This window comes from Marinomonas polaris DSM 16579, from assembly GCF_900129155.1.
GTDB classification, from domain to species: domain Bacteria; phylum Pseudomonadota; class Gammaproteobacteria; order Pseudomonadales; family Marinomonadaceae; genus Marinomonas; species Marinomonas polaris.
The window spans coordinates 1-230686 of record NZ_FQVF01000008.1 but is presented as its reverse complement, the minus strand read 5'-3'; the positions used below and the strand labels follow the sequence as shown (position 1 = coordinate 230686).

Genomic DNA, 230686 nt, shown 5'->3' with positions numbered 1-230686 from the left:
CAGCCGAAGGTCGCTTATTACTCTGCCTAGGCAATGAACATTCAAAAGATTTAAAAACTGTGCTTCGCAATAACTCATATTGTTCCACTGAATTAGGCTCAAAAAACCATAATTCAACAGAACTAGAAAACGCGATTATTGAAGCACTAGCACTCAAACCTGAAAAACATCACTTTAATCTTGATGAAGCCCCTCAAATTCTACGCTTCATGAGCGCGACAGGAGGCTAAAAAAGGAATTCCCATGGCTAAAACACCAACACCTTTTCGTCCACTAAATATCAACGTCCTAACCGTTTCCGATACTCGATCTATTGCTGAAGACACATCAGGTGATGCACTCATTGAATTGCTGAGCAAAGCGGGTCACACGCTCAATGAAAGAAAATTAGTGAAAGACGACGTTTACCAAATGCGTGCCGTCGTATCCAACTGGATTGCTGACAAAGAAACCCACGTCGTTTTAATTACTGGCGGAACCGGCTTTTATTCACGCGACAGCACACCAGAAGCTATGACGCCCTTATTTGATAAAACCATTGAAGGCTTTGGTGAACTATTTAGACAAATCTCTTATACAGAAATTGGTACATCGACTATTCAATCACGCGCCATTGCTGGATTGGCCAACCAAACACTGGTGTTCTGTTTACCTGGTTCCACCGGCGCTTGTAAAACCGCATGGAATGGCATTTTAGAAGAACAGCTTAACGCTTCTCACAGGCCATGTAATTTTGTCAGCATGCTGATTGGCCCGAATGCAACAAACCAGCACGAGGCATAACTTACATGTCTACTTTATTTGCCTTTGAAGACGCTCTAGAAGAAATTAAGCACAATGCTAACGTTCGTGTAGAACAACAAACACTTACTCTTACAAACGCGGTAGGACGAATCCTTGCTATAGACGTTGTCGCAGGAATATCCGTTCCCACCCATGACAACAGTGCAATGGATGGCTACGCCCTAGCCTGCGCAGATTGGTACGCTGGAAAACATTTTAATGTGAGCCAACGAATTGCGGCCGGCCGACATCCAGAGCCTTTGATCCCTGGAACCTGTGCTCGTATTTTCACCGGCGCAAATATCCCAGCTGGTGCAGATACCGTGGTCATGCAGGAAAATGCTCAACCTGTGGGTGATAAGGTCGTTTTCGATGAACAACCAAGTCTCGCGGACAATGTTCGTCCTCAAGGACAAGACATGCAGTTAGGCCAAACAGTCATCAAAGCAGGCGTAAAAATCACGCCAATACATATTGGCCTTTTGTCTAGCCTTGGTATCTCGGAGGTTAACGTCTACAAGCAATTGAATGTTGGCATACTCACAACAGGTGATGAACTTATTCCAACGGGTACAAGTCTAAAAGCAGGGCAAATCTATAATTCAAACGGCCCAATGTTGAGCGCTCTTGTTACTCAAGCTGGCCATAATGTGAGCCTTTGCATTCACGCAGCAGATACCTTAGAAGACACGAAAGCCGCACTAAAAACCTTGATGCAATCCTGCGATGTTATTCTGTCGTCAGGAGGTGTTTCTGTCGGCGAAGAAGACCATGTGAAAGGAGCATTAGAAAAATTAGGGAAAGTGCATTTATGGAAGATAGCCATAAAGCCAGGTAAACCCCTTGTTCATGCAACACTTCAGGGCATCCCTTTTCTTGGCTTGCCAGGAAATCCAAGCTCAACCTTGGTAACCTATCATTGGTTCGCACGTCTTTTGCTGTCTATTTGTTCCGGTCAAATTGCCGAGTTGCCCCAATCTTATCTTGTAGACGCAGGCTTCAACCGTAACAAAACAATCCAACGAGATGAGTTTTTAAGGGTGTCGGTTGGAAAGGATGGTCTAGCCTATGCGCATCCACAACAAAGCTCTGGCGCATTGTTAGCTGCTTCTGAAAGCCAAGGCTATTTGCATGTCAAAGCAAACACTCAAGTAGAATATGGCCACTCTTATCCTTTTTATCCTTTCTCTGCCTTCTAACTTTCCTCTTTCTTCATAACTCACCTAGACTAAGAGAGTAGCGTTCTGAAAAATCGGAATGCTGTTCTCTTAATTTGAAAAAAACTAAAACCATTAGCACTAACAAAAGGCGAAGAAAATGAGAGACGTAGAATGGGAAACATCCCTATATGAACATCAGCACGCGATGATCAAGCGACTCGATGCTTTTAGGAAAGGTGCGAAAGCCATCGAATATTCGAAAGACGAAACAATGGTGATCGAACATTCCTTTCAACTACTTGTCGCCTCCATGCTGGACCTTGCTCGCTATGTTTTAAAACATCACTACAAAACCGAGATATCCTCACGCAAAGAAGTGTTAAACGCGCTTATTGTGAATAAAGATGTCACTTATGAACAAGCAGAACAAATTAGGTCGCTAATCATTTTAAGAGACAAAATTCTCCACAACTACCTTGACGAAAATTTTGCAGACTTGGAAGAAGCCATGACTCTTAGGCGCTACAGCTTAGTGGAAGTATTAACAAAAGAATGGATAACTCGCTTATCAAGCCCTTCTTGATAAGCATAAAACATTTAGATTAAACCGAGGCGTCGAGAAAAGCCTGTCGTAATAACCCACGAAACCAGACATGAGCAGCGTCATGTTGGAAACGTTCATGCCAAATCATCGAATAATCAAATTCGCGTGAAGCAAAAGGCAGCTCGTGTACGACTATTTCAGATACGGTTGCCGCCATATCTTCAGCAAAGAGTTTTGGAACCGTCAGTAATAAATCACTGTCCATCACCACTCTTGCTGCTGGTACGAAATTAGGCAAATGCACCGCAACATGACGCTTATGACCCATTTTTTCCAGCTCTCGATCAACCGCGAAATACTCTCGACGGCCTAACACAACTTGTACATGGCTTGCCTGTAAATAACTTTCTAAGGTTAATTTGTCTTGAATACCTGGATGATCTTTACGGGCCAAGCACACCATACAGTCACTCTTCAAACGCATAGCCCGGATACCTGTAGGCGGCTCTTTAGACAATACAGCAACCGCCACATCAATATTCGTTTGATCTAATTCGGCCACCATATCCTCATTCCAAGATTTTACATCCAAGATAGCATCCGGCGCTTTTTGTCGAAATTGATCAAGAATTTTAGGCAAAACCGTTAATGTACCGAAGTCTGTAGTCGATAAAATAAACCGTCGCTTACTACTTTGAGGGGTAAATTCACGAGGCTGAATAAGACTTTCAAGCCCCTTTAACGTATCCGCTAAAAGTAACGCTAAGTCTTGAGTTTTAGCAGTGGCTGATAAACCATGGGAGGTGCGAATAAACAGAGGATCATCGAACACATCGCGTAATCGCGATAATGAGCGACTAACAGCAGGCTGAGAAACATTAAGTCGCGTTGCTGCTTTCGTGACATTAAGTTCTTCAATCAAAACTTGAAAAACATACAGTAAATTCAAATCTATATCAGACAAACGTATTTCTGACAAAACAACACCCCAACCAAGCTTGTTATCATTATAATTAGGAATCATAACAAGCTTTTAGAAGTGACAATAGCAGTCTCTATCACAAGCACAAAAAATTACGTTAATATCTAAACAAACATAAATTTCAACGCTTGATAATAAACTACTAAGCAGACAACTCGCGAATTTGTGCAGATGTCATACCCAGCAAATACAAAATACCATCTAAACCAAGGTTATTCATCGGACATGGTGCCTGCTCTCTGACTAAAGGCTTGGCATGCAAAGCTACACCTAAAGCAGCATGATTTAGCATCAATAAATCATTCGCACCATCGCCACAAGCAATAGTCTGTTGCCAATCAACATTTTGTGTCGTAACAATATTCGTCAACAAAAGCTTCTTACGCTCACCATCAACAATATCGCCTAAATGCTTGCCAGTTAATTCATTATTTTTAATTTCTAACACATTGGCATGCACTTCAGTCATACCATATTCAGCTTGGACTCGGTCGGCAAAATAGGTAAAGCCGCCAGATAAAATCGCCGTATGCCAGCCATAATGATGCAACACCTTCATCAAGGTTGAAATGCCATCCATATGCTGAATTCTGTTATAAACCCCATCCATAACCTCGCTACTCAAACCTTTTAGCAGAGCTAATCGCTGCACGAAACTTTCAACAAAATCGATTTCACCGCGCATGGCACTCGCAGTCACGGCGGAGATTTGCTCACCGATTCCAGCTTCGACTGCCAATTCATCCATTACTTCAGCTTTGATAAGCGTAGAATCCATGTCAAATACAGCAACGCCCGGTGTTTTAATATCTAACATTGACGACTGATAAATATGATCGATACCAGTATCATTAGATAAACGTAAAAGCTCAGTACGAATAGATACGCGATCAAGTAGGCTATCATCAACCATAACTTGCGCCACAGAAATAGCATCTTGAGCATCTGACAACAGACGAATTGCTCCTTGTAAACCACGTGCCTCTAACCAAGCGTTAAATTTATCAAGATATTCAGGGTTCAAAGAACCAATAAGAGTAATACTGGCAGACATAAACGCTCCTAATTCAATAAGACGCCTACTATAGCAAATCGTTTTCTTTTCGCTAAGCACCTGTTCTACTTTAAAGAATTCAGAAAACGGCCGTTATGATGTGTATACTTTACTCATCGTTCTACGAGTTACCCCAAAGGAAGTTAATGGACACCCAACCAAAAACCAAGGCTATCGCTGCTTTCATACGTAAAAAACTCAGTGCGTCAGCCATTACCGTTGCCACCTTTATCTCGCTTATGATTCTCACTGTGTGCATTTTTTGGTACACAATGACCCATGCGCTAGGCAACTATTTATCTCAACAAACTGAAGTATTAGGCAGTAGCTTAGCAACTCAGGCTGCATTCAATGCCACGCAGTCCATCTTAAACAACGATTTATTAAGCTTAAATGTGTTACTCAATCGTCTAGTGGTTGATGACAATATTTTGAGTGCTCGAGTATTTAACAAAAAAGACGAACTACTGGCAGAAGCGGACAGTGGTAATTCTGGGATGCAATCTGAGCAAGATTTTCGGCCAAGTGATACTCGAAGAGTATATAGTTCAAGCATAAAATTCAGAGACGAGATCGTTGGTCATGTACTAATTACGCTAGACAAAACACCTGCTCAGGCTACATTACAACACCTAAACAATCTGTTAATTGGCGTAGCTATATTTACTTGTACCATTGCGTTATTGCTGATCATCTTAATCACAAAATGGCTTTTTGCGCCGATCAACGATGCCTCTTCTGCTCTCATTAATTATAGTAAAGGACGAAAACCAACCGAATTACCAAAACCCATATATAAAGAAGCAAAGGCGCTATTCCAAGCGATTGAAAAAATCCAATCCATAGAACGCCCTAAAGAAGAAATAGAAAAGCCAATCGAGGCAGAAGAAGAAAGTGCCTCACAAGTTGCAAAGCCTCAATTTGAAATAAACTTTGATGCCATCTTTGAAGAATCCAGACAGCGTAGCTGTGTTCTCTATTTTGACATTCTTAATTTAGATGAGTGGCACAAAGATATGACACCGCTCAAAGTAGCTAATTTATTAACGCCAATCTATCGAGCGATATTTCAAGCAAGCGAAGTCTACTTAGGTCAAGTTCATCAATACGAAAATGACTCAGCGATCGTACTTTTCAGCGCACACAATTGTGAAGATAATTTATATATTAATGCAGTTAGTACAGCACAGCTATTCTTAGGATTGGTTGATAAATTACTGGAAAATGAACTCTATACCGACATCCCTAAACTAAACTTTCATTTAGGATTACATCAAGGTAATACCCAAGTTACCAACATGGTAAAAGAGAATCGCTTTGAGCCAGATCGAATCGAAACACTTTTGACGAGCATTCATCAGTTAAGTGAGTCTGAAAGTATTAACAAACTGGTAATCAGTGATGATATTTTTACCTTATCGCACATACAAAATCGCGTATTCACTGGCCTTCCAGAAGTGATTGATGATAATGGCAAAGAAATATTAGCTTATGAAGTAAAAGGCATGTCAGATAAATACAAACAACAAATCCATAAGCATATTCTTGAGATCGCTAGCCCAGAAGAGCAAGAAGACAATGCTTTATAAGCTTACCAAAACCTGAACATAAAAAACCCGCTTTCATGCGGGTCTTTTTTGTTCAAATTATGTGTTAATCATCAAACCGAATCACATCATCTAATGACAAACCTTCTTTATCCATAATTAAACGCAGTTTTCGTAATGCCTCGACTTGAATCTGACGAACACGCTCACGCGTTAAACCAATTTCAGCGCCAACATGCTCTAATGTGCTGGCTTCATGTCCTCGCAGACCAAAACGACGTGTAATGACCTCACACTGCTTTTCGCTCAACTCATCAAGCCAAAGTTCGATACTATTTAAAACATCTCCATCTTGACGATCCGCTTCTGGCCCCTGATGAAGAGTATCTGCTAAAATTTCAACCAAACTCTTATCATTATTATCCCCTCCGAATGTTGCATCAATTGAGCTAACCTTTTCATTCAGGCCAAGCATCTTTTGTACATCTTCTACAGGACAATCTAGCATTTCTGCAATTTCTTCAGCACTAGGCTCATGATCTAACTTTTGTGTCAGTTCACGAGCTGCGCGCAAATATACGTTAAGCTCTTTTACTACATGAATCGGCAAGCGAATGGTTCTTGTCTGATTCATGATCGCACGTTCGATGGTTTGCCGTATCCACCAAGTAGCATAAGTTGAAAACCGAAATCCACGCTCTGGGTCAAATTTCTCCACCGCTCTAATCAAGCCAAGATTGCCTTCTTCGATTAAATCCAACAGAGATAAACCTCGATTAAGGTAACGTCGAGATATCTTAACAACCAAACGTAAATTACTTTCTATCATGCGCTTACGCGCTTTTTGATCACCCTTTAGAGAAAGGCGAGAAAAATATACTTCTTCCTCGGCAGTAAGCAGTGGAGAAAAACCGATCTCACTTAAATACAACTGAGTAACATCAAGGTTACGACTAGAATCAGCGTCGGCATAACGAGCACTTACAGCCGACTCAAACTCTTCATCAACCAATTCCTCGTCAACAAGCACATCTCCAATGAGCTCATCATCCAGTGTATCAAGGTCAAAATCTCCAATATTCGAAACCTTAGCTGCTTCTTTATCCATATTTGCAAACTTCATGTCCCCTCCTTAAAACGCTAATTTCGCTTAATTCATTTTGGGCAAAACATCTAACGGGTCAATAGGCTGACCATCTCGACGAACCTCAAAGTGAAGTAGTGGCCTATCATCTCCCTTGCCACCGATAACAGCAAGAGAATCACCTGCTCGAACATTTTGCTTTTCTTTTACCAATATTCTTTCGTTGTAAGCATAAGCACTAAGATATACATCGTTGTGCTTCACGATAACAAGATTGCCATAACCAATAAGACCGCTGCCTGCATAAACAACCGTTCCATCAGCAGCCGCTTTTACCAATGCTCCTTGCTCAGCCTTTATATCTATACCTTTACTACTAACGCCAGCGTTTGAAAACCCCCTAGTGACCTGTCCATCAACAGGCCAAGACCAACTACCCGATATTTTTTCGTCTTTCGTATCATTTTTAGACAATTTTTCAGACACTTTGACAGAAACAATCGGATCAGATTTAGAGGGTATATTTTTCGTATTTGATACAATTAAAGGGATAGAAGATGTCGAATTATTAGCGACTGAAGGAGGCGTATTTTGGACGCCAATTAGACGGATTTTTTGCTTAGGATAAATGGTATAAGGGGAATCAATATGATTCGATTTAGCAAGTTCGCGATAGTCTAACCCATAGCGGAAAGCAATAGAGAACAAGGTTTCACCGCTCTGGACACGGTGAACACCAGAGGAAGGAATAGAAGATACACTGGCATTATTTGAGGCGTAAGTTCGATTGTTTTTTGCCGAATAATGCAACAGTTCATAAGAGCATCCCGACAATAAAAAGCACAACAAAACAAGCCGACTTATTAACCAAGCTAGCGATGAACAATCATGACTTTTAAGGACGCAACGGAAGATAATTCTTTACCCCAATATCCGATTTAAATTAATTATTACTATTTGTCGATTTTCGTAAAAATATGTAAGAAATAAGAATCACACTCAAAAAACCTATAAAAACAAACACAACTGGAAGTAAAAAATCAGTCGGCCAATAATAATTGAGGAGCTCCCAAGGCAACACAAGATGCTCTTCTAACGGCAGTTTTTTATCACCTATAACACTCCAAGTATCCGTCACCTTCCAAGGCCATACTTTAACTAGAGCTCCCAGCATAACACCTGTAAGAAATGACAAAGTCATGGACCTTACATGATTGAGCAAATAATGAAGAACTTTAGAAAAGGTTAACAATCCAATCAAAGCACCCGCTGCAAAAACCAAAATAACAGCAAGATCCATACTTTTAACTGCCGAAAGAATAAATCCGTACATTCCAAGCATCAGCAGTAAAAAACTCCCTGAAATACCTGGCAAAATCATCGCACAAATTGCAATCATGCCCGAGCAAAAAACCATGGTGTAAGACGTATTTAACTGAGTTGGAACAAGCAAGGACAAGCTAGCACCAACAGCTACACCAACCATAAGCCCACCAAAATGCCGCCAAGAAAATCCAGATATCTGACTAATTAAGAAATAAGCTGACGCTAAGATCAGCCCAAAAAAGAAACTCCACAAATAGCTCGGATAAACAACTAAAAGATGTGTAATCAAGCCTGCAAGCATAAAAATACTGGTGACAACACCCGCACCCAATGATAATAAAAAAGCACCATCAAAATGCTTCCATAAGCCTTTTAAATCACCTTTAAACAACATAATCAAACTGGCTTTATTCACACCGCTTAATGCATTAATAAGTCGATCATAAACACCTAAAATAAAAGCAATCGTCCCACCAGAAACACCAGGGACAACATCTGCGGCGCCCATTAGCACACCACTCAAATACACTCTAAGCCATTTAGGCATGTTCCATTCCTTCTAATAAGGGCACAAAATACGCAGGTTCTGTCCCTAGACATTTCCAACGATCACCTTCTTTACGCCAACAGCCTATCTGTGGGCTAGGATGATCAATCGGCATAATCAAAATACCTTGCTGTTTCAGACAATCCGTCAAGGCTAACGGAATTTTACTTGCCATTGCGGTAATAATAACGGCATCCATCTCAACTTTATTAGGCCATCCAGTTTGCCCATCACCAAATAAGTACTCAACATTCCTGACTCCCATCAACGACAAACGCCTCTTCGCTTGTAAATAAAGCGGTTCGTGACGCTCGACGGTATGAACTTTATTAAAAAAATGCGACAAAATTCGAGTCTGATAACCCGATCCGGTACCAATTTCCAACACGCGACCAAGCCGAGAATGCGCCAAAAGCCATTCGGTCATCCTGGCTACGGTAAGCGGCTGACTAATGGTTTGATTACGACCGATAGGAAGTGGTGTTGCTGAATAAGCCAAATGCGAAAACGCAGGCTCTACAAACTCATGACGAGGAATAGAGCCCATCAGGGCCAATAGTTCTTCATGGGTAATCCCATGTTTTCTAAGCTGATCAACCATCTTAGAAGCTTTGGGCTCCGTATGTGAAACTAACCAGTTGAGATCGTGCAGGCTCATAGCGTTATTGTGTCTGTCCATTTTGTAAGAGGAGATTTTGCTTCATAACAAGTCATATCCGTATGAATTGGCGTAATAGAAACATAGCCCTTATTCACAGCACAAAAGTCTGTTCCCTCCGACACATCATGAGGCTCAGACAAAGCACCAATCCAAAAGCTTGGAATGCCTTTAGGGTGTTGAGCTGAAATAGGCGCTTGTGCCTTATGGCGATAACCAAGACGTGTCACCTGTATCCCTTTGAGCTCGCTATATGGGACATCAGGGACATTGATATTCAATAAGATACCAGCAGGCAACTCAAGAGTATGTGAATCCTTCAAAAGCTGCATTATAACTTTTGCTGCAGTATCAAAATGCTGATTCCCAACTAAGGACACTGCTAACGCGGGGCGCCCTAAATGACGAGCTTCCATAGCAGCAGCAACCGTGCCGGAATAAATAACATCGTCACCCAAATTGGCTCCGTGATTAATTCCAGAGACAACCAAGTCCACATCGCCATCAATTACTCCTGACAATGCCAGATTGACACAATCTGTCGGCGTACCGTCAACACGATATTGCCCCTCTACAACCTTAACCGGCTGTATAGGGCGAGACAAGGTCAAAGAGTTACTAGCGCCACTACGATTACGATCTGGCGCCACCACTAAAATGGCGTACTCTCGCTGTAAATATTTAGCTAGCGTCTGTATACCAAGCGCATCAAGACCATCATCATTAGCGATCAATATTCTCATGGTATTTCTCTGCAGACTTATCCGTATAATCTATCATTTCACGCAACAGACTGGTCGCAAAACACCCTTTTGGTAAGGAAAATTCAACGATCAATTGCGCATTTCCTTCTTTCTCTCTTAGCAATTCCCACGCCATATTCATCGGCACAAGGCGCGCCAACCGGCTATCTCTAGAAAGATCAAAGGCAATCAAAGCATCAACCAAGTCCATACTTTCCGCCAAAGAGTCTTTCATTACTCGCTCGCGCTGATGGCCGGTGCCAGCCTCCCAACCCTCACTAATCATAGGTAAAACGGGGCTTATACTGCCTCGCATCACGCTTAAGTGCATCAAAGCACCTACTTCTTTTACACGGAACTGCTCATCTTTATGCTGAAACTGAGCGATATCACCATCACATAAACGCATCCACATACCATTTTCAACTTGATCGCTTAATGCTTCATTGAAACACCAAGAACGAATAGCCGATAACCAAAAGGATTCTGTCTTTGATAATTTGCGGCGACTTTGCCGCCCTTTTAGAACAAAGTCCTTGCCGTAGTGCAAATTATTACCGTTTATCCCAAAACGTTGAGGACCATAATAATTGGGTACACCACCTTGTTTTATCAGATTCAAACGCCCTTCTAGCTCGTCTAGATCACCATTAACGTCACGAAGTCGGATAACAAAGCGATTCGCTAAATGCGCGCCAGTGCGAAGCTTTTTCGAATGGCGTAACTGCGCAATCACTCGAACACTTTCCGGCTCTCTAAACGCTTCCTGAATAGTTGATAAATCAGGTTCTTGATTCAATACATGTAAACAGAACCACTGACGCGTACAAGCATGACGATCTTTCACACCACTGTAAGTCACTTTATTCGGAGCAATGCCGACAATTTGAGCCAAGCGTTTAGCAAGGAAATCAGTATTCACCCCTTCCTTTTCAATGAACACAAAGCAAAATTCACCTTTGCCATCAGGCTCAAAACCTAACTGCTCTTCGACGTAAAAGTCTTGTACATGGGTTTTCAAATCCCCAGTAACAATTGGCTTAGACCAAGCATATCGCCATTCGGTATTCATACATTACCTTGATTAAAAAGAGACTGATTAAAAAGAGCTTAATTAAAATTAGCTTGTGTAAAAATAAGCGCAACAGCTTCTACAGCGATACCCTCTTTTCGACCGGTAAAGCCAAGCTTTTCCGTCGTCGTTGCTTTCACATTCACGACACTGATATCTACTGCCAAATCTTCGGCTATATTTGCTCGCATAGCATCAATATAAGGACGCATTTTGGGTGCTTCAGCAATAATGGTGATATCAATATTACCCACATTAAAACCAAGGGCCTGTATTTCCTGATAAGCACGCTTTAATAAAATTCGACTATCTGCACCAGCAAAAGCAGCATCCGTATCAGGAAAATGCTTTCCTATATCGCCCAAAGCGGCGGCACCTAACAAGGCATCGGTCAAAGCGTGCAATGCGACATCACCATCAGAATGGGCAATCAAGCCCTGAGAGTAAGGGATAGAAACGCCACCAATAACAATATGATCGCCTTCACCAAATTTATGAACATCAAAACCATGGCCAATACGAAAAGGCATCATGATAGTTACTCCTGTGCTATGAATTGCACTTACTGTTTGAATCTAAAATATAAGAAAAAAGCGCCTCAGCAATCAGCAGGTCTTCGGGTAAGGTTATTTTAATATTGCTACTTTCCCCGATAACAAGATCTGGATGCCAACCTGAAAACTCCATCGCAGAGCATTCATCTGTCACCACAACACCATACGCTTGTGCTTGCTGCAATGCGTCTAATAACGCTTGGGCAGGAAATTTCTGTGGCGTCTGCGCCAACCAGATAGTACCTCTGTCAAGCGTAGCATCAACCAATGGCTGACCTAAAACTTGAAGCTTCACAGTATCTTTCGCTGGCATTGCCAACAACGCACCTTGATCAGAGGTATGGTGAATAATTCGATTCAGTGCAGCTTGGCTTAACAGAGGACGCGCGGCATCATGAACCAAAACATCTTGCTGCATTACATCTACTGTATCCAATAAATAACGCAGGCCTTTCTGTACGGTATCACAGCGTTCTTTGCCACCAACAAACATATGAACTAAATCGTGTTGCTGCCATTTCGAGTCAGACCAATAGGCATCATTCTCCCCCACACCAACGAGCACACCAGCAATAAGCGGATGCGAAATGAAAATATCTATAGTGCGATCTAGAATGGTCTGTCCGGCAAGAGGTAAATATTGTTTTGGGCAATTCGCTTGCATACGCTGGCCAACACCTGCGGCAGGAATAATAACCCACAAAGGCTTTATCATTTTTTATTCACCATGCGATAAAACACTTCACCATCTTTTATATACTGAAGTTCGCTACGAACATGCTCCTCTACAGCCTCTTCTCCAAGGCGGAGATCATGCACTTGCGCTCTAAGGGCTTGATTACGGTGCTTCAGTCGTAAGTTAATACGCTCTTGATAGGCGATCTGCTTTGCTAGTTCTTCTTGTCGCTTAACGCCCTGCTCACCAAAATACAAATGATAAGATTGATAGCCCACGGCACAGACAAAGAAGAAAATTAACAAACGTGCCATATAACACCCTCAACATCTAAAAAAACATATCCCTCATTATCAAAGGAATCGAAGCAAAAAAAAATAAAAAAAGGGAGAACCAAGTTCTCCCTTTATTAAATCAGGCGATATTAAGCCTGACCTTTGATCTCAGAACGACCTTTATAAGGTGCTTTGCCACCTAATTGCTCTTCAATACGTAGTAATTGGTTGTACTTAGCAACACGGTCAGAACGGCATAGAGAACCCGTTTTAATTTGACCAGCCGCTGTACCAACTGCAAGATCTGCAATAGTCGCGTCTTCTGTTTCACCAGAACGGTGAGAGATAACAACTGTAAAACCAGCGTCTTTTGCCATTTTAATAGCGGCCAACGTCTCAGTTAACGAACCGATTTGGTTAAACTTGATTAAGATTGAGTTTGCAATACCGTTATCGATACCACGCTTCAAAATCTTGGTGTTAGTAACGAACAGATCATCACCCACTAATTGGATTTTATCACCCATTAGTTTGGTTTGATGTGCGAAACCATCCCAGTCAGACTCGTCAAGACCATCTTCGATAGAAACAATTGGATATTGCTTAGTAAGGTCTTGCAGGAAGAAGTTAAACTCTTCTGACGTGTATTTTTTGCCTTCACCTTTAAGGTTGTAGATATTTGCTTCTTTGTCGTAAAACTCAGAGGCAGCACAATCCATCGCCAAAGTTATGTCTTTACCTAGCTCGTAGCCTGCTGCTGCAACCGCTTCTTTGATAACAGCCAATGCTTCAGCATTAGATGACAAATCAGGCGCAAAACCACCCTCATCACCAACCGCAGTGCTTAAGCCGCGATCGCTCAATACTTTTTTGAGTGCATGGAAGATTTCAGCACCGTAACGCAAAGCTTCACGGAAGTTTGGCGCACCAACTGGTTGAATCATGAACTCTTGAATATCAACGTTGTTGTCAGCGTGCTCACCACCATTGATGATGTTCATCATAGGTACTGGCATTGAGTAAACGCCTGGTGTGCCATTGATGTCTGCAATGTGAGCGTATAATGGAACTTTCTTAGAAATCGCTGCCGCTTTCGCCGCTGCCAAAGAAACCGCCAAAATAGCGTTAGCACCAAAAGTAGATTTGTTTTCTGTACCATCAAGATCAATCATAATGTGATCAAGTTCAGCTTGAGCAAGGGCATCTTTGCCGATCAAAGCGTCACGGATTGGACCGTTAACCGCTGCAACCGCTTTTAATACGCCTTTGCCTAGGTAACGACTTTTGTCGCCATCACGCAATTCTAAAGCTTCACGAGAACCGGTAGAGGCACCAGACGGTGCGCACGCTGAACCTACGGAGCCGTCTGCCAAAAAAACATCAGCTTCAACGGTAGGATTACCACGAGAATCTAAAACTTCTCTGGCTTTAATATCAACGATTTGACTCATAACAAACCTCTTAAAATAAATGAAAAATCACAAACTGCCAGTTTGATCTACTTATTTTTCTTTTCCTGCATATTTCAATGCCGCATGTACAAAGGCACTGAACAGGCCGTGTCCATATCTAGGTGTTGAAGTAAATTCTGGATGGAACTGACAAGCAACAAACCAAGGATGATCAGCAATTTCGATCATCTCTACTAAGGAATTGTCTTCTGAACGACCTGAAATCGTCAAACCTGCTGCTTCCAACGCATCAACATAAAAGTTGTTTACTTCATAACGATGGCGATGACGCTCTTTAATGACTGCTTTACCGTAAGCGTCAAAGGCTTTTGTGCCTTCAGTAAGATTACAGTTCTGCGCGCCAAGACGCATAGTGCCACCTAGATCGGATTCCTCTGACCGGATTTCTTTGGAACCCTCTGCATTAGTCCATTCTGTAATCAGACCAACAACTGGGTTCTCTGCTTTTAAATTAAACTCGGTGCTGTGTGCACCGGCTAAATTTGCCACATTACGAGCAAATTCGATTACCGCTACTTGCATACCCAAACAAATACCTAAGTAAGGTACTTTATTTTCACGAGCATACTGAGCCGTCAATATCTTACCTTCAACACCGCGCTCACCGAAACCACCAGGAACGAGAATTGCGTCCATTCCTTTTAGTACTTCCGTACCTTTTTCTTCAATACTTTCAGAGTCGATGTAGTGCAATTTCACTTTTGTACGAGCATGAATACCAGCGTGATCCATTGCTTCAATCAACGACTTATACGCATCCAACAACTCCATGTATTTACCAACCATGGCGATATTGATTTGCTTCTCAGGGTTCAATTTAGCCTGAGTTACTTTGTTCCAGATATCTAGATTTGGCATATCGCAATCTAGATTGAAATATTCAACGATCAGGCTATCTAACCCTTGGTCATTCAACATCTGTGGAATACGATAAATAGTATCGGCATCAGGAAGAGAGATAACCGCACGTTCTTCAACGCTAGTAAACAAAGCAATTTTCTTACGCTCTGGCGCTTCAATAGACACTTCAGAACGACAGATAAGAATGTCAGGTTGAATACCGATAGAGCGAAGCTCCTTTACGGAATGCTGAGTAGGCTTGGTTTTGGTTTCGCCAGCAGTACGAATATAAGGAACCAAAGTCAAATGCATGAATAATGCGCGACGTGGGCCCAATTCTACTTTTAATTGGCGAATAGCTTCTAAGAAAGGTTGTGATTCAATATCACCAACGGTACCGCCGATTTCAACCAAAGCAACATCTGCGCCTTCAGCACCAGAGATAACGCGGCGTTTGATTTCATCTGTAATATGTGGAATTACTTGAACGGTTCCACCAAGGTATTCACCACGACGCTCTTTTTTAAGAACATGTTGATAAACACGACCACTGGTAAAGTTATTGCGTTTGCCCATTTTAGTGGAGATGAAACGCTCGTAGTGACCAAGATCTAGATCAGTTTCAGCGCCGTCTTCTGTGACATATACTTCGCCGTGCTGGAAAGGACTCATGGTGCCTGGATCCACGTTGATGTATGGATCTAGCTTTAGCATGGTGACTTTTAGACCACGAGATTCAAGGATTGCGGCCAAAGATGCTGCTGCCAAACCTTTACCAAGAGATGAAACTACACCACCTGTAACGAAAATATATCGTGTCGCCATGAGTGTTTAACCCGCCTTAAAATATAAAAAAATGAGATTTGAAAGCACATAACAATATACCTTCAGGACGGGGGAAAATAATAACATCGGAAGGCATTTCACTCAATGTAAAACACAGTTGTTTTACATTGAGTGAAAGATCTATACCAAGAGAGCTTTGAACAAAGCTAAGAAAGAAGAGGCCAGTTAAAGCAGAACTATAAGTCTAACTCTAAGACTGGGGTTTTAGAGCGAGAACAGCAAGGCATAATCAACTTGCCTTGAGCATGTTCTTTATCCGTTAAAAAGACATCTCTGTGATCAGGAACGCCATCTATAACACCTGTTTGACAGGTACCACATACGCCAGATTCGCAAGACACAGCAAGAAAAATACCGTTTTCATCTAAAGCCTCAAAAATACTTTGATCGACTCCAACATCAAAGATCTCGCCAGTACTGTGGATTTTGACTTTAAATGCGGTATTTTCACTTACATTTTCATCGAGTATCGGCGCTGCAAAGAACTCTCGGTGCAAACGGTCTTCAGGCCAACCTAACATTTTTGCTTGCAATAACACGTAATCAATAAAGCTTGCAGGGCCACAAATATACAATTCAGAATCGTTCGCGTGACGAGACAAAACACTCACCACGTCCATTTGACTAGATCCTGCCACTTCACTGTAGTGAAACTGCATTTTATCAGCAAAAGAAGCACTTTCTAATGCCGATGAAAACGCCGCCGTCTCAGGAGACCTCGCACAATAATGAAATTCAAAAGACAATCCCATTTTTTGTAACTGTTGCGCCATTGGCAATATCGGTGTTACACCAATACCACCAGCAATCAAGACACTATGGCGCGTTGTATCCATCAAAGGAAAGTGATTCTTAGGCGTGCTAATCAACAGAGTATCACCAATCTTCAAGCGATGTACCTCTGCCGAACCACCTCTTGATTGCGGATCTTTTAATACAGCAATTTCATAATACTGCGCTTCCGGCTGTATACGACACAATGAATATTGGCGAATCAAACCACTGGGCAAATGAAGATCAATATGCGCCCCAGCGTCAAAACTAGGCAAATCTGAGCCATCCTCAGAACCCAATACCAGCCGAACCACACCTTGTGCTTCGGTAACAACGTTTCTTACCACTACCGGAATCATCTGGCTCTCCTAACCTGTTGTTTTTTTTTAAAACTAGGGCTTAACTTATATAATGCCCTAGCTGGCATCGATTAAGTTAAAATGACGCAGTTTGAAGCGGTGCATTCGCCTGAGATGGTGACGCCTTAGGTTGCTCTTTGGCTGCCAGCTCTTTACTGATAAGTCGATCAATCACTCGTCTTGACTGAACGCCACCAGCATCAATATCAAGCTTCAATAAATCATAGTCTGGAAAAGCCAATAAGTTTTGCTGTTGACGCTCAAGCACGTCCAAATCTTCAGCAAAAATTTTGCCCTGCCCTTCACGAATAGTATCGGTTAATGCCTGATCTTCTGGTTTGAAATTACGTGCCATACCCCAGAAATACCAAATAGAAGTTTCAGTTTCAGGTGTAATGAAATCAACTACAGTGCTGCTGGCTTTTTTATCCGCAGGCGCATCAAACCCACCATTTCCAGCATGAGCAACGCCAACATCAATCATCACATGAGAAGGCGGACTGAAACGACAAATCTGCCAACGATCCACTAAAACGTCGTCAGCCAAACCATTACCTCGTAGCGCCGATTGCCAAAATGGTGGCGCCATAATGTTTTCCATAAAACGGCTGGTAATGACCTTATCGCCATCCACCGTAGTTGAGACAGGAGACTCATCGATTTCTTTCTGACCAATACTGCCAGCATGCACATAAGTCTCATGGGTCAAATCCATCAGGTTATCGACCATCAAACGATAATCGCAGTTGATATGATACAAGCCACCGCCATAAGCCCACTCATGGTTTACCGCCCATTCTAAATGAGGAATCAAAGCTTTATCTGCTTGAGATTGATCGCCCGGCCACACCCAAATAAAACCATAGCGCTCTTCAACCGCATAGGACTTCATGCAAGGAAAGCCTTTTACACGCTGCAATGGCATTTCTTTAGTTTTGCCATCAGCACCCATTTTTAAACCATGGTAACCACAAACCAAAAGACCTTCTTCGACATAGCCTAAAGACAAAGCAGCTCCGCGGTGTGGACAAAAATCCAATACCGCAGCAATTTCGTTATCGTGGGAACGGTAAAAAGCGATGCTTTCACCGCAAATTTTACGACCAAGAGGTTTGCTGCCCGCAACCTCTTCAGACATAGCTGCGACATACCACGTATTTTTAGGGAAAGTTTGCTGACTCATTGAAATTCTCCTGCTTTTATTTTTATTCATTGGATCCAATATAGACAAAATAAATCAAAAAACAATATAGCTATGCATTAATTGGATCCATTTAATACATAATGAATAATAGTCTCTACCCTAAGCAATTGATAAATAAAAGCTTCCCCATTGGATCCAATTATTCCTTTTTCACCCATATTTACGTTATGATTATTTTTTACGAAAAACGCTGAGGCAAGAGCAATGAGTACTTTCCAATGAGTAAACCTGGACAACAAGTAATCAGTCGATTGCGACAAATGATTTTGTCTGGCGAACTAGAGTCAGGACAACGCCTTGCTGAAATTCCAACCGCAGAACAACTTAGCGTGTCACGCACGCCAGTACGCATTGCCTTTCGAACCCTAGAACAAGAAGGCTTACTGACCAAATTATCAGGACGTGGCTACATTGTTCGCCAAGTGACGCAAGCAGAGATTAGCGGTTCTATTGAGGTACGAGGCGTGTTGGAGGGTTTGGCAGCAAGACAAGCGGCTGAAAATACACTATCAAAAGCGCAGAGCAACGAATTGTTACAACTATTAAAACAAGGCGATGAATTGTTTACGAAAGGCACTATCAATGAACAAGATCTTGCCACATACCACGACATGAACCAGCGTTTTCATCAAATCATTATAGAAGCCAGTTTAAACCCAGCCATAGCTGAAGCCTTAAGTCGTAACGAGCATCTGCCTTTTGCATCGGTTAGTGCTCTGGCATTTGATCGTCATAATCTTGCCCAAGAATATCGCCGTTTTAACTTTGCTCACATGCAACATCACGCGGTATTTGATGCTATCAGCCACGGACAAGGAAGCCGCGCTGAAGCCATCATGCGTGAGCATGCCAATGCCACACACAGCTACGCAAAAATATTCTCCCAAATGGAGGAAAATGGCGAGAAAATGCACGTTCTTAATAATCTAGGCACTATAACCTAAGAAAGATCCGTATTACCAAGCGGCACTTCTAAGGCGTTACTAATACCAATAGGTTGCCCAACCATTTCGTCATAAGCACTTTGATGACAAAGCACCATAGCGCCAACATTCTTGCCTTTGAACAAGGCTTGCAGATCTAGCTTATTATGACTAGTAAGAAAACGCCCTTGTTCCGTTTGTATATATTCTTCTTTGTCTCCGATCACCACCGACAGCTGATACAAGTTTGACTCCAAAGAATGAAGCTTTACCTTGTCGACATGAGAAATCTTTTTAAGCTCTTTTAATAGCATGACAATGTACCTTTGCTGTTTTTATTTAGATACGCATTTAGCCATTACTCAGTTCACATAAAATTGCGAATCGCCGTGATAAGTTCATGCTAAAGTACTGCAATGAATAATAAGAACAGGAAAAAACATGACACTCCCTGATATTAACAGCAGCTATAAAAATTCAGCAGATGTGCAAACTGCATTTGATAAAATCCAAGCTTATATGGACAAGCCAGGTCGCACTTTAATCGGTTTAACCGGTGGACCAGGCTCGGGTAAAAGCACCCTAGCTGACTATTTGCTCGATCATTTTACAAAGCAACAAAACTCGCAAGTTGTTTGCCTTTCAATGGATGGTTTTCACCTGTCTAAAGCCCAACTCCAAGCTCTACCTAACTCGGAAGAAGCCTTCGCTAGACGAGGTGCACCTTGGACATTTGATAGCACGGCCTTTGTAGAGCAAGTTAAGAAGATTCAACAAGGTTACCAACAAGACGATATTTTATGGCCAAGCTTTGACCACGCTTTGGGTGACCCTATTGAAGATGATTTATCGATAAAGAAAGAAACCAAGGTCATACTCGTTGAAGGCTTGTATTTGCTGCATCAGCAAGATGGTTGGCAAGAATCTAAAGCCTTGTTTGATGAGCATTGGTTTTTAGACATTCCTGTCGAAGTAGCAATAAAGCGACTAGCAAAGCGACACATGAAAGCTTGGGGCTTCAGTCATCAACAAGCTATGGATAGAATCAATCAAAGCGACGGACTAAACGCAGAATTAGTCTCAACGTACAAAGGTCAGGCTGATTGGTTGTTAAGAGTCTAAAGCTTATCTAGACTCTTAATTTTTATATTTTTTTGAGACTTTATGTCGCTACGCTCTTTGGGCTGCAATAGCTTCAGCGCTTCTTTCAAATGTCAGGTTGATCCGTAAGAACATACCTTGAATGGCTTCAACCTGATTAGAATCCCCTACAAGACTAATCAACTCATCATATAAAGACTTACAGGCTTTTTCAAAGCCATCATCACACCGACCTTTACTTGCCAATAAAAAAGCATTTGCTAAGGCGGTCTGCCAATTTTCCAATGAGTACAACGGCTGTTTTCCAGCCAAGCTTTCACAGATCGAGCGCAATCGAATAGAAACATGCCCAAGATTTAAAGCGGTCAATGCTAAATCAGTAATTGCACGCGATTTAGAGCCTTGATCATAATTTGTTAAACGTAACAACCGATCCGCCATACGGCGGTTATACCAAGCAGTTGGGCTGGTATGTTGATCAATTTCCAATAAATCTTGGTAAGTTGTTTTAAAGATACGATGAACCAATAACTGAACACTTGGCCCAGTAATCAGATGAAATACCCAAAATAAAATACACACGCCTGCAAAAATTGCCATGGCAGAGCTCATTGTGTAATCGATAGAAAAAGCCCGACTCATGTCCCTACTTGGACTAACTAGAATGGAAAAAGGAATACAGAAGCCCAAGCCATAAGGCAGAGTTTGCCGATCCGCAAGAAGCAATAAACCGATAAAATATGGAGCAGCTAGTACAAGCAATAAAATCTCTAATTGCCCGGAACTTTGTGACAATAAATTAAGCGCGAAAAAAACCGCCACAACTACCGCTGCGACAACACCAATCAATAGCCTTTTTAGAACAACTTTTAGAACCATCAAAGGCAATCGGGCCAGCATGATTGAAAAAATCACCGGCAAAATCATGATCATTAATGCTGCTGTAGAACCAGTACTTACCCAGATACAAGCACCAATCAAGAATACTACAGTGGTTCGTACCCCAATAATCAATCCAGCTAATGGATCTCGATAACTCAACATACTGGGTGCATTCAACAAGGTGCTATCACGCTCCTCTAATGCTCGATACGCTCGCAGTAAGACAGTCAACTCTGACGTGATTTCCGCACCAACATTTAGCATGTGAGATTCAAAAGGTGAATCCGAGTTATTTTTAGCGCGATAATCGGCAAGATCACGACGTAATGTTTTAACCTGATCCAAGCAATAGTCAAAATCACTAGACTCAGCAATACGATCAAATGCCTCACGTAATTGATCAAGCAACTGATTTAAGGTAGGCGTTATTAATTCCGCATGACGGCGCTGCAAACGACCAAAAATCTGCACCAAAGCCAATAGAGACAGTACTTTCTGAGCCAATTGATTGGCTGCTCTTGTTCGCCCTGGCCCCTTTGGCCCTTCATAACTGGCGGCACTAGAATCTTCGCTCACCATACCTAGTGTCGCCATAATGCCATCAATTTGCTTATGACGGTTTTCATGAGTTCCCGTCCGATCTAACTCGGTAACAAGATACTGCAACGTTTGATTAATCACCGATCTGGCCTGCATTTGCAGACTGTCTTTGACTTTAACTGGCCAGAACATATGACTGACAACACCCGCACAAATGGACCCGATAACAATTTCGCTTACACGAGCTTGAGCAATATTAAACACAGCCTGACTATCTGCAGTTGACGGGTTCACCATCACCATCAAAACAATGATTTCTGACGTTACCGCAGCCATGGCAAATGCATAAACGAAATTAGCTTGTCGCACCAGAGCGGATAAGGCGGAATTCAAACCCAGCCATAACGCCAAGACACCCAAAGCCAAATAGGGATATGGCATCAATTGAGTTAATAATAAAATACCAAATAGGCCACCTATAATAGTGCCGACAATTTGGCAAATGGCTTTCTCAACGACTAAGCCACTTTCAGGACGCATTTGCAAAAAAACAGCGGAAACTAACGCCCAATATGGCCGATCGAGATTCAAAGAGAGAGCAATCGTTAACGCCATCGCCATTGCAATAACGCCTTTGAGCGCAAAAATAACCGCCTGCTTTTCAGGTAAAAACAGATTACGAAGCACGATTCCCAAGGCTATCTCCTTACCGCTTAGTAAGATGAATAGTGGCCGTCATACCAGCGCTCAATTGTGTTTCTTCTGCTAACGGATCTAACTTGATATCTACCGGAATGCGTTGCGATAAGCGCACCCAGTTAAAGGTTTGCTGAACCTGCGGCAAAAGCTGACCATTACTCTGAGTATTGGTATTCGCTATGGCTTTACCAATACTTACAACATGACCCGTTAATGGCTTACCACCGCTCAATAACGTTATTTTTGCTTGTTGATTTAAATGAACCAAGGGTATTTTGGTTTCCTCAAAATAGCCAGTTACATAAAAGGAATCTGACTGAACAATGGCAAAAACCGAGGCTCCTTGGCCAACATAATTTCCCTGACGTAAATTCAAGTTAATAATATGACCTGACACAGGTGCATGCACTTGAGTTCGGTCTAAATTAAGCTGAGCTGTCGCTTGCTGGGCTACAGCCAAATCATAATTTGCTTTGGCGATTTCGGTACTGATACGAGAAGACTCTAAATCTTCAGCGCTAATGGCTTTTTGACTAAGCAATGCAGTACGTCGTTCGTACTTATGTTTCGCCAACTGCCAAGAATACAAAGCATTTTCTGTGTTGGCTTTACTTTGATTAAATGCTGCTTGATAACGCTTTTGATCAACACTGAACAGTAAATCACCTTCTTTAACGGCCTGATCATTGGTGATATTCAGATTCGTTACCCAACCAGACACATCAGGTGCAACCGTCACTATGTCTGCACGAATACGGCCATCACGAGTCCAAGGGGAATGCATATAATCATTCCACACCCAGCGTCCAGCAAAAATAGCAGCCACAACAACCAACACAGTCAAAAGAATACGTAGATATTTCGCCATTGATTTATCTTCCACCTAATAAATAAACAGTTAGTGCCAAGTAACAAACAAATAATGACACTTCAAACCAAGCCACTCGCCAAATACGATCGTGCCAGTCCAAGCGATGAAGAGCAAAACGAGTTAACGCTGCTAATAAGAAAGCAATCGGAAAATAAATGACCAAGGGACTAAACTCTAAGCCACCAAAAACAACCACATGAAGCATTATGAATATCCTGTCGTTAAGACGTTAGACAGTGTTACGAATCACTCAAAAACAGATAGCGTATTAAGAATAGAATTTTATCGCGATAACACCAACTAATTGTGCAGCTAACAGCTAAATAAAAACACAATAATAACAATTAGCTACATTTTGCTCTTAGCAGTGGTAGCGCTGAACTTGGTTGCCACTTAATTTCGAGATAAGAATAATCTGGATGTAACCAAAGATCACCAATAGCAACCAATGCATCATCTAAGTACAAGTAAGGAAGATGTTCACGCCACCAGTTTGGTATCGCTTCATCGTTAAGCCATTTTTTTAACTTACGAGTTTTGCCATTTGGCATCATTAAACTCTCACCCTGAGGACGAGCCTTCAACACACAAGCATCACTGCCACTTACACAAATTTCGTCAAATGGGCGCAACAAAGCCTCACCAGAAAACAAAGCAGCTAGCTTAACGGCTTCATCAGATGGCAGGAGGTAAACCGCATTTTGATGGCGCATTATCCGTCCATGGGAAAATTCAAATTCAGGTTGTTTATCTTCCGCACTGGAAAACATCGCCTCAATACTTAGCAACTGGGCTTGAGGTAATGAAACCCCTTTATCTTGCAAAAAATGTCGCCACCAAAAAAGCCGTTCCTCAATCGATTTATCAGCAATATTAGATAAAACCAAACCGCCAAGTTCGTTGCACCAAGCAACTAACTGCCGCTGAGCAAACAGAGAAAGCATGGCATAATCCGTCGCAATTCGTTGCGCACTGGAGACGATATTTCGCTCCATTTTTGGAAAGCGTTCTTTCAGAACTGGCACGACACTTTGACGAAGAAAATTACGCGTAAAATGCTCGTCGGCATTGGACTCATCATGAATCCAAACAAGTTGGTGTTGCTGAGCGTAATATTCAATATCGTTTTTTGAAGCAGCTAGCAGAGGACGGATCAAACGGGTACTACCATAGCCAAGCGGCCTTTCGTATGGAATACCAGATAAACCCTTTCCGCCCGTTCCTCGCAATAAACGAAACAACACAGTTTCAACCTGATCACCAGCGTGATGAGCCAACAGAATCACATCCCGATCACTCATTACCTTTTGAAAGGCTTGATAACGAGCATTACGAGCCGCATCTTCTAGAGAAGCCTGAGCATCTAACTGAACTCGTTGTGCAATAAAAGGCACATCAAGGCTGTCACAAACAACCTCACAATGCTTTAGCCAATCATCGGCATTAATACTCAAACCATGATGGACATGAAGCGCTACAAGCTTTTGTTTTTGCTCCACTGATATTTGATTCACCAAAGCATGCAGCAAGACATGGGAATCTACGCCGCCACTAAAGCCAATCCAGACTCTATCTACCTCAGAAAATAAGGAATCTATCCACTCAGCATTAAATCTAAGAGGCGACAAAGAAATTAGTGATTTAGGAGTTGAGCGTTTCATCATAAAGTTTGGGAGCAAAGTGCCTTAAACGTAAGAAACAAAAAAGCCCCCAATATAGGAGGCTTTTTAAGAAAACAAAAACTTATAGACCGTAAGACATTAAACGGTTGTAACGACGAGCCAATAGCTCTTCTGTTGTCAAGGCTTCCATACGATCCAATGCTGCAAGAACATTTTTCTTTAAACTCTGTGCAATTTCTTCATGGGCAATATGCGCACCACCAAGAGGCTCTTGAATAATGTTATCAACAAAACCCAACTCTTGTAGACGCTGAGCCGTAATGCCCATTGCTTTCGCCGCATCAGAAGCACGGTCTGCACTCTTCCAAAGAATAGATGCACAACCTTCCGGTGAAATAACAGAGTATGTGCCGTATTGCAGCATCATTAGCTCATCACAAACGCCTATTGCCAAAGCACCACCAGAACCACCTTCACCGATTACTGTAGAAATAATCGGAGTTTTAAGGCGAGACATAACTGCCAAGTTAAAAGCAATTGCTTCACTCTGGCCACGCTCTTCCGCGCCAATACCAGGATAGGCTCCAGGTGTGTCAATTAATGTCACGATAGGCATATTGAAACGCTCTGCTGTTTCCATCAAACGCAGGGCCTTACGATAACCTTCTGGACGAGGCATACCGAAATTACGAAGTACTTTTTCTTTTACTTCACGACCTTTTTGATGACCAATAAGCATTACTGGACGGCCGTCTAAACGGGCAATACCACCAACAATGGCGCGGTCATCGGCATAATGACGATCACCATGCATTTCTTCAAAATCAGTAAAAGCGTGTTTAATATAATCAAGAGTATATGGGCGCTTTGGGTGACGCGCTAACTGAGAAACTTCCCATGCCCCTAAATTACTAAATAAACTCTTAGTTAACGCTATTTTTTTATCTTCAAGACGACTAATTTCATCGCCTATGTTGAGTTCATTATCGTTACCGACTAAACGTAACTCTTCAATTTTCTGTTCGAGCTCAGCAATCGGCTGCTCAAATGGGAGATAATCTAAATTCATGGTTTAATTACACTACTGTTTGGTTGCCATCAAATACAAGGACAAAAGGCGGCTAGCCGTTTGCTCTATAGCTCTATTAAGCGCATTTCTACGCTGCACTCCATTGCAAAAACTATTTAAATGAGTCTAAGTATACACTAACTGAACATTTTGTTTACCGTATTGTTTCTGAAGTTGGTGAATTAATTCGTCATCCGGACGAACCTTCCAACCCGATCCTAAACGGATATCACCACATGCTTGCGGCGTATCAAAACCTATCACCACATCGCAGCCATCACCTCGATATGATTCCATATAGTTTGCCAATGTCTGTATTTCTGTTGGTGTTACTGTCTCTGACGTCCACGTAATTCGCAATGCTTCTACATAACGAACTCGAGCCTGAGCAATATCAAGAATATTTCTTGCTATAACTTTTTGTCCGCCACGAAATTCGTCAACGGTAATTTCACCCTCCACAACTACAACCTCATCTTTGACAATAACGTCTTTGAAGGTATCGTAGTTATCAGGAAATACCGTCACTTCTATTCGAGCGGAACGGTCATCTAGTGTTACAAAGGCGATGTTACCACCTTTTTTACTCTTGGTAATACGTAAGTCAACAATCAAACCCGCCATGACCTGCGTATCACCACGTTTTGGTTGTAAATCCACAATTTTTGAACGAACAAAGCGACGAATCTCTTTTTCATATTCATCTATTGGGTGACCTGTCACATACAAGCCAAGCGTATCTTTTTCGCCATCAAGACGCTGACGTGGTGGCCATTCATGTTGAATCCCAATTTCCCTATAAGCATCCTCGGTATTTTCTTCTACCGCGATACCAAATAAATCCATCATGCCAGCATCTTGGTTTTTAGCATCTTGAACGGCTCGTTTCAGTGCCTCATCAATACAAGCAAATAACGTAGCTCGATTCGGGCCTATAGTATCAAACGCCCCAGAGCGAACCAAAGCCTCCATTACTCGCTTATTAACTTTACGACCAACTCGTTGGCAGAAATCAAAAATATGCTCGAAAGGACCTTCTTTGCGAGCTTCTACAATGGCCTCAATCGGACCTTCACCCACGCCTTTAATCGCTCCCAGCCCATAGACGATGGCACCTTTTGGATTAACAGTAAATTTGAAAACTGACTCATTGACGTTAGGTAACTCTAACGCTAGCTTCATTGAACGACACTCTTCAATGAAGATAACGATCTTATCCGTATTCTGCATATCAGCAGACAATACAGCTGCCATGAAAGGTGCTGGATAATGATTTTTTAGCCAAGCTGTTTGATAGGAAACCAGTGCATACGCCGCCGAGTGAGATTTGTTAAAACCATAACCAGCGAATTTCTCCATCAAATCAAAGATGTTACCTGACAAGTCCCTATCGACATTATTTTTAAGTGCGCCTTCCATGAAGATCAAACGCTGCTCAGCCATGACCTCGGCTTTTTTCTTACCCATCGCACGACGAAGTAAGTCAGCACCACCCAGAGAGAACTTAGCCAATACCTGAGCTATCTGCATTACTTGCTCTTGATACAAGATAATGCCGTAAGTCGGTTCCAATACAGGAATCAGATCTTGATGTTGATAATCTGGATGAGGGAAAGCCAGCTCAGCACGACCGTGCTTACGGTTGATAAAGTCGTCCACCATGCCCGAACCCAATGGCCCCGGACGATATAAAGCCACCAAAGCGATAATATCCTCAAAGCGCGAAGGCAAAAGCTTTTTAATCAACTCTTTCATACCGCGAGATTCCAGCTGGAATACCGCGGTAGTTTCCGCTCTTTTTAGGAGGTCATACGTGGACCTGTCTTCCAGATCGATCAAAGAGATATCGAGCGGTGGCTTACCCTCTAACGCATTAATAGTATCAATGTTTTTAACGGCCCAATCGACAACCGTCAGCGTTTTCAAGCCTAAGAAGTCGAATTTTACTAAGCCAGCTTCTTCAACGTCATTTTTATCGTATTGGGTAACCAGACCAGAACCGTCTTCTTCACAATAAAGCGGGGCAAAATCAATTAGCTTAGTCGGTGCGATTACTACACCACCAGCGTGCTTACCAAAGTTACGTACCACGCCCTCTAAAGATATCGCCATTTCCATGACTTCAGCTGCGTCTTCATCGCCCGCTAAAAATTCCGGTAATGCTGGCTCTTCTTCCAAGGCTTTTTTAAGCGTCATACCGATTTCAAAAGGTATCAACTTAGATAACTTGTCACCTAGGCTATAAGGCTTACCTTGCACCCTAGCCACATCTCGAACCACGGCTTTTGCTGCCATTGCACCGAAAGTGATGATCTGAGATACAGCATCACGTCCATAGGTACGCGACACATAATCGATTACTCGGTCACGGTTATCCATACAGAAATCGATATCAAAGTCAGGCATGGATACCCGCTCTGGGTTCAAGAATCGCTCAAATAACAAATCGTATTCGAGTGGATCAAGGTCGGTAATTTTAAGAGCATAAGCCACCAAAGAACCGGCACCAGAACCACGACCTGGACCAACAGGAATGTCGTTATCTTTTGCCCACTGAATAAAGTCCATTACGATCAAGAAGTAACCAGGGAACCCCATCTGGTTAATAATAGTTAATTCAAAATCCAAACGATCCCAATATTCCTGACGGCGCTTTTCGATACGTTCGCCATATTTTTTGGTGAGAAAGTTAAAACGCTCTATCAAACCATCATATGATAGCTTGCTAAAGAACTCCTCCATCGTCATGCCTTCAGGCACTGGATAGTCAGGCAAAAAGTACTCACCCAACAGAACATCAACACTACAACGCTTAGCAATCTCTACGGTATTTTCTAAAGCTTCAGGTATATCTTGAAAAAGCTCCGCCATTTCTTCAGGCGTTTTAAAATATTGCTCTTCGGAATAACGACGCTTGCGACGCGGGTCATCTAAAGTCACACCATCATGAATACAAACTCGCGCCTCGTGGGCTTCAAAGTTCTCACGCTTTAGAAAACGTACATCATTGGTTGCCACAACAGGACAATCTAGCTCGCCAGCCAAAGGTACTACGGCATGAATATAGCTTTCTTCTCCGGGTCGGCTGGTTCGTTGCAACTCGACATAAAAGCGATTGGGGAATACTGACATCCAATGAGCTAAACGGTTTTTAGCCTGCTCGTGTCGACCTTTTTGCAGTAGGTAACCAATATCACCAAAACCTGCGCCAGATAAAGCAATGACATCCTCACTATGCGTTTCTATCCACTCTCGTTGAACGATTGGACGACCTTCTACCTGGCCTAGCTGGTACCCCTTCGAAATGATGGCAATTATGTTTTTATAGCCCTTATTCGACGTAGCCAATAAGGTAAAGCGGTAACGAGAATCCACATCATCGTCTTCGGCAACGACAACATCCGCACCACAAATAGGCTTAATGCCTTTTTCCATAGCCCCTTTGTAAAAGCGTACAAAGCCACATAGGTTATTTTCGTCCGTAATAGCGACGGCAGGCATAGACATAAACTCGGTAGTGCCGAGCAAGCCTTTGATTTTTACCAAGCCATCCACCAAAGAAAATTCGGTATGGACTCGTAGATGTATAAATGACGTGGACAAAATATTATCCCTCTAAAATCTTCTTAACTGGACCAAAACTGCGTCTATGAATCGGCGTGATACCATGCAAACGAATCGCTTCTAGATGCTGGGCAGTAGGATAACCTTTATGTTTTTCAAAACCGTATTCTGGGTAAATCTGTGACACTTGAACAATATCTCTATCACGTGTGACTTTAGCCAAAATAGAGGCGGCAGAAATAGCCGATTGCCGAGCATCGCCTTTAACCACAGCTTCTGCAGAACAAGGTAAATTAGGCGGAATACGGTTACCGTCAACTAATACATGTTCTGGAACTATGGAAAGTAAAGCAACCGCACGAGACATAGCCAACATACTGGCATGAAGAATATTTATCTCGTCAATTTCCTCTATCGTTGCGCTGGCAATGCCATAAGCCAAGGCTTTTTCTTGTATTTCAACAAATAAAGCTTCGCGTTTTTTTTCACTTAGTTTTTTGGAATCAGCTAAGCCAGCAATGGGTCGTGACGGATCTAAAATCACTGCTGCAGCCACAACTTCTCCCGCTAACGGCCCTCTTCCAGCCTCATCAGTCCCGGCCAATAAATTTCCAAAATATACCTGACTAACAAAAGGTTCCATTATTTATCTTTTCCTTCAAGCATACTAACAATAGCTTGAGCCGCCTGCGCACCAGCATTTTTGCGCAACATGGTATGCAAATCTAGATACTTGGCTTGAATGGCTTTATCGGTAATAAAAGACCGCCAAGTTTGTAACAATCGTGTCGCCAAATTATCTGGCGTCGCATCATCCTGAAGAAGCTCAGGCACTAACGCTTCATTAGCCAACAAATTAGGCAAAGAAACATAAGGAACTTTAACCATTCTAGACATAATAGCGAAAGTAAGCTTATTGACCCGGTAGGACACAACCATTGGTCGTTTCACTAGCATAGCTTCCAATGCTGCCGTACCAGATGCAAGTAGAATAGCATCTGATGCTGCCATCACAGTGCGTGATTGCCCATCAATCAAAATAGCTTCGGCATTGGCTTCATGCAATATTGCTTCTATTTGAGTTCGACGCTCTTTATTCGATGCAGGAATCAAAAAAGTAGCAGAAGGTTCTTTTTGCTTAATCAATTTAATGGTATCGATAAAAAGCGGCGCTAAACGAGACACTTCACCTTCACGAGACCCAGGTAAAATACCAAAAACAGGACCATTAATAGGCCCTAGATTAAGCTTCTCTCTGGCAATAGTGACATCACTTTCAAAAGGTATATCATCAGCTAACGTATGCCCAACACAAACTACCGGAATGTCGTGCTCATGATAAATAGGTAATTCAAACGGAAAAAGTGCCAACATAAGGTCGATGGATTTTTTGATATTAAAAATCCGTTTTTGACGCCATGCCCAAACTGACGGACTAACATAATGAACTGTCGGTATACCTGCTTGTTTTAATTTTCTCGCAAGCGGCATATTAAAATCAGGTGAATCTATACCAATAAAAGCAGTAGGGGGATTGTTTAAACAAGACTGGTATAGGCGCTTACGAATACCCAAAAGCTCTCTGAGCCGCCCTAAGACTTCAACCAAGCCCATGACAGACAATCGATCCATCGGCACAACACTCTTGAAACCTTGCGCTTCCATTAGTGGACCACCAATACCTTCAAAAATTGCTTCGGGTTGTAACATCTTTAGGTGAGCGATCAAATTTGCGCCCAGAATATCACCCGAAGCTTCACCAGCTACCAACACATACCGTGTCGCAGACGTTACTTGCATTTATACAACCTCTAATAATAAAAAACCCCGAAATAGTCCGGGGTTTTCTTTTAAAACATGGTGCCTATCGGACAATTCCACGTTTTGAATGCCGAATTGACAAAATGTACTCTGCCACTTCAGGAATATGAAACATATCCCCGTGCTCAAGCTCTAGTAACGCAGATTCTAGGGTTAAACCTTTTAGGTACACCGTCTTATATGCAGTACGCAATGCTCTAATGACTTCTGCAGATACACCTCGACGGCGCATACCTTCAAAGTTCATACCATGCGCTTTAGCAGGACTACCAGAAACCATGACATACCGAGGCACATCTTTAGAAACCATTGACCCCATACCACACATGCTAAAAGAGTTAACCTGACAAAACTGATGAATACCTGTATACCCACCAAGGATGACATGATCACCAACCACCACATGCCCAGCAAGAGCGGCAAAGTTCGCTAATATATTGTGATCTCCCACAATGCAATCATGACCAACATGCGTACTTGCCATAAACAAGTTATGGCTACCTACCGTTGTAATACCATTATCTTGGATGGTACCACGATGAATCGTCGCATTTTCACGAATAACATTACTGTCACCAATCACAAGCTGTGTTGGTTCACCCTTATACTTTTTGTCTTGGTTCGCTTCTCCAACAGAAGCAAACTGATAAATCTCATTATTACACCCAATTGTCGTATGACCATTAATAACAACATGAGATTTAATAATACTACCAGCACCAATTTTTACATTCGGTCCGATCACACAAAAAGGACCAATCTCCACACTGGAGTCAATCTCTGCTTTCGAATCGATCAAAGTAGTTGGATGTATCGCCACTATATTTTCCTGTCTGCACACATAATAGTTGCAGAGCAAGCTAACTGACCGTCAACTGTAGCTCTACATTCGAACTTCCAAATGCCTCGTTTTTCGGCAATAATTTTTGCTTCCAATTGCAAACGATCGCCAGGTACAACTGGTCGCTTAAAGCGCGCATTATCAACACCGACAAAATAATAGATAGAACCATCTTCAGGTTTCTTACCCATTGTCTTGAAACCCAATACACCGGCAGCCTGTGCCATAGCCTCAATAATCAAAACACCAGGCATTACTGGATGATTAGGAAAGTGGCCATTAAAAAAAGGCTCGTTAATCGTCACATTCTTATAGGCAATAATGGAATCGTTCAGATTTATCTCAACAATACGATCTACTAGTAAAAACGGATACCTATGAGGTAAATACTGACGAATTTCATTTACGTCCATCATTAAACATCAACCTTTGTCTGAAAGCTTTTTAATTTGTTGTCCCAGTGATGAGATCTGTTTTGCCATTTCATCAATTCTTCTAATTCGAGCTGCTGTTCTACGCCATTTACCTGTGGGCTCCATCCCCATCCCTGAAGAGTATGACCCAGCTTCATCAATGGATTTGGTAATCATAGTCATTCCTGTAATATGGGTGTGATCAACTATCGAAAGATGACCTGCAATTCCAGCCCCACCTGATATAGTACAGGAAGCACCTATTTTCACACTCCCAGCAATCCCAACGCATCCTGCGATGGCTGTATTATCGCCAATTACGACGTTGTGAGCAATTTGAACTTGGTTATCTATTTTAACACCATTACCTATTTGCGTATTCTCTATAGCCCCGCGATCAATTGTTGAATTCGCACCTATTTCAACATTATTACCAATAATTACAGAGCCTAATTGATCAATTTTCTCCCAAAAACCGTCATTCGGTGCAAAACCAAACCCATCCGCGCCAATCACAGTACCGCTATGAATAATACACGCCTCACCAACCTCTACATCATGATAAAGAGTGACATTAGAATATAGACGAGAACTTTTACCTATCTTAACACCTCGGCTAAGCACACACCCTGCGCCAATAACACAACCCTCAGCAATCAAGACATCATCATCAATAACGGCATTAGGCCCCACCACGACATTTTCTGCTATCGTTGCTTTAGGTGACACTACAGCACTTTGGTGAATGCCTGACCAGCAATGTGTTGCAGGTACAAAAAGATGTGATATCTGAGCAAATGCTAAATAAGGATTTGAAACAACAATGGCATTATCTACCAATTGAGCCAACTCATCCGTCTTTACAAGAACTGCACCAGCAGATGTCGATCCAAGTAGACTTTGATACTTAGAATTAGCCAGAAAGCTCAACTCTTTCTGGGTCGCTTTTTCAAGCGATCCTAATTTCTCTATAACTAGATCAGCATCACCTTTTACAACACCTTGAACCTTGGCTGCTAATTGCCCTAGCGTATAACTCATAGATTAATTATCCTTATTAATACGTTTTACTAGTTCATCTGTAATATCTGCATCTGCGTTCGCATATAGACTTAACTGTCTATTAAGTACCAATTCCAATTTACGCTCTTCAATCAAAGACTTCAGGGCAGCCTCACCTTTAGGAGTCAAAGATTGTATTAATTGTTGCTCTAACGCTTTAGCCTGCTGCTGCATATTGGCAGCCATTGCTCGCACTTGATTCTGATGCTCAGCTAACTGTTGACGGCGCTTGTTAAATTCATCTTCGGATAGCGTCAATTCATCGCGCTTCAGATCTTTTGCTGATGCTTCAAGTTTTTCCTGCTCTTTTTTCAAACGAGCGTCCATTTCAGCCACTTTTTGCTTTGGTTCCTTAGCAGCCTCTTGACCTATATTACTTTGTAAAAGTGCCGATCTAAAATCAACAACAGCGACTTCAGTTGCTTGTACGCTATTAATAAAGCATAGAGTGAAAATTACAATTATGAGTTTTTTCATTTTCAAATCCTATTAAATAATACTTTCTAAATTAAAAAGTGGTTCCCAATTGAAATTGGAAAAAATCTGTTTTATCGCCACTTCTTGAATTCAGAGGACGTGCAAAGTTAAATGACAACGGTGCAATTGGAGTAATCCATGTCCAACTTAAACCAACACTGTAACGTAGCTCAGCGGGGTCAATACCTTCGTTACACTCGGAATTACCTGCAAGACAAGTGTCAGTAAAGACGTTACCACCATCCAAAAATAAAGCCGTCCTGACGGACTTATGGTCTTCTACCATAGGTAGTGGAAAAATAAGCTCCGCCGTACCCGTCATCAGAATATTACCACCTAATGCCGAACTACTATTCGTTGAGCCAGCATCATAAGAGTTTTTAGGCCCCAAGGATGAAGAACCATAACCTCGGACTGAATAAGAGCCACCCGCAAAATAGTTTTCAAAAAAAGGCAAATTTTCAGTGTCACCATATCCCATACCATAGCCCAAACGACCTTTTAGTCGAAACAGCCATAAATCAGAGCCATTCAAATTCCAGTATCGTTGAGAGTTCAAGCCAAGTTTGACGTATTGCTGATCGCCAACAGGTAAAGCCACCTCTAATGTTGCTTTTGTAGAATAACCATCAGTTGGCAGTACACCACCAACTAAATCGCTATCACTCCACGTTAAGCTTGCAATGACGTCATCATAATTATCACCCTGACTATTTACGTAGTCTTTTGTTTCATTAGATGGGTCATAACCTAATTTCACAGTACTTTCTTTTATTGTCATACCGAATGATAAGCGCTGAGTATCCGAAATTGGATAACCATAACTAACACCTGCACCAATTTCATCTAAATCGTAATCTTCCACATCATCATCGGCATGATCACTGGTTTTATAGAAAATCTGGAAGCCTCGACTAACACCATCTACAGTAAAATACGGATTATCATAACTAATGGAATAATCTTGTGTTTGGTTTGTTCGTGACGCATTAAAAGATAATTTATTACCTGTGCCTAAAAAGTTACGCTTAGATATCCCGAAGCCTAGTACAGTGCCATCTTCTTGCGAGTAACCGATACTCGCTTGGATACTACCTGAAGCCTGCTCCTGAACCACAACATCAAGATCAACCTGATCTGAAGTTCCCGCTACAGGTCGAGTGCGTAAATCAACATTGCCAAAAAAACCAAGTCGTTCAATACGACGTTTAGAAGATTGAATTTTAGAGTGAGTTGCCAAAGCCCCTTCAAATTGAGTCATCTCACGGCGCAATACTTCATCTTGTGTTTCGCTATTACCGCTAAAAGTAATTCGGCGAACATAGACCTTAGGACCAGGCGCAATTTGATAACTAAGGTTAACTGTATGGTCATCTAGCTTCTCAGGAATCACGTTCACGTTAGTGAACAAATAACCGTCATCACCTAGCTCAGTCGAAATACCTTCGATGATTTTTGTCACTTCGCTACGAGAGAAAACATCTCCTTTTTTCTGAGAGATTTGCTTCCACACCCTATCTTCTGCAATAGGCAAACTACCACTTAAAGTAACGTTATTGATATTATAAGGTTTGCCCTCTTCGACATTTATTACAATATAAACATCACGTTTATCAGCTGACAAACTCACCTGACTAGAGACAACATTAAAATCCAAATAGCCATTATCTAAATAGAAGCTTTTGAGCGTATTGATATCACCTTCTATTTTACCTTTCGCATATTCGTCGGCAGAGCTAAAAGGATTCCAAGAGCCAGTCTCTTTGGATTCAAAATCTTTTGTCAACGTCTCTTCATCAAAGTCTTTGTTACCAACGATATTGATGTGAACGATTTTGGCTGTATCACCTTCGTCGATTTTAATGACAATCCCAGTACGATTACGAGGCATGTCCTTTACTGCAATATCCACCTTGGCACTATAGCGACCCAAAGCATAATACTGACGTTGAAGCTCTTGGACTATTTGGTTTAGCGTCTCTGGTTTGTATATTTCACCAATCTCTAACCCAGATAATTTTAAGCCTCGCTCTAAATCTTCTGTTTTAATTAGTTCATTACCTTCAATAGTCAGATTACCAATCGAAGGACGCTCCGCAACCTCAAAGACCAAAATATTATTTTCTTCATAAACATCAATGTCACTAAAGTAACCCGTGTTAAAAAGAGAATTAATAGCTTGATAGACTTTATCAGAATTATAAGACTCGTTCTTATCAAAGCCTATCACATCAAATGCCCTAGATGATGGCATTTGCACTAACCCATCAATCCGGACATCCTCTACGGTTTTTGCAAAACTTTGCACGCTTATTAAAGCCAAAAATACTGCTGAAACGACTTTCACATATACCTCTCTACAAGCGGGCAATATCATTAAAAATGGCGACAGCCATTAGAGCAAATAAAAGAGAAGCACCAACTCGATACGCCATACTCTGAATTTTCTCAGAAACTGGCTTTCGACGAATAGCTTCAATGCCAAAAAATAACAAATGCCCACCATCCAACATTGGAATAGGCAACAAATTAAGCACACCCAAACTAACACTGAGGTAAGCCATAAATTTCAAAAAAGATTGCAAACCGGAATCTGCAGACGCACTCGCTACTTTTGCAATCGTTATCGGCCCAGATAGATTATCGACCGAAATCAATCCTTGTAACATTTTCCCGATAGAAGAAGCGGTCAAAGATACCATCTTAGATGTTTGTGCAACACCATAAGAGAGCGCCTCAAGCGGACCATAGTAACGCTCCCTAATAAGACCCTCATCCCATTTTGGCGGAACTACTGCCAACCCAGCATACCCTATCGTTTTGCCATTTTGCTCAGTAGATTTAGGCAATAATAATAATTCCAAAAAATCTTGTGAGCGCTGAACCTCAACCGACAGCATCTTATTGGGATTCGCCTGAACCAGCCCAACAACTTGTTGCCAGTTAGATATAGGTTGATTATTTATTTCTAAAATCTTATCACCAGACTGAAAACCCGCTGCAGACGCAGCACCATCATCAACAACTTGAGCAATAATAGGAAGCACCTCAGGCTGCCATGGAGACAAACCAAAGGCTCGAATCAAATTACTTGGTTCATCACCAACTAACCACCGATTAAGCTGCACAGTATCTTCCTGCAAGGAACTTAATCCATCAGGTTGATAGCGAACGATAATGGTTCCTGTTTTACCAATCAAGCCCGCTAGCACTAAATTTACATCTTCCCATGAGGTTACAGATTCGCCAGCAAGGGAAATAAGCTCATCTCCGGCTTGAATCTGAGTTTGAGCAATCGGGGTATTTTGATCAACTTTACCGACTTTTGGCGCAATAGATTGCACACCTAATAAAGCGACAACTGCATAAATAACGATGGCCAAAATAAAATTAGCAACAGGTCCAGCCGCCACAATAGCGATTCTCTGCCAAACATTTTTTGCATTAAAAGCTTGGTTTCTCAATTCTGCAGAAACATTTCCCTCACGCTCATCAAGCATTCGAACGTAGCCACCAAGAGGAATCATAGCCAATGTAAACTCTGTTCCTGTTTTGCCGACATAACGATAAATCGGCTTTCCAAAACCAACTGAAAAGCGCAGCACTTTGACACCACAACGGCGAGCGACAAAAAAATGCCCAAACTCATGAAAGGTGATTAATAGACCTAAAGCTACAACAATAGAAAGAATATTTAACATCATGAAAAGCTACCGCGAGAAATCATATCGAGAGCCAAATGACGAGAGTATCGATCTGCCTCAAAAACATCATCAAGATCATTCACAACAACAATATCTGCAGCCATCAATACCTTTTCGTTTACACGAGCAATGTCAAGAAAACCAATCTGGCGATTCAAAAAAGCCGCGACCGCAATTTCATTTGCTGCATTCAAGGTTGCCATCGCTGTACCGCCCATAAACCAAGCGTCAGCAGCTAATTTCAAATTTGGAAAACGAATTAAATCAGGTGATTCGAAGTTCAAACGAGCAATATCAATCAAATTCAAAGGAGGGACATTTGTCTCAACTCGGCTGGGCCAGCTCATACCATAAGCTATTGGAATTTTCATATCTGGATTACTCATCTGCGCAATAACAGACCCATCAAGGTACGATACCATAGAATGAACAATGCTTTCTGGATGCACAACAACATCTACTTGGTTCGGCGTAATATCAAACAACCAACAAGCCTCAATCAACTCTAAGCCCTTGTTCATCAAAGAAGCAGAATCAATGGATATCTTTTGCCCCATAGACCAGTTTGGATGCTTACACGCCTGCTCAGGAGTCACTGAAGCCATTTGATCTAGGGGCCAAGTTCTAAAAGGCCCACCGGAAGCTGTCAAAATCACCTTAGATACATCTTGCTTATGCGCGCCACGAACTGTTTGAGGCAAGCTCTGATAAATAGCATTATGCTCACTATCTATTGGAAGAAGCATGACATCATGACGAGCTACTTCGTCCATAAAAAGCTTACCAGCAGTAACCAAGGACTCTTTATTTGCTAACAATGTTCGCTTACCAGCACGTATACCGGCCAAAGTAGGCTTAAGTCCAGCAAATCCCATAATGGCAGCCATAACCTGGTCAACTGAAGAGTCAGAAGCAATACTATCTAAAGCCTCTTCACCCCACTCAAAGGAAATAGCTAAACCATGACACTGCTGAGCCAATTCATCGCGCGCCTTTTGCGACCCCATCACTACACGCTGAGGCTTAAAACGACGACATATATCGGCCATTTTATCCACACTTTCATTCGCCGATGCATTAATCAAAGCAAATTTATCAGGGTGCTGAGCAATAATATCTAGCGTGCTTTGACCAATAGAACCAGTCGCACCTAACAAGCAAATACCTTGCATCAAAGCCATCCAGCTAAACTTAGCAATAAAACATAAATAGGAGCAGCAGCTGTCAAACTATCAACACGATCCATAACACCACCATGACCAGGAATAAGATGGCTAGAGTCCTTCAATTCTTCATGGCGCTTAAATAAACTTTCCGTCAAATCACCTAATACAGACACAGACGATGTTATTAACGCGATAACAGCTAACACACACCAATTAAAAAGAGTGAAATCACTTAAGAAAGCAAAAATAATCACACCCACTTGAGTTAACAGCAAACCACCAATAACGCCTTCCCATGACTTACCAGGACTAACAAAACGTGCAAGTTTTCTTTTACCAAAGGCTCGACCAGCAAAATAAGCACCTGAATCAGCGCCCCAGATCAACCCCATAAGAAGCAACACCCATACAACAAAATTGTCTGACTGTTTTAATACCACCAAGGCCGACAAAGTCGTAACCAACACAAAAACGCCAAACAACAAACGACTAAAAACGTGCTTCCAAATTAGTTGTGTTGGGTAACGCATTACCCAATACAAAGCTAAGCCCCATAACAGAGGACTCAAATAAAGTGATGTTTTCTGCAAATTATAATTCAATACAACAAAGCAAACTGCACCGATAAAAGCAGCGTATAAAATACGGCCAACTTGATTGCTTACACCAGATAAACGCGCCCACTCCCAGCCTGCTAAACAAACAACAGCAGCCATGGCAAAAATAAAGTTAGAAGCTTCTAATACAAACACGGCACAAACAAACAATACAGCCATAACAATGGCACTGAGAACTCGAGGAAGTAACATAGTTATCGACCACCGTAACGACGTTGACGCTTTTGATAAGTTTGAACAGCCTCATCAAAATGCTGTTGATCAAAGTCCGGCCATAACACCGGAAGAAAGACAAACTCAGAATAGGCTGTTTGCCAAAGCAAAAAGTTACTAATACGCTCTTCTCCTGAGGTTCGAATCAAAAGATCAGGTGGAGGCAAATCAGCTAATTGCATATGCTCTCCTAATATCACCTCATCAATATCCTCTGTAGAAAGCTCACCTAATGCAACGCGCTTAGCTACAGCTTTTGCAGCTTGAGCAATATCCCAACGACCGCCATAATTCGCAGCAATAACTAAGGTCATCTGATCATTATCTTTCGTTGCGTCTTCAACATTCTTAATTTGCTTTTGCAAACCACCGCTGAAACCTGAAAGATCTCCTACCACCCTAAGTCTGATCTTATGCTCATTTAATCGTTTAAGTTCTTTTTTCAAAGACCGCATAAACAACGTCATAAGCCCATCAACTTCTAGCTTCGGACGCTTCCAATTTTCACTAGAGAAAGCAAACAGCGTCAACACCTCAACACCGGACTTAGCTGCAGCTTCAACCACACGACGCACAGCAGCCGCACCAGCTGTATGGCCAGCAATACTCGGAAGGTGTTTTTTCTTTGCCCAGCGATTATTACCATCCATTATGATAGCAATATGAGCTGGACTGACGGCTGAATCAAAATCAGCGCCATCCAATTCAGACATAGCAGTACCCTAGTCAATAAAAAAAGCGAGCCAAGGCTCGCCTTCCTCATTAAATTTCCATCAAGTCTTTTTCTTTTGCAGCAAGACGCTCTTCTATCTGAGCGACATACTTGTCCGTTACTTTTTGAACTTGATCCTGTCCACGACGATCGTCATCTTCAGAAATTTCTTTTTCTTTCACTAGGTCTTTAAGACTACCGTTTGCATCACGACGAATATTACGGATAGCAATACGGCCATTTTCAGCTTCATTCTTTGCTTGCTTAAAGTAGTTCTTACGAGTCTCCTCTGTCAAAGCAGGCATAGGAATTCGGATCAAATTACCGTTTGTAGCAGGGTTCAAGCCAAGATCAGATTTCATAATGGCTTTTTCAATTTCAGGAACCAAGTTATTTTCCCAAGGAGAAACCCCCAAAGTACGCGCATCTTCAACCGTAATGTTAGCCACTTGACTTAACGGTGTTTCAGATCCGTAATAGTTCACTTTAACTGAATCTAGAATACTAGGGTGTGCACGACCTGTACGGATTTTTTTAAACGCAGACTCAACAGAAGCAACTGCTTTGCCCATGCGGTCTTCTGCGTCTTTAAGAATTTCGTTAATCATAACTTCCTCACTTAATCAGTGTACCTTCACTGCCACCAACCATGATATTTACCAAGGCTCCTGGCTTATTCATATTAAATACACGTATTGGCATACCGTGATCACGGGTCAAGCATATTGCTGTTAAGTCCATGACACCTAATTGTTTTTCAAGAACTTCATCGTAGCCCAATGTATCATATTTCACTGCCGCAGGATCTTTCATTGGATCTGCAGAGTAAACACCGTCTACTTTAGTTGCTTTCAATACGACATCTGCATCAATCTCAATACCGCGCAAACAAGCAGCAGAGTCAGTCGTAAAGAAAGGATTACCTGTACCTGCAGAGAAAATGAGCACATCACCTTCTTTCATTAAGCGCATGGCACGACGTCTATCATAAGGCTCTACAATACCTGTCATAGTGATAGCCGACATCACACGAGTAGCAATATTTGCACGCTCTAAAGCGTCTCGCATTGCCAACGCATTCATTACCGTTGCTAGCATCCCCATATGGTCACCAGTAACACGATCCATCCCAGCCTGACTTAATGCCTGGCCACGAAACAAGTTACCACCACCAATAACGATACCAACTTCAACACCAATACCACGTAACTGCCCGATTTCTAGAGCAATACGATTCAACACTTTAGGATCGATACCAAAGGACTCATCACCCATCAAGGCTTCGCCGCTCAGCTTAAGCAAAATTCTTTTGTATTTTGGACTCTTTTCTTTTGGCATATCAACCTCCAGCAATGATTTCATTTCTTGAATAACTGAGGTCAATATAACCGACACTCATCGCATTCATCTCTCATAAAAAGGGGCAGTCAAGCTGCCCCTTTTTTTTGCAAGACATTACAACTAAAGATTAACCTCTAAGTTGTGCTGCTACTTCTGCTGCGAAGTCCACTTCAGCAACTTCAATACCTTCACCCACTTCAAGGCGAATGAAAGAAGTTACAGTTGCACCAGCATCTTTAACTAACTGACCAACTTTAATTTCTGGATTCTTAACAAAAGGCTGCTCAGTCAAGCTGTTTTCAGCCAAGAACTTCTTCATACGACCAACAATCATTTTATCAACGATTTCTGCTGGTTTACCAGCCATGTCTGGCTGTGCACGAATAATTTCTTCTTCTTTTGCAAGAACTTCAGCAGGCATATCTTCACCGCGAACAACGCGAGGAGATACAGCGGCAACGTGCATAGAAACATCTTTAGCAAGCTCAGCAGAACCGCCTTCCAATTGAGTCAATACAGCGATCTGACCGTTACCGTGAAGGTAACCACCTACTAAGCCGCCTTCAATGATAACAGCGCGACGAGGAGAGATGTTTTCACCAATTTTCTGAACTAATGCTTCGCGTGCTTGGCCAATTTCGCCAGCAAGCAATACTTCGATGTCAGTTTCTTTCGTTGTGAAAACAACGTCAGCTACTTTGTTTGCGAAAGCAATAAAACCTTCATCACGAGAAGCGAAGTCAGTTTCAGAGTTAACCTCAACTAAAATAGCGTAAGAAGAATCGTCTGCTACACGCATAACCATCGTACCTTCCGCTGCAGTACGGCCCGCTTTTTTAGCTGCCTTCATGCCACTTGATTTACGTAGTTCTTCGATAGCCACTTCGATGTCAGCGTTAGCAGCGACAAGTGCTTTTTTACACTCCATCATGCCTAGGCCAGTACGTTCACGTAGCTCTTTTACCAATGCTGCAGATACTGCGGCCATGTTAAATCCTCTTTATACCAATTCAAATTTAAAAAAGGAGGTAAGACACCTCCCTTTAGAAACCAGAACAAACTAGAAAGTTTGCTTACGCTTCAGTAGCTTCGCTTACTTCAACGAATTCATCAGCAGTACCAGCAGTCGCATTACGACCCTCTAGAACAGCATCAGCAAAAGCACCAACGTACAATTGAACTGCGCGAATCGCATCATCGTTAGCTGGAATAATGTAATCAACGCCATCTGGATTACTGTTAGTATCAACGATACCGATAACAGGAATACCTAATTTGTTTGCTTCTTTAATTGCAATACGTTCATGATCAACGTCAACTACGAACAATACATCAGGAAGGCCACCCATATCCTTGATACCACCCATAGAAAGCTCTAATTTTTCAAGCTCACGAGTACGCATCAAAGCTTCTTTTTTAGTCAGCTTATCGAATGTACCATCGGACATTTGAACTTCAAGCTCACGAAGACGCTTGATAGATGCACGAATTGTTTTGTAGTTAGTCAACATGCCACCTAACCAACGGTGGTTAACATATGGCATACCAGAGCGAGCAGCTTGCTCTTTAATCGTTTTAGATGCAGCACGCTTAGTACCAACAAACAAAACCTTGTTCTTGTTTTCAGCCATTTTTTTAACAAGCTCAAGAGCGTTATTAAGAGCTGGAACAGTATGTTCAAGGTTAATGATATGAATCTTGTTACGAGCACCGAAAATGAAAGGCTTCATTTTTGGGTTCCAGTAACGAGTTTGGTGACCGAAGTGTGAACCAACCAATAATAGGTCGCGCATAGAAACTGTAGGCATTTTACTATCCTTTAAATTTGGGTTATTTATGCTTACCAGCTAAAAGCGTCAGTCAAATAAGGTTTAAGGCAACCTAAGACACCCAAGACACTTTCTTTAATAGCGGCAAGATCGTTGATTTAAGTAAATTCACTTATTTTAGGCACAAGCCCAACAAGCCGGCGTTTTATACCACATTTAACCCAAAACCAAAAGACTTGAACGGATTTTTTACACGCAACCCGAGGCACGTTTTTTTCAGCTAGAGAGGCGATTCTGTTGCTTAAGTCATGTAGAATATCCCGCAACATACTATCAACATAGATACAAACCATTTTAAGACATATGAATTATGAGCAACGAAATCCTACAAAAAGTTGAAGAGCTGACCAAAAACGGCCGCAGTGACGTCCCAAGTTGGACACCTAAAGCTCCTGCTACTCGCTTTACTGACATCAGCGATATTGAAGGCATGCGGGTTGCGGGTAAACTCGCAGCCGATGTTCTAGTAATGCTAGAAGAATTTGTTATCCCTGGCGTGACAACGGAGCAACTAGACATCATTGCTCATAACTATATAGTTGATGTACAAGGCGCAATTCCAGCTCCACTAAACTATCATGGCTTTCCTAAATCATGCTGCACTTCTGTGAATGATGTCATTTGCCACGGCATCCCGAATGACAAAGCCCTGAAAAAAGGCGACACAGTCAATATTGACATCACCATCATCAAAGATGGCTATTACGGTGATACCAGCAAAATGTTTTTTGCAGGTCCAGCCTTACCTCATGCAGAACGCTTAGCAAGCGTCACTCAAGAATGCCTTTATCTTGCCATTGATATGGTAAAACCAGGCATACGTCTTGGCGATATCGGCGCCGCTATTTCAGCGCATGCGCACAAACATCACTACACAGTAGTAGAAGAGTACTGCGGCCACGGCGTAGGAACGACCTTCCATGGCGAACCGCAAGTCGCTCATTATGGCAAAGCAGGAACTGGCGTTATGCTAGAAGAAGGCATGACACTGACCATTGAACCAATGATCAATGCAGGCAAAAAACAGGTTAAGCACACAGGTCCAGATAATTGGATTGCCAAAACCAAAGACGGCCGTCTATCAGCTCAATACGAGCACACTCTTCTCGTCACTGCAGATGGGGTCGAAGTACTTACTCGTCGACCAGAAGAAACTCGTTTCTCATAAGAGAAGCGAGCTTTAAATAAAATTTTTTAGCAACCTTAGATTTATAACAAACACACTGTAACAATTATTCATTCTTTGAGGCTCTTGTATGGACTTCCCTGCTTTTCCAGACGCTCCGCCACTACTAACACAGGAAGAGAAACATGAGCTATCACTACCGAAGTGCTCTATTTCACGCTACAAAGCCATCATTGAAGAAAAGACAACCATATTCAACGACCTTTTCCACTCTTTATATCCAATAGAAAAGCTTGTAAAGGGTCTCTCCTCTTTTTATGACGAAGTAATGCAAGCAGCCTGGACATCAAAAGCACTGAATAGTGAACCGCATGTAAGCCTTGTTGCGGTTGGCGGATATGGTCGTGGAGAATTACACCCAAAATCTGATATTGACCTACTGATTCTAATGGAGAATGACATCTCCGCGCCCAAAGATAAAATCGAAGCTTTTATCACTTTCCTTTGGGACATTAATTTAGATGTCGGTCACAGCGTCCGCACCATTGACGAATGCTCCGAGATGGCAGCCAAAGACATTACCATCATCACTAACTTGATTGAGTCACGCACCCTTATAGGGCCAATTGATTTACTAGCCACACTCAAACTGCACGTTGATATATCCCAAATGTGGGATGGGCATTCTTTCTACCAAGCCAAGCTAGCCGAACAAAAGCAACGTCACGCAAAATACCAGAATACTGCTTACAACTTAGAGCCAAACCTAAAAGAGTGCCCTGGTGGCCTTAGAGACATGCAAGTGATTGACTGGGTTGCCAAGCGTCACCTACATACACATCGACTTAGCGCCTTAATAGATAAACACTTTCTATCTGAAGATGAATACATCCAACTTAAAGGCGCGGTTAGCCATCTATGGAGAATTCGCTGGGCTTTACACATGGTCGCAGGACGCAAGGAAGATCGACTTCTTTTCGACCACCAGCGCACACTGACTAAGCTTTTCGGGTTTGACGATGACGATTTAAAACGCAACGTTGAACGTTTTATGCAGGGCTATTACCAAAGTGTCGCCGCCATCCAACAGCTCAACGACTTACTTCTTCAACACTTCGAAGAGTCTTTTTTAGCCAAAGACGCCATCAACACAGTAGAAGTCATCAACGACCATTTTCAAATTGCCAATGGCCAACTTGAAGCCCGCTCCAAGACATTATTTCACGATAATCCATCTAGCATGCTGGAGATATATGTCTTACTTGGTGCCCATGAAAACATCAAAGGCATACGCGCCAATACAATGCGACAGCTGCGCGATAGTTTAGACCTGATTGATGACGCCTTTAGAAATGACAAAATAAACACCGACCTTTTTCTCGACATCATAGCCAGCCGATATCGACTGACAAGTATATTACGCTCAATGAAACACCTAGGCTTACTTGGTCGCTATCTTCCCGAATTCGGAGCGATTATTGGGCAAATGCAGCACGACTTATTTCATATTTATACAGTTGATGCTCACACACTACAGTTGGTAGAGAACTTACGTCGCCTCTGGCTACCTGAGTTCAAACAAAAATTCCCCATTTCAGGACAAGCAATCCGCCACGTAGCAAAAGTTGAGTTACTTTATATTGCTGGCTTATATCATGACATAGCCAAAGGTCGAGGTGGCGACCATTCTGAACTAGGTTGCGTAGACGCACAGGCTTTTTGCGAACGCCATGGACTTTCAAAACAAGACACCGACCTTGTCGTTTGGTTAGTGCGTAATCATCTATTCATGTCGGTTACTGCACAACGCAAAGACATTTCCGATCCAGAAGTCATTTGGGAATTTGCCAGCTACGTCAAGGATCAAGAACACCTAGATTATTTGTTTATTCTTACTGTTGCCGACATCAACGCAACCAACCCAACCATGTGGAACAGTTGGCGAGCATCCTTAATGCGTCAGCTTTATTTAGAAACCAAACGCGCACTTCGCCGCGGATTGGATTTCCCTATTGATGCAGACATGATAAGTGACGAACACAAACAACGCGCCTTGGAAATTATCATCGAGCGCAATGTAGATATAATGGAAGCGGAAGCAATTTGGGAAACCATTGAAGAAGAGTACTTTATTCGCTCAAATGGTGACGAAATAGCTTGGAACACCGAGGCTATTTTACGCCACCGCCCTAGCGATAAGCCGCTAATCGCCATAACACCATTGGGTGGCCGCAACTTTTCAGGCGCGAGTAAAATATTCATCTACACATTAATAAGCAAGCATCTGTTCGCCGTAACCGCAGCGACATTTGAACAACTCGGCCTCACAATTCTAGACGCTAAAATAAGTCACACCACAGACAACTACAGCCTAGATAGCTTTGTTGTCATGGACAGCAACGACAGTGATACGAATCTACATCTAGACAAAGAACGCATCACCCTTATTCGCAAAACATTGATGGAGCAACTAGAAACCCCATCACTTTACGAAAGCGTTGTTCAACGTCATACACCGAGGATTTTGAAGATATTCAACTCTCCATCAACCGCTCACTTTGTCAGCCAACCAGAAGAAGTCTGGTCGGCACTTGAAATAACAGCTCCTGATAGACCAGGCTTACTGGCTTTAATAGGACAGTTTTTCATGAACAATAACATCATGCTTCATAAAGCAAAAATCGCCACTCTCGGCGAGCGCGTAGAAGATACCTTCTATATCACAGAAGAAAACGGCGACCTTATTACTGACCCAGAAAGCATGAACAATATTTGCACCCTTTTAAAAGAGAAAATAGACCGTTTTTCTCAAACGATGGACTAAAGACTAATGAACCCCCTTATACACTCTTTGCACCCATACCCTTTCCAAAAGCTTGCAGAGCTTATAGAAGGGTTGACACCAAACCCAGAAAAGCCACTGATCAAATTAACGATTGGGGAACCACAACACGATGCACCAGCCATCGTGCTTGAGACGCTAGCCAAAAGCCTAGGCGGCGTCAGCAAGTACCCAAGCACCAAAGGCGAATTACCGCTTAGAGACGCCATTAGTAAATGGGCTAAGCGTCGCTTTCATTTAGAAAAACTCGATCCTGATACGGAAATTTTACCAGTTACTGGAACCCGAGAAGCACTGTTTGCTATTACCCAAACATTGGTTGGCGAAAAGCAAAACTCTCTAGTTGTCAGCCCAAATCCTTTTTACCAAATTTATGAAGGTGCAGGCATTCTTGCTGGCGCAGAGCTGCATTTCCTACCTTGCGGAGCAGAAACAAACTACAAAGTAGATTATCAACTAGTCGACGATGCCACGTGGCAACGTTGCGAAGTATTGTTTGTTTGCTCCCCTAACAACCCTAGCGGCAGCATTACCACGCTAGAGGAATACGCCTACCTGATAGAGAAAGCCAAAACCTTCAATTTCACCATAGTGGCAGACGAATGCTATTCCGAAATTTACTTCGGCTCTCAAGCACCACTAGGTTTATTAGAAGCCTGTGAAATTTTGGGACACAAGGATTATAAACATTGCCTTATTTTCCAATCCCTATCGAAACGCTCTAATTTACCAGGCCTTCGATCTGGCTTCGTTGCTGGTGACGCGTCTATCCTTAAACCATTTTTGCTATATCGCACCTATCAGGGTTGCGCGATGCCAATTCATCACCAAGATGCCTCAGTTGCTGCTTGGAATGATGAAGAACACGTTATAAAGAATCGCGAGATTTATACCCGTAAATTCGATTCGGTTTTAGAGATTTTGTCGCCAGTTATGCCAATATCCAAGCCTGAAGCCGGTTTTTATCTTTGGCCGAAGCTCAGCATGACAGATGAAGAATTTTGCACCTCGCTGTATCAAGAAGAATCGGTTTTAGTCTTACCAGGTAGTTATTTAGGACGAGAAGTAGAAGGTACAAATCCCGGCAGCCATCATGTCCGTATGGCACTGGTTGCAGAAGAATCAGAATGCGTTGAGGCAGCCAAAAGAATTAGAGACTTCCTCAGTCGCAGATAACCCATTAGTAACCCCCTTTAGACAGATAACTCAGTTGGAGAAACACATGAGTAATACAACTTTCGCGTTCGGTCTTGGTATCGGCTCACAAAACAAAGAAGGCAATTGGTTAGAAGTATTCTACTCAGCACCAAGTCTAAACGTAGAAAAAAATACGCTAGATGCACTTCTAGAAAGCACCAATTACGAAGGTGGTAACAACACACTGGTATTAGATGAAAGCGATTTAAATCGCTTACACATGAGCCTTTTAAAAGCTGGCAACATCGAACAAGCAGAATTGGCTTCTCGTCTAAAAGCTTCGACAAAGCCTGTTATTCTTTGTGTTTTAGCAACTGATGAAGCGCCAAGTAATCCTGCTGAAGTCTACTTAAAACTTCAATTGATTTCTCATCGCTTAGTTAAACCGCACAATACAGTATTGGATGGCATGTTTGGCCTATTGATCAATACAGCATGGACAAGCGAAGGCCCTATCGATGTTCGTGAACTAGCTGACCGCCAATTAAGCGCTCGCATGGAAGGACGCACTATCGAAGTATTCAGCGTCGATAAATTCCCTAAAATGCTAAACTTTATCGTCCCTACAGGCATCCGTGTTGGCGATGCTGCGCGCGTTCGTTTAGGTGCACACCTTGCTGAAGGCACTACCGTTATGCATGAAGGCTTTGTAAACTTCAATGCTGGAACGCTAGGCAACAGCATGGTTGAAGGCCGTATTTCTGCAGGTGTTGTTGTAGGTAACGGTTCTGACCTTGGTGGCGGCTGTTCTACTATGGGGACACTATCTGGCGGCGGCAATATTGTTATCGCTGTTGGCGAGAAATGCTTGATAGGCGCGAATGCCGGTATTGGTATTGGCCTTGGCGATCGTTGTATCGTTGAGTCTGGTCTTTATATTACAGCCGGCTCTAAAGTTGCTGTTCTTGATGAAAACAACCAAGTTGTTTCTACTGTAAAAGCTCGCGAACTTTCTGGTCAATCTGATCTATTGTTCCGCCGCAACTCAGCAACTGGTGCAATCGAATGCAAAACCAACAAAACCGCTATTGAATTAAACGAAGCGCTTCACGCTCATAATTAATAGCAGTAAAAAAACAACCAAAAAGCGCCATTTTGATTACTTTCTAAATGGCGCAATTCGAGGTCAAGAATGATTAAAATATTTGGCATCAAAAACTGTGACACCATGAAAAAAGCTTTTCGCTGGCTCGATGACAACAATCTAGAATACAGTTTTCATGATTATAAAAAAGAAGGCCTAGATGAAGCCACAGCAAAAGCTTGGGTAGACGAACTAGGATGGGAAAACATCATCAATAAGCGTGGCACCACTTGGCGCAAACTGGATGAAGAAACAAAAGGCACTATGGACAATAACAACGCCGTCCATATCATGATGACTCAGCCTTCCATCATTAAGCGCCCTTTACTAGTGGTTAAAGAATCCATTTATTTAGGCTTCGATGCAGAAAATTACGCGCAAAAACTACTTTAGCGCAAAACAGGCGTGTAAATACGTGGTCTTTCTCTATTGGACTTAGGTGCCGACATAGGTGTCACTGTTGGCGTATAACCCGAAGACGAAACATCCGAACGGATCACTGGGACAAAATACGACTCCTGAATAACCGGCTGCTGAAAAAGACTACAGCCAGATGAAATCAAACCCAAAAAAACAACGACACCTAATTTCATAACTCCACCTTTATTTGAATCTCCTGTTATAGTAACAGAATCTTCCATAAGGTAGCGAAAACCAATACAAAGGTAAAGAATGTCTGACTTGTCCCCCACACTAAAACTTGCCCTAGATCTTATTTCTCGCCCGTCTGTCACTCCTGAAGACGCAGGCTGTCAGGATCTAATGATAGAGCGATTGAAAAACATTGGTTTTGAAATCGAATACATGCCCTTCGGTGAAGTAAAAAACTTCTACGCAAAGCGCGGAACATCTGGACCAAATCTTTGCTTTGCGGGGCATACAGATGTGGTGCCAACAGGGCCTGAAGAGGAATGGAAAATACCTCCATTTTCCCCAGCAATTGTCGATGGAATACTATTCGGCCGCGGCGCTGCCGATATGAAAGGTAGCCTTGCCGCTATGGTGACTGCTGCTGAAGATTTTGTAGCCAAGCATCCAGATCATGATGGGCAAATTTCTTTTTTGATCACCAGCGACGAGGAAGGCCCTTTTGTAGACGGCACAACTCGTGTTGTGGATGCTCTTATGGAACGAAATGAGAAAATAGACTGGTGTATTGTTGGCGAACCCTCAAGCACCAAAACGCTTGGCGATATTATCAAGAATGGTCGCCGTGGGTCATTCAGTGGCGACTTAACGGTTTACGGTAAGCAAGGCCATGTCGCCTACCCACACTTAGCTGAAAATCCAATACACCTCGCAGCTCCAGCACTTGCTGAAATGGCGAGTGCACATTGGGATGATGGTAACGACTTTTTTCCACCAACCAGCTTCCAGGTATCAAATATTCATTCTGGGACAGGTGCAACTAACGTTGTCCCCGGCAAACTAAACGCTCAGTTCAACTTTCGCTTTTCCTCCGAATTAGACTTTGATGCTATTAAAGTTCGCGTACTTGAAATCTTAGACAGACACAAATTACGCTACGACATTGATTGGACATACAATGGCCTGCCTTTTTTAACTCGCCCAGGCGAATTAGTTGATGCGATTGTTGACGCCGTACAAACAACAGTTAATATCACCCCTGAATTATCCACCTCAGGCGGCACCTCAGACGGTCGATTTATTGCCAAAATGGGTACGCAAGTCGTGGAGCTTGGCCCCATTAATGCCACTATCCATCAAATCAATGAATGCGTTGACGCCGAGAGCTTAAACCAGCTTTCAGAGATTTACGCTCGAATACTTGAGAACCTTTTTACTAAAAAATAGCCTTACAGAGAGCATAGACCAGCATCCAAATGAGAAACGCAATACATAAATTAGCAATGAAATTGGGTAACAACCCTAGAGTTGCACTTATCAAGATGATCCAAGGCGGATTAATTTTCGTCTTTGGCGTTCTGATGCTTATGGTAGCTGATCGTGTTGTCGTTGAGTCTCTTGCTCAAGAGATTATTGCGATATTTGGACTGATACTTGCGGGTTGCGGCGTACTATGGACACTCATTGGCTATTTATCAATGAGCGTTCTCAGAATTTACCACATGATTAAAAAGAAGGATTAGAGCGATGCAAGCCGACATTGAAATATATGTATTGTCCTGCCCGACAGAGAAGATCATTTCCTGGCTAGAAAATACGTTCACTCTAGTCAGAAAAAGTAGCCCATCACCACTCTGCTCAAAAGTCATCATTGCATCTAATGATAACGAAATTGAGGTAACTATTTTAGAGCAAGCAGCAGGCAAGCGCTTTACCTCTATATGGTTCGACTCAGACAAAACCCCTTGGGACGACGACATTGCTTGTGCCAGACAAGCATTCGAATATCTAAACTGTGAAGTACGTTGCAACTTTCAGGGATGGGAAGAGGAAAGCAACCAAGATCCAGACCAATGGTGGCGTATAAATAGCCACGAAGAAGGCCCATTTATTTGGAATTAACTCAACAAATAAAAGCAGCCCCAAAAAGCAAAAATGCGACATAGCAACAATTATAGAGACTTTATACATGCAAATTACACTTCTTAAAGGCAAACTCCATATGGCAAGCGTAACCCAAGCAGAGCTTTGGTATGACGGCTCTTGCGCCATAGATAAGGACCTTGTAGAGCTCGCTGGTTTTAGAGAATTTGAGCAAATCGACATCTATAACGTCGATAACGGCGAGCGCTTTCACACTTACGTAATATTGGCCGAATCTGGCTCTGGTACTATTTCAATGAATGGTGCTGCAGCAAGAAAAGTTCAGGTTGGTGATCGTGTAATCATTGCCGCTTATGGACAAATGAACGAAGCTGAGGCTGATGAGTTCAAACCCAAATTAGTCTATTTAAACAAAGATAATAGTGTTGAACGTACTACTAACACAATTCCTGTACAAAAAGATTAACCCAAACAGTTTTATTTAAGAGCAAGATTACTTTATTGAAGTCAAAAGCTCTTTAATTTAAAGACAAAAAAGGCCGCTTCCAATCAACTTAGAAACGGCCTTTTTTTATGATTATAAATTACGCCAAGACAGCCAACGCCGCTTCGTAATTAGGCTCATCAGCCGTTTCAGCAACTTGCTCTGTATAAATTACAGAACCTTTTTCATCCAATACCACAACAGCACGAGACAAAAGACCGGCAAGAGGGCCAGTTGCAAAAGTAAGACCGTAATCGCCACCAAATGTTGAACGAAAAGTAGATCCTGTATCAACATTGTCGATGCCTTCAGCCCCACAAAAACGCGCTGCAGCAAAAGGTAAGTCAGCAGACACGCAAAGCACATTAACGCCTTTCAAAGAAGCCGCAGATTCGTTGAACTTACGAACTGATGTTGCACAAGTCGGCGTATCAACTGATGGGAAGATATTCAACACCAATTTAGCCCCCTGATAATCCGCCAATGTAGCGACAGACAAATCCGTTTTAACAAGCTCAAACGCTGGCGCTACAGAGCCTACAACCGGAAGAGAACCAACCGTTTCAAAAGGATTACCTTTTAATGTTACCGTTGCCATAAATACCTCTTAAATCGAATAAAAAAATTAACCGCGGATTATAGATACATTTTCAGCTTGTTTGCCTTTCTCACCTTCAGTGACATAAAAGCGAACCAACTGCCCTTCAACCAAGAAGCGGCGACCACGACCACGGATTGCACGGTAATGAACAAACACATCATCACCATTTTCCATGGTTAAAAAACCAAAACCTTTTGAAGAATTGAACCACTTAACCGTTCCTTGCTCGCGGTCATCATCCTCATCTTCTTCAGACTCAGAATCAAAACCGGCAGAACTGGCCTGGCTGACCATAGCACCGACATAAACAGACACTAGAACAAAGCCAAAATATACTAGGAAATTTGTACCCATCTCTTCTTTCAACACCCCAGCCAAAAGCAGAGGCACGATCAAAGCAATAACAAGGCTGACTATAAATGTGCGCAACGAAAACAAACCGGAACCAACAGAAGACCCTTTATTACGCGAAACATTATCCTGATGATCATTCATAAAAGTATATCTCTTATTAAATTAAATATTATTGTGAAGCAAAGCTATTTATAAAAAAATAAACTCTGTGTTAGTACAAACGTGAATATATGAATATTTTTACTAAACTCTTTCCGAAATCACCATGTGAAGCTAAAGAAGATAGTAGTAAAATACCCAACTTCTTTATGAGAGCAATTTTCACGCCACTCTTACATTCTAAATGACCAATACTTGCGTCATGTTTTTGTATAGAATTGCTCATTAAATACGAATTTAGCCTAGTAAGGTTAACACACAGAAGGTATCTATGAACACCTCACAAATCAATCAACGTATCGACGAATTAGAATTCAAACTACAATTTCAAGAAGACACGATTGATAGTTTAAATCAGGCACTTATCAGTCAGCAAAAAGACATGCTATTGATGAGAGAAAAACTGGTTCTATTAGGAAATCAGCTAGAGTCTTATCGTCAACAACAGCCTATTCATGATGGCGACCGACCACCTCACTATTAATAACTAACATACTAAGTAGAAGGCGAGTCGAGTGACTTTAAAACGTAAATATCAAATCGACCCGACTTCCCTTCCAATTGATAGGTTGGCTCGGCGCTATTTAAAAATGGAGCGCCTTTAGGGCGTTTCACAACCACTCTATATTGAGCTAATCGCATAGCGTAAGGCAATAAACTATCTGCATCTAAATCCTTACCAACCAAATCTCTAAAAAAAGCCATCTCTTTCTTGGCTGCAGCTGATGACTTATCTGTGTGTGGATACATAGGGTCCAAATACACCACATCGAACATTTCACTAGTATCTATAGCAGTTATATCAGCATCTAACAAAGGCATCTTGGCAACGATCTCGGCCACTTCATGATGAAAAGAGGCTCTATACAAACCGTCTTCCAACATAGCCCTCACAAAGCCCACACGCTCACACAGAGAAACTGAGCAACCAAGACAAGCTAACACGAAAGCATCACGCCCCAAGCCCGCTGTCGCATCAAGAACAGATAAATTTGCGCGCTTATTCAACCCAACCGCTTTAGCAATATCTTGCCCTTTTCCACCACCAAATCGTCGTCTATGGTCTACAGTCCCAGAAGTAAAATCTACATAAACTGGTTTGGGCGCCCCTTTTCCAGTTTTAGCAACTGCGATGCCATCTAATGTTTTCAATAAAAGATAATCATATTTAGAAACAAACTTGAGAGGCTCATGCAACAGCACAAAATCAAGATTCAACGACTTAGCCAATAAGCGAGATTCCGATTCCAAAAACTTATCTGTTGTCGCAACCGCAATAGAATTAAGCAAAAATCTCTCTCCAAAAAAACATCATCAAACAATAATCAAAACACGAGTCACTACATAGTAATAACGCTAAATAAAGCGATTTTTTTATTCGGTTGCAAATAGAAAAAGCCTCTAAATATTAGAAGCTTTTCATCTTAACTAAAAAATTCGCTGCTACTTCAAAGAACAAAGCACTTAATCTAACTAAATATCCTTAAGAATCTAAAGATAAACAATTAATAGAAGGGCTATACCCAAGACTAATCTGTAGACAAAGAACGGAAAAAAACCAATCTTATTAAGCCACTTCAAAAACAGATAGATACAAAGATAGGCGCTGATTGCAGACAGAATAACACCCATAAAGATACTCGCCCAATCGACCGCAATATCTGACGATACAAGTTCAATCGACTTTAAGCCACCAGCAGCCAGTATAAGAGGGATAGACAAAAGAAATGAAAACCGAGCAGCACACTCGCGACTAAAGCCAAGAAAACGAGCCGCCGTCATCGTAATTCCAGAACGAGAAGTTCCAGGAATTAAAGCCAGCGCTTGAGCAAAGCCAATATAGAGCACACTTTTCAAACCAAAATCTTCTTCAGTTTTTTGAGATGCACCATATTTATCTGAAAACCAAAGCAACACACCAAACCCAATGGTGGTGTAAGCAATTACTTCCAAAGAACGTAAATGAGTGCTTATTAAGTCATCAAATAACAAACCTGCAACACAAGCTGGCAAAGTAGCAAGACAGATCCACCAAGCTAAGCGACTATTAGATGTCGAGCGTTTATCTCTAATGGATACACACCAAGCCACCACGATTTGTGCGATGTCTTTTCTAAAATAGCCAACAATGGCTATTAAAGTTCCTACGTGCACAGCAACATCAAATGCCAATCCTTGATCAGGCCAATGCAGTAATTGCGCAGGAAGTATTAAATGAGCAGAACTTGAAATAGGCAGAAACTCTGTTAACCCTTGAATAACTGCCAAAAAAACAATGTGGTACCACAACATATAACTAACGCTTCCCTATACGCGGAGCCTGTTTTTCCCAGCTAATTTCATCCCTTAAATAAGTTGGAATAGCATCATAAGCAGACACCATTTCACCTTTTTTAAATAACAATAGAGCCAATTCAGCAATGCAAGCGGCACGAGGAGCTAAGTCAGTTAAAATATGAGTAGGATGACTAGGAAGTAGCGGTGTTAAAACATCTTCATAGCACCAGCCAGACCCGACTCCATCAAAGCTAGTTGAAAACGCAGACAAAGCCGCAGGCTTAACAACACACTCATCAATTAATGAATCTATTTCATAACACCCTTCTATCTTATTGACACTATAACCACCCATGTAAATTTCGCCCATACGAGCATCAAGAGCGGCCAGCCAATTATTTTTACCAGTCTTTTGAAAACCTTCCAATGACAAGGCTGCAAGCGTCGAAACGGGTATAACAGGTAAATCTGCACCAAAGGCAAGACCTTGTACAACCCCTGCACTGATTCTTAGCCCCGTAAAAGACCCAGGCCCTCGCCCAAAGGCGATCGCATCTAGATCGGATAAAGCTAAACCAGCCTGACTGAGAATCTGGTCTACCATAGGCAAAATCAGATCGTTATGAAGGCGTGGAGCCATGCGGAAGTCTTCCAACACAACCCCATCAATATTCAACGCCACTGAGCAAGCTGGCGTTGATGTATCTAATGCTAAAATAACCGTCATTGAATAATTAAGCCTTTAACGATGCTAATAGGCTTTGTTTAATTTCATTCAAATCACCGATACCATTAACTTTCACAAACTTAGGCGCTGTTGCGCTGTCTGCTTTTAGCCAATCTTGGTAGTAACCAATTAATGGCGCGGTTTGATCGTGATAAACACCTAAGCGTAAACGAACAGTTTCTTCTGTATCGTCTGCACGCTGCACAAGGTCCTCCCCCGTTACATCGTCTTTGCCTTCTACTTTAGGTGGATTATACACTAGGTGATAAGTACGACCTGAAGCTTCATGGACACGACGCCCACTCATGCGTTTTACAATTTCTTCATCAGCCACATCGATTTCTACAACGTAGTCAATTTCAACACCAGCATCTTTCAAAGCATCGGCCTGAGGGATAGTACGCGGAAAGCCATCAAACAAAGCACCGTTTGCACAATCATCTTGAGTCAAACGCTCTTTTACTAAACCAATGATAATATCATCAGAAACAAGCTGACCAGCGTCCATTACAGCTTTGGCTTTTAAACCCATTTCGCTTCCGGCTTTTACGGCTGCACGCAACATATCTCCTGTAGAGATCTGCGGAATACCAAACTCCTCCGTAATAAACTGAGCTTGAGTACCTTTACCAGCGCCTGGCGCACCTAATAATATTACTCGCATAAAAAGTCTCCAAAAGACAGCGTTAACTGAATAGCAAGGATGACTGGCACAATGCATCATCAACGCGCAATTAAGCACGGCAGCAAGGTGAACAGACAAACCAATTGCATACTAAAAAATTGAATGGTCGCCAAGCATACCCAAGCAGCCATCCAATATGCAAATTTACGTGCCTTTTTTTATCATTTTCTTACTCATACTGAGCATTTATCAACCACATTTGCAATTAGCCCGTATTTTGCATACCACTAGCAATACCTGCCATGGTAATCATTAAGGCTTTATTCACTTCTGCATTTTCTTCATCTTTTCGACTGCGATACAAAAGCTCTGCCTGCAAATAGTGCAAAGGATCTATATACGGGTTACGCACATCAATAGACTGACGGATGGTTTTATTATCTTCAATGAGTCGCTCTTGCTTCTTAAGCATTTTCACCAGCTCACTCACTTGCTTAAGCTTGCCACGCAACAAACGCCCTAAGCCTTGCAATTCTTCACCCACTAGACGCTTTTCATAATATTCAGCAATCTCAGGTTCTGCTTTTGCCAATACCATATCAAGCATGTCCAAATAAGCACCAAAGAACGGCCATTTTTTGTGCATCTCGCGTAGTTTTTCCAAATTACCAGATTCGACACCCTGCAGCAGGGCACTCTCTGCGCCCAACCATGCGGGCAACATAAGGCGAATTTGCATCCAAGCAAAGATCCAAGGAATGGCACGCAAACTCTCTACACCGCCATCAGAACGACGACGTGCAGGGCGAGAGCCTAAAGGCAACTTGGCTAATTCTTGTTCTGGCGTTGTTGCTCTAAAGTAAGGCACAAAGTCTTCATGACCACGAATAATAGAACGATATTGATTCATCCCCACTTCAGCCATTTCATCCATAATCGCACGCCATTCCTCTTTAGGAGGCTCTGCAGGAATCAAAGACGCCTCCATCACAGCGGAACAGTAAAGCTCCAAAGAACGCACTGCGATATCAGGAATACCGAACTTAAATCGAATCATTTCACCTTGCTCAGTCACTCGAATAGCGCCATTAACAGAACCTGGCGGTTGCGACAAAATTGCTACATGAGCTGGGCCGCCGCCACGACCCACGGTGCCGCCGCGACCATGAAACAAAGTCAGATGGATACCATGCTTTTTACAAAGACGAGTCAGCGCTTCTTGTGCTCGATATTGCCCCCACGTTGCGGCAATTTGTCCAGCATCTTTGGCAGAATCCGAATAGCCTATCATCACTTCTTGGCGGCCGTTGATATAAGACTTGTACCAAGGAATTGAAAATAGCTGTTCGATAATAGGCTCAGCGTTATCCAAATCCGCAAGGGTTTCGAACAAAGGAACAATACGCATAGGAAAACTGACGCCAGACTCTTTTAGCATTAATGCAACTGCCAAAACATCCGATGGCGCACTGGCCATTGAAATAACATAAGAGCCAAACGAATTCTGCTGACCTTGGGAAATCATCGCGAATGTATCGAGCACTTCTTTCACTTCAGCTGTTGGCGTCCACTCCATAGGTAAAAGCGGACGTTTAGAATTCAACTCGGTCAACAAAAAAGCTTGTCGGGACGCTTCATCCCATTCGGCGTAATCACCAAGCCCATAAAAGCGCGTAATAGCAGATAAGGCATCGATATGACGAGAAGCATCTTGGCGAACATCCAAACGAACTAAGGTCGAGCCAAAGGTTGCCGCACAACGAATAAGATCAAGCAGTGACCCATTAGCAATCACCTTCATACCGCAATCTAACAAAGACTGATAGCACAAAATAAGATCATCGGTGAGCTCTTGAATATCAAGAAAAATATCCTCACCGGAAGTTGGTTTACCATCCAAGCATGCTTTCGCCCAGTTTTTGGTCGCCAACATCTTGTTTTCTAGATGTCGTAAGACTTCCCGATAAGGCTGAGTGCTATCGCCTACACGTGCGCGTAGGGCAGCATTACACTGCGTCATAGAAAACTCTGAACGCAGCACATTTAAATCTTTTATATAAAGATCCGCCGCCATCCAGCGAGCTAATAAAGTAACTTCCTTGGTTACTTTATGAGTCACATTCGGATTGCCGTCTCGGTCACCCCCCATCCAAGTTGCAAAGCGAATAGGCGCCAAATCGAGTGGCAAACGGTCTTCTTTTGAAAATTCACTAAATTGCTCATCTAATTGGCGAAAAAAACGTGGAACAGCTTGCCATAAGGATTGCTCAATAACAGCAAAACCCCATTTTGCCTCATCCACAGGCGTAGGACGATCTTCACGAATTTCATCAGTATGCCAAGCCTGAGTGATAATTTCTTTCAGGCGACGGATATGTTTGGTTTCTTCTAATGGCAGGATATTATCTTTATCGAGAGCTTCTAACTCACTGGAAATATTATCGTATTTCCGAATCAGTGAACGACGCACCACTTCCGTAGGATGAGCAGTAAGAACAAGCTCAATCGATTGAGATTGCAATGATGAAATCATTTGCTCTGCAGTAAAGTTCTGCTTAGAAAGACGGGTTAACAAATCGCCAACAGGATTGTGATACACACCTAAACTTTCATTAGTACGGCGGCGATGCACCCGATGATATTGTTCAGCAATATTAGACAAGTTCAAAAATTGATTAAACGCTCTAGCAACTGGCACGATTTCTTTATCATCCAGTGCTTCTAAGGCTTGAATAAGAGCGGCAGAATCACCAGATTGACGTCCATCTTTCGATAGCAATCGGATATTTTCCACTTTTTCTAGGAAACCTTCTCCCAAATGATTGCTCATGCTTTCGCCAAGACAGTCTCCTAGCAACCTAACATTTTCGCGTAATGACGCCTGACTATCACTCACTTCACCCTCCTAATGTTGCCAATAACGCCTTTACAAGCGCCCTATTATCTATCCAACAGATTATTCACTCAACAGATACGCCAGCCTACAAACCTTCGCGTTTGGCCTGATCCCAATAACTATCTAATTCTTTTAAAGAACAATCTGTTAGTTTTTTATTTTGTGCCGACACAAGTGCTTCAATTCTACCAAAGCGCCGACGAAATTTTATATTCGTTTTATTTAATGCCACATCAGGCGAGACCTCAAGATGACGAGCCAAGTTACTGACCGCAAACAGAACATCTCCCACTTCCTCTTCAACATGAAGGTGATTTTGCTCTCTCATCGCCTCTTCAAGTTCATCTAACTCTTCTCTAATTTTGTCAAAAACCGGTGCGACATCTGGCCAATCAAAACCAACTTTAGCGACTTTTTGTTGAATTTTTACTGCTTGCATTAACGCTGGCATAGAGACCGGCACTTCAGCTAACAGACTTTTATCTGTTGGGCCTTTTTCTTGCGCCTTAATCTGTTGCCATTGTTGCGCTATTTGCTGTTCGGTTAGCGTCGTTGGTTCACCAAAACGCGTAATATCGCCATCAGGAAAAACATGAGGATGGCGGCGCAGCATTTTTTCAACAATCCCAGCTGCGATATCATCAAATGTAAAGCGCTGTTCTTCTTCCGCCATTTGTGCATAAAAAATAACTTGGAAAAGTAAATCTCCTAGCTCTTCTTTTAAATGCTCAAAATTTTCACGCTCAATAGCATCTAACACTTCATACGTTTCTTCTAACGTATAAGGTGCAATACTTTTATAAGTCTGTTTTTTATCCCAAGCACAACCAAACTCTTTGTCCCTGAGGCAACTCATCAAATACTGTAGCTGTTTAACCTCGTTACTCAAAAGTCTCTCTCTCTGAAAACATTCAACACGTTAGGTAGCTGATTAATACGATGCAGTAACTTACTCAGCACGCTCAATTCACCCACTTCAATAGTAAAGCGAATGCTTGCCGTGTGGTTTTCTTTGGCAGACAAGGTATTCATCGACAATAGATTTACTTTTTCATTTGCCAGTAAACTAGTGATGTCATTGAGCAAGCCAGTACGATCATAAGCTTCCACCTGTATATTTACAGGGTACTGGTTATCAAGCTCTTCACCCCAGCTAACATCAATAATACGTTCAGGCTCTTCTAAACCTAATTGAACAATATTAATACAATCCTGCCTGTGCACAGACACACCACGACCTTGGGTAATAAAACCAACGATGTCATCCCCAGGAATAGGCGTACAACATTTGGCCATCTGTGTTAATAATTTGCCTACACCTAAGATATGAATATCGTTATCTGAAGACTTATGACGGCTCTTTTTCAAACGAATTGGACGCGGTGTCGCAGTCTCACCATTCAGATTGTAAAAGTCATCAATAACACGCAACACTTTAGATAACTGAATGTCTCCCGCGCCAAGTGCTACGTATACCTCATCAGCATAAGAGAAGTTAAAGCGAGAAGAAATGGCTTGTAAATCGATACGATTATCTTCAAGACCCAGACGTTTCAATTGTTTATCGAGTAAATGCTTGCCGGCATCCAGATTTTTCTCTCGATCTTCTTTTCTAAACCAATTTTGAATCTTGGCTCTGGCGCGATTAGTTTGCACATAACCTAATGTCGGATGCAGCCAATCACGGCTAGGGCCACCCTCTTTAGTGGTGAGAATTTCAACTTTGTCGCCAGTTTTTAAGTGAGTGACTAAGGAAATAATTTTACCATTTACCTTGGCACCACGGCAGCGATGACCAATTTCAGTGTGAACTCGATACGCAAAATCAACCGCAGTCGCATTAATAGGCAAATCGACCACATGACCGTCAGGGGTAAAGACATAAATACGGTCTTGCTCGATGTCGCTGCGAACTTGTTCAGACAAAGATTCCAAATCACCTTGCACTTCATGGAAGTCTAAAATGGTTCTTAACCACTGCAGTTTTTCTTCGTAGCTGCTGCTATTGGAACTTAAATCCGTACCTTTGTATTTCCAGTGAGCACAAACCCCAAGTTCTGCGTCTTCATGCATTTTGTGGGTACGAATCTGGATTTCAAGCGCACGGCCTTGAGGACCAATAACCGCAGTATGCAATGACTGATAACCATTCGATTTGGGGTTACTGATGTAGTCATCAAATTCCTGAGGAATTGGGCGCCATAAATTATGCACCACACCTAGAACACCATAACATTCCATCGGTTCGTCGACTAAAATACGCACAGCACGAACATCGTATACTTCATCAAAGCCAATGTTTTTGCGCTTCATTTTACGCCAAATACTATAGATGTGCTTTGCTCGCCCCATTAGATCAGCATGAATATTAATGCCTTTTAAACGGTCATCTAGCAGCTCAATAACATCATCAATGTACTGCTGGCGATCAAGACGTTTTTCGTCTAACCAAGTGGCGATACGTTTGTAATCAGTGGGATAAAGATAACGGAAAGAGAGATCTTCTAACTCCCATTTGATATGACCAATACCCAAACGATGGGCCAAAGGCGCATAAACACTTTGCACTTCAAGCGCAACAGCAACACGACGCTCTTCGTTTTGATGCTTGGCTTCTTTAATCGCGCAGGCACGCTCAGCGAGTTTAATCAGCACAACTCGTACATCATCAATGATGGAAACCAGCATTTTGCGTAGTGATTCTAGTTGATTTTCACTACTGCCTAACACTTCAGCCGCGGAGTCAGCAGTCAAATTTTTCGAGACTTCACCCATTTTCATCACCCCTTCGACAATCGAAGAGACTTTACGACCAAACATTTCGGTAACACGGGAAATAGGTAATTGATCTTCTCGTACAACACGATATAAGGCGGCGGCTACCAATGAATCTTGGTCTGCTCGAAATCCAGAAAGAATTTCAACCATTTCTAGCCCAGCACGGAAAGTACTCGCTTGTGCCCCCCAATAAGAGGGTCGAGCACATTGTAATTCAGCTTGACGAGCCAACTCACAGGCCATACGCAAAGGAACTCGAGTACTGTCATCAATGAGGTGTGCAAAGTGCCCCATCCAAGCATCAATATCGACACTACCATCCTCTAACACAGGGTGATCTTTTCTTACCGTTACCATTTATCCGCCCTTAAATTTACTTCTTTTTTTGCAATAACATCATCGTTTCTACATGAGAGGTTTGCGGAAACATATCCATCAAACTAACACGTAAAACACGATATCCCTTTGCAACTAAATACTCGGCATCCCTAGCTAAAGTAGAAGCATTGCAAGAAACATACAATATTTGCGTCGGTCCAATTTTTATTATGCTGTCTAAAAACTCAAACGCCCCAGCACGAGGTGGATCCAACAATACTTTGGTAATGGTCTGCTTAAAAAGTTCATTATTCACAGGCTTAGTCAAATCCGCCGCCACAAACGACAGGTTATCCAAACCATTAACTCGCGCATTTTCTCGCGCGGCTTCAACCATAGTTTCTTGTACTTCAACACCAATGACTGATTGTGCATGCTGCGCCAACGGTAAAGAAAAATTCCCCACACCACAAAACAAATCCAATACAACATCTTGCTTACTTGGACTTAACCAGCTCATTGCTTGCGCAACCATCTTTTGATTCATAGTAGCGTTTACTTGAATAAAGTCTTGCGGGTGATATTTCAACCTTAAGTCAACAAGATCATAATAGCGCATTTTTTCAGGCGCCACTTCCGCCTTGCCCGCTTTTGGTGCTTGCCAATATAAAGCGACCTGCTCTTTTTCGGCCCAGTCTTCCCATGCATTTTTAAGTTCATCGGATATTGAAGACGTTAGTCGAAACAACACCGAAACACCTTTAGTGTCTTCAAGCAATTCCACATGACCTAGCACACCCGCCAAATCATTTTCTAACAGCGCGAGCTTGAGTGAAAGGAAGATACTTTGCAAATTAGGAGCAAGCACAACACATTGATCAATCGAGATGATTTCTTTAGATGCTTTACCACGAAAACCCAATGCCATACGACCTTTTTTGAGCTCAATCGCAATACGAGCACGCCGACGATAACCCATAGGTTTATCTGATAGCTGTTCAAGTTCTTGAGTTGTAATCAGATTACGCAGTTGTCCTTGCAACCAATCGGCTTTTGCATTTAGCTGTTGCTCATCAGCTAAATGCTGAAAACTACAACCGCCGCAGACATTAAACTGCTGGCAAGAGGGCTCAACTCGATAAACGCTAGGCTCAATGATATTTACTAAAACAGCTTCATCAAAGTTGCGCCCTGCTTTATTAACTTGCGCCTCGACTGTTTCACCTGGCAAAGCACCTTCAATAAAAGTTACTTTACCTTGAAAACGAGCAACGCCTTTTGCTTCATGCGTCAAACCGTCCACTTCGAAGGTCTGTATTGGACCAATCGACTGCGGCTTAGAGGTTGCTGTTCGACGTGGGGATGTTCTTCTTCTCAAAAGTGGCTCTCTTATTCCCGACTCTCTTTTTGGGATAAATAGGATAAATGCGCGGTTATTCTATCGCATCTGAATACAGAACAGTACGTGAAAGCGAGCCTTAAATAATTGAAAGGTACTGATACCCTGATGAGATGTCACAGACAAAAGTCACTTAGCTATCAAAAACACCTGTCGACAAATATCTATCACCACGATCACAAATAATTGCCACGATCACCGCATTATTGAGCTGTTTAGATAACTCCAATGCAATGGCAACAGAACCACCAGAAGAAACACCACAAAAAATACCTTCTTCTTTTGCTAAACGACGCATCGTCACTTCCGCAGCCTGTTGAGACACATCCATGACAGTATCCACTCGACTTTCATCAAAAATAGACGGTAAATACTCTTTTGGCCAACGACGAATACCAGGAATACTGGAACCGTCTTGTGGTTGCAGTCCAACAATCTGAATGTCTTTATTCTGCTCTTTCAGGTAATGAGAAACACCCATGATAGTACCCGTGGTTCCCATGGAGCTTACAAAGTGCGTCACTGTGCCTTGTGTTTGCTGCCAAATCTCTGGCCCAGTTGTTAGATAGTGGGCGTTGGGGTTGTCTTGGTTCGCAAACTGATTCAAGACAATACCAACACCTTGATCTTGCATTTCTTGAGCAAGATCTCGCGCTCTTTCCATACCCTCTTCTTTTGTCACCAGATGCAATATTGCCCCATAAGCTGTCATCGCAGACTTACGTTCTTGGCTCATATTGTCAGGCATGATCAAGTGCATTTTATAGCCTTTAATAGCTGCCACCATGGCTAACGCGATACCAGTATTACCACTGGTTGCTTCGATTAAACTATCGCCCGGTTTTATATCACCGCGAAGTTCTGCCTGAAGTATCATATTTAAAGCAGGACGATCTTTTACTGAACCTGCAGGATTTTGTCCTTCAAGCTTTAATAAAACCGTGTTGCTTGGATTTGGGTTGATGCGCTGCAAGCGAACCAAAGGTGTTTGCCCGATTAAGGACTCGATACTAGGGTATTGGATCATAAAAAACTTCATTGACATTGATGACTTAGGGAATGAAACTTAACACTTTAAGCCTATTTAAGAACACTTACGCTAAACAGTACAATAAGAAAGCGTTATAAACTTAGTTTCAATATCGCATTCTAGAGTAAAAGATATGCTCATAACACGCATTTTCACCCTACTTTTGTTATTACTAATGATCAGTAGCTGTGACAAGTCCAACGAAAATCTCACTGGACTGAACAATCTAGAACTCAGAAAAAAGTGGCGTGAGTGTGCTTACATTCGCTCTCCATCTAGCAGCGAACAACATATATGCGGCAACTATGAAAGAGAATGTAATGACCGTAAAGACCAAGGCAATCTATCCTGCTATTAACCAACAGACTAGATTCTTAGTATGAAGAAATCACCTTTCTCAAACCTACCAACTCTAAGACTAAGCAGTAAACTTTTTTGGGCATTATTTGCACCTGTTTTCGTAGTCTCATTGCTAGCTGGCACTTTTCTCTTATCTACTCGCTTTAGTGATCTAAATCGTAATTTATACGAGCACACCTCACATATCACTGAACAAGTCGCTACAACCAGCGAATATGCCATTGTTTTTTCCGACCAAAACATGATGTATCGGATATTACAAAATGCACTAAACAATCAAGATATAAGTAGTGTTCAACTTTTTAATAGCGAACAAAAACTCATAGCAGAACTTGGTAAAGCGCCAGAATCAAGCGACACCAATTTTCCAGAAAATAGCTATATAAAACAATATGATAAATACATAGAATCGATTAGCGCCATTCATTACACCAACAACTCTCTTAATGGCACTTTTAACACTCAAGCAGACTTATTCAACACTGTAGACCAGCGCAGTTTAATCGGCTGGGTAAAAATTGAAGCTAACAAATCAGCAATTCAAATAGAAAAATACCAATACGCCTGCCTGATTATTTTTATTCTGCTTATCTTTAATATACTGGTTATTTTAGGTGCATTTCATCTATCAAGAACATTAACTCTGCCAATAAATAGGCTCTCTTCTGCGCTAAACAAATTGGTTAAAGGTCAATTTTCTAGTGCCAAGTTAATGAAATTACCACCAGAGTACGCAGCACTCCAAAAAGACCTGCTTGATTTAACAGAAAGATTAGAACATCACAATGAAGAACTGATTGCAGGCATTGAGCAGTCAACGGAAGATATTCGCCGTAGCATGGATAGCATGGAAGAAAAAAGTGCGCAGCTACATATAGCAAATCGCGAAGCAATGGAATCAAACCGTTTAAAATCACAATTTCTTGCCAATATTAGCCATGAAGTTCGTACTCCATTAAACGCGATTCTCGGTTATACAAAAACACTGCAGAAAGACATTACAGATACTCAGCAACGACTTTATGTGGACACCATTGAACAATCGACCAATAGCCTACTTACCATCATTGGCGATATATTGGATTTTTCAAAGATTGAGGCTGGTAAGCTCAATCTTGAAAGCAACCACTTCAATCTGAAAACATTATTAGATGATGTATATCAAATCCTCAGCATCAATTTGCTAACGAAAGAAAAACAGATCGATTTAGTACCAGAATTCAACCAGGATGTGCCAGAATGGTTTGTTGGAGACAGCACACGAGTACGCCAAATTTTAACAAATTTGATTGGCAATGCGATTAAGTTTACCCACCAAGGGTCAGTTCGCACAAGGGTATCCATCGCTTCACAAAGCCCACAAGAAATCACTTTATCTTTTCAGATTATAGATACAGGCATAGGTATTGCCGAACATAAAATCAACCGCCTTTTTAAGCCTTTTTCACAAGTAGACACCAGCACCACCAGACAATTTGGTGGAACTGGACTTGGGTTAGTTATTACCAAAAAGCTGGTTGAGCAAATGAATGGCAAAATTGAAGTTAGCAGCGATCCAAGCATAGGCTCAACATTCCGATTCACTATCAATCTAAAAACGTCGCCAAAATTAAGCAATGATAAAAGCGCCCTAAATCGTCATGCAGTGCTACTAGAACCTAGCGCGACTTATAAAAGCTATCTGACCAACTACTTACAAAGCATTGGTGTTAGCTGTACAGCCTGTTCGGACTTAGAACAAATGGTAGCTCTACTAAATAAGCAACATGACACCATTGACGCTATTCTACTAAGTGTTATGCCTGATGAGCAAAGTGTTGCCGAAGCTCGCGAGCTTATTACCTATTCTACGCAACAATTTTCTATTCCATGTATTTTAATGATTCAGCCTCCCGGCCAAATTGCTCATTATCCTGATTTAAAAGAACTATGTAGTGACATTCTACTTAAACCTATTAGCCATGATCGTCTCTACAACGCATTGCAATACCTTAATAACAGAAACACCTCAACTACACTTCAACACCCCCAACAGCATCAAATAAATGTACTACAGGAAAAAATTAGCGGTCTCAAAATTCTTGCAGTCGATGATTCACCAATAAACTTACAATTACTAAAACACTGGCTAGTCCCTATCGGCATCGAAGTATCTTTAGCCTATAGCGGCCGACAAGCCATCGATATGGCAATGAGCGAAAGCTTTGATCAAATATTTATGGACATACAAATGCCTGAAATGGACGGCATGGAAACCACAAGACAACTCCGACAAATAGAAAACTATAAAAACACACCCATTATTGCACTAACCGCTCACGCCTTAGGGTCTGAACAACAACAAATACTCGCAAGCGGTATGAATGCGTATCTAACTAAGCCTATTAATGAAGAACTTCTTCTTAGTACCATCGAAACTTGGCGCTTAAATACAAAAAGTTTTCAAGATCAAGTAGATGACAAGCTAATTGGTATTTTCGATTTAGAAAAAGCACTTGAAATTGTCGATGGCAAAACCAACATTGCAAAAGAGATGTTTGATATGCTGGCAGACTCATTAGATGCTGAGAAAAAACTCATCCAACATCACTTAGAAAACCAAGACACAGAAAAACTCATTGAAGTAGTACACAGAATACATGGCGCCTCTAAATATACTGGCACCATCAACATTGCACGCCATGCTGGATTTTTAGAAACACACCTAAAAGAGTTAGGCTTGGAAGACGCTGACGGCGTAGCGGAAGACTTTATTGAAGCAATAGAAGAGCTGCTAAGCCATAGACAGCTTATTCCTTGGCCTCAGCCCTTAGATTCAACTATTTAGACTTAACTATTTAGATTCAAGAACGACAAAAGCCTGAGCATAAGCTTTTTCATCGGTTAAACTTAGATGCCACGATACAGGGAAGTCATAACGAGCAATGATACTTTCATCAACGGTAAGAACCGGCTGACCAGAAGGCAGGTTACTAACGCTAAAATGCTGAAAACTAACACCTAAACCAATACCTGTTCCCAACGCTTTAACTGCAGCTTCTTTTGCAGCAAAACGCTTCGCAACGTAGGCATTTGCTTTATCTAGATTATTAATTTGTAGCCAACGTTCTTTCTCTGCAGCAGTCAATATCCTATCAATAAATCGCTCACCCAAACGCTCAATTGACTGAGCAATACGAGCAATTTCAACTAAGTCAGTTCCAACTCCGATAATCAAACACTCACCTCTTTATAGAACCAATCTTCACAAAGCACGAAAAATAGGCACTCCTAAATGCCGTTCCCCTTGAAAAGGCTGCTTTGGTAGCAAACGCCTAGAAACAATAGGTTTGCCATTCAACAAACTATCCAACCAATTACGATGTAACTCTTTTGCAAGACTTAAAACTTGCTTATCCATCCACTTGCCAGCATAGTAATCGAGCGCAACTTGCCCTTCGACAAACAACATCGGCATTTGCTTAGGTATCTCACCATAATAGGGTCGTAGACCAAACTTATAATGAAATTGATACAGCTGACGCGCCTCAAGCACCTCACCTCGACCAGTTGATATCATATTAATACCAACACCTAACTCCGAAAACAAACCAACCTCAAAACGTCTTAATAAAGGTGCTATCGGAGCCCCTGCATGCAAGCTTTCAATCAGCCATTTATAGAGTTCAAAAACATCAGGCAGTGGAAGATTAATCGGTAACAGCTTCTCAAGTAACTCATGCACATACAGCGCCGCATATAAAGGTAAGCCTTCCAAAGAAGACGCCGACTTTACCGACTCCAAGCTTTTCACCGTTTTTAAGTCGCTGCGGCCAGAAAACTCCATTTCATAACATAAAAAAGGCCCAGGTATGACCCGAGCCTCTTTTTTTGGTAATCGCCATACCCCCCTAATCAAACCCTGCTCAAGTGTTAACATATCAAGCAGGATTTTACTATCCTGAAAAGGGCGAGTATGAATCACATACGCAGAAACGCGCATCGGAATTATTCTTCCTGATAACCTAAACTGGCTAACGCTCGCTCATCATCGGACCAACCAGAACGTATTTTGATCCAGAGATTCAACATCACTTTATGCTGAAATAAATTCTCCATATCAATACGAGCTTCTTTACCGATAAGCTTAATTTTATCGCCACGTTCGCCGATAATTATGCGCTTTTGACCATTTCGCTCAACCAAAATTAACGCACTAATATGAATAGCAGATTCTTCGTAAACAAATTCCTCAATCTGCACAGCCACTTCATAAGGCACTTCTTGGCCAAGCTGACGAGTGATTTTTTCACGTACTATTTCAGCTGCCAAAAATCGTGAGCTACGGTTGGTAATCTGATCTTCAGGGTAAAATTGTACCCCTTCTGGAATATAGCTTTCTACCAAGCGCTCCAAACGATCTAAGTTGTTATTACGCAACGCTGAAATAGGCACTATCTGTGCAAAATTCATACGATCAGATAAGTTAGCCAAACGTGGTAATAGATCTTCTTTCTGATCCAATTGATCCACTTTATTCACTACCAAGATAACAGGGCAGCGCGCATGTTTGACCTTTTGAAGAACTGATTCATCTTCCTCAGTCCAACGATCAGCATCAATAACAAACAACACCACATCAACATCTTTCAATGCCGCTGCTGCAGTTTTATTCATAATACGGTTAATGGCTTTGGTTTCACCTAAATGCAGTCCAGGTGTATCAACATAAATAGCCTGAACGTGACCTTCGGTTTTCACACCAAGAATCTGATCACGTGTTGTCTGTGGCTTACGTGAAGTAATAGATAATTTTTGACCCAAGATGTGATTAAGCAAAGTTGACTTACCCACATTTGGGCGCCCAACAATGGCAATATAACCACAGTGCGTAACTTCAACTTCAGACATCTTTCTTTTCCAGTTTTTTCAATGCTTTTGCAGCTGCATTTTGCTCTGCAATTCGACGGCTATTACCCTTACCTTCAATAAACTCTTCACAGAGTTCAATGTGACAATGAACATAGAAAGTCTGATCATGGGGATCACCTACAATATTAACCACATCATATTGAGGCAACGCATGCTTACGAGCTTGCAAAAATTCTTGTAGACGAGTTTTAGCATCTTTAGTAACAATCTTTAGCGACGTAGCATCCAAACGTTCTTTGTACCACGCTAGTATATGCTGGCGACAAACATCCATGCCGGCATCTAAATACATGGCACCTATAATCCCTTCTACGGTATCTGCCAAAATAGAGTCACGTCGAAAACCACCACTCTTCAATTCCCCAGCACCTAGTTTAAGGTAGTCACCTAATTCAAACTCTCTGGCCAATTCAGCTAAAGTATCGCCTTTTACTAACGAGGCTCTCAAACGGCTTAGTTCGCCTTCTTTGGCTTTTGGAAAACGGTGAAAAAGATCTTCCGCTATCACGTAATTAAGAATCGAGTCACCCAAAAATTCAAGGCGCTCATTATTTTTTCCACCAAAACTACGGTGCGTTAGCGCCAGTTCAAGCAGTCCAAGGTCAGCAAAAAAGTAACCAATTCGCCGACTCAGCTTCTGATACAATGAACTCAAAATGTCTCCAAAAATACTTATTCAATCAAACCGTTATTTTTAAAGCTTGGGATACTAAAAAAATTGTCCCAATGCAGCCAAACATAAAAGGCACGACCTTTCATGTTTTCATCTGGGACAAAACCCCAAAATCGGCTATCAGCGCTATTATCTCTATTATCACCCATCACAAAGTAATGCCCTGCTGGTACAGTCCATTCACCTTCATGGGGAGTAAATCGGTAACTATTATAAATATCGTGTTGTACACCACCTAAGTTTTCACTAAACAAGTCTACAGGCTCTTGGTCTGGGTTCAATGACACGGGCAACTTAGCTAAAAACTCTTTACTAACTTGCTGACCATTGATCGTCAAAACCTTATTGTGATAGCTCACTTGATCACCAGGCAGACCAACTAGACGCTTAATGTAGTTTAGACTAGGATCACGAGGATATTTAAAAACAACCACATCCCCACGTTTTGGCTCTGTAGTAGGAATAATAGTTGTATTTAGAACTGGCAAACGAAGACCATAATCAAATTTATTCACCAGAATAAAGTCGCCTATTTTTAACGTTGGCAGCATAGAACCGGATGGAATCTGAAAAGGTTCAACAACAAAAGAACGCAAGCCAAATATAACCGCAATAATAATGAAGTATGACTTCACCTCTACAACGAATTTAGGTGTTTCGGCTAATCTCTGCTGAGCATCTTTACTCAAAGCACTTCGTGTTTCTATCGCCATATTTGCCAAAACGACTTTACGCTTTGGTAAATATACAATGCGGTCGTAAACCCAGAAGACACCTGTCACCAAAAACGCAATGGCCAGTATCAATTCGAAATCAAAACCCATAGTTCATTTCTCCACCAAGGTGTGCATTGGCACACCAGTTGATTATCTGGCTAGCTATCTAGTTGCAAAACCGCAAGGAAAGCAGATTGTGGCACTTCAACGTTACCAACCTGTTTCATACGTTTTTTACCGTCTTTCTGTTTCTGTAACAATTTCTTCTTACGACTCACGTCACCACCGTAACACTTGGCAATAACGTTTTTACGCAGTGCTTTAACCGTGGTACGTGAAATCACTTTCGCGCCAACTGCACCCTGAATCGCCACATCAAACATCTGACGAGGAATCAAGTCTTTCATTTTTTCGCATAGGGCACGGCCTTTAAACTGCACATTATCTTTGTGCATAATAAGCGCCAATGCGTCTACGCGCTCACCGTTGATCAGAATGTCCAAACGACATAGAGGAGCAGCACTAAAGTGAGAAAAGCTGTAATCCAAAGACGCAAAACCACGGCTACACGATTTCAATTTATCGAAGAAATCCATTACCACTTCGTTCATTGGTAATTCGTAACGTAATTGCACTTGTCGACCAACGTATAACATGTCCTTTTGAACGCCACGCTTTTCAATACACAAAGTAATAACGTTACCTAAATATTCCTGTGGCACCAATATATTGGCTTCCACAATAGGCTCACGCATTTCTTTAATGGTACCTGGATCGGGCATTTTTGACGGACTGTCTACATTGATCACGTCACCATTATTCAGTTCAATTTCATACACTACGGTTGGAGCTGTAGAGATCAAATCAAGGTCATATTCACGCTCTAAACGTTCTTGGATGATCTCCATATGCAGCATACCCAAGAAGCCACAACGGAAACCAAAGCCCAAAGCATCGGAGCTCTCTGGTTCAAAAAACAATGACGCGTCATTCAATGTCAGCTTATTCAAAGCGACACGAAAGTCTTCATAATCATCAGAGCTAACAGGGAACAAACCAGCATAAACTTGTGGTTTTACTTTCTTGAAACCCGCTAACTGAGGCACATTAGGCGTCGAAGCATGAGTAATGGTGTCCCCCACTGGTGCACCATGAATGTCTTTAATGCCCGCAACAACGAAGCCCACTTCCCCCGCTCTCAACACGCCAGTTTCTTTACGTTTTGGTGTAAAAATACCTGCCATATCAACAGGGTGAGACTGCTTAGTAGATTTAATATAAATCTTGTCTTTCTTGCGTAAAGTACCCTGTTTGATACGAACAAGAGAAACCACACCTAAGTAATTATCAAACCAAGAGTCGATAATAAGTGCTTGAAGCGGCGCATCGACATCGCCTTCTGGTGGTGGAATGGTCGCAACTAAACGTTCCAGAACATCATCAACACCCATGCCTGTTTTTGCAGAACAAGTCACGGCATTCATCGCATCGATACCAATAATCTCTTCAATCTCAGCACTAACACGTTCTGGTTCAGCCTGAGGTAAGTCGATTTTGTTCAATACTGGCATAACTTCGAGGCCTTGCTCGATTGCGGTATAACAGTTAGCAACAGATTGAGCTTCAACACCTTGCGCAGCATCAACCACTAGCAATGCACCTTCACAGGCAGCAAGTGAGCGAGAAACTTCGTAAGAGAAATCCACGTGTCCAGGCGTATCGATAAAGTTCAATTGATAAACTTGGCCATCTTTCGCATGGTAGTCAAGCGTTACACTTTGCGCCTTGATGGTAATGCCTCGTTCACGCTCGATGTCCATAGAATCGAGAACCTGAGCTGACATTTCACGTTCGCTCAGACCTTCACAAGTCTGAATAAAGCGATCGGCTAAGGTAGATTTACCGTGGTCAATATGGGCAATTATAGAAAAATTGCGTATGTGCTTAAGATTATTGGAAGACACTATTTACTCACACTTTAAAAGCGATATTTGAATGATTACCTGTTGATAAATGAGTCACATATGCACATTTTTTAGTCTAAATAGCGCATTAGTCAGCTAACATCATCATGCCAGCCCAATGAAAAAACTTATCAACAAGTATTCAGGATAGAAATTGGCGAGCATTCTACCGAAAATCGAGCGCGGACTCCATTTATTTCAGAGATCAAACAAGATAGAGCCTCAGTAATTCACGTGAAATTTGTCTTTAAGGTAAGACAATCCCTCGCTCTTTTAAAATGCGCTCAACGGTATCGACTGTTGCCTGTGTATGCGCATCTATTTCAAGATTCACTTTATCGCCAACCGTCAAACTACTAAACGTCGTTAATCTTAGGGTTTCAGGAATCAAAGAAACCTCTAGCCAATCATTGCCAATATCACTGATCGTCAAACTTGCGCCATTTAAACCGACATAGCCTTTATTGAATAAGTAACGTCTAGCGTCTACTTCATTTTGGCGATCGGTCGTAAAACGAATATGAACGCTTTCTTCAATTTTTTCGATGCGTGATACGGTGACAGACGTCATGATGTGCCCGGACATAACATGACCGCCAATCTCGTCACCCATTTTTGCCGCGCGCTCAAAATTAACTACATCACCAGTCTGTAATAAACCAATATTGGTTAGCGCCAAAGTAGTATCAATAACGTCAAATGTCAGTACATCATGGCCGATTTCCGCCACAGTAAGACAAACACCATTTATCGCCACACTGGCACCAAGTTGCTGGCTCAGCATTACCCCAGCAGGAAAAACTATTTCAAGACGCTTATTTCGACCGACCTGACTCTCTGCCTGAACAGTCGCTTTGCCCTGAACAATACCCGTAAACATAAAACGCCCTCATTTTCAGGTGAAAATATAAACACATTAGCCAAATAACATACGTTAAATCAAAGACTGCAGAAGAAATGAACACCCATGACCAAAGCAGCATAGTGACTGGTTTTGCGTAAGTTATCAAAGATTCACCAATAGGGTTATCCACAGGTTACGGGGATAACCGACATTCAATCCAATAACTAAAAATCTAAACCCTACTAATGCGCCCAATTTATCGTTTTTCAAGCACTAGCAGAACAATAGTTAAATAAAAAACAACCATCCACAAAATAAAATACGCTTTTATCACTTAATTTAGGTATAAAAAAACCGCTTAAAACAGCGGTTTTTCATCACATAAAACAGAACTAAATCATCAAAAAACTAGTCAGATAATGCCTCGATCATGCCTTGTGTCACCAAGGTAATACCATCTGAATTTCGATAAAAACGCGCTGCATCAGCAACCGGATCTTCCCCGATAACAGTACCTTCAGGAATACAACAATCAGAATCCACGACCACTTTATTCAAGCGGCAATGTCGACCAATATCACAACGAGGCAATATCACCGACTTATTAACATGAGAATAAGAGTTCACTCGAACATTATTAAATAAGATGGATTGCTCAACCGTTGAGCCAGACACAATACAACCCGCGGACACCACAGAATTCAGCGCGGTGCCAATTCGTTCTTCGTAATTGTAATTAAATTTAGCCGCTGGACGCTGATATTGGGCAGTACGAATCGGCCACTCTTCATCGTATAAATCCAATTCAGGAACCAAACGAGTCAAGTCCATATTAGCTTCCCAATAGGCCGTCAAAGTCCCTACATCACGCCAATAAGGCTCATCTGGATAGCTCTTATTGTCAATGACACTGTTAGCAAAATGGTGGGCTTTAATTTTACTACGACCAACAAACAAAGGGATTAAGTCTTTACCAAAGTCATGGCTCGATGCATCGTCATTCGCATCAGAACGCAAATTATCAGATAAAAATTTAGTGTTAAAAATATAAATTCCCATGCTCGCAAGCGATACATCCGGCTTACCTGGCATAGTGGGAGGATTAGAAGGTTTTTCCTCGAACGCAATAATATTGTCGTTTTCATCCACGTGCATGATGCCAAATTGATCAGCTTCTTTCAGCGGCACTTCTATGCAAGCCACGGTGACATCAGCTCCGCTTTCGATATGATCTTGTAGCATGAGACTGTAATCTTGCTTGTAAACATGGTCACCAGCAAGAATCAAAATATACTCGCTTTCTAGGCCATCAATCATGGTCAAATTTTGATAAACAGCATCTGCAGTACCGCGATACCAATCACTACCAGTCTGCTGCTGAGCAGGCCATAGCTCAATGAATTCGTTGAAATCTGAACGAAGAAAGTTCCAACCCCTTTGAACATGTTGATTTAAAGTATGAGAGCGGTATTGAGTTAGGACTGCAATACGACGCATGCCTGAGTTGATGCAGTTAGATAGCGGAAAGTCTATAATTTTGTATTTACCTGCAATAGGTACTGCAGGTTTAGAACGATTATCTGTTAATTGTTTTAATCTTGAACCACGTCCACCGGCTAGAATAATGGACAGAGTTTTCATACGCGCCGTATTTAAATCCATGTGATGCCCTTAAAATTTTTATCAACACACTCTATTCGAAGTTTCATTTAGGTATACTCTTATCACTATTCCAAATCAATAAGATGCCTAATAATGAAAATACTATTTGCTGCCTCCGAAATTTACCCCCTAATTAAAACCGGTGGCTTAGCCGATGTAGCTGGCGCCCTACCCGTTGCTTTGAGAAAAAAAGGCCACGATGTCAAACTTATCATGCCTGCTTACCAAGGCATACTCGAAAAGGTAGCGCCAATTCAAAAGAGTATCAACCTAGGAAATCCATTTGGCGTTGGAGATTTGTTACTTCTTGAAACTCATATCCCCGAAAACGATACACCAATTTGGTTACTACAATGCCAAGCACTGTATGAACGTGAAGACGGGCCTTATGTAGATAAAAGTGGCATAGACTTTGAAGATAACCATATACGATTTGCCGCGCTATCATGGGCTGCAGCTACGTTAGCACTTCATGGACACCTTATGGATTGGCAGGCAGATGTACTTCATTTAAATGATTGGCAAACGGGTTTTGCTGCTGCTTATCTTGAAAGTTGGAAAGTTGAACACATCCCAGTTGTCACGACCGTACATAATTTACGTTATAACGGTAGTTTTGATATGAATCAATTTTCCGCCATGCACTTATCACCAGAATTACTCAGTATGCACGGCATGGAATTTTATGGCCGATTCTCTGGCCTTAAAGCTGGACTAGTCTACGCGAACGCTGTGACCACAGTCAGTCCCACTTATGCCAAAGAGATTCTCACCCCAGAGTATGGAGACGGTCTAGATGGCACACTCAGAGCGATGCAAGACAGGTTAGTTGGCATTTTAAATGGTGTCGACTACGATCAATGGTCACCAGAGAAAGACGCTCTAATCCCACATAATTACGGTATAGACACTCTCAGTCAAAAACAGGCTAACAAGCTCGCTTTATTACAGGAAAATGGTCTATCAGAAGACCTCAACCAGCCAGTATTTGGTGTTGTTAGCCGACTAACAGAACAAAAGGGATTAGATCTTGTTTTGCAAGTTATGCCAACTCTGTTAGAAAAAGGCGCTCGACTTGTAGTATTAGGTTCAGGAGATAAATATTTAGAATCTCAGTATTTAGAACTTCAAAACAATTACCCAAACCAAGTGTCTGTTCGTATCGGATACTTTGAAGATTATTCTCATCGTATCCAAGCAGGTATCGATGCCCTACTAATTCCGTCACGTTTTGAACCTTGTGGCTTGACGCAACTCTATGCACTTAAATACGGAACTTTACCCGTAGTAAGGCAAACTGGTGGCTTAGCTGATACGGTATTCGAAGAAGGTGAGCGGGCGAATGGTTTTGTCTTTAAGGAAGCCTCAACAGTGGCTTTACAAGCAGCGATGGAGCGCAGTATGGAGTGTTTCTATGATACTAATCGTTGGCGAGAAAAACAAAAAAATGCGATGAGTTATGACTACAGTTGGGATGTCGTGACAGATCAATGGATTCGCCTATATGAATCATTAATTCATCAAAAATAATAAATAAAAACAAAGGGATATCTCATCATATATCCCTTTGTTTTTCATTTAAATTAACATTTACTTTAGAGTTATACCTGCTCGGCTACGGGCTTCCCATTCCTGTACACCATCAAGTACTGCCTGTTCAGTGAAGCCTTCTTGTTTCATTTCCTGCAAAGCAATAGCAATCTTGCGCTTAACACCGTTAACGTTGCAAGGTGACTTCTTAGACATAGTCAGGTACAAGCCTTCACTGCTGATATAAGGCAATACAGGAATGATGGCATCAGACAAACCCAGCATAGTTGCATAAGCATGCGCTGGATTTTTTTCATACAAGACATAATCTACTCGATCCGCAGCCAACATCCTTAACGCTTGTGACAAGCTGGCTACCGCCAATATATTAAGGTTATGTTGAGCATATTGATCAAACTCTTGTCCAAAACTGTTATTAATAACAGTCACTCCCCACTTTCCAACCAGATCTTCTTTTCGACTAAATGAAAAAGGTTTGTCCTTACGCTGCCAAACCACACTTGCAGTATGTAACATCACTGGCGTGAAATAATCCATATAATCGGCTCGCTCGTTTGTATAAAAAGCACCAGCCATAAGATCAACACGACCATTCTTCACTTCACCTTGAGCTCGTGACCAAGGCCCAACATGAATAAGTCTAATAGGGATATCAATACGACGACTTAATTCATCAATGATAAGACGATTAACGCCATGTAACTCTGTTGAAGCGGACGTTTCTCGCCACAAAAAAGGAGGGTATTCTGAGTTACCAGATGCCGTAAGAGAGGCACAAGAAGACAAGTCGTCTTGTGCGAAAGCGATATCAGTATTAAAAAAAGTCACCGCTAATAAACAGCAAACCATGTGTGTGTGCAGCCGCATACAGCGCCACTCCCTTACAAATAAAATTCAAACGATAAGCGAAGCTTTTTTCTTTTGCATATATAAGGTGGTGTTATTTCTAAGAAGCATTTTAATTCACTTCTCATCTCGACAACTTTTCCCAAATCGCCTTAATATCCTAAGTCCATAAAGGCACCAATAACCTTCAACAACAATTACTTAACTTTAAAAATGAAAGTAATCTGTTTATTTTCAACAGCCTAAAAGGCTATATAAGAACTAAACAATTATCAATCTTCTTTTCTAATTTCATATATATGAATTTAGAAAGGCCAAAAACATGAAGTACTATCTTTTGGCTCAGTACCTAAAATAAACGCTAGCGGTGTCTTGTCTTTACAGCGGTCTGCCGCGATTTCAAACGTACTATCTAAGACATTGTAACGAGCGGCACCGTTAGGCAAAGTATCAGGTAAAGACCTCGAGTTTACATTTTTGGTGAAATCCACCCACACTTTTAATGCGCCGCTACTACCAGTAATACTTAAAGGTACGTTATTATCATCACCAAGCCATACCGTAGACGAATAATCACCAGTGATTCCGACAAACCAACTGTCTTTTTGCTGGTTTGTTGTTCCTGTTTTAGCCGCAAAATTTAGATCTGGAAAAGCAGCTTGAGCCGCCTTAGCTGTACCGATTTTTGGTGTTTTTGTCATACCATCCAAGGTCACAGCAAGTAAAGCATCAGTAAAAGGCACATCATTATGCTGATCAAATCGCTTCATAAGCTGATCCTTCTGATCCATAACAGCAAGCACGACCCCCAACTCACTACTCTTTCCTTGAGAGGCAATAGGTTGATATAAACGAGATACTTCAAAGGGAGATAATTCTAGTGCTCCCAGAGCCATCGCTGGATGCATAGTAAAAGGTCGTTTTACACCCAACTGTCGCAAGGTATCACCCACTCGATCAAAACCGATTTGCTGTGCTAATGAAACAGTCGCTAGGTTATAGGATTTCGCCATAGCCTCATAAAGATGTACGACACCATGAGTTCTTCTATCGTAGTTCTCAGGCTCCCAAACCTGACCACCTATGTTAAAGCGCAGCTTTTTATCTTCAATTTCAGTCCACCATGTATAGCGTCCAGTTGCTAACGCAGATAAATAAAGCGGTGGTTTCACCAATGAACCGATAGGCCTAACCGCCCCTAACGCTCGATTAAAACCAGTATAATGCTGCCCACTAGAACCAACCACGGCACGTACTTGCCCATTCAGCCTATCCGTGACAACCATAGCGCCTTGCAGACCATTTAATTTAGGATCACGCTTTTCCAATGCTGCCACTTGACGCTGCATCGCTAAACTTGCCGCTCGCTGTGCTCGTATGTCGACCCCAGTATAAATGCGTAAGTTTTTCGTCGCTAAAGTAGTTTCATCAAAATCTCGCGACAATTGCATAGCAACCAAATCTAAATAATCGCCAAACACTGAGCGTTCTTTTTGCTTATCAGCAAGTCGGATAGGTTGCTTTATAAGGCTATTGTAATCAACATCAGATAAACGGCCTTGGTTTTTCAATATAGCCAGTACGGTATTACGGCGATCTTTTGCACGATTTGGAGATCGCTCAGGATTGTAAAGAGATGGACCTTTAACCATACCAACTAACAGAGCAAATTCATCGATATTTAGTTCATTCAACGGGCGACCAAAAAAATGCTGGCTAGCCGCAGCAAAACCATGCAAGGCACTGCTGCCCAACTGAGCTAAATACACTTCGTTCATGTAAGCCGTAATAATGGCCTCTTTCGAATAATGGTACTCAAGCAGTAAGCTCATCACCACTTCAGTCAGCTTTCGCGTGTAAGTTCGCTCAGAACTCAAATACATATTCTTCACAAGCTGCTGAGTTAAGGTAGAGCCACCTTGGCGTCGTGAGCCATGAGTTAAGTTAACTAGCGCAGCTCGCGCAATACCAGTCGGAGAAATTCCCCAATGCTGATAAAAATCCTGATCCTCTACCGCAATCAAAATATCAATCAGGGGCTTAGGAATATCATCATATGTTAAAATTTGACGGCTTTCTGTATTACCGCCATACAAGAAGCCTATACGCTGAGGCTCTATCCTTGCTTCGTCTATTTCATCACCATTCAATGCTTGAATAACTAAGCGACCATCTTGGAACGAAAAAATACGCCTTTCACTTTCATGAAATCCCAAATGATCAACATAGGAACGCAAATGTGCACTGACTTTCGTTTGACTACGAGCAGCCCAACCAACGTTTTGACTATTTCGACCAAATCGGTAACCAGTTTCTTCCAATAAACTTTCGAGGTCTTGCTTTTTCCAAGGTGCTCCACTTGATAATATAACAGGTGCACTGTAGACCTCTGAAGGCACTTGCCATTTCTGCCCTTCAAAACGGCTAACAACTTGCCCATTTAGCCACCATACCCAACCAGCAAAAGGAATACTTCCTACCAAAGCAATAATTACCCCCCATTTAAAAAGGGCACAGAACATCCTCTTCAAAAAGGAAGATTGTGATGTTTTTTTCTTTTGAGTCGGGGACTTACGTGAAGATTTTGCCGGAGTTTTTTTAGTCATAGCGGGTAAGTATAGGGAGCTTGCCGAAAGCAAGCAACGACCTAAAATCAACTAACTCAATTCTTGCATATTGACTCATCGCTCATAGCGCTTTAGAGTCTTTGCTCACGGAAAGTTTATTTAACTGACATTTTGCTGAACTTTATTCACTTAGTCAGCGGTAGAATTGAAAGAAAACACCACTAAAATGTGAGGATTTTTGTTCTCACTCTAGTTCGCATGATTATGGAAAGCGTCAATTCTACTGAAGTAAACAACATTCATTATAAAAAAGTGCGGTAATCACGTGTTTAATAAATACCTTATCCCTGATGCGCAAAACCTTCCTGAAGGCAAAGCATTAAACATAACAGTAGAAAAATATAACTTTTTAGTAACTAAGCAACAAGGTCAAATTCTTGCTTATGAAAACTTATGCCCTCATCAAAAAAAGCAACTTAATTGGTCTTCTGATCCTGCGTTAGATGAGGAAGGTGATTATTTAAAATGTCATCATCATGGCGCTCTTTTCTCTCCACTAGACGGTACATGTATTACCGGCCCATGCCAGGGAAGCCACCTCAAAAAAGCGACAGTCGGTATAGAGCAGGGCAACTGTTACTTGTTATTCGCCTAGCTAGATTCCCTACCTTATAAAGGTTAAACAAGACGCTTTTAGTCGCTAACAGCCTATATTTACAAGCTAGGCTTAGCGTCTTGTTTTCTAGCTTTTATGGCTTTATTTAAGTAATTTTCTGTTAATAAATTTCATTTATCTACTATTGAAAATCCCTATCAGCACAAAGCAACACCATTCCCTATCCGCAACCTAGACCTAGAACTAGAAAAGGACCAAAGCTCTGTCTTAGTCCAAATCAAACTCGCTGAAATTCTCTCCTAAACACCAACTAACCTTAAACAAACTTATGCAGGCTTAGCCCAAAAAGCAGCTAATTTGGGTTTAATAACAAGAGACATCAGCACGGAAATAGCCAATCCAGCAGGTAACGCTGAAACAAACGTCACAAGCCAAAAATCAATAAAATCTTTTAGCACCATAAAACCGTGTAGATTCATGGTTGTCACAACGGCCATAATAGATTCCATCAATACCGCCATAATAAGTCCAAACACAATATTTTTCTTCACAGACGACAAACTTGGAAAAACTAAATTAACAAGGCGATTAATCATAAAGGCAATGACACCGCCAATTGGCGCAATACATAAAACACATAGAGCAAAAGAGGAAAGCCAAGCCCCCATAAAGCCATCAGTAAAACCAATATTCTTCCAAGTCATTAGTAGGGTTAAAGAACCTCCTATAGCAATAACAAAACTAACGATAATAGCAATTTTTTGAACTTTCTTTGACATAGATCTGCTCGCAGTGAATGATAAGGTTAATACGGTAAATTAAATTGACAAAGTCAACTATATTGAATTAAATTGACAAAGTCAACTATATTGAATTAAATTGACAAAGTCAACTATATTGAATTAAATTGACAAAGTCAACTATATTGGAATTTTCTATGCAGCATTACGAGTCAGAACTACAAACTCTTCTCATAAATACAATCGGTGGATTAAAAGCTTCAATGAAAAACATCATGAAAGAGAAAGGATTACCACTCTCTCCTTTATATTTTATGATTCTGAAACATATCCATGAGACAGAGAACTGCACGGCAAATTATCTTGCAGATATAACCGAAAGAGACAAAGGCCAAGTCACTCGATTGGTTCAAGAAGTAGTGAACCAAGAGCTTGTTATTAAGACCCAGAATCCACATGATAAACGTAGTCAGTTTCTTCTATTAACCGAGAAAGGCTTAGGATTTTATCAACAATTAGCAAAAGCAGACAAAGCGGTTCTAAAAGAAATGAGAGCAGATGTTAGTGATGAAGAACTGAAGAAATTCTTAGAAATTGGCGCAAAAATGCTAACAAATTTGCATGCTATTAATGACAAAGTGTAGAAGAGGTTTAAACTAAACTTCTAATGCTAGGTCATCTAAAAATATACGCATTACTCTTTCTCGCCTTTTGCCCTCCAACCGCGCTGAAGGCGTATTCAAGCTATCTGCAATGTGAAACAACTTGTTATAAAAATGGTCTATAGAATAAAACGTATCATCAGGCTCTCGTATTTCGCAAAACGGGTCATTCAGGGAATATAAAGGACGATTTAGTGCTCCACTTACTTGCATACATCGAGCAATACCGATTGCACCCAATGCATCTAACCGATCAGCGTCTTGTACTATTTTAGCTTCAGGAGTTTCAGGCGAGATATTGGCACTAAAACTATGAGCGCGAATAGCATGATGTATCGCACCATAATATTCGCTTGGATAATGAATTGAGGCCAAGAAGTTAATAGCTCTATCTCCTGCCAATGTAGAGGCTAAATGACGCTCTGGATGGTTTTTAGGCAAAGAAACGCAATCATGCAGCCAAGCAGCAGGAACCACAACAGCCAAGTCTGCTCCCTCTTCAATCGCAAGTTGTCTTGCTACTTTTACCACTCGGGAAATATGGTTCAAATCATGAGCAGAATCCGCATGCCCTTGAGCTTGCAAAAATACGCTGCAACGGTGTTCAAGTTCGGATAAAAAATCTAATAACATCGTTTTTCCATGAGAGACAAAATAGCCATGTAAAAATGAAAAGCCTACCCCAGTCCTATAAAACAACACAACGAAAAAAGGCTTTGATTCAAAAAATCAAAGCCTTTGCTTTTCTTAAATACTCGTTATTAGAAAGTATAACCAACACTTGCCATGAAGGTAATAGGATCAATATCAGCGTTAAAGGTTCCTACTGTTGTATGCACATCAGTATTAATATCCATGTACCAAAGAGACGCGTTAGCAAACCAGTTTTCAGCAAAATTGACATCAACACCTACTTGAGCAGCTAGACCAAAAGAGTTATCAAGACTCACATCAGTACCAGCCAATGCGCCTTTACCTTTTTCATCAAAGAAAATAGTATAATTCAAGCCAGCGCCAATATAAGGACGGATTTTGCTATTTGCCTGACCAAAATAATATTGCGCCATTAAAGAAGGCGGTAAATGCGATACTTCAGCCACTTCGCCTAAACCTTTAGTCGATACCTTATGAGTAAAAGGCGAAGCAGCTAGCAACTCAACACCAAACTGATCTGTCAGCATGTAGGTAAGAGTAACGCCAACTTGAGTATCGCTATCAAGCTCCAATTCACCTTTATTCAATACATCATCACTGCTTTCGTTTGGCATCACTACTGCAAGGCCAGCACGAGCAAAAACATCCCCTGCATTATGAGCCAATGCAACTGATGAGCAAAGCGCAGAAACAAGAGCGATAGGAAGTAAAGCTTTCATAATAAGATTCCTTTTTTGATCAATAAAATGTCTGTGACAAAAAAGGTAACAGGATGAAAAATAAAATTATTAATCTAGATCAAGGTTTTGCGGTAACCCAAAGGACAATGTCGACAATACCCTAGGTAGGTCAACAAAATATCAACTACCTAAATCAAATCACTTTTCACTCAATCTTGCAGATAAAAAGATCCATACGATAAAAGGTCAGATTACACACACTAGTAAACCAAATAAAATAACAAAGTAAACTGTTTTACCATTCACTTATAAATCGGTAAACTTTGCAAAAATTTTCATCTGGAACAAACCAATATGCCAATACTAATTGCAGTCACCTTACTTTGGGCTTTTTCGTTTAGCTTGATTGGGGTATACCTTGCTGGTCAGGTCGACGCCTGGTTCTCTGTTTTAATGCGTGTAACACTTGCAACAGTGGTTTTCTTACCTTTCTTAAAACTACGTCAGATTGAAGCAAAAATTGCTTTTAAATTAATGGTATGTGGAGCTCTACAGCTTGGCATTATGTATGGATTTTATTATCAATCCTTCCTATATTTATCCGTTCCCGAGGTTTTACTATTTACAGTTATGACGCCTCTATATGTTACTCTAATAAATGATATGCTAGATCGCCGTCTTAATATAGGCTTTGCCATTAGTGCAATCTTAGCCATTCTTGGAGCTGTTGCCATTCGCTACCAAGGAGTAGACGAAGGGTTTATTAAAGGATTGTTAATCGTTCAAGGTGCTAACATTTGCTTTGCTTCAGGACAAGTTGGTTATAAACGTATTATTGCAAAGGAACGCCCAGATCTGCCACAACGCACGGTATTTGGATGGTTTTTCCTTGGAGCCTTGGCCGTTGTTATTCCTTGTTTCTTAGCATTAGGGAATCCAGATAAACTACCAACAACAACGCTTCAATGGTCAATTTTGACTTATCTTGGCATAGTTGCTTCTGGCTTAGGTTATTTTGCTTGGAATAAGGGCGCTACAATGGTGGATATTGGCACTCTTGCTGTTGCTAATAACCTTTTAATACCTGCTGGAATTGTCGTCAATGTGATTTTCTGGAACAGAGATGCCGATATTTTACGTCTAGCCATTGGTGGCGGGATTATATTATTGGCACTTTGGGTAAACGATAAATTCAATCAAAAGTACGCCAAAGCACAAACCGACACTTAACTAAAATACGATAGATCAAAAAAAACGCCCAAATTTTCATTGGGCGCTTTTTTAATTTATTAAAGTATATGTGCTATTCAACAAGCCAAACCTGTAAGGTTTTTTTCGCTTCTTTGTCTGCTTTATTGAACCAAAATTGAAACATTTCCAGTTGGATATTAGCGACTGTTGGCTTATACATATCATCCGCAATCCAGATACGAGCATCTTTACGAGTCGCTTCGTCGGATTGATTATACCAAAATTGCATCATTTCTAACGCAACGTCTTCTGTCATAATAACAGGAGCAGGTACTGGAGCAGAACCAGAGTTAGTATTGCTCGGTGAATTTTTGGCAGTTAGTCGCTCAATTTCTGTAACAAAATCACGGGTGTTCTGAAGTCCAGATTTAGTTTTCAAGCTTTGTTGTTTGTAGTCAACATCTTGACCATTTACGTTATCATAAATCGTAAATTGTGGGTCTTTGGCATTGGCCTCGGCCTGCTTTTGAGTCGATATATAAGGTGCTTTCAGCGTAAAATAGGTATTCTTTTCAAACTGTAAATCCAAAACAATTGGTTCAGATTGATATTTTTGTGTATCGCCACCGCTTCGCAACAACTTATTAAAACGCACAACTATCTGATGCTGACCTTCATCAATATCTACTTTAAAATCATTACCAAAATGACCTGCACTTTCAAGATCGACATACATGATCTCAAAAGACCGTGGCACTTCAAATGTGGCAGCCATAGCTGGAAAAGTAACAAAACCACACCACAAAGCACCAAACGCAATAAAACGATTTTTTACATTCATCAAATACTCCTTACAACACATAACAACATAGCGAATGAATCTAGCATATAGTTGTCTTTTATTTGCTTGGTTTACCTTGCTTTGAAGTCACTTACTAGATTTTGTCTTTTTTCATTGCTAAAAAAAGTACAGGACTGAAACCACGCAGGAAAATAACCAAATAATCATATCGTTCTAGGGTAAAATTTGCGATGGAATAATTGCTCCCCTTATCTCTTTAACAATTATTACTTCTATCTAAAACAAGGACCGTGCCGAAAGACTATGCAAGACAATATACAACATCAGCTGAGTCATAAACTTATATTACGTATAGTAGAATTGTCGATTTTTACTTTGCTTATTGACCTAACATTACGCCCCTTGCTTGTTACCCTCCCAATCTACTTTACTTGGATCGGCCTGTTAGATTTAGCAATAGTGACAAGTCTCTATATTGTCGTTCGTTTTAACATCTTTCCGGCATCAGAGATCATGTTATCTCTAGTTGTAGCCATCATCATTATTATCCCTTCATTTGCTCTTTCGGGTGGGGTCAATAGCCAAGTAGCCTATCTATTACCACTTTACCCTGTAATGGCAGCTCTAATTGGGGGCTATCGAGAATCCCTAATAATCACTATCATTTTGACGATAGGTGTCATCTTATCGACTGTTTTTAGTCAACATATTACTGACATAACAGGAGCAATTTATTCGGACCAAAAATCAATAGATAGAGGTTTTTGGTTAACGACTTCAATTATCTTTAGTGGCGTTTTTGGGCGTTTTTTCTTAAAAAGATATACTGAACTTACACAACAACTAAAAAATGAAAATATTCAAGACCCATTAACAGGTCTATTTAACAGAAGAGGCTTGAACCTCCATTTCACTAAAGAATTAGACAGCGCAGACACTACGTCTTCACCCTTAAGCCTCATACTTATTGATATTGACTACTTTAAAAAAATAAACGACATGTACGGACATGATATTGGTGATGTATGTCTGATAGAAATAGCTAACACCCTCTCACAAGCAATAAGAAAGAATGACATTATTGCTCGATTTGGAGGAGAAGAGTTCATCATTATTTTGCCAAATACACCAAAAAATGAAACAGTAGCTATCGCGGAAAAATTAAAAGTTCTCATATCTAATCAGAAATTTAGTAGCTTCAATCTATCACTTACCATTACTCAAGGTTTAACTGAGTACAATAAAAATAACGATAACGCGCTGAAAATGATAAAGCGTGCTGACAAAGCTCTCTATAAAGGCAAGGATAAAGGGCGAAATTGTGTAGAACAGTCCGAATAGACTACCCCTTATAAATGTCAGGCTGCCATTTTTGCATAAACGTTGAAGGTGAACTTAATGGTGTATAGCCAAACTGTTGATACAAGCTATGCGCATCTCGGGTTGCCAACAGGATTCTTCGTAATCCCTGTAGCGATGGGTGGTCATGGACTTCTTGCATGAGCCATTTTGACAACCCTTTACCACGATGAGCTTCATCAATAAAAACATCGGCCAAGTACGCAAAAGTTGCCTGATCCGTTATCATTCGAGCAAAACCAACTTGCTTACCTTCAGACGAAAACACACCAAAGCACAACGAATTATCTAAGGCCTTTTTAAACGTTTCTTTAGGGATGCCTTCCGCCCAATAAGTGCTTGATATATAAGTATGAATGGCATCAAAATCCATTTCTTCACGATGACTACTAACTCGATAACCTGAAACCATCTCCACCTCCAATATTGTCTTAAGTATTATTTAATCTCTCTTGCGCCACCGACTGTATTTAGAATGTACCCCCCGCGTAAAAGCCGACGAATATTCTTCAAGAATATCGACACCATACAATATAGCGACTACGATAAAAGACAGCTTTATCGCCACATAAGAGCCAATAATAGCAATGCACACACCAATTGCGGCCAGTGTCCAAATCGTCGCAGCCGAGGTAACACCAATAACCGCACCATCTTTAGACAACATAACTCCGGCCCCCAGAAAGCCAATCCCCGTAATCACCTGACCTATGATTCGCGATGGATCTGTAGTCTCAGCAGCAACAAACATCGACGATGCAATAAACACATAAGTCCCCAATACGATTAACGCTGAGGTTCTGATTCCTACGGGCTTACCTCTCAGTTGTCGCTCTAAGCCAACAATAACGCCACAAAAAATAGCAGTAGCAATCGAGCTCCAATTATAGGGAGCAACGGAAAATAACGATTCTAAATTCATATAATCTTTCTTAGGACAAACGCCATAACTAGAAGAATACAAGGAACGATAGCTCTCTTATAATGTACTGAATTTTTGACGTTAATACAGTTATTAATCAGGCATCAGATTAAAAATAAATAGAAAGGGGAAATATCAAGACTGGTACAAGAAGAGAGTATAAAGATAAAAAGCCTGTCATCAATTTTTGTAACAGGCTTAAAAAACAGCTAAATATCAAAATCTAACAAAGCTGAGCTGAGACCCTTACCATGTATATCGAGAGCCAAAGAGCGAGTAACACCACCACCTAACGCTTCATACATAACAAAATTTAATGCACCGATAGCCGGTAGTTCGTAGCGCACAACTTCACCAGAGACAATATCACCAAACCAATTTTGTACTTTCTCTGCCGTCACAGCGTCTTTAATCAGCACATAATCATTAATGTCATAAACAATAAGAGAGATGTTTGAGATATTGCCCTTATCACCTGTACGGGAATGAGCGATGTCACGTAATTTCATTGCTTAACCCTCTAAAATTGTAATCATAGCGTGAACCTGAGATCGGGGAATCAAACTAGAATCCATAGCTAGTACTTCTTTCGCAGACTTCATAACACCACCGCCACCCGCAGGTCCATTGGTGTATAAAGTTTCAACTTCATTACCGACCGATATAGCTTCTTCTAGTGTTGAGCAACGAACCGCTACACGTGCACGAATTTCATAAGGTTCATTTTGGGCTGATCTTGTTTCACCATGTAATGCATTCACGCCAACTAAATCATAGCGTGCTTCTAATGGTATAAATCCACACACCGAAAAACGCGCCTTCACGATATCTAAAGCCAACCGCCCCCGTGCAACAGCATTTGGTCCTGCATACGAAATTTCACCTTCGCCAATAAAGCCATCGTTATACCCTACAGACACCTTCAATGTATCTGTTCTAGGCAAACCACTTGCGCCTTTTACAGCAACACGATTCTCAGCTTCTTGTTGAAAAGTGACATTTGAGAAATCTGCAACAACATCAGGAGTAAAATACTGATCTGGTCGGTGGATTTCATACAACAGCTGCTCTTTGCAAGTGGCTTCACAAACCACACCACCAGAACCTTCGACTTTGGTGATAATCGCATCACCAGACTCATCGACCTCAGCAAGAGGAAAACCAAGACGAGCCAAATTCATCACATCCTTAACACCAGGATCAGCAAAATACCCGCCAGTTATTTGGCCTGCACACTCAAGCAAATGACCTATGCACGTACCTTTTCCCAATTTCCTCCAATCATCTCGGGACCAACCAAACTCATGCACCATAGGAGCAAGAAACAAAGAAGGGTCAGCAACTCGACCTGCAATCACCATATTGGCTCCGCTTTCCAATGCTTCAACTAAGCCTTCAATCCCCATATAAGCATTAGCCGATAAGATATCTTTGCCACTTTGAGATAAAGCGACATTCGCCTCGATCAGCTTTAAATCCAATCTCTGCAGTTCAGGCAACACATCGTCACCAGTGACCACCGCCACTTTAAATGACTTTAAGCCCAACTCCTTAGCAACACTCATTACCACATGTCCAGCTGCAATAGGATTAGCAGCACCCATATTAGTAATAATCCGCACCTTGTTCTTATAACAGCTTGGCAGTACGGCTCTCATTCGAGCTTCTAACAATTCGTTGTAACCTTTGCTCGAGTTCTGCTTTTTTTGCTTTTGACCTATGGCGATGGTTCGCTCAGCAAGACATTCAAATACTAAATAATCTAATTGACCTTTTTGAGCCAACTCTACCGCTGGCTCTATTCGATCACCTGCGTAACCTGCGCCAGAACCAATTCTGATTTTTTTCATGCTCTTATTTGATCCAATAAATTATTAGAAAAGCGCCAGTATAAGTGCACTACAGAAGGGAAATATCACCAAATAATAATGATAAATCCCCTTCGGCTTAAATACTTAATGCACCCGTAATCACAGCAACTAAAGTCATCACCATAGTCACTAAAAACGCTAATGGAATGGTCTTCTTTTGGTGATCAGCAAGATCAACACCCGCTAACCCAACCAATAAGAAAGTTGATGCAGTCAAAGGACTCACTGGAAAACCCGTTGTCATTTGACCGAGTAAAGCACCGCGAGCTACTTCAATACCACTTGCTCCTAAAGCTTCAGCCGCATGCGCTAAAACAGGCAACACTCCGAAGTAATATGAATCAGGGTCAAACAACAGACTTGCAGGCATAGATGTAATAGCAGTCAAAAGAGGAAAATGTGCACCTAGACTTTCTGGAACAATACCCACCAATGAAGTTGCCAATGCTTTAATCATGCCTGATCCCTTGAGGATGCCAGTAAACACGCCCGCGGCAAAAATAATTGAAATCATCAAAATAGCTGCGTGACCATGGGCCGTAATACGAGCTTGTTGTAACTTTACATTCGGGTAATTCACCAACAAGGCAATAGGTAAAGCAATAACAAATACAGCCGGTAAAGGCACACTTTTCGTAACCAGTGCCGTCAAAGCACCTACTGTAAGTAATAAATTAAACAGAAATAACTTAGGACGTTTTAGGTTAGCTTTGTCCTCATCTTCGCTATCATCAATACCAACAAACGATGAACCACTCCCCAACGTGCCGGCATTTGTCAAACGCACTTTTTCTTTTTTACCCAACCAAAAAGACACAGCAAGAACAGTTAATACCCCAGCTCCAAGCGCAGGAATAATTGGGTTAAATAGCTCAGAGATATCGATACCTAATGAGGAAGAAGCTCGTAATGTTGGGCCGCCCCAAGGCACAATATTCATCGTGCCAGCCCCTAATGCAGCAATACAGGCAAGCACTTTACGATCCATTCCCAATCGATCATAAATAGGTATCATGGCAGGAATACAAACTAAAAAAGTAGATGCACCAGAACCATCCAAATGCGCTAACATGGCAATCAGCGCAGTACCAACCGCGATTTTGATTGGATCTTGTCCGCCAAATTTAATGATCCCTTTAATCATTGGATCAAACATCCCAGCATCATTCATCACAGAAAAATACAAAATAGCGAATGTCAGCATAATTCCGGTAGGTGCCACGCTTTTCAGCCCGTCTAAAATATAACCACCTAATTCAGAACTTAAACCCGCCAATAATCCAAACACGATAGGAACCAAAACTAAGGCCACAACGACCGACATACGTTTGGTCATGATAAGCGTCAATAACACCGCTATGGTGCAGAAACCCCAGAATGCCAACATTAAGCAACTCCTTATTATTATATTTGAAGCAATGTGACTGCTTTCAAAGATGAAAGCGAACATAATCAAGCTTTATTTCTACCATTAAACAAGTAAAAAACTCCAATCGAAAAAACAAATGAGCTTAATGGATATTCAAATTAAAAAAACCAAAAACATATTTAAAAATCAAATAGGTATATATTAAATTCAAATAAAATTAAAAAATATTACACCGTCACATCGCCATAATTTGACGCTTACAACTTAGATGGTTAGTATCGTTTTGAATAAAAATGATTTAATGAGAATCAACCTAAACGCATAAAAAAGAAAAATAATGAATTTATCTATAAAACAGTTACGTGCATTTTTAGCGCTAAGTGACCATGATAGCTTTACTCAAGCGGCCAAGCGCTTTAACCTTTCACAGCCAGCTTTTAGTACCTTAATAGCCAGTCTTGAAGACGAAATTGGTTACCGTTTATTTGATAGAGATACACGTAAGGTAGAGTTAAACGCTAATGGTATTCATTTTATCGAAATCGCACGCCGCCTCATCTTAGATTACGATGAAGCCATCAATGAAATTGAAGCTCGAGCTTCAGGAAAAGATGGCACACTAACATTGAGCGTACTACCATCGCTCGCGGTAGAATGGCTACCTGAAATACTAGCCCAATACAGCACGATGCACCCACAGACCCAAATAAAATTAAATGATACTCAATGGAATCAATGCCTCAAATCCATTGTAAATAGCCAAGCAGATTTGGCGCTCACTGCCAGCCAACCCGCTACTAATATTTTTGATTCCAGCTACCTATTCTCGGATAAATTTTATTTACTATGTCACGTCAATCACCCTCTGGCGCAAAACAAAAAAGTGAAACTCAACGATCTTTACAAATATCCATTTATTGGCTTTAGTCAACGTACAAGCATCCGCCAATACACAGACAAGCTATTTGAAAGCCAAGGAAAACAAATTAAGTACTCTTTAGAAGTGCAACAACTCACGACCATGATGGGGCTTATTTCTGCTAACTATGGTATTGGCATTACCAGCGGTTTAACGTTATTTCAATTTAAGCATCAAAATATTGCTATTGTACCTTTTGAAGATGTCGATTTAGAAAGGGACATTTATTTAGTGAGCTTGAAAAACAGAGCCCAACCTAGTCATGTAAAACTGTTTTCAGATTTCATTATAAATGAGGCCAAAAAATTCAACTCAAAAATAAAAACCATACAAGAATAGTTGTTTACGAAATATCAATAAAAAAGGAATACCTTTTGGTATTCCTTTTTAAAAGAATATTTAAATGGGAAAAGTAGTTACTTACCCATTAAATCCGCTTTAATAATATAGAGTCGATTCGAATCAATAGTGTTTTTATCAAGGTGCTTTTGTTCTAGTTTGCCTTTGGTCGACCAAGTAGCAAAATCATCATCGTTCAGCACACCAAGATGATGTCCATCAATCACCCACAAACCTTCCATTTTATCGTGCGGATAAGCAACGGCTTTCACCATATCTACCACTAATGTTTTGTTAACTGGTTTAATTCCCTTTTCTGCTAACGCTTCCCAGCCATTTTTAATAGTGAACTGCTCTAACGTTAAGCCATCAATCATTAAACCATGGCTCTCATCACGAGTAATAGAAGAGGACAAAGCGACATTAGAAAGCGACGTTCCTGTGCTTAAGTCAATACGATAAACATGCTTTTGAGCATTCGGCTTAGCCTTAGACATGCCATCAGGACCACCTAACAAGAATCCACCATCTCGCTCGATAACCAAAAACTTATTAGCTGTTAAAGTGGATATTTCAGAATTAGAGTTTTCATTTTGTTCTTGGCGGTACAAATACTGTTCAGTTTTACCTGTGATTAAATTCACTGTCACAATACGAGTCAAATCCGATTTTTGTGCAGCTTTATCAGGGTTCTGCAGCGTCGATTGCATGATACCTACTAAGGTAGTTTCATCTGGTGTGATGGCTAAACCTTCCATACCTCGGTTAGCACGACGATGCTGAAATACGGCAGGCAGGTGATAAATATCACGGCTGTCATCTTTAAAGGCATTAATACGACCAATCTCAACACCATTACTGTCAAAGTGGACAATATGTGGACCATATTCATCACTCACCCAAAAAGTTCCGTCTTTCAGAGCGACTAAACCTTCACCATCTAAACCGTAATCGTCTAATTTAATTGCGTTGGTTGCTTTGTCATAAGGCTTATTATCATTCATTAAAACAGGTTGACCATTTGAATGATAAGGCGTTTCCCCTGTACCACCTAACGCCGACGTATTCGGCAAACCGGAAATCAAACTACCTTCTGGGCGTTTCAGTAAAATACTTTTTACCATCGAAACCTTGCCATCAGCAGAAACTTCAAACAAACCGATACGTGGAGTATAAGACGCCACAGGGAAGCTCTTACCTTTACCATATTCACCACTATAATCAGCATTCGGCCCACGGTCAGTTAGAGCATAAAACTGGTTAGCTTGATTAGGGTTCGCTGTCATGGCAGAACCAAAACCACCATTTCGAATTTCAAATGGCTGATTCGTTTTACTATCAATCAGATCATCACGCAATACGGAATACGGTAACTCACTACCTTGCTTTGGGAAGTTATCTACAAAACTAGACGTCGGTGCCGTTACTAAATTATTCGCGCAACCCGATAAAACACCAACAGAAACCAAACTTGCCAACCAGACCTTACTTGTCATTTTTTTACCCCTTTAGTGAAATTACACATCAGTGCATTTTATGATTCTCACTTAAAGATAAAGACTTGCCATGACGGTTTGATGAATAGGCATAAAAAAGCCCGAGCATTGGCTATCAATGACTCGGGCTGAGGTTACTATTTTTGATATAGCTTAATACGGCTTATTGACTCAATGCTCCTGTCGGACCACCACCACGATGATCTCCTCCAGTGTAGATATCATCGTCTTCGTTGACTGCATTTTTACCAGCATCCCCCTTTTTAGCAGGTTCAACTTTAGCGGCACTGGCAGATCCAGTCAGTGAACCTGTAGGACCACCACCACGATGATCACCACCGTGATAACCATTATTCGAAAATAACGAGCATGCTGTTAAATTCATCAAAACTATGGCAATGACCAACAGTTTTATCCTTTGATTTACTACTTTCACACAGATACTCCGTTAAATATCACTGACTCATGCAAAGTAACCTAGGAGCAAAAGACAAATTTGGTCCATTCTATTCAAAATCTTCAAAGCCTAAGATTTGCTATCAAACTTTGAATTTATCGCTCACCTCTTTAATCACATGAGCCTGATCTTCTAACAAAGCCATTTGTTCCGCTGTATGAGAAGAATCCTCACCAATGTTTTTAGCAAGTTCGGCAATACCAACAACGTTTTTAGCAATATCACTAGCTACCTGAGATTGTTGGTAGGCTGCGGTAGAAACCTGAACATTCATTTGTGTCAAATTTCTAATTGATTGGCTGCTAGAATGAATAATCTCATTAATTTTTGCCATTGCCTCAACAACTGCTTCTCGTCGTTTAAGGGATTCGCTCATTTCCTCTGTCGCCTTTATAGCACTAAGTTGGAGCTTATCAAGTATGTCTTTAATCTCTATCGTACTTTGTTGACTACGTTGAGCCAGCCCTCTCACTTCATCTGCTACTACAGCAAAACCTCGCCCTTGCTCACCTGCTCTGGCAGCTTCAATGGCGGCATTCAAAGCCAAAAGATTTGTCTGTTCCGAGATGCCTTGAATAACCCCAAGCACCAAATTAATTTCATCAACGTTCGCACCCAAAACCCCAATTGATTGCTCAACCGTATTCAATACCAAGCTTAATTCTTCAAGCTGATTACTTGATAGCTGAACCTGCAGCAAAACCTGCTGAATTTCTTTCTCGGTGCTTTCAGCCGACAAACGCGTAGACTCAGCATTTCCAGCAATCTCATTAGAGTTTGCTTTCATTTCTTCAATCGCACTAGCTACTAAATTAGTTTCATTGATTTGACGATCAGATACTTTAGTCAATTTTTTCCGCTGTTCATTAGACTTAACCGAAATACCAATCAATGCACTACTTGAACGTTTTAGGTGACTGATATCAACCGACATTGTTGCTAAAAAAGTATTAAAATCAGAAGAAATTTGATTCAAAATATCAATTGAACTTGAAGGCAATTTTCTAGTTAAATCGCCCTCTCCGTTAGCTAATTGCTTAACAGCAATACTTAGGGTATCTAGCGGACCTAACACTGTTCGCGAAGACAATAAAACCATCCCGGCAAGCATAGCAAAAACACCTGCTAAAATAGCGAAAGCAACAAACAAACTGTCGCGCTGAATCATGCCCATCGAGTGATTTATTTCTGAAGTAATCTTATCTGCACTATCAATATAGAACCCAGTACCAATGACGACATCCCATTTTTTAATATAAACAGCGTAACCATATTTTTTAATAGCCTCTTTTTCACCAGGCTTCGGCCAATAAAACTCACTAAAGCCATTTCCTATAGTTGCTGTGTCAATAATATCTTTGATAATAAAATTGCCATACTGGTCTTTTAAATCAATCACATTGACCAATTGAGCACCAGCACCATGCATCAACCTCATACCTTTAGTGTCATAGGCATATAAGTAACCATCCCCACCATCAAATTTATAGGTTTTTAACAGAGCCAACGCACCTTCAAGCCCTTCCGTTCCCGGTTTATTTATTTCAGGCTGAATAAGACTGATAGAAGAATCAATGACTGTTACTAATCGTTTTTTTTCAGTTTCAATCGTAGCATCTCGTACAAGACTAGAAATACCATCATTCACGCTATCTAACGTATGAATTTGAGTGACAGCACTGATAATGGCAATTAATAAAAATGGGACAAACGCTAGAAAATAGATTCTTAGTTTAAGGGAGGAGAGCATAGAGAACGATCCTTATGTGAATGGTAAAGCCACAACCTGTAGCCATTTATTGCGAGCAATTTAAAACAATATTTCGTTTTTATCTAGCGCCTAAGAAAAAAACTATAGAATTTAATAGTAAAATAAGTCACAAAAAAAATGATATGAATAAAAAGCTAAGGAAGTAGAGCTACTGACCTTTAGGATCAATTAACTAGTAAACATCATCGCGATTGTATAAATAATTCGATTTAAGCCAGTCTAAAAAATCTTTCCCATCCGTACTTTGTTAACTATGGACTCTAAGTCTTCAAACAAAAAAGGTTTACTTAAAAAAGTGTTCATTCCTGATTCAAGACATTTCCGTTTTACACTCTCCTCTACATGAGCAGTCAGAGCAATTATCGGTGTTTGATTAAAGCCTTTATCTTTCTCAATCTGTCTAATAGCAACTGTGGCTAAAAAACCATCCATTTCAGGCATATTACAATCCATAAAAATAATATCGTAACGCTGGGAGCTATTAAATTTCTCCAGCGCCATTACACCTGTTTCAGCCAAATCTACAGAACATCCCAACTTTAAGAAAAATTGCTCGCAGATCATTTGATTTACTTTATTATCTTCGGCCAACAAAATATGCAGTGGCCGTTGCACATCACTTATTTCGAATTTATCTGTAGACTCTAATAAAGGTTGATTCAACACATCTTCACTAGGAAGTATGAATGGCAGAGTTACGGTGAACACACTTCCTGTACCAACGATGCTCTCAACCGACATAGTCCCACCCATGAGGTCCACTAAACGTTTAGTAATGCTTAACCCCAACCCAGTACCTCGGATATTGGGATTAAAATGACTAACCTGATAAAACTGTTCAAAAATTTTCTGCTGGTTTTCAGGAGATATACCAATACCTGAGTCCCTAATGGCAAAAGATAAAATGATAGTGTTTTTTTCATCACTTTCCTTACAAGAAACCTCAATAGATATTTCACCTTCATCAGTAAATTTAAACGCATTCCCAACAAGGTTATAGAGGATTTGATGAAGCCGATAAGGGTCACCTCGCACTAATTCTGGAATATCATCGATAGCACAAGTTAGCTTTATTGGCTTTTTATCAAACTGAGGGGAAAGTAATAACATCACTTCATTGATGACATTGCGTGAACTAAATGGAATTTTCTCTAATTCCAACTGTTCTGCATTAATCTTGGAGTAATCTAGAATATTATTAATAATGTGCATCAATGTTCGGCCAGCATTATTGATTACTGTAACTTGCTGTTGTTGCTGTTCATTAAGGTCGCCCATAGATAGCAATTGGGCCATCCCCAATACCCCATTCATTGGTGTACGTATTTCATGTGTCATTGCCGCTAAAAAATCGGCTTTTGCTTGCCCTGCACGCTCGGCTTCAACTTTCGCCTTTTCTAGCTCTTCAGCCTGTTCTGAAAGTTTTAAATTATCATTAAGTGCCTGCCAGTAAACACGATTTTGCTGTTTTCCAGTAATAAAAATAAACAGACCATAACCAATAATTAAGCCTACTACAATCAAGTTACCAGGCTCGTTTAGCAGCAATCCAGCTGCTAAGGCAAAGGGGAAACAAATCAACACAAAATAACTGCGCATTAATTTATAAGAAGGCGCTAGTACTGTAACACCACCAATACTGATGCCTGCAGCGGCCATCATATTAATAGTCACTGCCAAGTCGACAATCGGGTTAATGTAAAAAAGCCAAGCAGAACCGCTTACCCAAACAATAGCGGATGAATTGTAGATAAAAGCATAACGAGGAAAGCACGTGGAGATATCAATATCATTAGATGAAGAGACTTTTAAAAATAACACTAAACGATAAATCTGCAACAGTAAAAAACAGCCTGAAAAAACACCAATAATGTCTATGTGTTCACGAGCTGTTGTAGAGCTAAAAGCAGCAGCCCAGAATGCTAATAAATAAAATACTCCGCCATATCTAGAGCGTCTAGCTAAATCCTTTAAGCTAATATCATTGAGTTGTTGATCACCCAACGTATAGCGTGAATTATTCAATAGCGTTCTCAGATTAAATGCCCATTAATAGTTTAAGGTGCATCAGCTTCCATTGACTGATTTATCCATAATAGTGCATTTAAGTACTATTGAAAACCAAACAAAAAAAGGCCAGCAGGGGGAAGACTGCTGACCTTATCAATACAACCGGATTGTTATTTAGCTAATCAAACCGCGAATTGATTCATGGTGTTATCTTTACCTGACGCTTTCAGTGCCTGCTCACCTGAGAAGTACTCTTTGTGATCATCACCAATATTAGAACCAGACATATCTTGGTGTTTCACGCAGGCTAAACCTTGGCGAATTTCTTTACGCTGTACTTCTCTCACGTAGCCCAACATGCCAAGTTCACCGAAGTAGTCTTTCGCTAAATTGTCCGTAGACAAGGCAGCTGTATGGTACGTCGGCAAGGTAATCAGATGGTGAAAAATCCCAGCTTGTGCCGCTGCATCTTTTTGGAAGCAACGAATACGTTCATCCGCTTCGTCTGCCAACACACTACCATCGTAATCTTGTGACATCAGTTTCTCACGTTGGTATTGGCTCACATCTTTACCTTCAGCCAACCAAGCATCAAACACTTGCTGACGGAAGTTCAACGTCCAGTTAAAAGATGGACTGTTGTTGTAAACCAATTTCGCGTTTGGCATAACGTCACGAATACGATTCACAATGGCAGCAATTTGACCGATGTGTGGTTTTTCGGTTTCGATCCACAATAGATCCGCGCCATTTTGCAAAGACGTAATACAATCCAGCACCACACGATCTTCACCTGTATTCGGCTTAAAGCGCACCAAACCATTAGCTAAACGAGTTGGCTTAATCAAACGCTCACCCAGTTTGATCGCCATATCACCAGACTTCATTTGCTCCAGTGACGTCACTTCTTCGCCATCAATAAAGGCATTGTATTGTTCCGCCAAGTCGCCAGCCGTTTGTGATACTGGGATCTTTTGCGTTAAACCCGCACCCAAAGAATCTGTACGCGCTACGATCACACCATCATCTACACCCAATTCTAAAAAGGCGTAACGTACAGCATTAATTTTCGCTAGGAAGTCTTCATGCGGCACGGTTACCTTGCCATCTTGGTGACCACATTGCTTAGCATCAGACACTTGGTTTTCAATCTGGATACAGCAAGCGCCCGCTTCGATCATTTTCTTCGCTAGCAAATAGGTCGCTTCTTCGTTACCAAAGCCAGCATCAATATCAGCAATAATTGGCACAATATGAGTTTCAAAATTATCGATTTTTTGCTGTGTCGCTTGCTCGCGAACTTGATCGCCCGCTTCTCTCGCTTCGTCCATCTCTTTGAATAAATGCTGTAACTCACGGGCATCTGCTTGTTTCAAAAAGGTGTATAGCTCTTCGATCAAAGCTGGCACCGAAGTTTTTTCATGCATAGATTGATCTGGCAATGGACCAAATTCAGAACGCATCGCCGCGACCATCCAGCCTGACAAGTATAAGTAACGGCTACGGGTCGTGCCAAAATGCTTCTTAATAGAAATCATTTTTTGTTGGCCGATAAAACCGTGCCAGCAACCTAAAGACTGAGTGTAATTTGCTGGATCTTTGTCGTAGCTCGCCATGTCTTCACGCATAATTTTAGCTGTGTATTTCGCGATATCTAACCCCGTATTGAAACGGTTTTGCAATTGCATTCTAACCACAGATTCTGGATTCATCGCCGCCCAAGTTGGGCCTTGTGAGTGAATCGTTTGGCTAGCTTGTTGCGTTTTATTCTTGTAAGTATGCATAGTATTTCTCGCTCTTTAGGTTGTTTAAGATAAATTCATTAATAAAAATCAATTCTCAGCTTTCGCTTTAACTCGGTATGCGTGTAGCAAAGGTTCGGTATAACCATTTGCCTGAATCACGCCTTTAAAAATCAAATCCTGCGCCGCTTTATAGGCGTAACTGGTTAATAAGTTTGACGACATAGGTTGGTAACCTTCTGTGGTTTTATTCTGTTCATCTACCACCAGCGCCATACGCTGCATCACGTCATCAATCTGTTCTTTATCGCAAAGCCCATGCAGTAACCAGTTAGCCAAATGCTGGCTGGAAATTCGCAAAGTGGCACGATCTTCCATCAAGCCCACATTGTTAATATCTGGCACTTTCGAACAACCGACGCCCGCCTCAACCCAACGCACTACGTAACCCAATAGCCCTTGAACGTTGTTTTCAATTTCTCGCTCAATCACTTGGTCCGACAAGGTCAAATTGCTTGGAATTGTCGGGATGGTAAGTAAATCCGTTAGGCTCGCTTGCGGACGGCGTTTAATACGTTCTTGTACTTCAAACACATTCACTTGGTGATAATGCAAAGCATGCAATGTCGCCGCCGTTGGCGAAGGCACCCAAGCCGTATTTGCGCCGGCTTTTGGATGCGCAATTTTGGCTGTCATCATCGCCGCCATTTCATCCGGCATCGCCCACATTCCCTTGCCAATTTGTGCTTTGCCCGGTAAACCACATTGCAAACCTATGTCTACGTTGCGGTTTTCGTAGGCTTGAATCCAAGGCTGAGTTTTAATCTGATCTTTTGGCAAAAACGGCCCTGCTTGCATACTGGTATGAATTTCATCACCAGTACGATCTAGAAAACCGGTATTGATGAAAAACACTCGTGATTTCGCCTGACGAATGCACTCTTTCAGGTTCAAGGTAGTACGACGTTCTTCGTCCATAATGCCAATCTTGATGGTGTTTTCTGGCAAACCAAGCATCTGTTCTACTCGACTAAATAACTCACAGCTAAACGCCACTTCTTCTGGTCCGTGCATCTTTGGCTTGACGATATAAATGCTGCCAGTGCGACTATTACGCATTCGGTTTCGAGTCATACCTTCTGAGCGTTGCAAATCCAGCGCGCCAATCAAGGTTGTCACTACCGCATCCATGATGCCTTCCGGTACAAAGTTACCTAGCTCGTCTTGCATCAAGTCACATTCCATCAAGTGACCCACGTTGCGTACCAACAATAAAGAACGACCATGTAGACGGTATTCCTGATTGTCCAAATCCGTAAAAATACGGTCAGGGTTCATGCGACGCGTTTGCGTTTGCCCATCTTTGCTAAAGCTGGCTTCTAGCGTGCCTTGCATCAGTCCTAACCAATTGCGATACACTTCAATTTTGTCTTCCGCATCAACGGCTGCCACAGAGTCTTCGCAATCAATAATGGTGCTTAATGCCGATTCAATAAGAATGTCGTTGATATTGGCTGGGTCTTTCGCACCGTTTTTACCGTTACGATCAAATTGGATCTCTACGTGCAAGCCATTGTTTTTTAGCAAAATGGCCTCTGGTTCACTGCGCTGACCGTTTACTGCCACCAGCTGACAAGGCTGCTGTAAACCGGTTTGACTGCCATCTTGGAAAAAAGCCAATAAATGGTGGTAATAAACCACGTAGCTGATCACATCTTTATGAGAACCAGACTCCAGCGGAAACACTTCGTCTAAAAAGTCTTTGGCTTTAGCAATCACCGCTTCGCCACGAGCTGGGTTGTAGCCTTTATTGTGCAAAACAGCTGTTTCTAGTCCTGCTGTTTTCGCAATGACATCTGTACCGTAAAAAGCGTCGTACAAACTGCCCCAACGTGCATTGGCGGCATTCAATGCAAAGCGAGCGTTCTTTACTGGCACAACTAATTGAGGTCCAGCCAAGTGAGCGATTTCCTCATCGACATTCGTCGTGGTGATGGTGAAATCTTCGCCTTCTGTGACCAAATAACCAATCTCACGCAAGAAGGCTTCATAAGCCTTTATGTCCATGGCTTGGCCTTTTCGAGCGAGATGCCATTGATCAATCTGTTGTTGCATCGCATCGCGAGTGGCCAATAGTTGGCGATTAATCGGTGACAAGTCAGCAACTAACTGTTCAAGGTCGCGCCAAAATGTTGTCGGTTCGATAGCGTGAAGTGGCAGCACTTCTTCATTGATGAAGTTGCAAAACCCTGGATGAATCACACTGTTATTTTTAGCTTGGGGCATATTCATCTCGCTTTCCTTCTTTCTTATATCTATCTGATTCTTAGGGTTAGCAATTCGTTTGATCTCTCTTACGATTGCTTGATTTATAGTCTATGCCCTACTAAGATAAAATTTCACAATAAGAATTACACAGTGTAAATTTTACAAAAATGAAAAATAAAAATAGCCTCAATCGCAAAGCCCATTTTTTGGGTACTAAGATCCGCAACCTGCGTAAACGCAACCGTTTGACGATGGAAGACCTGTCGGCGCGATGCATAAAAGTAGACGCAGAATCTGCCCCATCAGTGTCTTATTTATCCATGATAGAAAGGGGGAAACGCATCCCCAGTGAAGACGTATTGGAAGTCATCGCCAGCGTTTTTCAAAAAGATGTCGAATGGTTTTTAGATGATATTCCGGAAGAAGAAGCCATTACTCCAACAAAAGGGTCTGGCGGTGGCATTAATGGTATGGCGTTAGAGCCAAACTTTTTGTTCTCGAAAGAAATACTACAAATCGCCATTCCTGAGATGCTTTCCCAAACTGGCACCAGCGGTCGTCAATTTGCTCATTTGTTGATTCGCGCCCACCAAGAGCATCATCAAAATCATTTCCCAGATTTAGAGCGAGCCGCCGAAGAAGTAGGACTCAAGCGCTTACCATTAAGCCTTGATGAGATTGTCGCCATCACCAAGCAAATGGGTTTGCAGATCAAGTGGTTTAGAAAAACTCCGTTAGCGGTTTTACAAGAAATGGGCATCAGTGAAAGCCATGTGGTGACTTCTTTCTTTGATCCGCCAAGTACAATCTACATCAACCAAATCATGAAGGCCCAGCCACAACGGTTGAAATACAATCTCGCGGTGCATATTGGTCACACGGTTTTACACGACAAAGACGGCATGAAAAACGTCTTGGTCACAGGACGAAATGAGATCTCGCCCTTACAAGCGCAGAACGCGAAACTGCAATCATCGGGGATGGATGCTCAGGATATTTTGTACGCATGGCGGGACTTCGAATGTAGCTTTTTTGCGGGCGCACTGCTTTGCCCAAAAGTTCCATTTCGACAAATGCTAGATCGTAATGGCTACGAAATTAATACCGCACAACTAGCGGGTGTTTCTGAATCCGTCACCATGCGCCGTATGACGGCAGCATCGCCTTATCCGCATTGGCATTATTTTGATGCCTACGCTCCGGGCAAACTTAAAGCCGTGTATCGTGGTAATGGCATTCCACTGCCTTGGGGCAATATGAGTATGGTGGAAGATCCTTGTCAGCACTGGTCTGTGTTTCGCAAAATAAGCGAACCAAGCACGGGCACTTCTGCACAAATATCGATTCTTAATGTCGGCGACGAGCCGCGGATTTACGCTTGTGAATCGATCAAAGTACAAGATCTTGCAGGCAACAATCACGTACTTTGCTCCGGCATCGATTTGAATCCTGCCATTGATGCCCAAGGCAAAGACGCCCTCTCCATCGCGGCAGATCTACGCGAAGCCTGCGTCACCAAAGGCGGTTCCTCACAGATCCCAAGAAGCATCAAAAAAGACCTAATGAGCGTAGCGAAAATACTTAACATTAATTGGATCGAACGCGGCATAGACAACGATGCTCGGTTGATTTGCTCTCGAGGCGCAGTATGCCCAAGGAAACCGAGTTGTTATCAACAATGCGAGAGAGCATAGACTTATCAGATTAAAAAGCGATGTAGTCTAAGCCAAACTTTGTGGTGTTTTGCTAAAGCCATTAGCACTTTCACTGCTAATGGCTGGCACTTAGTATCAGGTCAAAAAAGATAATCACCCTTTCGATAGTGGAAAACCATGCATTTTTGCTGTCCATACCACGATCATTGAGCTTATAAGCAAGGCTAACAAGGCTGGCGAAAAAGCGCTGACACCAAATTGCTCGAGCAGCACTCCCCCAATCAATCCACCACCTGCAATAGCAATGTTCCAAACAGTCACCAATATGGATTGAGCAACATCCACTGTACTTCCAGCGGCCTTGGCGAGTGCAGTTTGAAATAGTGTCGCTGAGCCACCAAACGCCAACCCCCATAAGCCAATCGCAACATAAACAACGAGATCCATATCAGCAAATATACCTAAAGCCAGCACAGCTAAACCAAACAAACCAGTAAAGGCCAGAGTCATTGCTCGCAAATGACTGTCAATAAACACACCCACAATCCAGATACCAAGCAGTGACATTATGCCAAAAACCAATAATACAAAACCTGTACGCTCAGCCATATCAACTACTGCTAAAAACGGGGCGATATAGGTATACAGAATATTGTGTGCCAGCACAAAAGTTAACACCACAAACAGCACAGCACGTATGCCAGGTAATACAAAAACTTGCTGCAATGAATATCGTTTATTTTTAGCGGAACCAGAAAAATCGGGCACTTGGAAACATATCCAAACCATCAAAATCAACGCCAGTGTGCTCATTATGCCAAAACAAGTACGCCAACCCACTAACGTACCAAGGAAAGTGCCCGCCGGAACCCCTAATGACAGCGCTAAGGGTGTGCCCACCATAGCAATAGCAATGGCGCGGCCCTGCTGATGTTCAGGTACCATACGCGAAGCATAACCAGCTAACAACGCCCACAACAAACCCGCTGCCATGCCTGCTAGAAAGCGCCCCGCCATTATTAGGACAAAGCTAGTAGACAGCATTGTAATTGTATTAGCGACCACAAAACCGGCTATCGCGGTCAGTAATAAAGGTCTTCTTCTGAGCCCTTGCGTGGCGGCAGTCAGTGGAATTGCAGCCAGCAAAGAGCCGATGGCATAAACAGTCACTGTCTGCCCAACCCATGCCTCAGAAACACTCAATCCTAGTGCCATCTGCGGCAGCAAACCGGCCGGCAGCGCTTCCATTAGGATAGTTATAAAAGCCGCCATAGCTAGCGCCAGCAATGAAGTCAGCGGTAGACGATCTTGTTTAGTCTCCTTCATAGCGATGTCTCCAGCGCGCCATAGATTACATCACGCATTTCGGTCACGAAACGGCCAGACATACCTTCAAATTGCGTATTCGTAAAAGCCACCACACTGAGTCCTTGAACATGATCGACGAACCACGAATGTCCGTAGGCACCGCCCCAGCGCCAAGTTCCTAGGGATTCTGGCGAAGCGGCCAATAGTGCATCTCGCAAGACTGAAAAACCTAGACCGAAACCGAAGCCCGGCGCATTCGGCAATTCCAATCCGTTAGTCTGATCCCGCCCCATTTCAGCAATCAGCTCATCAGGTAATAGCTTGCCTCCACCTTGACGTAACGCTTCCAACAGACAGAAGAAGTCTCCAGCTGTACCCGCCATACCGGCTCCGCCAGAAGGGAATGATTGAGTATCAAAAATGCGCGCTGGACTGTACTTAATACCTACTGCGCCATCAAATGGCGAGACTGTTTCCCCTTCCGTTAACCTATGTGGACTAGGTGTATCGTTCACATAAGCGACAGCCACTCGCTGCGGATTATTTGTCACAAAACCCGTATAATTCATACCCAACGGACCGGTTACTAACTGACGAACCGCCTTATCCAGTGGCGCTCCTTGTATACGTTCGATCAATGCCCCCAAAACATCCGTTGCTAACGAGTAGCCCCATGCCGTTCCCGGTTCGTATATTAATGGCACGCTTGCGATGCGTCGCAGATTTTCCTCCAAGCTAATGCCAGACGCATCCATCCCATCTGACACACCCGCCATTGCGTATGGGCTATTTTCGTCGGCTTCGAAGAAGCGGTAACTTAAACCGGCCATATGACTAAGCAACTGTCGGGCGGTTATACGAGCTGTTCGGCCATCGGCTAATCGAGGCTGAAAATCAAGCTTCCAGATACCAATATCTTCATCTAGCTCAAGTCGGCCTTGTGCTACCAGCACCAATGCAGCGACAGAGACAATAGGCTTGCTTACAGAAGCCAGCCTGAAGACCGTATCAACAGTCATCGGCCTAACAGCCTCGCGGTCAGCAAAGCCTGAAGCCTGTTGATGGATCACCTCCCCATGTTGGCTAACCAGAACAACAGCACCAACCAATCGCTGCTCATCCAAGGCCCGTTGAACAACGCTTTGAATGTTAGAAGAAAAACCTCTAAGCCAAGCGCTTTGAGGCAAGAGATATTTGTGAGTTGTCATAGAAAATCCTCGGTTCATATATGAACGGGGATCATATAAACTCACAGATTAAAGAAAAAGTAGGCTGTAGTTACTTTGTATGCGGAGCATTGTGTCCGCAATTAAAATCATGAACCGGAGGTAACATGGATAGCTTGAATGGCTTTATCGTATTTGTGCAAGTAGCCGAGAAGCGTAGCTTCGTTGCCGCAGGTCGAGAGCTGGGCGTGTCAGCTTCTGCTGTTGGAAAGAGTGTGGTGCGACTAGAAAAAAAACTCGGTGTCCGACTATTTCACCGCAGTACCCGTAACATCACACTAACCGCCGAAGGTACTTTATTTTTGGAACGCTGCCGCCGTATTCTGGCCGAAATAGAAGCGGCAGAACTCGAACTATCTCAATCTAAAGAGACACCCCGTGGACGTTTGCGCGTGAGCCTGCCACTAGTTAGCTCACTGGTATTGCCCGTATTAGGTGACTTTATGCGTCAATATCCAGAAATTGAACTTGATCTGGACTTCACCGATCGCATGGTAGATGTCATCGAAGAAGGGTTCGACGCAGTGGTGCGCACCGGCGATCCTGTTGATTCACGTTTATCAGCCAGACGACTCGGTTCATTCCAGATGAGGCTAGTCGCTTCACCTGATTACCTCAACAACCGTGGCATTCCAAAATCGCCAATAGACCTATTGCAGCATAGCTGTTTACACTATCGATTTCCCAATAGCGGCAAATTGGAAACATGGGCACTGCAACAAGAGCCAAATGAAGCAGAGCTGCAACTTCCGACATCCATGATTTGCAATAACATAGATACTCGTGTGTGCTTTGCGCTACGGGGATTAGGTATCGCTTATCTACCTGATTTTTCTATTCGGGAACCTCTTTTAGATGGGCGACTCTGTACAGTTTTAGCCGACAAGGTAAAACACACCGGCGTCTTCCATATACTGTGGCCAGCCAGCAAGTACCCATCGCCAAAAGTACGCGCCTTAGTGGATTTTCTATCTACAAGAGTATTTCCGCCTAAGAAAATAAAAGGCTAAAGTAATTATGTTGACTTAGGGGCAATATGATTATGAGATATCCGCGATGTATAGCTTTAACAGCACCTTAATCCCGGAAAACAGACCTTATCTTTAAGCTCATATCAAGACTCGAAAACCGTGGCTAACACTTGTTGGCCACTACACTGATCTTCGTTGATAATTTTGGGCACTTAAGCGAGGCCACTATATGGAATCTTGTCTTTTGGGATGGCGAAACAGTTATTTGGCCAAAGGCTAAAATATTAGATGGCACTATGATGAGCATCGTTCAACGACAATTGGAACATATAAACATTCCACAACGTCACGAAGCAATCACACTCAAACGTCTTAGAGAACTATCAGGTGCAGCGGTAATGAATTCATGGACCCCAGGGATATCAATCAGCGCCATTGGCTCAGTTACGATAGCAGAAGCAAAGCCGTTTATCCGCTTACTTCATGAAGCCTTCGAGGCTGAGCCCGCCGACACAATTTAAAGGTACTTCACTTACCTGAGGTCATAGGATTAGTGTGCTAACCAAGTACTCTTCCCCCTATTTTTAGTTAAATTAATTCCCAAACACAAAAATAACGCGCATGCAGCAAACCCTGCAGCCAGCCAGAGATTGGCGGTCAAGCCGAGTCCATCTACGGCTTGACCTCCCGCCCATGACCCCAATGCAATACCAATATTGAAAACGCCCACATATAGCGCAGTAGCAATTTCCATAGCGTGCGGGGCGGCTTTCATAACCCAGGTCATTAAGCCGACTGACACGCCGCCGTAGGCTAAACCCCAAACTAATAACACCACACCACCACCGATGTGGGAATCACCGACGGTCAGAAACAGCACAGGCGTTAACAATAACCCCAGCGAAATAGCCATTAATGTTAGCCCCGTGCGGCGAGCCGCAACCATACCAGCGAGAAAGTTACCGATAATGCCGGCGATGCCGTAGGCAAACAACAGTGCGCCAATCCATTGCGTTTCAAATCCAGATACTGACAACAACAACAACGGACGCACAAAGGTAAAAGCCATGAAGTGACCAGCAACCAGAAACAGTGTAAGGGTAAGCCCGACTTGCAGCTTGCGGTTGCCAAGCTGTTTGCAGAACGCGTTGTATGTAGCCGAAGATACCACTGGCAACTTTGGCATGAAGGCAAGGTTAAACGCCAGCACCACCCCGCTGAATAATGCCATACTACCGAAAGCCCAACGCCACCCAGCAAAGTCACCCACCCATGCTCCGAGCGGCACCCCCATCACAGATGCGGCTGCCACCCCGCCAAAAATGATGGATGTTGCCAAACCGATGGAATGAGTAGGAACCAATCGGGCAGCCAGTCCACCAGCGATAGCCCATATGCCCCCCATGCAGAAGCCGACTAATACACGCCCAGCTAGCATCCACCACAGGCTTGGTGCCAATGCCGAAGTGATGTTGGCTATAATCAGCAATCCCAGCAACCCGCACAGAATTCGGCGCCGATCTATGTCGCCAGCAGCCATCACCACGAGTGGCGCGAACAGCGCTGCCAGCAACGCAGGCAGTGAAATCATCAGGCCAGCTGTTCCAGAGGAAATATCCAACGTATCCGCGATTGGTGTCAGTAGTCCAACAGGAAGCATTTCAGTTGTTACCACAGAAAAAGTGGCCAAACTTACAGCAGTAACAGAAAGCCATTGATGCCGCACAGATGTTTCTGCAGCAAACATTGGAGACTCATTCATAGTTTTAATCCTTAAATTAGAGAAATATATTACGCCGTCAGCAAGCGACTTCGAATACTATTGAAGAATACTAACGCAGGCGTATGTGCCCTAAGAATGCGACCAAGAGCACTAACATCCCGGCACAAAGTGCAACAAAAAAACCGGCTAACGCACTACCATCATCGATTACTTGTCCTGCCACCGCAGCACCTAGCGCCACTCCTACATTCAGCGCGGCCAACAACCAGGTCATACCTTCAGTCAATTGGTGCTCAGGCACCAGCCGTTCCACAAGTGACATGGCTACGATCATCGTTGGTGCAAAAAAAACACCTGCCACCAATACAGCGATAGCCAATGTCGATATGCTTCCAACCAGTAGCAAAGGTACGGTAGTCATAGCCGTCGCCAATCCACCCAGCAACAACATACGATGCAGTGGTACCTGCAGTTTTAAGGAACCAAACAGTAAACCAGACAAACAAGAACCGACTGCATAAGCTGACAAAATCAGACTGGCTGCTGCCGGTTTCTCCAGTTGCTCAGCGAAGGCTACGCTGACAATATCGACAGTACCGACGATGAGACCCATTGCCATCATCAACAAGGCCAGTAGCCGAATATCAGCCAACTGAATCACAGATCCGCTACACTCAGTGGAGCCATTTTGTGCTGCAACCATAGGCTCAGTTTCCCGCAGGGCAAGCAAAGCAAAAACACCTATGGGTAGCAGCATCGCAGCAACTAAGGGACCTGCTTGGGGGAATATTGCTACCGACAGTCCCACCGATAACGGAGGCCCAGCGATAAAGGTGACTTCATCGAACACAGTCTCAAGTGAGTAAGCTGTTTGTAAACGTGGCTGTCCTCGATAAATCTCCGTCCAGCGCGCCCTGACCATCGCCGACATGCTAGGCATAGTGCCAACCAGCAAGGCACCGATAAACAAGGTCCAATCAGGTGCTTGCCACCAAGTACTTGCAAGTAAAAGTAGCACGCCGCTAACACTTAGCGCCGTCGCCATAGGGAGTACTTGGCTTTGACCGTAGCGGTCTACCAAACGAGAAATCTGTGGTGATAGTAGTGCGTAAGCAAGCACAAAGGTTGCAGATACAGCTCCAGCTAATGTGTAACTACCGCGGAGTTGCGACAGCATAGTAATAATGCCAATGCCCATCATCGGTAGCGGAATTCTTGCCAGCAGACCTGCAAGGGCAAAACCCTTAGTACCAGGCGCATCGAACAATTCACTGTAAGGGTTAGCCATATCTTTCTCCAGAGTATGGCGCTTGCCATTATGGCTTAGCGCGATGATAATACATACACAGTGTATGAATAAGACTATACATTCATACGCCATGTATGTAAATAATCATTCAGTGCGTATGTAAGTAATAATACGACACACTCATAAGGAGAAAATAATGGTCCGTCGTACTCGCGCCGACATGGAAGAAACACGTGCCACACTGCTGGCAACTGCCCGAAAAGTATTCAGCGAACGTGGCTACGCTAATACGTCAATGGATGATCTCACCGCACAGGCAAGCCTGACCCGTGGCGCGCTTTATCACCACTTTGGTGATAAAAAAGGCTTACTGGTGGAAGTTGTGAAACAGATCGATGCTGAAATGGATCAACGTTTACAACTAATTACCAACACAGCTAAAGATGCCTGGGATGGCTTTCGAAGACGCTGTCATGCCTATCTGGAGATGGCACTGGAGCCAGAAATTCAACGCATAATATTGCGTGACGCAAGATCAGTGCTAGGCGGAGCCTCACCAGACTCGCAACACTATTGTGTTGAATCAATGCGATTACTGATAGACAACCTTATACAGCAAGATGTTGTAACCAAAACTAACTCGCAAGCTCTCGCGTCACTGATTTACGGCAGTCTAGCCGAAGCAGCGTTTTGGATAGCGGAAGGTGATGATGGTAATGAACGTTTGGAACAAGGTATCGCCGCACTGGATTTATTATTGCGTGGACTGCTGGTCAAACAATAGGTTTAGCAAAAGCCTAATTATTTACCACCCCCCGTGTTAGCAAGTGATAATCTGGTGATACTTTCCGAACTGCAGTATCTCGTCATTTGAGAACTTGGCTTTCTTTTATACCGCCACTCCAGACGAGCTACTGGTTTCCTATTTAGGTCGAATACTGCTTACCTAACTACAACCAATCGGTAAAAATGCTTCGCGCAAAACGGTTATGAAACTAACACCTAATAACTAACAGGCCAAAGTCCATCACCAACAATTTATGTCAGCCGTTGTGACCATAGGCGACTAATTTCAGATCCTGAAAAACATCAAAGAGGACTCAAAAACAACTATTTTTCGTCTGTCTCCAAACACTTTTCTACTGCTATTGCCCCAGCTTCAATACGTTTTAACAAGCCCGCTTTTTCTAAATAAATCATATCGTTACAAATGATGTTATCCGACACATTAAATCGCTGCTTTAGTGTCTTAGAGAATACTTTTCCATCCAGTGCTAGCAAAAGCAGTATTGTTTGTTGTCGCTGAATATTTTGCATCTTCCTGTTGCTCATCAGAATACCTCACTTGCCTACTGGCGCAATGACATGTCGCTGTAACGCCTTAATCGTTCGGTCGTTAGCAATATAATGCCAGCCAGCAACAGCAATATCATGGGGAATGAAGCAAAGGTGAATACTTTTGCTGTGGCGCCAAGTATTGGCGGTACGACCATGATGCCGATATAAGCCGTCGCCATAGATAAACCAATAATGGCTTGCGATGCCGATGAGCCAAAACGTTTCGGAGTCATTTGAATGGTGTTCGGAAAGATTGGCGCACAACCTAACCCAATGAATATCAAGCCTATTTTTGCCAACTCATCTGAAAATGGTAGAGCAAGCAAGATGCAGCCGAGCAGGATAATGACAACACCAGAGCGGATAAGGGTTTCTTCTGCCACTTTTTCTGCGATCACTCCACAGGCAAAGCGCCCAACCGTAATGCCTAAATAATACATGGCTACCCAGAATGCCGCGTCTGCTGGAAGTATGCTTCTTTGTGTCGTTAGGTAGCTTGCCGCCCACAAACCAGTGCTCATTTCTATTGAGCAATAGCTAAAAAAAACAACTAACTGCAGTGGGACGCCTTTCATTTTTAGTGCGGAAGCATTTGTCACTAACGGAGCGCTTGTCTCATCACTTCTTACAGAGTTAATGACAAACTTCTTCCACAACGGAAGTGCAGCAAATAATAAAATGACCAGTAGAAATTGCACAATCGCAATGGTTATATAGCCATCACGCCAACCTTCTTTGAGGGCCAAATAATTCGCCATTAGAAGTGGACCAGCGGTCGCACCAACACCCCAGAATGAATGCAGATAATTCATATGCTTGGCTTTATAATGTAATGCAACAAAGTTGTTCAATGCAGCATCCACAGCGCCCGCCCCAACACCTAATGGAATAGCCAAGAACACAAGCGCCCATGCCATGTTGGACATACTAAAGCCAAGTAGTGCCACCGCTGTCAGTAAGACACTTAACGCAACAACTTTTCCTATTCCAAAATAATGAATTGCTTTCGTCACAAAAAGGCTAGAGATCACAGTACCAGCACTGATAATGAGAGAAATAACACCGGCAAATTCCAGTGAGGCATTTAAGTCGTTTTTCATAACTGGCCACGATGAGCCAAGTACCGCATCAGGTAGACCCAAACTAATAAAAGCGATGTAGATAATGAAAAGCAATAGCATGACAGTGTTTACCCGTTTGATTTTTTTTAAAACAATACCGTCTACATGGGTTTATATATAGGTATATACTCTCTTAAAATATAACGATTCTATCAACATCAATTTTACCAAGGCGAGTTCAATAAGTGGTGCTATGCAAATTTATAAGATTGAAACAGAAGAAAATGGCAGAGAGCTGACTATTCACGGTAGTCATGACTTTCCTTGTGGATCTTATGACGAACGTTTTTCACATTTTGTTGGTGGCGAAGTACCGTGGCATTGGCATGATGAAATAGAAGTTGTGTTGGTTATAGAAGGCGCCACCAAAGTCGAATGTATTAATTCCAGTGATATCGTGAAAACTGGAGAAATGGTCTTTATCAATGCCAATACCTTACACAAGCTAACGAACTATGGCACTGAAGACTGTCGAATATTGAACGTGGTGTTCAGTCCAAAAATGCTTGGTGGTGTGGGCTTTGGACTAATTTATAAAAAGCATGTGCTTCCTGTTATCAATAACAAAGAGCTGCTGTTTTATAAATTCTCCGGCGCTAAAGCTTGGCACGAGCAAGTGATCAATGAGCTGGCGACAGCCTTTGAAGTATGGAAAGAGCAAGGTTCTGACCGCGAGTTTTATATGAACATTGCACTAATGAAATTCTGGCATATTTTCTGTACCAATCAGCAAGACATCACCGCGACTCACAACGCGGCAAAGACCAATGAAAAGCGAGTACAATCCTTGCTAAATTTCATCCACAGCAATTATGAAGAACGCATTTCCATTGCCGATATAAGTGAGGCTGCAAACATCAGTGAAAGTGAATGTTATCGTATATTTCGCAACGCTCTGAGTTGCTCACCAAACAGCTATTTATTGAATTATCGGCTGCGGAAATCGGTTCAACTGCTGACCGAAAGTAATAAACAAATCGCAGACATTGCCTACGAAAGTGGTTTCAACTGCTCAGCCTACTTTGCTAAAAAATTTAAACTTGCCTTTAATGTAACCCCTATGCAATTCCGGAAAAATTACAGCGTAACCTTAGATCATCCTTTAGCTAACAATTTTCCCATAACACAAACTAAATCAAGCTAATTTCGCAATAGAAGGCAAGACCCAAAAGCCTGATGATCTTGCCTAGGTTATCAATTCATGATGCTTTTAGCTGTTTTTAAGAGCCTGCCTTTAAGGTTTCAAATCTCAATCCACTTGCGCTTCTATTAGGGAAACCTTTCCAGTAAGTATTGTCTGAATTATCCGTCCCGTTTTTTTCCTTGATATACTTGCCATCATTAGAAACAGGTACTAAATCAAAGTAGCTCGACATAGCAGAATCATGTTTCAAATATTTACCTAGCCATGCCGTAATAAAGTGCGTTGAAATATTGTTCATGCGTACGTTATCCCAAACTGAATCAAGATAATGCATGGTTAAATTAAAGCCTAAATCAGCGTCCACCTTGTTGGCTTCTTCTGGTGGCGCCATCGGTGCGCCTGCATTGTGATTTGCATAGTCGAATGTCAACAATGAACGATCAACACTGGATGCAGACTTCCATAAAGAACGCACTCCGTCTTCATAGCCAACAACGTCGTCCACTGAACCCGCTATAAATAACATGGGAACTCGAATTCCCTTTGTCGTTTCTGAATCCATGAAGTGTCTTTTCATACCTGCAGGAGCAAAGGTGACAGCCGTTTTTATTCGACTATCCGCTAAGGCGAGATACTCTTTGCTTCCACTCAGATACTGGTCTAACGTGCCTTTAGGTGTCGAAAAAAGACCTTCTCGTTGATCCAAGGCATATTGTGTCAAACCACCTCCTACTGTCACTACCGTGCCATATCCGCCCATTGAATAACCAATAATTCCGGTATTATTCACATCCACCAAGTTATACAAAAAGGAGGCTTTGTCCTTTGCTAACTGGCTAATTTGATCCAAGATAAACAGTTGATCTTTGGTTCTATTTACCAAGCTTGAGCTGATCTTGGATAAAGTACTATAAGTCGAATCTGTATGATCAATAGACACCACTACGTAGCCTTTTGAAGCAATATTCTCTGCTATGGGCGCCATTAAAAACCGGTTTCCAGGATAACCGTGGGAAATAATCACCAATGGAAACGCTTTTTCAGTTTTAGCTGGTTTGGCTTCTACAATCGCCTGACCATGTAAGTCGACCTTGGTTTTACCATCTCTGATGAAAGCTTTTATTACTCTAGAACCTGTGGCGTTGGCTAATACTGGATACCAAACTTCAACCGTTAATGGACGATCATAATACGGAAAAGCATCTCCATCTTTTCTGTCATTATCCGTGTTTAAAACGTCGATCTGTTTTTTATGAATAAAATCAATTTGTCTGACACCTACTGTTTGCTCTCCATAAGCTGCAAGCTCAGGGGCATCGGCTCGAATGGTATCAATTCTATTTTCTGCTCTTACGGCAGAAAATGGGATACAAGAAGCAACCAACAACGTTAAGGTACATCGGGTCATTAGCTTATTTATCATTACAACTTTCCTTATTATCTTTATTGTTTTTGACGTTTAAAAAGCTCACCTAAAAGCGATTATTGTATCTTTAAGCAGTGCTTAGGTAATCGATTAACTAATGAAGTATAAACAGGTCAATCCATTATTCTCAAGTACTAAAACTTACTTATGACGACAAAACCTTTTCCTCGCTTGTTGCTCCCACCAAACGAAGATAAAATCTTGACTCTTAAATACCTCCTTTAGGGAAACTACATGCCACCAAGCCAGCGCCGAAAACAAAAGCACACTACCAACAGCAGGGTGTCTTTAGCTATGGTGGCGGCTCATGCCAAAGTGTCGACAGCAACCGCTTCTCGTATCATCAATGGAATTACGAACAAGGCGTCAGAGCAAACTATTCTGCAAGTCAAAAAAACGGTTGAGGAACTCGGCTACAGACCAGCAAGTATTGGCAGAGCATTAAGATGCCAGGAAAGTCGTATGGTTGGGGTATTAGCCGCTAGTTTGGCCAACCCTACGATGTCGGCAATTGCTTCATCAATAGAGTGGGCGTTAAGGGATGAAGGCTATATTATGTCCTTGTGTGATACTCATGAAGAGGCAAAGATACAAGACGAATATTTACGAGAAATGCAGTCTCAGCTTGCTCGTGCGGTTGTCATCATTGGCGCGGTGCAAAGTGAGCTTTTAACTGATTACCGTAACAGTGATACGACATTGCTCTTTATTAATCGCCCCGCACCAGACCAAGAGAATAGCTACTATGTTGGCATCAATAATTACCAAGCCGGTGTTGATGTCGCAAATTTACTTCTACAGCATGGAAAGAAAAACATTGGGATCATTCATGCATCACTTAACTTTACTGCTGCGGCGGAACGACGCAGAGGTCTGCTAGATAGGTTGTCAGAAGCAGGCATTTATCCCGATGATGTCCCTCATGCTCACATAGAAGGGCTTAATCATCTTGAGGTCGGGTATAAAAGTATGCAAACCTTTTTAGACATGCTCAAAAGGCCGGATGTCATTGTCTGTCTAAGCGATATGCTAGCCTATGGAGCATATCGTCTCACTCAGGAAGCAGGACTAGACCCAATTAAAGATATGACCTTTTTCGGCTTTGACGATAACCCGCTTAACCCTTGGATCGCTAACTGGCTAAACTCTATCGGCGTCCCAGCTAACCTATATGGACCAGCTACCGTTGCCGCCTTAAAAAACATATGGAGCCATTCCCCACCAACAGAGCCGGTCTACCTTCCACATCAATTTCGTTTGAATAAAGAGTTTTTTCTTCTACCACTGAAGAAATAAGCTGTTTCATGGCTAACATAATGCTTCTATACCCTCAGGTAAGCAGTAATTTTTGCTTTTACATTAGAGCAAGCCGTTTAACTTAACGTATTGCAGCAACATGATGGTTTTTCCATCTTTAATCTCACCAGAATCGACCATAGAGCAGGCTAGCTGAAAGTCTAATTCAAGCACTTCTATATTTTCTTGCTCATGCTCAAGGCCACCACCATCAGATACCTTCATGTTGTCTGAATACTCAGCCACAAAAAAGTACAGCATTTCCGTGACAGAACCTGGCGACATATAAGCTTCAAAGACTTTTGTTACGTGTTCAACTTTAAAGCCTGTTTCCTCTTCCGTTTCTCGTTTTATGCAATCTTCGGGATTATCTTGATCTAATAGACCTGCACAAGACTCAATCAGCATTCCATCATGATTACCATTTACGTAAGTGGGTATTCTGAATTGTCGAGTCAACACTACGGTCTTTTTTTCAATGTTATAGAGCAGAATCGTTGCGCCATTGCCTCTATCGTACGCCTCACGCTCTTGATATTGCCACTGACCATTCTGGTCTTTCAACTCAAAAGAAAATTTATTCAAGGTATACCAGTTATCAGATAACAGCGTTTTTTCTATGTTACGAATATCCGTCGTACTCATGCTTGCTTCCTTATAAAGTTTATAGCTATTAACAAAAATGATTAAAATCAAAATATAGCAGCACTGGAGCTCCCTGATCTATTCATTCTAATAAAGGGCTTTAAGAAAACGTAGAATGACATCGGTTTACACCTGTCACAAATATCATGTAACACCTAATCGACATAAAAATGCCATTTATCCTCAATCAGCCCTATCGAAAAAAGCCTACAAGTATTAAAATCAGCGCAAATTCCCCTACCCTTAGTTAAGGATCTCTCATGACTTTGTCGACCGGTCAGGCTACTAATGTCGTCGTTGTTAGTAACTCTTCCGATAATCCGTTTGCTATTGATGTCGCTTATGCAATGGGTCAACACGAAGACATCGCTGATTTGATCAGTATGAAACAGTTCATGAACTCCGAATTCTGCCCACGTTTTATTTCTGACGAAGCAGATTTCGATAACATTGGCCGCAAACTCAAGGGTAAGGCTGTCATCATAGTTAGTACTGGCAGTCATGTAAAAAGTCGCCAAGAACTAGCGATGTCTAACCTGATTATCGCTCGTGCTGCAAAAGAAAATGGTGCCGACCGCGTTATTTTGGTTGAGCCAGACTTATTCTACAGCGCACAAGATCGTGGCCCTCATCAGAGCTTAGGCGAAACCAGTTTTGAACGTGATATCCAAGACGTTAAAAAATTCGATGGTCAGCCTTTCACTGCTAAGCTTTATGCTCAGCTATTAAAGCTGTCTGGTGTGGATACTGTGATGACGATTCACAACCATTCCGATTCTGTGCAAAAGATGTTTACTGAAGTGTTTGAAGGCGACTTCCATAACTTAATCCCTTATGAGATTTACGCCCATTACTTGTTGAATTCAAACATCCTGAACTACGGCGAAGACGGCGAAGGGCTTGTTCTTTGCGCACCAGACAAAGGCGCACGCGATTTCGTTAAAGAGATGTTCAAAACTCTAGGTCTCAGCAAAGCTAAATTCATCATGCTTGATAAAGACCGTACCGCTGAACGCAAAGTAGAAATCACTCTGCATAAAGAAAGCGAACACACTTTTGACGGCTTAGACGGCGCAAGCATTGTGTTGTTCGATGACATGGTTCGTACCGGTTCTACCGTGGTAAAATCGTGCCAATTCTTACAACAAATCAATCCTGAACGTATGGTGTTTGCGGTATCGCATTTTTATGCCAGCGACGAAGGTCGTGAGCGTATGGCGCATCCAGCGATTGGCGAGATTTTAACACTAAATACCTTACCAACGATTTTGAATCGTGATGAACAAGGTCGTTTACGTAAGAAAATGGTCGTATTAAAAGTGGAAAAATGGCTTGCTCAAGAGCTTTGCAACATTCTTGATTTGCCACAAACTCACGAGCCAAACCCTTACAAAATCGATATGTCGTCTAAAAACCCACGTTTTAAACGCAAAATTTGGTTCAGTGAAGAACTGTCTGAATTGAAGGGCTAGAATTAAACACTGTTCAAGTAAGTATTCAAGAATATAAAAATGCCGCGATCACGCGGCATTTTTATTTCTTTTGCTCAATTTTATTGGTTAAGCACGAAAAGCTAATAAAAGAATGTCTTTGATTTTACGATCTATTTCTACTTGTGCCGACTCAAAATCCGCTCGTTCTACCTTGTACAAGAAAGGCTGAACACCACGTAATTTCTTGATCGCTTGTGGGTCTTCAGCCAACAACACAGCAACATAAGAGAACGCGTCGTAATAAGGAAAAGCTTGCTCACGCAATGCGTTCAAGTACGAGTCAACCGACTCTTCTCCGAACACTTGCTTGATAGCAGTAATCGCACCAAAAACAGCGACTCCTTCACACAATGCTGGCGTTTTAGCACCTTCAAAACCAACAGGATATTGACCACGTACCATTTCTTGAATTACATCAGCCAACAACATGACATCATTACTGAATACTCGAGCTGGCATCTGAATCTTATAACGATATGGTTCATCAGCATGTTCAAATACAGCACTTGGTTTAGCGATGTCATCACTGACTTCAAAACCATCAAATTTGGCTTCGACAACGGCTTCACCAAAAAGAAACTCTACCGCAGGCAACCAAGCCGCACGTAATTTCTCTAATTTATTCACTTCTGTTGAGTAAGTGTCTGCCACAACCTCATCCTTATTTATTCTGAAAGAAACAGAGCATCAGACCTGTGATCAAAACACTCTTTTAGATAGGCGAAACCTTACCATAATGGAGAAGATCAAGCAGGAAAAATTCGACGATAAATACTTAGATTCAGTGAATAACAATGGTATTTAGATCAATGAAACAGAAGAAAATAACTTACGGATCTTATCTTAGTTGGCTATCTTTACTGCCTGCACGATTATACAAAGCAGAGCGGCCTTTCTTCTCTTGCTCGGACTGGCATTTAATGCACAAACGCACTCCCTGAATGGCTTTGCGCCGAGGCTCAGGAATCACAGCATCACACTCTTCACAATGGGTCAGGCTCTCCCCTTTTGGCATGCTATTTTTTGCACGCTCCACTTCAGAGTCAACCGTTGCGTCTATTTGATCTTGCACCGCACCATCTTGCGCCCAACCACTAGCCATAAGCGAGCCCTCTTCTTTATATTTGCCTTATCGATTACTCAACAATATTCCGCCGCCCATAGTGATAAACAACCCGCCAGTTATTTTGGTGATTTTGGCTTCCATGTTTTTTAGCGAGAAACGTTTTCCTAGACGAGCAATACCAAAAGCATAGCCGATATGTACGCTGGTAACGATAGCGCAGATAGTAATAAACATAACCGAAAACTGTTGATACGCAGGCGACTCTAGGGTTAAAAACTGAGGCAAGAAGGCGGACAAAAATATCAGTGTTTTTGGATTACTTGCAGAAACCAAAAACGCTTCTCCAAACAGCGCAAATCCCGTTTTAGTCGAATTAGTTACGGCTGTATCATCTATAGCATCAAAAGTTGATTTCTTTTTGGATCTCAAGGCTTTAATACCAAGGTAAATCAAATAGCTTCCGCCTAATATTTTCATCACCAGAAACCAGACTGGCAATGTTTCTAAGAGTGCACCAACGCCCAAGGCAACCAAACAAACAATCAAAAATTGGCAGGTCAAATTACCAAAAATCGTAATAAAGGCAGATTTCCAACCAAATTGAATACTATTTTTAAGCACTAATAATACGTTCGGCCCTGGCGACAGTGTGGTCACCAAGTAAGCTAAGAAAAACAAAGTCCATAGATGGAAGGTCATAGTTTGCTCCTAAATTTGTTGTTGAATAAAGCCTGCATTTATTATCTTCTAATGTGTTCCGAGCTACGTTGCCTTTCCCGTAAATACAAGTACAAAGGTAATCCGCAGGACACTCCAACACTTAACGTTCCAACTATTGCTATAAATCGCCACTTAACTTGGTTCTTTTGGCCATCATGAACAATAAAACCCAATAGTGTGATTGCTGCAACAATAACATCTAGCCATGCAAAAATACTGATAGGATTAGCCATTGCTTCAATGTAGAACTGTGGTAGATCTAAACCATTTTGCAGCAGCCAAGGAACAAAAGCCGCATAAGGAATAAGTGTCCCAATAATTGCTAAACCTAAATAAAACATTAGCATTGCTATACCTCCGTGTATCTCTTATTAATTTTTAATCGCTGGCAATGGGTGTTTAAACACAGATTTAAAATAATATAACAAAGAGAAGTCCCTTTTATCTCAACTTTTCTTATGTAAACAGAATATTTCGTTACCTATTGGCAACATCATTCAATTTACCCTAACTGTGGGTATGTTAGAATTCTCGCTTCCAGCCGCAAGAGCGGTGGTTTAGAGAAGACTATTTTGTAAGGTCTTTCATACTCATATACTTTTTTGGAGACAACACCATGCGTTCATCGCTTAAAATGGGATTAGCCGCACTTGTTGCCGCAATACCAGCTCTTGCATCTGCTCACCCAGGACACGAACACTCAACCAGTTTCATGACAGGCTTCATGCACCCTATGGGTGGCTTGGATCATTTATTGGCTATGCTAGCCATTGGCCTTTGGGCTGCTAGCCTTGGCGGTCGTGCTTTGTGGGCTGTGCCTGCGGCTTTTGTTGGTACTATGTTGGTTGGTGGCGGTTTAGCTGTTGCTGGCGTTCAAGTTCCTTTCATCGAGCAAGGTATTGTCTTGTCGGTGATTCTAATGGGTGCTTTATTAGTTGGCGCTGCACGCTTTCCTGTTGCGGTTTGTGCCGGCACTGCAGGATTATTTGCTCTTTTCCACGGCGCAGCGCACGGCTTAGAAATGCCACTGGATGCTAACGGTGCAGAATATGCATTGGGCTTCGCTGCTGCAACGGCGCTGTTGCATGTTGCTGGTATCGGTTTTGGTATGGCGGTTGCTCGCTTCCAAGCACCTATCGTGACTCGCGTAGCAGGTAGCTTCATTGCTATTGCTGGATTGTTCCTAGCAATGGCATAGCGCCTATCAGCCACTGTTTTATTAATCCTTAAAACAGTGGCTACTCTTCCTTTACCAGTGAGTTTTTTCTATTTATTTATCCTCGTTAATTCCCATCATTTAAGCCTTACAAAAAAACTAAATACTAATAAAGAATTTATCTGTATTATTTTCGGTATATTTTTTATCAAGTGAAGGATCGTTAGTTGAAGAAAGCAGAGTTTAAGCAGCCTTCCGCCTTATTTTTTTCATTAATTGCTTTCTTCATTATTGCTTTTTGTGGCGGCTATTGGACTCAGTCAACAAACAAATCCATAGTGAATCAGCAGCAGTCTCTTTTAAGTGGCATATCTCGTACTCAGGCCTCAGTTTTAGAACGCCGTCTTTCATCATCCTTTACCTCCGCACAGATTCTAGCTTATGAAGTAGAGCAAAATAATGGCAATGGTAAATGGTTTCCAAATTATGCCAGCAAACTAATCGAGTCAATTGGTGGCATTGAAAACCTTCAACTTGCGCCAGATGGCATCATTTCTGATATATACCCGCTTGAAGGAAATGAAACCGCCATCGGGTTTGATATTATCTCGACACCCAAATTTAAAGATGAAGCGATGCTCTCGATTAAGAATCATCGAATATTCGTAATTGGTCCGGTTGCCTTAGTGCAAGGTGGTGTTGCCGTTATTAGTCGAGCACCTATTTATTTACATAAAGGTACACAAAGAGAACTTTTTTGGGGATTTGCTTCAGCTGTTATTTATTTAGATAACTTATTAGAAGCAACGCAATTGAAACAGTTAGAAAGCGAAGGATATCAATACAGCCTTTCAAGAAAGCATGCTGCGACAAAGGAAATCATCGTATTATCCTCTTCTCTTACCCCACTTTCAGATATTCAAGCCTCGACTAATCTTATCCTACCTGTTGGTACTTGGACGCTAAGAATTAGTAGGGCATTAGACGCTCAGTTAAAACAGCGCAAGATAACAGGTTATGCCATCAGTTTTACTGTGGCATTTTTACTCTCTATAGCGTTGTATGCCATTCTAATCCAACCTTTAAAACTCAGAAAGCTGGTCAAAGAAAAAACCGCAGAACTTCAAGAACTCGCCTATAAAGACCCGTTAACTGGCTTACCAAATCGACGTTTTTTACAAGATAGCTTGCCCAGAATTCTGTACAACAACCAGAGACGTAAACGTATATCTGCCTTTATTTACTTTGATCTAGATAACTTCAAACGTATTAATGACACGATAGGCCACGATGTTGGCGATCAAGTACTTGTTATTGCCGGAGACAGATTAAATAAACTAAAAGGCATCTCTGATCTTGTTGTACGCTTGGGCGGTGACGAATTTGGAATCCTACTGGGAGATATTGGCGATGACAAACAAGCCGGTGAACAAGCAAATCGAATACTAGAGAGCATTAGAACGCCCATTAAAATGGATTCACGAGAGTATATTTTAAGCACGTCATTGGGTATCGCGATGATTCCAGAGCATGGTTATGACCTTGTTACCATCATGCAAAATGCCGACATGGCACTATATCAAGCCAAGCTAAAAGGTAAAAATCAATACTCTTTTTATACTGAAAGAATGAAAATCAGTACGCACAATTTAATTAAAGCGGAAGAGGACTTAACCCGTGCGTTGCAACGAAATGAATTTGAGATGTACTATCAACCTCAGTTTGACCTTCATACCAATCATGTATTTGGTGCTGAAGCTCTAATTCGCTGGAACCACCCAGAAAAAGGTCTAATTTTCCCTAATGACTTCATCCCTCTCGCTGAAAGCACAGGGCAAATTGTTAAATTAGGTTATTGGGTTCTAGAAAGTAGCATCGCTTATCTGGCACAACGAAAACAGGAAGGCAGACCTGATATTCTATTGCATATCAATCTTGCTTCGGAGCAATTATCAGATCCTCACTTTGTTATCCTAGTTCAAGAGCTGCTTGAAAAATATCAAGTACCTACTCATTTAATTGGTTTTGAAATCACTGAAACCTCTATTCTTGAAGACATCCATCTCGCTAGATATTTGTTACAAACACTAAAAGAAATGGGTATTTGTATCGCTATTGATGATTTTGGCACCGGCTATTCATCGCTATCTCAACTTAAAAACCTTCCAGTAGATTTGCTAAAAATTGATCGCAGTTTTGTGATGGATTTAGAGAATGACCCGGATGATCGAAAAATCGTCGAAGCAATCATTGCAATGGCTCATAAACTCAATATCAAAGTATTAGCTGAAGGTGTAGAAACCAGAGAGCAATGGAAAATGTTGGCAGAATTCCAATGTAATTTTGGCCAAGGTTACTATGTAAGCAAAGCAGTAACGGCCGATGAGTTCAATCAAGGAACGCCAATTGTTCATAAAGATTAGTGTGTTTTTCACTATTTATTGAAAGTACTACTTATAAGAAGTACTTCTTTTTCCTTATCAACTAAGAACGCCTAACCTAAAATACTCGACATAAAAAAAGCCTCAAGTATTAGATACTTGAGGCTTTCAGATAATACACAAAACATCGCTACATTAGGAAGCTAGACAAATCGCACGGCCATGGTTATGTACTTCAACCAATTCTTTATGCAAGCTGCAGATGGCTTTTTCGTAGTCTTCTTCATCGACAACAAACTGCATATCTACCTGACGCATAGATTGGTGCATAGCCAATACGTTGACGTTTTGCTCTGCAATGGCTTTTACCGCCTTCGCTAGCATACCTGTGGTTTTCATATCGCTACCAATGGCAGAAACAATTGCTACTTTACGTTGTGTAATTTCAGCATCGGCAAAGCGCTCATGCAATACTCTCATGACACGCTTCAAGGTTTTCAGGTTGATCGCCAAATAGTGTGTAATGGTGTTCGCATTAATATCTTTAGCGATAATATGAGCGTGAAACTGTCTTAATACTTTAAGAATATCCACATCAAATTTATCAATATCACCGGCCATGTCTTGATCGAATAGTTCTACGGCAAATACACCACGACAACCTGCAATGATCTCTACACATGGCGCATCACTTACGTAATCACCGGTGATAAGCGTACCTGTATGTTCTGGCTCAAAAGTATTTTTCACACGCAATGAGATACCACTTTGACGCAAACCTTTTGCTGCTTTGGGATGGATAGCTTCCATACCAAGATTAGCAAGCTGATCGGCTACATCGTAGTTGGTTCGACCAATTGGCACGGCCTTGCTTTCACCAACTAAACGAGGATCGGCACTGCTTAGGTGGAATTCTTTATGAATCACAGCTTCATGAGCTTCAGTCAAAACCGCAATTCGGCTGAACGTCATTTCACTATAGCCACGATCAAAAGTAGACATCAGACCTGTTTCGCTGTGAGCATAACCTGTAGCGATCGGAAGTTCTTTGCTCAAATCAACGTCTTTAAATGCATCTAAGATACGCTCATCAAGCGACATGTGGCTTGGGCTATTCCAACCAGTCAAGTCAACGAAAACAGCATTCACGCCATCGCGTTGTAACAAGTGTGCTGTATTCCAAGCACTGTGCGCTTCACCAAGACTGGCAAGCATTTCTCGTACAGTAGCAAGATGCTCGCTAATCGAAAAATGACCGTGCTGACAAAGGCGATGTAGGTCTTCAAGACACTCTTGTGCTTCTTGCAAACGGCTATTTAAAAATGCGTCTGCTTTATGGCGCAATTCACCCGCTTCGAACAAGCTATGGTTAATTTCTAACATAGCCGTGCGAACATCTTGTAATGCTGGGAACCAGTTGTTTTGCTTACGCTCTTGAGCGAATAAAGCAAATACACCAGCATCACCCGTTTTCTTGTGCTCTAACAGCTTATCGGTCATACCAGCATAAGCAGAAACAACAAAAACACGTTGGTACATGTTGTTCACTAAAGTGGGTTTGAAAATTATATTATCTCTAACTGAACGGTAGTCACTCATGGACGTACCGCCAATTTTTTCAACTGTATGTTGTCCCATCATTTTTCCAATATGTTAAGGGGCTAAAAGCCAACTTATGCCGAAATCCAAAACTGCCGCTATATTGTCATAAGGTTGCGGAAAATTTAAGCATTAATCGCTTTTTTTAAGCGCTTTAATCGACTTCCTAGCCGCGATGTATTCAGGCCTTGGAGTCGTGTTACCAAATGGCAAATCCACACGATTTGACAAGGCGTTGTAGACAAAAAATAAATTCGAACGAGGTGATGATGTAATATTACCGTTTGAACCATGCAAAACATTGCAATCAAACAAAATAATTCTGCCTGGTTGACCGACTGCAGCTTCAATGCCATTTTTTTCAATCAATGACTGTAAGGAAGCATCATCTGGAACGCCTACCTCTTGCGTTTTAAGAGAAGAAAGATAGTTGTTTTCCGGCGTTTCTCCGACACAAGAGATATAAGTAAGATGAGAACCAGGAATCAACAACAAGGGGCCATTGTGGTAATCGTTAGGAGTAAGCGTAATAGACATACTCAATGCTCTCATACGTGGCATACCATCTTCTACATGCCATGTCTCAAAGTCTGAATGCCAGTAAAACTCCTTACCACGAAAACCCGGCTTGTAATTCAAACGCGTCTGATGAAGATAGACCGCATCACCTAAAAGATACTCTGCGATTCGAACTAATCTTGGATCTTCAGCCACGCCCTGAATAAAAGCGTCTAGTTTATGTACATCAAATACTGAGCGAATATCTCCACTACTGGATTCTGTAACGCTTTCTTCGCGTTGCTTGATCTCGCCATCATCACGTAAATACTGCATATGTTTCTGCATATTAATGACTTCTTCGTCACTAAAAATATCATCCAAAAACAAAAAACCTTTCTTTTCGTATTGATCTAAAAGCGCCTCTTCAAGAGGCGCTTTTTGTCGATAATTAGAGTAGATAATAGGATCTTGGCGCTTGATATGCATAGGTTCTGAATAGATTCTGGATGGATATTGATCTTGCTTAATCCCATCAGAACTCAGTGAATCTACACTATTTTTATCAGAAAATTTTGAACTGAAAAGCTTCTGGTTAGACACTTTCTGCTTAGCAACTTTCTGATTAGTAAAGTCATCATATAAATATTCAGATGCTAGAACCGATGACATGATCGCGACTCCTTATTATCTCCTTACCGTTAACGACATGATCTGATAAATAGCTTTCTAGGCTTACTCTAGAATTTCGTAAGCACCTTCTGAGTTGTGTACTTCTTTACCCGTAATTGGCGGATTAAAGACACAAGCCAGTTTCAATTCTTTAAAAGCTCGCAAGGTATGCGCATCATGTTTATCAAGCACATATACAACACCCGGTTTAATATGGTGTTTTTGACCTGTTTCACGGCTTTCTACTTCGCCTTCACCAGAAATGCAGTACACAGATTCAAGGTGATTTTGATAATGCATATCAAAATCTTTGCCTTCATAAATAGTGGTGATGTGGAAAGAAAAACCCATGTTGTCTTCTTTTAATAAGAGACGTGTGCTTTCCCAATTACCATCTGGTGACACAACACGGCGTTCGGTTTTTTCACATTCTGCTAAATCACGTGCAAACATTCTTTTCTCCTTATGATCCGAAGATCGCTTAAATGCCGATAAAGAGTTACCGGAAGAAACTTGAGGTTTTTGACTTACTATTTGCTTCACTCAAGCATGTGACAAAAGCCACCCTCAAAATAAGAAGGCGGCTTTTATAGAAGAGGAACTAGACAGCGATGTCGTAGTTCTCATCAAAGTAGCTTTTTGCTTCTGGCATATCATCTTCTTTGGCGCATACGTCACGAATGGCACGTTCTAGAATATCAATACCTTGTTTTAGATCTTCGTCACTAATAATAAGAGGACAAAGGAATTTCACTACTTGATCATCTGCACCAGAGGTTTCGATCATCAAACCATTTTGGAAACATTTTTTGGTAATCTTGCCAGCTAATTCACCGCTTACACAGTTGATGCCACGCATCATGCCTCGACCTTGAAGTGTGAAGTTACCTTCACCAAATTCATTGACGATGGCTTGTGTACGCTCATGAATATACTCACCTTTACGTTTAATCTCTTTTTCAAACGCATCATCTTTCCAGTAAGTTTCAATAGCTACTTTTGCAGTAACGAATGCAAGGTTATTACCACGGAAAGTACCGTTATGCTCGCCTGGTTTCCAGGTGTCTAATTCTGGACGCATAAGCACAACTGCGAATGGCAAACCATAACCGCTCAATGATTTTGACATGGTAACAATGTCAGGTTTAATACCTGCGTCTTCAAAGCTGAAGAAAGTACCAGTACGACCACAACCTGCTTGAATATCATCGACGATCAATAGAACACCGTGCTTTTTACAAACTGCCTCTAAGTTCTGTAACCAACCAAAGCTTGCAGCATTAATACCACCCTCACCTTGAACCGTTTCAACAATTACAGCTGCAGGTGTATCAACACCACTACTAGAGTCTGACAATACTTTGTCTAGGTATTCAGTTGTTTCAATGCCTTCACCCAAATAGCCATCAAACGGCACGGTAGAGACCCCAGCGCCTAGACTAGTACCCGCTGCGCCACGATGATGTGAGTTACCCGTTACCGATAACGCACCCAAGCTACAACCATGAAAACCATTGGTAAAACTAATAATATTTTCACGACCAGTTACGTTACGAGCTAGCTTAAGCGCTGCTTCAACCGCATTCGTTCCAGTAGGTCCAGTAAACTGCACCATGTACTCTAGATCACGAGGTTCAAGAATATGCTTTTTGAATACTTCAAGAAATTCGCCCTTGGCTTTGGTATGCATATCTAGACCATGTGTAATACCGTCGTCTAGTATGTATTCCACTAATTTTTCTTTAAAGATAGGGTTATTGTGGCCATAGTTCAATGTACCTGCACCGGCCAAGAAATCTAGATATTTGTTACCTTCTTGATCGAATAAATACGCGCCTTGTGCACGGTGAAAAACACGTGGAAAAGAGCGTGCGTAAGATTGTACTTCTGATTCGATTTCGTCAAAAATTTTCATATTGTTATCATCCTTTAAGTTCATAAATAGTAATTTCAGTACGAGGATAGAAAGCAAAAACTGAGAGTGAAAATATGATTTTCTGACTCATCGCATTCCTAACTCGCTGCATATAAATTCGTTGAGTTTGTGAATTCATATGGCTTTTAAATTTATTGGCTTTTTAATTTATTGGAAAAGGGGCCAATCCTAACTAGATGTTCAGTATCGTGCTTTCCTTTGAAATGATCTTGTTTGTCAAACATCACAGATTCTTCTAAAGGAGCCTCTAGCTGGTCAGCAAGACGACGAAACAAAGCCCAAGAACCTTCATTTGATGCCGTAATGCTGGTTTCTATGTAACGCACACCTGAACAGCTGGATCGTTCAAGCAATGATGAAACCATTTTTTTCGCCAAGCCTTGGCCGCGAGCTTTTTCACTAACAGCAACTTGCCAAACAAACAGGGTATCTATTTGGTTAGGAATAATATAACCAGAGACAAACCCCAACATTTCACCGCCTTCAAGGCTAGCCGCGACCGACGTTTCGCTAAAATGGCTAGCTTGCAGCAAATTACAATATACCGAATTGGTGTCTAATGGCGGACAAGATGCCACCAACTGATTTACTGCCATTCCATCTATCGCACTAGGTTTAGTAAACACAATTTTTTCTGAATTCATAATCACATCCATTAGAAAACAAAGCATTATTAACCAGTTAATTTTACAAATCAGGTAACTATAAATAACTATAATGACTGATTTATATGAAGTTAATGTTACTTAACTGATTTTTAAAATCAAATTGATTTGATGTCTAATCATTCTACCTGAAAGCAATATCAAGTCCAGACTTTTATTTAGAGAACTAACCATTACAGTCATAACATTTCCCTTAAAGCTAGACAGGCTCTAGGATGAAAAGCACACACTAAATAGCGAAAAACATCATAAAAGAACATTTTTAGTTGCATATCCGCATCGAAATTCGGAAAATCCCGCCCCTATTCGGAGTTTTGCTTATCAGCATTCATTCATGCTGGTGAAGTGGGAAGCATTGGTATGGGTAAAAAAACCAGCTCCGATCGCTGTTTATATATTTTGCTTTCAATTATTTAGAGATAACTATGACAAATAAAACATCTATCCAAGGCTCGTGGGCGAGTCGATGGATATTCATTTTAGCGGCAACAGGTTCCGCTGTAGGCTTAGGCAACATATGGAAATTCCCTTACATCACTGGAGAAAACGGTGGTGGGGCATTTGTTCTTGTTTATTTGGTTTGCATCTTGCTAGTCGGCATTCCAATCATGATGGCTGAAGTGTTTATTGGTCGTCGTGCGCGCAAAAACCCTATAGACGCTTTAAGTGACGTCGCTGAAGAATCTGGAAGCTCCAAATCTTGGGGGTTAATCGGTTTAATGGGAATGCTGTCTGGCGTTCTTATCTTTTCATTTTATTCTGTTGTTGGTGGCTGGGTACTTTATTACATTAAAGTAATGCTAACAGGTGAAATGAATGGCATTTCCTCTGATGATGCTGGTGCAGCCTTCGGCGCGCTCCTTGCTGACCCAGCAACACTTTTAGCTTGGCATACACTGTTCAGCATTATGACGGTAGTTGTGGTTGCTGCGGGTATCAATAAAGGCATTGAAACTGCGACTCGCATTATGATGCCAGCCTTGTTTGTACTGCTAATTATCCTACTTGGATATGCGATGACCACTGGCGGTTTTGCGCAAGGTTGGAATTTCATGTTCGAGTTTGACTTCAGCAAGTTAACCTGGAACGCAGCTTTGATTGCATTAGGCCATTCGTTCTTTACCCTATCTTTGGGTATGGGCACCATCATGGCTTATGGCTCTTACATGACCAAAGATGCGTCCATCGGTAAGACTGTATTGGCTATCGGTGCACTGGATACGCTGGTCGCTTTGGTTGCTGGCTTAGCTATCTTCCCAATCATCTTCTCTAACGGTATGGATCCTGCGGCTGGTCCGGGCTTGATGTTTATTTCTTTGCCAGTTGCCTTTGGTCAAATGCCTTTCGGTCAGTTGTTTGGTGTTTTATTCTTTGTCTTAGTCGGCGTAGCCGCATGGACCTCTGCGATTTCCTTGCTAGAACCTACGGTTGCCTTCTTGGTTGAGCGCTTCAAAATGAAGCGTATCACAGCGTCTATTGGCTTAGGCATCGTGGTGTGGGGATTAGGCATTGCATGTCTAGGTTCATTCAGCTTTATGTCTGATGTAACCTTCTTCGGCAAAAATACTTTCGATTTCTTAGACTACATTACAGCAAACATCATGCTGCCATTAGGCGGAATTTTCATTGCACTGTTTGCAGGCTGGATCGTTAAGAACAAGTTTGCAAAAGACGAACTAAACTTGTCTGACACTGTATTTAAACTATGGAATTTTTCGATGAAGTTCACCGCGCCAATCGCGGTTGCTGTTGTGCTGTACTTCTTGATAAATCCTATGAAATAACACTTAAATAGTTTAAGTATTATTAATCTAGCTTTAATACAGACACCGAACCCCACTAGCGTACTGTGCCGGTGGGGTTTCTTTTTATAGAGACTGAAAATCTATAGAGACTGAAAATCACATCGATCTTAACGCGTAATTTTCCCCTGCTGCTTGAATTGTCTTACTCAATTCAGACGCAACGTCAGCTTGTTGAACTTTATTCCAAACAATCTCATGAAAATAAAATGCTACGGTATTAATCGCAGGCTCTACGATTGCCACTAAACCACCTACTAACAAACTCCCCGTAATGAGATACGCAACAGAGAATGCTATTGAAAAATGCATAATTGCAAAAGTCATTGTTTTAGCCATGTTGAATCCCCTTCTTTCTTTAGTTTGATTAAAAGAAGAGTAAGTCAGACCAATCTATAAGAAAAATATATTATAGGTATAAATCTAATAGTTTTTTACTTTGAAATCTTCTCCATGAAATCAATCACACCTTCCAACGCCTCAGAGTAGACTTTAACCTTTCCAAGATCCGTTACATCAGAGTTATGAGCAGCCAACCAAAAACTCGCACCAATCACTGCAACTGGCAGCTGCCATTGCTGCATTTGATTAATCAACTCCTCCGCTTTATTGACCAATTCATTTTCACAAAAAACCAATACAGATTGGGCCTGAACACCTTCGACCAAGCTAGACCAATCGTTACTATGCTGTGTATTTGGAACGACACAACAAGACAAACCTTTGTCTAATAAAATAGCTGCAGCCATGAAGCACCAAAGGCTGCGCTGGGAAACTAATCCGGTAATCAACACCTTAGGCGCATTCTTCTGCTGCGTTTTAAAATTACTTACACGAGCGATTAAACACGACAGCACCACTGACTCACAAAACGCCAAGGCAGCACCTTTCCCCAACTGTTCGAAGCTTGGTAACAACCAATCTCGTATAGCGATTTCAGCAGGATATTGAGAAAAAATTTGCTGGTACATCTGCTCAATTTTATCTTCTTGAAAAGCCCTTGCCACTTTTACCAAGGACTCTTGCCATTCCAACCATTCGTTTGACGGAACAACACCATCGAACGTCGCGCCTTTCTCCAGCAAAGCTCGTACCTTACTGACCGCCACACCCTGTTGAATCCAGCGTAATATAGCTTCTACGCGCTGCACATCGTCTTGATCATATAATCGATGCCCCTTGTCAGTGCGCTTTGGCTTTAACAAGCCGTAACGTCGCTCCCAAGCTCTCAATGTGACGGAGTTCACCCCAGTTCTTAAGGATAACTCGCGAATGGGAAAATATTCAGAGCTGTCCAATAGCGCTAATTCATCTAAAGGCTCTTGGTTTTTTGCTTCCGCATTTTGATTTGACTGACTCATACATTTTTCCAATAAATCATCATTCATCTAAGGCAATAAACCCATTGTGACCTAAACTTCTATAACAACAAAAAACCAAACCACAAAAAAACTATACAAATATTTTTTTGTACAAGTAGTTGCTTTTCTTATACGATTTTCTATATTGTATAAGAAAAGCAACATAAACACTGGGAAAAATAAGATGAACACATTAACTACCGGTCAAATTCACACTCCAACCTTTGACATCGCCATTGTTGGCGCAGGTCTGGCTGGCAGCTTGTGTGCGCATTTGCTCTCCCAGTTAGGCCAATCCGTTTGCGTAATAGACAAAAGCCGCGGCAGTGGTGGTCGAGCTAGCAGCAAAAAACTAGAAGGCGACATCAGTTGTGATCTAGGTACACCTTATATTGTCGCCAAACACCCTGACACGCTCGACCTATTCAAACAGCTTACCAAAGAACATGTGGCAGCCCCATGGAAACAGCTTAGTAAAGCGGGCTCACAAGCCTTTGTTGGTGTACCAAAAATGAGCGCCATCACTCGTCACTGGGTTCAAAATGCCAGCTTCATTACTAGCACTCGTATTCACCATTTGGATCAGATAACACAACAAGGCGATGATCAGCCAAACTGGTTATTAAGAGATGATAAATATCAGCCTGTCGTGATTGCAAAAAAAACAATCATCGCAGCGCCAGCGCCACAAGCAGCTTCAATACTGTCTTCACACGAGAAACTAGCCGTGCTGCTACTGAGAGCAAATCAGGCTAGCACGTCTTATCAATCACAGTGGGCTATGTGGTTAGAAACAGAATCTTGCGATTTAAATGCACTGATTGAACCTAAAAACTCCCCAATCAAACGCATGATAAAAGACAACTACAAGCCAATGCGCCACAGTGAAAAAGTCGACCGTTGGGTCATCCATACGGATTCTAACTGGACGAAGCAACATCTAGATTCAGATAAAGAATGGATCACTCAAACTTTGCTGCAAGCTTTTGCCGAAATAACCGAACACAGGATTTTAAAACATAGCGAGCCGCATCGTTGGTTTTTCAGCCGATTTGCCGAAAATAAAGGTAATAATCCCTTTGCTTGGTCTCCTGAGCACAATGTAGGACTAATCGGTGACTGGTTATGCCAAGGCGATGCAGAAGGCGCATTACTCAGCGCAATGTCTCTCATTAATCATATTAAAGATTCAAAATAGAACAATGACGTTGTCCATTGGAGGACTCATCTATGCCGCATTCTCAACCATCACCAGATCAGCTAACACATAAGATTCCTGTCGGAATTAGCGCCTGTTTATTAGGTGAAAACGTACGCTACAACGGTGGACACAGTCATTCCGATTATTGTGACAAAGTACTAAGCCATTATTTTGATTATCAAAAATTCTGCCCTGAAGTTGCTGCTGGATTTGGTACGCCTCGCCCAACACTTCGCTTAGAAGGCAATCCAGACGAACCAAGAATGGTCTTCAGCAAAAATTCTGAAGAAGATGTTTCTGAGGTATTCATGGCGGCATCTAACAAATATTTGGAAAATTTATCGCATTTGGATGGCTACATCTTGATGAAAAAATCTCCAAGCTGCGGTATGGAACGTATCAAGGTTTATCAAGAAAATGGTCATCCTCACATGCAAAGAAGTGCAGGTCTTTTTACAAAAGCACTGCAACAGCGCTATCCATTATTGCCAGTGGAAGAAGATGGTCGTTTGAATGACCCAGCGTTACGAGAGAATTTTTTATTACGCGTTTTTACCCATCACGATTTTCGTCACAGTATGGGCGAAGACGCTCGGATGAAAGACCTTATTGCTTTCCATAGCCGTTATAAATATATGGTCATGGCGCATTCTCAACCGATTTATCGCAAACTAGGACGTATGCTTTCAGGTAATGATCCAAGACCTTTTAACGAATTAAAAACAGCGTACTTTGAAACCTTGATGACAACACTCTCAAAACCAGCAGAGCGTAAAAATCATTGCAATGTACTCATGCATCTTGTGGGTTATTTAAAGCACGCTGTGGATGTGTCCGTTCGAAAAGATATTTTGGATGTGGTTGAGCAGTACCGCCGTGGCGAAGTTAATCTTGCCACACCTGTCACCTTGCTCCATCACTATCTAAAACATTACGGCAGTGAATACATCAACGAGCAAAGCTATTTCATTCCATATCCATCGCCTCTTGGCATCCGTAATACGGTTTAAGGTAACGCAGTAGAATGAAGATTACACATCTGGTTTGGTTAAGAAACGACCTTCGCTGTCTAGATAATCCAGCTCTTTATTTTGCTTCTTTAGAAGCGAATTCAGTTAAAGAAGGCATTGCCGTTATTATTACTCCCACACCAGCACAGTGGGTACAACATAACGAATCAGACGCTAAAACAGGGCTTCGTGCTGGACTAATCAAAAACTTAGCAAAGACGCTGGCAACTCTTGGCATTCCACTGCATATCCTTGAGGCTAAGACCTTTGATCAGCTTCCGGATATAATCACAGAATATTGTCTCAGTAATAATATCAAACACCTTTGGTTTAACCGCGATCTGCCTATTCACGAGCAACAGCGCGATAAAGCAGTATGCGAGCAATTGCAAAAACACCAAATTAGTGCTCATGTTAAGGCGACAGATATTATTGTTCCCCAAGATGTACTTAGCCAGCAAGGCACACCATTTAAGGTCTTCACGCCCTTCTTTAATCGATGGGTCGGCATGCTTGCTCAGCAAGATATAACGCCCCTACCAGCGCCTGAGAAACAGGCTGAAGCGTTGCCAGAACCCAATTTGGATCTGACATGGGAGAAACCATTTCGAGACGATTTATGGCCTGCCGATCACGACACAGCCAAACAAAAACTTTGGCAGTTCTGTCACCACAAAGAACACCATTACCAAGAAGGCAGAGACTATCCGATTGAACCTGCCACCAGCACTTTATCACCCTATCTTGCACTTGGAGCTTTGGGCCCAAGACAATGCTTGGAAGCGATTTTCTACACGTGTAATCAAGAGGAAAGACGTTGGCAAGACAGTATTTGGTTAAAGGAACTCGCATGGCGCGACTTCTACCGTCAACTGATGTTACATTTTCCTTTTCTTTGTAAAAGCCAGCCGTTTAAAACAGAAACAAACGCGTTGATTTGGCGACAAAATGAAGAAGAGTTTCAGGCATGGTGCGAAGGTAGAACAGGTTTTCCTATTGTTGATGCCGCTATGCGTCAGCTTAACCAAACCGGTTGGATGCACAACCGCTTAAGAATGGTGGCAGCTAGCTTCTTTACCAAACTTATGTTTGCAGACTGGCGCAGAGGCGAAGCCTATTTTATGAGCAAATTGATCGATGGTGAATTCGCTGCAAACAATGGCGGCTGGCAATGGAGCGCATCAACAGGATGTGATGCTGCGCCCTACTTCCGTGTTTTCAATCCAACCAGACAATCGCAAACCTATGATAAGAACGGTGATTTCATTCGACGTTTTGTGCCTGAAATCGCCAAGCTAGATGCAAAGTCCATTCATGATCCAAAACCGGAACAAAGAAAACAATGCCATTACCCAAAGCCAATTATCGACTATAAACCTGCAAGATTAGCGGCTATCGAGGCATTTGATGAATTAAAAGGACGTTAAGCTAAGTGTGTTTTTCTAGTAACCATTTCAAGCATGTTGGCAAAACAGAAAAATACACCTATACTTTGAGCTGTAACATTTCTCAAACTAAGTTTTTACAGATCAAAACAAAATCATACAATCCGTAAAATTTTTTGGATTAATTAATTGCTATGCCTGATTCACCACAACACTTACACGATGTTCTTGTCCACTTACGACGTATTATCCGTGCTACAGATCTACAATCTAAGCGCGTTGTAAAGGCCTGTGGATTAACAATCCCTCAAATCATGGTGCTTCGCTCTATTGAAGAACTGGGCGATGTGACTGTACGAAAAATCTCTGACAGTGTGTCCCTCAGTCAAGCGACTGTGACGACCATACTTAACCGCCTAGAAGATAGGAAATACGTGGAGCGTGTTAGAGCTCAGAAAGACAAACGTATCGTTAATGCTCGCTTAACTTCCTCAGGCATGGAAATACTAAAAACCACGCCACCGCTTCTGCATGAAAAATTCATCGATGAATTTGATTCTCTAGAAGGCTGGGAACAGACTCAAGTACTCTCTTCTTTACAGCGCATCGCCATGATGATGGACGCAGAGAATCTAGATGCTGCACCTTTACTGGATATCAATTCACCTGATGCGTTAGTTTAAAAGCGAACTCAACTAATCAAAATGGCCGCTAATTAGCGGCCATTTTGATTTAATGCAATACCATCAAACCATTATTTTAAATTCAGCACATCCTGCATATCATACATACCAGCTGACTTACCTTCCAACCAACCTGCTGCACGCACTGCACCTTTAGCAAAAGTCATACGGCTACTCGCCTTGTGAACAATCTCAATACGCTCACCTTCAGTAGCAAACCAAACACTGTGCTCTCCAACCACATCGCCAGCGCGAATGGTTTCAAAGCCAATTTCTTTTTGAGTACGAGCACCAGTTTGACCTTCACGACCATAGACAGCACATTCTTTTAAATTGCGCCCTAACGCTTCAGCAACCACTTCACCCATACGCAGTGCCGTACCAGAAGGAGAATCTACTTTGTGACGATGATGAGCTTCGACAATTTCCACATCATATTCATCGCCCAAAATCCTTGCAGCAGTAGCAAGCAGCTTAAGGGTTAAATTCACACCAACACTCATATTAGGAGCAAAAACAACCGAAGACTGCTGAGCAGCCTCGTTTAACTTCGCTTTTTCAGCGTCATTTAGACCAGTTGTTCCAACCACGATGGCTTTTTTGTGTTTAGCACAGAAAGCAGCATTTTCTAAAGTTAACGAGGGAGTTGTGAAATCAATCAAAACATCAAAATCATTTACACAATCAGCTAATGAAGCAACGGCTGCAACACCCAACTTACCAACACCAGCAATCTCACCTGCATCTGCACCAATCAAGCTACTACCAGGCTTCAAAATAGCCGCGCCTAAGGATACACCTTCGGCATCATGAATGGCGGTGATTAGATTTTTTCCCATGCGCCCTGATGCGCCAATGACTGCTACTCGCATTTATCTACTTCCTCAATTTTGTCTGCGCAAACCATAACAAAAATTCACTTGAATCTCAGCATTAAAAATCAATAAGACCTACTGCAAAGTATAAAAAAGGAGCCGAGGCTCCTTTTTTATACTAATAGGCAAGTTGATTAAAATATTTCGTTTGGTTTCAGCTCATCAACCATATTTCGATCAAATTCAATAACACCATCTGACGGTATCTCGTCTACCGTATTACGCATTTTCGGGCGAGATGTATCATTTTGCTTAATAATAATCTCTACACGTCGGTTAGTCGCACGATGCGCAGGCGTATCATTGGGCACCAGAGGACGTGTATCAGCATAACCAGTTACAGCAAATCGACCTTGATCAAGTTGCCCGGTAGAAAATAGCTCCTCAGCCACAGAAATAGCTCGCGCCGATGACAATTGCCAATTCGAACGGAATCGACTACTTGCTATAGGAACATTATCAGTGTGCCCTTCTACCGAAATAGTACCTTGAATTCCAACAAGTACATCACGAATCAAGTCAATAACCGGAATGAAATCATAATTTAATTCAGCAGAACCCGACTTAAATGACCCCTGATCCTTTATCCGAATAGTAATAGTCTGTTCTTGTGTTTCAATTTCCACCGTACCTTTTGAAATCTCTTCTCGCATCACAGAGGCTATCATTTGAGCATCGCCTTCTGTTTCTTGAATTTTCTTCTCTTTTTCAAGATCAGCTTTAGATTTATCGACAAAGGTTACTGGTGCAGGTGAACCTGAATTACTTTGCTCTTTTAGTTCTGCATCACCAGGCTTACAAATAACTTCAAGCGTATTTTCAGGTGTACTGTCTGCTTTTTGTTTAACTTCATTAATTGGTGTCGGTTCAGGACGACCAGGGCTAAACTCCTGTGCAATCACAGAGGTTCCCATAGGAATAGATTCCGCTTCAACTTCACGCTGTACACCAAATGCCACTTTCAATGATCCTGCAAGTTGCTTAAATTTCAAAACATCCATTTCAGCGAATGACAGCAAAAGTACAAAGAAACACATCAACAAAGACATGAGATCCGCAAAAGTTCCCATGTAAGCAGGTAAACCCTCTACACATTCGGGGCAATCTGACTCTTCTTCATCACTCATTATCGAATCCGTTTACAACTAAAATATTATTCACGCTCAATTCGCTTACCTTCTGCTATGTAAGTCTTCAGTGCGCCATCCAAAATACGAGGGTTCTGACCAGACTGGATAGCAAGCAAGGCATCCAAAATCAACTTCTGACAGGTTAATTCTTCATCAGCACGAATATTCAACTTCGCCTGTATAGGTAAACACACCATGTTGGCTAGCATGGCGCCATAAAGAGTGGTCAACAAGGCAACAGCCATTGCAGGGCCGATTGCTTTTGGGTCTGACATGTTTGCCAACATCTGCACCAATCCAACCAATGTTCCTATCATCCCCATCGCAGGACCCACATCACCAAAAGCTTTAAATACTTTCGCTCCAGCACTATGCCGGTAATAAGATTGGTTCATATCTTTAGATAGTTGACTTCTCACAACATTACCGTCGTGACCATCCACCAGCATTTGAATGCCTTTTGATAAAAATGGATGACTTACTTCTTTACCTTCTAACGAAAGCAAACCACCTTTACGCGCTTCATCAGCTAAACCGTAGATTTCATCGATCAATGTGTCTAACGGAATGCTTTTAAACATAAAGGCTTTTGCCGCAATTTTGCCTGCGCTAAGAAATTGACTTAAAGGATATTGCATCAAAACAACAAAGGTAGAACCAACTAATACAATCAGCGTTGACGCAGTGTCGATGAACATCCCTGCTGACCCACCGACAAAAATAGCGGCAATAATTACTATAAAAGATCCAACAAGTCCTATTAACGTTGCGATATCCACACACGTCTCCTAACAAAAAAGCTATAATACTACCGATACATTTTAATGATTCTATACGAAACAAAGCGGAAGAATGACATCTTCTTACATGATTTTTGTAATTTTCGTTAACACGTCCTCGAACAGTAGGTCATTTTCTGTTACAAAACGTAGGTTCAAACAAGAGTAATCATCATGTCTAGAAAAACCAATGTCCGTCATTTTGAAGAAAACCTCAGCGAATTAGATACGCTAGTCACTCAGCTTGAGTCTAATCAGCTTTCTCTTGAAGAGGCACTAAAAGCCTTTGAAAAAGGTGTTAAACTTAGTCAAGAATGTCAGTCTGTTCTCACCCAAGCTGAGCAAAAAGTTCAAATACTGTTGGAAAAACAAGATGGTGAGCACCTAGAAACTTTTGACCCGGAATTAAATTCGTGACTTTAGACGATTTTTCTCAATATGCTCGCCTTAGAGTTGATGACTACCTTACACACAGTTTAGGCCAATACGAACCCGCTACTCATCTACAAAGTGCCATGGCATATAGCCTATTCAATGGTGGTAAACGCGTTCGCCCTATGTTGACCTATGCTGCCGCATCCTTATTTGGCGAAGCTAACAATCTTACTGACGCCAGTGCAGCGGCAATTGAATCGATCCATGCCTATTCCTTGATTCATGATGATTTACCTGCCATGGATGACGACGATCTACGTCGCGGCAAACCCACTTGCCACATACAGTTCGATGAAGCGACAGCCATACTTGCTGGTGATGCACTGCAGACTTTTGCCTTTGAATTATTGAGTGACTCGAAACATCAAAACACTAAAGTGCAACTACAATTGATTCAAGAACTTGTCCACGCTTCTGGTCGTCATGGTATGGTCACAGGGCAAATGATTGATTTGGCCAATGTTGGCAACAACATCAATATTGATGAACTTGAGCAAATGCACCAACATAAAACGGGCGCACTTATTCGAGCTAGTATTCGTATGGGAGCTATCAGTACTGGTGCAAAAAGCGAAGCAGATTTTGCTGCTCTAGATGCTTATGCCGTAGCAATTGGCCTAGCTTTTCAAGTTCAAGACGACATCATTGATATCACCAGTGATACAACAACGCTAGGCAAAACTCAGTTCTCGGATGAAGAGGCAAACAAACCAACTTATCCTAAGCTGCTTGGTTTAGCTGGTGCTCAAGCGCTAGCTCAAAGCCTACATAGCCAAGCCATTACAGCGATTTCGCCATTTGGTGACGCCGCTCAGCCTTTAGTTGAGCTTGCGAACTATATTATTGGTCGTAACCACTGATATACTTACCCGCTTTTTTTAGATTAATTAAATGTGACCAAACCTGTGCCGATGTTCGAAGAGATACCTACTGCGCGACCTGACACGCCGCTACTTGATGAAGTCAACTCACCAGCTGACTTACGCGCCTTTAAAAAAGAGCAATTGCCAGCTCTTGTCCGCGAATTACGAGAGTTCATGCTTTACAGTGTTGGACAAACTGGCGGTCATTTTGGCGCAGGTCTTGGTGTCGTAGAACTTACAGTTGCCCTGCATTATTTATACAACACACCAGAAGATCGCATTGTTTGGGATGTAGGTCATCAAGCCTACCCCCATAAAATTTTAACAGGTCGTCGTGAGGCTTTGCTCAACATTCGTCAAGAAAACGGTATATCCGGTTTCCCAAAACGCGATGAAAGTGAATACGATACTTTTGGTGTTGGTCATTCGAGTACGTCAATTGGTGCTGCGCTGGGTATGTCTCTTGCTGCACGACAACTAAAAACTGGCCGCAAAGCTGTTGCTATCATTGGCGACGGCGCTATGTCTGCTGGCATGTCATTCGAGGCACTTAATCACGCAGGTGATGTTAAAGCTGATATGTTGGTCATTTTAAATGACAACGAAATGTCCATATCAAAACCAGTTGGCGCGCTATCCAGTTATTTTGCTCGCATTTGGGCTAGCAAGACCTACGACAATATTAGAGAAGGTGGTAGAAAAGTCTTTTCAGGCTTACCCTCTGCATTAGAACTCGCTCGTAAAGCCGAAGAACATATGAAAGGTATGGTATCGCCAGGGATGATGTTTGAAGAGTTAGGTTTTAACTATATAGGGCCAATTGATGGTCACGATATGGATCACTTATTAACCACTATATCTAACTTAAAAGATCGAAAAGGTCCTCAATTCCTTCATGTCATCACAAAAAAAGGTAAAGGCTTTGAGCCAGCTGAAGGTGATCCAATTGGCTATCACGCTATTAATAAAATCGAACCGGATCCAAAACCTAACGTAGAAAAAAGCAAACTGCCAAAATACTGCAATGTCTTTGGTAAATGGGTATGTGATGCGGCAGAACAAGACGATAAGCTTGTCGCAATTACTCCTGCAATGAAAGAAGGCTCAGATCTAATTGATTTTGCTGATCGCTTTCCAGAAAGATACTTTGACGTTGCTATCGCAGAACAACATGCAGTGACATTAGCTGCTGGAATGGCATGCGATGGCGTTAAACCCGTTGTTGCGATTTACTCGACCTTCCTACAACGTGCTTACGATCAGCTTATTCACGATGTGGCTCTACAAAACCTTGATGTCTTGTTTGCCATTGATCGAGCAGGTTTAGTCGGCGAAGACGGTCCCACTCATGCTGGTGTTTACGATTTAAGCTATCTTCGTTGTATTCCAAACATGGTTGTTATGGCTCCGTCAGACGAAGACGAATGCCGTAAAATGCTACAAACTGGCTATGAATACAAAGGCCCAGCTGCAGTACGTTATCCGCGAGGAACAGGCCAAGGCGTCGACATTGAATCAACACTGAGCACACTTAAAATAGGTAAGTCTCGTACGCTACGAACAGGGCAATCAGGTATTGTTATATGTGGTTTTGGTCGCCCTACTTACGATGCACTAAAAGCAGCGAATACATTAGACGCAACCTTGCTCGACATGCGCTTTGTTAAACCGATCGATGAAGAAGCGTTACTTACTCATCGTGATGCAAAGCTCATCGTCACCGTTGAAGAAAATGCCATCATGGGCGGAGCTGGATCAGCAGTTAGTGAGTTCCTAATTGCGAATAACATAAACATTCCAACGCTTCACCTTGGTCTTCCAGATCAATATGAAGAACATGCTAGCCATGCTTCCATGCTAAAACGCGTAGGACTGGATGCAGATGGTATTCAGAAATCCATCGAGTTAAAACTGACCCATTTGTAATCACAAGCCATTAAAAATAAGGCCAGATTAATTCTGGCCTTATTTTTTAGTCTGTGGAGGCATTTAGTCAGCCATTTATAATCTCGACTACTTATAATCCTGACACGACATCACAATTTTTTTAGAAAGTGTCATAGCGCTATGACTTGTGTGATAAGCCGCTTCATTAATAAATAATGGATACGCGGTATAATCCCCCTGCCAAGTAATCTTTTCTCCAGCAAACGTTTCCATTACCACCTGACCAGGCTCTATTGGCTGAAAGTCTTTCTGATCAACCAGACTAGATACCAAACCTTCTCTTTGTCCATTTTCGTTAACTGGCAAATGTAGATTTTCAGAATATTGAAATGCATCATATTCATCTGGTATTTCTAAAGCTGTGCCGCTATTACAAAGCTCAACAAAGTCCAAAATATGCTTCGTCATTTCCTCCATTAAACCCAGGGTTTCTTGTTGAAGCACTGAATTTGGTTGGGGCCCTACTTCGACAGTTACACCTTGCTGAGCCACAGTAAGTAAGAAGTTCTGCTTTTCCTCCGGCACATTATCTTGAAAATAGATATTGGCGTGTGGCATCCGATGCTTTACATAACCACCTAACAAAACAGTGAAGGCATTTTTACGTTGTAACATCAAACAAGCTCCCATATTTGATGTTGTATTATGTAAATCAATCAAAAACTCGTAGGGGGAATTACCTTTAGGACCAAACTCAATATTAATTTTTTTAGCCAATAACGCTTCGTACCCTGTCTTATCCATATCATCAAGGCCAACACCAAACTCACGATTCAGATCTGTTTCAATATAACGAACGGATTGCTCACAGGCTCTTGGATTAACAATACGAGCGGTAATATCCAATGTATCCCATTGCTTCAATGTTTGTTGAGCCAACCATTTTTTCACCAAATAAATACCGGATAATTCATTTCCATGAGTGCCACCAATTAAGGCAATACGCTGCATTTTTTTCATATTCACTTATATCTCCAAAACGCCGCACAACATCCATAGTGGCGGCGCCATTTAATTAAAACGTTATGACCAATTCGTATACTGAGCAAAAACAAGAAATATCCAACTAAGCACATAAACCATTATAATGACCGGAAAAATAGTCTTAACCCATTCAGAAAAGCCCACTCGTGCTAATGCCAGCATGGCTAAAGTGCCGCCAGACGTTGGAATGATTAAATTGGTAATACCATCACCAACCTGAAAAGCGAGAATCATTACTTGGCGACTAATACCCACCAAATCAGCAAGAGGAATGAGAATCGGCATAGTCACTAAAGCTTGACCTGAACCACTTGGGATAAATAAGTTGATTATTCCTTGAATCACACTGATGGTGACTGCAATAAGCGCATCCGGCATGAAATCGATCAGCAAATTTAAGGTGTGCACAATAGTATAAATAATTTGCCCATCTTCAAGTACGACCTTGATTGATGCTGCCAAGCCAATAACCAAAGCACCAGCAGTCACTTTCGAAGCCCCGTCAATCATATGTTTTACATATTGATTCGCCCCGATTCGACAAATAGCAGCAATGACAATAGACATAACGATAAAGACAGCAGTGATTTCTTTAATATACCAACTACGGCCTAATACGCCCGTTCCAGCGAGATAGGAACACCCAGCAATAACTACAATACCTGCTAAAAAAACCAACATAACGCAGACATCACGAGAGTTCATACGATAGTCAGAAAGCTGTTTGGACAGTTGATCCGATGTAGATTCTTCTGCTTTAGCTTTTGGCGCAACAAATTTAGTGATGTACCAAGCCAATAGACTTAGAGACAAAAAGGTCAGAATACACCGCAACAAAGCACCAGAAAAAATAGGTAAGCCCGCAATACTTTGAGATACACCGACGGTATAAGGATTAATAGGAGAGAGAGCAAAACCGATACCGATACCGCCTATCGCAATACAGGCGCCAACAAGGTTTTTATAGCCTAGCGCACTGGATACCAACAAAGCCACCGGCACCAAAGCAATGTTATTTTCAAAACCAACAGCGATACCAAACACACCATATAAATAGGTCGATAACCAAATAAGTAAATTACCGCGCTTAAGTCCTATACGCTTAACCGATGTTCCGACAAAATTTTCCAGTGCATTAGTACGATATAAAATATTAAAGAGACCGCCAGCAATAAATACAATAAACAGATACTGCGCAGATTGAATTAGCCCTTGTGGTATAGCTACAAAAATATCAAAGACATTATTCACCACTGAAGCAAGAGTGTTACTGCTAGTATCCTCAGCTAAGTAATGAAACGATCCCGCAACCACGCGTTGCCGACCATCAACTTTTTCCAGGTCATAAGCTCCTTTTGGCACTATCCAAGAAAGCGCACTGGCCACCAATAAAATATAAAATATCAGCACCATTGGATCTGGCATTCTTAAATACCAAGCCCGCTTATCTTTTATCTGACTCGAATAGCTTTTATCTTCATTAATATCCGGCACAATAGTTCCCCACATTTTGTTTTTTATATCCGCATTTTTTGCGAACTTATGAATAATGAGCTCAATTAAGAATAAATATTTCACATATAAGCTATTCGAACAATAGCCATTTATGTATAGTTATATTCGAAAAAACTATGAGCTATAGCGATGCAATACAAACAACTTCAAGCATTTTTAGCTGTTATTGAGAAAGGCTCTTTCTCTCAAGCAGCCATGACACTGCAAGTATCTCAGCCATCAATAAGTCGACTTATCAAAGACTTACAGGACAGTATTGGCTTTGAATTATTCCAAAAACAAAAAGGAAGAATGATTCCAACAGCCGAAGCCATGGCTTTTTACGAAGAAGTAAAAGGTGTTGTTCATGGCATTCATCATCTAGAAAATTTTGCAGAAAATTTAAAGCAGTCGACCCATGGAAACCTGACAATTGGCTCAACTCCTGCGCTAGCAACTCAATTAACTCCGACTTTAATACGTCATTTTGTCGACGAAAATCCAGATGTTCACATCAGTTTATTAACAGACAGTGTTGATCAACTAATGAGAGGGTTAAGGCATGCCAAATACGATCTAATTCTTACGAATCATGCAGACTATCATTCGGGTTTTATTGAAGAACCGTTAATTGATGTTGATTGGGTATGTGTTCTACCAGAAAGCCATCCTTTGGCACAAAAAGATGTGATAACGCCTACAGATTTAAATGGCGAAAACCTTCTAAAGTTGATTGATGAAGATGGTATGGAATGGCACAGCCATAAAAGTTTGTTGAAAGAACATAACATTAAAATCCGTTCACAGTTTTCCACTCAGCGTTCTCTTTCAGGATATGGAATGGTAGCAGCTGGACTCTGTATTGCGCTCTTAGATCCCTTTAACGCTAGCATGTGGACCGGACTAAATGTGGTAACTCGGCCTTTTAGACCACAATTAAAATATCGCTATACTATGTATTATTCTGCGGACCATATTCGTAGTAAATTATCGAGAGAGTTTTCGGCTTGTGCAAAACGCAACATAAAAAAAATGCCTCTATATAAAAGCATTAGATAAACTCACTTATGACATTAAAATCAAACATAGCGCTAAAAAATCTAGCGCTATGTTTGATTAAGAAGCTACTGTTAGTTAAGAGCTAGTCAATTTCAAACCCACTATTCCAGCGCAGATTAAGCCAAGACTGATTAGCTTTAATGTCTGGGCTGATTCATCAAACAACAGAATACCTAGTATTGCTGTGCCAACCAAACCTATGCCAACCCATACTGCATAAGCCACACCTACAGGCAATGTTTTCATCGCCAAACCAAGTAATACAAAGCTAACAACCAATGACAAAATAGTCCCTATCGAAGGCCATAACTTGGTAAAGCCCTCGGTATATTTCAAGCCAATTGCCCAACTTACTTCCAACAACCCTGCAATGACTAGAATAAACCAGCTCATAAAAACACCTCATGTTATGAGGTCGTCCTCATTATTAATTGGAGCGGTGAGGTCGTCCCCACATCATTAGTCTTTAACATTATATTTTAAGAAACGTCTTGCCTAGCTCGAACTATCGCAGAATCTACAGCAGACAAAGCCTGCGGACTATTTTTCCAACAGGTTGTTCTCAACATCGAAGCAACCATACCAGCGATATCTTTTGCTTCATAAGCAGCCAGTTTTTCGAATGAATCAATACCGATTTCTTCAAAACGCTTAATAACGGTAGGCCCAACACCTTTCAATTCAAGTAATGCTTGTTTCTCTTGCTCTGAAAATGCCATGTTTAAAATCTCTCCCTCAGTTAACATTTATCCTTTAGATCTGCCCGTTTAAAGCTGTCAATTAAACCATATTATGTAGTCCGTGGCGCAAACATAATAATAGCCATACCTAAAAGCGCCACAGCAGACCCAATCATATCCCAAGTGGTTGGACGAATACCGTCAACAATCCACAGCCATAAAACAGCCATAAAGATATAAACGCCACCATAAGCGGCATAGACTCTTCCTGATGCAGTTGGATGCAAAGTCAGCAGCCAAGTAAATACAGCTAAACTTAACGCCGCTGGCACTAGTAACCAGATCGTTTTCCCTTCACGCAACCAAAGATAAGGCAAGTAACAACCGACAATCTCTGCCAATGCCGTCAGCATAAAAAGACTTATTGTTTTTAACTCAGGCAAAAAAGAGTTCCTTCTAATGATGTGGTCAACGTGCCAGACACATAGGTACAAAGCGAATGCCATTAAAATCAGCCTCACTTCCTGTTGCCTCAAACCCATAAGATTCATAAAAGCCAACCGCATTCACCGACGAACGCAGGCTGATTTCTTTAGCTTCTGACGTATCTAATAAAGCATTAAGGAGTCGCTTTCCTATTCCCTGACCTTGCACTGATTTAGAGACAAATAAATGAGTAAGATAATTGCCATCGCGTAACGCACCAAAACCAACGATCTCACCAGTACAAACAACTTTAAGTATCTGAAAACGGCCTATATCAAAAGTGGTTACTATATCTGGCAAAACACGCGCTTTGTACTCAGCCTTACCTTGATCATTAAAATTAGGCAACACATCCACAGCAGATACTTGGCCAATAAAGTGCTTAACAAGTTCCAAATCAGCCATATCAACTTTCTGAATATCCATTTCTACTCCGTAATTACTGAATCTATAGTCGACAGTGTTTCGCCAAAAATGCCAGTTTACAAGCTAAATGCAAAATACAGAACGCAGTTCGGAGACTTTTATTGAAACAGCTAAATTGAGAAGACTTCTCGTGATGAAGGAATAAAGACAAAAATGGCCTAGCCGATCTATTGATTACAGATCGGCTAGGCCATTAAAGATGGACAGGATGAATTATTAAGCTGATTTTGCGATACGTTTGTTACTCATATAAATCATTGTGATGGCACCAATTAATAATAAAATGGCAACATATCGATTACTGCCTAATGGAATAATATTGTTATCTAACCAACCAAAATGATCAATGATCAAACTCATGATCAACTGACCAGAAATTGTACACACTGTCGCCGCTGCGATACCGATTTTGGGCACCGCAAACACCACGATCAACATGTACATTACGCCAAATAAAGCCCCACTAAGTTGCCATTTTGGCGCACTAAAAAGGGTGACCTCATGGTTCGATTCAAAGAAGAAAAACAATAAGAACGAGATAGCGAAACCAATCACAAAAGTCAGCCAAGCACTGGCTATCACGCCAACACTATTACCAAGACGTCCATTAATTGAAGATTGTACAGACAGGGCAACACCGCCCAATATCAACATAAAAACTGCGAAAAATACGGTCATACTATTTGCTCCTAACTCAAAAGCCAAAGGGCGACAACTATCATCACCACGGCCAAAATTCGATACGGATCAATCCCGCGCTTTTCACTGCCTAACAAACCATAATGATCAATCACTAGGCTCATGCCGATTTGTCCTAATAAAACACTGGTCATTGTCATACCGACACCAATAATCGGAGTGGCTATGGTGAGAAAAACCACATAAACAGGGCCCAATACACCGCCGGTCAGCAACCATTTAGGCTGTTTGAATAACTCAGGCAAATTAGGCTTGGCAAAGAAAATCATAATCAATGACAATAATATCGAACCAATCATAAAAATCGCCAACGTGGCGGAAAAATGCCCGACCAACTCACCTAAAGGCCCTAAGAGTCCAGCCTCAATAGACAATCCCATGCCCGCGGCTAACACCAAAAGATAAACAATTATTTGCATACGTTTTATTCCACTCGTTTTCGTTGCGGACATTGTTCATTGATGCTTAAATTAAATCAATAACACGGATAACAAGTGATAATTGCATTATGAGCATCAAACCTCTTAGAGTTTTTCTTTCCGTTGCCAAAAAAGGTAGCTTTGTTGCCGCAGCGCGCGAGTTAGATTTACCACCCTCTTCTATCTCTCGATACATTTCAGCTTTGGAAGATGAGCTTGGCCAACGCCTTTTTTATAGACACACCCGTGCGGTAAAACTCACCGAAGTAGGCGCTTATTATTTCGCCGAAGTAAGAGAAGCATTAACAAGTTTAGATTTAGCGACAGAGCACGCCAAAGGCTCCCTTCTAACACCACAAGGTAACTTAAACATTAATGCGCCCGTTTCATTTGGCCGCTTACACTTGTCTAAGTTAATCTGTCAGTTTCAACAGCGCTACCCAGACATTAACGTCGAGCTGATGCTTACCGATGCCTATGTTGATCCCGTGGCGAATGGCTCTGACATTGTAATTCGAATTGGTGGTTTTGAAGACTCTAGCCTCAATTATCAAGCCGTTGCCGACGAACAATTCGTACTGTGCGCAGCACCCAGTTATCTTGAAAACATGAAAGGAAAAATCGGTTCCCTAATTCAGCCTAAGCAACTTCTCGACTTAAACTGCTTGGTTTATAAGGGTAATAACGGACGTCGTAACTGGTTCTTCCGACAAGAAGAAAAGCCAGTATTCGAATGTATTGAAGTCGCTGGTAACTTATGCAGCAATAATGCGGATATTTTGGTACAGGCAGCTTTAGCTGGCCAAGGGGTTATCTTATTTCCACGCTGGTTGGTGTTTCAGCATTTGGCGTCTGGGGAATTGGTCGCCTTGCTAGAACACTGGGAAGGATCAGAAAAAGATACTCAACAAAGTATTTACGCTCTCTATCCAGGCAATCGAATGAAGTCATCAAAGGTTGTGTATTTTCTCGACTTTATGGCAGATTTTTTTGGCCGTTCGCATCCTTACTGGGATAAACGCCTAATTGAAAATACATAAAAATAAGGAGCAGATAAAAATCCATCTGCCCCTTATTGGATAATTTTCTATATTATTTTGCTGTAATAACGTCCATCACTAGCTTCCCGTCTACTTTGATCGGGCCATCTTCTTTCGCACCTAAGGTGTATTCAAAAATACCTGTTTTCATGCCACCAGCTTCACCATGCAACATCAGCATTAACATTTCACCAGACTTAACAGGTTCAGTAAGGATCGCTGCCACATCATGGTTTTGACCTTTTTTAAGTGGTGCATAGGCCACCACAGGACCAGGCTTCATCGCTTTATCTGTACGATGTACAACCAACCAACCGTTGCTATCCGCCATTACCATGTCAGCGCTGACTGTTCCGCCCGATACATCCTGATCACTGCCTTTAACAGCAAGTTTACCGCTCATTCCATCCGCTAACGCAGCACCAGTCATTGTCAAAATACCTAAACCAAGCGCAATACGTGAAAATGTATTTTTCATAATAAACCTCTAAATTGTGTCTTATTGAGTAGTATTTTTCTTTTACATTCATAGCTACGAGCACAATTTAAAAAGGTTTCAGCAAATAAATGTTTTTTTAAATTATTTTTCTAAAACCTCAAAATGAGGGTTAAAACATAAAAAAGCCAACCTGTTGAGGTTGGCTTTGACGATCATGATTTCTAAATCATAAAGACGTTGGGTATAGCCTACCGTGAATGGCTGGCCCAGTTGGCACGCCGGTTGGAGAGCCTCCTGCTGGCTCAACACTAATACCAAACGTCGCATGACGAATCACCGCAGGATCATAATTAATTTGTTTTTGAATCGGTGTAGAAACATTCGCCAATAAACCTAAAGATCGTGGTGTTGGCCCAATTTCATCCGCCTTAATCCACAATTGATACGTTTTACCTGCCGCTTGTCCTTGTGCAGTAACAGGGCGAACCGTCAGCTGACGGGTTTCAATATCCAATGACATAATAAAAGCTGGCTGCTTATCATCAGCTTGAAACACTGCGACAAAAGGAGCGTTGGCTTGAATACTAGGCGCTATTGGAGGTTTAACAACCATAAAGATGGCAAGACAAGCCGCAATGGCCGATGCACCTAATGCACTGAATCGCCACCGTTTTAGTTTAATCCGCATTGCTTCCATTTCGACAACAACGGCAGAAGAAGCAGCAGCAGTGCTCATTAATGTATCGTGCAGTGACTTATCGTTCATTGCTTTATTATCAATGCGTTGATCAAGCTTAGCCAAAATATCATTGAATAGATCTTTTCTTGGCTCTGCATCCTGCACATAGTCATTTAATCCAGCAAGGTGTGCTTGCCAGTTTACAATGGCTTGATCGAGCACAGGGTCGTTCACACGTCGTGCTTCTACCGCGTCGCGCTCGTCTTTATCCAACGTACCGAGCACGTACTCTGCCACCAATGTGTTAATGGATATTTCTTCGTTGTTATTCATAAATTCATACAACCTTGCAGCTGCTTAATGCTGCGATGAAGCCAAGTTTTAATAGTGCCTAGCGGCTGCTCGAAACGTTCTGCAAGCTCTTGACGAGAAAATCCGTCTAAATACGCAGCCTTAATCATCTCCGCACGAGGTGATTCAAGCTCAGCCAAGCAAGCCTCAAGTTTTAATAAATCTCGGCTCTTAGTAAAAGAGTCATCTGGCGTCATCGAATCATCTGCGATTAAATCAAAATCTACATCGACATCACTGTCTGGCAGTTTATTTTTTCGTACCTCATCAATAGTACGGTTACGTGCAATGGTGGCCATCCAAGTTATTGGTGACGCAACGCTTGCATCAAAACTCTCCGCCTTTTCCCATATCTTAAGATAAACCTCTTGCAGCACCTCTTCAGATGCTGCCTGATTCTTCAAGATACGATAAACAATGCCAAAAAGTTTCCGGTGAGTAGCCTCATATAACTCAGAGAAGGCCAGACGATCTTCTTGAGCGACTTTAAGCAGCAAATTTGCCAAAGATTCTGTCGTGTTCTGTTCCGATAATAAAGATTGATTCATAAGACTCGTATCAATTAAGTATCCACTTCGTAGAATGTTAGTAGCGTCAGCAGACTATTGGCTATTGGCTATTGGCTATTGGCTATTGGCTATTGGCTATTGGCTATTAGAAAATAAAATAGGTTTTCGCAAACAAAGCTATTGCGGCAGTATTGCACTTTTTTTAGCCAAACCCAAACTAAGGCGCTATAACTTCAATAAACCATTTAGGTTGCATGCTCTCGAAATCTGTTCGAATATTAGCAGGTAAATAACCGGCAGAATCTAGTACAAAAGCCTTCCCATCAATCCGTTTAAACACCACCCAATGCCAGAAGTTTTTGCCTTCTTCTTGATGGTGCTTAATAGCTAGCAGAGCTAGGGAGGGTAAAGCATGCCACGACTCAAAAGGGATTTCATCGATAGACGTTACAACGCCAGCGGCAGACAGCATTTGTCTTACATACTGGGTATCTGACCAAAGAGATTTATCATCAGCATAAATTCCCATCGCATTGGCAGAGGCTTTCATTTGCACATAGGTTTTACCCAGAATATTCGCTACAGAAGCGATACCACATCCGGTGGTTTCTTCTTGTATTACAGGTTCAAACACATTCAACTCCCGATAATTTAGGATAGTTATTTTCCATCAGTACCTTAAAGTCATTAAAAGTTTCTTGGCTAAACACATGAATACCGTGCTGCACCAACAATGCAGCAGCCACGCCTTGTCCTTGCTTTTTAATACCACCAAACGAGCCGTCATAAATCGTTGCACTCCCACAAGATGGGCTGGACTCGGTCAACATGGCAAAACGAATATTATGTGCTTGGCAAACTTGCAACGCCAAATGTGCGCCATTTATAAATGCTTCAGAAACATCCACGCCATCATTACCTATAACCCTAGAGCCGCCCGACAATACATCCGATCCTGCGCCAACGTCAATCTCAGCTGGCGGCCGAGGTGTAGGCAACCCACCAGCCACTTCGGGGCAAAAAGACACCAGTTCAAAATGCTCAGCCAACCAGCCAAAATCGGCCTGACTCATGGGGAGATCACTGCCGTTATAACGTACCTTACAACCCATTAGACAAGAGCTAACTAACAATTTTTCCATGAGAACTCTTTAAAAAAATAAACAAAAAAATAAAACACATAATAAGGAAAGCAGTCCTAAAAATACTCAATGAAAACAAGCTACTAAATCAATAACGCATAAAGACAGACTGACTACCAAGCTTTCAACAAACAACTAACCTAACGTACAATAATCTAATAGGTCGCTATGTTTAATATACATTTCAGATAAATCACAGGCCGTGAGAAATTTTACTCAAGCTTCCCTTCATCCTATTTAAAAAACTAGACCAAGGTATTTATCAGAGGTTTCGCCAGTAGAGCACTAAAGCAAAACAAGAACTTCTTATAAAAATAATGATACTTTTGCTGGCCAGAAAGCAAAAACCGCTCATTTACGAGCGGTCTTCTAAAATATGCCTATTTAAAATAGGCCATATGTATGCAATTACAAAGTTTTCAACGCTGCAGTTAACGCGGCCATCTCTTCGTCTGTACCAATAGTAATACGTAGGTAGTTGCCGATACGCGGTTTATTGCTACCAAAGAAACGCACGAGGATGCCCTGCTCTTTTAGATTAAGGTAGATTTGCTCGGCGTCTTTATCTGGATGTGTCGCGAAAACAAAGTTTGTTGCAGATGGAATAATATTGAACCCCAATGCTTCGAGGTCTTTAAAAGATTTCTCACGAGTGGCGATGGTTTTTTCGCAAATTTCTTTTAAATAAGCTTCATCTTCCACAGCAGCAGTGGCACCAGCCAAGGCAACACGATCAATTGGATAGGAGTTGAAGGAGTTCTTTAAACGTTCCAAACCTTCGATCAAATCTGTATGCCCCAATGCGTAGCCAACACGAATCCCGGCTAAAGCACGAGATTTAGACAAGGTTTGCACAACCAATAGATTTGGGTATTGGTTAATCAAAGACACCGCGCTTTGAGCGCCGAAGTCCACATAGGCTTCGTCAACTAACACAACCACATCTGGGTTCGATTTTAGTATTGCTTCAATATCGGCCAAAGGCAAAGCCTTGCCTGTTGGCGCATTAGGGTTGGTTATGACCACACCTGACACGTCTAGGTTTTCGTAATCCGCAGGAATGATGTCGAAATCATCGTTAAGCGGGATCAGCTTTGGTTCGATGCTGTATAAGCCAGCGTACACTTTGTAGAAGCTATAAGTGATATCGGCGAAAGCCAATGGCTTGCCACCAGCAAAGTAACCCATGAAAGCCAAGGCCAATACTTCATCTGAACCGTTACCAACAAAAACTTGGTTCGCATCTAATTGGTAGTTTTTTGCCAAGGCATTTTTCAGCGTGGCACAATTTGGATCTGGGTAAAGACGCAAGCGTTCACTTACTTCAAACGCCATCGCTTCTAGCGCTTTAGATGATGGCGAATAGGGACTTTCGTTGGTATTTAGCTTGATGTACTTTTTGTCTTGCGGTTGTTCGCCTGGCACATAAGGGTCAAGAGAAGCAATTTTATCTGTCCAAAAACGACTCATGGAGTGCTCCATTATTTTTCAGCAAAAGTAGAAGGTGCAAAAGAGTTCAAACCAAATAAGGCCTCTAATGAGGCCTTATTTTTGTATTACGCTTTTCTATATGGCCTAAGATTAATCTTGTGGGCGCATATGTGGGAACAACAATACATCACGGATCGAAGGTGCATTAGTGAACAACATCACTAAACGGTCGATACCGATACCTTCACCAGCCGTTGGTGGTAAACCGTATTCTAGAGCATTGATGTAGTCTGCATCGTAATGCATGGCCTCATCATCACCCGCGTCTTTTTCTGCAACCTGACGCATGAAACGCTCAGCTTGGTCTTCTGGGTCATTAAGCTCAGAGAAGCCGTTAGCGATTTCACGACCACCAACAAAGAATTCAAAACGGTCTGTTATGAAATCATTGTCATCATTACGACGCGCAAGTGGAGACACTTCCGCAGGGTATTCAGTAATGAAAGTCGGTTGATCTAATTTGTGCTCTGCGGTTTCTTCGAAAATTTCAGTCCAAAGTTTACCCAAGCCCCAGATTGGTTTCACGTCGATTTTTAGTTTCTTCGCTACAGCAGTCGCGCTTTCTAATGTTTCTAGATCCGCCGCCGTCAATTCTGGGTTGTAGTGCAGAATCGAATCAAGCATGCTCATACGGACAAACGGCGCACCGAAATCGTATTCAGAACCTTGGTATGTCACTTTTGTTGTACCAAGTACTTTTTCTGCAACGGTGCGCAGCATGTCTTCCGTTAGATCCATCAGATCTTTGTAGTCTGCATACGCTTGGTAGAATTCGATCATGGTGAATTCTGGGTTATGACGAGTCGACGTACCTTCGTTACGGAAGTTACGGTTAATCTCGAATACACGCTCAAATCCACCCACAACCAAACGCTTCAAATAAAGCTCAGGCGCGATACGCAAATACATGCTCATGTCCATCGCATTGTGATGCGTAATAAATGGACGAGCTGATGCACCACCTGGAATAGTTTGTAGCATTGGCGTTTCAACTTCCATGAAACGACGATCTTCTAGGAAGCGACGAATCGTAGAGATGATTTTTGAACGCATTTGAAAAGTCTCGCGAGACTCTTCGTTTACGATCAAATCAACGTAACGCTGACGGTAGCGCATTTCCATATCTGACAAACCGTGATGTTTATCTGGCAATGGACGTAGAGACTTGGTTAGCAATTGCGCTTCTTGCATATCAATGTACAAATCGCCTTTACCAGATTTATGCACAGGCCCAGAAATACCAATGATGTCGCCCAAATCCCATGTTTTTTGATCAGCTAATAGCTCAGGGCTCAAAACCTTACGGTTTACGTAAGCTTGGATTTGACCCGTCATGTCTTGTAGCAACATGAAAGCGCCACGGTTACGAATAATACGACCAGCGATGTTAACTTTATGGTCTTTCTCTTCTAGCTCGGTTTTTTCTAGTTCACCGAATTCGGCTTGCAGGTCTGCTGCATACGCATTTGGACGAAATGTATTTGGATAAGCATTTCGTTCTGCACGAATAGCAGCCAATTTACCACGACGTTCTGCTACTAAGCGATTGTCGTCAGATTGTGCTGTGGATTCTGTGTTATTTTCGTTAGCCATGATTTGCTATCTACTCTTTTTTGAATGTTCTAAATAAGGAACGGCGCTTTATAAGCCCTGTTTTAAACTTGCAATGATAAACTGGTCTAAGTTTCCATCTAGCACAGCACCAGTATTGGAAGTTTCCACTCCTGTACGCAAATCCTTAATACGTGACGCATCCAATACGTAAGAGCGAATTTGACTGCCCCAACCGATATCAGATTTGCTATCTTCCACAGCTTGCGCCGCTTCGGTACGCTTCATCATTTCAAACTCGTACAATTTGGCACGAAGTTGTTTCATGGCAAAGTCACGGTTAGCGTGCTGAGAACGCTGGTTTTGACATTGCACCACGATGCCCGTAGGGACGTGGGTAATACGTACTGCGGAGTCGGTGGTGTTTACGTGCTGACCACCGGCACCGGATGAACGGTAAGTATCAGTACGAATATCCGCCGGATTAATTTCAATATCGACGTTATCATCGATCTCAGGCGAAACAAAGACAGACGCAAACGACGTATGACGACGATTGCCAGAGTCAAATGGAGACTTACGAACCAGACGATGTACGCCTGTTTCAGTACGCAACCAACCAAACGCATAATCGCCTTCAAAACGAATGGTCGCGGATTTGATTCCGGCCACATCGCCTGCAGATACTTCCATCAGCTCAACTTTAAAGCCTTTGTCTTCACCCCAGCGCAAATACATGCGCAATAGAATGTTGGCCCAATCTTGAGCTTCAGTACCACCGGAGCCTGACTGAATATCCAAGAAAGCACTGTTTTCGTCCATTTCTTTGGAAAACATACGACGGAACTCTAACTTGGCTAACAAAGCATCTAGTTCTTCTAGCTCAAGTTGAACCGCTTCTACTGAATCTTCGTCGTTTTCTTCTACGGCGATCTCTAGTAGCTCTTTGGAATCGTTCACGCCGGATTCCAAACTGTCAAGAGTTTCAACAACGGCTTCAAGCGCAGCACGCTCTTTACCAAGTTTTTGGGCGTATTCTGGGTCGTTCCAAATAGCTGGATCTTCCAGTTCACGGTTAACTTCCTCTAAGCGTTCTTTCTTTGACTCGTAGTCAAAGATACCCCCGAAGGGTTAAAGCACGAGCTGAAAGGTCTTTTATCTTAGAAAGTATCGGGTTTATTTCCATATTGGCGTCAATTTGCTATAAACAGTGTGGATAAATGTGATTCGGAATTGTAACGAATTTAGTCGCAGCATAAAATGCCATTCGCTACCCAATGATGGAAAAACAGACCATTTTTTGTGGGCCTTGCTATCAAATGGAGTCAATATGGATAAGCCAACCGTTTCAGTCGCCATACTGGGACAAAATTATAAGATAAATTGCCCTAAAGGGCATGAAGCAGATTTGAAAGAAGCTGCTGAGTATTTAAACAATCAAATGAATGAAATCAAAGCCAGCGGCAAAATCGTCGGCCTAGAAAAAATAGCAGTACTTGCGGCATTGAATATTACTCACGATATGCTTAACAACCGAAAATACGCTCGTTCTAACGAACAACAGTTACGAGAACTGACGTCGCAGCTTGATGCTGCTTTATCGCATGAAACAAAATTGGTTAATGAATAAACATTCGTGGTTTATTTCTTGATCTACTTTTTTGATTGCAAGCGTAGAACACGAATTTTCTTCATACAACGCAGAAAACGATTTGCGCTATTAAGTGATTTCTACAGTGAGTTACTTTATACTGAAATTCGTTTCCTGGGTTGTTCGAAGCGGCTTAACGCCCTTGAGCCTATGAGTAATACCCCGGAAAGAGCCTGTTGGTTTGGTGTGCATGTCCGTGCGTCGGAAAGCCTAAAGAGTCACAGTTCTTTCCACCTTGAACCACTGGGTTCAAGGCCAATAGCCGAAACGGCAACTTGGGAAACTCTTTTATGACCTCTCATCTCGATCCTAGACAGACACTTCGTCGTCAATTACGTCAAACCAGAAGAAGCTTATCCGAAGATGAGCAACTTAATGCATCAATAGCATTGTTATCAAACCTCAAAGAACAGCTCAATTCTCTCGACTCTATCAAAGTAGACAGCGCCCAACACATCGCCTTGTATCTCAGCAATGATGGTGAAATATCGCCACATCTATTATGCGAATTTTTCTGGTTACAAAATATCGAAACTTATCTTCCTGTTGTACAAAGCAAGCAACTAACGTTTGCACGTTATACCGCAGAGACAATCTGGCAGAAAAACATTTTCGGCATTAAAGAACCAGTAACGACAGAATATCTGTCAGGCAACAAGCTGGATATTGTCTTGTTACCTTTGGTTGGATTCGATTCAAAAGGCGGACGCCTTGGTATGGGTGGCGGCTTTTACGACAGAACCTTTGCCAACAAAAGAGCCGATGAAAAGCCGTTATTAATAGGTTTAGCGCATGACTGCCAAGAAGTAAAAAATCTCCCCGTTGAAGGTTGGGATGTACCCTTACAAGCGATTATTACACCGACACAGTTCATCAAGGTGTAGCGCCATATCTGATTGAAGTAGCTTTACTGTATCTAAGTTTTTGGGCTTGTTTCTTTTAGCTCAACCTAACAAGTTAATAAACAAAGCTATAACCAACAGACACATAGGCCCCACTATTGCCATCATCATTTTCAGGAGCATAAGCAACATCGACATCTAAACGCCGATAAAATGTTAGACCCGCAGTGAAATAGTTTAACTCGCTACCAACCAAGTTTTTCCTGTAACCGATACGCATACCCGGTAAAACCCAGCTATCAGTATAATAGGATAGCGATACTGTCGCCCACTGATATTCGTCACCCAATGGGTCTGCTATCGAATTTACATCATAAGATCCTGCTAATGAAAAATGCTGATCCTTGCTTTTAATAGCGGCATCAAGTGTCATCTGCGCTTCCATCTTATAAGTTTCGTTTAATGAGAAAACACCTTTTCCAGCAAATCTAATAGCAGCTTCACAACTGGTCTTATCGGCTCCGGTTAATCCGGTACAATCACTAACTAAACCTTTGTAATCAAACTCCGGCTCGTTCACGTTCGCTACAGAGGCACCCAATTGAAAGTTTCGGCCTGTCAAAATAAGCCCTAAATCAAGCGAAATACCAGATGAAACTGAGTCTCGACTTAAGAAAAAATCACTATAAGAAATACTAGAGTCGTCATCTTCGTTTAATACGGTTAACTTTTGATCTAAAGCAAGCCGATGAAAATTCAGTCTGCCACCGACAATCAAAGCACTCGTTTCAGATCGAGACACCATCTCGCTGTAACCCAAGCTAAAACGGAGATCCGACGCTCTTTTCATATATACAGAGGTATCTGACTCAATACCTGCACCACTTACATCCACACCATCAAGCTCAGAGGTACTGGTAACAGCGTCTAACTCATCCACACCAGTTAGAGTCAAATTATCCGCCAATACATCGGCTCGCCCAACCAATGAAGCACTGGCATCTAACATAAAAACACCACGACGTCTGGTTTTATAAATAATAGGTAAAAAAGGTCCTTGCACTGTGGTCGAAAATTTTGCATACGTAGTTCGACTAATATCTGAAATAACCACATCAGCTGAATCAAGAGAATTATTAATATCCGCTAGCACTTCGTCAATTTTCGCGACCACGAACGCATCAGCTGCAGCCTGCCCTTGATCATCATAAATCGCTTGAGCCTCAGTTTTAATAGCATCAACATCAATACTAGAAGTAAAATCTTCATCAAAGATAGCTTCAAGTCGATCAACTCTATCGTTGATACCATTGACTCCACCACCTTCAACACCGATTCCTATCGGTCCTAAAAAGCCAACTCGGAAGCCCTGTAGATTGGCCATCAAATAAGAAGACGCAGGATTACCAGCCGCAGTTGACAACGCATGACGATTTCCATAACTTCCTAACACAGTACTTGAGCCAATAGGTTGATAAACGTACATAGAGGCCATTGCTATAGAACTAAAAACGCCCAGCCCCATCACTAAACCCAGGTTAAAAATTCCCCAACTCTTTCTCATGCGTCACTCTTTTCCATCAATACAGCAGTTCTGGCATAAACCAGACCATAAAAAAAACCGATAACTTATAAAGCTATCGGCTTTCTTTATCAATTCTTTACACTTTAAAACGCTGTATCGTAGCCAATTGACAAATAAGCACTACGCGGCAATTCATCACCATCTTCATCTTCAACTGTTTCTAATGCAACTCCAAGGTCAACATTTAAACGCTTAAGAAAAGTCAGACCAAATGTGCCATAACTAAGCTCAGTACCGACCATATTCTGACGATAGCCAACACGAATGCCTGGTAGGTAATGTGAATCACCGTAGTAAGACAAAGAGGCAGCAGCCCATTGATATTCATCACCCACAGCATCTTTTACTTCATTGGTATCGTAGGACAACCCCAAAGTTACTTGTTTGCCTTTGGTGGATACTGCCGCATCGATTGTTGTTTGCATTTCCATGACATAATCTTCTGTGGCCGTTAATTTACCTTTATTAACTAAACGCCCCGCGGCTGCACAACTTTCAGTAGCACAACTTTGATTAATAGGCGCTCCGTCAAATTCTGGCTCATTAATATTGGCAAACGTGATCCCTACCTGATAATTGTTAGAGACCCAAACTGCACCTAAATCAATACCAACACCAGTACTACTGACTGCATCATCTGAAATGGCATCCGAAATAGCATCATCAGCATTGTCGCTGTCATCATTCAAAGAGACTAAAGCTCGACCAAGTGATATATCGTGAAGATTAGCTTTAACACCACCCACTAACATACCATGAGTGTTTTGCCACATAGCTTGACTATAACCAAAACCAATTTGTAGATCAGTTGCAGTTTTGGCTTGAAATGAAGTATCTGTGGTCAACTCTGTTCCTGTATTTGTAATTTCATCCGATATAACATTTGCTCTCGCAACAGCCGAGATACTAGCATCAAATATAAAAGCACCATTTTTTTTAGTTTTATAAATCAATGGCATAAAAGGAACTTGCAGGCTTGCCGACGTCTTTACATAGGCGGTTTCGCCTATCTCGGAAAGTATTTTATCGGCACGAACTTTATTTGCGGCAGCGTTTCCAGCATTTGAATTATCAATTAAATCCTCCAACTCCTCCGCACGATCTCCTAAGTCACTAATGTCCCCCATTTCAACACCCACACTAAGTGGACCAAGAATACCAAAACGGAAACTATCATCGTCCTCTTGGTTCACCATCAAGAATGGTGCTGCTGGATTACTAAAAACAGTTGCTAGCGCTCTTTGGTTTGGCGCACTACTCAGTGTGAAACTAGAACCTATTGGATGGTTAACTGGCATAGTGGCAAAAACTGCGGTACTTAATAAACTGCTTGAAACAAATATTAGCTTTTTCATGATTCTATCCTTTATAAATCAAAAACATGCACGATGGTAAATACAATGTATTTCAGTATAAACAATATCAAGACCATTTATTACACATTTCATACGAAAAACAGACATTAATGAGAGATATAAACAGGCCTTAAAATCATAAAGAAACAAAAAAACCAAAAACATAGGGTTTTCACGCAAAAAAAAATACAAAAAAAGAATAACAATTATAAAAAAACAGAATAATGTGCAAAATTTGAGCAAAAAAAAAACACTAAATATCAAAGAGATTTAGTGTTTTAAATAAGTACTTACTTTGAATAAAAAGACTAAATACTATCCAAAGAAAGCTGATACCTAAGTTTTTCCAAATCTTCCGGTGTGTCGACACCATGAGTTGGCAAACCATCCGCCAGTGCCACTTGCACTTTAATGCCTTGATGCAAAAAGCGTAATTGCTCGAGTTTTTCCCAGCGCTCTAATGGCGACATGGGTAAATCTGCGTATTTTGCTAATAAACTAGCTCGGTAAACATACAAACCAATGTGACGAAGTGCAGGAAAGCCAACTGGCAACATCCCAGTTCTGTCAGGATTACTGGCAAAGCCGTCCCTATCCCAAGGCATAGGCGAACGACTAAAATACAGCGCACGCTGCTTTTCGTCACAAACCACTTTCACCACGTTAGGGTTAAAGAAATCTTCAACTTGATCAATAGCGCAAGCAACCGTTGCCATTTCGGCTTCTTTATCTTGGTTTAATGCGATTACACTCGAATGAATCAAGTTAACTGGCAAAAAAGGCTCGTCACCTTGCACATTGACAACAATCTCATCGCCCTGCCAGCCCATTTTTGCGGCGACTTCCGCAAGGCGCTCTGTGCCATTTTCGTGGTCATCGCGGGTCATCACCACTGAAGCACCAAAACCTATTGCCGCTTTTTCAATAAGTTGATGATCTGTGGCAATCGTCACCGATTGCGCGCCAGCTTTTAGTGCCAACTCATAAACCCATTGCAGTACCGGCTTGCCACCTAAATCGGCCATCAGCTTTTGTGGAAAGCGCTGAGAAGCGTAGCGAGCAGGAATCACTATGTGAAAATCAGGTAGCGTTGCAGAACCAGTCATTGTATCTAAAGAGTCAGTCATTATTTTTCAAACTCCGGCTTTTGAGCCAATTCATAAGCGTGTTCTAAGGACATTCGAGAGGCTAACACCATGTCAGCGACTTCTCTAGCGACACCTTCACCGGCAGCTTTACTGAGTATAATCGGACAATGACGTTGCAATAAAATATGCGCATCAGCGGGACATAAAGCAACGCCAACCTTAGGCATAACCTGAAGGTCAATCACATCATCCCCCACATATGCGGCTTGGTCTGGTGTAATTCCTAAACGCTCGACCAACTCATCAAACGCTTCGGCTTTGTTGTGACAACCGGGATAAAAGTGCTCTACTTTTAGCTCTTTCATCCGCTGCCTTAATGGTGCAGAGTCTTTCGCGGTGATCACCGCAACCTGAACGCCCCACTTTGGCAGCAACTTCATTGCCACGCCATCTTTTACATTGAAGCGTTTTATGGTTTCGCCTTGCTCGGTATAAAGCAGACGACCATCGGTTAATACGCCATCAACATCAAAAACCACCAATTTCAAGGCTTGCAGCTTAGCAAGCAAACCTTGATCATTATCGAGCGCAGGATAAGAAGAAAGAAAAGCCGCATCCATTTATTAAACGCTCGTATCCAATACTTCAAATGTTTTAACCAATTCATCAAGCTGTTTCATTTGCTTAAGGAATGGCGCTAATTTACCCAAAGGCAAAGCACATGGACCATCACATTTTGCGCTATCAGGATCTGGATGTGTTTCTAAAAATAAGCTAGATAAGCCAAGTGACATACCCGCACGAGCCAATTCCGTTACTTGCGCACGACGGCCATCTGCAGAATCTTCACGACCACCAGGGCGCTGTAAAGAATGAGTTACGTCGAACATCACTGGGTAGCCAAATTTTTTCATTTCGCCAAAGCCAAGCATGTCTACCACCAAGTTGTTATAACCCATCATGGTGCCGCGCTCACAAAGCATTAGGTTATTGTTACCCGCTTCTTCACATTTGGTAAGAATATGTTTCATTTCATGAGGTGCTAGGAACTGCGCTTTTTTAATGTTAATCACGGCGCCTGTTTTCGCCATCGCGATCACTAAATCGGTTTGACGAGATAAGAACGCAGGCAATTGAATAACGTCAGCTACTTCAGCCACTGGAGCGCATTGGTAAGCTTCATGTACGTCGGTAATCACTGGCACGTCAAAGGTGTCTTTGATCTCTTGCAGAATTTTTAGACCTTCTTCCATGCCTGGGCCACGGAAAGAATTGATAGACGAACGGTTCGCCTTATCAAAGGAGCCTTTAAATACATAAGGAATTCCAAGCGCTTCCGTCACTTTCACATGTTCTTCCGCAACACGCATTGCCAAGTCGCGAGACTCTAATACGTTAACGCCACTGAACAAAACAAAAGGAAGGTGGTTAGCGACTTCAATTTTGCTACCAATTTTAATGATTCTTGATTCTTGAGATGACTGCGTCATGAGAACTCCATTTTTAATCTAGATTTGCTCACTCTAAACACGTCTAAAGCGGCGTAAAATTAGTTGAATATTTTTTATCGATCGTAAATTTCTAAAATTCCGGACAAGTTTTTCGCATCGTCCACGACTACCAGCAAGGTGATTTTATCACGCAGCATTTGCTCTTCGGCTTGCACTATCATCACATTCTCATTGATAGTTTTTGGATTCGCTGTCATCAAACTTGCCATGGTTTTATGTATCATGCCTTCACTCTCTTTGAGCATCGCACGACGCAAATCCCCATCGGTAAAGATACCCATCAACTTACCCGCTTCTTGAATCAATACAACACCCATTCTGCCATGAGTCATGACGGAAATAGCGTCTTTTAATGTGGTTTCTGGCGTGCAAATAGGCAGATTATCTTTGTGCATTAGGTCTTTAACACGAGTTAACAGTTTACGACCTAGGCTGCCACCAGGGTGAAAACGGGCAAAATCTTGTGGTTGAAAATTGCGACACTCCATCAAAGCCACGGCTAAAGCATCGCCCATAGCGGTTGTCATGGTTGTCGATGTGGTTGGCGCTAGATTATTTGGGCAAGTTTCTTTATCGATAGAAAGATCCAGTACGCAATCGCAATGTTTCGCCAAAGTAGAATCGATGTTTCCTACCATGGCAATACTTGGATTTCCGAAACTTTTTAGAGAAGGCAGTAAACGCATAAGCTCTTCTGTTTCACCAGAAAAACTGATCAGCACTAAGACATCTTCAGGCTGGATCATACCTAAATCGCCATGAAAAGCCTCACCCGGATGGAGAAAGAAACTTGGCGTACCTGTCGAGGCTAATGTGGCGGCAATTTTCTTACCGATCAAACCAGATTTCCCCATGCCACAAATAATCGTACGACCCTTGCTTGCAAGAATCATTCGAACGGCTTTGGGGAATTCTTCAGTGACTTGATTGGCTAAATTGGCTAAAGCTTGAGCTTGTGTAGACAAAGTACGTCGAGCACTTTCAATAAGGATATCTGAGTGGGTACTCGAATCGGCACTCAAATTAAATAGATCGCTCATAAAGCCTCGCTGCTCAATGTAATAATCGTAAAGTGGCATCATTATACAGAGGAGGAAGCGGGTCGCCTACCAAAGAGCAAGTTTTCATCACTTACTCTTGGTAGGTATGGAAAAAATTAACCTAAGCAGCTAAGGAATTGGCCGCTCAAACTGTCTAAAAATGAGAAGTAGGCATTTGTGCCCATTTTCACTTTGCTACCCAATGGATCCAAAGGTGCTGTTTTCACATCCGACCCTTCCAGCAAAGTTTTTACTATAGCTGGGCTAAATTGCGGCTCACTAAAAACACACTGTACTTTATTTTCTTGGATCTCATGACGGATTTCAGCCACTTTTTTCGCGCCAGGCTTGCGCTCTGGGCTGACAGTAATTTCACCTGCATGGCTCAAGCCGTAATGCTGTTCGAAATAGCTATAACCATCATGGAACACAATGTAAGGCACTTTATTTACCTTATTAAGTGCGTTACGTATTTCAGCATCTTTCGCACTAAGACCTTTTTCAAAAGACGCTAAGTTTCCTTTGTAGTACTCAGCATTCACAGAATCCAATGACACTAAACGAGCAGTCACAGCTTTTGCCAATATTCTAGCGTTATCAGGTGATAGCCAAACATGCGGATCTACACCGTCATGATGGTGGCCTTCGTGCTCGTCATGATCACCATGCTCTTCGTGATCGCCATGTTCTTCGTGTTCGTGGTCGCCGTGTGCATCATGGTCGTCATGCGCTTCTTCTGCTTCATCCTCATCATGATGATGTTCTTTAGCGAAGTTATGCAATGCCATCCCATCTAAAGCAAGCCATTCAATTGACGACTCTTCTTTGCCAGCATTCTCAAGCGGTTTTTCCAAGAAGCGCTCTAGTGACTCACCAACCCAAACAACAGTGTCAGCATTGATGATTTTCTTCAGATCCGAAGGACGCATGGCAAAATCATGGGGTGATGCTGTACTAGAAACGATCTGTTGAATTTCGGCTTTATCACCTGCAATCGCCGCAACAATCATAGAAACAGGTTTAATACTGGTAACTATTACTGGTTTAGCCAACGCTAGAGGAGTTAAGGCTGAAACACCCAAGGCCAAAAGAAGTTTATTCATTATTTAGCACCGTTAAATTAATGTTATAACGTAACAATACGATATAAAAAAAAGAGATTCAAGCGCTTTAGCTTAAATCTCTTTTTTTTATATACATGGTAAGCATAACTTAATTTAGCTGTAAATCCTCAAGCGCTATCGGTCGAACCATCAAACCCGCACGCTGCCCAACAGGAAGGTTGGTGTTAGGAAATACAATAGCATCACCAGTTTGCTTGATGTAGTAGTCACTTTTATCAGAGCGAGCCATGCGATAATCCGCTTCAAACTGAGTAAAGTTTTTTACATCGCTCGCAATACTGAGTTCATAACTGTCATCGTCTTTCACCAAGCTGTCCAATACACGAAATACATGCAAACTAGACACGGAGGATTGTGCTAAAACGCCCTTTCCCAACAATAGAGTCAAACTGGCTTCAAAATCTGCAAAGCGCGACAAATCATTTTCGCCAAACGGATTCACTTTCCCAAGCTCTACCGTAAACGCATGAGCGTTATGTACAACATAGCTATAATAGGAAAAGGTCGTTGTTGGTTGATGTGACAATAAAACAGCATCAATCCCACTTGCTGCCAAGAACGCCAATTGCTCTTTGTTATATATAGCATTTTCAACATAGGGATAAACGACAAATTTTTCATGAACGGAACCACGAATCGCAGTGTGTAAATCGTAATGCAGCTTTATTTGATCCGTTTTATTCTCAGTAAGCGAATAGAAGTCACAAACTGCTTGCTCTAGGCGCTGCGCTCTCTTAGCTTCAAAGCCATCGTATTCTTGCCAAGCACCACGAAATAAGCGATTTAGGTTCACATCGCAAAAACGTTTTGCCAAATTTGCTGCAACAGGATTACCAATTAATACCAACAACCGGATATTTAATGAAACCTTACCCTCTAGAATGCCGGTAACCAATTGATTTACAAGCTCAATAGGACCGGTCTCATTACCATGTACGCCAACAGACAAAACAAGACTGATCACACTAGGTTGTTTAGGCTCAAGGCGCAAAACCCCAGTGTCTTCAACAAAGCCGTCTCCACTTGGAAAAGAAAATCGAAAAGGTGCGATACTATCTTGGTTTGCGAGTGTTAAGGCTAAAAAATCATTGTTCAAAATGGGCATTTTTCCTACCAACTTTCCCTATCAATTTCATTGCAAAATACGACCTAAAAATAAGCGTTAATGATACCGCTTTCCGTCAAATAATAAGGCAAATAATGCCAAGCCGTACATAATACGCAAAAATAGGTCGCTTTCTCGACACCTTACGCTCTCTAGTGGGTCTATTATCTTGAGTTATTCACTTTTCTTTAATGACCAAGAAGTCTTTTCTTTCAAGACAAATGCCGATACCCTTTTGCTTTCTACCAGATTCACTTTTAAATAGAGTATTTTATGCCCGAAAATGACGAAGTCATTATCTTAGTCGACGAAAACAACAAGATAATTGGCGATGTGCCACGACACTTAATGAATTTTGGCAGAGACTATCATCGTGTCACTTATATTTTGGTGTTCAACACGGCAGGAAATTTACTCATTCAAAAAAGAACTGATGATAAAGCCTTTTGCCCAGGCTTTTACGGTGTAACCACTGGTGGCGTGGTTGAAAAAGGCGAATCTTATATCGATTCGGCCCACAGAGAACTTCAAGAAGAACTAGGGTTTGATGCGCCACTCGAAAGCCAAGGCGTATTTTTTACCGAAGGCGAAGGCTTTAAAATATGGGGCAAGATTTTTACTTGTCACTATGATGCAGCGCTGCATGGTGAACTAACCTTACAGCCCAAGGAAGTCGCTTCCGTTCATGAAATGAGTATCGATAGCATACTAAATAACTCAGAGAAGATGCCATTTACACCCGACTCGCTTAGTGCATTACAGCACTATGCAAACAAACTTACTCAGCCTCAGCTTGATGATCCGCTTTAGTCCTTTTTGGCTACTAACTTTTTTTATTTCCTCATTCGCTTTGAGTGAGGAACGCTGGCAAAACGATGCCTACATCCAAGACAGTTTTATTAAAATTGCTTTGGAGCGTGAATACAAAGAAACCAAATACCCTAAATTAATCCGCTGGAACAAACCCATTAAACTGTTCTTTGAAAGCGACAGTGGAGACGCTAGCTTGCAAAAAGAACTACTAAGTGTCCACGCTCAGCACCTTGCTCATATAACGGGGCTGTCTATTGACTTCACCAATGATCCTAAACAAGCAAATATTTTTGTTATTTTCACCACCTACGACAATATCGAAAACAAAGTCAGGCAATATATTGGCGACCCAGAAAAAATTCGCGCAGCGCTCAACGAAGCCATTTGCCTAGGAAATTTTAGTCGTAATGGAAAATACGAAATAACCAAGGGAAGTATTATTATTCCTGTTGATTATGCACGCAGAAAAGCACGTTTTTTGGACTGTATAGTGGAAGAAATCACCCAGCTGCTGGGACTCCCTAATGATTCCAATGATGTTTTTCCATCTGTATTTAATGATGTCAGCGTAGATACCTACCTTAGCCCACTGGATTATTTACTACTTAAAGCTCTCTACTCTTCCCATCTCAAACCTGGAATGGATGTCGCACAAACAAAGGCAGCTTTTCCTAAAGTCTTAGCTGAGCTACACGCCAATAAAGACATAGAAAATGCGGCTCAGCGTGTCCAAAAATACAGTCTAAAAACCTACCTAGGTGACTAACTTTCCTCGTGAAAAATCAATCCGTAAACCATGCCATAGATCAATATAATTAGCCTTTTCAACGACCATCTCATAAATTGTGCTTATTCACTCTGCTTTTCCTGCCCAACTTAGGTAAAATGCGCCAACTGAAAATTCATATCGGAGAGTCCTAATGTTTCCAGAGCTCAAAAATGACCGCTTCTTGCGCGCATTACTCAAACAACCTGTCGATACAACCCCTGTATGGATGATGAGACAAGCTGGACGTTACTTACCAGAATACCGCGCCAGCCGCGCCACAGCTGGTGATTTTTTGAGCCTTTGCAAAAACGATGCGTTCGCCTGCGAAGTTACACTTCAGCCACTTAAACGCTACGACTTAGACGCTGCAATCTTGTTTTCAGACATACTCACCATTCCCGACGCTATGGGATTGGGGTTGTATTTTGAAACGGGCGAAGGCCCTAAGTTCAGACACACTATTCGTAGCAAAGCCGATGTTGATGCCATCCCAGTAACGACAGCGAATGACTTAGGTTACGTAATGAAAGCCGTTACTACGATCCGTCATGCCTTAAATGGCGACGTGCCGTTGATCGGCTTTTCCGGTAGCCCATGGACACTTGCGACTTACATGGTAGAAGGAGGTTCTAGTAAGGACTTCCGTCACATCAAAGCCATGATGTATCGGTCTCCTGAGACCTTACATGCGTTGTTAGACAAACTGGCTAAATCTGTTACAGCGTATCTTAACGGTCAAATATTAGCGGGCGCACAAGCGCTACAAATTTTTGATACTTGGGGTGGCGTATTAAGCGGTCCAATGTACCAACAGTTCTCTTTGCTCTACATGAAGCAAATCCTAGACGGCCTTATTCGTGTACACGAAGGCAAAAGAATTCCCGTTATTTTGTTCACTAAAAATGGCGGTCAATGGCTAGAAAACATGGCCGCAACGGGACCTGATGCACTTGGTTTAGATTGGACAACAGATATTGCAGAAGCACGCGCTCGCGTTGGGGATAAAGTAGCGCTACAGGGCAATATTGATCCCTGTGTACTTTATGCTGGCAAAGATGTCATCGAACATGAAGTCGAAAACGTACTGTCAGGCTTCGGCACAGGCAGCGGCCACGTATTTAACCTAGGTCACGGCATCCACCAGTTTGTAAACCCTGATCACCCAAAATATTTGATCGATGCGGTTCACGAACTAGGTCGAAAGTACCATGAACCAAAATATGATGACTTAGACGCTTTAAACGGCCTTTAAGAGCTTATTTATAAGCCATCATCAATCAACGCTAACCTTAATAGAACTAGAGGACTAAATTCTATTAAGGTTAAGCCACTAAAGACTCATATTCCTGCAAGCATAAATCTTCAGCGCTCTTTTTCTGTTTCTTCCAAACTCCATCTGACGCCATTACCAGAGTGTCAAACACCTCATCCACATAACAACAAACGTGATCAACACCACGCCAGTCCAACCAAGACAAACGTCCTAATAAACGCCCATTGGCAAGCGGTATCAATACTAGCCTCAGCTGCAAATTTTTACTCGTGCCTTTGGCTTGATAACAGGCAAGGCTTTGAGGCGAAGACACACTGGATAATTGCACACCGACCCGGTTAGACAATAAAGCGGCAGTATCAGCAAAAAAAGACTCCGAACCCGCTATAAAATACTCGCTTGATGTTATTTTTTTCATTCCAAGCACTCCATTTCTATGAAGATATGTTCACTAAATGTAGATCATAATCATCGAGCCTGTAGCGACTTTTACAATAGAGTGGTATTTTTAGACTAATTAATGCTTTATTCGTATGGAGAAAAGAAATGAAACTAATTACGGCCATTGTTAAGCCTTTTAAACTTGATGAGGTGCGTGAAGCACTTTCTGAAATTGGGATTAACGGCATTACCGTCACAGAAGTGAAGGGTTTTGGGCGCCAACGAGGCCATACAGAACTTTACCGTGGCGCAGAATATGTTGTCGACTTTTTACCAAAAGTAAAACTAGAACTTGCTGTCGAAACAGACATGGTTGAACGCGCAATTGAAGCTATCCAGCACAGTGCGAATACAGGCAAAATTGGTGACGGGAAAATATTCGTTACCGCACTAGAGCAAATCATCCGTATTCGTACTGGTGAAACCGGTGCCGAAGCAATCTAAGCTATTGCCATCTAATTTGGGCAGTTAATTGCTATAAAATAAAAAAGAGGCCTCGGCCTCTTTTTTATTTTTGCAACATCGTTGACGCTAACCTTTATCAGGCACTTTGATAGACAAGGTTCCCAAGTAACGATTTTGACGTAACTCAATCTGACGAAAGATAGCAATAATCACAATACTAATAACCAAGTAGATAGCACCTGCCGCCAAGAAAATTTCCATCGGAGTATAGGTTCTAGCAATGATGGTTCGCGCCATACCCGTTAAATCCAAAATGGTAATAGTACTGGCCAATGCACTGCCTTTTAGCATCAAGATAATCTCGTTGCCATAAGCCGGTAACACGATGCCAAAGGCACGAGGCAATAAGACTCGTCGGTACATCTGAAACTTTGTCATGCCAATTACTTTACATGCTTCCACTTCACCTTGCGGAATCGCTTGAATCGCGCCACGGAAGATCTCAGCGGTATAAGCAGAGGTATTCAGTGTAAAGGCAATAATGGCACACCAAAACGGCTCTCTCAGTATTGGCCATAAGAAACTTTCTCGAACTGCATCAAATTGTGATGCGCCGTAATACACCAAAAAGATCTGAACCAACAGCGGTGTTCCGCGAAAGAAAAAGATATAAGCAAAAGGTACCGCTCGAATCCATGCAACCGGTGAAATCCTTGCTAAAGCAATCGGCAAGGCAAAAATGCCACCCAACACAATAGAAATAAGCACTAACTGAAGACTAACCCAAGCTCCTTCGAGCAAACGAGGAAAATATTCAACAACAACCGAAAAATCCATACATTATCCCCTATTCAAACCACGGCTCGCTCGTTTTTCCATATAGGATACGAACACCATAGAGATAATGGTTAAAGCCAAATACATAAATGCCGCGACCAAATAAAACAAAAACGCTTGCTTGGTACTACTCACTGCAATATTGGCTTTACGCATAATATCGTCTAGCCCGACAACAGACACCAGAGCGGTATCTTTTAGCAAAACCAGAAATAAATTCCCTAGCCCAGGCAGTGCAATTCGCCATACCTGCGGCAAAATAATACGGTAGAACTTTCGAATTGGCCCCATTCCTAGAGCGATTGCCGCCTCATGTTGCCCTTTCGGAATAGACTGTAAAGCGCCACGAAACACTTCTGTTGCATAGGCACCAAACGTCAAACCAAGTGCCGTCACACCCGCTGCAAATGCACCAACTTCAATATATTCGTCGTAACCAAATAAACCAGCTATCGCCATCAAAACACTGGTGGCACCAAAATAAATAATAAGCACAGTTAGCAATTCAGGAATACCACGAATAATAGTGGTATAACCATTAGCGATCCATCGGATAACTGCGATAGAGGATAATTTAGCAGAAGCGCCTAATAATCCCAGAATCAAACCAACAAACAGCGAAGACAGCGCTAGCTCCAAGGTAACAACAGCACCTTGCAGCAGCTGATCACCGAATCCATGAAGATCAATCATAGTTTTTTCTCAGAGTAAGCTTAAAGTAGGTTTCTCGGCACGTTAGTGCCGAGAAACTCTAAGAAATATCTACACTTAGTAGATAGAGAACGGGAAGTATTTAGCATTGATTTTCTGATAAGTACCGTCAGCCAGAATGGCATCAAGCGCTTTATTCAACTTCGCTTTCAACTTGTCATCGCCCTTACGAATAGCAATGGCAATGTTGTCTGTTTTCATGAAGGCATCACCTTTGAATTCAAATTTAGAACCACTTTCTGATGTTTTCAACCAGTTATAAGTTGGCAATTCATCGGATAACACGATGTCCAAACGACCAGAAATAAGATCTAGATAAACGTTGTCTTGGTTATCATAGAATTTCAAGTTAGCTTTACCAGCGAAATTGTCTTCAAGATATTGAGCGCCTAGAGTAGCACGCTGCGCACCAATGGTTTTTCCGTCTAGCTTAGCAAGATCAAATTTTTCACCAACGCGCCCCATGAAACGCAAACCGCCTGAGTAATATTTGTTAGTGAAATCGACAACTTTCAAACGATCTTCAGTGATAGACATAGACGCAATGATCGCATCAAATTTGCGTACTTTAAGTCCTGGAATCAAACCATCCCAATCCTGAGTTAGAATTTCACAATCAGCTTCCATTTTTGCACACAATGCGCGAGCAATATCAACGTCAAAACCTTGTGGCTTGCCAGCTTCGTCAATAAAGTTAAACGGTGCCCAAGCTCCTTCCGTTACGAAACGAACTTTATCTGCAGCTTGTACAGAAACAGCTGACAATGCTGCCGTTAACAACAACGCTGAACCCAAAACCATTTTTTTCAATTTCATTGTAATCCCCTTAGTGTATTTGTTTATTTAATCATTTTATATTTTAGAGTTTATTGCTTGAATAACGAAATATTAACTAAAAAACGCTGGATAAAAACGCCTTACAGCGTTCTGATTTTGGTGAACCAAACACTTGATCAGGCGTGCCTTTTTCTTCCACCACACCCTGATGCAGAAACACAACTTCACTAGATACTTCACGGGCAAAGTTCATTTCATGCGTTACGATAAGCATAGTACGCCCTTCTTCTGCCAAATTGCGCATAACAGTCAGCACTTCACCTACTAGCTCTGGATCTAGCGCTGATGTCGGCTCATCAAACAGAATCACTTGAGGATCCATAGCCAATGTTCTAGCGATAGCAACACGTTGCTGTTGACCACCAGAAAGTTGATTAGGATACATGTCCTTTTTCTCTGCGATACCGACCTTCCGCAATAAATGCTCAGCGTATTCAGCGACTTCCTGCTTAGGACGTTTTAGAACATGAAGCGGTCCTTCCATCACATTCTGTAAAATCGTCATGTGCGGCCATAAATTAAAACTTTGAAAAACAAAGCCTATTTGCTGGCGCATTTGAGTAAGCTGCTTCATGTTGTTGGCGACTAAATCCGATTCACCTTGAATCAAATCAAGTTTAGTACCATTAAAAAGAATATCGCCTCGGGTGGGGTTCTCAAGCAGGTTAACACAGCGTAAAAAAGTACTTTTACCTGAGCCACTAGAACCAAGAATTGAAATGACGTCACCATCGTAAGCTTTTAGGGAAATCCCCTTTAACACCTCAATATCACCAAACGTTTTGTGGATATCAATGAGCTCTAACGCCGGGACTTTCGACATGTTTTATACCTTCTTTTATTTTATGAACTTATTATTTTTACCGTGATAACAACGCAACTCTTTAATTGGCAACTAGCTAATCAAACAATCAGCTTACGTAACCAAGTAGAATACAAAAATCACGCCAAGAACAATGTAACCCGTATTTTAAGTTACTTTTTCCAAAGCCGCCTCTTTTTCTTGTCCATTTGGACAGGGGTAGCGCTTTTATTATGAATTTTATTACGTTCTTCTCTTGGCGTAATACCAAAAAAACCTTTGTAGGTTGTACTAAAATGAGGCGCAGATCCAAATCCACACTCCACACCAATCTCTGTAATTGCTTTATCCGTTTGAGTGATCAATTGCTTAGCATGCTGTAAACGTAATTCTAGATAATAACGCGACGGTACAATATCTAAATTACCTTTAAACAGTCGCTCTAGATGTCGCCTAGAAACACCAACATGATAAGCAATATCATCAGATGACAATGGCTCTTGAATATTTGCTTCCATTAGCTGAACTGCTTCAACGAGCTTAGGTTGACCTGTACCAATACGAGCCTGAAGAGGAATTCTTTGCGGATCTTCATGCGTACGAATTCGCTCACAAACAAATTGCTCAGAAATACTACTAGCAAGCGTCATACCGTGCTGCTTACCTATAAGAAAAAGCATCATATCCATCGCCGCTGTACCACCGCTGCAAGTATAACGGTCTCTATCGACTTCAAAAAGATGATTAGAAACGATCGTCTGTAAAAATTCATCTCGCAAGTTAGCAAGACTGCGCCAATGAATCGTGGCGCGGTAGCCATCTAATAGTCCGGCTTTCGCCAATAAATAGCTTCCTGTGCATACCCCACCAAGTCCAACCTGTTTTTTTGCTTGTTTTTTTATCCAATTTTCTAAAGTCAGACTTTCGTTTTTTATCACTGGCGATGCACCACACACAAAAATAGCATCTAAATCGCTTGGCGCATCACTTGTTAGATAGTCTGAAACGGTTGTAACCCCCGTACTTGAAGGAATTTCTCTTTCTTCATGGCTAATAGTACAAAAAGAATAAAGCTCTTTTCCTGTCACCCAGTTCGCCATATGTAATGTTTCAATAGCGGAAGAAAAACCCAACATAGAATAGTGTGGCAAGAGCAAAAAACCGTATTTTAACGGCTTTTTACTTGCCTGCATGATTTCTCTTGATGCGAATTCAGTCTTGTACAAAATATTATCCTGCGAACTATAGACAAAAAAGGAGTTTATTTCGTTTAAAATGGATAACAAAGGTTTTTTTCGTATTGAGCAAGGCTTTTTTAGTCCGATTAACCAGACATCATAACAATATGTCGCAATTAGATAAGTTAGTAGCTATCAAAGGAGTGAAATTTTCATAATAATCATATCCAGAGTCCAAACCGAATACTTTCGTAAAATTGCATTAACAACTAGTTTTATTAAGAACACCACTCACGAGGGATGAGTTCTAATGACTGATTACAAAAAAAACGAATTAATCGAACGTGTTGAAGTAGAAATAAACGAAAACTTTAGCACTGCAGAAGCGAACAACTTGATTCAACTTGCCCACCTCTACTTCCAGGACTCTTTAACGGAAGATTTGGTCAATGAGTCGATAGAAAATCTATACGGCACAATTATCTGCTTATGGGATTTCTTACAGCAACGCCCAGTAAACCAACCTAAGGTTCGTGTCTACAATCCGAACTACGAAGAGCACAGCTGGCAATCTACCCATACCGTTATCGAAATTTTAACGGATGACATGCCTTTCCTTGTCTCATCTTTCAATATGGCACTGGTTCGTCTTGGCCACACAATTCACCTAACAGCGCACCCAGTCGTACCAGTTGATCGTAATAAAAAAGGTGAACTACAAGGCATCAATTCGTCTTCAAAATCACACGAAGCCTTGATGCGCTTTGAAATCGATCGTTTGTCCGACATCAACTTGCTGGATGAAATTAAAGAAGAGCTACTTAACAGCTTAGTCGATGTAAAGAAAACTGTCGCAGACTGGCCTACAATGAAAGCCAAACTAAGCGACATTATCAGCGAATCAGAACAACTTGCGCATCTAAAAAAGAATGAAGAACATCAGGAAATTCTTGATTTCTTACGCTGGGTTGCCAATGACCACTTCACCTTTATCGGCTTCCGCGCTTACGACCTTGCGGTCGAAGGCGACGAAACACACCTTAAATTGGTTGAAGGCTCAGGTCTAGGAACCTTCCGCGACATCAACGATAAGAAAGTAAAACGCGATATCGTTTTACAAGACAACCTAGCTAAATTAGCAGTAGACCCTAGTAACATTCTTGTTTTAACCAAGTCCACAGCGGTCTCCACTGTGCATCGCCCTGTCCACCTTGATTACCTAGGTGTAAAACGCTTTGATAAAAAGGGCAATGTCATCGGCGAATGGCGCTTCTTTGGTCTGTATTCATCTGCCGCTTATATCGCTCGCCTGCAAGATGTTCCGTTATTGCGCAAAAAATTGAATATCATTGTTGAAAAAGCCAATGTGGATCCAAATAGCCACAAGGGTAAAAATCTTAAGCACATTTTAAACAGCTACCCTCGTGATGAGATGCTGCAAGCTCCAGTTGATGAGCTTTTTGGTACCATCGAAAGCATCCTTGCCATTCAAGAACGCCGTCAATTGCGCGTATTCCTTCGCAAAGACATCTATGGCCGTTTCCTGAACGCCTTGGTTTACGTACCACGTGATCGTTACAACACGGAATTGCGTATGAAGATGCAAGACATCTTGATGAACGCTTGTAACGGCACTAGCTCTGAATTCAACGTACAATTCTCACAGCTTGTTTTAGCGCGCGTTAACTTCACTATTCAAATTGCGGACCCTAAACAAAGCCCGACCATCGATGCAGAAGATATTCAGCGTAAGATGCAAGATGCAATGAGCTCATGGGAAGACAAACTGCTAATGGCGCTCCATAAGAGCCATGGCGAAGAAAATGGCAACATCCTTTTCAACGACTATGTACCTTATTTGCCAGCGGCTTATCGTGAAGATTTCTCTCCAAACGCAGCTGTTTTAGACATTGAACGTTTAGGACAACTCGCGGGTGAAGGTGATATTTCAACACATATTTACCGTCAAGTTGGACAAACAAAGAATAATTACTTTTTCAAAGTATATGGCGCGGGTACAACGCTTATCTTGTCTGATGTATTACCTATTTTGGAATGCATGGGGCTACGAGTACTAGAAGCTCGCCCATATGAGCTAGACCAAAATGGTGACGGCACAGCGAACACATGGGTAGTTGAATTTGCCATCAGTGTTGATGCTGATATCAATCTTGATAAAAACTCTCAGCGTGAAGCGTTCCAAGATGCGTTTAACCAAGTATTCAGCCGTCGTGTTGAAAATGACCGCTTTAACGCCTTAGTACTAAGCGCTTCCTTAACGTGGCGTCAAGTCACCATGTTACGTGCGTTGACCAAGTACTTGATGCAATTACAAGTGCCTTTCTCTTTGCAGTACATGCAACAAACTCTAGAGAAAAATGCAGGCATCGCTCGTCTGTTGGTTCAGCTATTCGAACAACGTTTCGACCCTAGCCAAGAAGCAAAACGTGACGAGAAAGTTCAAAAGCTGCTTGAGAAAATCGATCTAGAATTAGATCAAGTTGCTAACTTGGACGAAGACCGCATTCTGAAACACTACCTTTCCGTGATTCAGGCAATGCTGCGTACCAACTTCTACCAAGCCGGCTCTGAAGGCGAAGTCAAAGATTACGTTTCTTTCAAACTAGACCCAACACTGATTCCAGCAGTACCGCTACCAAGACCGAAATTCGAAATTTTCGTTTATGCGCCGTGGGTAGAAGGTATACACATGCGCGGCGGTAAAGTCGCTCGCGGTGGTTTACGCTGGTCTGACCGTATGGAAGATTTCCGTACTGAGGTACTTGGCCTAGTAAAAGCACAAATGGTGAAAAACGCCGTTATTGTTCCATCTGGTGCAAAAGGTGGCTTTGTTGCCAAACAATTGAAAAAGAACGCTTCTCGTGAAGAAGTACAAGCAGAAGTTATCCACTGCTACACCACCTTCATTAGTGGCTTGCTAGACATTACTGACAACCTTGTTCAAAACGAAGTGGTACCACCACTATCTGTACTTCGCTACGACGAAGACGACCCGTACTTGGTAGTAGCAGCAGATAAAGGCACAGCAACTTTCTCTGACTTGGCAAACAGTATTTCTGCGAAATATGGTTTCTGGTTAGGCGATGCTTTTGCTTCCGGTGGCTCTAATGGTTACGACCATAAAAAAATGGGCATCACGGCTCGCGGCGCTTGGGAATCCGTTAAACGTCAATTCAAAGAAATCGGCATCGATTGTCAAACAACTGACTTCACCACGGTTGGTATCGGCGACATGGCGGGCGACGTATTTGGTAACGGCATGCTGTTATCGAAACACACTTGCCTAATCGCAGCGTTTAACCACATGCATATCTTTATCGATCCAACACCCGATGCGGCGACGTCTTTTGTTGAACGTGAGCGCATGTTTAAACTGCCTCGCTCTTCTTGGGAAGATTACAACAAAGAGCTTATTTCGAAAGGCGGCGGTATTTTCAATCGCTCTGCGAAATCCATTCCAATCAATGCGGATATTCGTAAAGCTTTGGGCATTGAAGGCAATATTAAATCTATGGCACCAACAGATTTGATCAACGCCATTCTAAAAGCGCCCGTTGATCTACTGTGGAACGGTGGCATCGGCACCTACGTTAAATCTGAAGGCGAGTCCCACGCAGACGCAGGCGACAGCGCTAACAATGGACTACGCGTAAATGGTAAAGAGCTTCGCTGTAAAATCGTTGGTGAAGGCGGCAACCTAGGCTTAACACAGCTAGGCCGTATTGAATTTGCCCAGAAAGGCGGTTCAATCAGCACCGATGCAATCGATAACTCTGCGGGTGTAGACAGCTCGGATCACGAAGTAAACATCAAGATCCTACTAAACCGCGTAGTTGAAAATGGCGATTTGACCGAGAAGCAACGTAACAGCTTGCTTGCAGAAATGACCGACGAAGTAGGTAACCTAGTATTGCGTCATAACCGCGGACAAAGTCATGTTTTGTCCTTGGCAAATGCGCAAGCACCAGTGCGTCTAGCGGATCATTGGCGTTTGATTCAATCTCTTGTCCGTGAAGGCCGTTTGAATCGTGAAATCGAGTACTTGCCTAGCGATGTTCAGATCAAAAAACGCTTAAACAAAGGTCAAGGCTTAACTCGTCCTGAAATTTCTGTACTACTGGCTTATTCGAAAATCAAATTGTCTGAGCAATTGGTAGAAGACGGTATTGGTGAAGATGTCGACTTGACCACTCAAATCAATGAGTACTTCCCAACTCAGTTGACCAAACACTTCGGCGGCCAAATGGCGTCACATCCGTTGATTCAAGAAATCATTGCTGGACATGTGACGAACAACCTAGGTAATCGAATGGGGCCAACTTTCAGCACCTACATGCAAGAAGAGACCGGCGCGTCTTCTTTGAATGTTGTTCGTGCTTACATGGCTGCGGAAGACATATTTGGCATTCCAGCACTTTGGGATGCGATTAACGGTCTAGACTTCATAGTAGCTAACCCTGTATTAAACAGCTTGTTGATCCGCATTCAGGGACTTCTAGAGCGTGCGACACTTTGGCTATTACGTAATACTCGCGAAAGCTTGTCTATTCAACGCTTAAAAGACACTTATAAACCAGGTGTTGAAGTGATTAGAGCCAATATGCAGGCGATTTTGACAGAATCTAGCCAAGCGCATCTGGCCGATATTGCAGCAAGCCTTGTCGAGCAAAATATCCCAGTAGAAGTAGCGGAAAGACTATCGTCTCTTCATTACCTGTTCTACGGATTAGACATCATTCGCGTCGCGGCAAATACCGAGACCGAAGTATTAGATGTCGCTCAAACTTACTTCGCGCTTGAAATGGACTTAGAGTTACATTGGTTGCGCCATAAAGTTAGTGAGTTATCAGCTGACGATATGTGGCAACGTCGTGCAAAAGCAGGCCTAGGCGACGAAGTGGATAATAGTTTAAGAACCCTCACCCAAGAGGTCATTCAGTCCAGTGTCGATATCAAGAAACTGGAACAACGTCTGACTCATTGGCGCGAATCAAATAATGACAGCATCAAGCATTACCGTGCGACTTTTAGTGAAATAAAAGCCGAAAGCGAATTAACACTTGCTATGGTAACTGTCGCTATTCGTGAGTTGAGAAATCTGATATAAACCTATAGGTGGCCGCCATTGCGGCCACCTATTTTTAAGAGGTCTTTTTTTGAGATGGATAGAAAAGTGACACAACAAGTAACGAGAGCAACCTTTGACGAAGTAATGGTTCCTAACTACGCACCTTCTGCGATTATTCCAGTGCGTGGCGAAGGCTCTCGCGTATGGGACAAAGAAGGCAAAGAATACATCGATTTTGCAGGCGGCATTGCTGTTACTGCATTGGGTCATTCCAATCCAACTCTAGTCAACGTCATGCGTGAGCAAGCTGGGCAACTTTGGCACTTATCAAATACCATGACCAATGAGCCAGCACTGCGATTGGCCAAAAAGTTGACTGAAAAGACCTTCGCTGACCGCGTTTTCTTTGCAAACAGTGGCGCTGAAGCCAACGAAGCTGCTTTTAAACTCGCTCGCCGTTACGCGTTTGATAATTTTGGTCCAGAAAAAAACGAAATTATCGCCTTTTATAAGTCTTTCCACGGTCGTACATTGTTTACCGTTTCAGTAGGCGGACAAGCAAAATACAAAGAAGGCTTTGAACCTACTCCAGGTGGCATAAAGCATTGCGACTACAATGACATTGAGCAACTTAAAGCAATTATTAGCGATAAAACATGTGCCGTTGTGATGGAACCAATTCAAGGTGAAGGCGGAATTATTCCAGCCGACATTGAATTTGCCAAACAAGTACGTGAATTGTGTGATCAATACAATGCGTTATTGGTTTATGACGAAGTGCAATCCGGTGTAGGCCGTACAGGCACGCTATACGCTTACGAGCAACTTGGCGTAAAACCTGACGTCTTAACAACTGCAAAAGCACTAGGCAATGGCTTCCCTGTAAGTGCAATGCTAGCGACAGAAAAAGCAGCAAAAAGCTTAGCTTTCGGCACTCATGGCAGTACTTATGGTGGTAACCCAATGGCTTGTGCTATCGCTGAAGCAGTTATTGACATCATCGACACACCTGAAGTACTAGGCGGTGTGGCGAAACGTCATGATCTATTCGTTGAAGGTCTAAAAGCCATAAACGAAAAGTACCATGTTTTTAAAGATATTCGTGGCATGGGGCTTCTAATCGGTGCCGAAGTGATTGATAGTCTTGCAGGCAAAGCTGGTGAAATTGTTAAAGCATCCGCAGAAGAAGGTTTATTTGTCCTTGTTGCGGGTCCAAACGTTCTACGTTTAGCGCCATCTTTGATTATCACCGAACAAGACATTGCAGATGGCCTTGCTCGACTTGATAAAGCCATCGCAACAGTGATAGCTAACAACAAAGCTGCATAAGCAATTAAGTACTAGATAACATGTTTAAAAATCGGACTTCGGTCCGATTTTTATTTAATCCATACTGATAGAAATAAGCTTACTGAACGCCCCTTCTCCTCCAACTTTAACCTGCGTTAACTCTCCATTATCTACTGTTAGTTGGGTCACTATACGTGATGGCATTTTCATCGCTCGCCCTTGCTCAAAAAATGCCCGCTGATAACCAAAGTGTCGATTTAAATAGCAAGCAAGCGCTCCGTTCGAGCTACCTGTCGCGGACTCCTCTGGAATACCAACCGCTGGCGCGAAGTTTCGGCAACTTGCCGTATAGATGGCCTCTGGTGGGTTCATTTCAAAAACATGAAATCCAACACATTGATGCTGCTGACAGAAACGCGTTATCGCATCACTATCAACCTCAAGACAATCCAACACGCCATAGGGTACAGGAATCATCACATCAACCAACCCAGTAGATACAGCCTGAATAGGCAAACCAGATTGAGCAATAAGCTGAGGCTGAAGACCTAACATAGGAGCAATGTCTTCTGCGCTAAATTCAGCCGACCAAATTGGCAAACTTTGACTCATCAACACATCGCCATTTAATAACACCTCAACAGCTAAGATTCCCGCTTTTGTTTCCTGTTGATAACTTCCTGCCGAAATGTGCTGTAAATGACGCAATAACCAAAATACACTTAAGGTAGCGTGACCACAAAAGTCTACTTCTACAGTTGGGGTAAAAAAAGCCAACTGGAAATCTGCTTTATCACTTTGGCTAACAAAAGCAGTTTCAGACACACCAACTTGCTTAGCAATAGATTGCTTTTGCAGATCCGTTAGCGCATCAGCATGCAAAACCACACCGGCTAAATTTCCTCCTTGCCCTGAAATAGAAAAAGCTCGGACTAAATACACATCAACCTGTGACATATAACACTCCCATTGCTCTCATAGTGTCACTTCACCCTCAATTACCTTCAATATACAGTCACCATAATGGATTATCGTCTTTTTTGCTGATTCCTTAAGGGGTGTTTGATTGTGATTATCACTTTACTGGTTTAAGCTCCGGTAAAGCGCCATTAAACAACCCTGCGTAAATCAATGGCTTATGAAGTATTCAACTTATAGAGAAACTAAACCGTGTTTCAATCTTTCTTTCCCAAACCTAAATTGTTTTTTCTTAGTTTTGCCCTGTGGGCACTCGTTTGTGTCCTTGGCTGGTATCTTGCCGTTCAAGACCTAGGCAACACATTAAGCCTAGGATCTCTATTTGGTGTTCATTTTCCAGAAACATTAGCTGAAGGTGCTGATGCAGCCGCTCAAGCTGCCTTCCAAAGTACCCAAGAAACAGCCCTAACTATATGGCTATACCAATATATGGCTGCTTGTTATGGCATATTTATTGGCGTATGGATGATCTATGGTGGCCAAAAATGGGGAAAGTGGTCTGTTTTAGGGTCTGGGATTATCATATTTACCACTTGGTTTAGCGTGCAACTTAGCGTCATGATAAATGATTGGTATGGTAGTTTTTATAACCTTATTCAAAAAGCCTTATCTGCGCCGAATTCAATTACAATAGGCGAATACTTTTCACAGCTTTACACTTTTTCAAGTATTGCCGCAATCAGTATAACTGTTGCTGTTCTAAAAAACTTCTTTGTAAGTCATTACGTATTTCGCTGGAGGACCTCTATGACAGAGTACTATTCCTCTAAATGGCAACAGGTTAGACATATAGAAGGTGCATCTCAACGGATACAAGAAGACACGATGCGCTTTGCTAGCATTTTGGAAGGTCTGGGAGTTCGCCTTATTAGCTCTGTGATGACTTTGTTAGCATTCTTACCTGTTCTATGGGGTCTTTCTTCCTATGTAAAAGAGCTACCTTTTATTGGAGAAGTTCCTCAAGCACTCGTTTTCACCGCATTATTCTGGTCTATTATTGGTACCACTTTACTCGCAGTAGCCGGTATTAAATTACCGGGGCTAGAGTTTAAAAATCAACGAGTAGAAGCAGCTTACCGGAAAGAGTTAGTATATGGAGAGGACAATGAAAACAGAGCGGAGCCGCCAACATTAAACGAGCTATTCAATCACGTCCGTAAGAACTACTTCACGCTCTATTTTAATTACCTATATTTCAACGTGGTTCGCTATGGCTACCTTCAAGCAGGTGTTCTTGTGCCATTAATAGCACTTGGCCCATCCATAGTTGCTGGCGTTATTACTTTTGGTCTATTTCAACAAATTAACAATGCTTTCAATCAAGTAGAAAATTCGTTCCAATATTTAGTGAATTCTTGGACAACCATCGTTGAACTGCTCTCTATCTACAAACGTCTTAAAGCTTTTGAAGCGGCTATTGATGACCAATCTTTACCAACGGAAGATCAAAATTTTATGGAAACATAAGATTAAAGTAACAACTTAATTCTGTTCAAATTAAAAGCCCAGTCAGATAACATCTGACTGGGCTTTTAATTGTTTATTACTTTTTAAATCAATAAGATAACTACTTAGAATCAAACGTTAATATTGATATTTTGCCCTAAGTTATCCGTCGTGGTATGTGATCCACTACTCGCAGCTGGCGTAACGTTTTTTGCGGCTTCGGCCAATAAAGCAAGATTTTGTTCCGCTTTTTGTTGCTGAGCAGCCTTGGCTAAATTAGCGCTATAGACTTCACTCGCATAATCCATCGCAGGACTGCTAACACCATTAATGCTTGGCATTCTTCCTCCTATCAATTGTGAATGGTAGATCGAAAAAAACTGATCAATGGCCAAAGTATAGCGGGGGATTGGCTAATTTACGAACACCTTTTTGTAATGCTTTTTTATAGCAATAAAACAAAAACTTAAATTTTGTCATCGTTAACAAAACTATCCCAATACTGACTCACCAAGTTCTGGTTATCAACCAGCGTATCTTTTTGAACCACTCTACCTTGTTGCTGCAAGCTCAATCTATGGGTAAGAGACCGATAAAGCGTATAGGTATCAGTCATTTTTTCAGCCTGTTCAGCACCAATCAAGCCAACTAAAGCAGCCGCTTCTAGCTGACGAACATTGTCGGAAAATCGCATCAACTCTGGGTATTTACATGACCAAGCCAACACTAAGTATTGCACCATGAATTCAATATCAATGATGCCACCAGCACCTTGCTTAAGATCAAAACCTTGCTCTTTGCCACCAGTATCAAGATGAGCACGCATCTTCTCGCGCATTTTGATGACTTCAGCTTTTAGTACATCTCGGTCTCGTACTGAAGCAATAATCTCTTTACGGCACTCTTCAAATTTAGCCAGTAAATTAGGTTCACCGGCCAAACCGCGTGAACGAGTCAACGCTTGATGCTCCCAAACCCAAGCTTCTTTTTGCTGATAATCTTTAAAAGCTTCTAAACTAGAAACCAATAAGCCAGAGTTACCCGAAGGACGCAAACGCATATCCACTTCGTACAAGCGACCAGCAGCGGTAAAGCTGGTAATCATGTGAATTAAACGCTGCCCTAGACGAGTATAGAAAGTGAGATTGTCTATACTGCGATCGCCGTCTGTACTTCCGTTTGCCTGTGCATCGTGAATAAATACAAGATCAAGGTCTGAATCGTAACCTAGCTCCCAACCACCTGATTTCCCATAGCCAATAATCGCCAATTGCGGTGTGAAAGCGACCTCGTCTTGGCTTACTGGAAAGCCGTGTTTCTTAGTCAAATATTGCCAAGATTGCTGCAACACCTGATCTAAAAGTACTTCTGCCAACCACGTTAAGTGATCACTCACTTTCATGACAGGCAGTATTTCTGTTATATCGCAGGCAGCAATACGCAAGATAATAGAACGCCTAAAGCGACGCATAGCGTCCATCTGAGCTTCTTCATCGTCTTCAGGTAATCGCAGTAATATTTGCTGAAGCTCTTCCGCTAGCATGGTTTTATCTGGTGGTGAAAATAGCGTATTGGCGTCTAGCAGTTCGTCCAGCAATGCTGGCGTCGTCGAAATCGCTTCGGTAAACCACACACTTTCTCGACACAATCGAATAAGATGCGTCAGCGCTGTTTGATTTTCACACAACAAGACTAAATAGGCAGTACGACGTAACACCGCTTCTAAAATAGGAAAAACACGTTCTAATACCAAATCTGGATTGGCTTCGTCTGTTAACTTAGAAATCAGAGCAGCTAAAAATACAGCAAGTCGTTCATGACCAATAGGCTGCATAAACACCACAGTGCGAGAGCTAAGCAACTGCGAAATACGTGAAATACTCGCTTCTTGATCTTGCCAAGAAATCAGCTCAATCGCGTCTTGTATGGCTTCTCGATCCTCTGGATGCTTGATCAATAAACGCCACGTTTCCTGATTTTTCACTTCTTCAGTGCTTTCGTGACCATCATCGATTAATGCCACAAAAGAACGATGAACATTTTTACGCACTTCCCACAGTCGCTTATCCAATGCTTCCCAGGAAGGGAAACCTACTATTAATGCAATGCGCGTGCGTGCTCGATCATCTTCTGGCAATAGCTGCGTTTGCTCGTCATTAACCGCTTGCAATGCATGCTCGGTGCGACGTAAAAGTAAATACGCCTCACGCAATTGATCCATTTCTTCGACAGGCAAATAATCCTGTTGAGCAAGGTAAGGTAACACTTTCAACAAGGCTGGCGTTTGCAAGCCCTGATCTCGACCACCGTGTAATATCTGCAAAGCTTGAGCGATAAACTCAACTTCACGAATGCCACCTTCGCCCAATTTAATATTGTGCTCTATACCTTTGCGACGTACCTCTTTGGCAATCATTTGCTTAAGATCGCGCAATGCTCCTATCGCACCAAAATCGAGATATTTGCGATAAACAAAGGGCTTGCGCAAGGCTTCAAATTCTCTTACATCCAACGCAGTACCCGACATGACACGAGCCTTGATCATGGCGTAACGCTCCCAATCTCGCCCTTGATCTTGGTAATAATTTTCCAAGGAATCCATGTTTAATACCAAAGCACCAGACTGACCAAACGGCCGCAAACGCATGTCGACTCTAAAAACAAAGCCATCGGCGTTGACCTGATCTAGATGCTGAATCAGTTTTTGACCAAGCTTGGTAAAGTACTCTTGATGTGACAGACTTTTCTTTCCGCCTTGAGTATCACCATGTTCACGAAAGGCAAAAATTAAATCTATATCAGAAGACAGGTTTAGTTCGTTTCCGCCAAGCTTCCCCATACCGATCACAATCATCGACTGAGGTAAGCCCTTGCTATCCAACGCCTGACCGTACAAGGCAAGATAGTGCTGCGTTGTCCATTGAAGGCTGGCATTCACACATGCATCCGCTAACGCGCTTAAACGTGACGTCAGCTCGGTCAATGAAAGCCGCTGCTGAATGTCCAAAGCTATTAACCGTACCATCCACCACTGACGATACAAACGCAAACGTTTGATAAAACCGGCTTCATCTAATGGCTCTAGTGATTCTGTCTGGCAAGCACTCGCCTCGCATGAAAAAAATGCTTCGCCAGCCATCAAGGCTTCTTTGGATGGCTTTTCAGGTAGCTTTTTAAGCGCCAACAAATCATCTAACCAATGGGGAAAACGAGTAAATTGCTGATGTAAATAATCACTCAAGATCCACAAGGGTTCTAATATATCAATTTGCTCTTGGTTTAATGAATCAAGCCCGTGTCTTTCTCGAGCATCTTGGACATGTTCCAATAACAAGGCACGAGAAGAGGATTGTTCACAAAATATCGCGTAGTTAGGGTTCAAATGCGGAGGTGTCACAGGGCTTCCTTACAAAATCTTCTTTTTATTTTTACACAGCTTGCTGGTTTAACCATTGCCCAACTGTCAACATGGTAATGCCAATTTGAGTCATGCCTGCGAGTTTTTTCAGCAACAAGTCTTCTTCCTCTACAAGTTGTTGTTCCAATTCGCCATCTAAGCACCCTAGCGCTTGCGCTAATTCATTGGGCAAACAGGCTTTTAATTGAGCCATGGAATGACGCAGAGGCTGCATGAGCGCTTCGTCTTTCATAAAATACATCGCTTCCCAATAAACCAACCACACTTCGTACCAATATGCGGCTAATTCGAGTGGATTAGAAGTATTAACAGGCTTGTTAGGAAATTCAATCTGTCCGTATTTTAAACGCACGCCTTTTTGCGCCTTTGAAACAATACTGACCTGAACCGGCACACGCTCTGCAAGTTGCAACGCAAACTGATACAAACCCGCCTCGTCGCCCTCTTTCAGCTCCAGTTCTAACTCACAAATCGCGTCCTCACCATAAGGAGAGGTTACCAAACCTTGATCGCAAACCACTTCCATTTTGGTTTCTTGAGATTTGATGTTCCAAACTTGTCTCTCAAAGTCCGTACGATAGACTTCGATCAGCTTGCTACACCAAGACATATCTTGTAATGATTCGGGCAAAGGGACGTCACTTAATAAAGACAAATCCAATTGATCGCTAGGCACAAACCACTCCCATTCACCACGAGCATGCATGCCAATGCGGTTACTGCCTCGCGTTTTAACGGTTTGAATAAACTTATTGTTAACAGCACGAATACGCAGTGCCATACCACCTTGCATGAGATCTGCGCCTTCCGTATCAAAATACGCATTCATCAAGGCCAACGTAGGCTGACGAGATTGTTCATCAGTGTCAGAAGATGCACAAATTTCATCAAGAAAATCACTTGCGGACTTGAGATACTCTGAGTGAAGCATTAACTTTAGCTCTAGCTCGGTAGCCATAATATACGAACCTCTAAAACCTTTGCTGTTGAGCAAACAACAAAGAAAAAATAATGTGCGAGCAAGTGTACCAGATGCCTAGCTTACAGTAGTAATATTCGAAAATAACTCGGATTCAAGGAATATCCTTTATGCCCGCACTTCCCTCTCTTATCAGTATGATGTCTCAACTTATTGCCTCGCCCTCTATCAGTTGTAGTCAAGCCCATTGGGATCAGTCAAATAAAGGTGTGATTCAATTGCTTGAAAGCTGGCTTAGTTCCCAAAGCTTTCAGTGCGAAGTCATGCCATTGCCAGACCAACCTAATAAGTTCAATCTGATTGCGACACTCGGAACTGGTGATGGTGGTTTAGTGCTTTCAGGTCACACTGATACGGTTCCTTACGATAAAGGCCGTTGGAAATCAGACCCATTTAAATTGGAAGAAAGAGAGCAAAAACTTTACGGCCTTGGCAGCTGTGATATGAAAGGCTTCTTCGCCATTGTGCTCGATACCATTCGACAAATGCAGCTATCTAACTTAAAACAGCCGCTTATCATTCTGGCGACCGCTGATGAAGAAAGCTCAATGTCTGGTGCAAGAGCCTTGGTTGAACGAGGTTCGTTAAAGGCACGATACGCTTTGATTGGTGAACCCACATCATTAACGCCCATTTATGCTCACAAAGGCATTATGATGGAACGTATCCAAGTCACTGGCCAATCAGGGCATTCTTCTAATCCCTCGCTGGGAAACAATGCACTGGATGCCATGCACGATGTAATGTCAGAATTAATGGCATTTCGTCAGCAACTTAAAGCAAACTATCGCGATGCCAGCTTTGTCATTGACTACCCAACGATGAACTTTGGCTGCATTCATGGCGGAGACAACCCAAACCGTATTTGCGGACGCTGTGAGCTGGAGTTTGATTTACGAGCACTACCAGGTATGAGCAACCAAGCATTAATGGCGGAAATTGCTCAGATATTGCCGCGTATCGAAGAAAAAACTGGCACAATAATACAACTAAATAGTTTATTTCCTGATGTTCCGTCTTTTTATACGCCAGTCGAATCGGATATCATAAAAGCCTGTGAAACCTTAACTAATCGCCAAGCGAGTACTGTAGCATTTGCAACAGAAGGTTCTTTCCTGAATCAAATGGGTATGGAAACCTTAATTTTAGGGCCTGGCTCTATAGATCAAGCCCATCAACCAAATGAATTTATGGCGCTAGATCAAATTCAACCTATGCAAGAGGTAATTCGCGGTCTAATCGAGCGTTTTTGCCTTAAATTAAACGAGCAAAAAAATGAGGAATAGCGTGACAGAAGAATTCAATTATGTGGACTGGTTCCGCCATTCTTCCCCCTATATTAATGCCCATAGGGGAAAAACCTTTGTCATATTGATTCCAGGTGAGGCTGTAGAGTGCGCTCACTTTTCAAGCATTATTCACGACCTTGCCTTGCTGGACTCATTAGGAATTCGTCTTGTCTTAGTCCAAGGTGCTCGCCCACAAATTAGTCGAGTGTTAACCAATAGACATTTAACCAGCCGTGTTGAAGACGATTATCGTGTCACACCACAAGACCAGCTACTTGACATTATCCAGGCGTCTGCGGCGGTGCGAGTCCAACTTGAAGCACAGCTATCTATGGGACTATCAAATACCCCAATGGATGGCGCTAGACTAAAAGTATGTAGCGGGAATTATGTTATCGCCAGACCTTTAGGTGTAGTAGATGGCATCGATTATGGTCACACAGGTGAAGTTCGCCGAATCGATACCGAAGCAATTTTTCGGTTGCTTGAAGATGACAACATGGTGCTTTTACCTCATCTTGGCTTTTCACCAACAGGTGAAGTATTCAACCTAAAAAGCGAAGACGTTGCCATTCAAGCAGCAATACAGCTTAAAGCCGACAAACTGGTTATTTTCTCGGAAGAAGAGGGCGTCTTCACAAGTAATGGTGAACTCTATTCTGAGTTATTAACCAAAGACGCCGAAGCTATTCTCAAAGAGAAAACACTATCTACCATTACTCACGCGGCATTAGACGCTTGTGTCCAAGCCGTGCGTCAGGGTGTGCCGAGAGCACATATCATTTCTTACAATGAAAATGGTGGTCTACTACAAGAACTCTTCACTCGTGAAGGTTCGGGTACCATGATAAATGAAGACAGCTATGAGCAATTGCGACCAGCCCACATTGATGATGTTGGTGGCATGATGGCATTATTAGCTCCGCTGGAAGAAAAAGGTGTTTTAGTAAGACGATCTCGCGAACTTCTAGAGAACGAGATAGATCGCTTTATTGTCATAGAACGTGATGGTGCTATTGTCGCCTGCGCGGCACTTTATCCGTTTGAGCAAGAGTACTCCGGTGAATTGGCGTGTTTGGCTGTCTCGCCAGATTATAGGGGCTCTAACCGTGGTGAACGCTTACTAAAAGGCATAGAACAAGCTGCTAAGCGTCAAAACCTAACTATGCTCTTCTTATTAACCACACGAACCGCTCATTGGTTTATTGAACGAGGGTTTAGCGAAACGACATTGGCAAGTTTACCAACGCAAAAACAAGCACTGTACAACTATCAACGTAACTCCAAAATCTTCTCAAAGCAGCTGTAATAACCATTTAAAGAGCAGCTCAAATTAGCGAGTCAATGATACTTTTTCATTGGCTCGCAAATCAAAAACAAGATTAATCTAACCCAGAACAATAATCATTGAACTCTACCAAGATATAAAGCTCATTATCATGCTGGATGGTTCCTTGAATACAGTCATGATCTCGATACTCCAGTCCATGGGTATCATTATTTTCAGGCAGGTCCATAACTCGTTCCACGGCTTCTACTCGAATTCCAAAATAGCCAGTAGGTAAATCCAAAACAATAATATGACCTTCCTCTTCGCACTCAGCTGGATCTAAATTCAACAAATGCGTACCGTACAATACCGTTACCATATTACCGCGCACATCAATCATACCCTCAACACCTTCACGAGCACCTGGCACAGGAGCCGGAGACTGGTAACTAAGTACTTCTTTGACAGTTGAAATAGGATGAACATAACGCTCACTTCCTAAACGAAAGCAAATCCCCTTCTCGACCACTTGCTCCAAAACCCGCTCCTTAAAATAATTTTCTGTCTAAATAAAAAAATAATATAAACGTGATGTTTAAAGAAAAAAATAATATAAACGTGATGTTTAAAGAAAAAAATAGTTACATGTCTAATCTTTAACTTCAAGTTTAAAGCAAAAAAAAGCGACCATTCAGTCGCTTTTTCTAATTTCGTCTTTTTCAATTCCTAATGATCAATCCATTATTTTGAATGGAATAAACATTGGGTAACCCTGTCTAATGACTCGCATTGGCACAGAACGCCCACTTGGAATATCTTTGGCAATTTCACCAAACTCCGCAACACTGGTAATACGCTTGCCATTTAACATGGTGATCACATCACCTTGCTGCAAACCATTACGGGCCGCTGTACCACCAAGTACTTGCTCGATGACAACACCATTGTCAATATCAAAGTTCTTCGCCATGTCTGCAGGTACTTCTCCTACAATCATGCCAAGACGGTTTTGATCCTGTTGTGATTGAGCGACTACTTTAGGATCATTTGGTCGTGCTTCTAGCATCACAGAGATGGTTTGCTCTTTACCATCTCGATACACTTTCGCATCGACTTTTTCACCGGCTTTCATTTGACCAACAATGTAAGGCAGCTCACCAGAATGTGCAATGGACTCACCATTGAATTTCAAGATGATATCACCTGATTTTAAGCCCGCTTTTTCCGCTGGAGAATCAGGTAATACACGGCTTATCAATGCACCATTTGATCTATCTAAGCCAAATGACTCAGCCAACTCATTGTTTACATCCTGAATCAACACACCTAACCAAGCGCGAGATACTTTACCATCGCTCTTCAGTTGATCCACAACCGACATGGCAACTTTTGAAGGAATCGCAAACGACACTCCCATAAAACCACCAGAACGAGTGTAAATTTGTGAGTTAATACCAACTACTTCACCGTCTAGGTTGAACAAAGGACCACCAGAGTTACCTGGGTTGATCGCTACGTCCGTTTGGATAAATGGTACATAGTTATCAGATGGTAAGCTTCGTCCTGTTGCACTGACGATACCTGCGGTCACCGTGTAGTCAAAGCCGAATGGAGAACCAATCGCTAATACCCACTGACCCGGCTTAAGCTTGTCTGAATCACCCATTTTAACGATAGGTAAGTCATCAGCTTCGATTTTAAGTAGAGCTAAATCGGTTCTAGGATCCGTGCCAACCAATTTTGCGACATACTCACGTCTATCATTAAGGCGTACATGAATAACATCCGCGCCATCAATAACGTGATTATTGGTCAATACATAACCATCATGGGAAACAATAAAACCAGATCCCAATGAACTACGCTGTCCCTGCTGTGGCGGTGCTTGTTGACCGAAAGGCTGCTGACCAAAGAAGTGTTTAAAGAACTCATTGAGTTCTTCGCTATTGGGCCCTAATTGCTGACCACCTTCGTTAGCCGTTTTTGTGGTAACAGTTTGTTCCGTACTGATATTCACAACAGCGGGAGAGGCTTTTTCCACTAACTCCGTAAAGTCAGGGAGTGAAGCCGCATGAGTAAGTATCGAAGCCATCATAAAACTACTAACGACAACCATGCTAACTTGTTTAAGCAATCTGTTCATTGATTGGTCTCCTTAAGACGTACCAAATTCATTACAGTGCCAGGTGAAGAGATTTAGACGTTTACGAAGTCACAACCAAAGGAATGTGATCATCGTTAAGCGATTCAATTCTTAAAATTTTCGGATAGTAATCAAGATTGTTCATTTCTTGTTTTGACTTGTTTCTTGCCAATAGCAAACCACCAGCAAAGCCCATAATAGAGAAAATAACCGCGATGCCCGATTCGCCGCCCCACAAGGACGGTATAACAGCTCCGCCAACCAGACCAAACAATGGTATCAGATACATCCAAACAGACGCCTGCAATAGCGTATCTTCAGGAATTCCGACGACAACACTCTGTCCGATTTCTACTGACAAAGGATCTATGGCTCGCATACGCATTCTATTCGAGGAAGACACTTGAGCAATAGCATGATGCCCACAACCATGACGAGCACGACAAGAAGTACAGCTGCTCGTACGTATTGTTTCTACGTCAGCAAAACCCTCTTCTATCGACAATACTCTTCCGGTCTCTTCTATCATTACTCTTGCCTTGGCATAAATACGGTCATCAGTTTTTCAATGGTAGGTTCTGGAACTTCGCCAACCATGGTCAACAAATACAATTGATCTTTTACTTTAATACTACGTTCACCAGCGATGGTCGCGCCCATATTTAAAATGGACATTGCTTTAGGCTTCATCGTCGGCTCAACAAAAATAGACACAGTCGCCATTCCATCAGATAACAGCAACATACTGGTACCGTGATTTAAAGATCTTGCTTCAGGCCAAACCAGAGAAAAACCTTCCGGTAACCAGTCGAATTGCCAAAGGTTTTTTACTCGTCTTGGCTGAGTTTCAACTACGGGTTCAGCGTAACTACCTTCTTTGGGGACAAAATCTTTATCTTTCAAGTCTGGAGCAAAATTAACAGAGGCAAATTGAATCCGTTCCAATAACTTACCATCGGTTTTCATCATGTCATGTTTTAAAAGAAAGTGGTTTTCTTCGTCTAACCAAAATTGATGCCCATATCGATATTGATCCTTTGGAGCAAGCTTTACGGAAATAACTTTACGGCCCGCAATTCGACTCGTATGGTCACCGACGATCATATCGTAGCCTTTAATAAGTCGATCACTTTCTACATCTTTAAAACGCTTAAAAGGCGGTACTAATGGAGCGCGCATATTCGCAACAAGTGCATTTGGATAGACAGAAATGATTTTGTCATCAATACGCAAGACTTCAATCTTATCGCCGTCTAAATCCACCAAACTTTCATATTCCACTCCGCCCATCAAATCATGACGAACACGCATGCTATTCATATTCATCGCTTCAGAGTGCACAAACACACCGTCATAACTCAGTGTAGAAAATGACTGCGTCATGCTTCTCAATAAATGCAATGCATCAGGCGTCGTGTTACTTGCTACGCTTATACCTGAAATAGTAAGGCATAGTAGTGTGAAAAAAATATGTAATGGCGAAAATAATCTCATAAATTACTCTTTTACGGGATAACTAACGACTCGAGCCATAGGTATCATTCCCTGCCCAACCGTCATTGCCGCTTGCTCAGCGTGTTGTCGAAGATAATGCTGCAATCTAACGTTATCTATCTGCAAAGCATCTTTATCCAATTCAGCCAATGGAGTTACAGCCATATTGGTTGATGAAGAGCGAACCTCCGCTACTAAATTAGGTGCAGTGGTATCGGGTGTTAATAGCTCATTACCACCAAAGATCACCACAAACGCAACACTCGCAGCAACTGCAACGCTAGATAAGGCTACGCGCCACACTGGACGGGCAGCCTTATTTTCACTTGGTAAAACAAAAGGCAGTAAGTTGTTTGCGCTTTGCTCTTCTGGAAATGAAGCATCGACATCAATTCCTGCACGGATTCGCAACATCAAGCTATCCTCAAGCCCAACTGCAACGGATGAATCTTTATGAAGCGCCTGCTGGATTAGATGATAAGCCTCTAGATGACGACTTAACTCTGCACTGTCTCCATCTATTAAATGCTCTAGATCTTGTTCTGTTGCTTCACCATCAAACATAGCCGACAAGCTAGAAAGCATAACTTGGGAACTGTCGTTTTCGTTGAAGCTATCGTTTTCTCGAGTACTGTCATTTTCTCGGGAGCAATCATTTTTTGGGAAACTGCCGTTTAAAGCTGTCATATTTACTCTCCTGTATCCATCAATGGACGTATGTGTTTTTCTACCGCCTCTCTAGCGCGAAAAATACGTGATCGAACTGTTCCAACAGGGCAGTCCATGATCAATGAAATATCTTCGTAACTCAGGCCATCGAATTCACGTAATGTTAATGCGCTACGCAATTCTTCCGGCAAATGTTGGATTGCATAATGAATCGCTTTTTCAAGACGATCACTGTTTAACTTTGCTTCAGGCGTGTCTATATCCGCTAAGGATTCATACACACTGAATACCTCTTCATTATCCAGCTCAACATCTGATTCTGGAGGACGACGAGAACGACTCACTAGATAATTTTTCGCTGTATTTACTGCAATACGATACAACCAAGTGTAAAAAGCACTTTCCCCACGAAAACTCCCTATCGCACGATACGCCTTAATAAAGCTATCTTGAGCTACATCCAGTACTTCACTTCTATCTTGTACATAACGTCCAATTAAACCAATGACCTTATATTGATATTTGATAACAAGCAGATCAAACGCCCGCTTGTCACCCTGCTGTACTTTCTCAACTAACGCCTGATCAGAAGACGTTTCGTGCTGCATAGGCACCTCATATAAAAACCTTATTCGTCTGCGCCCTTGCTCATTACAAGAGAAGACAACATTCAACCCAGCGAGTTCCCATCTTGCATTATCAAATCGTCTATTTAGAGGAATTACAGCTCACTCTAAATAATGAAGTATGATGAATATTCAAAATGCGATCTCAGAAAGTGTTCACTATTTGTTGGCAACAATAGTAACATTAATTTTTTAGCCATAATCAGATCAATAACATGAGCCGACATTATAAACACGACATCGTCATTATTGGCGCGGGAGCCGCGGGGCTAACGCTTGCTCTTGAGCTGGCCGACAACCATCGCGTGGCAATTTTGACAAAAGCAGATATCCGTGAAGGATCCACTTTATATGCTCAGGGAGGTGTCGCTGCTGTATTATCGGATAAAGACACAATTGATTCCCACATTAACGACACCATAGACGCAGGGGTCGAACTTGGTGATCCGGAAGCCATTCGCTTTACTGTTGAACATTCTAAAGAAAGTATTGATTGGCTAATCGATCAAGGCGTTCCTTTCACCCGTTATGGGGAAAGCGAGGAATACCATCTAACAAAAGAAGGCGGTCATAGCCACAGACGCATTATTCATAGCGCCGATGCGACAGGGTTAGCGATTTCCAAAACGCTCATTAAGAACGCAAGCAATCACCCCAACATCGATTTTTTCCCTGATCGTGTGGCAATTGATGTTGTCACCACTAAAAAACTTGGCATCGCAGGAGCAAACCGAGCGGTTGGTGTTTATGCTTTAAATCTAGACGATGATGTCATTGAAGTATTTCATGGCCGCTTTATATCATTAGCATGCGGCGGCAGCAGCAAGGTTTACCTTTATACCAGCAATCCAGATACCGCTTCTGGCGATGGTATTGCCATGGCGTGGCGGGCAGGTTGTCGAGTCGCAAATATGGAATTCAATCAATTTCACCCTACTTGTCTTTACGACGCCAAAGCCAAAACCTTTTTGATCTCTGAAGCAGTTCGTGGCGAAGGCGGTAAACTCTTATTGCCTGATGGCACTGCTTTCATGGCGAAATTTGATAAGAGAGAAGAATTAGCACCTCGAGATATTGTTGCTCGTGCAATCGACCACGAGATGAAACGCCTTGGTATTCATCATGTCTTGCTGGATATTTCCCACAAAGATCCAGAGTTCATTAAAGAGCACTTCCCAACAATTTATAAACGCTGTTTAGAGTACGGCCATGACATGACGAAAGGCCCAATCCCTGTCGTCCCAGCGGCGCACTATACCTGTGGCGGCGTAGTTGTTAATCGCCACAGCGCAACCGATATTGATAACCTATATGCCATTGGTGAAACGGCTTATACCGGACTTCATGGGGCAAATCGTCTTGCGAGTAATTCTTTATTGGAATGCATTGTGTTTGCCCGCTCTGCCGCCCATCACATTTCTGAAAACCATTTACAAACCAATGATGTAGCGATTCCAGACTGGGATGAAAGTAAGGTTACAAACTCTGACGAAGACGTAGTAATTACCCACAACTGGCAAGAGTTACGACGCTTTATGTGGGATTATGTCGGCATAGTAAGAACGGATAAACGTCTCCTAAGAGCCAAACATCGGGTTGATTTATTGTTGTCAGAAATCCAAGAGTTTTATGCTAACTACAAGATCTCTAATGATTTGCTCGAACTACGAAATCTAGCTGTCGTCGCCGATCTAATTATACGTTCAGCGATGTCTCGAAAAGAAAGCCGCGGTTTGCACTTCACGTTAGATTATCCAAATAAGCTAACCACCAGCACCCCGACAATACTGACACCAAAAAACACAGACTAAGCTGTGTTTTTAAATTTTTAGAACATATAAATTTTTAGAGCTAAGCTTTTGAAGAAAAACGTTTTTTAGCCTCTTCACTGCGGTGCAGCAAAATTTGCTGTGCTGCATATGAACGCAGTATTTTGTACTGATTCCCCGGCACACTATCTCGATATATCACTCGATATTTGGACCAATTTCTATCCAAAAAAGTCTGCCCTTGATCCACTTTAGCGATAAGCTGAACCCCATTGGCGCGGATGAAAAGCAGCCTTTCATAACATCCTCGATCAAATAGAAAAGCGCCTTGCTCATCGATACTTATCTGTCGTGAAGGTTGGCGAAACATACGAATGAGTAGCACCAATCCACCTAAGCCAATACTCAGATAAAGCAATGCCCGCCAAAAGGCAGGCATCCAATAAATCTGCAACAGAGCAACATAAGCCACGACCACAAATAGCCAAAGCCCTATGCCAATCCATGAGCACTTAAGCTCGGTAGTTTTCAGGCTGAACACGAGACAAAATTATATTAACAATACGCATATGATCCGGATCTTCCGGCACAGAGCTTTGCATAAACCATGGAAAAAGATCTTGATCTTCACAGGTAAGCAAATTAACGAAGCGCTGTTTGTCTTCCTCTTCAAGCGTCAAATACACATCTGCTAAAAAAGGCTCTAGTAGAACATCAAGTTCCAACATGCCGCGACGACACTGCATTTTAAGGCGTTTAAAACTAATCGAATCTGTGGTTTCAGTCATGTCATTACCCTTGAAATAGAATGCCGCCATTATAGCCATTTATACAAAAAAAACGAAAACGCCTTGACATCATTAACTGATATTTATCACGTAAAACCTTATTAGACATAGAGATAGCGCCAATTAAAGGACGTCAAAAGAGTATTAAATTGACTCGATTTTTATCAATAACTTAAAAATGAAACAAAATAGTACATTTATTGGCGATTTATGTATTAACAGGTCAATTATCACATGGCCTATATTAATGATCACTTGATGAGCAATTATCGAGAATTAGGTACGACTATAAAAACAAAGAAACTCCAAACTGGGGGAAACCTATGAAACGCCTTACCAAAAATACCCTAACTTATGCGGTATCTATCACAGCAGCCATGACAGCTGCTAGCGCCTTCTCTGCAACTCAAATCACAGTGGCTACTGTAAACAATGGCCACATGATCGAAATGCAAAAGCTCACACCTGAATTTGAAAAAGCCAACCCAGGCATCAAAGTTAAATGGGTAACTTTAGAAGAAGGTGTTTTACGTCAAAACGTTACACAAGACATCGCCAACAAAAGTGGTCTTTATGACGTCATGACTATTGGCATGTACGAAGCGCCTATCTGGGGTGAGCGCGGCTGGCTACAAGCAGTCGACACCAGCGGAAGCTATGATGCAAAAGACATCCTGCCATCTATTCGCGGTGGTTTGTCTTATAAAGGTACCATGTATGCAGCACCATTCTACGGTGAAAGCTCCATGGTCATGTATCGCAAAGATCTTGTGAAAGCCGCTGGCATGGAAATAAATGATCGTGACAGCTGGGAACATATTCGTGATGTAGCAGCAGCTGTAAATAATCCCGAAAAAGGCATTTATGGTATTTGCTTACGTGGCAAAGCTGGCTGGGGTGACAACATGGCATTCATGACCGCCATGGCGAACTCTTTCGGCGCTCGTTGGTTTGATGAAAACTGGAAACCTCAACTAGAAACAGCGGAATGGAAAAACGCCGTTAACTTCTATGTTGACCTGCTAAATAAATACGGACCTCCAGGCGCAAGCAGCAACAGTTTCAACGAAAACCTAGCGTTATTCAATGAAGGGAAATGCGGCATGTGGATTGACGCAACTATCGCGGCATCTTTCGTAACCGATCCTAAACAAAGTAAAGTCGCTGACAAAGTGGGCTTCGCTCAATCTCCTTATGCTGTAACAGAAAAAGGCGCGAACTGGCTTTGGTCATGGGCTCTTGGTATCCCAGCTGCGACTAAAAACGCCGACGCTGCGCAAAAATTCGTTCGTTGGGCGACGTCTAAAGAATACATCCAATTGGTTGGCGAAAAAAATGGCTGGGCTGCGGTACCAACAGGTACAAGAGCCAGCACTTATGCTAACCCAGAATTCCAAAAAGCGGCAGTATTTGCTGATGCGGAATTAAAAGCCATCAATTCAGCTGATCCAACTGACAGTACGCTAAAACCGTCTCCTTATGTAGGTGTTCAGTTTGCTGCTATCCCTGAGTTCCAAGCAATTGGTACGACTACTGGGCAAATGATCTCAGGCGCATTGTCTGGCTCTATGACAGTCGATCAAGCTTTGAAATCTGCAAACACTTCTGCAGATCGTCAAATGCGTCAAGCGGGTTATTACTAACCATTCATTAAGCTCGACAAAGAAATAGGGCTTAGCCCTATTTCTTACTTTTGATTCGTTCTACTTAAGAACAGATTTCCCTGCTTATAATAAGAGAAACTCAACATGAAGCGCTCAATCACTCGCTTATTAATGGCACCATCAGTCATCATGCTTTTGGTTTGGATGATCATCCCGTTATCCATGACCATTTATTTTTCCACCATTCGCTACAACTTATTGTACCCAGGTCAGAATAACTTCGTTGGGTTGATGAATTTTGAATTCTTTATTACCGACCCAGGTTTTATTCCTGCGGTATCGAACACCTTAATTCTGCTACTTTCCGTCTTGATCATCACTGTGGTTTTAGGTGTGATGCTATCCGCTTTGATTGATAAGCCGTTTTTCGGCCAAGGCATTGTTCGTGTCTTATTAATTTCGCCTTTCTTTATCATGCCAACCGTCAATGCATTGATTTGGAAAAACATGATGATGAACCCTGTTTATGGCATTTTCGCATGGATATCAGAATCGCTAGGTTTTGAACCCATAGATTGGCTATCAAGTTACCCGTTAGTCTCAATCATTATCATGGTCAGTTGGCAATGGTTACCCTTCGCTATTTTAGTATTTGTTACCGCGCTGCAATCCCAAGACACAGAGCAGAAAGAAGCGGCTCAAATGGATGGTGCAACGGGCTTACACATATTCCGTTACCTAACCATTCCTCATCTTGCCCGTCCAATAGCCGTGGTTGTGATGATAGAAACCATCTTCCTATTAGCGGTTTTTGCTGAAATCTTTGTTTCCACAGGCGGTGGCCCAGGTTACGACAGTACTAACTTGGCCTATCTGATATATAACCAAGCGCTTCTGCAATATGACGTTGGTGTGGCTTCTGCTGGTGGTTTGTTTGCCGTGTTGCTTGCCAATATCGTGGCCTTTTTCTTAATTCGTGCCGTTGGCAAAAACTTAACGGTGTGAGGTGAATACGATGACTCTTAATCAACAACGCAAACTCAAAACCATTCTTACAGGACTGTTCGCATGGACGGTAGCTTTGGTGTTATTTTTCCCGATTTTTTGGATGTTTATCACCTCGTTCAAGACCGAACTACAGGCGATATCTGTACCACCGTCTCTGTTCTTTGAACCAACGCTCGATAACTTCAGAATCGTTCAAGAACGCAGTGACTACATCCATCACGCATGGAACTCAGTTGTCACGTCATTTGGTTCCACCATTATCGCTCTGGTGATTGCCATTCCTGCGGCCTACTCCATGGCGTTTTTCCCTGGAAAGCGTACGAAAGACATTTTGCTCTGGATGCTCTCTACAAAAATGCTGCCAGCTGTAGGTGTATTAGTTCCTATTTATATCCTGTGCCGAGACTATGGATTGTTGGATTCTAAAACGGCTCTGGTGATCATTTTCACTCTGATGAATTTGCCTATTATCGTGTGGATGCTGTTTTCCTACTTCAAAGATTTGCCAAAAGAAATCCTCGAAGCCGCGAGAATGGACGGAGCTACCCCTTGGGATGAAGTGGTAAAAGTTGTGCTGCCACTTTCTGTTGGTGCCATTTCGTCTACGGCTCTTTTATCTATCGTACTTTGTTGGAACGAGGCTTTTTGGTCTCTCAACCTAACAGCATCTGATGCCGCGCCGTTAACCGCGATGATTGCCTCTTACTCCAGCCCTGAGGGTCTGTTTTGGGCGAAATTGTCCGCTGCATCCACACTTGCTTGCGCACCAATCGTTATTTTCGGTTGGTTCTGTCAAAAACAATTGGTCCAAGGCTTAACTTTCGGCGCCGTAAAATAATTATTAGGAAGTTTCTTTATGACTTACTTAGCGATCACAGATCTACAAAAACATTACGACAGCTACCACGCATTGCGCGGCATTAATCTAAGTATTACTGAAGGTGAATTCGTCGTATTCGTTGGGCCATCTGGCTGTGGTAAATCCACATTACTACGGACTATTGCAGGCTTAGAATCCAGCACTGGCGGAAGCATAGAACTAGACGGCAGAGACATTACCGAAGTGGCGTCGTCAAAACGCGACCTTGCTATGGTGTTCCAGTCTTATGCTTTGTATCCACACATGACGGTGGCCGATAACCTTTCCTTCGCCCTTCGTCTTGCGAAAGTATCTGATGCTGAAATCAAAGAAAAAGTACGTTCAGTTTCGGCGTCTTTACAACTTGACGCCTTATTAGAACGTAAACCAAAAGAACTGTCTGGTGGTCAACGCCAGCGTGTTGCCATTGGTCGCGCCATTGTGCGTCAACCGAAAGTCTTCTTGTTCGATGAGCCGCTATCCAACCTAGACGCCGCGCTTCGTGTACAAATGCGTTTGGAATTAGCTCGTCTTCATAAAAAGCTTGGCACGACAATGATTTATGTAACCCACGATCAGGTTGAAGCCATGACTTTGGCTGATCGCGTGGTTATTTTAAATGCAGGCCAAATAGAACAAGTTGGTACACCGCTTGAACTTTACCGCCAGCCAAATAGCCGCTTTGTTGCTGAGTTCATTGGTACGCCAAAAATGAACTTAATCGCAGCAAATAAAATAGTACGTCATGAAGACAATCTAGCGATCGAACTACTTGGACAGCAAATCCTTTTCCCTGCAAATCGTTTAAAAGGCCCGCTACCAGATTCGGTTGTTGTCGGCATTCGTCCGGAACATATGACGTTAGTCGAAGAAGGTGGAGATTTATCTGGCCGCATTGAGTTGGTCGAACATCTAGGTTCCGAAGCTTACGCACACCTGCAATTGTCTAGCGATCAAACCATTATCATCAAAGCTCCAGCTCGAACTGAGCTAAAAGACGGACAAGAAGTTAGTCTCAAAATTGATATTTCGGAAATCATTTTGTTTAACGAAAATGACCGTGTCATCTCTGTTATTCCAGAGGAGGCTTAATATGGCTAATTATTTACAAGCCGCTTCAAATGTAGAACAGCTTTCTGTTCAGAATTATTCAAAAGAAGCGGTTCAAGCAGGTATCGTTCATTTGGGTGTTGGTGCATTTCATCGTGCTCACCAAGCCGTGTACATCGACCGACTATTAGCTAATGACACACAACAAAACTGGGGCATTATTGGCGTTAATATTCGCCCACAAGACAGTCAATCTTTTGCTCGCTTTATTAAGCAAGAAGGTGAGTATGTTTTAAAAACAATGGCGGCTGATGGCGAGACAAAGTACGAACATATTCGTTCTATTGTTCAGCAAATTGACGGTGCACAAGCGCCTGATAAAGTTGACGCGGCACTTGCCGATGCTAAGACTCAGCTCGTCACATCAACGGTGACTGAAGGCGGTTACTACCTTGATGAAAATCGTCGTCTGATGCTGGAACACCCAGCGATTAAAGCAGATATAGAAGGCGCTCGTAATACGCTTTATGCTTTTTTGTATGCTGGACTTAAACTGCGTAGCGAAACATCTAAGGCGAAAATGACCCTATTATGCTGCGATAACCTTCGTCATAACGGTGAACTACTCGAAACTGGCCTAATGCAGTTTTTAGATGCTAAGCAAGACTCGGCGCTGTCGGAATGGATAGAAGAAAATGTGTCTTTCCCTTGCTCTATGGTGGATCGAATCACTCCTAAGCCAAGCCAACAACATGTTGATGACGTTCGTTCACGCTTCGGTGTTGATGATAACATGACAGTGATGGGCGAAGACTTCATTCAGTGGGTCGTAGAAGACAAGTTTGCCGGTAAAAAACCCGCTCTTGATCTCGTTGGTGTGCAATTTGTAAAAGACGTCGTGCCTTTTGAAGAAGCTAAAATTCGTATTTTAAACGCAGGCCATACCTGTGTAACGTATCAAGCAGCTTTAAAAGGCCTCACCTACTTTGATGAAGCCATGCGCGATGACGAATTAAAGCAGTATTTTTCTGACTTCATTCTGCAAGATTCGATTCCTGCTATTGGGGACTCTGTGGTCGATCTACCAGCTTATTTCGATATTATTGCGCAGCGTTTTAGCAACGCAAATATTGGCGATACAGTGGAACGTATCTGCACCGATGGCTACGCTAAATTCCCTATATTTGTTTTCCCGACGCTGGAAGGCGCTTATCGCAAAGGTCGAACTCCGGTTAAAACTATCCAAGGCATCGCCAGCTGGTTCACCTTTATTCAGCTATCGAATGAAGGCAAGCTCAGCACGCCTTATCATGAGCCAAATAAGGCTTCTCTTGTCGCTTTCAGCAATGACAAGGCTGGTATTCAGGCTTTTGTAAAAGATCGCTTTTTATGGGGTAATGTTCCAACAGAGTTCCCAGACTTTGTTACGCAACTCACTGAAGCAATTCAGATAAGTATGACAAAGTATGCTTAGGTAGTTCTCACCTAATGAGAGTGTCTAATTCAAGAATCTAAGGCGAATAACGACAATTTTTTGCCTTAGATTCTTAAATGTATTTTATTAAAATAAGAAAATAAGCAGTGAATTGTCGTTGATATAGAATTAAAGTCTTACGTCTAACTATAAAGCTGCTGAGCGAGAAGATTATGTCTAATACCGCCAAACGCATCACGCCCGAATACGAAATTGTCGAAGATAACGAAACTATTCGCTATTTAGAACACGGCTATCCGTGTGACCTTATTCGCTGGCACGCCCATGATGATTACGAGCTGCATTTTATCGTTGCCACATCAGGCAAAGTCTTTGTAGGCGATTACATTGGCAATTACTCACCAGGCCAACTTATTTTAACCGGCCCTCGACTCCCTCATAACTGGATCTGCCAACACAACCAAGAAGACGTTCAACTAAGAGACATGGTCATTCGCTTTGACCATGAGTCATTCTCGAATGGGATGAAAATCATCCCTGAGTTAGCCGAAATTCTACCTATGTTAGCCAGAGCAAAATCGGGCATTGAGTTTTTTGAACAAGACAATGACTACCTAAAAGACGTATTCCAAAAAGTTCGCGACTCCAGCGGCTTATCAAGGTTAATTCTCGCGCTTCCTCTCTTACAAAAACTGGCGCAGAGCCGAAGTTACCGCTTACTTTCAACCGTGCAAATCGATTTAAAATCCAGTGAAACATTACAACGAAAAATCAACACAGTGGTTGATTATGTGTCACAGAACTACAGCAATGACATTACACTTTCCAGTGTAGCGAATTTGATTGGTATGTCAGACAGCCACTTTTCGCGTTTCTTTAAAAAGGCGACAGGCAACCGCTTTATTGAATTTGTGAATCGTGTTCGAGTCAGCCGTGCTTGTAGCTTGTTAACCGAAACAGACCAACAAATCGCCACAATTTGCTTTCAAGTTGGCTTTAACAATGTCGCTAACTTTAATCGCCGGTTTCATGAGCTGAAAGGCGTTACACCAAGAGATTTCAGGACTCAAAGTAATATTCATATTGAAGGCATTGCGCCCGTTTCATAATACGACTCGCGTCTTGGGATCATAAAAAAGCACCGCTTAGATATTATCTTCGTGGTGCTTTTTATCAAAACAACTGTCGTTATTAAGACGACAGCCGCATCAGCTTTTCATTTAGGTCTTTTGTTGATTGATAAAGTGATTGGTACAAGGCGTACTTATCTTGATAGTAAGACCCAAAAGTGGCCACTGGCTCATGAACCTCTAAAACATACGGCATGGTGCAATATTCAGCAATCAGCGATTCGATGTTTTTGCCTTGGCTTTGCTGCTCGCCTAACAAGGCTAATCGTGCTGCGCCCAAACCAGGTCCAACATCACCGCCATCACGATAAATCAAACGCTTATTCAATACGTTGGAAATGATCTGACGCCACAGAGCAGAACGAGCCCCGCCACCAATGAGTGACAGCTCATCAACCGCACTTCCCGCACTGTCCAAGGCATTTTGACAATCCAATAAAGAGAACGCCACACCCTCCAATATCGCCAACGTCATAGCTTCAACATTAACTGTATTCGTTAAACCAATAAATTGTCCATTGGCTAGCGGATCATTATGTGGTGTTCGCTCACCACTCAAATAAGGCAAAAACAACACATTAGTTCGCTCGATATCACTGTCTTCAAGCGCGTCCAGTAATTCTGCAACGGACTTATCCACCAGCTTGGCAAACCAAGCTAATGAGTTCGCTGCGCTAAGAGTAACGCCCATTTGGTGCCAGCGATTAGGCAAGGCATGACAAAAAGCATGTACGGTATTTTGTGGATTGGCTTTATGGGACTCGCTCACAGTGAAATATACACCAGAAGTGCCCAATGAAATAAAGCCTTGACCGGGATTAGTCACGCCCATGCCCACCGCTCCAGCGGCATTGTCTCCCGCACCAGCTACGACAGGCAATTGAGGAAGCCCTAACTCTTGAGCAATCGCTTCAGACAAAGTACCTACAACATCACAGCCTTCGTAAACTTTTGGCATATTAGCTTGACTCAAGCCGGTTGCGGCCAATAAAGCATCATCCCATTGGCGCGTTTCTGGGTTTAACCAAAGCGTACCGGCGGCATCAGAACAATCCGATGACATAACGCCCGTCAATCGATAAACCAAATAGTCTTTCGGCAGTAATACATGAGCCAACTTAGCAAATACCTCTGGCTCGTTTTCTTGTACCCAACGTATTTTAGGTGCCGTAAAGCCCGGCATATAAAGGTTGCCAGAACGTTCAATCAAGTCAGGAAATTGCGCCATCAAGGCTTCACACTGTGCTTGACTACGACCATCATTCCACAAAATACAAGGTCGTAATACATTACCCTCCGTATCAATCAAGGTAGCACCATGCATCTGCCCCGATAGCCCTAACGCCTTCAACTTGCTCAGATCTAAGCGTTGCTGCAATTGATTAATAACGTCCTTACAAGCTTGCCACCATGACAATGGGTCTTGTTCCGACCAAGTAGCATGAAGACTCTCAACGGTTAAAGGCACAGACTCCTGCGCTAAAACATTACCTTTATCGTCAATAACGACACCTTTTAAACCAGAGGTTCCAAGATCAAGACCTAAATACATTTTGTTACTCTTCTTCATCAAAAGTAGTGTTTTGTTTTATTTTTTGTATGGCATGCTACACCATTCTAACCATTACTTTTCATACTCGAAACAATAGAGAAAAGTGTCAATACAATTCTGAAAATTAGCCTTTTTAGTACAAGTAGAGAATAAAAATTGTTAGTTTTTGACGCGTGGATAGCAAAATAAACAACCTTAATGTTTTCTCACGACCCGTGACCTAATTCAGGAAAGAAGTAGAGTTAATGTATTCACTAAACAGTTTTTTTGTCACCAATATGGATAACGCTCATCTGACAATGGGTGACTATAACTACCTACTTGTTGCTCTTTCTATATTACTCGCCTCGGTGGCTTCTTTTTTTGCGCTGCATTTCGCGTCCATTGCGCAGCACATTGTTATTGAAAAATACAAAAATATCGCGCTTGTCTCTGGTTCTTTCATCATGGCAGGCGGTATTTGGAGTATGCATTTTGTCGGCATGCTGGCATTTAATATGGGACATGGAATTTCTTATGACCCATTGTTAACAGCCCTCTCTCTGATACCCGCTATTTTAGCGTCTTACATCACTCTGAAACGATTAATTAGAAGTGACCTAAGTATCTGGCAACTTCTCGTTAATGGTGTGCTTGTCGGTGGTGGAATTGGCGCGATGCATTATATTGGCATGGCAGCGATGGAAATGGATGTTGAACTAAAATATGACCCAGCGTGGTTCTTAGCATCACTAGTCATTGCCGTTGCTCTCGCTTTTATTGCCTTATCAACTCATTACTATGTCAGAAAAGTTTGGGCTAATTTGAGTACTAAATGGGTCAGCTGTATCAGCGCGCTTATTATGGGAGCTGCTATTTCTGGTATGCATTATGCTGGTATGGCAGGAGCAAGGTTCATTTCATCCGGCGAAGCTGGAATGCATCACATACAAGACAGTTCTAACGATGAACTTTCGTTTGTTGTGGCAATCATCACTTTATTACTATCAATTCTAGCTGCAAACATCGCTTCGCAATTACGTTATCGTCAGTTATTACTGGAAAAAACAGCCAGTGAAGTTCGTCTAAAAACAACTTTAGACACAGCAGTAGATGGCATCATCTCCATAGACAGTTCAGGCATCATTAAAGAGTTTAATAAGGCAGCCACGCAAATTTTTGGTTGGCAAGAAGATGACATAATAAATCAGCACTTTGGAGTCTTATTTCCTCAAAAATACACTGATGAATTCAATCGTTCTTTAGCCGCATTTCGCGATACCGGTGAAGTAACCATAGCTGGCACAGATAGAGAAATTCATGCTATCAACAAAGCTGGACACGTTTTCCCTATTAGACTAGGTGTTGGAAGAGTTGATATCCCTGACAGCGGCACATTATTTGTTGGTTTTATTACAGATATATCAACTCGAAAATCGCTGGAAGAAACCATTCAAAAAAGTGAGAAACAATTCAGCTCTTTGATCAAAAATATTCCCGGTGCCTCTTTTCGCTGTTTAATGGACGAACATTGGACAACTCTCTTCGTGAGTGATGCTATCTACGATGTGACTGGATGGAGTACATCTGAGTTTTATAGTAGAGCAATTTCCTTTGCCAAACTTGTTCATCCTGATGATGAGAAAAACGTTGCATCCACCATAAATGAGGCAACGAACACGCGTAAAAGCTATAAGCTAGAATATCGCTTAAGACACAAGGATGGTCATTATGTTTGGGTTTTAGAGAACGGTTCGGTTATTTTAAACAAACACGGTAAACCTGAATGGATTGATGGTGTTATATTGGATATTTCACAACGTGTTGAAATGGAAGACGAGCTTCGTCAAGCCAAAGCAAAAGCTGAAGCTTCCGTAGAAAGTAAGGCTTCTTTTTTAGCTAACATGAGCCATGAGATCCGCACGCCAATGAACGCTATTATTGGTTTCTCTGATATTTTATTAGAATCAGAAATCTCAGGCGAAAACAAAAAGCATTTATCAATCATTAGTAAATCTGCTCGCTCTCTGTTGCACCTTCTTAACGATATACTCGATAGTGCTAAATTAGAAAAAAACAAACTCGAATTAGACATACAACCTTTTGTACTTGCCAACTCAGTAGATACAGTTATTTCAACTCTGTGGCTACAAGCCAGAAATAAAGGACTAGAGCTCAATTTTCATGTGGAGCTAGAGGTTGCCGAGGCATATTTGGGTGCCGAAGATCGTATCCGCCAAGTGCTAATGAATATTTTAGGCAATGCGATCAAGTTCACTGAAAAAGGTCACGTGACTTTAAATATATCGAAACTACAAGATAGTAAGATACGCTTTTCAGTTACAGACACAGGGATAGGTATACCAGAAGAACGTTTAACTCACATTTTTGATCCATTTACACAAGCTGATGCTTCCATGAGTCGTCGTTTTGGCGGCACAGGTTTAGGTACTAGCATATCTAAACAATTAGTAACCCTCATGGGAGGGCAAATTCATGTAACGAGCGAAATAGGTGTTGGAAGTTGTTTTTACTTTGACTTACCTCTCACTGAGACTGAAGCGCCATCGGATGCCAAAACATCTCAACTGTCTATTATCACGCCAAAAAGAATACTGCTGGCCGATGATGTTGAACAAAACCTAACGCTGCTAACTATTTTGCTTAAACGACATGGTCATGCCATATTTTTTGCAAAAGACGGTATTGATGCTGTAGAACAATTTAAAATGATCAAGCCTGACATCATTCTAATGGACATTCAGATGCCAAAGATGGATGGCTTAACTGCAACTCAAATTATCCGCAGCTATGAAAAAGAAAATCAGCTAGCCCGCACTCCAATCATTGCTTTAACAGCCAATGTGCTAATCGAAGATAAATTAGATGCCCAACAAGCGGGGATGGATGGCTTTGCCAATAAACCCATTGATATTCAGGCTTTAATAACTGAAATAGCGAGAGTCTTAAATGAGACTCCTACATTGATTGATCAGGAAAATTTTGATCACGAAAAAATTAATCGTAAAAATCTACAAATCCACATGGATAAAGGTCTATCACTGTGGAACGACCTGCCTGTTTACATCACAGAGCTATCTAGGTTTGCAGAAACTAACGCAAATTTAGTCAATAGACTAACAATCCATATAGACCACCAAGAATACCAAGAGGCTTACGCTTTAGCGCATGCGATAAAAGGCTCTTCAGGTAATCTTGCATTGTTAAATATATCTAATTGCATGGCGAATATAGAGCGTGCTGCACAAACAAAAGACCATGATCAATTCTCAAAAAACGTGCACTGTTTAGCTTCTTTATTGGCTCACTTTTTTGAAGAGCTACATTGGTTAATAGAAAAATACAGACTTCACTCCGAGATGACAGAAACAGACACTCAGAATGAGCTTTCTACAACACAATTAATAGCACTTCTCGAAGCGCTTATTCTGTCAGCAGACTCTGGCGAAGTAGATGATGACAACATTGCTTTACTTATTAGCAACGTCCCTCAATACATGAAAACACAAGCCATTGCAGCAAGTAAGGCTATATCAAACTTTGAATTCGATAGCGCTATAATCAGTCTTACCAACCTAAAAGCATTGATGATACAGGAGCCGACCAAATGAGAATCGGAAGTAAACCCGCACCTCGCATCCTATTGGTTGATGACGAGCCATCAAACTTACGAGTTTTAAGACAAGTATTACAAGCTGCTCGATACCGTTTATCTTTTGCTCGATCAGGACAAGACGCATTAAAATTGGTAGAAAAAGAGCCTGTCGACCTCATACTACTCGACATCATGATGCCAGATATGACGGGCTTAGAAGTCTGCGAACGCCTAAAGCAAAACCCCGCAACCGCTCATATTCCGGTGATTTTTGTAACAGCATTGAAAGACAGTATCGATGAAGCAAAAGGCTTTGAAATTGGTGCCGTTGATTATATCGTCAAGCCCATCGTACCTGCTATTGTCTTAGCTCGAGTCAAAACACATCTGTCTTTAATTAGAGCGGATGAGCTGTTAAACACGCATATAGATTTGATCCAAAGGCTTGGGCGAGCTGCCGAATACAAAGACAACGAAACAGGCATGCACGTACAACGGATGAGCCGATATGCAAAAGTCATTGCTTCAGCATACGGTTTTTGTGAAGAATCAGCGGATGATTTAATGATGGCAGCTCCTATGCACGACATAGGAAAAATAGGCATAGCGGACAACATACTGCTAAAACCTGGCAAGCTTACAGAAGAAGAGTATGAAGTCATGAAGACACATGCTCAAATCGGCGGTGAAATTCTTTCTAACCCAAGTTCCTACCTTATTAAACTAGCCCACTCTGTTGCCATGACTCACCATGAAAAATGGGACGGTACAGGCTATCCAAACGGCTTATCAGGGGACAATATCCCCATTGAAGGCCGTATTGTTGCTTTAGTTGATGTATTCGATGCACTGACCAGCGCGCGACCTTATAAAAAAGCATGGTCTACTGAAGAAGCAATGAATTACATCACTGAGCAAAGCGGAAAACACTTTGATCCAACGCTAATTCCATTACTCCAACAAGAGTTACCCAAACTACTTGAGATACAAAAACAATTTGCTGAATAACTTTTGCTGTATAAAAAATCATTATCAATCTGACCATTGAAAAGTAAAAGTTCGGCATTACTGATAGGCTATTCATGCAGAGCAACTGCAACCTATTTTATGCCCAATCTATTTTATGGAACGTTTTATGACTTCGCTTCACGATATTATTGACTCAACACTGCAAAACAAAGACGTCGTCATGAAACAGCTAGATATCGGTGTTTTGCGAGTATCAGGTTTGGATTCAAAAAAATTCCTACAAGGTCAGACAACCTGTGACATGAACAAACTATCACAGGATAATGGTTTATACGGTGCAATCTGTAGCATTAAGGGACGCATTATCAGCAGCTTTTATATCGTTCAGAACAACGACGATGTGCTGATGGTAATGGCAAAAGATCTGGTCGAAAAAACCTTGTTACATTTAAAAAAATACGCGGTGTTTTTCAAGACTGAGCTGGTCGATGAGCAGGATAACTTTACGGTTTACACAAAATTAGCAGCAAGAAATATAGAAGCAAACTCAAATGCGGCATCTAATATTTTCGCAACCACTCAAGACGGAGAAACTATCACATTGACAGTTAGCAATGAGCCATTAGAAGTCCAATGGCTTATTACTCCAGCACACAAAACTGCAATTGAAGAAAAGAACCAAGAATTAGCAGCCTTGGCAGTACTTGCTGCTCGCCCACTTATCAACTTAGAACAGAGTGAAACGATTTTACCTCAATGGCTTAACATGCAAAGCACAGGCGGCATCAGCTTCACAAAAGGCTGCTACACAGGACAAGAAATCGTTGCTCGCATGCAATATAAAGGTAAGTCGAAAAAGCAGCTGACACTGGCAACTTGGCAAGGAAACCTAGACTCAACAAAAGACATTGTCGATGGGCAAGGTAAGAATATAGGGCAAATATTTGCTGCCACTCATTTTCAAGAAAAAAATTATGCGCAGGTTATTTTAAATATTGATCCAAGTGACGCAGAAAAACTTCTTTTGGATAACCAAGAAATCACCTTACTTCCACTTCCCTACTCGCTAGATAGCAAGAAATAGAGGCTATATTTGAGGTATTTTATAGCGCCAGATAGGCGCTATAAAATTAATTTAGAATGGCAAACCAATCTGCGTATTACAATCTACTTTGTTCGTACTTTCTATTGGTTCTAATGCCCATTTTATCGGCTCTTTTCCAAGACCAACTAAGTAATTATTCGCTTTAGAAAAATGCTGACAACCTAAAAAACCACGATAAGCCGATAAAGGCGATGGATGAACACTTTCCAACACACAGTGTTTATCACGATCAATATGACGGCCTTTTTTCTGTGCATAGGATCCCCACAGCATAAAAACAACACCTTGATGCTTATTGTTAATAAGCTCGATGATTTTATCAGTAAATATTTCCCAACCTTTATTCTGATGAGAACCTGCCTTGCTCGCTTCGACGGTCAACACACTATTTAGCAATAAGACGCCTTGTTCCGCCCATTGCTCTAAAAAACCATGTTGCGCAGGTGCAATCTCTAAATCCATTTCAAGCTCTTTATAGATATTCATCAATGAAGGAGGAATCTTAATTCCAGGCTTTACCGAAAAAGATAAACCATGGGCTTGACCCTCTCCATGATATGGGTCCTGCCCAAGAATCACTACTTTCACTTTACTAAAAGGCGTCACATTTAATGCCGTAAAATACTCAGGTTCTGCAGGATATATTGTGTTGTTTTGTTTCTCTGCTTGTAAGAATTTTTGCAGAACCAACATATAGTCTTTCTCAAACTCATCAGCTAAATATTCTTGCCAATCACCTGTTAAGTTCATCATTTAACTCACTTCATTCATTGCGTTGCTTTCTGTTTCATGAAAAGGATTTAGCGCTGGCGTCGCTTTAAATTCATAATAATATTGCAGCGACAGCTCATCTTGAGGTGTAACTAAGTGCTTCAGTAACAACCAAGCCATTTCCCTTAACCCGTATGCTTTTACATACTCTTGGATAACATCTAAAGACCTCTCTTCTGGAAGGTCTGATCGGTAAGAGCTCAGCAATAAAACTGTTTGTCTTGCATCTAAATTGTGAGATTTAACTACAACAGCAAGATCAAATAATGGATCACCAACTCCTGAGTACTCCCAGTCAATCAACCAAAGTTGCTCACTGTCCATTAATATATTCTTAGGATTTAAATCGTTATGGCAGAGTACAGGCGGTAAAATCATTTCTGGCGGCGTTAACTGCTTCAAAAGAGAAGCTAGATAATCATATTCAGCCATCAAACTAGGTGTTTCACAGCCATAACGTTGAACCCCCTTCAAATAATGCTCTATCACATCAAATACACCATAGTAGTGGTGATTCATTGGTAAACTATGTGTCTGCACTAAAGCTTGAGCAATTCGCGGTATATCTTTATCCTGATGACGCACAGCCCAATCAAGAGAAGGCTGAGAGACAAATTGACAAGCAAAGCTACCGTCATCGTCGTGCCAAGAAACAGCAGGAGAAAGCCCTATAGACGCAGCATGTTTTAAGGTATTAATTTCTTCCGTACGATTAATATAAAAAGCTTTAGTATCAATATAGGGAATTCGCAATACAAAACGAGAAACTTGCTCCCAATGAATCAAATACACCTTGTTTGAAAAGCCTTCCTCAAATAAAGTAGTTTCAACCTCCATGGTGGCTGGTAATATGTCAGCCATTTTTACGAAATACTCAGATAGTACGGTCATTTTTAATCATTTTATTGCCAGAATTGTAAGTGGCTGTCAGAATGAACAACTGAACCATCCGAGTCAATAGTCAACTTTGAAGCAGATCAATGATTAAACACGAAGACATTATTCGTAAGATACAAGAACGACTGAGCACGTTAAGCAAATCCGAGCGAAAAGTAGCGGAAGCCATTCTTGCCGATCCTAAAACAACCATCCACTCCAGTATTGCGAAACTTGCAGCAAGAGCGGAAGTGAGCGAACCTACGGTTAACCGTTTTTGTCGCAGCCTTATAGGCAGTGGCTTTCCTGATTTTAAAGTATCACTTGCCCAAAGCCTTGCGACAGGTACGCCTTACGTTAACTTAAACGTAGAGCCTGACGATGCTCCTGGCGCCGTCACTGCGAAGATTTTTGAAGCCGCTAAAAACAATCTTACCCGTGCTCAGGATATTTTACCCGAGTCATTGATAAGCCGAGCGGTTGATGTATTAGCACAAGCTCGCCGAATCGAGTTTTATGGTTTAGGTGCATCTGGCCCTGTTGCCAAAGATGCACACCATAAATTTTTCCGTTTGAACATGCCGGTTGTTGCCTATACGGACATTCTGGTACAGCGAATGGCTGCTGCTGGATCGCATTCAGGCGATGCTATCGTCATAATTTCATACACTGGGCGCACCTTACCGTTAATCGAGACAGCTCGAGTCGCTCGTGAAGCTGGCGCTACCGTTATTGGCATCACTAATCCGGATTCGCCTCTCACAGAGCATTGCTCTATCGTATTACCGATTGAAGAAACTGAAGATACCGATATCTATACGCCAATGAGCTCACGTATTGTCTATCTCACCTTGATCGACGCTCTCGCGACTGGCGTACTTTTGAAGCGTGGTCCAGAGTTCAATGCGCACCTTAAAAAGCTCAAACAAAGTGTGCAAGATACTCGATTACCGAAAGTTGAAAAGAAATAATTTATCCCTATAAGGCACATATTATGTGCCTTAATTCTTTACTACATCTTTAATAAATTAGCCTAAACAAAAAATATTTATCCAAACGAGCCAATTTGTTTAATCCATCAGATTTTTTCGTAATTTTGTCAGAGAAATTTGAAAGATTATCCCATCACAGCCACTTAGAATCGGCTCAGGTCTTGAAATATGTTGTAATGCGTTTCATTCTCTTTACAAGAATTTGATGATTTTCACATATAAAATCAATGACTATCACAACAACGATTTAACAATTATAACTCTTTCGGGTGTGATTTAGACGCAGCTTTTTTTAAGCGCCATCTTTCGATCAGTAGGTATTGCTGAGCAGTGCAATACAAGGATAAATACTATCCACACTGATAAATAACCTTATCTATCCAAGGTTATTTCACCCGTAATAATTTCATTAGGGGACAACAATAATGATAGAAAGCAGCTATGCGATCAGCTTTACATTCCTAGCCTATCTAGTAGTTATGCTAGGAATTGGGCTGTACGCTTACAAACGTACCTCCAGCTCGGAAGACTACTTTCTTGGTGGACGCTCTTTAGGACCTTGGCCTACGGCATTGTCCGCAGGCGCTTCAGATATGAGCGGCTGGTTACTACTTGGTTTACCTGGTTACGCTTTCGCCGCGGGTTTAGAGTCTTTCTGGATTGCTGGTGGCCTTTTTGTAGGAACATGGCTTAACTGGCTAATTTGCGCAAAACGCCTAAGAACGTACAGCATCAAGGCAAACAATGCACTCACGCTCCCAGACTTCCTATCTACTCGATTCAATGACAAATCAAAGCTCATTCAAACCATTTCAGCTCTGTTCATTTTGCTGTTCTTCTTGTTCTATACAAGTTCCGGTTTGGTTGCTGGCGGTAAATTGTTTGAAACAGTATTTGGCTTAGATTATACCTATGCAGTAATTATTGGCACAGTATGTGTTGTTTCCTACACGCTATTTGGCGGTTTCCTTGCCGTGGCTTGGACAGACCTTGTTCAGGGCTTGATGATGAGTGCGGCATTAGTGATTGTACCTCTCGTTGCTATTGATGGCGGCTGGTCTGAGCTGTCTAGTACTTTAATGGCAAAAAATCCAAACTTACTAGATATCTGGACTAACGTAAGTGGTGAACCTCTAACTGCGATTGGGATTATTTCTCTCGTTGCTTGGGGACTAGGCTACTTCGGTCAACCGCACATCCTAGCGCGCTTCAAAGCCTCTCGCTCTAATAAAGACATTAAAACAGCACGTCGTATTGCGGTTATTTGGACATTTATCTCCATGGCTGGGGCATTGCTTATTGGCTTAGTAGGTATCACATTTGTTGATAGCAACCTAACAGGCAACCTAGCTGACCCTGAAAAAATCTTCATGATTCTTGTTAATGCCGTTTTCCACCCTGTTGTTGCCGGTATTCTTCTTGCTGCAATCTTAGCGGCGATAATGAGCACAGCGGACTCTCAACTTTTGGTATCTTCCTCTGCACTCGCTGAAGATTTTTACAAGCAGCTATTCAATAAAGAAGCGACTCAAAAACAAATCGTCAACGTTGGACGCTTTGCGGTTGTTGCTATTTCTATTATTGCGTTATTGCTTGCATTGAACCCAGAAAGCTCAGTACTCGGCCTAGTGTCTTATGCTTGGGCTGGTTTTGGCGCTGCATTTGGCCCAGCTATCCTTCTTAGCTTGTTCTGGCGCAACATGAACCGTAACGGCGCTCTAGCGGGTATTGTTATTGGTGGCGTTACCGTTGTGGTCTGGAAACAATTAACGGGTGGCATTTTCGATCTTTATGAAATCGTTCCAGGCTTCTTGTTCTCGACTATCGCTATCTTTGCGGTAAGCCTAGCAACAGGTGCTCCAGAAGAGTCTGTAACAGAATCTTTTGATGAATACGAAAAAGCACTAGATACAATGAACTAAGTAACAAGCTCCCCGAGCTCATTACTTCAGAAGGCCCGAATCTACATACAGATTCGGGCCTTTTTTTATTTTTAAAATATAGACACTTAATTTGAATTAAGATGATATTCGGCTGATGATCCACCGATACACTATGCGTAAAATAAAGAACAAAGGATTAAAAACAATAAACTAGAAAGGCAAATTACAGGCAAAAAAATGGGGCTTGAAACAAGCCCCTAAACACCATTTACTAACAAATGTTAGTAGTCAGAGGAAAGGTTTAATCATTAAACAAGCTGCAAGCACCTTGTTCTGCGCCACTTACTAAAATACGTTGCGCGCTAAATAGTTCACGCCCCATACCTTGATGGGAATCGGTTAAATCTTGCTGTGCTGCTTCGCGTTTATTTAGCTCTTCGTCTGAGATCAACACAGACAAAGTACCTTCAACTGCATCTAAGCGGATCATGTCGCCATCATGGATCTTAGCGATAAGACCACCCGCCAATGCTTCAGGCGTCAAGTGAATTGCAGCAGGTACTTTGCCTGATGCACCAGACATACGACCGTCTGTCACTAAGGCCACTCGGTAGCCTTGATCCTGTAAGTTACCAAGGTATGGCGTCAATTTATGCAACTCAGGCATACCTAATGCTTTAGGCCCTTGGAAACGAACAACAGCCACACAGTCACGTTTCAATTCACCACTTGCAATGGCATCAGCCAATGCATTTTGACTATGAAACACAGCAGCGGGTGCTTCGATAATTCGATTTTCATCTTTCACGGCTGAAACTTTAATCACTGAACGACCAAGGTTACCTTTCAATAACGCCAATCCGCCTTCTTTACTAAACGGATTATCAATAGGTCGTACAACATTCATATCTAAGCTTTCATCTGTACCATCACGCCACACAAGATTATCACCTTCTAAGAAAGGCTCTTTGGTGTAATGAGTTAAACCTTTACCCACGATAGTGTTTACATCTTCATGCAATAGACCACCTTTCAATAATTGCTTAACCAGAAACGCCATACCGCCAGCCGCGTGAAAATGGTTAATATCTGCTTGGCCATTCGGATAGATTTTAGTCAGTGATGGCACAACTTTGGAAAGAGCTGAGAAGTCATCCCAAGTGATAATAATGCCAGCAGCACGAGCGTAAGCGACAATATGCATCGTATGGTTAGTTGAACCACCCGTCGCCAACAAACCAACAATCGAATTCACGATGCTGCGCTCGTCGACTATTTCGTATAAAGGTCGGTAATCTCGACCCAATGCAGTGATCTTGGTAGACAACTGAGAAGCATAGTTAGTTAATGCGCCTCGTAGTGGATCATCTGGATTAACAAAAGAAGACCCTGGAAGCTGAAGCCCCATAATTTCGACTAATAGCTGATTCGAGTTAGCCGTACCATAAAAAGTACAAGTACCAGCGCTGTGATAAGAAGCCGATTCCGCCTCAAGCAACTCTTCACGAGTCGCTTGACCTTGAGCATAGCGCTGACGAACTGCCGCTTTAGCTGCATTAGTAATACCTGAGCGCATTGGCCCTGCTGGAATAAACAAAGCAGGCAAATGACCAAAACGCAGTGCAGCAATCAACAAGCCAGGAACAATCTTGTCGCAAATACCTAGATAGATGGCCGCATCAAACATGTTATGAGAAAGCGCTATTGCTGCACCTTGTGCGATATTGTCACGACTAAATAGACTTAGCTCCATGCCGTCTTGCCCCTGCGTAACACCATCACACATAGCAGGAACACCGCCAGCGAACTGAGCCACAGAGCCCATTTCTTTAACCGCTGCACGAATTTGATCTGGGTAATTTTCGTAAGGCTGATGAGCAGACAACATATCGTTATAAGAAGATATGATACCTATGTTCGCTTCCTCCATTAGAGTCAGCTTTTGTTTATCTTGAGGTTGGCATGCTGCAAAGCCATGAGCCAAATTCCCACAGGACAATTTGCCTCTGTGCGGTCCTTGCTCTTGCGCTTTTTTCATATCTTTAAGGTATTGCTCGCGCAACACTTTGCTTCGTTCAATGATGTCGTTCGTTACCTTAGCAACAATCGGATTCATGCTTCTCTCCGTTTTTGAATTCAGTTATCTCAGCAAACAGCCTGACACTACAATATTATGTAATATTACTACATTTTTAATTTATTTCACGTCTAAAACAGATGAAAAACCAATAAAAACGCTATATTTTGTAATTTTTTTACAAAAATAATTCGAAAAATGCTTTCTGTCAGCTAAAATACTCGAACTTTTGTAACATAATTCTGTACAATGCTAGCCATATATCAATAGATGATCAAAAAACAATCATATTGACAGGAATTTGTTACTAATCCTTGCTTAAAAAATTACTTATGTAGTATTTTTACGTAAAGAACAAAATTGAACGCGTGTTGTTCGAGTTCGAACATCATGCAACTTTCGCACTATGTTAGAGGTGAGTATGACGATTAAGGTAGCTATCAACGGTTATGGACGCATTGGACGCAATACGCTTAGAGCTTTGTATGAATCAGGCAAGCGTGATCAAATCCAAATCGTAGCGATTAATGATCTTGGCGATTCAAAAACCAATGCTCATTTAACGAAATACGATACTGTCCACGGTCGCTTCAACGAAGAGGTTACCTTTGATGAAGAAGCGCTTTATATCAACAAAGATAAAATCCGCACTTTCTCTGAACGTAATCCTGCAGACCTTCCTTGGGCTGAGCTAGATATTGACGTCGTTTATGAATGCACAGGTTTCTTTACAACAAAAGAAAAAGCCAGTGCTCACATCACTGCTGGAGCGAAGAAAGTTATCATTTCTGCACCGGGTAAAGAAGTTGATGCGACTGTTGTATACGGCGTAAACCAAGATGTACTAACATCTAAAATGACTGTCATTTCAAATGCTTCTTGTACTACCAACTGCCTAGCGCCATTCGCTAAACCATTAAGCGAAAAGCTTGGTATTGAAAGTGGCTTGATGACGACAATTCATGCTTACACCAATGATCAGCGCCTTTCAGACGTTTATCATGAAGATCTTTACCGCGCTCGTGCGGCAGCAATGAACATGATTCCAAGTAAAACTGGTGCGGCAGCTGCAGTTGGCCTTGTTATCCCAGCACTTGTTGGTAAATTTGATGGTCTTTCTGTTCGCGTACCGACTATCAACGTTTCGCTAGTAGATTTAACTTTCTTAGCGCCTCGTGAAACAACAGTAGAAGAAATAAACAAAATCATTGAAGACGCTATCAAAGCGGATCCAATTCTCGCGCAAGTATTGCATGTTAATTATGAGCCTCTTGTCTCTTCTGACTTCAACCACAACGCCTACACATCTAATTTCGATGCGACACAAACTCGCGTACAAGGTAAATTAGTAAAAGTTATGGCTTGGTATGATAACGAATGGGGCTTCTCAAACCGAATGCTTGATAATACTATCGCATTAATGGCTGCGAAATAGTCAAAATACACGAAGGCTGCTGACGCAGCCTTCGTCGTCTCTTATACTTCTCTTCACGCTTTCTAATCTTTGGTATTTAAAATGACTCGTAGAACTAAAATTGTTGCCACTTTAGGCCCTGCTTCCAGCTCTCCAGAAATGATTGAGAAATTGATCCTTGCTGGTGCCAACGTTTTCCGTCTAAATTTTTCTCATGGTCAACCTGAAGATCACATCGAACGAGCTAAAGTGGTTCGTGAAATGGCTCAAAAAAATGGTCGTCATGTGGCGATTCTTGGTGATCTACAAGGCCCTAAAATCCGTATCGCTCGCTTTAAAAACACCAAGGTCGAGCTAAAAGACGGCGCAACCTTTATTCTTGATGTTGGTTTTGACAAAAACAACGGCGACGAAACTCGCGTTGGTATTGACTACCCACAACTAGCAAAAGACTCACAGCCTGGTAACGTTTTGCTTCTTGATGACGGACGAGTTGTTCTTGAAGTACTAGAAGTGAAAGGCCAAGAAGTTATTACTAAAGTCATCGTTGGCGGCGCTTTGTCTAATAACAAAGGCATTAACCGCCAAGGTGGTGGACTATCTGCTGCTGCGCTAACCGACAAAGACCGCGAAGATATTAAAACTGCCGCCGCATTAAAAGCAGATTACTTAGCTGTTTCTTTCCCTCGTTGTGCAGACGACCTTCACGAAGCTCGTGCACTAGCCGAAGCTGCTGGCCTTAAAGCAGGTATCGTTTCTAAAGTAGAGCGTGCTGAAGCGGTTGCTGACAATGAAACATTAGATGCAATTATTCTAGCCTCTGATGCTGTCATGGTTGCTCGTGGTGACCTAGGCGTTGAAATTGGTGATGCAGAATTGATCGGCGTACAAAAACACATGATCAAACGCTGCCGTCAGTTGAACCGCCCTGTTATTACAGCGACTCAAATGATGGAAACTATGATTACTAGCGCAATGCCAACCCGCGCGGAAGTATTTGACGTAGCTAACGCTGTTTTAGATGGTACAGATGCCGTCATGCTTTCTGCCGAAACAGCCGCTGGCGCATACCCTGAAGAAGTAATTAAAACCATGAACCGCGTTTGCTTGGGCGCTGAAAAGCAACCAGCAATCAATCGCTCTAAACACCGTATCGATGTTACATTTACCAGCATTGATGAAACGATCGCGATGTCAGCTATGTACGCAGCTAACCATTTGGAAGGTGTTAAAGCGATTATTAGCTTGACCGATTCAGGTACTACACCACTTCTTATGTCACGCATTAGCTCTGGTTTGCCAATCTATGCATTGTCTCCAAACCAAGCAACACTGAATAAAGTAAACCTTTATCGTGGCGTAACGCCAGTAGCTTTCTCTTCACAAGAGTTCAACGTTGACACTATCGTTGCAGGCTTAGTTGACCATGTGAAGTCTCTTGGTCTAATCAAAGACGGTGATCTTGTGATTGTGACAAAAGGCGATCACTTGGTGAGCTACGGTACAACCAATATGATGAAAGTCGTAAAAGTCGGTGCTGTTGAGGAATAAGTCACAGTGAAGAGCAAAACGTTGCAACAAAAAACGATCACGACACCGGAGCGTAAAAACGTCGCTCTGGTTGCTCATGACAATATGAAGCCTGCTCTTATCGAGTGGGCTGAAAAGCATAAAGAAAAACTAATCAAGCACAATCTGATGGCAACTGGTACAACTGGAAATTTAATGCAAAAGCAATTAAACGTTCCGGTACATTCGCTGATTAGCGGCCCTCTCGGTGGCGACCAACAACTTGGAGGTCTAATTGCCGAAGGCAAAATTGATGTGCTGATTTTTTTCTGGGACCCTTTCGAGCCAATGCCTCATGATCCTGACATCAAGGCTCTACTTCGAGTAGCTGCTGTTTGGAACATCCCGATTGCTTGTAGCGTTTCTTCTGCCAATTTTTTGGTGACGTCACCTTTATTCGAAAGCGAATTTGAGCGACAAATCCCAGATTATGAAAAATACCTCCAAGAGCGACTCTAGTCGCTCTTTCTTTTTCTACTGTTTATCAAACAACTTAGATATTTCTAGCTTCCTCAAAGCTCGCGGTTTTCCTCAAAATCGGCTATATTAGCCGCCAATTATTGTCATGTACAAATGTGTTAGGCCACGTTTAGACAGGGCAAACTTACTGATTAGACTCAACGTATAAGCCCCTCAGCACCACGTTGAACACCACTTATAGGAGAAGAGTTTTGCAAGCAGATGTAGCCCTAATAATGGGATCAAAAAGTGACTGGGCGACAATGGAAGGCGCCGCTGAAATAATGGACGCTCTTGGCGTAAGCTACCACGTCGAAGTGGTATCCGCTCACCGAACACCAGTCAAACTTGCAGAATTCTCAGAAAGTGCTGCAGATAAAGGCTTTAAGGTAATTATTGGCGGCGCTGGCGGCGCAGCCCATCTACCTGGCATGGTTGCAGCTCATACTCGTTTGCCTGTGCTAGGTGTACCAGTACAAAGCAAAGCCCTAAACGGCATGGACAGTTTACTGTCTATCGCACAAATGCCAAAAGGTGTTGCAGTTGGAACACTAGCTATTGGTAGTGCAGGTGCTTTCAATGCGGGTTTATTGGCTTGTCAAATTCTAGCTATTTCTAACCCTGAACTCGCTAAAAAAATTGAAGCATTCAGAACCAACCAAACAGAAACTGTATTGGCGAATCCAGACCCGAGAGAGGCTTAATCTATGTCAGTTCTATGGGTATTAGGAGCCGGTCAATTAGGTGCTATGCTAAAACAAGCTGGAACCCCACTCGGTGTTGATGTTCGTCCAATTGATATAGAGTCAACCGAGACCTTAGCACTAGGTCCAACTGATATTGTGACCGCAGAAAGAGAAGAATGGCCAGAAACTGTAGCCACCAAACAACTTGCTACACATAGCAACTTTGTCAACCTAGCGACCTTTCCACAGCTTGCAGATCGTCTAACCCAGAAACAATGGTTAGACCGTCTTGAGCTAGCGACAGCACCATGGTTTCCTGTTGAGGCTGACTCTTCTGCAGCACAAGCTTATGAGACATTAGGTGAACGCATTCTGATGAAACGTCGTCGGGGTGGTTATGATGGCAAAGGTCAATATTGGTTAAAACAATCTGAAGGCATTGAGATACCTGAAGATTGGAAAGGCCAAGCTATTGCAGAACAAGCCATTAATTTTGATGAAGAAGTTTCATTAGTCGGTGTTCGAGGTAAAAATGGTGAAACGCACTTTTACCCACTAACACTTAACCTTCACATTAATGGCATCCTATACGCCTCCATCTCTCCATTAGAGCGCCTAAAGCCTTTGCAAAGTAAAGCAGAAGTAATGCTTAGCAAGCTTATGGAGGCTTTAGACTACGTCGGCGTAATGGCGATGGAATGTTTCCGTGTAGGAGATGAGCTACTCATCAATGAGCTCGCTCCAAGGGTTCATAACAGCGGCCATTGGACACAAGCAGGCGCAAGCGTATGTCAGTTTGAAAACCATGTACGCGCTGTCACAGGCCTTCCATTAGCGCCAGCCGAAGTTAAGAACCAAAGCATGATGGTCAACTTAATTGGTGTAGATTTAAACTATGACTGGCTAAACTTACAAGGCTTGGAGCTTTATTGGTACAAAAAGGAAGTTCGCCCAGGAAGAAAAGTTGGCCACCTTAATTTTTGTTCTGGTAGCTACTCAGTATTAGAGTCAGCACTAACAAAACTAGATCTTCCAGAGCCTTATTCAGAAGCTTTAGAGTGGTTAGCTAAAAACTTACCCAAGCTATAAATATCCACCCAAAGTTAGATATATCTTAACCTGACAACTAAATGCCGCTATCGTAAATGATAAGCGGCTTTTTTTATCGCTCAAACATCGATGTGAATTAATTCTATCCAAATAGATAAAAAATAAAAAAAAACGCAGAAACGCTTTAAAAATAGAAAATATAATATTTTTGAACTTGTTTACTTTGCAAAACTCCTTATTCTAATTGATCTAGCTGAAAACAGCTTATTCAATATAAGAAAAACAGTACACTTAGATGCTGATAAGGAACTTTGAATGAACCATCTTGAACTAGACAGTTATGATTGGCGCTTACTTCGAGCCTTGCAAACCAATGCAAGACTCACCAATGTCGCGCTATCAGAACAAGTTAACCTATCCCCTTCCCAATGCTCAAGAAGGCTACAAAGACTCGAACAAAACAATTTAATTGAAGCTTACTTCACTCAACTTAATGCAAGTGAGTTGGGATACCACGTAACCGCTTTTATAAATATTACCCTTTATAAAAGTATTAAAAATTCAGATCAAGAGTTCAAAAAAGCCATTGAAGCCATTCCTCAAATATTAGAATGTTACTCGGTGAGCGGCGAAGCAGATTACTGGCTACGAATTATTAGCGAAAATCTACCCACTCTATCAACCTTTCTAAGTGAATCCCTTGCTAGTCTACCTTGCGTCAGAGACCTGACCTCAACCGTTGTCCTCAATCGCGTAAAACACGCACCATCAATTCCATTACCTAATTAACCAAGAACACAGAGAAGCGACAGAACCCATATATAGTAAGGGTGTCGCTTTTTAGACCTCAGGCAAACGAATAACCATATAGACTCCGGCAAGAGTAATTATCGAAAATACCAAAACGAGAGATGCTAATGAGATCGAGTAAGTCAGTAAACTAATACTACTCATGGCTAATAATATAAAACCAATAATAGTATTACTGACTGATACATAGCTAGTTCGCTTATTTCCCTCGCCTAAATTCACTAAATACGTTTTACGACCAATTCTGACACCTTGGTGAGCAACGCTTAAAACGAAATACAGAATAACAATGAGCAATGTAGTAAAGCTCGTCTGAGGAAATAACTTTACCGTTGAAAATAGAGCCACACCAGTGAATGCACTCAACAAAGAAGAAAACATCATCACTTTCCGGCTAGAATGGTCTGAAAATAACCCCCAAAAAGGAGAAGATAGCAGGGAAGCCAAACCACTCGATAGGATAAATAAACCTAGAATCAATACACCGTTTTCGGATCTTTGTTGGGCAATCAATACATAATAAGGAGCACTCAGAGCCGCACATAAAAATAACGAACGAGCAATAACGAATTCGCGAAATACCGAATCGGTTCTCAACAGACTAAGCTCTTTAAATACATCAATAATATTTGCCCCCTTGTCGGCAACTTCACTTAAAGGCTCTTGCACCAAAGAATAAATTAAAGCGGCAAATAGCCAAATCATTGTAGCTGCAACAATTCCCCAAATATAAAAGCTCACATTACCTTGAAGACTATCGAAGAAAAATAACGTACAAACAGCTATACCTATTGTTATAAGTCCTGAAGCACTAGAGGACCATCCAGTAACCCTTCCACGCTTATTTTTCACAACAGTCTTACCAAGCACATCTTTCGACGCTACAGAATTAAGCCCCCTTGCTACACTAAATACTATTAATGCAACAATAATTGCCCAGCCTGCGCTTACTCCATCTAGCAACAAAGCGGCGCACCCTATCACCACCACACATAGAGATTGAATTAGGCTTCCCAACACCCAGACCCACTTTCGAACTTTCACCTTGTAAATAAAATGAGCAATAATCAACTGAGGCAACAAAGATCCAGATTCACGTATTGGCACCAACCAGCCCAGCAGGTACAAAGGAGCCCCCAAGCTTTGTAGCAACCACGGCAAAGTAACTTTTGGGTTGATCAAAACATCACCTAAATTGATTAAAAACTGAGAGATAACCAACTTAAAAATATTTCTTCTATCTACCTTCTTTTGCACTTCTTTATCTAGCATAACAACACTCTATTAATATTTTATTCACAGAATACTCGCTAAAAATTGCCTATAAAAAAACAGGAATAACGGCCAACATAAAATATGCTCATTCTAAAAAAATTATAGTATTTATAGCTGTCTTGATAGAGCTATAGACGTATACAGCTACCAACTTAGGATAAAAGTAAAGGAACCTAATTCATACATAATAAGCTGCAGCTCTTTTAGATTACATATCCACAGGAAAGTAGGTCTGTTTAGCACCACAACAAACCGCAGCCCTTTAGACAAGTTTAATACTATCCAATCACAAACTAAGTAAAACGAGCTTATGAAGTAAGACTTATTCACATCTTTGTAAAAAACGTAAAAAGTCTGTCACTTGATTAGCCAATCATACATCGACTAGATAGACTTATTTAGCAATCAAAAAACATAATTAGTGAGGATAGATGACATGGATTTAATTAGAATTTTATTTGCCATTCTTTTACCGCCGCTTGGTGTCTTTTTACAGGTTGGTATCGGTGGTGCATTCTGGCTAAACATATTACTCACCATTTTGGGCTACATCCCAGGTATCGTACACGCTGTTTGGATCATAGCTAGACGCTAATATAAAACAGACGCAGGCGAAAACATGGCAAAATGGCCATTAGGTCATGATCATTTGATTCGCGTTGACGCGTTGAGCTTACGAAACAGGCGCATGCGAATTGAAGAACAAGGGATTACTTACACATGGAGATTGCATTTCCTTGAGCCAAAAAAAAGCCCTGACAGCGTTAGCTATCAGGGCCTTCTTAATATAAAGCTTGACGACGACCTACTCTCACATGGGATCTCCCACACTACCATCGGCGATGGCGCTTTTCACTTCTGAGTTCGGGATGGGATCAGGTGGTTCAACGCCTCTATGATCGTCAAGCAATTCGGTTTGCGTTTGTTCTGAGGTGCACTGTGTTGTGCGCTGACTTTTTATCGTTAGCTTGTCTCAAAACACGCGAATACGTGCTTGGATCTTTAACAATTCTTTTTTGAAATAGCGATAATCAAGGTCAAACCAGTTTCTATCGTACTATGTGTCTTTGTCATTTTGATGATCTTGAGCTTTCACTCTTCTCATCCAAAACCACTTTGGTGTTATATGGTCAAGCCTCACGAGCAATTAGTATTGGTTAGCTCAATGCTTCACAGCACTTACACACCCAACCTATCAACGTCCTAGTCTCGAACGGCTCTTCAGGGGACTTATGTCCCAGTGAGATCTTATCTTAAGGGAGGCTTCCCGCTTAGATGCTTTCAGCGGTTATCCCGTCCGAACATAGCTACCCGGCAATGCCACTGGCGTGACAACCGGAACACCAGAGGTTCGTCCACTCCGGTCCTCTCGTACTAGGAGCAGCTCCTCTCAAAT

General features: G+C 42.0%; 216 protein-coding genes, 2 rRNA genes and 1 other RNA gene (1 of these 219 cut by a window edge). 74 read left to right on the top strand and 145 right to left on the bottom strand.

Annotated features, from left to right (window positions below; genetic code table 11):
- The 4 genes from moaA to BUA59_RS10590 all read left to right on the top strand — a co-directional run.
- Positions 1-230, top strand: the 3' portion of a protein-coding gene (gene moaA / locus BUA59_RS10605; protein WP_072839673.1) for a GTP 3',8-cyclase MoaA. Its footprint begins 796 nt before the window's first position; the window shows 230 of its 1026 coding nt (coding positions 797-1026); its start codon lies beyond the left edge, outside the window; the stop codon is at positions 228-230.
- 13 nt (positions 231-243) lie between these two features.
- Entirely contained in the window at positions 244-783 is a 540-nt protein-coding gene (gene moaB, locus BUA59_RS10600) for a molybdenum cofactor biosynthesis protein B (RefSeq protein ID WP_072839672.1), read from the top strand.
- A 5-nt stretch (positions 784-788) separates the two neighbouring features.
- Positions 789-1982, top strand: coding sequence for a molybdopterin molybdotransferase MoeA (locus BUA59_RS10595; protein ID WP_072839671.1), 1194 nt, complete (start codon positions 789-791; stop codon positions 1980-1982).
- Between the two features lie 118 nt (positions 1983-2100).
- Positions 2101-2526: a HepT-like ribonuclease domain-containing protein gene (locus BUA59_RS10590; RefSeq protein WP_072839670.1), complete on the top strand. Its 426-nt coding sequence runs from the start codon at positions 2101-2103 to the stop codon at positions 2524-2526.
- A 19-nt stretch (positions 2527-2545) separates the two neighbouring features.
- On the opposite strand, the gene BUA59_RS10585 is transcribed toward BUA59_RS10590, so the two are convergent.
- Both BUA59_RS10585 and serB read right to left on the bottom strand, forming a co-directional pair.
- Positions 2546-3511 carry a LysR family transcriptional regulator gene (locus tag BUA59_RS10585; RefSeq protein ID WP_084122340.1) on the bottom strand — a complete coding sequence of 322 codons (966 nt, stop codon included), beginning with the start codon at positions 3509-3511 and terminating at the stop codon, positions 2546-2548.
- Between the two features lie 100 nt (positions 3512-3611).
- Positions 3612-4523: a phosphoserine phosphatase SerB gene (gene serB / locus BUA59_RS10580; protein ID WP_072839669.1), complete on the bottom strand. Its 912-nt coding sequence runs from the start codon at positions 4521-4523 to the stop codon at positions 3612-3614.
- Positions 4524-4669: 146 nt separating this feature from the next.
- Between serB and BUA59_RS10575 the strand changes: the two genes are divergently transcribed.
- A complete protein-coding gene (locus tag BUA59_RS10575; RefSeq protein WP_072839668.1) occupies positions 4670-6112 on the top strand; it encodes an AhpA/YtjB family protein in 1443 nt (480 codons plus the stop codon).
- Positions 6113-6176: 64 nt separating this feature from the next.
- Here BUA59_RS10575 and rpoS read toward each other — a convergent pair whose 3' ends face one another.
- The 13 genes from rpoS to BUA59_RS10510 form a co-directional block, all read right to left on the bottom strand.
- The gene (rpoS, locus tag BUA59_RS10570) at positions 6177-7193 is read right to left on the bottom strand and encodes an RNA polymerase sigma factor RpoS (protein WP_072839667.1); all 1017 of its coding nucleotides are present in this window, start codon (positions 7191-7193) and stop codon (positions 6177-6179) included.
- A gap of 27 nt (positions 7194-7220) precedes the next feature.
- On the bottom strand, positions 7221-7988 hold the full coding sequence (locus BUA59_RS10565) for a peptidoglycan DD-metalloendopeptidase family protein (protein ID WP_245813127.1): 768 nt from the start codon (positions 7986-7988) through the stop codon (positions 7221-7223).
- A 109-nt stretch (positions 7989-8097) separates the two neighbouring features.
- On the bottom strand, positions 8098-9027 hold the full coding sequence (locus tag BUA59_RS10560) for a DUF368 domain-containing protein (RefSeq protein ID WP_072839665.1): 930 nt from the start codon (positions 9025-9027) through the stop codon (positions 8098-8100).
- Positions 9020-9685, bottom strand: coding sequence for a protein-L-isoaspartate(D-aspartate) O-methyltransferase (locus tag BUA59_RS10555; protein ID WP_072839664.1), 666 nt, complete (start codon positions 9683-9685; stop codon positions 9020-9022). Before BUA59_RS10555 ends, BUA59_RS10560 begins: the two co-directional genes overlap by 8 nt.
- Positions 9682-10428 (bottom strand): 5'/3'-nucleotidase SurE, encoded by a 747-nt coding sequence (gene surE / locus BUA59_RS10550; RefSeq protein ID WP_072839663.1) that lies wholly within the window; start codon positions 10426-10428, stop codon positions 9682-9684. The genes BUA59_RS10555 and surE overlap by 4 nt, the downstream gene beginning before the upstream one ends.
- Positions 10409-11500, bottom strand: coding sequence for a tRNA pseudouridine(13) synthase TruD (gene truD, locus BUA59_RS10545; protein WP_072839662.1), 1092 nt, complete (start codon positions 11498-11500; stop codon positions 10409-10411). Before truD ends, surE begins: the two co-directional genes overlap by 20 nt.
- Before the next feature lie 38 nt (positions 11501-11538).
- A complete protein-coding gene (gene ispF, locus BUA59_RS10540) occupies positions 11539-12033 on the bottom strand; it encodes a 2-C-methyl-D-erythritol 2,4-cyclodiphosphate synthase (protein WP_072839661.1) in 495 nt (164 codons plus the stop codon).
- A 16-nt stretch (positions 12034-12049) separates the two neighbouring features.
- The gene (gene ispD / locus BUA59_RS10535) at positions 12050-12769 is read right to left on the bottom strand and encodes a 2-C-methyl-D-erythritol 4-phosphate cytidylyltransferase (RefSeq protein WP_072839660.1); all 720 of its coding nucleotides are present in this window, start codon (positions 12767-12769) and stop codon (positions 12050-12052) included.
- Positions 12766-13044: a septum formation initiator family protein gene (locus BUA59_RS10530; protein ID WP_012069014.1), complete on the bottom strand. Its 279-nt coding sequence runs from the start codon at positions 13042-13044 to the stop codon at positions 12766-12768. Before BUA59_RS10530 ends, ispD begins: the two co-directional genes overlap by 4 nt.
- A gap of 110 nt (positions 13045-13154) precedes the next feature.
- A complete protein-coding gene (gene eno / locus BUA59_RS10525) occupies positions 13155-14456 on the bottom strand; it encodes a phosphopyruvate hydratase (protein WP_072839659.1) in 1302 nt (433 codons plus the stop codon).
- Positions 14457-14507: 51 nt separating this feature from the next.
- Positions 14508-16142 carry a CTP synthase gene (locus BUA59_RS10520; protein WP_072839658.1) on the bottom strand — a complete coding sequence of 545 codons (1635 nt, stop codon included), beginning with the start codon at positions 16140-16142 and terminating at the stop codon, positions 14508-14510.
- A gap of 197 nt (positions 16143-16339) precedes the next feature.
- Positions 16340-17296 carry a PDR/VanB family oxidoreductase gene (locus tag BUA59_RS10515; protein ID WP_072839657.1) on the bottom strand — a complete coding sequence of 319 codons (957 nt, stop codon included), beginning with the start codon at positions 17294-17296 and terminating at the stop codon, positions 16340-16342.
- Between the two features lie 76 nt (positions 17297-17372).
- Complete coding sequence (locus BUA59_RS10510; protein WP_072839656.1) at positions 17373-18479, bottom strand: aromatic ring-hydroxylating dioxygenase subunit alpha; 1107 nt, start codon at positions 18477-18479, stop codon at positions 17373-17375.
- A gap of 239 nt (positions 18480-18718) precedes the next feature.
- On the opposite strand from BUA59_RS10510, the gene BUA59_RS10505 reads away from it, so the two are divergent.
- Positions 18719-19444, top strand: coding sequence for a GntR family transcriptional regulator (locus BUA59_RS10505; RefSeq protein ID WP_072839655.1), 726 nt, complete (start codon positions 18719-18721; stop codon positions 19442-19444).
- On the opposite strand, the gene BUA59_RS10500 is transcribed toward BUA59_RS10505, so the two are convergent.
- Positions 19441-19737, bottom strand: a complete 297-nt coding sequence (locus tag BUA59_RS10500; RefSeq protein WP_072839654.1) for a DUF6482 family protein — start codon at positions 19735-19737, stop codon at positions 19441-19443. The two genes, BUA59_RS10505 and BUA59_RS10500, sit on opposite strands and share 4 nt — an antisense overlap.
- Before the next feature lie 127 nt (positions 19738-19864).
- Between BUA59_RS10500 and BUA59_RS10495 the strand changes: the two genes are divergently transcribed.
- The gene (locus BUA59_RS10495; protein WP_072839653.1) at positions 19865-20545 is read left to right on the top strand and encodes a nucleoside/nucleotide kinase family protein; all 681 of its coding nucleotides are present in this window, start codon (positions 19865-19867) and stop codon (positions 20543-20545) included.
- Between the two features lie 48 nt (positions 20546-20593).
- Here BUA59_RS10495 and BUA59_RS10490 read toward each other — a convergent pair whose 3' ends face one another.
- From BUA59_RS10490 to rpsB, 21 genes are all read right to left on the bottom strand, one after another.
- Positions 20594-22633, bottom strand: a complete 2040-nt coding sequence (locus BUA59_RS10490) for an FUSC family protein (protein WP_245813132.1) — start codon at positions 22631-22633, stop codon at positions 20594-20596.
- Positions 22634-22652: 19 nt separating this feature from the next.
- Positions 22653-23513, bottom strand: coding sequence for an efflux RND transporter periplasmic adaptor subunit (locus tag BUA59_RS10485; protein ID WP_072839651.1), 861 nt, complete (start codon positions 23511-23513; stop codon positions 22653-22655).
- A 4-nt stretch (positions 23514-23517) separates the two neighbouring features.
- The gene (locus tag BUA59_RS10480) at positions 23518-23721 is read right to left on the bottom strand and encodes a DUF1656 domain-containing protein (RefSeq protein WP_072839650.1); all 204 of its coding nucleotides are present in this window, start codon (positions 23719-23721) and stop codon (positions 23518-23520) included.
- Between the two features lie 139 nt (positions 23722-23860).
- Complete coding sequence (gene tilS / locus BUA59_RS10475) at positions 23861-25180, bottom strand: tRNA lysidine(34) synthetase TilS (protein ID WP_072839649.1); 1320 nt, start codon at positions 25178-25180, stop codon at positions 23861-23863.
- A gap of 79 nt (positions 25181-25259) precedes the next feature.
- A complete protein-coding gene (gene accA / locus BUA59_RS10470) occupies positions 25260-26207 on the bottom strand; it encodes an acetyl-CoA carboxylase carboxyl transferase subunit alpha (RefSeq protein WP_072839648.1) in 948 nt (315 codons plus the stop codon).
- Positions 26208-26333: 126 nt separating this feature from the next.
- Positions 26334-29810 (bottom strand): DNA polymerase III subunit alpha, encoded by a 3477-nt coding sequence (dnaE, locus tag BUA59_RS10465; protein WP_072839647.1) that lies wholly within the window; start codon positions 29808-29810, stop codon positions 26334-26336.
- Positions 29811-29814: 4 nt separating this feature from the next.
- Positions 29815-30414, bottom strand: coding sequence for a ribonuclease HII (rnhB, locus tag BUA59_RS10460; RefSeq protein WP_072839646.1), 600 nt, complete (start codon positions 30412-30414; stop codon positions 29815-29817).
- Entirely contained in the window at positions 30414-31571 is a 1158-nt protein-coding gene (lpxB, locus tag BUA59_RS10455) for a lipid-A-disaccharide synthase (RefSeq protein WP_072839645.1), read from the bottom strand. The genes rnhB and lpxB overlap by 1 nt, the downstream gene beginning before the upstream one ends.
- A gap of 64 nt (positions 31572-31635) precedes the next feature.
- Entirely contained in the window at positions 31636-32412 is a 777-nt protein-coding gene (lpxA, locus tag BUA59_RS10450; protein WP_084122336.1) for an acyl-ACP--UDP-N-acetylglucosamine O-acyltransferase, read from the bottom strand.
- Positions 32412-32849, bottom strand: coding sequence for a 3-hydroxyacyl-ACP dehydratase FabZ (gene fabZ, locus BUA59_RS10445; RefSeq protein ID WP_072839643.1), 438 nt, complete (start codon positions 32847-32849; stop codon positions 32412-32414). Before fabZ ends, lpxA begins: the two co-directional genes overlap by 1 nt.
- Positions 32850-32855: 6 nt before the next feature.
- Positions 32856-33887, bottom strand: coding sequence for a UDP-3-O-(3-hydroxymyristoyl)glucosamine N-acyltransferase (gene lpxD, locus BUA59_RS10440; RefSeq protein WP_072839642.1), 1032 nt, complete (start codon positions 33885-33887; stop codon positions 32856-32858).
- 3 nt (positions 33888-33890) lie between these two features.
- Positions 33891-34385: an OmpH/Skp family outer membrane protein gene (locus tag BUA59_RS10435; RefSeq protein ID WP_072839641.1), complete on the bottom strand. Its 495-nt coding sequence runs from the start codon at positions 34383-34385 to the stop codon at positions 33891-33893.
- A gap of 31 nt (positions 34386-34416) precedes the next feature.
- A complete protein-coding gene (gene bamA / locus BUA59_RS10430; protein WP_245813126.1) occupies positions 34417-36732 on the bottom strand; it encodes an outer membrane protein assembly factor BamA in 2316 nt (771 codons plus the stop codon).
- 10 nt (positions 36733-36742) lie between these two features.
- Positions 36743-38089: an RIP metalloprotease RseP gene (gene rseP, locus BUA59_RS10425; protein WP_072839639.1), complete on the bottom strand. Its 1347-nt coding sequence runs from the start codon at positions 38087-38089 to the stop codon at positions 36743-36745.
- The gene (gene ispC / locus BUA59_RS10420; RefSeq protein ID WP_072839699.1) at positions 38086-39261 is read right to left on the bottom strand and encodes a 1-deoxy-D-xylulose-5-phosphate reductoisomerase; all 1176 of its coding nucleotides are present in this window, start codon (positions 39259-39261) and stop codon (positions 38086-38088) included. Before ispC ends, rseP begins: the two co-directional genes overlap by 4 nt.
- Positions 39261-40064, bottom strand: a complete 804-nt coding sequence (locus tag BUA59_RS10415; protein WP_072839638.1) for a phosphatidate cytidylyltransferase — start codon at positions 40062-40064, stop codon at positions 39261-39263. Before BUA59_RS10415 ends, ispC begins: the two co-directional genes overlap by 1 nt.
- Positions 40065-40066: 2 nt before the next feature.
- Positions 40067-40798 carry a polyprenyl diphosphate synthase gene (uppS, locus tag BUA59_RS10410; protein ID WP_072839637.1) on the bottom strand — a complete coding sequence of 244 codons (732 nt, stop codon included), beginning with the start codon at positions 40796-40798 and terminating at the stop codon, positions 40067-40069.
- Between the two features lie 49 nt (positions 40799-40847).
- The gene (gene frr / locus BUA59_RS10405; protein ID WP_072839636.1) at positions 40848-41405 is read right to left on the bottom strand and encodes a ribosome recycling factor; all 558 of its coding nucleotides are present in this window, start codon (positions 41403-41405) and stop codon (positions 40848-40850) included.
- Positions 41406-41412: 7 nt separating this feature from the next.
- Positions 41413-42135, bottom strand: coding sequence for a UMP kinase (gene pyrH / locus BUA59_RS10400; RefSeq protein WP_072839635.1), 723 nt, complete (start codon positions 42133-42135; stop codon positions 41413-41415).
- Positions 42136-42265: 130 nt separating this feature from the next.
- Complete coding sequence (tsf, locus tag BUA59_RS10395) at positions 42266-43126, bottom strand: translation elongation factor Ts (protein WP_072839634.1); 861 nt, start codon at positions 43124-43126, stop codon at positions 42266-42268.
- 85 nt (positions 43127-43211) lie between these two features.
- Positions 43212-43946, bottom strand: a complete 735-nt coding sequence (gene rpsB, locus BUA59_RS10390) for a 30S ribosomal protein S2 (RefSeq protein ID WP_072839633.1) — start codon at positions 43944-43946, stop codon at positions 43212-43214.
- 331 nt (positions 43947-44277) lie between these two features.
- Here rpsB and map point away from each other — a divergent pair, with 331 nt between their 5' ends.
- From map to BUA59_RS10365, 5 genes are all read left to right on the top strand, one after another.
- Positions 44278-45135 carry a type I methionyl aminopeptidase gene (gene map, locus BUA59_RS10385; protein ID WP_072839632.1) on the top strand — a complete coding sequence of 286 codons (858 nt, stop codon included), beginning with the start codon at positions 44278-44280 and terminating at the stop codon, positions 45133-45135.
- 88 nt (positions 45136-45223) lie between these two features.
- The gene (glnD, locus tag BUA59_RS10380) at positions 45224-47917 is read left to right on the top strand and encodes a [protein-PII] uridylyltransferase (protein WP_072839631.1); all 2694 of its coding nucleotides are present in this window, start codon (positions 45224-45226) and stop codon (positions 47915-47917) included.
- 6 nt (positions 47918-47923) lie between these two features.
- Complete coding sequence (dapC, locus tag BUA59_RS10375) at positions 47924-49111, top strand: succinyldiaminopimelate transaminase (RefSeq protein ID WP_072839630.1); 1188 nt, start codon at positions 47924-47926, stop codon at positions 49109-49111.
- Between the two features lie 46 nt (positions 49112-49157).
- A complete protein-coding gene (gene dapD / locus BUA59_RS10370; RefSeq protein ID WP_072839629.1) occupies positions 49158-50195 on the top strand; it encodes a 2,3,4,5-tetrahydropyridine-2,6-dicarboxylate N-succinyltransferase in 1038 nt (345 codons plus the stop codon).
- A 69-nt stretch (positions 50196-50264) separates the two neighbouring features.
- Entirely contained in the window at positions 50265-50609 is a 345-nt protein-coding gene (locus BUA59_RS10365; protein ID WP_072839628.1) for an ArsC family reductase, read from the top strand.
- Here BUA59_RS10365 and BUA59_RS10360 read toward each other — a convergent pair.
- Positions 50606-50809 carry a hypothetical protein gene (locus BUA59_RS10360; protein WP_048813947.1) on the bottom strand — a complete coding sequence of 68 codons (204 nt, stop codon included), beginning with the start codon at positions 50807-50809 and terminating at the stop codon, positions 50606-50608. The two genes, BUA59_RS10365 and BUA59_RS10360, sit on opposite strands and share 4 nt — an antisense overlap.
- 79 nt (positions 50810-50888) lie before the next feature.
- On the opposite strand from BUA59_RS10360, the gene dapE reads away from it, so the two are divergent.
- The 4 genes from dapE (at position 50889) to panD (ending at position 53154) form a co-directional block, all read left to right on the top strand.
- Positions 50889-52031 (top strand): succinyl-diaminopimelate desuccinylase, encoded by a 1143-nt coding sequence (gene dapE / locus BUA59_RS10355; protein WP_072839627.1) that lies wholly within the window; start codon positions 50889-50891, stop codon positions 52029-52031.
- A 29-nt stretch (positions 52032-52060) separates the two neighbouring features.
- Positions 52061-52327 carry a hypothetical protein gene (locus BUA59_RS10350; protein WP_012068979.1) on the top strand — a complete coding sequence of 89 codons (267 nt, stop codon included), beginning with the start codon at positions 52061-52063 and terminating at the stop codon, positions 52325-52327.
- 4 nt (positions 52328-52331) lie between these two features.
- Positions 52332-52706, top strand: a complete 375-nt coding sequence (locus BUA59_RS10345; RefSeq protein WP_072839626.1) for a hypothetical protein — start codon at positions 52332-52334, stop codon at positions 52704-52706.
- 67 nt (positions 52707-52773) lie between these two features.
- On the top strand, positions 52774-53154 hold the full coding sequence (gene panD, locus BUA59_RS10340; protein WP_012068977.1) for an aspartate 1-decarboxylase: 381 nt from the start codon (positions 52774-52776) through the stop codon (positions 53152-53154).
- Between the two features lie 118 nt (positions 53155-53272).
- Here the strand turns inward: panD and tpx are convergent, their stop codons facing one another.
- Both tpx and BUA59_RS24270 read right to left on the bottom strand, forming a co-directional pair.
- Complete coding sequence (gene tpx / locus BUA59_RS10335; protein WP_072839625.1) at positions 53273-53770, bottom strand: thiol peroxidase; 498 nt, start codon at positions 53768-53770, stop codon at positions 53273-53275.
- 27 nt (positions 53771-53797) lie between these two features.
- A complete protein-coding gene (locus BUA59_RS24270; RefSeq protein ID WP_072839624.1) occupies positions 53798-54268 on the bottom strand; it encodes a cold-shock protein in 471 nt (156 codons plus the stop codon).
- Positions 54269-54557: 289 nt separating this feature from the next.
- Between BUA59_RS24270 and BUA59_RS10325 the strand changes: the two genes are divergently transcribed.
- On the top strand, positions 54558-54770 hold the full coding sequence (locus tag BUA59_RS10325; RefSeq protein ID WP_072839623.1) for a SlyX family protein: 213 nt from the start codon (positions 54558-54560) through the stop codon (positions 54768-54770).
- Between the two features lie 11 nt (positions 54771-54781).
- On the opposite strand, the gene BUA59_RS10320 is transcribed toward BUA59_RS10325, so the two are convergent.
- From BUA59_RS10320 to cysM, 9 genes are all read right to left on the bottom strand, one after another.
- Positions 54782-55576 (bottom strand): class I SAM-dependent methyltransferase, encoded by a 795-nt coding sequence (locus BUA59_RS10320; protein WP_072839622.1) that lies wholly within the window; start codon positions 55574-55576, stop codon positions 54782-54784.
- A gap of 201 nt (positions 55577-55777) precedes the next feature.
- Entirely contained in the window at positions 55778-56578 is an 801-nt protein-coding gene (locus tag BUA59_RS10315) for an undecaprenyl-diphosphate phosphatase (RefSeq protein ID WP_072839621.1), read from the bottom strand.
- Positions 56579-56582: 4 nt separating this feature from the next.
- Complete coding sequence (tsaB, locus tag BUA59_RS10310; RefSeq protein ID WP_072839620.1) at positions 56583-57290, bottom strand: tRNA (adenosine(37)-N6)-threonylcarbamoyltransferase complex dimerization subunit type 1 TsaB; 708 nt, start codon at positions 57288-57290, stop codon at positions 56583-56585.
- 7 nt (positions 57291-57297) lie between these two features.
- Positions 57298-57954, bottom strand: coding sequence for an adenylate kinase (gene adk, locus BUA59_RS10305; protein WP_012068970.1), 657 nt, complete (start codon positions 57952-57954; stop codon positions 57298-57300).
- 226 nt (positions 57955-58180) lie between these two features.
- Entirely contained in the window at positions 58181-60811 is a 2631-nt protein-coding gene (ppc, locus tag BUA59_RS10300; RefSeq protein WP_072839619.1) for a phosphoenolpyruvate carboxylase, read from the bottom strand.
- A gap of 85 nt (positions 60812-60896) precedes the next feature.
- Positions 60897-61700 (bottom strand): nucleoside triphosphate pyrophosphohydrolase, encoded by an 804-nt coding sequence (mazG, locus tag BUA59_RS10295; protein ID WP_072839618.1) that lies wholly within the window; start codon positions 61698-61700, stop codon positions 60897-60899.
- Positions 61697-63946, bottom strand: a complete 2250-nt coding sequence (gene relA, locus BUA59_RS10290) for a GTP diphosphokinase (protein ID WP_072839617.1) — start codon at positions 63944-63946, stop codon at positions 61697-61699. Before relA ends, mazG begins: the two co-directional genes overlap by 4 nt.
- A gap of 16 nt (positions 63947-63962) precedes the next feature.
- Positions 63963-65285 carry a 23S rRNA (uracil(1939)-C(5))-methyltransferase RlmD gene (gene rlmD, locus BUA59_RS10285; RefSeq protein WP_084122334.1) on the bottom strand — a complete coding sequence of 441 codons (1323 nt, stop codon included), beginning with the start codon at positions 65283-65285 and terminating at the stop codon, positions 63963-63965.
- A gap of 154 nt (positions 65286-65439) precedes the next feature.
- Positions 65440-66333 carry a cysteine synthase CysM gene (cysM, locus tag BUA59_RS10280; RefSeq protein ID WP_072839616.1) on the bottom strand — a complete coding sequence of 298 codons (894 nt, stop codon included), beginning with the start codon at positions 66331-66333 and terminating at the stop codon, positions 65440-65442.
- Positions 66334-66715: 382 nt separating this feature from the next.
- Between cysM and BUA59_RS10275 the strand changes: the two genes are divergently transcribed.
- On the top strand, positions 66716-69523 hold the full coding sequence (locus tag BUA59_RS10275; protein ID WP_072839615.1) for a response regulator: 2808 nt from the start codon (positions 66716-66718) through the stop codon (positions 69521-69523).
- A 6-nt stretch (positions 69524-69529) separates the two neighbouring features.
- On the opposite strand, the gene acpS is transcribed toward BUA59_RS10275, so the two are convergent.
- The 8 genes from acpS to glgC form a co-directional block, all read right to left on the bottom strand.
- The gene (gene acpS / locus BUA59_RS10270) at positions 69530-69913 is read right to left on the bottom strand and encodes a holo-ACP synthase (protein ID WP_072839614.1); all 384 of its coding nucleotides are present in this window, start codon (positions 69911-69913) and stop codon (positions 69530-69532) included.
- Between the two features lie 27 nt (positions 69914-69940).
- Positions 69941-70678, bottom strand: a complete 738-nt coding sequence (gene recO / locus BUA59_RS10265) for a DNA repair protein RecO (RefSeq protein ID WP_072839613.1) — start codon at positions 70676-70678, stop codon at positions 69941-69943.
- A gap of 5 nt (positions 70679-70683) precedes the next feature.
- Positions 70684-71586: a GTPase Era gene (gene era / locus BUA59_RS10260; protein WP_072839612.1), complete on the bottom strand. Its 903-nt coding sequence runs from the start codon at positions 71584-71586 to the stop codon at positions 70684-70686.
- Positions 71579-72262, bottom strand: a complete 684-nt coding sequence (gene rnc / locus BUA59_RS10255) for a ribonuclease III (RefSeq protein WP_072839611.1) — start codon at positions 72260-72262, stop codon at positions 71579-71581. Before rnc ends, era begins: the two co-directional genes overlap by 8 nt.
- Before the next feature lie 17 nt (positions 72263-72279).
- Positions 72280-73104, bottom strand: coding sequence for a signal peptidase I (lepB, locus tag BUA59_RS10250; protein WP_072839610.1), 825 nt, complete (start codon positions 73102-73104; stop codon positions 72280-72282).
- A 50-nt stretch (positions 73105-73154) separates the two neighbouring features.
- Entirely contained in the window at positions 73155-74960 is a 1806-nt protein-coding gene (gene lepA, locus BUA59_RS10245) for a translation elongation factor 4 (protein WP_072839609.1), read from the bottom strand.
- 247 nt (positions 74961-75207) lie between these two features.
- On the bottom strand, positions 75208-75840 hold the full coding sequence (locus tag BUA59_RS10240) for a riboflavin synthase subunit alpha (protein ID WP_072839608.1): 633 nt from the start codon (positions 75838-75840) through the stop codon (positions 75208-75210).
- Between the two features lie 372 nt (positions 75841-76212).
- A complete protein-coding gene (glgC, locus tag BUA59_RS10235) occupies positions 76213-77466 on the bottom strand; it encodes a glucose-1-phosphate adenylyltransferase (protein ID WP_072839607.1) in 1254 nt (417 codons plus the stop codon).
- A gap of 93 nt (positions 77467-77559) precedes the next feature.
- Between glgC and glgA the strand changes: the two genes are divergently transcribed.
- Positions 77560-78996, top strand: coding sequence for a glycogen synthase GlgA (gene glgA, locus BUA59_RS10230; RefSeq protein ID WP_072839606.1), 1437 nt, complete (start codon positions 77560-77562; stop codon positions 78994-78996).
- Between the two features lie 60 nt (positions 78997-79056).
- Here the strand turns inward: glgA and BUA59_RS10225 are convergent, their stop codons facing one another.
- Positions 79057-79884: a substrate-binding periplasmic protein gene (locus tag BUA59_RS10225; protein WP_072839605.1), complete on the bottom strand. Its 828-nt coding sequence runs from the start codon at positions 79882-79884 to the stop codon at positions 79057-79059.
- 284 nt (positions 79885-80168) lie between these two features.
- Entirely contained in the window at positions 80169-82346 is a 2178-nt protein-coding gene (locus tag BUA59_RS10220; RefSeq protein WP_245813125.1) for a transglycosylase domain-containing protein, read from the bottom strand.
- A gap of 409 nt (positions 82347-82755) precedes the next feature.
- On the opposite strand from BUA59_RS10220, the gene BUA59_RS10215 reads away from it, so the two are divergent.
- Positions 82756-83085, top strand: a complete 330-nt coding sequence (locus tag BUA59_RS10215) for a Rieske (2Fe-2S) protein (RefSeq protein WP_072839604.1) — start codon at positions 82756-82758, stop codon at positions 83083-83085.
- Between the two features lie 287 nt (positions 83086-83372).
- Here BUA59_RS10215 and BUA59_RS10210 read toward each other — a convergent pair whose 3' ends face one another.
- On the bottom strand, positions 83373-83825 hold the full coding sequence (locus tag BUA59_RS10210; RefSeq protein WP_072839603.1) for a DUF2798 domain-containing protein: 453 nt from the start codon (positions 83823-83825) through the stop codon (positions 83373-83375).
- 158 nt (positions 83826-83983) lie between these two features.
- Between BUA59_RS10210 and BUA59_RS10205 the strand changes: the two genes are divergently transcribed.
- Positions 83984-84430, top strand: a complete 447-nt coding sequence (locus tag BUA59_RS10205) for a MarR family winged helix-turn-helix transcriptional regulator (protein WP_072839602.1) — start codon at positions 83984-83986, stop codon at positions 84428-84430.
- Between the two features lie 12 nt (positions 84431-84442).
- On the opposite strand, the gene BUA59_RS10200 is transcribed toward BUA59_RS10205, so the two are convergent.
- On the bottom strand, positions 84443-85081 hold the full coding sequence (locus BUA59_RS10200; protein ID WP_072839601.1) for an HD domain-containing protein: 639 nt from the start codon (positions 85079-85081) through the stop codon (positions 84443-84445).
- Positions 85082-85209: 128 nt separating this feature from the next.
- Entirely contained in the window at positions 85210-85821 is a 612-nt protein-coding gene (locus tag BUA59_RS10195; RefSeq protein WP_072839600.1) for an OmpW family outer membrane protein, read from the bottom strand.
- A 315-nt stretch (positions 85822-86136) separates the two neighbouring features.
- On the opposite strand from BUA59_RS10195, the gene BUA59_RS10190 reads away from it, so the two are divergent.
- On the top strand, positions 86137-87012 hold the full coding sequence (locus BUA59_RS10190; RefSeq protein WP_072839599.1) for a carboxylate/amino acid/amine transporter: 876 nt from the start codon (positions 86137-86139) through the stop codon (positions 87010-87012).
- 73 nt (positions 87013-87085) lie between these two features.
- On the opposite strand, the gene BUA59_RS10185 is transcribed toward BUA59_RS10190, so the two are convergent.
- Entirely contained in the window at positions 87086-87814 is a 729-nt protein-coding gene (locus BUA59_RS10185; protein ID WP_072839598.1) for a YccT family protein, read from the bottom strand.
- 264 nt (positions 87815-88078) lie between these two features.
- Between BUA59_RS10185 and BUA59_RS10180 the strand changes: the two genes are divergently transcribed.
- Positions 88079-89116, top strand: a complete 1038-nt coding sequence (locus BUA59_RS10180; protein ID WP_072839597.1) for a GGDEF domain-containing protein — start codon at positions 88079-88081, stop codon at positions 89114-89116.
- A gap of 1 nt (position 89117) precedes the next feature.
- On the opposite strand, the gene BUA59_RS10175 is transcribed toward BUA59_RS10180, so the two are convergent.
- The 5 genes from BUA59_RS10175 to BUA59_RS10155 all read right to left on the bottom strand — a co-directional run bounded on the left by BUA59_RS10175 (position 89118) and on the right by BUA59_RS10155 (position 93314).
- The gene (locus BUA59_RS10175) at positions 89118-89546 is read right to left on the bottom strand and encodes a GNAT family N-acetyltransferase (protein WP_072839596.1); all 429 of its coding nucleotides are present in this window, start codon (positions 89544-89546) and stop codon (positions 89118-89120) included.
- Between the two features lie 30 nt (positions 89547-89576).
- A complete protein-coding gene (locus BUA59_RS10170; protein ID WP_072839595.1) occupies positions 89577-90056 on the bottom strand; it encodes an MgtC/SapB family protein in 480 nt (159 codons plus the stop codon).
- A 209-nt stretch (positions 90057-90265) separates the two neighbouring features.
- A complete protein-coding gene (locus tag BUA59_RS10165) occupies positions 90266-90565 on the bottom strand; it encodes an AtuA-related protein (protein ID WP_072839594.1) in 300 nt (99 codons plus the stop codon).
- 3 nt (positions 90566-90568) lie between these two features.
- Entirely contained in the window at positions 90569-91906 is a 1338-nt protein-coding gene (locus BUA59_RS10160; RefSeq protein WP_072839593.1) for an acyclic terpene utilization AtuA family protein, read from the bottom strand.
- Between the two features lie 97 nt (positions 91907-92003).
- The gene (locus tag BUA59_RS10155; RefSeq protein WP_072839592.1) at positions 92004-93314 is read right to left on the bottom strand and encodes a CitMHS family transporter; all 1311 of its coding nucleotides are present in this window, start codon (positions 93312-93314) and stop codon (positions 92004-92006) included.
- A 319-nt stretch (positions 93315-93633) separates the two neighbouring features.
- On the opposite strand from BUA59_RS10155, the gene BUA59_RS10150 reads away from it, so the two are divergent.
- Complete coding sequence (locus BUA59_RS10150; protein ID WP_072839591.1) at positions 93634-94554, top strand: LysR family transcriptional regulator; 921 nt, start codon at positions 93634-93636, stop codon at positions 94552-94554.
- Between the two features lie 77 nt (positions 94555-94631).
- Here BUA59_RS10150 and BUA59_RS10145 read toward each other — a convergent pair whose 3' ends face one another.
- From BUA59_RS10145 to BUA59_RS10120, 6 genes are all read right to left on the bottom strand, one after another.
- A complete protein-coding gene (locus BUA59_RS10145) occupies positions 94632-96050 on the bottom strand; it encodes an esterase-like activity of phytase family protein (protein ID WP_072839590.1) in 1419 nt (472 codons plus the stop codon).
- A gap of 163 nt (positions 96051-96213) precedes the next feature.
- The gene (locus BUA59_RS10140) at positions 96214-96486 is read right to left on the bottom strand and encodes a hypothetical protein (RefSeq protein ID WP_100185982.1); all 273 of its coding nucleotides are present in this window, start codon (positions 96484-96486) and stop codon (positions 96214-96216) included.
- Between the two features lie 103 nt (positions 96487-96589).
- A complete protein-coding gene (locus tag BUA59_RS10135) occupies positions 96590-98155 on the bottom strand; it encodes a methyl-accepting chemotaxis protein (protein ID WP_175550762.1) in 1566 nt (521 codons plus the stop codon).
- Between the two features lie 342 nt (positions 98156-98497).
- Positions 98498-100282 carry an ATP-binding protein gene (locus tag BUA59_RS10130; RefSeq protein ID WP_245813124.1) on the bottom strand — a complete coding sequence of 595 codons (1785 nt, stop codon included), beginning with the start codon at positions 100280-100282 and terminating at the stop codon, positions 98498-98500.
- Positions 100283-100470: 188 nt separating this feature from the next.
- Positions 100471-102072: an isocitrate lyase gene (locus BUA59_RS10125; protein WP_072839586.1), complete on the bottom strand. Its 1602-nt coding sequence runs from the start codon at positions 102070-102072 to the stop codon at positions 100471-100473.
- 48 nt (positions 102073-102120) lie between these two features.
- The gene (locus BUA59_RS10120) at positions 102121-104322 is read right to left on the bottom strand and encodes a malate synthase G (protein ID WP_072839585.1); all 2202 of its coding nucleotides are present in this window, start codon (positions 104320-104322) and stop codon (positions 102121-102123) included.
- Positions 104323-104465: 143 nt separating this feature from the next.
- Here BUA59_RS10120 and BUA59_RS10115 point away from each other — a divergent pair, with 143 nt between their 5' ends.
- On the top strand, positions 104466-105992 hold the full coding sequence (locus BUA59_RS10115; protein ID WP_072839584.1) for a DUF3612 domain-containing protein: 1527 nt from the start codon (positions 104466-104468) through the stop codon (positions 105990-105992).
- Between the two features lie 114 nt (positions 105993-106106).
- On the opposite strand, the gene BUA59_RS10110 is transcribed toward BUA59_RS10115, so the two are convergent.
- On the bottom strand, positions 106107-107279 hold the full coding sequence (locus tag BUA59_RS10110) for an MFS transporter (RefSeq protein WP_072839583.1): 1173 nt from the start codon (positions 107277-107279) through the stop codon (positions 106107-106109).
- Positions 107276-108469: a serine hydrolase domain-containing protein gene (locus BUA59_RS10105; protein WP_072839582.1), complete on the bottom strand. Its 1194-nt coding sequence runs from the start codon at positions 108467-108469 to the stop codon at positions 107276-107278. The genes BUA59_RS10110 and BUA59_RS10105 overlap by 4 nt, the downstream gene beginning before the upstream one ends.
- 125 nt (positions 108470-108594) lie before the next feature.
- Here BUA59_RS10105 and BUA59_RS10100 point away from each other — a divergent pair, with 125 nt between their 5' ends.
- Together BUA59_RS10100 and BUA59_RS10095 are read left to right on the top strand one after the other, a co-directional pair.
- Positions 108595-109497, top strand: a complete 903-nt coding sequence (locus tag BUA59_RS10100) for a LysR family transcriptional regulator (RefSeq protein WP_072839581.1) — start codon at positions 108595-108597, stop codon at positions 109495-109497.
- A 131-nt stretch (positions 109498-109628) separates the two neighbouring features.
- Positions 109629-109979: an aminotransferase class IV gene (locus tag BUA59_RS10095; RefSeq protein WP_084122332.1), complete on the top strand. Its 351-nt coding sequence runs from the start codon at positions 109629-109631 to the stop codon at positions 109977-109979.
- 29 nt (positions 109980-110008) lie between these two features.
- Here the strand turns inward: BUA59_RS10095 and BUA59_RS10090 are convergent, their stop codons facing one another.
- Positions 110009-111118, bottom strand: a complete 1110-nt coding sequence (locus tag BUA59_RS10090) for an MFS transporter (protein ID WP_245813130.1) — start codon at positions 111116-111118, stop codon at positions 110009-110011.
- A gap of 172 nt (positions 111119-111290) precedes the next feature.
- Entirely contained in the window at positions 111291-112469 is a 1179-nt protein-coding gene (locus tag BUA59_RS10085) for an MFS transporter (protein WP_072839579.1), read from the bottom strand.
- Between the two features lie 157 nt (positions 112470-112626).
- Between BUA59_RS10085 and BUA59_RS10080 the strand changes: the two genes are divergently transcribed.
- A complete protein-coding gene (locus BUA59_RS10080; RefSeq protein ID WP_072839578.1) occupies positions 112627-113214 on the top strand; it encodes a TetR/AcrR family transcriptional regulator in 588 nt (195 codons plus the stop codon).
- A gap of 326 nt (positions 113215-113540) precedes the next feature.
- On the opposite strand, the gene BUA59_RS10075 is transcribed toward BUA59_RS10080, so the two are convergent.
- On the bottom strand, positions 113541-113762 hold the full coding sequence (locus BUA59_RS10075; RefSeq protein WP_084122330.1) for a DeoR family transcriptional regulator: 222 nt from the start codon (positions 113760-113762) through the stop codon (positions 113541-113543).
- A 17-nt stretch (positions 113763-113779) separates the two neighbouring features.
- Complete coding sequence (locus BUA59_RS10070) at positions 113780-114949, bottom strand: MFS transporter (RefSeq protein WP_072839576.1); 1170 nt, start codon at positions 114947-114949, stop codon at positions 113780-113782.
- A gap of 133 nt (positions 114950-115082) precedes the next feature.
- On the opposite strand from BUA59_RS10070, the gene BUA59_RS10065 reads away from it, so the two are divergent.
- Complete coding sequence (locus tag BUA59_RS10065; RefSeq protein ID WP_072839575.1) at positions 115083-116033, top strand: AraC family transcriptional regulator; 951 nt, start codon at positions 115083-115085, stop codon at positions 116031-116033.
- Positions 116034-116109: 76 nt separating this feature from the next.
- Here BUA59_RS10065 and BUA59_RS10060 read toward each other — a convergent pair whose 3' ends face one another.
- The gene (locus tag BUA59_RS10060; RefSeq protein WP_139248853.1) at positions 116110-117456 is read right to left on the bottom strand and encodes an alpha/beta hydrolase family protein; all 1347 of its coding nucleotides are present in this window, start codon (positions 117454-117456) and stop codon (positions 116110-116112) included.
- A 237-nt stretch (positions 117457-117693) separates the two neighbouring features.
- On the opposite strand from BUA59_RS10060, the gene BUA59_RS10055 reads away from it, so the two are divergent.
- Positions 117694-118755 carry a LacI family DNA-binding transcriptional regulator gene (locus tag BUA59_RS10055; protein ID WP_072839574.1) on the top strand — a complete coding sequence of 354 codons (1062 nt, stop codon included), beginning with the start codon at positions 117694-117696 and terminating at the stop codon, positions 118753-118755.
- Between the two features lie 63 nt (positions 118756-118818).
- On the opposite strand, the gene nudK is transcribed toward BUA59_RS10055, so the two are convergent.
- Positions 118819-119400, bottom strand: coding sequence for a GDP-mannose pyrophosphatase NudK (gene nudK / locus BUA59_RS10050; RefSeq protein ID WP_072839573.1), 582 nt, complete (start codon positions 119398-119400; stop codon positions 118819-118821).
- A gap of 260 nt (positions 119401-119660) precedes the next feature.
- Between nudK and BUA59_RS10045 the strand changes: the two genes are divergently transcribed.
- Complete coding sequence (locus BUA59_RS10045) at positions 119661-120872, top strand: phosphoribosyltransferase family protein (protein ID WP_072839572.1); 1212 nt, start codon at positions 119661-119663, stop codon at positions 120870-120872.
- 87 nt (positions 120873-120959) lie between these two features.
- Here BUA59_RS10045 and BUA59_RS10040 read toward each other — a convergent pair whose 3' ends face one another.
- From BUA59_RS10040 to BUA59_RS10025, 4 genes are all read right to left on the bottom strand, one after another.
- Positions 120960-121544 (bottom strand): hypothetical protein, encoded by a 585-nt coding sequence (locus BUA59_RS10040; RefSeq protein ID WP_072839571.1) that lies wholly within the window; start codon positions 121542-121544, stop codon positions 120960-120962.
- Between the two features lie 187 nt (positions 121545-121731).
- Positions 121732-121995 (bottom strand): DksA/TraR family C4-type zinc finger protein, encoded by a 264-nt coding sequence (locus tag BUA59_RS10035; RefSeq protein ID WP_072839570.1) that lies wholly within the window; start codon positions 121993-121995, stop codon positions 121732-121734.
- Positions 121996-122022: 27 nt separating this feature from the next.
- Positions 122023-122658 (bottom strand): LysE family translocator, encoded by a 636-nt coding sequence (locus BUA59_RS10030; protein ID WP_072839569.1) that lies wholly within the window; start codon positions 122656-122658, stop codon positions 122023-122025.
- Positions 122659-122699: 41 nt separating this feature from the next.
- On the bottom strand, positions 122700-123026 hold the full coding sequence (locus tag BUA59_RS10025; protein WP_072839568.1) for a DUF2834 domain-containing protein: 327 nt from the start codon (positions 123024-123026) through the stop codon (positions 122700-122702).
- A 269-nt stretch (positions 123027-123295) separates the two neighbouring features.
- On the opposite strand from BUA59_RS10025, the gene BUA59_RS10020 reads away from it, so the two are divergent.
- Both BUA59_RS10020 and BUA59_RS10015 read left to right on the top strand, forming a co-directional pair.
- On the top strand, positions 123296-123877 hold the full coding sequence (locus tag BUA59_RS10020; RefSeq protein ID WP_072839567.1) for a HupE/UreJ family protein: 582 nt from the start codon (positions 123296-123298) through the stop codon (positions 123875-123877).
- 185 nt (positions 123878-124062) lie between these two features.
- Positions 124063-126258 carry a bifunctional diguanylate cyclase/phosphodiesterase gene (locus BUA59_RS10015; RefSeq protein WP_072839566.1) on the top strand — a complete coding sequence of 732 codons (2196 nt, stop codon included), beginning with the start codon at positions 124063-124065 and terminating at the stop codon, positions 126256-126258.
- A gap of 153 nt (positions 126259-126411) precedes the next feature.
- Here BUA59_RS10015 and BUA59_RS10010 read toward each other — a convergent pair whose 3' ends face one another.
- From BUA59_RS10010 to ectA, 5 genes are all read right to left on the bottom strand, one after another.
- Positions 126412-127854, bottom strand: coding sequence for an aspartate kinase (locus BUA59_RS10010; protein ID WP_072839565.1), 1443 nt, complete (start codon positions 127852-127854; stop codon positions 126412-126414).
- 93 nt (positions 127855-127947) lie between these two features.
- Positions 127948-128985: an ectoine hydroxylase gene (thpD, locus tag BUA59_RS10005; RefSeq protein ID WP_281251015.1), complete on the bottom strand. Its 1038-nt coding sequence runs from the start codon at positions 128983-128985 to the stop codon at positions 127948-127950.
- Between the two features lie 63 nt (positions 128986-129048).
- Positions 129049-129438, bottom strand: a complete 390-nt coding sequence (locus BUA59_RS10000; RefSeq protein WP_012068875.1) for an ectoine synthase — start codon at positions 129436-129438, stop codon at positions 129049-129051.
- Between the two features lie 148 nt (positions 129439-129586).
- A complete protein-coding gene (gene ectB, locus BUA59_RS09995; protein WP_072839564.1) occupies positions 129587-130900 on the bottom strand; it encodes a diaminobutyrate--2-oxoglutarate transaminase in 1314 nt (437 codons plus the stop codon).
- A 152-nt stretch (positions 130901-131052) separates the two neighbouring features.
- Complete coding sequence (ectA, locus tag BUA59_RS09990; protein WP_245813123.1) at positions 131053-131565, bottom strand: diaminobutyrate acetyltransferase; 513 nt, start codon at positions 131563-131565, stop codon at positions 131053-131055.
- 446 nt (positions 131566-132011) lie between these two features.
- On the opposite strand from ectA, the gene BUA59_RS09985 reads away from it, so the two are divergent.
- Positions 132012-133370 carry a sodium-dependent transporter gene (locus BUA59_RS09985; protein WP_072839562.1) on the top strand — a complete coding sequence of 453 codons (1359 nt, stop codon included), beginning with the start codon at positions 132012-132014 and terminating at the stop codon, positions 133368-133370.
- Positions 133371-133487: 117 nt separating this feature from the next.
- Here BUA59_RS09985 and BUA59_RS09980 read toward each other — a convergent pair whose 3' ends face one another.
- Positions 133488-133727: a DUF2061 domain-containing protein gene (locus BUA59_RS09980; RefSeq protein ID WP_072839561.1), complete on the bottom strand. Its 240-nt coding sequence runs from the start codon at positions 133725-133727 to the stop codon at positions 133488-133490.
- Between the two features lie 95 nt (positions 133728-133822).
- Positions 133823-134749 carry a MerR family transcriptional regulator gene (locus BUA59_RS09975; protein ID WP_245813122.1) on the bottom strand — a complete coding sequence of 309 codons (927 nt, stop codon included), beginning with the start codon at positions 134747-134749 and terminating at the stop codon, positions 133823-133825.
- A 184-nt stretch (positions 134750-134933) separates the two neighbouring features.
- Here BUA59_RS09975 and BUA59_RS09970 point away from each other — a divergent pair, with 184 nt between their 5' ends.
- The 4 genes from BUA59_RS09970 to BUA59_RS09955 all read left to right on the top strand — a co-directional run bounded on the left by BUA59_RS09970 (position 134934) and on the right by BUA59_RS09955 (position 139028).
- Positions 134934-135947 carry an NAD(P)/FAD-dependent oxidoreductase gene (locus BUA59_RS09970; RefSeq protein WP_072839559.1) on the top strand — a complete coding sequence of 338 codons (1014 nt, stop codon included), beginning with the start codon at positions 134934-134936 and terminating at the stop codon, positions 135945-135947.
- Positions 135948-135979: 32 nt separating this feature from the next.
- Positions 135980-136960, top strand: coding sequence for a YbgA family protein (locus BUA59_RS09965; RefSeq protein ID WP_072839558.1), 981 nt, complete (start codon positions 135980-135982; stop codon positions 136958-136960).
- 14 nt (positions 136961-136974) lie between these two features.
- On the top strand, positions 136975-138387 hold the full coding sequence (gene phrB, locus BUA59_RS09960; protein WP_072839557.1) for a deoxyribodipyrimidine photo-lyase: 1413 nt from the start codon (positions 136975-136977) through the stop codon (positions 138385-138387).
- 152 nt (positions 138388-138539) lie between these two features.
- Positions 138540-139028 carry a MarR family winged helix-turn-helix transcriptional regulator gene (locus tag BUA59_RS09955; protein ID WP_072839556.1) on the top strand — a complete coding sequence of 163 codons (489 nt, stop codon included), beginning with the start codon at positions 138540-138542 and terminating at the stop codon, positions 139026-139028.
- 71 nt (positions 139029-139099) lie between these two features.
- On the opposite strand, the gene dapB is transcribed toward BUA59_RS09955, so the two are convergent.
- The 3 genes from dapB to pomA form a co-directional block, all read right to left on the bottom strand.
- Entirely contained in the window at positions 139100-139900 is an 801-nt protein-coding gene (gene dapB / locus BUA59_RS09950; protein WP_072839555.1) for a 4-hydroxy-tetrahydrodipicolinate reductase, read from the bottom strand.
- 137 nt (positions 139901-140037) lie between these two features.
- Positions 140038-141030 (bottom strand): flagellar motor protein MotB, encoded by a 993-nt coding sequence (locus tag BUA59_RS09945; RefSeq protein ID WP_072839554.1) that lies wholly within the window; start codon positions 141028-141030, stop codon positions 140038-140040.
- Between the two features lie 26 nt (positions 141031-141056).
- The gene (gene pomA / locus BUA59_RS09940; RefSeq protein WP_072839553.1) at positions 141057-141812 is read right to left on the bottom strand and encodes a flagellar motor protein PomA; all 756 of its coding nucleotides are present in this window, start codon (positions 141810-141812) and stop codon (positions 141057-141059) included.
- Positions 141813-141986: 174 nt separating this feature from the next.
- Between pomA and BUA59_RS09935 the strand changes: the two genes are divergently transcribed.
- Genes BUA59_RS09935 through dxs form a run of 3 tightly spaced genes read left to right on the top strand, consistent with a single transcriptional unit; the run spans position 141987 to position 145036 of the window.
- Positions 141987-142229 carry an exodeoxyribonuclease VII small subunit gene (locus BUA59_RS09935; protein ID WP_072839552.1) on the top strand — a complete coding sequence of 81 codons (243 nt, stop codon included), beginning with the start codon at positions 141987-141989 and terminating at the stop codon, positions 142227-142229.
- Positions 142226-143107: a (2E,6E)-farnesyl diphosphate synthase gene (gene ispA, locus BUA59_RS09930; RefSeq protein WP_072839551.1), complete on the top strand. Its 882-nt coding sequence runs from the start codon at positions 142226-142228 to the stop codon at positions 143105-143107. Before BUA59_RS09935 ends, ispA begins: the two co-directional genes overlap by 4 nt.
- A gap of 51 nt (positions 143108-143158) precedes the next feature.
- Entirely contained in the window at positions 143159-145036 is a 1878-nt protein-coding gene (dxs, locus tag BUA59_RS09925; RefSeq protein ID WP_072839694.1) for a 1-deoxy-D-xylulose-5-phosphate synthase, read from the top strand.
- An 87-nt stretch (positions 145037-145123) separates the two neighbouring features.
- Here dxs and BUA59_RS09920 read toward each other — a convergent pair whose 3' ends face one another.
- Positions 145124-146017, bottom strand: coding sequence for an aspartoacylase (locus tag BUA59_RS09920; RefSeq protein WP_072839550.1), 894 nt, complete (start codon positions 146015-146017; stop codon positions 145124-145126).
- A gap of 63 nt (positions 146018-146080) precedes the next feature.
- The gene (locus tag BUA59_RS09915; RefSeq protein ID WP_198432022.1) at positions 146081-147535 is read right to left on the bottom strand and encodes a YfcC family protein; all 1455 of its coding nucleotides are present in this window, start codon (positions 147533-147535) and stop codon (positions 146081-146083) included.
- A 150-nt stretch (positions 147536-147685) separates the two neighbouring features.
- Between BUA59_RS09915 and BUA59_RS09910 the strand changes: the two genes are divergently transcribed.
- Positions 147686-148594: a LysR family transcriptional regulator gene (locus tag BUA59_RS09910; protein ID WP_072839549.1), complete on the top strand. Its 909-nt coding sequence runs from the start codon at positions 147686-147688 to the stop codon at positions 148592-148594.
- Between the two features lie 75 nt (positions 148595-148669).
- Here the strand turns inward: BUA59_RS09910 and sugE are convergent, their stop codons facing one another.
- From sugE to BUA59_RS09880, 6 genes are all read right to left on the bottom strand, one after another.
- On the bottom strand, positions 148670-148987 hold the full coding sequence (gene sugE / locus BUA59_RS09905; RefSeq protein ID WP_012068856.1) for a quaternary ammonium compound efflux SMR transporter SugE: 318 nt from the start codon (positions 148985-148987) through the stop codon (positions 148670-148672).
- Positions 148988-149073: 86 nt separating this feature from the next.
- Positions 149074-149313, bottom strand: coding sequence for a hypothetical protein (locus BUA59_RS09900; RefSeq protein ID WP_012068855.1), 240 nt, complete (start codon positions 149311-149313; stop codon positions 149074-149076).
- Between the two features lie 71 nt (positions 149314-149384).
- Complete coding sequence (locus BUA59_RS09895) at positions 149385-149717, bottom strand: YnfA family protein (RefSeq protein ID WP_072839548.1); 333 nt, start codon at positions 149715-149717, stop codon at positions 149385-149387.
- 25 nt (positions 149718-149742) lie between these two features.
- Entirely contained in the window at positions 149743-150186 is a 444-nt protein-coding gene (locus tag BUA59_RS09890; RefSeq protein WP_072839547.1) for a GNAT family N-acetyltransferase, read from the bottom strand.
- A gap of 216 nt (positions 150187-150402) precedes the next feature.
- On the bottom strand, positions 150403-150864 hold the full coding sequence (locus BUA59_RS09885) for a DMT family transporter (RefSeq protein ID WP_072839546.1): 462 nt from the start codon (positions 150862-150864) through the stop codon (positions 150403-150405).
- An 11-nt stretch (positions 150865-150875) separates the two neighbouring features.
- Positions 150876-151304 (bottom strand): DMT family transporter, encoded by a 429-nt coding sequence (locus tag BUA59_RS09880; protein WP_072839545.1) that lies wholly within the window; start codon positions 151302-151304, stop codon positions 150876-150878.
- Positions 151305-151393: 89 nt separating this feature from the next.
- Here BUA59_RS09880 and BUA59_RS09875 point away from each other — a divergent pair, with 89 nt between their 5' ends.
- Positions 151394-152344, top strand: coding sequence for a LysR family transcriptional regulator (locus tag BUA59_RS09875; protein WP_072839544.1), 951 nt, complete (start codon positions 151394-151396; stop codon positions 152342-152344).
- Positions 152345-152396: 52 nt separating this feature from the next.
- Here the strand turns inward: BUA59_RS09875 and BUA59_RS09870 are convergent, their stop codons facing one another.
- From BUA59_RS09870 to prfB, 8 genes are all read right to left on the bottom strand, one after another.
- Complete coding sequence (locus BUA59_RS09870; protein WP_072839543.1) at positions 152397-152822, bottom strand: DUF7282 domain-containing protein; 426 nt, start codon at positions 152820-152822, stop codon at positions 152397-152399.
- A gap of 187 nt (positions 152823-153009) precedes the next feature.
- The gene (locus BUA59_RS09865; protein WP_072839542.1) at positions 153010-153795 is read right to left on the bottom strand and encodes an anti-sigma factor; all 786 of its coding nucleotides are present in this window, start codon (positions 153793-153795) and stop codon (positions 153010-153012) included.
- On the bottom strand, positions 153792-154361 hold the full coding sequence (locus BUA59_RS09860) for a sigma-70 family RNA polymerase sigma factor (RefSeq protein ID WP_072839541.1): 570 nt from the start codon (positions 154359-154361) through the stop codon (positions 153792-153794). The genes BUA59_RS09865 and BUA59_RS09860 overlap by 4 nt, the downstream gene beginning before the upstream one ends.
- A gap of 178 nt (positions 154362-154539) precedes the next feature.
- A complete protein-coding gene (locus tag BUA59_RS09855) occupies positions 154540-154956 on the bottom strand; it encodes a hypothetical protein (protein ID WP_072839540.1) in 417 nt (138 codons plus the stop codon).
- On the bottom strand, positions 154949-155464 hold the full coding sequence (locus BUA59_RS09850; RefSeq protein WP_072839539.1) for a 2-thiouracil desulfurase family protein: 516 nt from the start codon (positions 155462-155464) through the stop codon (positions 154949-154951). The genes BUA59_RS09855 and BUA59_RS09850 overlap by 8 nt, the downstream gene beginning before the upstream one ends.
- A gap of 408 nt (positions 155465-155872) precedes the next feature.
- On the bottom strand, positions 155873-156934 hold the full coding sequence (hisC, locus tag BUA59_RS09845) for a histidinol-phosphate transaminase (RefSeq protein WP_072839538.1): 1062 nt from the start codon (positions 156932-156934) through the stop codon (positions 155873-155875).
- Positions 156935-157045: 111 nt separating this feature from the next.
- Positions 157046-158548 (bottom strand): lysine--tRNA ligase, encoded by a 1503-nt coding sequence (lysS, locus tag BUA59_RS09840; RefSeq protein WP_072839537.1) that lies wholly within the window; start codon positions 158546-158548, stop codon positions 157046-157048.
- Positions 158549-158596: 48 nt separating this feature from the next.
- A protein-coding gene (gene prfB / locus BUA59_RS09835; RefSeq protein ID WP_100185943.1) for a peptide chain release factor 2 occupies positions 158597-159692 on the bottom strand; the annotation gives its coding sequence in 2 pieces (ribosomal slippage) (positions 158597-159619 and positions 159621-159692; 1095 coding nt in all).
- Positions 159693-159836: 144 nt separating this feature from the next.
- Here prfB and BUA59_RS09830 point away from each other — a divergent pair.
- The 3 genes from BUA59_RS09830 (at position 159837) to BUA59_RS09820 (ending at position 161041) form a co-directional block, all read left to right on the top strand.
- Positions 159837-160136, top strand: coding sequence for a cell division protein ZapA (locus BUA59_RS09830; protein ID WP_072839535.1), 300 nt, complete (start codon positions 159837-159839; stop codon positions 160134-160136).
- A gap of 129 nt (positions 160137-160265) precedes the next feature.
- Positions 160266-160443, top strand: a non-coding RNA gene (gene ssrS / locus BUA59_RS09825) — 6S RNA.
- Positions 160444-160447: 4 nt separating this feature from the next.
- Positions 160448-161041: a 5-formyltetrahydrofolate cyclo-ligase gene (locus tag BUA59_RS09820; RefSeq protein WP_072839534.1), complete on the top strand. Its 594-nt coding sequence runs from the start codon at positions 160448-160450 to the stop codon at positions 161039-161041.
- A 73-nt stretch (positions 161042-161114) separates the two neighbouring features.
- Here the strand turns inward: BUA59_RS09820 and traF (BUA59_RS09815) are convergent, their stop codons facing one another.
- The 8 genes from traF (BUA59_RS09815) to astE all read right to left on the bottom strand — a co-directional run bounded on the left by traF (BUA59_RS09815) (position 161115) and on the right by astE (position 169807).
- Positions 161115-162563, bottom strand: a complete 1449-nt coding sequence (gene traF, locus BUA59_RS09815; protein WP_072839533.1) for a conjugal transfer protein TraF — start codon at positions 162561-162563, stop codon at positions 161115-161117.
- Between the two features lie 104 nt (positions 162564-162667).
- A complete protein-coding gene (traF, locus tag BUA59_RS09810) occupies positions 162668-163939 on the bottom strand; it encodes a conjugal transfer protein TraF (protein ID WP_072839532.1) in 1272 nt (423 codons plus the stop codon).
- A 308-nt stretch (positions 163940-164247) separates the two neighbouring features.
- Positions 164248-165066: a 3-deoxy-manno-octulosonate cytidylyltransferase gene (gene kdsB / locus BUA59_RS09805; RefSeq protein ID WP_425435120.1), complete on the bottom strand. Its 819-nt coding sequence runs from the start codon at positions 165064-165066 to the stop codon at positions 164248-164250.
- Positions 165066-165647 (bottom strand): KdsC family phosphatase, encoded by a 582-nt coding sequence (locus BUA59_RS09800; RefSeq protein WP_012068842.1) that lies wholly within the window; start codon positions 165645-165647, stop codon positions 165066-165068. The genes kdsB and BUA59_RS09800 overlap by 1 nt, the downstream gene beginning before the upstream one ends.
- Before the next feature lie 3 nt (positions 165648-165650).
- The gene (gene kdsA / locus BUA59_RS09795; protein WP_072839531.1) at positions 165651-166517 is read right to left on the bottom strand and encodes a 3-deoxy-8-phosphooctulonate synthase; all 867 of its coding nucleotides are present in this window, start codon (positions 166515-166517) and stop codon (positions 165651-165653) included.
- 74 nt (positions 166518-166591) lie between these two features.
- On the bottom strand, positions 166592-167578 hold the full coding sequence (locus BUA59_RS09790) for a KpsF/GutQ family sugar-phosphate isomerase (protein WP_217653730.1): 987 nt from the start codon (positions 167576-167578) through the stop codon (positions 166592-166594).
- 116 nt (positions 167579-167694) lie between these two features.
- The gene (znuA, locus tag BUA59_RS09785) at positions 167695-168681 is read right to left on the bottom strand and encodes a zinc ABC transporter substrate-binding protein ZnuA (protein WP_084122326.1); all 987 of its coding nucleotides are present in this window, start codon (positions 168679-168681) and stop codon (positions 167695-167697) included.
- A gap of 109 nt (positions 168682-168790) precedes the next feature.
- A complete protein-coding gene (gene astE, locus BUA59_RS09780) occupies positions 168791-169807 on the bottom strand; it encodes a succinylglutamate desuccinylase (RefSeq protein WP_072839530.1) in 1017 nt (338 codons plus the stop codon).
- 273 nt (positions 169808-170080) lie between these two features.
- Here astE and BUA59_RS09775 point away from each other — a divergent pair, with 273 nt between their 5' ends.
- From BUA59_RS09775 to hemE, 3 genes are all read left to right on the top strand, one after another.
- A complete protein-coding gene (locus BUA59_RS09775; protein ID WP_072839529.1) occupies positions 170081-170617 on the top strand; it encodes an NUDIX hydrolase in 537 nt (178 codons plus the stop codon).
- A complete protein-coding gene (locus tag BUA59_RS09770; protein WP_245813121.1) occupies positions 170574-171386 on the top strand; it encodes a DUF2927 domain-containing protein in 813 nt (270 codons plus the stop codon). The genes BUA59_RS09775 and BUA59_RS09770 overlap by 44 nt, the downstream gene beginning before the upstream one ends.
- Positions 171387-171540: 154 nt before the next feature.
- A complete protein-coding gene (gene hemE / locus BUA59_RS09765) occupies positions 171541-172641 on the top strand; it encodes a uroporphyrinogen decarboxylase (protein WP_012068835.1) in 1101 nt (366 codons plus the stop codon).
- A 70-nt stretch (positions 172642-172711) separates the two neighbouring features.
- On the opposite strand, the gene BUA59_RS09760 is transcribed toward hemE, so the two are convergent.
- A complete protein-coding gene (locus tag BUA59_RS09760; protein WP_072839527.1) occupies positions 172712-173080 on the bottom strand; it encodes a hydroxyacylglutathione hydrolase in 369 nt (122 codons plus the stop codon).
- A 128-nt stretch (positions 173081-173208) separates the two neighbouring features.
- On the opposite strand from BUA59_RS09760, the gene BUA59_RS09755 reads away from it, so the two are divergent.
- Positions 173209-173547, top strand: coding sequence for a P-II family nitrogen regulator (locus BUA59_RS09755; protein WP_012068833.1), 339 nt, complete (start codon positions 173209-173211; stop codon positions 173545-173547).
- Between the two features lie 87 nt (positions 173548-173634).
- On the opposite strand, the gene BUA59_RS09750 is transcribed toward BUA59_RS09755, so the two are convergent.
- The 5 genes from BUA59_RS09750 to BUA59_RS09730 all read right to left on the bottom strand — a co-directional run bounded on the left by BUA59_RS09750 (position 173635) and on the right by BUA59_RS09730 (position 177888).
- A complete protein-coding gene (locus BUA59_RS09750) occupies positions 173635-174345 on the bottom strand; it encodes an ABC transporter permease (protein WP_072839526.1) in 711 nt (236 codons plus the stop codon).
- Between the two features lie 3 nt (positions 174346-174348).
- Positions 174349-175038: an ABC transporter permease gene (locus tag BUA59_RS09745; RefSeq protein WP_012068831.1), complete on the bottom strand. Its 690-nt coding sequence runs from the start codon at positions 175036-175038 to the stop codon at positions 174349-174351.
- Positions 175039-175113: 75 nt separating this feature from the next.
- On the bottom strand, positions 175114-175872 hold the full coding sequence (locus BUA59_RS09740; RefSeq protein ID WP_072839525.1) for a transporter substrate-binding domain-containing protein: 759 nt from the start codon (positions 175870-175872) through the stop codon (positions 175114-175116).
- Positions 175873-175948: 76 nt separating this feature from the next.
- Positions 175949-176716, bottom strand: coding sequence for an ABC transporter ATP-binding protein (locus tag BUA59_RS09735; RefSeq protein ID WP_072839524.1), 768 nt, complete (start codon positions 176714-176716; stop codon positions 175949-175951).
- A 152-nt stretch (positions 176717-176868) separates the two neighbouring features.
- Positions 176869-177888, bottom strand: coding sequence for a GlxA family transcriptional regulator (locus BUA59_RS09730; RefSeq protein ID WP_072839523.1), 1020 nt, complete (start codon positions 177886-177888; stop codon positions 176869-176871).
- A 295-nt stretch (positions 177889-178183) separates the two neighbouring features.
- Here BUA59_RS09730 and BUA59_RS09725 point away from each other — a divergent pair, with 295 nt between their 5' ends.
- Together BUA59_RS09725 and BUA59_RS09720 are read left to right on the top strand one after the other, a co-directional pair.
- On the top strand, positions 178184-183001 hold the full coding sequence (locus BUA59_RS09725; RefSeq protein ID WP_072839522.1) for an NAD-glutamate dehydrogenase: 4818 nt from the start codon (positions 178184-178186) through the stop codon (positions 182999-183001).
- A 54-nt stretch (positions 183002-183055) separates the two neighbouring features.
- The gene (locus BUA59_RS09720) at positions 183056-184291 is read left to right on the top strand and encodes an aspartate aminotransferase family protein (protein ID WP_072839521.1); all 1236 of its coding nucleotides are present in this window, start codon (positions 183056-183058) and stop codon (positions 184289-184291) included.
- A gap of 54 nt (positions 184292-184345) precedes the next feature.
- On the opposite strand, the gene BUA59_RS09715 is transcribed toward BUA59_RS09720, so the two are convergent.
- Positions 184346-185209, bottom strand: a complete 864-nt coding sequence (locus BUA59_RS09715; protein WP_072839520.1) for a PhzF family phenazine biosynthesis protein — start codon at positions 185207-185209, stop codon at positions 184346-184348.
- Positions 185210-185422: 213 nt separating this feature from the next.
- On the opposite strand from BUA59_RS09715, the gene sbmA reads away from it, so the two are divergent.
- Entirely contained in the window at positions 185423-186697 is a 1275-nt protein-coding gene (gene sbmA / locus BUA59_RS09710) for a peptide antibiotic transporter SbmA (protein WP_072839519.1), read from the top strand.
- A gap of 110 nt (positions 186698-186807) precedes the next feature.
- On the opposite strand, the gene BUA59_RS09705 is transcribed toward sbmA, so the two are convergent.
- The 3 genes from BUA59_RS09705 to BUA59_RS09695 all read right to left on the bottom strand — a co-directional run bounded on the left by BUA59_RS09705 (position 186808) and on the right by BUA59_RS09695 (position 191052).
- On the bottom strand, positions 186808-187017 hold the full coding sequence (locus BUA59_RS09705; RefSeq protein WP_072839518.1) for a hypothetical protein: 210 nt from the start codon (positions 187015-187017) through the stop codon (positions 186808-186810).
- A gap of 125 nt (positions 187018-187142) precedes the next feature.
- A complete protein-coding gene (gene glnE, locus BUA59_RS09700) occupies positions 187143-190073 on the bottom strand; it encodes a bifunctional [glutamate--ammonia ligase]-adenylyl-L-tyrosine phosphorylase/[glutamate--ammonia-ligase] adenylyltransferase (RefSeq protein ID WP_072839517.1) in 2931 nt (976 codons plus the stop codon).
- A gap of 31 nt (positions 190074-190104) precedes the next feature.
- The gene (locus tag BUA59_RS09695) at positions 190105-191052 is read right to left on the bottom strand and encodes a CYTH domain-containing protein (RefSeq protein ID WP_072839516.1); all 948 of its coding nucleotides are present in this window, start codon (positions 191050-191052) and stop codon (positions 190105-190107) included.
- 131 nt (positions 191053-191183) lie between these two features.
- On the opposite strand from BUA59_RS09695, the gene argE reads away from it, so the two are divergent.
- The gene (gene argE, locus BUA59_RS09690) at positions 191184-192359 is read left to right on the top strand and encodes an acetylornithine deacetylase (protein WP_072839515.1); all 1176 of its coding nucleotides are present in this window, start codon (positions 191184-191186) and stop codon (positions 192357-192359) included.
- On the top strand, positions 192349-193671 hold the full coding sequence (gene argA, locus BUA59_RS09685) for an amino-acid N-acetyltransferase (protein WP_072839514.1): 1323 nt from the start codon (positions 192349-192351) through the stop codon (positions 193669-193671). The genes argE and argA overlap by 11 nt, the downstream gene beginning before the upstream one ends.
- Positions 193672-193744: 73 nt before the next feature.
- Here argA and BUA59_RS09680 read toward each other — a convergent pair whose 3' ends face one another.
- The 6 genes from BUA59_RS09680 to rpoE all read right to left on the bottom strand — a co-directional run bounded on the left by BUA59_RS09680 (position 193745) and on the right by rpoE (position 198546).
- A complete protein-coding gene (locus BUA59_RS09680) occupies positions 193745-194161 on the bottom strand; it encodes a chemotaxis protein CheW (RefSeq protein WP_245813129.1) in 417 nt (138 codons plus the stop codon).
- Between the two features lie 204 nt (positions 194162-194365).
- Positions 194366-195775 (bottom strand): DegQ family serine endoprotease, encoded by a 1410-nt coding sequence (locus BUA59_RS09675; RefSeq protein ID WP_072839512.1) that lies wholly within the window; start codon positions 195773-195775, stop codon positions 194366-194368.
- Positions 195776-195836: 61 nt separating this feature from the next.
- Entirely contained in the window at positions 195837-196304 is a 468-nt protein-coding gene (locus BUA59_RS09670; protein ID WP_072839511.1) for a SoxR reducing system RseC family protein, read from the bottom strand.
- Complete coding sequence (locus BUA59_RS09665) at positions 196304-197269, bottom strand: MucB/RseB C-terminal domain-containing protein (protein ID WP_072839510.1); 966 nt, start codon at positions 197267-197269, stop codon at positions 196304-196306. Before BUA59_RS09665 ends, BUA59_RS09670 begins: the two co-directional genes overlap by 1 nt.
- A gap of 3 nt (positions 197270-197272) precedes the next feature.
- Positions 197273-197956: a sigma-E factor negative regulatory protein gene (locus BUA59_RS09660; RefSeq protein WP_072839509.1), complete on the bottom strand. Its 684-nt coding sequence runs from the start codon at positions 197954-197956 to the stop codon at positions 197273-197275.
- Positions 197957-197958: 2 nt separating this feature from the next.
- Entirely contained in the window at positions 197959-198546 is a 588-nt protein-coding gene (gene rpoE, locus BUA59_RS09655) for an RNA polymerase sigma factor RpoE (protein ID WP_048813931.1), read from the bottom strand.
- Between the two features lie 233 nt (positions 198547-198779).
- Between rpoE and nadB the strand changes: the two genes are divergently transcribed.
- The gene (nadB, locus tag BUA59_RS09650) at positions 198780-200375 is read left to right on the top strand and encodes an L-aspartate oxidase (RefSeq protein WP_072839508.1); all 1596 of its coding nucleotides are present in this window, start codon (positions 198780-198782) and stop codon (positions 200373-200375) included.
- 40 nt (positions 200376-200415) lie between these two features.
- Here the strand turns inward: nadB and BUA59_RS09645 are convergent, their stop codons facing one another.
- Positions 200416-200805: a hypothetical protein gene (locus BUA59_RS09645; RefSeq protein ID WP_100636945.1), complete on the bottom strand. Its 390-nt coding sequence runs from the start codon at positions 200803-200805 to the stop codon at positions 200416-200418.
- 40 nt (positions 200806-200845) lie between these two features.
- Positions 200846-201121: an FAD assembly factor SdhE gene (locus tag BUA59_RS09640; RefSeq protein WP_072839689.1), complete on the bottom strand. Its 276-nt coding sequence runs from the start codon at positions 201119-201121 to the stop codon at positions 200846-200848.
- 323 nt (positions 201122-201444) lie between these two features.
- On the opposite strand from BUA59_RS09640, the gene BUA59_RS09635 reads away from it, so the two are divergent.
- The 6 genes from BUA59_RS09635 to BUA59_RS09610 all read left to right on the top strand — a co-directional run bounded on the left by BUA59_RS09635 (position 201445) and on the right by BUA59_RS09610 (position 208186).
- On the top strand, positions 201445-202764 hold the full coding sequence (locus BUA59_RS09635) for an ABC transporter substrate-binding protein (protein ID WP_072839506.1): 1320 nt from the start codon (positions 201445-201447) through the stop codon (positions 202762-202764).
- Between the two features lie 105 nt (positions 202765-202869).
- Positions 202870-203730, top strand: coding sequence for a carbohydrate ABC transporter permease (locus BUA59_RS09630; protein ID WP_072839505.1), 861 nt, complete (start codon positions 202870-202872; stop codon positions 203728-203730).
- Positions 203731-203740: 10 nt separating this feature from the next.
- Positions 203741-204571, top strand: a complete 831-nt coding sequence (locus BUA59_RS09625) for a carbohydrate ABC transporter permease (RefSeq protein WP_012068809.1) — start codon at positions 203741-203743, stop codon at positions 204569-204571.
- Positions 204572-204589: 18 nt separating this feature from the next.
- On the top strand, positions 204590-205684 hold the full coding sequence (locus BUA59_RS09620; RefSeq protein WP_072839504.1) for an ABC transporter ATP-binding protein: 1095 nt from the start codon (positions 204590-204592) through the stop codon (positions 205682-205684).
- A 1-nt stretch (position 205685) separates the two neighbouring features.
- Positions 205686-207116 (top strand): mannitol dehydrogenase family protein, encoded by a 1431-nt coding sequence (locus tag BUA59_RS09615; RefSeq protein WP_072839503.1) that lies wholly within the window; start codon positions 205686-205688, stop codon positions 207114-207116.
- Between the two features lie 173 nt (positions 207117-207289).
- Complete coding sequence (locus BUA59_RS09610; protein ID WP_072839502.1) at positions 207290-208186, top strand: AraC family transcriptional regulator; 897 nt, start codon at positions 207290-207292, stop codon at positions 208184-208186.
- Positions 208187-208268: 82 nt separating this feature from the next.
- Here the strand turns inward: BUA59_RS09610 and xylB are convergent, their stop codons facing one another.
- A complete protein-coding gene (xylB, locus tag BUA59_RS09605; RefSeq protein ID WP_072839501.1) occupies positions 208269-209759 on the bottom strand; it encodes a xylulokinase in 1491 nt (496 codons plus the stop codon).
- Positions 209760-210004: 245 nt separating this feature from the next.
- Between xylB and BUA59_RS09600 the strand changes: the two genes are divergently transcribed.
- The 3 genes from BUA59_RS09600 to ygfZ all read left to right on the top strand — a co-directional run bounded on the left by BUA59_RS09600 (position 210005) and on the right by ygfZ (position 215407).
- On the top strand, positions 210005-213370 hold the full coding sequence (locus BUA59_RS09600; RefSeq protein ID WP_072839500.1) for an MHYT domain-containing protein: 3366 nt from the start codon (positions 210005-210007) through the stop codon (positions 213368-213370).
- Positions 213367-214362 carry a response regulator gene (locus BUA59_RS09595; protein ID WP_072839499.1) on the top strand — a complete coding sequence of 332 codons (996 nt, stop codon included), beginning with the start codon at positions 213367-213369 and terminating at the stop codon, positions 214360-214362. Before BUA59_RS09600 ends, BUA59_RS09595 begins: the two co-directional genes overlap by 4 nt.
- Before the next feature lie 127 nt (positions 214363-214489).
- Positions 214490-215407: a CAF17-like 4Fe-4S cluster assembly/insertion protein YgfZ gene (gene ygfZ / locus BUA59_RS09590; protein ID WP_072839498.1), complete on the top strand. Its 918-nt coding sequence runs from the start codon at positions 214490-214492 to the stop codon at positions 215405-215407.
- Between the two features lie 51 nt (positions 215408-215458).
- Here the strand turns inward: ygfZ and ung are convergent, their stop codons facing one another.
- Together ung and BUA59_RS09580 are read right to left on the bottom strand one after the other, a co-directional pair.
- On the bottom strand, positions 215459-216181 hold the full coding sequence (ung, locus tag BUA59_RS09585; protein WP_072839497.1) for a uracil-DNA glycosylase: 723 nt from the start codon (positions 216179-216181) through the stop codon (positions 215459-215461).
- Entirely contained in the window at positions 216182-217090 is a 909-nt protein-coding gene (locus BUA59_RS09580; RefSeq protein WP_072839496.1) for a phosphotransferase, read from the bottom strand.
- A gap of 89 nt (positions 217091-217179) precedes the next feature.
- Here BUA59_RS09580 and BUA59_RS09575 point away from each other — a divergent pair, with 89 nt between their 5' ends.
- Entirely contained in the window at positions 217180-218046 is an 867-nt protein-coding gene (locus BUA59_RS09575) for a MurR/RpiR family transcriptional regulator (RefSeq protein ID WP_072839495.1), read from the top strand.
- 446 nt (positions 218047-218492) lie between these two features.
- On the top strand, positions 218493-219989 hold the full coding sequence (gene putP / locus BUA59_RS09570; RefSeq protein ID WP_072839494.1) for a sodium/proline symporter PutP: 1497 nt from the start codon (positions 218493-218495) through the stop codon (positions 219987-219989).
- Positions 219990-220251: 262 nt separating this feature from the next.
- Here the strand turns inward: putP and edd are convergent, their stop codons facing one another.
- Positions 220252-222066 (bottom strand): phosphogluconate dehydratase, encoded by a 1815-nt coding sequence (edd, locus tag BUA59_RS09565; RefSeq protein ID WP_072839493.1) that lies wholly within the window; start codon positions 222064-222066, stop codon positions 220252-220254.
- Positions 222067-222448: 382 nt separating this feature from the next.
- Here edd and gap point away from each other — a divergent pair, with 382 nt between their 5' ends.
- The 6 genes from gap (at position 222449) to BUA59_RS09535 (ending at position 227994) form a co-directional block, all read left to right on the top strand.
- Positions 222449-223462, top strand: a complete 1014-nt coding sequence (gene gap, locus BUA59_RS09560) for a type I glyceraldehyde-3-phosphate dehydrogenase (protein WP_072839492.1) — start codon at positions 222449-222451, stop codon at positions 223460-223462.
- A gap of 81 nt (positions 223463-223543) precedes the next feature.
- Positions 223544-224992, top strand: coding sequence for a pyruvate kinase (pyk, locus tag BUA59_RS09555; protein WP_072839491.1), 1449 nt, complete (start codon positions 223544-223546; stop codon positions 224990-224992).
- A gap of 6 nt (positions 224993-224998) precedes the next feature.
- A complete protein-coding gene (locus BUA59_RS09550; protein WP_100188721.1) occupies positions 224999-225469 on the top strand; it encodes a methylglyoxal synthase in 471 nt (156 codons plus the stop codon).
- A gap of 212 nt (positions 225470-225681) precedes the next feature.
- Positions 225682-226173 carry a 5-(carboxyamino)imidazole ribonucleotide mutase gene (gene purE / locus BUA59_RS09545; RefSeq protein WP_048813927.1) on the top strand — a complete coding sequence of 164 codons (492 nt, stop codon included), beginning with the start codon at positions 225682-225684 and terminating at the stop codon, positions 226171-226173.
- Between the two features lie 3 nt (positions 226174-226176).
- Positions 226177-227244 carry a 5-(carboxyamino)imidazole ribonucleotide synthase gene (purK, locus tag BUA59_RS09540; protein WP_072839490.1) on the top strand — a complete coding sequence of 356 codons (1068 nt, stop codon included), beginning with the start codon at positions 226177-226179 and terminating at the stop codon, positions 227242-227244.
- Positions 227245-227520: 276 nt separating this feature from the next.
- Positions 227521-227994, top strand: coding sequence for an Lrp/AsnC family transcriptional regulator (locus BUA59_RS09535; RefSeq protein ID WP_072839489.1), 474 nt, complete (start codon positions 227521-227523; stop codon positions 227992-227994).
- A gap of 51 nt (positions 227995-228045) precedes the next feature.
- On the opposite strand, the gene BUA59_RS09530 is transcribed toward BUA59_RS09535, so the two are convergent.
- A complete protein-coding gene (locus BUA59_RS09530) occupies positions 228046-229287 on the bottom strand; it encodes an MFS transporter (RefSeq protein WP_072839488.1) in 1242 nt (413 codons plus the stop codon).
- A 439-nt stretch (positions 229288-229726) separates the two neighbouring features.
- On the opposite strand from BUA59_RS09530, the gene BUA59_RS09525 reads away from it, so the two are divergent.
- Complete coding sequence (locus tag BUA59_RS09525) at positions 229727-229885, top strand: YqaE/Pmp3 family membrane protein (RefSeq protein WP_072839487.1); 159 nt, start codon at positions 229727-229729, stop codon at positions 229883-229885.
- Positions 229886-230082: 197 nt separating this feature from the next.
- On the opposite strand, the gene rrf is transcribed toward BUA59_RS09525, so the two are convergent.
- Both rrf and BUA59_RS09515 read right to left on the bottom strand, forming a co-directional pair.
- Positions 230083-230197 (bottom strand): 5S ribosomal RNA (gene rrf, locus BUA59_RS09520).
- A gap of 219 nt (positions 230198-230416) precedes the next feature.
- Positions 230417-230686, bottom strand: a 23S ribosomal RNA gene (locus BUA59_RS09515); the annotation flags it as partial.

Coding starts and splice junctions, on each gene's coding strand:
- moaB (WP_072839672.1), top strand. CDS start 244: ATGGCTAAAACACCAACACCTTTTCGTCCACTAAATATCAACGTCCTA.
- BUA59_RS10595 (WP_072839671.1), top strand. CDS start 789: ATGTCTACTTTATTTGCCTTTGAAGACGCTCTAGAAGAAATTAAGCAC.
- BUA59_RS10590 (WP_072839670.1), top strand. CDS start 2,101: ATGAGAGACGTAGAATGGGAAACATCCCTATATGAACATCAGCACGCG.
- BUA59_RS10585 (WP_084122340.1), bottom strand. CDS start 3,511: ATGATTCCTAATTATAATGATAACAAGCTTGGTTGGGGTGTTGTTTTG.
- serB (WP_072839669.1), bottom strand. CDS start 4,523: ATGTCTGCCAGTATTACTCTTATTGGTTCTTTGAACCCTGAATATCTT.
- BUA59_RS10575 (WP_072839668.1), top strand. CDS start 4,670: ATGGACACCCAACCAAAAACCAAGGCTATCGCTGCTTTCATACGTAAA.
- rpoS (WP_072839667.1), bottom strand. CDS start 7,193: ATGAAGTTTGCAAATATGGATAAAGAAGCAGCTAAGGTTTCGAATATT.
- BUA59_RS10560 (WP_072839665.1), bottom strand. CDS start 9,027: ATGCCTAAATGGCTTAGAGTGTATTTGAGTGGTGTGCTAATGGGCGCC.
- BUA59_RS10555 (WP_072839664.1), bottom strand. CDS start 9,685: ATGAGCCTGCACGATCTCAACTGGTTAGTTTCACATACGGAGCCCAAA.
- surE (WP_072839663.1), bottom strand. CDS start 10,428: ATGAGAATATTGATCGCTAATGATGATGGTCTTGATGCGCTTGGTATA.
- truD (WP_072839662.1), bottom strand. CDS start 11,500: ATGAATACCGAATGGCGATATGCTTGGTCTAAGCCAATTGTTACTGGG.
- ispF (WP_072839661.1), bottom strand. CDS start 12,033: ATGATGCCTTTTCGTATTGGCCATGGTTTTGATGTTCATAAATTTGGT.
- ispD (WP_072839660.1), bottom strand. CDS start 12,769: ATGATAAAGCCTTTGTGGGTTATTATTCCTGCCGCAGGTGTTGGCCAG.
- BUA59_RS10530 (WP_012069014.1), bottom strand. CDS start 13,044: ATGGCACGTTTGTTAATTTTCTTCTTTGTCTGTGCCGTGGGCTATCAA.
- eno (WP_072839659.1), bottom strand. CDS start 14,456: ATGAGTCAAATCGTTGATATTAAAGCCAGAGAAGTTTTAGATTCTCGT.
- BUA59_RS10520 (WP_072839658.1), bottom strand. CDS start 16,142: ATGGCGACACGATATATTTTCGTTACAGGTGGTGTAGTTTCATCTCTT.
- BUA59_RS10515 (WP_072839657.1), bottom strand. CDS start 17,296: ATGATTCCGGTAGTGGTAAGAAACGTTGTTACCGAAGCACAAGGTGTG.
- BUA59_RS10510 (WP_072839656.1), bottom strand. CDS start 18,479: ATGAGTCAGCAAACTTTCCCTAAAAATACGTGGTATGTCGCAGCTATG.
- BUA59_RS10505 (WP_072839655.1), top strand. CDS start 18,719: ATGAGTAAACCTGGACAACAAGTAATCAGTCGATTGCGACAAATGATT.
- BUA59_RS10500 (WP_072839654.1), bottom strand. CDS start 19,737: ATGCTATTAAAAGAGCTTAAAAAGATTTCTCATGTCGACAAGGTAAAG.
- BUA59_RS10495 (WP_072839653.1), top strand. CDS start 19,865: ATGACACTCCCTGATATTAACAGCAGCTATAAAAATTCAGCAGATGTG.
- BUA59_RS10485 (WP_072839651.1), bottom strand. CDS start 23,513: ATGGCGAAATATCTACGTATTCTTTTGACTGTGTTGGTTGTTGTGGCT.
- BUA59_RS10480 (WP_072839650.1), bottom strand. CDS start 23,721: ATGCTTCATGTGGTTGTTTTTGGTGGCTTAGAGTTTAGTCCCTTGGTC.
- tilS (WP_072839649.1), bottom strand. CDS start 25,180: ATGATGAAACGCTCAACTCCTAAATCACTAATTTCTTTGTCGCCTCTT.
- accA (WP_072839648.1), bottom strand. CDS start 26,207: ATGAATTTAGATTATCTCCCATTTGAGCAGCCGATTGCTGAGCTCGAA.
- rnhB (WP_072839646.1), bottom strand. CDS start 30,414: ATGGAACCTTTTGTTAGTCAGGTATATTTTGGAAATTTATTGGCCGGG.
- lpxB (WP_072839645.1), bottom strand. CDS start 31,571: ATGCAAGTAACGTCTGCGACACGGTATGTGTTGGTAGCTGGTGAAGCT.
- fabZ (WP_072839643.1), bottom strand. CDS start 32,849: ATGATGGACGTAAATGAAATTCGTCAGTATTTACCTCATAGGTATCCG.
- lpxD (WP_072839642.1), bottom strand. CDS start 33,887: ATGAGTTATACGCTAGGGCAATTAGCAGCCAAGGTTCAAGGTGTTGTA.
- BUA59_RS10435 (WP_072839641.1), bottom strand. CDS start 34,385: ATGAAAAAACTCATAATTGTAATTTTCACTCTATGCTTTATTAATAGC.
- rseP (WP_072839639.1), bottom strand. CDS start 38,089: ATGATGTTAAATATTCTTTCTATTGTTGTAGCTTTAGGTCTATTAATC.
- ispC (WP_072839699.1), bottom strand. CDS start 39,261: ATGCAAGGTATTTGCTTGTTAGGTGCGACTGGTTCTATTGGTCAAAGC.
- BUA59_RS10415 (WP_072839638.1), bottom strand. CDS start 40,064: ATGTTACTTCCTCGAGTTCTCAGTGCCATTGTTATGGCTGTATTGTTT.
- uppS (WP_072839637.1), bottom strand. CDS start 40,798: ATGTCTGAATTGGATGGCGCTGATTTTGATTCAGCCGTCAGTCCAGCT.
- frr (WP_072839636.1), bottom strand. CDS start 41,405: ATGATTAACGAAATTCTTAAAGACGCAGAAGACCGCATGGGCAAAGCA.
- pyrH (WP_072839635.1), bottom strand. CDS start 42,135: ATGCCAAAAGAAAAGAGTCCAAAATACAAAAGAATTTTGCTTAAGCTG.
- tsf (WP_072839634.1), bottom strand. CDS start 43,126: ATGGCCGCAGTATCTGCAGCATTGGTAAAAGAGCTACGTGAACGTACT.
- rpsB (WP_072839633.1), bottom strand. CDS start 43,946: ATGCCTACAGTTTCTATGCGCGACCTATTATTGGTTGGTTCACACTTC.
- map (WP_072839632.1), top strand. CDS start 44,278: ATGAGCAACGAAATCCTACAAAAAGTTGAAGAGCTGACCAAAAACGGC.
- glnD (WP_072839631.1), top strand. CDS start 45,224: ATGGACTTCCCTGCTTTTCCAGACGCTCCGCCACTACTAACACAGGAA.
- dapC (WP_072839630.1), top strand. CDS start 47,924: ATGAACCCCCTTATACACTCTTTGCACCCATACCCTTTCCAAAAGCTT.
- dapD (WP_072839629.1), top strand. CDS start 49,158: ATGAGTAATACAACTTTCGCGTTCGGTCTTGGTATCGGCTCACAAAAC.
- BUA59_RS10365 (WP_072839628.1), top strand. CDS start 50,265: ATGATTAAAATATTTGGCATCAAAAACTGTGACACCATGAAAAAAGCT.
- BUA59_RS10360 (WP_048813947.1), bottom strand. CDS start 50,809: ATGAAATTAGGTGTCGTTGTTTTTTTGGGTTTGATTTCATCTGGCTGT.
- dapE (WP_072839627.1), top strand. CDS start 50,889: ATGTCTGACTTGTCCCCCACACTAAAACTTGCCCTAGATCTTATTTCT.
- BUA59_RS10350 (WP_012068979.1), top strand. CDS start 52,061: ATGAGAAACGCAATACATAAATTAGCAATGAAATTGGGTAACAACCCT.
- BUA59_RS10345 (WP_072839626.1), top strand. CDS start 52,332: ATGCAAGCCGACATTGAAATATATGTATTGTCCTGCCCGACAGAGAAG.
- panD (WP_012068977.1), top strand. CDS start 52,774: ATGCAAATTACACTTCTTAAAGGCAAACTCCATATGGCAAGCGTAACC.
- tpx (WP_072839625.1), bottom strand. CDS start 53,770: ATGGCAACGGTAACATTAAAAGGTAATCCTTTTGAAACGGTTGGTTCT.
- BUA59_RS24270 (WP_072839624.1), bottom strand. CDS start 54,268: ATGAATGATCATCAGGATAATGTTTCGCGTAATAAAGGGTCTTCTGTT.
- BUA59_RS10325 (WP_072839623.1), top strand. CDS start 54,558: ATGAACACCTCACAAATCAATCAACGTATCGACGAATTAGAATTCAAA.
- BUA59_RS10315 (WP_072839621.1), bottom strand. CDS start 56,578: ATGTTGTGGTACCACATTGTTTTTTTGGCAGTTATTCAAGGGTTAACA.
- tsaB (WP_072839620.1), bottom strand. CDS start 57,290: ATGACGGTTATTTTAGCATTAGATACATCAACGCCAGCTTGCTCAGTG.
- adk (WP_012068970.1), bottom strand. CDS start 57,954: ATGCGAGTAATATTATTAGGTGCGCCAGGCGCTGGTAAAGGTACTCAA.
- relA (WP_072839617.1), bottom strand. CDS start 63,946: ATGGTAACGGTAAGAAAAGATCACCCTGTGTTAGAGGATGGTAGTGTC.
- cysM (WP_072839616.1), bottom strand. CDS start 66,333: ATGATCCAATACCCTAGTATCGAGTCCTTAATCGGGCAAACACCTTTG.
- BUA59_RS10275 (WP_072839615.1), top strand. CDS start 66,716: ATGAAGAAATCACCTTTCTCAAACCTACCAACTCTAAGACTAAGCAGT.
- recO (WP_072839613.1), bottom strand. CDS start 70,678: ATGCGCGTTTCTGCGTATGTGATTCATACTCGCCCTTTTCAGGATAGT.
- era (WP_072839612.1), bottom strand. CDS start 71,586: ATGTCTGAAGTTGAAGTTACGCACTGTGGTTATATTGCCATTGTTGGG.
- lepB (WP_072839610.1), bottom strand. CDS start 73,104: ATGGGTTTTGATTTCGAATTGATACTGGCCATTGCGTTTTTGGTGACA.
- BUA59_RS10240 (WP_072839608.1), bottom strand. CDS start 75,840: ATGTTTACGGGTATTGTTCAGGGCAAAGCGACTGTTCAGGCAGAGAGT.
- glgC (WP_072839607.1), bottom strand. CDS start 77,466: ATGGATTTAAATACGGCGCGTATGAAAACTCTGTCCATTATTCTAGCC.
- glgA (WP_072839606.1), top strand. CDS start 77,560: ATGAAAATACTATTTGCTGCCTCCGAAATTTACCCCCTAATTAAAACC.
- BUA59_RS10225 (WP_072839605.1), bottom strand. CDS start 79,884: ATGCGGCTGCACACACACATGGTTTGCTGTTTATTAGCGGTGACTTTT.
- BUA59_RS10210 (WP_072839603.1), bottom strand. CDS start 83,825: ATGTCAAAGAAAGTTCAAAAAATTGCTATTATCGTTAGTTTTGTTATT.
- BUA59_RS10205 (WP_072839602.1), top strand. CDS start 83,984: ATGCAGCATTACGAGTCAGAACTACAAACTCTTCTCATAAATACAATC.
- BUA59_RS10200 (WP_072839601.1), bottom strand. CDS start 85,081: ATGTTATTAGATTTTTTATCCGAACTTGAACACCGTTGCAGCGTATTT.
- BUA59_RS10195 (WP_072839600.1), bottom strand. CDS start 85,821: ATGAAAGCTTTACTTCCTATCGCTCTTGTTTCTGCGCTTTGCTCATCA.
- BUA59_RS10190 (WP_072839599.1), top strand. CDS start 86,137: ATGCCAATACTAATTGCAGTCACCTTACTTTGGGCTTTTTCGTTTAGC.
- BUA59_RS10185 (WP_072839598.1), bottom strand. CDS start 87,814: ATGAATGTAAAAAATCGTTTTATTGCGTTTGGTGCTTTGTGGTGTGGT.
- BUA59_RS10180 (WP_072839597.1), top strand. CDS start 88,079: ATGCAAGACAATATACAACATCAGCTGAGTCATAAACTTATATTACGT.
- BUA59_RS10175 (WP_072839596.1), bottom strand. CDS start 89,546: ATGGTTTCAGGTTATCGAGTTAGTAGTCATCGTGAAGAAATGGATTTT.
- BUA59_RS10170 (WP_072839595.1), bottom strand. CDS start 90,056: ATGAATTTAGAATCGTTATTTTCCGTTGCTCCCTATAATTGGAGCTCG.
- BUA59_RS10165 (WP_072839594.1), bottom strand. CDS start 90,565: ATGAAATTACGTGACATCGCTCATTCCCGTACAGGTGATAAGGGCAAT.
- BUA59_RS10160 (WP_072839593.1), bottom strand. CDS start 91,906: ATGAAAAAAATCAGAATTGGTTCTGGCGCAGGTTACGCAGGTGATCGA.
- BUA59_RS10155 (WP_072839592.1), bottom strand. CDS start 93,314: ATGTTGGCATTCTGGGGTTTCTGCACCATAGCGGTGTTATTGACGCTT.
- BUA59_RS10150 (WP_072839591.1), top strand. CDS start 93,634: ATGAATTTATCTATAAAACAGTTACGTGCATTTTTAGCGCTAAGTGAC.
- BUA59_RS10145 (WP_072839590.1), bottom strand. CDS start 96,050: ATGACAAGTAAGGTCTGGTTGGCAAGTTTGGTTTCTGTTGGTGTTTTA.
- BUA59_RS10125 (WP_072839586.1), bottom strand. CDS start 102,072: ATGCATACTTACAAGAATAAAACGCAACAAGCTAGCCAAACGATTCAC.
- BUA59_RS10120 (WP_072839585.1), bottom strand. CDS start 104,322: ATGAATATGCCCCAAGCTAAAAATAACAGTGTGATTCATCCAGGGTTT.
- BUA59_RS10115 (WP_072839584.1), top strand. CDS start 104,466: ATGAAAAATAAAAATAGCCTCAATCGCAAAGCCCATTTTTTGGGTACT.
- BUA59_RS10110 (WP_072839583.1), bottom strand. CDS start 107,279: ATGAAGGAGACTAAACAAGATCGTCTACCGCTGACTTCATTGCTGGCG.
- BUA59_RS10105 (WP_072839582.1), bottom strand. CDS start 108,469: ATGACAACTCACAAATATCTCTTGCCTCAAAGCGCTTGGCTTAGAGGT.
- BUA59_RS10100 (WP_072839581.1), top strand. CDS start 108,595: ATGGATAGCTTGAATGGCTTTATCGTATTTGTGCAAGTAGCCGAGAAG.
- BUA59_RS10090 (WP_245813130.1), bottom strand. CDS start 111,118: ATGCTTCCTGTTGGACTACTGACACCAATCGCGGATACGTTGGATATT.
- BUA59_RS10085 (WP_072839579.1), bottom strand. CDS start 112,469: ATGGCTAACCCTTACAGTGAATTGTTCGATGCGCCTGGTACTAAGGGT.
- BUA59_RS10080 (WP_072839578.1), top strand. CDS start 112,627: ATGGTCCGTCGTACTCGCGCCGACATGGAAGAAACACGTGCCACACTG.
- BUA59_RS10075 (WP_084122330.1), bottom strand. CDS start 113,762: ATGAGCAACAGGAAGATGCAAAATATTCAGCGACAACAAACAATACTG.
- BUA59_RS10070 (WP_072839576.1), bottom strand. CDS start 114,949: ATGCTATTGCTTTTCATTATCTACATCGCTTTTATTAGTTTGGGTCTA.
- BUA59_RS10065 (WP_072839575.1), top strand. CDS start 115,083: ATGCAAATTTATAAGATTGAAACAGAAGAAAATGGCAGAGAGCTGACT.
- BUA59_RS10060 (WP_139248853.1), bottom strand. CDS start 117,456: ATGATAAATAAGCTAATGACCCGATGTACCTTAACGTTGTTGGTTGCT.
- BUA59_RS10055 (WP_072839574.1), top strand. CDS start 117,694: ATGCCACCAAGCCAGCGCCGAAAACAAAAGCACACTACCAACAGCAGG.
- nudK (WP_072839573.1), bottom strand. CDS start 119,400: ATGAGTACGACGGATATTCGTAACATAGAAAAAACGCTGTTATCTGAT.
- BUA59_RS10045 (WP_072839572.1), top strand. CDS start 119,661: ATGACTTTGTCGACCGGTCAGGCTACTAATGTCGTCGTTGTTAGTAAC.
- BUA59_RS10035 (WP_072839570.1), bottom strand. CDS start 121,995: ATGGCTAGTGGTTGGGCGCAAGATGGTGCGGTGCAAGATCAAATAGAC.
- BUA59_RS10030 (WP_072839569.1), bottom strand. CDS start 122,658: ATGACCTTCCATCTATGGACTTTGTTTTTCTTAGCTTACTTGGTGACC.
- BUA59_RS10025 (WP_072839568.1), bottom strand. CDS start 123,026: ATGCTAATGTTTTATTTAGGTTTAGCAATTATTGGGACACTTATTCCT.
- BUA59_RS10020 (WP_072839567.1), top strand. CDS start 123,296: ATGCGTTCATCGCTTAAAATGGGATTAGCCGCACTTGTTGCCGCAATA.
- BUA59_RS10010 (WP_072839565.1), bottom strand. CDS start 127,854: ATGGGACAACATACAGTTGAAAAAATTGGCGGTACGTCCATGAGTGAC.
- thpD (WP_281251015.1), bottom strand. CDS start 128,985: ATGTCATCGGTTCTAGCATCTGAATATTTATATGATGACTTTACTAAT.
- BUA59_RS10000 (WP_012068875.1), bottom strand. CDS start 129,438: ATGTTTGCACGTGATTTAGCAGAATGTGAAAAAACCGAACGCCGTGTT.
- ectB (WP_072839564.1), bottom strand. CDS start 130,900: ATGAAAATTTTTGACGAAATCGAATCAGAAGTACAATCTTACGCACGC.
- ectA (WP_245813123.1), bottom strand. CDS start 131,565: ATGAATTCAGAAAAAATTGTGTTTACTAAACCTAGTGCGATAGATGGA.
- BUA59_RS09985 (WP_072839562.1), top strand. CDS start 132,012: ATGACAAATAAAACATCTATCCAAGGCTCGTGGGCGAGTCGATGGATA.
- BUA59_RS09980 (WP_072839561.1), bottom strand. CDS start 133,727: ATGGCTAAAACAATGACTTTTGCAATTATGCATTTTTCAATAGCATTC.
- BUA59_RS09975 (WP_245813122.1), bottom strand. CDS start 134,749: ATGAGTCAGTCAAATCAAAATGCGGAAGCAAAAAACCAAGAGCCTTTA.
- BUA59_RS09970 (WP_072839559.1), top strand. CDS start 134,934: ATGAACACATTAACTACCGGTCAAATTCACACTCCAACCTTTGACATC.
- BUA59_RS09965 (WP_072839558.1), top strand. CDS start 135,980: ATGCCGCATTCTCAACCATCACCAGATCAGCTAACACATAAGATTCCT.
- phrB (WP_072839557.1), top strand. CDS start 136,975: ATGAAGATTACACATCTGGTTTGGTTAAGAAACGACCTTCGCTGTCTA.
- BUA59_RS09955 (WP_072839556.1), top strand. CDS start 138,540: ATGCCTGATTCACCACAACACTTACACGATGTTCTTGTCCACTTACGA.
- dapB (WP_072839555.1), bottom strand. CDS start 139,900: ATGCGAGTAGCAGTCATTGGCGCATCAGGGCGCATGGGAAAAAATCTA.
- BUA59_RS09945 (WP_072839554.1), bottom strand. CDS start 141,030: ATGAGTGATGAAGAAGAGTCAGATTGCCCCGAATGTGTAGAGGGTTTA.
- BUA59_RS09935 (WP_072839552.1), top strand. CDS start 141,987: ATGTCTAGAAAAACCAATGTCCGTCATTTTGAAGAAAACCTCAGCGAA.
- dxs (WP_072839694.1), top strand. CDS start 143,159: ATGTTCGAAGAGATACCTACTGCGCGACCTGACACGCCGCTACTTGAT.
- BUA59_RS09920 (WP_072839550.1), bottom strand. CDS start 146,017: ATGAAAAAAATGCAGCGTATTGCCTTAATTGGTGGCACTCATGGAAAT.
- BUA59_RS09910 (WP_072839549.1), top strand. CDS start 147,686: ATGCAATACAAACAACTTCAAGCATTTTTAGCTGTTATTGAGAAAGGC.
- sugE (WP_012068856.1), bottom strand. CDS start 148,987: ATGAGCTGGTTTATTCTAGTCATTGCAGGGTTGTTGGAAGTAAGTTGG.
- BUA59_RS09900 (WP_012068855.1), bottom strand. CDS start 149,313: ATGGCATTTTCAGAGCAAGAGAAACAAGCATTACTTGAATTGAAAGGT.
- BUA59_RS09890 (WP_072839547.1), bottom strand. CDS start 150,186: ATGGATATTCAGAAAGTTGATATGGCTGATTTGGAACTTGTTAAGCAC.
- BUA59_RS09885 (WP_072839546.1), bottom strand. CDS start 150,864: ATGACCGTATTTTTCGCAGTTTTTATGTTGATATTGGGCGGTGTTGCC.
- BUA59_RS09880 (WP_072839545.1), bottom strand. CDS start 151,304: ATGCAAATAATTGTTTATCTTTTGGTGTTAGCCGCGGGCATGGGATTG.
- BUA59_RS09875 (WP_072839544.1), top strand. CDS start 151,394: ATGAGCATCAAACCTCTTAGAGTTTTTCTTTCCGTTGCCAAAAAAGGT.
- BUA59_RS09870 (WP_072839543.1), bottom strand. CDS start 152,822: ATGAAAAATACATTTTCACGTATTGCGCTTGGTTTAGGTATTTTGACA.
- BUA59_RS09865 (WP_072839542.1), bottom strand. CDS start 153,795: ATGAATAACAACGAAGAAATATCCATTAACACATTGGTGGCAGAGTAC.
- BUA59_RS09860 (WP_072839541.1), bottom strand. CDS start 154,361: ATGAATCAATCTTTATTATCGGAACAGAACACGACAGAATCTTTGGCA.
- BUA59_RS09850 (WP_072839539.1), bottom strand. CDS start 155,464: ATGGAAAAATTGTTAGTTAGCTCTTGTCTAATGGGTTGTAAGGTACGT.
- hisC (WP_072839538.1), bottom strand. CDS start 156,934: ATGAGTCGTTTTTGGACAGATAAAATTGCTTCTCTTGACCCTTATGTG.
- lysS (WP_072839537.1), bottom strand. CDS start 158,548: ATGGCTAACGAAAATAACACAGAATCCACAGCACAATCTGACGACAAT.
- BUA59_RS09830 (WP_072839535.1), top strand. CDS start 159,837: ATGGATAAGCCAACCGTTTCAGTCGCCATACTGGGACAAAATTATAAG.
- BUA59_RS09820 (WP_072839534.1), top strand. CDS start 160,448: ATGACCTCTCATCTCGATCCTAGACAGACACTTCGTCGTCAATTACGT.
- traF (WP_072839533.1), bottom strand. CDS start 162,563: ATGAGAAAGAGTTGGGGAATTTTTAACCTGGGTTTAGTGATGGGGCTG.
- traF (WP_072839532.1), bottom strand. CDS start 163,939: ATGAAAAAGCTAATATTTGTTTCAAGCAGTTTATTAAGTACCGCAGTT.
- kdsB (WP_425435120.1), bottom strand. CDS start 165,066: ATGACTGACTCTTTAGATACAATGACTGGTTCTGCAACGCTACCTGAT.
- BUA59_RS09800 (WP_012068842.1), bottom strand. CDS start 165,647: ATGGATGCGGCTTTTCTTTCTTCTTATCCTGCGCTCGATAATGATCAA.
- kdsA (WP_072839531.1), bottom strand. CDS start 166,517: ATGACGCAGTCATCTCAAGAATCAAGAATCATTAAAATTGGTAGCAAA.
- BUA59_RS09790 (WP_217653730.1), bottom strand. CDS start 167,578: ATGAGCGATCTATTTAATTTGAGTGCCGATTCGAGTACCCACTCAGAT.
- znuA (WP_084122326.1), bottom strand. CDS start 168,681: ATGAATAAACTTCTTTTGGCCTTGGGTGTTTCAGCCTTAACTCCTCTA.
- astE (WP_072839530.1), bottom strand. CDS start 169,807: ATGCCCATTTTGAACAATGATTTTTTAGCCTTAACACTCGCAAACCAA.
- BUA59_RS09775 (WP_072839529.1), top strand. CDS start 170,081: ATGCCCGAAAATGACGAAGTCATTATCTTAGTCGACGAAAACAACAAG.
- BUA59_RS09770 (WP_245813121.1), top strand. CDS start 170,574: ATGCAAACAAACTTACTCAGCCTCAGCTTGATGATCCGCTTTAGTCCT.
- hemE (WP_012068835.1), top strand. CDS start 171,541: ATGTTTCCAGAGCTCAAAAATGACCGCTTCTTGCGCGCATTACTCAAA.
- BUA59_RS09760 (WP_072839527.1), bottom strand. CDS start 173,080: ATGAAAAAAATAACATCAAGCGAGTATTTTATAGCGGGTTCGGAGTCT.
- BUA59_RS09755 (WP_012068833.1), top strand. CDS start 173,209: ATGAAACTAATTACGGCCATTGTTAAGCCTTTTAAACTTGATGAGGTG.
- BUA59_RS09750 (WP_072839526.1), bottom strand. CDS start 174,345: ATGGATTTTTCGGTTGTTGTTGAATATTTTCCTCGTTTGCTCGAAGGA.
- BUA59_RS09745 (WP_012068831.1), bottom strand. CDS start 175,038: ATGATTGATCTTCATGGATTCGGTGATCAGCTGCTGCAAGGTGCTGTT.
- BUA59_RS09740 (WP_072839525.1), bottom strand. CDS start 175,872: ATGAAATTGAAAAAAATGGTTTTGGGTTCAGCGTTGTTGTTAACGGCA.
- BUA59_RS09735 (WP_072839524.1), bottom strand. CDS start 176,716: ATGTCGAAAGTCCCGGCGTTAGAGCTCATTGATATCCACAAAACGTTT.
- BUA59_RS09730 (WP_072839523.1), bottom strand. CDS start 177,888: ATGCAGGCAAGTAAAAAGCCGTTAAAATACGGTTTTTTGCTCTTGCCA.
- BUA59_RS09725 (WP_072839522.1), top strand. CDS start 178,184: ATGACTGATTACAAAAAAAACGAATTAATCGAACGTGTTGAAGTAGAA.
- BUA59_RS09720 (WP_072839521.1), top strand. CDS start 183,056: ATGGATAGAAAAGTGACACAACAAGTAACGAGAGCAACCTTTGACGAA.
- BUA59_RS09715 (WP_072839520.1), bottom strand. CDS start 185,209: ATGTCACAGGTTGATGTGTATTTAGTCCGAGCTTTTTCTATTTCAGGG.
- BUA59_RS09705 (WP_072839518.1), bottom strand. CDS start 187,017: ATGCCAAGCATTAATGGTGTTAGCAGTCCTGCGATGGATTATGCGAGT.
- BUA59_RS09695 (WP_072839516.1), bottom strand. CDS start 191,052: ATGGCTACCGAGCTAGAGCTAAAGTTAATGCTTCACTCAGAGTATCTC.
- argE (WP_072839515.1), top strand. CDS start 191,184: ATGCCCGCACTTCCCTCTCTTATCAGTATGATGTCTCAACTTATTGCC.
- argA (WP_072839514.1), top strand. CDS start 192,349: ATGAGGAATAGCGTGACAGAAGAATTCAATTATGTGGACTGGTTCCGC.
- BUA59_RS09675 (WP_072839512.1), bottom strand. CDS start 195,775: ATGAACAGATTGCTTAAACAAGTTAGCATGGTTGTCGTTAGTAGTTTT.
- BUA59_RS09670 (WP_072839511.1), bottom strand. CDS start 196,304: ATGATAGAAGAGACCGGAAGAGTATTGTCGATAGAAGAGGGTTTTGCT.
- BUA59_RS09665 (WP_072839510.1), bottom strand. CDS start 197,269: ATGAGATTATTTTCGCCATTACATATTTTTTTCACACTACTATGCCTT.
- BUA59_RS09660 (WP_072839509.1), bottom strand. CDS start 197,956: ATGACAGCTTTAAACGGCAGTTTCCCAAAAAATGATTGCTCCCGAGAA.
- rpoE (WP_048813931.1), bottom strand. CDS start 198,546: ATGCAGCACGAAACGTCTTCTGATCAGGCGTTAGTTGAGAAAGTACAG.
- nadB (WP_072839508.1), top strand. CDS start 198,780: ATGAGCCGACATTATAAACACGACATCGTCATTATTGGCGCGGGAGCC.
- BUA59_RS09640 (WP_072839689.1), bottom strand. CDS start 201,121: ATGACTGAAACCACAGATTCGATTAGTTTTAAACGCCTTAAAATGCAG.
- BUA59_RS09635 (WP_072839506.1), top strand. CDS start 201,445: ATGAAACGCCTTACCAAAAATACCCTAACTTATGCGGTATCTATCACA.
- BUA59_RS09630 (WP_072839505.1), top strand. CDS start 202,870: ATGAAGCGCTCAATCACTCGCTTATTAATGGCACCATCAGTCATCATG.
- BUA59_RS09625 (WP_012068809.1), top strand. CDS start 203,741: ATGACTCTTAATCAACAACGCAAACTCAAAACCATTCTTACAGGACTG.
- BUA59_RS09620 (WP_072839504.1), top strand. CDS start 204,590: ATGACTTACTTAGCGATCACAGATCTACAAAAACATTACGACAGCTAC.
- BUA59_RS09615 (WP_072839503.1), top strand. CDS start 205,686: ATGGCTAATTATTTACAAGCCGCTTCAAATGTAGAACAGCTTTCTGTT.
- BUA59_RS09610 (WP_072839502.1), top strand. CDS start 207,290: ATGTCTAATACCGCCAAACGCATCACGCCCGAATACGAAATTGTCGAA.
- xylB (WP_072839501.1), bottom strand. CDS start 209,759: ATGTATTTAGGTCTTGATCTTGGAACCTCTGGTTTAAAAGGTGTCGTT.
- BUA59_RS09600 (WP_072839500.1), top strand. CDS start 210,005: ATGTATTCACTAAACAGTTTTTTTGTCACCAATATGGATAACGCTCAT.
- BUA59_RS09595 (WP_072839499.1), top strand. CDS start 213,367: ATGAGAATCGGAAGTAAACCCGCACCTCGCATCCTATTGGTTGATGAC.
- ygfZ (WP_072839498.1), top strand. CDS start 214,490: ATGACTTCGCTTCACGATATTATTGACTCAACACTGCAAAACAAAGAC.
- ung (WP_072839497.1), bottom strand. CDS start 216,181: ATGATGAACTTAACAGGTGATTGGCAAGAATATTTAGCTGATGAGTTT.
- BUA59_RS09580 (WP_072839496.1), bottom strand. CDS start 217,090: ATGACCGTACTATCTGAGTATTTCGTAAAAATGGCTGACATATTACCA.
- BUA59_RS09575 (WP_072839495.1), top strand. CDS start 217,180: ATGATTAAACACGAAGACATTATTCGTAAGATACAAGAACGACTGAGC.
- putP (WP_072839494.1), top strand. CDS start 218,493: ATGATAGAAAGCAGCTATGCGATCAGCTTTACATTCCTAGCCTATCTA.
- edd (WP_072839493.1), bottom strand. CDS start 222,066: ATGAATCCGATTGTTGCTAAGGTAACGAACGACATCATTGAACGAAGC.
- gap (WP_072839492.1), top strand. CDS start 222,449: ATGACGATTAAGGTAGCTATCAACGGTTATGGACGCATTGGACGCAAT.
- pyk (WP_072839491.1), top strand. CDS start 223,544: ATGACTCGTAGAACTAAAATTGTTGCCACTTTAGGCCCTGCTTCCAGC.
- purK (WP_072839490.1), top strand. CDS start 226,177: ATGTCAGTTCTATGGGTATTAGGAGCCGGTCAATTAGGTGCTATGCTA.
- BUA59_RS09535 (WP_072839489.1), top strand. CDS start 227,521: ATGAACCATCTTGAACTAGACAGTTATGATTGGCGCTTACTTCGAGCC.
- BUA59_RS09530 (WP_072839488.1), bottom strand. CDS start 229,287: ATGCTAGATAAAGAAGTGCAAAAGAAGGTAGATAGAAGAAATATTTTT.
- BUA59_RS09525 (WP_072839487.1), top strand. CDS start 229,727: ATGGATTTAATTAGAATTTTATTTGCCATTCTTTTACCGCCGCTTGGT.